Origin of the sequence: Gilliamella sp. B2838 (assembly GCF_026536185.1) — a bacterium.
GTDB lineage: Bacteria > Pseudomonadota > Gammaproteobacteria > Enterobacterales > Orbaceae > Gilliamella.
This window is the reverse complement of the sequence record NZ_JAFNOO010000001.1, coordinates 1-230,686: the sequence shown is the minus strand read 5'-3', so window position 1 is coordinate 230,686 and position 230,686 is coordinate 1. Positions and strand designations below refer to the sequence as shown.

204 protein-coding genes, 1 tRNA gene, 2 pseudogenes and 2 riboswitches (1 of these 209 cut by a window edge) are annotated in these 230,686 nt (G+C 35.2%); of the genes and pseudogenes, 118 read left to right on the top strand and 89 right to left on the bottom strand.

Annotated features, from left to right (window positions below):
* Positions 1–1,233, top strand: the 3' portion of a protein-coding gene (gene amtB, locus J3U63_RS01040) for an ammonium transporter AmtB (protein WP_065798592.1). Its footprint begins 48 nt before the window's first position; 1,233 of the gene's 1,281 nt are visible here — the last part of the coding sequence; its start codon lies beyond the left edge, outside the window; its stop codon occupies positions 1,231–1,233.
* A 95-nt stretch (positions 1,234–1,328) separates the two neighbouring features.
* Here amtB and J3U63_RS01035 read toward each other — a convergent pair whose 3' ends face one another.
* From J3U63_RS01035 to dsdX, 3 genes are all read right to left on the bottom strand, one after another.
* A complete protein-coding gene (locus J3U63_RS01035) occupies positions 1,329–1,784 on the bottom strand; it encodes a hypothetical protein (RefSeq protein ID WP_267370209.1) in 456 nt (151 codons plus the stop codon).
* A 135-nt stretch (positions 1,785–1,919) separates the two neighbouring features.
* Positions 1,920–2,414, bottom strand: coding sequence for a hypothetical protein (locus tag J3U63_RS01030; protein WP_267333144.1), 495 nt, complete (start codon positions 2,412–2,414; stop codon positions 1,920–1,922).
* A 763-nt stretch (positions 2,415–3,177) separates the two neighbouring features.
* Positions 3,178–4,515, bottom strand: a complete 1,338-nt coding sequence (dsdX, locus tag J3U63_RS01025) for a D-serine transporter DsdX (RefSeq protein WP_267343805.1) — start codon at positions 4,513–4,515, stop codon at positions 3,178–3,180.
* 218 nt (positions 4,516–4,733) lie between these two features.
* Here dsdX and dsdC point away from each other — a divergent pair, with 218 nt between their 5' ends.
* Positions 4,734–5,663, top strand: coding sequence for a DNA-binding transcriptional regulator DsdC (gene dsdC, locus J3U63_RS01020; protein WP_267333142.1), 930 nt, complete (start codon positions 4,734–4,736; stop codon positions 5,661–5,663).
* A 55-nt stretch (positions 5,664–5,718) separates the two neighbouring features.
* On the opposite strand, the gene J3U63_RS01015 is transcribed toward dsdC, so the two are convergent.
* The 4 genes from J3U63_RS01015 to fdhD all read right to left on the bottom strand — a co-directional run bounded on the left by J3U63_RS01015 (position 5,719) and on the right by fdhD (position 10,166).
* On the bottom strand, positions 5,719–6,627 hold the full coding sequence (locus J3U63_RS01015) for an EamA family transporter (protein WP_267333141.1): 909 nt from the start codon (positions 6,625–6,627) through the stop codon (positions 5,719–5,721).
* 185 nt (positions 6,628–6,812) lie between these two features.
* A complete protein-coding gene (locus J3U63_RS01010; protein ID WP_267343807.1) occupies positions 6,813–8,054 on the bottom strand; it encodes a nucleoside permease in 1,242 nt (413 codons plus the stop codon).
* Positions 8,055–8,106: 52 nt separating this feature from the next.
* Complete coding sequence (locus tag J3U63_RS01005; protein ID WP_065632918.1) at positions 8,107–8,925, bottom strand: purine-nucleoside phosphorylase; 819 nt, start codon at positions 8,923–8,925, stop codon at positions 8,107–8,109.
* A 431-nt stretch (positions 8,926–9,356) separates the two neighbouring features.
* On the bottom strand, positions 9,357–10,166 hold the full coding sequence (gene fdhD, locus J3U63_RS01000; RefSeq protein ID WP_267370208.1) for a formate dehydrogenase accessory sulfurtransferase FdhD: 810 nt from the start codon (positions 10,164–10,166) through the stop codon (positions 9,357–9,359).
* Positions 10,167–10,357: 191 nt separating this feature from the next.
* On the opposite strand from fdhD, the gene J3U63_RS00995 reads away from it, so the two are divergent.
* Complete coding sequence (locus J3U63_RS00995) at positions 10,358–10,888, top strand: DedA family protein (protein ID WP_267333138.1); 531 nt, start codon at positions 10,358–10,360, stop codon at positions 10,886–10,888.
* Here J3U63_RS00995 and mscM read toward each other — a convergent pair.
* Together mscM and asd are read right to left on the bottom strand one after the other, a co-directional pair.
* Entirely contained in the window at positions 10,885–13,503 is a 2,619-nt protein-coding gene (gene mscM, locus J3U63_RS00990; protein WP_267343810.1) for a miniconductance mechanosensitive channel MscM, read from the bottom strand. The two genes, J3U63_RS00995 and mscM, sit on opposite strands and share 4 nt — an antisense overlap.
* A gap of 4 nt (positions 13,504–13,507) precedes the next feature.
* Entirely contained in the window at positions 13,508–14,356 is an 849-nt protein-coding gene (gene asd / locus J3U63_RS00985; protein ID WP_267333136.1) for an archaetidylserine decarboxylase, read from the bottom strand.
* 209 nt (positions 14,357–14,565) lie between these two features.
* On the opposite strand from asd, the gene rhaB reads away from it, so the two are divergent.
* The 6 genes from rhaB (at position 14,566) to rhaM (ending at position 20,759) form a co-directional block, all read left to right on the top strand.
* Entirely contained in the window at positions 14,566–15,972 is a 1,407-nt protein-coding gene (gene rhaB / locus J3U63_RS00980; protein ID WP_267370207.1) for a rhamnulokinase, read from the top strand.
* Between the two features lie 34 nt (positions 15,973–16,006).
* Positions 16,007–17,257, top strand: coding sequence for an L-rhamnose isomerase (locus J3U63_RS00975; RefSeq protein ID WP_267347989.1), 1,251 nt, complete (start codon positions 16,007–16,009; stop codon positions 17,255–17,257).
* 12 nt (positions 17,258–17,269) lie between these two features.
* On the top strand, positions 17,270–18,094 hold the full coding sequence (rhaD, locus tag J3U63_RS00970) for a rhamnulose-1-phosphate aldolase (protein WP_267333133.1): 825 nt from the start codon (positions 17,270–17,272) through the stop codon (positions 18,092–18,094).
* 55 nt (positions 18,095–18,149) lie between these two features.
* Positions 18,150–19,184, top strand: a complete 1,035-nt coding sequence (rhaT, locus tag J3U63_RS00965) for an L-rhamnose/proton symporter RhaT (RefSeq protein ID WP_267333132.1) — start codon at positions 18,150–18,152, stop codon at positions 19,182–19,184.
* An 18-nt stretch (positions 19,185–19,202) separates the two neighbouring features.
* On the top strand, positions 19,203–20,354 hold the full coding sequence (fucO, locus tag J3U63_RS00960) for a lactaldehyde reductase (RefSeq protein ID WP_267343813.1): 1,152 nt from the start codon (positions 19,203–19,205) through the stop codon (positions 20,352–20,354).
* 90 nt (positions 20,355–20,444) lie between these two features.
* Positions 20,445–20,759 carry an L-rhamnose mutarotase gene (gene rhaM, locus J3U63_RS00955; RefSeq protein WP_267333130.1) on the top strand — a complete coding sequence of 105 codons (315 nt, stop codon included), beginning with the start codon at positions 20,445–20,447 and terminating at the stop codon, positions 20,757–20,759.
* Between the two features lie 45 nt (positions 20,760–20,804).
* Here the strand turns inward: rhaM and J3U63_RS00950 are convergent, their stop codons facing one another.
* From J3U63_RS00950 to J3U63_RS00940, 3 genes are all read right to left on the bottom strand, one after another.
* Positions 20,805–21,659, bottom strand: coding sequence for a helix-turn-helix domain-containing protein (locus J3U63_RS00950; RefSeq protein WP_267333129.1), 855 nt, complete (start codon positions 21,657–21,659; stop codon positions 20,805–20,807).
* A gap of 29 nt (positions 21,660–21,688) precedes the next feature.
* Positions 21,689–22,513, bottom strand: a complete 825-nt coding sequence (gene rhaS, locus J3U63_RS00945; protein ID WP_267333128.1) for an HTH-type transcriptional activator RhaS — start codon at positions 22,511–22,513, stop codon at positions 21,689–21,691.
* A gap of 985 nt (positions 22,514–23,498) precedes the next feature.
* Entirely contained in the window at positions 23,499–24,917 is a 1,419-nt protein-coding gene (locus J3U63_RS00940) for a sodium:proton antiporter (RefSeq protein WP_267370206.1), read from the bottom strand.
* Positions 24,918–26,317: 1,400 nt separating this feature from the next.
* On the opposite strand from J3U63_RS00940, the gene J3U63_RS00935 reads away from it, so the two are divergent.
* The 5 genes from J3U63_RS00935 to dld all read left to right on the top strand — a co-directional run bounded on the left by J3U63_RS00935 (position 26,318) and on the right by dld (position 33,819).
* Positions 26,318–27,889, top strand: coding sequence for a hypothetical protein (locus J3U63_RS00935; RefSeq protein ID WP_267370204.1), 1,572 nt, complete (start codon positions 26,318–26,320; stop codon positions 27,887–27,889).
* Between the two features lie 468 nt (positions 27,890–28,357).
* Positions 28,358–28,684, top strand: a complete 327-nt coding sequence (locus tag J3U63_RS00930) for a hypothetical protein (protein WP_267366650.1) — start codon at positions 28,358–28,360, stop codon at positions 28,682–28,684.
* A gap of 360 nt (positions 28,685–29,044) precedes the next feature.
* Positions 29,045–30,028 (top strand): 23S rRNA (adenine(1618)-N(6))-methyltransferase RlmF, encoded by a 984-nt coding sequence (gene rlmF, locus J3U63_RS00925; RefSeq protein WP_267347983.1) that lies wholly within the window; start codon positions 29,045–29,047, stop codon positions 30,026–30,028.
* 356 nt (positions 30,029–30,384) lie between these two features.
* Positions 30,385–31,956: a hypothetical protein gene (locus J3U63_RS00920; protein ID WP_267370203.1), complete on the top strand. Its 1,572-nt coding sequence runs from the start codon at positions 30,385–30,387 to the stop codon at positions 31,954–31,956.
* A gap of 165 nt (positions 31,957–32,121) precedes the next feature.
* On the top strand, positions 32,122–33,819 hold the full coding sequence (dld, locus tag J3U63_RS00915) for a D-lactate dehydrogenase (RefSeq protein WP_267333124.1): 1,698 nt from the start codon (positions 32,122–32,124) through the stop codon (positions 33,817–33,819).
* Between the two features lie 240 nt (positions 33,820–34,059).
* On the opposite strand, the gene mutS is transcribed toward dld, so the two are convergent.
* Complete coding sequence (gene mutS / locus J3U63_RS00910) at positions 34,060–36,618, bottom strand: DNA mismatch repair protein MutS (protein ID WP_267370201.1); 2,559 nt, start codon at positions 36,616–36,618, stop codon at positions 34,060–34,062.
* Between the two features lie 328 nt (positions 36,619–36,946).
* Between mutS and gapA the strand changes: the two genes are divergently transcribed.
* Positions 36,947–37,945 carry a glyceraldehyde-3-phosphate dehydrogenase gene (gapA, locus tag J3U63_RS00905; RefSeq protein WP_065633524.1) on the top strand — a complete coding sequence of 333 codons (999 nt, stop codon included), beginning with the start codon at positions 36,947–36,949 and terminating at the stop codon, positions 37,943–37,945.
* Positions 37,946–38,091: 146 nt separating this feature from the next.
* Here gapA and J3U63_RS00900 read toward each other — a convergent pair whose 3' ends face one another.
* The 3 genes from J3U63_RS00900 to yjgA all read right to left on the bottom strand — a co-directional run bounded on the left by J3U63_RS00900 (position 38,092) and on the right by yjgA (position 39,846).
* Positions 38,092–38,301 carry a cold shock domain-containing protein gene (locus J3U63_RS00900; RefSeq protein ID WP_065633525.1) on the bottom strand — a complete coding sequence of 70 codons (210 nt, stop codon included), beginning with the start codon at positions 38,299–38,301 and terminating at the stop codon, positions 38,092–38,094.
* A 406-nt stretch (positions 38,302–38,707) separates the two neighbouring features.
* Complete coding sequence (ppa, locus tag J3U63_RS00895; RefSeq protein WP_065633526.1) at positions 38,708–39,238, bottom strand: inorganic diphosphatase; 531 nt, start codon at positions 39,236–39,238, stop codon at positions 38,708–38,710.
* Between the two features lie 71 nt (positions 39,239–39,309).
* The gene (gene yjgA, locus J3U63_RS00890; RefSeq protein WP_267333122.1) at positions 39,310–39,846 is read right to left on the bottom strand and encodes a ribosome biogenesis factor YjgA; all 537 of its coding nucleotides are present in this window, start codon (positions 39,844–39,846) and stop codon (positions 39,310–39,312) included.
* A 77-nt stretch (positions 39,847–39,923) separates the two neighbouring features.
* On the opposite strand from yjgA, the gene pmbA reads away from it, so the two are divergent.
* From pmbA to uvrD, 13 genes are all read left to right on the top strand, one after another.
* Positions 39,924–41,276 carry a metalloprotease PmbA gene (pmbA, locus tag J3U63_RS00885; protein WP_267370200.1) on the top strand — a complete coding sequence of 451 codons (1,353 nt, stop codon included), beginning with the start codon at positions 39,924–39,926 and terminating at the stop codon, positions 41,274–41,276.
* Between the two features lie 9 nt (positions 41,277–41,285).
* On the top strand, positions 41,286–43,019 hold the full coding sequence (locus tag J3U63_RS00880; RefSeq protein WP_267333120.1) for a SulP family inorganic anion transporter: 1,734 nt from the start codon (positions 41,286–41,288) through the stop codon (positions 43,017–43,019).
* A 46-nt stretch (positions 43,020–43,065) separates the two neighbouring features.
* Positions 43,066–44,286 carry a CinA family nicotinamide mononucleotide deamidase-related protein gene (locus tag J3U63_RS00875; protein ID WP_267370199.1) on the top strand — a complete coding sequence of 407 codons (1,221 nt, stop codon included), beginning with the start codon at positions 43,066–43,068 and terminating at the stop codon, positions 44,284–44,286.
* A 136-nt stretch (positions 44,287–44,422) separates the two neighbouring features.
* Entirely contained in the window at positions 44,423–44,713 is a 291-nt protein-coding gene (gene rpoZ / locus J3U63_RS00870) for a DNA-directed RNA polymerase subunit omega (RefSeq protein ID WP_065633529.1), read from the top strand.
* Between the two features lie 19 nt (positions 44,714–44,732).
* Positions 44,733–46,841, top strand: coding sequence for a bifunctional GTP diphosphokinase/guanosine-3',5'-bis pyrophosphate 3'-pyrophosphohydrolase (gene spoT, locus J3U63_RS00865; protein ID WP_267333118.1), 2,109 nt, complete (start codon positions 44,733–44,735; stop codon positions 46,839–46,841).
* A gap of 5 nt (positions 46,842–46,846) precedes the next feature.
* Entirely contained in the window at positions 46,847–48,940 is a 2,094-nt protein-coding gene (gene recG / locus J3U63_RS00860) for an ATP-dependent DNA helicase RecG (protein ID WP_267343818.1), read from the top strand.
* A gap of 332 nt (positions 48,941–49,272) precedes the next feature.
* On the top strand, positions 49,273–49,413 hold the full coding sequence (gene lptM, locus J3U63_RS00855; RefSeq protein ID WP_267366636.1) for an LPS translocon maturation chaperone LptM: 141 nt from the start codon (positions 49,273–49,275) through the stop codon (positions 49,411–49,413).
* 11 nt (positions 49,414–49,424) lie between these two features.
* Entirely contained in the window at positions 49,425–50,675 is a 1,251-nt protein-coding gene (lysA, locus tag J3U63_RS00850) for a diaminopimelate decarboxylase (protein ID WP_267370198.1), read from the top strand.
* 120 nt (positions 50,676–50,795) lie between these two features.
* The gene (gene dapF / locus J3U63_RS00845) at positions 50,796–51,620 is read left to right on the top strand and encodes a diaminopimelate epimerase (RefSeq protein ID WP_267370196.1); all 825 of its coding nucleotides are present in this window, start codon (positions 50,796–50,798) and stop codon (positions 51,618–51,620) included.
* A 128-nt stretch (positions 51,621–51,748) separates the two neighbouring features.
* On the top strand, positions 51,749–52,483 hold the full coding sequence (locus tag J3U63_RS00840) for a DUF484 family protein (protein ID WP_267343821.1): 735 nt from the start codon (positions 51,749–51,751) through the stop codon (positions 52,481–52,483).
* Positions 52,484–52,491: 8 nt separating this feature from the next.
* Positions 52,492–53,415, top strand: a complete 924-nt coding sequence (xerC, locus tag J3U63_RS00835) for a tyrosine recombinase XerC (protein WP_267343822.1) — start codon at positions 52,492–52,494, stop codon at positions 53,413–53,415.
* Entirely contained in the window at positions 53,415–54,128 is a 714-nt protein-coding gene (yigB, locus tag J3U63_RS00830) for a 5-amino-6-(5-phospho-D-ribitylamino)uracil phosphatase YigB (RefSeq protein WP_267343823.1), read from the top strand. The genes xerC and yigB overlap by 1 nt, the downstream gene beginning before the upstream one ends.
* Before the next feature lie 190 nt (positions 54,129–54,318).
* On the top strand, positions 54,319–56,547 hold the full coding sequence (gene uvrD / locus J3U63_RS00825; protein WP_267333112.1) for a DNA helicase II: 2,229 nt from the start codon (positions 54,319–54,321) through the stop codon (positions 56,545–56,547).
* A 63-nt stretch (positions 56,548–56,610) separates the two neighbouring features.
* On the opposite strand, the gene cyaY is transcribed toward uvrD, so the two are convergent.
* The 6 genes from cyaY to J3U63_RS00795 all read right to left on the bottom strand — a co-directional run bounded on the left by cyaY (position 56,611) and on the right by J3U63_RS00795 (position 59,902).
* Entirely contained in the window at positions 56,611–56,922 is a 312-nt protein-coding gene (gene cyaY / locus J3U63_RS00820; RefSeq protein WP_267333111.1) for an iron donor protein CyaY, read from the bottom strand.
* 91 nt (positions 56,923–57,013) lie between these two features.
* Positions 57,014–57,541, bottom strand: coding sequence for a surface-adhesin E family protein (locus tag J3U63_RS00815; protein WP_267343824.1), 528 nt, complete (start codon positions 57,539–57,541; stop codon positions 57,014–57,016).
* Positions 57,542–58,339, bottom strand: a complete 798-nt coding sequence (locus tag J3U63_RS00810) for a hypothetical protein (RefSeq protein WP_267343825.1) — start codon at positions 58,337–58,339, stop codon at positions 57,542–57,544.
* A gap of 72 nt (positions 58,340–58,411) precedes the next feature.
* Positions 58,412–59,047, bottom strand: coding sequence for a thiamine diphosphokinase (locus J3U63_RS00805; RefSeq protein ID WP_267333108.1), 636 nt, complete (start codon positions 59,045–59,047; stop codon positions 58,412–58,414).
* Positions 59,048–59,064: 17 nt separating this feature from the next.
* On the bottom strand, positions 59,065–59,526 hold the full coding sequence (gene rimI, locus J3U63_RS00800; protein WP_267370195.1) for a ribosomal protein S18-alanine N-acetyltransferase: 462 nt from the start codon (positions 59,524–59,526) through the stop codon (positions 59,065–59,067).
* Positions 59,495–59,902, bottom strand: a complete 408-nt coding sequence (locus tag J3U63_RS00795) for a DNA polymerase III subunit psi (protein ID WP_267333106.1) — start codon at positions 59,900–59,902, stop codon at positions 59,495–59,497. The genes rimI and J3U63_RS00795 overlap by 32 nt, the downstream gene beginning before the upstream one ends.
* A 90-nt stretch (positions 59,903–59,992) precedes the next feature.
* On the opposite strand from J3U63_RS00795, the gene rsmC reads away from it, so the two are divergent.
* Positions 59,993–61,033 carry a 16S rRNA (guanine(1207)-N(2))-methyltransferase RsmC gene (gene rsmC, locus J3U63_RS00790; RefSeq protein WP_267333105.1) on the top strand — a complete coding sequence of 347 codons (1,041 nt, stop codon included), beginning with the start codon at positions 59,993–59,995 and terminating at the stop codon, positions 61,031–61,033.
* A gap of 41 nt (positions 61,034–61,074) precedes the next feature.
* Here rsmC and hemN read toward each other — a convergent pair whose 3' ends face one another.
* On the bottom strand, positions 61,075–62,478 hold the full coding sequence (hemN, locus tag J3U63_RS00785; protein ID WP_267333104.1) for an oxygen-independent coproporphyrinogen III oxidase: 1,404 nt from the start codon (positions 62,476–62,478) through the stop codon (positions 61,075–61,077).
* Between the two features lie 288 nt (positions 62,479–62,766).
* Positions 62,767–63,261 (bottom strand): Der GTPase-activating protein YihI, encoded by a 495-nt coding sequence (gene yihI, locus J3U63_RS00780; protein WP_267343827.1) that lies wholly within the window; start codon positions 63,259–63,261, stop codon positions 62,767–62,769.
* A 169-nt stretch (positions 63,262–63,430) separates the two neighbouring features.
* Here yihI and coaA point away from each other — a divergent pair, with 169 nt between their 5' ends.
* From coaA to ndk, 9 genes are all read left to right on the top strand, one after another.
* Positions 63,431–64,366, top strand: coding sequence for a type I pantothenate kinase (gene coaA, locus J3U63_RS00775; RefSeq protein ID WP_267333102.1), 936 nt, complete (start codon positions 63,431–63,433; stop codon positions 64,364–64,366).
* An 18-nt stretch (positions 64,367–64,384) separates the two neighbouring features.
* Positions 64,385–64,837 (top strand): DUF1090 domain-containing protein, encoded by a 453-nt coding sequence (locus tag J3U63_RS00770; RefSeq protein WP_267343828.1) that lies wholly within the window; start codon positions 64,385–64,387, stop codon positions 64,835–64,837.
* Positions 64,838–64,964: 127 nt separating this feature from the next.
* Positions 64,965–65,009: riboswitch (PreQ1 riboswitch) on the top strand.
* 4 nt (positions 65,010–65,013) lie between these two features.
* Positions 65,014–65,487: a preQ(1) synthase gene (gene queF / locus J3U63_RS00765; RefSeq protein ID WP_065633549.1), complete on the top strand. Its 474-nt coding sequence runs from the start codon at positions 65,014–65,016 to the stop codon at positions 65,485–65,487.
* A gap of 14 nt (positions 65,488–65,501) precedes the next feature.
* Positions 65,502–66,179, top strand: coding sequence for a 7-cyano-7-deazaguanine synthase QueC (gene queC / locus J3U63_RS00760; RefSeq protein WP_267343904.1), 678 nt, complete (start codon positions 65,502–65,504; stop codon positions 66,177–66,179).
* A gap of 42 nt (positions 66,180–66,221) precedes the next feature.
* Complete coding sequence (locus tag J3U63_RS00755) at positions 66,222–66,893, top strand: 7-cyano-7-deazaguanine/7-aminomethyl-7-deazaguanine transporter (protein WP_267333100.1); 672 nt, start codon at positions 66,222–66,224, stop codon at positions 66,891–66,893.
* A 260-nt stretch (positions 66,894–67,153) separates the two neighbouring features.
* A complete protein-coding gene (locus tag J3U63_RS00750; protein WP_267370194.1) occupies positions 67,154–71,641 on the top strand; it encodes an alpha-2-macroglobulin family protein in 4,488 nt (1,495 codons plus the stop codon).
* 15 nt (positions 71,642–71,656) lie between these two features.
* Positions 71,657–72,232, top strand: coding sequence for a hypothetical protein (locus J3U63_RS00745; protein ID WP_323849517.1), 576 nt, complete (start codon positions 71,657–71,659; stop codon positions 72,230–72,232).
* 94 nt (positions 72,233–72,326) lie between these two features.
* On the top strand, positions 72,327–74,624 hold the full coding sequence (gene pbpC, locus J3U63_RS00740) for a penicillin-binding protein 1C (RefSeq protein ID WP_267343830.1): 2,298 nt from the start codon (positions 72,327–72,329) through the stop codon (positions 74,622–74,624).
* A gap of 13 nt (positions 74,625–74,637) precedes the next feature.
* Complete coding sequence (ndk, locus tag J3U63_RS00735; RefSeq protein ID WP_267343831.1) at positions 74,638–75,063, top strand: nucleoside-diphosphate kinase; 426 nt, start codon at positions 74,638–74,640, stop codon at positions 75,061–75,063.
* A gap of 245 nt (positions 75,064–75,308) precedes the next feature.
* On the opposite strand, the gene J3U63_RS00730 is transcribed toward ndk, so the two are convergent.
* The 3 genes from J3U63_RS00730 to dtnK are packed head-to-tail and all read right to left on the bottom strand — an operon-like array spanning position 75,309 to position 78,369.
* The gene (locus J3U63_RS00730) at positions 75,309–76,070 is read right to left on the bottom strand and encodes a DeoR/GlpR family DNA-binding transcription regulator (RefSeq protein ID WP_267343832.1); all 762 of its coding nucleotides are present in this window, start codon (positions 76,068–76,070) and stop codon (positions 75,309–75,311) included.
* Positions 76,071–76,092: 22 nt separating this feature from the next.
* A complete protein-coding gene (pdxA, locus tag J3U63_RS00725) occupies positions 76,093–77,076 on the bottom strand; it encodes a 4-hydroxythreonine-4-phosphate dehydrogenase PdxA (protein ID WP_267343833.1) in 984 nt (327 codons plus the stop codon).
* 12 nt (positions 77,077–77,088) lie between these two features.
* Entirely contained in the window at positions 77,089–78,369 is a 1,281-nt protein-coding gene (gene dtnK, locus J3U63_RS00720) for a D-threonate kinase (protein ID WP_267343834.1), read from the bottom strand.
* 225 nt (positions 78,370–78,594) lie between these two features.
* On the opposite strand from dtnK, the gene J3U63_RS00715 reads away from it, so the two are divergent.
* The 12 genes from J3U63_RS00715 (at position 78,595) to pmrB (ending at position 90,613) form a co-directional block, all read left to right on the top strand.
* On the top strand, positions 78,595–79,731 hold the full coding sequence (locus J3U63_RS00715) for an iron-containing alcohol dehydrogenase (protein WP_267370191.1): 1,137 nt from the start codon (positions 78,595–78,597) through the stop codon (positions 79,729–79,731).
* A 27-nt stretch (positions 79,732–79,758) separates the two neighbouring features.
* Positions 79,759–80,637, top strand: a complete 879-nt coding sequence (locus tag J3U63_RS00710; RefSeq protein ID WP_267343836.1) for a dihydrodipicolinate synthase family protein — start codon at positions 79,759–79,761, stop codon at positions 80,635–80,637.
* 43 nt (positions 80,638–80,680) lie between these two features.
* Positions 80,681–82,084: a sodium:solute symporter family protein gene (locus J3U63_RS00705; protein WP_267343837.1), complete on the top strand. Its 1,404-nt coding sequence runs from the start codon at positions 80,681–80,683 to the stop codon at positions 82,082–82,084.
* Positions 82,085–82,096: 12 nt separating this feature from the next.
* Complete coding sequence (locus tag J3U63_RS00700; RefSeq protein WP_267370190.1) at positions 82,097–83,293, top strand: sialidase family protein; 1,197 nt, start codon at positions 82,097–82,099, stop codon at positions 83,291–83,293.
* Positions 83,294–83,346: 53 nt separating this feature from the next.
* Entirely contained in the window at positions 83,347–83,811 is a 465-nt protein-coding gene (locus J3U63_RS00695; protein ID WP_267343839.1) for a YhcH/YjgK/YiaL family protein, read from the top strand.
* A gap of 216 nt (positions 83,812–84,027) precedes the next feature.
* The gene (locus J3U63_RS00690; RefSeq protein ID WP_416379559.1) at positions 84,028–84,861 is read left to right on the top strand and encodes an ABC transporter substrate-binding protein; all 834 of its coding nucleotides are present in this window, start codon (positions 84,028–84,030) and stop codon (positions 84,859–84,861) included.
* A gap of 3 nt (positions 84,862–84,864) precedes the next feature.
* Positions 84,865–85,593: an amino acid ABC transporter permease gene (locus J3U63_RS00685; RefSeq protein WP_267333095.1), complete on the top strand. Its 729-nt coding sequence runs from the start codon at positions 84,865–84,867 to the stop codon at positions 85,591–85,593.
* Positions 85,594–85,595: 2 nt separating this feature from the next.
* Positions 85,596–86,279, top strand: coding sequence for an amino acid ABC transporter permease (locus J3U63_RS00680; protein ID WP_267333094.1), 684 nt, complete (start codon positions 85,596–85,598; stop codon positions 86,277–86,279).
* 222 nt (positions 86,280–86,501) lie between these two features.
* Positions 86,502–87,041: a phosphatase PAP2 family protein gene (locus tag J3U63_RS00675; protein WP_267343841.1), complete on the top strand. Its 540-nt coding sequence runs from the start codon at positions 86,502–86,504 to the stop codon at positions 87,039–87,041.
* A 108-nt stretch (positions 87,042–87,149) separates the two neighbouring features.
* A complete protein-coding gene (gene eptA, locus J3U63_RS00670) occupies positions 87,150–88,814 on the top strand; it encodes a phosphoethanolamine transferase EptA (RefSeq protein ID WP_267370189.1) in 1,665 nt (554 codons plus the stop codon).
* A 12-nt stretch (positions 88,815–88,826) separates the two neighbouring features.
* The gene (pmrA, locus tag J3U63_RS00665; protein WP_267333091.1) at positions 88,827–89,492 is read left to right on the top strand and encodes a two-component system response regulator PmrA; all 666 of its coding nucleotides are present in this window, start codon (positions 88,827–88,829) and stop codon (positions 89,490–89,492) included.
* A gap of 29 nt (positions 89,493–89,521) precedes the next feature.
* Positions 89,522–90,613: a two-component system sensor histidine kinase PmrB gene (pmrB, locus tag J3U63_RS00660; protein ID WP_267343843.1), complete on the top strand. Its 1,092-nt coding sequence runs from the start codon at positions 89,522–89,524 to the stop codon at positions 90,611–90,613.
* Here pmrB and J3U63_RS00655 read toward each other — a convergent pair.
* A complete protein-coding gene (locus J3U63_RS00655; RefSeq protein WP_267333089.1) occupies positions 90,594–91,214 on the bottom strand; it encodes a YrbL family protein in 621 nt (206 codons plus the stop codon). The two genes, pmrB and J3U63_RS00655, sit on opposite strands and share 20 nt — an antisense overlap.
* A 274-nt stretch (positions 91,215–91,488) precedes the next feature.
* On the opposite strand from J3U63_RS00655, the gene rplM reads away from it, so the two are divergent.
* From rplM to J3U63_RS00605, 10 genes are all read left to right on the top strand, one after another.
* Entirely contained in the window at positions 91,489–91,917 is a 429-nt protein-coding gene (rplM, locus tag J3U63_RS00650; RefSeq protein ID WP_065566227.1) for a 50S ribosomal protein L13, read from the top strand.
* Between the two features lie 11 nt (positions 91,918–91,928).
* A complete protein-coding gene (rpsI, locus tag J3U63_RS00645; RefSeq protein ID WP_034901366.1) occupies positions 91,929–92,321 on the top strand; it encodes a 30S ribosomal protein S9 in 393 nt (130 codons plus the stop codon).
* 350 nt (positions 92,322–92,671) lie between these two features.
* Positions 92,672–93,304 (top strand): stringent starvation protein SspA, encoded by a 633-nt coding sequence (sspA, locus tag J3U63_RS00640; protein WP_267333088.1) that lies wholly within the window; start codon positions 92,672–92,674, stop codon positions 93,302–93,304.
* Positions 93,305–93,350: 46 nt separating this feature from the next.
* Complete coding sequence (locus J3U63_RS00635; RefSeq protein WP_267333087.1) at positions 93,351–93,761, top strand: ClpXP protease specificity-enhancing factor; 411 nt, start codon at positions 93,351–93,353, stop codon at positions 93,759–93,761.
* Between the two features lie 222 nt (positions 93,762–93,983).
* Entirely contained in the window at positions 93,984–95,852 is a 1,869-nt protein-coding gene (locus J3U63_RS00630) for an ABC transporter ATP-binding protein (RefSeq protein ID WP_267370188.1), read from the top strand.
* Positions 95,845–97,578 carry an ABC transporter ATP-binding protein gene (locus tag J3U63_RS00625; RefSeq protein WP_267370186.1) on the top strand — a complete coding sequence of 578 codons (1,734 nt, stop codon included), beginning with the start codon at positions 95,845–95,847 and terminating at the stop codon, positions 97,576–97,578. Before J3U63_RS00630 ends, J3U63_RS00625 begins: the two co-directional genes overlap by 8 nt.
* Before the next feature lie 66 nt (positions 97,579–97,644).
* Complete coding sequence (locus J3U63_RS00620) at positions 97,645–98,583, top strand: inorganic triphosphatase (RefSeq protein ID WP_267370185.1); 939 nt, start codon at positions 97,645–97,647, stop codon at positions 98,581–98,583.
* A 39-nt stretch (positions 98,584–98,622) separates the two neighbouring features.
* Positions 98,623–99,603, top strand: coding sequence for a hypothetical protein (locus J3U63_RS00615; RefSeq protein ID WP_267370183.1), 981 nt, complete (start codon positions 98,623–98,625; stop codon positions 99,601–99,603).
* A gap of 9 nt (positions 99,604–99,612) precedes the next feature.
* Complete coding sequence (gene glnE / locus J3U63_RS00610) at positions 99,613–102,444, top strand: bifunctional [glutamate--ammonia ligase]-adenylyl-L-tyrosine phosphorylase/[glutamate--ammonia-ligase] adenylyltransferase (RefSeq protein ID WP_267370182.1); 2,832 nt, start codon at positions 99,613–99,615, stop codon at positions 102,442–102,444.
* Positions 102,445–102,678: 234 nt separating this feature from the next.
* Positions 102,679–104,841, top strand: coding sequence for an extracellular solute-binding protein (locus J3U63_RS00605; RefSeq protein ID WP_267370180.1), 2,163 nt, complete (start codon positions 102,679–102,681; stop codon positions 104,839–104,841).
* A gap of 47 nt (positions 104,842–104,888) precedes the next feature.
* Here the strand turns inward: J3U63_RS00605 and J3U63_RS00600 are convergent.
* The 4 genes and pseudogenes from J3U63_RS00600 to yeiP form a co-directional block, all read right to left on the bottom strand.
* Positions 104,889–106,093: pseudogene (locus J3U63_RS00600) on the bottom strand (MFS transporter).
* Between the two features lie 13 nt (positions 106,094–106,106).
* Complete coding sequence (locus tag J3U63_RS00590; RefSeq protein WP_267343851.1) at positions 106,107–106,934, bottom strand: MBL fold metallo-hydrolase; 828 nt, start codon at positions 106,932–106,934, stop codon at positions 106,107–106,109.
* A 264-nt stretch (positions 106,935–107,198) separates the two neighbouring features.
* Positions 107,199–108,095 carry a tRNA 2-thiocytidine(32) synthetase TtcA gene (gene ttcA / locus J3U63_RS00585; RefSeq protein WP_267333078.1) on the bottom strand — a complete coding sequence of 299 codons (897 nt, stop codon included), beginning with the start codon at positions 108,093–108,095 and terminating at the stop codon, positions 107,199–107,201.
* Positions 108,096–108,109: 14 nt separating this feature from the next.
* Entirely contained in the window at positions 108,110–108,682 is a 573-nt protein-coding gene (gene yeiP / locus J3U63_RS00580) for an elongation factor P-like protein YeiP (RefSeq protein WP_065634563.1), read from the bottom strand.
* 104 nt (positions 108,683–108,786) lie between these two features.
* On the opposite strand from yeiP, the gene J3U63_RS00575 reads away from it, so the two are divergent.
* Both J3U63_RS00575 and J3U63_RS00570 read left to right on the top strand, forming a co-directional pair.
* A complete protein-coding gene (locus tag J3U63_RS00575) occupies positions 108,787–109,065 on the top strand; it encodes a YkgJ family cysteine cluster protein (protein ID WP_267343853.1) in 279 nt (92 codons plus the stop codon).
* 212 nt (positions 109,066–109,277) lie between these two features.
* The gene (locus J3U63_RS00570; protein ID WP_267333256.1) at positions 109,278–110,726 is read left to right on the top strand and encodes an amino acid permease; all 1,449 of its coding nucleotides are present in this window, start codon (positions 109,278–109,280) and stop codon (positions 110,724–110,726) included.
* 122 nt (positions 110,727–110,848) lie between these two features.
* Here the strand turns inward: J3U63_RS00570 and infA are convergent, their stop codons facing one another.
* From infA to bamD, 6 genes and pseudogenes are all read right to left on the bottom strand, one after another.
* Positions 110,849–111,067 (bottom strand): translation initiation factor IF-1, encoded by a 219-nt coding sequence (infA, locus tag J3U63_RS00565; protein WP_025315083.1) that lies wholly within the window; start codon positions 111,065–111,067, stop codon positions 110,849–110,851.
* 232 nt (positions 111,068–111,299) lie between these two features.
* Positions 111,300–111,956, bottom strand: coding sequence for a nicotinate-nucleotide adenylyltransferase (gene nadD, locus J3U63_RS00560; RefSeq protein WP_267347951.1), 657 nt, complete (start codon positions 111,954–111,956; stop codon positions 111,300–111,302).
* The gene (gene holA, locus J3U63_RS00555; RefSeq protein WP_267333074.1) at positions 111,950–112,954 is read right to left on the bottom strand and encodes a DNA polymerase III subunit delta; all 1,005 of its coding nucleotides are present in this window, start codon (positions 112,952–112,954) and stop codon (positions 111,950–111,952) included. The genes nadD and holA overlap by 7 nt, the downstream gene beginning before the upstream one ends.
* Before the next feature lie 9 nt (positions 112,955–112,963).
* Positions 112,964–113,458 (bottom strand): LPS assembly lipoprotein LptE, encoded by a 495-nt coding sequence (gene lptE / locus J3U63_RS00550; RefSeq protein ID WP_267370179.1) that lies wholly within the window; start codon positions 113,456–113,458, stop codon positions 112,964–112,966.
* A 34-nt stretch (positions 113,459–113,492) separates the two neighbouring features.
* The gene (leuS, locus tag J3U63_RS00545; protein ID WP_267333072.1) at positions 113,493–116,075 is read right to left on the bottom strand and encodes a leucine--tRNA ligase; all 2,583 of its coding nucleotides are present in this window, start codon (positions 116,073–116,075) and stop codon (positions 113,493–113,495) included.
* Between the two features lie 282 nt (positions 116,076–116,357).
* Positions 116,358–117,080, bottom strand: a pseudogene (gene bamD, locus J3U63_RS00540) (outer membrane protein assembly factor BamD); the annotation flags it as partial.
* A 93-nt stretch (positions 117,081–117,173) separates the two neighbouring features.
* Here bamD and rluD point away from each other — a divergent pair.
* Together rluD and pgeF are read left to right on the top strand one after the other, a co-directional pair.
* Positions 117,174–118,148 carry a 23S rRNA pseudouridine(1911/1915/1917) synthase RluD gene (gene rluD, locus J3U63_RS00535; protein WP_267347947.1) on the top strand — a complete coding sequence of 325 codons (975 nt, stop codon included), beginning with the start codon at positions 117,174–117,176 and terminating at the stop codon, positions 118,146–118,148.
* A 13-nt stretch (positions 118,149–118,161) separates the two neighbouring features.
* Complete coding sequence (gene pgeF, locus J3U63_RS00530; protein WP_416379558.1) at positions 118,162–118,932, top strand: peptidoglycan editing factor PgeF; 771 nt, start codon at positions 118,162–118,164, stop codon at positions 118,930–118,932.
* A 465-nt stretch (positions 118,933–119,397) separates the two neighbouring features.
* On the opposite strand, the gene J3U63_RS00525 is transcribed toward pgeF, so the two are convergent.
* A complete protein-coding gene (locus J3U63_RS00525) occupies positions 119,398–120,012 on the bottom strand; it encodes a 7-carboxy-7-deazaguanine synthase QueE (RefSeq protein ID WP_267370178.1) in 615 nt (204 codons plus the stop codon).
* Positions 120,009–120,437 carry a 6-carboxytetrahydropterin synthase QueD gene (gene queD, locus J3U63_RS00520; RefSeq protein ID WP_267333068.1) on the bottom strand — a complete coding sequence of 143 codons (429 nt, stop codon included), beginning with the start codon at positions 120,435–120,437 and terminating at the stop codon, positions 120,009–120,011. Before queD ends, J3U63_RS00525 begins: the two co-directional genes overlap by 4 nt.
* Positions 120,438–120,439: 2 nt before the next feature.
* Positions 120,440–120,485, bottom strand: a riboswitch (PreQ1 riboswitch).
* A 761-nt stretch (positions 120,486–121,246) separates the two neighbouring features.
* On the opposite strand from queD, the gene clpB reads away from it, so the two are divergent.
* On the top strand, positions 121,247–123,817 hold the full coding sequence (gene clpB, locus J3U63_RS00515) for an ATP-dependent chaperone ClpB (protein ID WP_267370177.1): 2,571 nt from the start codon (positions 121,247–121,249) through the stop codon (positions 123,815–123,817).
* Positions 123,818–124,700: 883 nt separating this feature from the next.
* Entirely contained in the window at positions 124,701–125,504 is an 804-nt protein-coding gene (locus tag J3U63_RS00510) for a Cof-type HAD-IIB family hydrolase (protein ID WP_267370175.1), read from the top strand.
* A 37-nt stretch (positions 125,505–125,541) separates the two neighbouring features.
* Here the strand turns inward: J3U63_RS00510 and J3U63_RS00505 are convergent, their stop codons facing one another.
* Positions 125,542–126,303: a DeoR/GlpR family DNA-binding transcription regulator gene (locus J3U63_RS00505; protein ID WP_267333065.1), complete on the bottom strand. Its 762-nt coding sequence runs from the start codon at positions 126,301–126,303 to the stop codon at positions 125,542–125,544.
* Complete coding sequence (locus J3U63_RS00500; protein WP_267370173.1) at positions 126,296–127,396, bottom strand: hypothetical protein; 1,101 nt, start codon at positions 127,394–127,396, stop codon at positions 126,296–126,298. The genes J3U63_RS00505 and J3U63_RS00500 overlap by 8 nt, the downstream gene beginning before the upstream one ends.
* Positions 127,397–128,157: 761 nt before the next feature.
* On the opposite strand from J3U63_RS00500, the gene J3U63_RS00495 reads away from it, so the two are divergent.
* Positions 128,158–129,480 (top strand): hypothetical protein, encoded by a 1,323-nt coding sequence (locus J3U63_RS00495; protein WP_267370172.1) that lies wholly within the window; start codon positions 128,158–128,160, stop codon positions 129,478–129,480.
* Positions 129,481–130,209: 729 nt separating this feature from the next.
* Here the strand turns inward: J3U63_RS00495 and J3U63_RS00490 are convergent.
* The 9 genes from J3U63_RS00490 to J3U63_RS00450 all read right to left on the bottom strand — a co-directional run bounded on the left by J3U63_RS00490 (position 130,210) and on the right by J3U63_RS00450 (position 142,094).
* Positions 130,210–130,749: a methylated-DNA--[protein]-cysteine S-methyltransferase gene (locus tag J3U63_RS00490; protein ID WP_267343863.1), complete on the bottom strand. Its 540-nt coding sequence runs from the start codon at positions 130,747–130,749 to the stop codon at positions 130,210–130,212.
* A 145-nt stretch (positions 130,750–130,894) separates the two neighbouring features.
* Positions 130,895–131,650, bottom strand: a complete 756-nt coding sequence (locus J3U63_RS00485) for a histidine phosphatase family protein (RefSeq protein WP_267333061.1) — start codon at positions 131,648–131,650, stop codon at positions 130,895–130,897.
* A 25-nt stretch (positions 131,651–131,675) separates the two neighbouring features.
* A complete protein-coding gene (locus J3U63_RS00480; protein WP_267343864.1) occupies positions 131,676–133,010 on the bottom strand; it encodes an OprD family outer membrane porin in 1,335 nt (444 codons plus the stop codon).
* A 131-nt stretch (positions 133,011–133,141) separates the two neighbouring features.
* Complete coding sequence (locus tag J3U63_RS00475; protein WP_267370171.1) at positions 133,142–133,942, bottom strand: histidine phosphatase family protein; 801 nt, start codon at positions 133,940–133,942, stop codon at positions 133,142–133,144.
* Positions 133,943–134,050: 108 nt separating this feature from the next.
* Complete coding sequence (locus J3U63_RS00470; RefSeq protein ID WP_267343866.1) at positions 134,051–135,442, bottom strand: glycoside hydrolase family 1 protein; 1,392 nt, start codon at positions 135,440–135,442, stop codon at positions 134,051–134,053.
* Between the two features lie 3 nt (positions 135,443–135,445).
* Positions 135,446–137,335 carry a beta-glucoside-specific PTS transporter subunit IIABC gene (locus tag J3U63_RS00465; RefSeq protein ID WP_267370169.1) on the bottom strand — a complete coding sequence of 630 codons (1,890 nt, stop codon included), beginning with the start codon at positions 137,333–137,335 and terminating at the stop codon, positions 135,446–135,448.
* Positions 137,336–137,522: 187 nt separating this feature from the next.
* Positions 137,523–138,365, bottom strand: coding sequence for a BglG family transcription antiterminator LicT (gene licT, locus J3U63_RS00460; RefSeq protein WP_267333056.1), 843 nt, complete (start codon positions 138,363–138,365; stop codon positions 137,523–137,525).
* A gap of 188 nt (positions 138,366–138,553) precedes the next feature.
* The gene (gene htpG, locus J3U63_RS00455) at positions 138,554–140,428 is read right to left on the bottom strand and encodes a molecular chaperone HtpG (RefSeq protein ID WP_267370168.1); all 1,875 of its coding nucleotides are present in this window, start codon (positions 140,426–140,428) and stop codon (positions 138,554–138,556) included.
* A 298-nt stretch (positions 140,429–140,726) separates the two neighbouring features.
* Positions 140,727–142,094: a sodium-dependent transporter gene (locus tag J3U63_RS00450; RefSeq protein ID WP_267370167.1), complete on the bottom strand. Its 1,368-nt coding sequence runs from the start codon at positions 142,092–142,094 to the stop codon at positions 140,727–140,729.
* A 466-nt stretch (positions 142,095–142,560) separates the two neighbouring features.
* On the opposite strand from J3U63_RS00450, the gene ubiG reads away from it, so the two are divergent.
* The 3 genes from ubiG (at position 142,561) to J3U63_RS00435 (ending at position 146,902) form a co-directional block, all read left to right on the top strand.
* Positions 142,561–143,280 (top strand): bifunctional 2-polyprenyl-6-hydroxyphenol methylase/3-demethylubiquinol 3-O-methyltransferase UbiG, encoded by a 720-nt coding sequence (ubiG, locus tag J3U63_RS00445; protein WP_267370165.1) that lies wholly within the window; start codon positions 142,561–142,563, stop codon positions 143,278–143,280.
* Between the two features lie 132 nt (positions 143,281–143,412).
* Entirely contained in the window at positions 143,413–144,879 is a 1,467-nt protein-coding gene (gene guaB / locus J3U63_RS00440) for an IMP dehydrogenase (protein ID WP_267348550.1), read from the top strand.
* Between the two features lie 457 nt (positions 144,880–145,336).
* Positions 145,337–146,902: a hypothetical protein gene (locus J3U63_RS00435; RefSeq protein WP_267333051.1), complete on the top strand. Its 1,566-nt coding sequence runs from the start codon at positions 145,337–145,339 to the stop codon at positions 146,900–146,902.
* Between the two features lie 352 nt (positions 146,903–147,254).
* Here the strand turns inward: J3U63_RS00435 and pgm are convergent, their stop codons facing one another.
* The 3 genes from pgm to J3U63_RS00420 form a co-directional block, all read right to left on the bottom strand.
* Positions 147,255–148,892: a phosphoglucomutase (alpha-D-glucose-1,6-bisphosphate-dependent) gene (pgm, locus tag J3U63_RS00430; RefSeq protein ID WP_267333050.1), complete on the bottom strand. Its 1,638-nt coding sequence runs from the start codon at positions 148,890–148,892 to the stop codon at positions 147,255–147,257.
* Positions 148,893–148,975: 83 nt separating this feature from the next.
* Positions 148,976–149,488: a hypothetical protein gene (locus J3U63_RS00425; protein WP_267333049.1), complete on the bottom strand. Its 513-nt coding sequence runs from the start codon at positions 149,486–149,488 to the stop codon at positions 148,976–148,978.
* A gap of 22 nt (positions 149,489–149,510) precedes the next feature.
* Positions 149,511–149,705, bottom strand: a complete 195-nt coding sequence (locus J3U63_RS00420) for a hypothetical protein (protein ID WP_267333048.1) — start codon at positions 149,703–149,705, stop codon at positions 149,511–149,513.
* Positions 149,706–149,873: 168 nt separating this feature from the next.
* Here J3U63_RS00420 and J3U63_RS00415 point away from each other — a divergent pair, with 168 nt between their 5' ends.
* Both J3U63_RS00415 and gloA read left to right on the top strand, forming a co-directional pair.
* The gene (locus J3U63_RS00415) at positions 149,874–150,374 is read left to right on the top strand and encodes a glycine zipper 2TM domain-containing protein (RefSeq protein ID WP_416379557.1); all 501 of its coding nucleotides are present in this window, start codon (positions 149,874–149,876) and stop codon (positions 150,372–150,374) included.
* 244 nt (positions 150,375–150,618) lie between these two features.
* Positions 150,619–151,026 carry a lactoylglutathione lyase gene (gene gloA, locus J3U63_RS00410; protein WP_267370162.1) on the top strand — a complete coding sequence of 136 codons (408 nt, stop codon included), beginning with the start codon at positions 150,619–150,621 and terminating at the stop codon, positions 151,024–151,026.
* A 124-nt stretch (positions 151,027–151,150) separates the two neighbouring features.
* On the opposite strand, the gene gmk is transcribed toward gloA, so the two are convergent.
* The gene (gmk, locus tag J3U63_RS00405; RefSeq protein ID WP_267370160.1) at positions 151,151–151,774 is read right to left on the bottom strand and encodes a guanylate kinase; all 624 of its coding nucleotides are present in this window, start codon (positions 151,772–151,774) and stop codon (positions 151,151–151,153) included.
* A gap of 740 nt (positions 151,775–152,514) precedes the next feature.
* Between gmk and J3U63_RS00400 the strand changes: the two genes are divergently transcribed.
* Both J3U63_RS00400 and J3U63_RS00395 read left to right on the top strand, forming a co-directional pair.
* Positions 152,515–153,960 (top strand): uroporphyrinogen-III C-methyltransferase, encoded by a 1,446-nt coding sequence (locus J3U63_RS00400; RefSeq protein WP_267333044.1) that lies wholly within the window; start codon positions 152,515–152,517, stop codon positions 153,958–153,960.
* Positions 153,961–153,970: 10 nt separating this feature from the next.
* The gene (locus J3U63_RS00395; RefSeq protein ID WP_267333043.1) at positions 153,971–154,870 is read left to right on the top strand and encodes a heme biosynthesis HemY N-terminal domain-containing protein; all 900 of its coding nucleotides are present in this window, start codon (positions 153,971–153,973) and stop codon (positions 154,868–154,870) included.
* A gap of 34 nt (positions 154,871–154,904) precedes the next feature.
* Here J3U63_RS00395 and J3U63_RS00390 read toward each other — a convergent pair whose 3' ends face one another.
* The 9 genes from J3U63_RS00390 to J3U63_RS00350 form a co-directional block, all read right to left on the bottom strand.
* Positions 154,905–155,228 (bottom strand): AzlD domain-containing protein, encoded by a 324-nt coding sequence (locus J3U63_RS00390; protein ID WP_267333042.1) that lies wholly within the window; start codon positions 155,226–155,228, stop codon positions 154,905–154,907.
* Positions 155,225–155,920 (bottom strand): AzlC family ABC transporter permease, encoded by a 696-nt coding sequence (locus J3U63_RS00385; protein WP_267333041.1) that lies wholly within the window; start codon positions 155,918–155,920, stop codon positions 155,225–155,227. The genes J3U63_RS00390 and J3U63_RS00385 overlap by 4 nt, the downstream gene beginning before the upstream one ends.
* 370 nt (positions 155,921–156,290) lie before the next feature.
* On the bottom strand, positions 156,291–156,524 hold the full coding sequence (locus tag J3U63_RS00380; protein WP_267370158.1) for a hypothetical protein: 234 nt from the start codon (positions 156,522–156,524) through the stop codon (positions 156,291–156,293).
* Positions 156,525–156,829: 305 nt separating this feature from the next.
* Positions 156,830–157,600, bottom strand: coding sequence for a uroporphyrinogen-III synthase (locus tag J3U63_RS00375; RefSeq protein WP_267370156.1), 771 nt, complete (start codon positions 157,598–157,600; stop codon positions 156,830–156,832).
* Positions 157,597–158,517: a hydroxymethylbilane synthase gene (gene hemC, locus J3U63_RS00370; protein ID WP_267343871.1), complete on the bottom strand. Its 921-nt coding sequence runs from the start codon at positions 158,515–158,517 to the stop codon at positions 157,597–157,599. Before hemC ends, J3U63_RS00375 begins: the two co-directional genes overlap by 4 nt.
* 109 nt (positions 158,518–158,626) lie before the next feature.
* Complete coding sequence (gene purB / locus J3U63_RS00365; protein WP_267333036.1) at positions 158,627–159,994, bottom strand: adenylosuccinate lyase; 1,368 nt, start codon at positions 159,992–159,994, stop codon at positions 158,627–158,629.
* Positions 159,995–160,040: 46 nt separating this feature from the next.
* Positions 160,041–160,688: a high frequency lysogenization protein HflD gene (gene hflD, locus J3U63_RS00360; RefSeq protein WP_267333035.1), complete on the bottom strand. Its 648-nt coding sequence runs from the start codon at positions 160,686–160,688 to the stop codon at positions 160,041–160,043.
* A 1-nt stretch (position 160,689) separates the two neighbouring features.
* On the bottom strand, positions 160,690–161,808 hold the full coding sequence (gene mnmA, locus J3U63_RS00355) for a tRNA 2-thiouridine(34) synthase MnmA (protein WP_267333034.1): 1,119 nt from the start codon (positions 161,806–161,808) through the stop codon (positions 160,690–160,692).
* A gap of 241 nt (positions 161,809–162,049) precedes the next feature.
* Positions 162,050–162,739 carry a LexA family transcriptional regulator gene (locus J3U63_RS00350; RefSeq protein WP_267370155.1) on the bottom strand — a complete coding sequence of 230 codons (690 nt, stop codon included), beginning with the start codon at positions 162,737–162,739 and terminating at the stop codon, positions 162,050–162,052.
* Positions 162,740–162,891: 152 nt separating this feature from the next.
* Between J3U63_RS00350 and J3U63_RS00345 the strand changes: the two genes are divergently transcribed.
* Positions 162,892–163,119, top strand: a complete 228-nt coding sequence (locus J3U63_RS00345; protein ID WP_267333032.1) for a helix-turn-helix domain-containing protein — start codon at positions 162,892–162,894, stop codon at positions 163,117–163,119.
* Positions 163,120–163,167: 48 nt separating this feature from the next.
* Here J3U63_RS00345 and tpiA read toward each other — a convergent pair whose 3' ends face one another.
* Positions 163,168–163,932 (bottom strand): triose-phosphate isomerase, encoded by a 765-nt coding sequence (gene tpiA, locus J3U63_RS00340; RefSeq protein WP_065633400.1) that lies wholly within the window; start codon positions 163,930–163,932, stop codon positions 163,168–163,170.
* Between the two features lie 100 nt (positions 163,933–164,032).
* Between tpiA and zapB the strand changes: the two genes are divergently transcribed.
* The 4 genes from zapB (at position 164,033) to J3U63_RS00320 (ending at position 167,505) form a co-directional block, all read left to right on the top strand.
* Entirely contained in the window at positions 164,033–164,278 is a 246-nt protein-coding gene (zapB, locus tag J3U63_RS00335) for a cell division protein ZapB (RefSeq protein WP_267333031.1), read from the top strand.
* A gap of 81 nt (positions 164,279–164,359) precedes the next feature.
* The gene (locus J3U63_RS00330) at positions 164,360–165,664 is read left to right on the top strand and encodes a DUF2868 domain-containing protein (protein ID WP_267370153.1); all 1,305 of its coding nucleotides are present in this window, start codon (positions 164,360–164,362) and stop codon (positions 165,662–165,664) included.
* 1 nt (position 165,665) lies between these two features.
* A complete protein-coding gene (locus tag J3U63_RS00325; protein ID WP_267333029.1) occupies positions 165,666–167,024 on the top strand; it encodes a DUF3482 domain-containing protein in 1,359 nt (452 codons plus the stop codon).
* Entirely contained in the window at positions 166,972–167,505 is a 534-nt protein-coding gene (locus tag J3U63_RS00320) for a C40 family peptidase (protein ID WP_267333028.1), read from the top strand. Before J3U63_RS00325 ends, J3U63_RS00320 begins: the two co-directional genes overlap by 53 nt.
* Before the next feature lie 88 nt (positions 167,506–167,593).
* Here the strand turns inward: J3U63_RS00320 and J3U63_RS00315 are convergent, their stop codons facing one another.
* The 8 genes from J3U63_RS00315 to rsmE all read right to left on the bottom strand — a co-directional run bounded on the left by J3U63_RS00315 (position 167,594) and on the right by rsmE (position 177,394).
* The gene (locus tag J3U63_RS00315; protein WP_267370151.1) at positions 167,594–168,781 is read right to left on the bottom strand and encodes a pyridoxal phosphate-dependent aminotransferase; all 1,188 of its coding nucleotides are present in this window, start codon (positions 168,779–168,781) and stop codon (positions 167,594–167,596) included.
* A 267-nt stretch (positions 168,782–169,048) separates the two neighbouring features.
* Positions 169,049–172,591: a pyruvate:ferredoxin (flavodoxin) oxidoreductase gene (gene nifJ / locus J3U63_RS00310; RefSeq protein WP_267333026.1), complete on the bottom strand. Its 3,543-nt coding sequence runs from the start codon at positions 172,589–172,591 to the stop codon at positions 169,049–169,051.
* Between the two features lie 336 nt (positions 172,592–172,927).
* Positions 172,928–173,965 (bottom strand): phosphoribosylformylglycinamidine cyclo-ligase, encoded by a 1,038-nt coding sequence (purM, locus tag J3U63_RS00305; protein ID WP_267333025.1) that lies wholly within the window; start codon positions 173,963–173,965, stop codon positions 172,928–172,930.
* Between the two features lie 100 nt (positions 173,966–174,065).
* Positions 174,066–174,476 (bottom strand): Holliday junction resolvase RuvX, encoded by a 411-nt coding sequence (gene ruvX, locus J3U63_RS00300; RefSeq protein ID WP_267333024.1) that lies wholly within the window; start codon positions 174,474–174,476, stop codon positions 174,066–174,068.
* Positions 174,477–174,479: 3 nt separating this feature from the next.
* Positions 174,480–175,037, bottom strand: a complete 558-nt coding sequence (locus J3U63_RS00295) for a YqgE/AlgH family protein (protein WP_267333023.1) — start codon at positions 175,035–175,037, stop codon at positions 174,480–174,482.
* Between the two features lie 19 nt (positions 175,038–175,056).
* Positions 175,057–175,509 (bottom strand): GNAT family N-acetyltransferase, encoded by a 453-nt coding sequence (locus tag J3U63_RS00290; protein WP_267333022.1) that lies wholly within the window; start codon positions 175,507–175,509, stop codon positions 175,057–175,059.
* 8 nt (positions 175,510–175,517) lie between these two features.
* The gene (gene gshB, locus J3U63_RS00285; RefSeq protein ID WP_267333021.1) at positions 175,518–176,468 is read right to left on the bottom strand and encodes a glutathione synthase; all 951 of its coding nucleotides are present in this window, start codon (positions 176,466–176,468) and stop codon (positions 175,518–175,520) included.
* Between the two features lie 194 nt (positions 176,469–176,662).
* Positions 176,663–177,394, bottom strand: a complete 732-nt coding sequence (gene rsmE, locus J3U63_RS00280; RefSeq protein ID WP_416379646.1) for a 16S rRNA (uracil(1498)-N(3))-methyltransferase — start codon at positions 177,392–177,394, stop codon at positions 176,663–176,665.
* A 95-nt stretch (positions 177,395–177,489) separates the two neighbouring features.
* Between rsmE and folB the strand changes: the two genes are divergently transcribed.
* The 4 genes from folB (at position 177,490) to J3U63_RS00260 (ending at position 179,576) form a co-directional block, all read left to right on the top strand.
* Positions 177,490–177,861, top strand: a complete 372-nt coding sequence (folB, locus tag J3U63_RS00275; RefSeq protein ID WP_267333019.1) for a dihydroneopterin aldolase — start codon at positions 177,490–177,492, stop codon at positions 177,859–177,861.
* A 22-nt stretch (positions 177,862–177,883) separates the two neighbouring features.
* Positions 177,884–178,876 (top strand): MBL fold metallo-hydrolase, encoded by a 993-nt coding sequence (locus J3U63_RS00270; protein ID WP_267370150.1) that lies wholly within the window; start codon positions 177,884–177,886, stop codon positions 178,874–178,876.
* 63 nt (positions 178,877–178,939) lie between these two features.
* Positions 178,940–179,146 (top strand): hypothetical protein, encoded by a 207-nt coding sequence (locus J3U63_RS00265; RefSeq protein ID WP_065633386.1) that lies wholly within the window; start codon positions 178,940–178,942, stop codon positions 179,144–179,146.
* Between the two features lies 1 nt (position 179,147).
* Positions 179,148–179,576, top strand: coding sequence for an EamA family transporter (locus tag J3U63_RS00260; RefSeq protein ID WP_065633385.1), 429 nt, complete (start codon positions 179,148–179,150; stop codon positions 179,574–179,576).
* Here J3U63_RS00260 and moeA read toward each other — a convergent pair.
* From moeA to rsmI, 3 genes are all read right to left on the bottom strand, one after another.
* Entirely contained in the window at positions 179,568–180,794 is a 1,227-nt protein-coding gene (moeA, locus tag J3U63_RS00255; RefSeq protein WP_267333017.1) for a molybdopterin molybdotransferase MoeA, read from the bottom strand. The two genes, J3U63_RS00260 and moeA, sit on opposite strands and share 9 nt — an antisense overlap.
* Positions 180,795–180,951: 157 nt before the next feature.
* Positions 180,952–182,043 (bottom strand): redox-regulated ATPase YchF, encoded by a 1,092-nt coding sequence (gene ychF / locus J3U63_RS00250; protein WP_267333016.1) that lies wholly within the window; start codon positions 182,041–182,043, stop codon positions 180,952–180,954.
* Between the two features lie 185 nt (positions 182,044–182,228).
* The gene (rsmI, locus tag J3U63_RS00245; protein ID WP_267370149.1) at positions 182,229–183,056 is read right to left on the bottom strand and encodes a 16S rRNA (cytidine(1402)-2'-O)-methyltransferase; all 828 of its coding nucleotides are present in this window, start codon (positions 183,054–183,056) and stop codon (positions 182,229–182,231) included.
* A gap of 352 nt (positions 183,057–183,408) precedes the next feature.
* On the opposite strand from rsmI, the gene nlpD reads away from it, so the two are divergent.
* The 15 genes from nlpD to tenA all read left to right on the top strand — a co-directional run bounded on the left by nlpD (position 183,409) and on the right by tenA (position 197,315).
* A complete protein-coding gene (gene nlpD / locus J3U63_RS00240; protein WP_267343877.1) occupies positions 183,409–184,521 on the top strand; it encodes a murein hydrolase activator NlpD in 1,113 nt (370 codons plus the stop codon).
* Between the two features lie 117 nt (positions 184,522–184,638).
* Positions 184,639–185,391, top strand: coding sequence for a 2,3-diphosphoglycerate-dependent phosphoglycerate mutase (gpmA, locus tag J3U63_RS00235; RefSeq protein ID WP_267333013.1), 753 nt, complete (start codon positions 184,639–184,641; stop codon positions 185,389–185,391).
* Between the two features lie 106 nt (positions 185,392–185,497).
* Positions 185,498–186,076, top strand: a complete 579-nt coding sequence (locus tag J3U63_RS00230) for a thymidine kinase (RefSeq protein WP_065633379.1) — start codon at positions 185,498–185,500, stop codon at positions 186,074–186,076.
* Positions 186,077–186,247: 171 nt separating this feature from the next.
* Complete coding sequence (locus tag J3U63_RS00225; protein WP_267333012.1) at positions 186,248–187,456, top strand: aldose 1-epimerase family protein; 1,209 nt, start codon at positions 186,248–186,250, stop codon at positions 187,454–187,456.
* A 267-nt stretch (positions 187,457–187,723) separates the two neighbouring features.
* Positions 187,724–188,320, top strand: coding sequence for a UbiX family flavin prenyltransferase (locus J3U63_RS00220; RefSeq protein WP_267333011.1), 597 nt, complete (start codon positions 187,724–187,726; stop codon positions 188,318–188,320).
* A gap of 1 nt (position 188,321) precedes the next feature.
* Positions 188,322–188,771 (top strand): hypothetical protein, encoded by a 450-nt coding sequence (locus tag J3U63_RS00215; RefSeq protein WP_267370147.1) that lies wholly within the window; start codon positions 188,322–188,324, stop codon positions 188,769–188,771.
* Between the two features lie 259 nt (positions 188,772–189,030).
* Entirely contained in the window at positions 189,031–190,206 is a 1,176-nt protein-coding gene (locus J3U63_RS00210) for a pyridoxal phosphate-dependent aminotransferase (RefSeq protein WP_267370146.1), read from the top strand.
* A complete protein-coding gene (locus tag J3U63_RS00205) occupies positions 190,191–191,009 on the top strand; it encodes a MetQ/NlpA family ABC transporter substrate-binding protein (protein WP_065634051.1) in 819 nt (272 codons plus the stop codon). The genes J3U63_RS00210 and J3U63_RS00205 overlap by 16 nt, the downstream gene beginning before the upstream one ends.
* A 2-nt stretch (positions 191,010–191,011) precedes the next feature.
* Positions 191,012–192,031, top strand: a complete 1,020-nt coding sequence (locus J3U63_RS00200) for a methionine ABC transporter ATP-binding protein (RefSeq protein WP_267333008.1) — start codon at positions 191,012–191,014, stop codon at positions 192,029–192,031.
* Positions 192,031–192,702, top strand: a complete 672-nt coding sequence (locus J3U63_RS00195) for a methionine ABC transporter permease (RefSeq protein WP_369126354.1) — start codon at positions 192,031–192,033, stop codon at positions 192,700–192,702. Before J3U63_RS00200 ends, J3U63_RS00195 begins: the two co-directional genes overlap by 1 nt.
* A gap of 11 nt (positions 192,703–192,713) precedes the next feature.
* Positions 192,714–194,072, top strand: coding sequence for an FAD-binding oxidoreductase (locus tag J3U63_RS00190; RefSeq protein ID WP_267370145.1), 1,359 nt, complete (start codon positions 192,714–192,716; stop codon positions 194,070–194,072).
* Positions 194,073–194,888: 816 nt separating this feature from the next.
* Positions 194,889–195,152 (top strand): SemiSWEET family transporter, encoded by a 264-nt coding sequence (locus J3U63_RS00185; RefSeq protein WP_081297501.1) that lies wholly within the window; start codon positions 194,889–194,891, stop codon positions 195,150–195,152.
* A 474-nt stretch (positions 195,153–195,626) separates the two neighbouring features.
* The gene (locus J3U63_RS00180; protein WP_267370143.1) at positions 195,627–195,851 is read left to right on the top strand and encodes a hypothetical protein; all 225 of its coding nucleotides are present in this window, start codon (positions 195,627–195,629) and stop codon (positions 195,849–195,851) included.
* Positions 195,852–196,003: 152 nt separating this feature from the next.
* A complete protein-coding gene (locus J3U63_RS00175; RefSeq protein ID WP_267370142.1) occupies positions 196,004–196,414 on the top strand; it encodes a DUF1161 domain-containing protein in 411 nt (136 codons plus the stop codon).
* Between the two features lie 238 nt (positions 196,415–196,652).
* Positions 196,653–197,315 carry a thiaminase II gene (tenA, locus tag J3U63_RS00170; RefSeq protein ID WP_267348521.1) on the top strand — a complete coding sequence of 221 codons (663 nt, stop codon included), beginning with the start codon at positions 196,653–196,655 and terminating at the stop codon, positions 197,313–197,315.
* Positions 197,316–197,361: 46 nt separating this feature from the next.
* Here the strand turns inward: tenA and asnA are convergent, their stop codons facing one another.
* The 6 genes from asnA to allC all read right to left on the bottom strand — a co-directional run bounded on the left by asnA (position 197,362) and on the right by allC (position 205,317).
* Positions 197,362–198,354 carry an aspartate--ammonia ligase gene (gene asnA / locus J3U63_RS00165; protein WP_267343885.1) on the bottom strand — a complete coding sequence of 331 codons (993 nt, stop codon included), beginning with the start codon at positions 198,352–198,354 and terminating at the stop codon, positions 197,362–197,364.
* Between the two features lie 1,282 nt (positions 198,355–199,636).
* Entirely contained in the window at positions 199,637–200,686 is a 1,050-nt protein-coding gene (allD, locus tag J3U63_RS00160; protein ID WP_267370140.1) for an ureidoglycolate dehydrogenase, read from the bottom strand.
* A gap of 41 nt (positions 200,687–200,727) precedes the next feature.
* On the bottom strand, positions 200,728–201,630 hold the full coding sequence (locus J3U63_RS00155) for a carbamate kinase (protein ID WP_267366512.1): 903 nt from the start codon (positions 201,628–201,630) through the stop codon (positions 200,728–200,730).
* Between the two features lie 283 nt (positions 201,631–201,913).
* The gene (gene allE / locus J3U63_RS00150) at positions 201,914–202,693 is read right to left on the bottom strand and encodes a (S)-ureidoglycine aminohydrolase (RefSeq protein ID WP_267333002.1); all 780 of its coding nucleotides are present in this window, start codon (positions 202,691–202,693) and stop codon (positions 201,914–201,916) included.
* A gap of 137 nt (positions 202,694–202,830) precedes the next feature.
* Positions 202,831–204,078 (bottom strand): MFS transporter, encoded by a 1,248-nt coding sequence (locus tag J3U63_RS00145; protein ID WP_267348519.1) that lies wholly within the window; start codon positions 204,076–204,078, stop codon positions 202,831–202,833.
* A 12-nt stretch (positions 204,079–204,090) separates the two neighbouring features.
* Complete coding sequence (gene allC, locus J3U63_RS00140) at positions 204,091–205,317, bottom strand: allantoate deiminase (RefSeq protein ID WP_267333000.1); 1,227 nt, start codon at positions 205,315–205,317, stop codon at positions 204,091–204,093.
* Between the two features lie 482 nt (positions 205,318–205,799).
* Between allC and fdrA the strand changes: the two genes are divergently transcribed.
* The 8 genes from fdrA to J3U63_RS00100 all read left to right on the top strand — a co-directional run bounded on the left by fdrA (position 205,800) and on the right by J3U63_RS00100 (position 214,533).
* On the top strand, positions 205,800–207,467 hold the full coding sequence (gene fdrA / locus J3U63_RS00135; RefSeq protein ID WP_267332999.1) for an acyl-CoA synthetase FdrA: 1,668 nt from the start codon (positions 205,800–205,802) through the stop codon (positions 207,465–207,467).
* Between the two features lie 14 nt (positions 207,468–207,481).
* The gene (locus tag J3U63_RS00130; protein WP_267332998.1) at positions 207,482–208,738 is read left to right on the top strand and encodes a DUF1116 domain-containing protein; all 1,257 of its coding nucleotides are present in this window, start codon (positions 207,482–207,484) and stop codon (positions 208,736–208,738) included.
* A 3-nt stretch (positions 208,739–208,741) separates the two neighbouring features.
* Complete coding sequence (locus J3U63_RS00125; protein ID WP_267343889.1) at positions 208,742–209,695, top strand: DUF2877 domain-containing protein; 954 nt, start codon at positions 208,742–208,744, stop codon at positions 209,693–209,695.
* A gap of 3 nt (positions 209,696–209,698) precedes the next feature.
* Entirely contained in the window at positions 209,699–210,622 is a 924-nt protein-coding gene (allS, locus tag J3U63_RS00120; protein ID WP_267332996.1) for an HTH-type transcriptional activator AllS, read from the top strand.
* A 55-nt stretch (positions 210,623–210,677) separates the two neighbouring features.
* Complete coding sequence (locus J3U63_RS00115) at positions 210,678–211,913, top strand: pyridoxal-phosphate-dependent aminotransferase family protein (protein WP_267332995.1); 1,236 nt, start codon at positions 210,678–210,680, stop codon at positions 211,911–211,913.
* Between the two features lie 354 nt (positions 211,914–212,267).
* Entirely contained in the window at positions 212,268–213,050 is a 783-nt protein-coding gene (locus J3U63_RS00110; protein ID WP_267332994.1) for a basic amino acid ABC transporter substrate-binding protein, read from the top strand.
* 12 nt (positions 213,051–213,062) lie between these two features.
* Positions 213,063–213,824: an amino acid ABC transporter permease gene (locus tag J3U63_RS00105; protein WP_267370139.1), complete on the top strand. Its 762-nt coding sequence runs from the start codon at positions 213,063–213,065 to the stop codon at positions 213,822–213,824.
* A complete protein-coding gene (locus J3U63_RS00100; protein ID WP_267332992.1) occupies positions 213,811–214,533 on the top strand; it encodes an amino acid ABC transporter ATP-binding protein in 723 nt (240 codons plus the stop codon). Before J3U63_RS00105 ends, J3U63_RS00100 begins: the two co-directional genes overlap by 14 nt.
* Positions 214,534–214,658: 125 nt before the next feature.
* Here J3U63_RS00100 and fabB read toward each other — a convergent pair whose 3' ends face one another.
* Complete coding sequence (fabB, locus tag J3U63_RS00095) at positions 214,659–215,870, bottom strand: beta-ketoacyl-ACP synthase I (protein WP_267332991.1); 1,212 nt, start codon at positions 215,868–215,870, stop codon at positions 214,659–214,661.
* A gap of 303 nt (positions 215,871–216,173) precedes the next feature.
* Between fabB and J3U63_RS00090 the strand changes: the two genes are divergently transcribed.
* Both J3U63_RS00090 and J3U63_RS00085 read left to right on the top strand, forming a co-directional pair.
* Positions 216,174–217,439: a putative DNA modification/repair radical SAM protein gene (locus J3U63_RS00090; RefSeq protein ID WP_267332990.1), complete on the top strand. Its 1,266-nt coding sequence runs from the start codon at positions 216,174–216,176 to the stop codon at positions 217,437–217,439.
* A 3-nt stretch (positions 217,440–217,442) separates the two neighbouring features.
* Positions 217,443–218,246 carry a TIGR03915 family putative DNA repair protein gene (locus J3U63_RS00085; protein WP_267332989.1) on the top strand — a complete coding sequence of 268 codons (804 nt, stop codon included), beginning with the start codon at positions 217,443–217,445 and terminating at the stop codon, positions 218,244–218,246.
* A gap of 51 nt (positions 218,247–218,297) precedes the next feature.
* On the opposite strand, the gene J3U63_RS00080 is transcribed toward J3U63_RS00085, so the two are convergent.
* Positions 218,298–219,056 (bottom strand): MlaA family lipoprotein, encoded by a 759-nt coding sequence (locus tag J3U63_RS00080; protein ID WP_267332988.1) that lies wholly within the window; start codon positions 219,054–219,056, stop codon positions 218,298–218,300.
* A 126-nt stretch (positions 219,057–219,182) separates the two neighbouring features.
* Here J3U63_RS00080 and J3U63_RS00075 point away from each other — a divergent pair.
* A tRNA-Arg gene (locus J3U63_RS00075) sits at positions 219,183–219,254 on the top strand.
* A gap of 345 nt (positions 219,255–219,599) precedes the next feature.
* Here J3U63_RS00075 and J3U63_RS00070 read toward each other — a convergent pair.
* Positions 219,600–219,848: a hypothetical protein gene (locus J3U63_RS00070; RefSeq protein WP_065634191.1), complete on the bottom strand. Its 249-nt coding sequence runs from the start codon at positions 219,846–219,848 to the stop codon at positions 219,600–219,602.
* A gap of 538 nt (positions 219,849–220,386) precedes the next feature.
* Between J3U63_RS00070 and J3U63_RS00065 the strand changes: the two genes are divergently transcribed.
* Genes J3U63_RS00065 through J3U63_RS00055 form a run of 3 tightly spaced genes read left to right on the top strand, consistent with a single transcriptional unit; the run spans position 220,387 to position 222,607 of the window.
* The gene (locus tag J3U63_RS00065; protein WP_267332986.1) at positions 220,387–221,175 is read left to right on the top strand and encodes a transporter substrate-binding domain-containing protein; all 789 of its coding nucleotides are present in this window, start codon (positions 220,387–220,389) and stop codon (positions 221,173–221,175) included.
* A gap of 7 nt (positions 221,176–221,182) precedes the next feature.
* Entirely contained in the window at positions 221,183–221,866 is a 684-nt protein-coding gene (locus tag J3U63_RS00060; RefSeq protein WP_267370137.1) for an ABC transporter permease, read from the top strand.
* A gap of 15 nt (positions 221,867–221,881) precedes the next feature.
* Positions 221,882–222,607: an ABC transporter permease gene (locus J3U63_RS00055; RefSeq protein ID WP_267343893.1), complete on the top strand. Its 726-nt coding sequence runs from the start codon at positions 221,882–221,884 to the stop codon at positions 222,605–222,607.
* A gap of 64 nt (positions 222,608–222,671) precedes the next feature.
* Here the strand turns inward: J3U63_RS00055 and J3U63_RS00050 are convergent, their stop codons facing one another.
* Positions 222,672–223,043: a hypothetical protein gene (locus J3U63_RS00050; protein WP_267370136.1), complete on the bottom strand. Its 372-nt coding sequence runs from the start codon at positions 223,041–223,043 to the stop codon at positions 222,672–222,674.
* A 51-nt stretch (positions 223,044–223,094) separates the two neighbouring features.
* Positions 223,095–223,721 (bottom strand): transcriptional repressor LexA, encoded by a 627-nt coding sequence (gene lexA / locus J3U63_RS00045; RefSeq protein WP_267370134.1) that lies wholly within the window; start codon positions 223,719–223,721, stop codon positions 223,095–223,097.
* Positions 223,722–224,090: 369 nt separating this feature from the next.
* On the opposite strand from lexA, the gene coaE reads away from it, so the two are divergent.
* Genes coaE through tsaD form a run of 4 tightly spaced genes read left to right on the top strand, consistent with a single transcriptional unit; the run spans position 224,091 to position 226,700 of the window.
* Complete coding sequence (coaE, locus tag J3U63_RS00040; RefSeq protein ID WP_267343894.1) at positions 224,091–224,699, top strand: dephospho-CoA kinase; 609 nt, start codon at positions 224,091–224,093, stop codon at positions 224,697–224,699.
* A 2-nt stretch (positions 224,700–224,701) separates the two neighbouring features.
* On the top strand, positions 224,702–225,439 hold the full coding sequence (zapD, locus tag J3U63_RS00035) for a cell division protein ZapD (RefSeq protein ID WP_267332980.1): 738 nt from the start codon (positions 224,702–224,704) through the stop codon (positions 225,437–225,439).
* A gap of 38 nt (positions 225,440–225,477) precedes the next feature.
* On the top strand, positions 225,478–225,681 hold the full coding sequence (yacG, locus tag J3U63_RS00030; protein WP_416379730.1) for a DNA gyrase inhibitor YacG: 204 nt from the start codon (positions 225,478–225,480) through the stop codon (positions 225,679–225,681).
* Positions 225,681–226,700: a tRNA (adenosine(37)-N6)-threonylcarbamoyltransferase complex transferase subunit TsaD gene (gene tsaD, locus J3U63_RS00025; RefSeq protein WP_267370132.1), complete on the top strand. Its 1,020-nt coding sequence runs from the start codon at positions 225,681–225,683 to the stop codon at positions 226,698–226,700. Before yacG ends, tsaD begins: the two co-directional genes overlap by 1 nt.
* An 83-nt stretch (positions 226,701–226,783) precedes the next feature.
* On the opposite strand, the gene J3U63_RS00020 is transcribed toward tsaD, so the two are convergent.
* Positions 226,784–227,131, bottom strand: a complete 348-nt coding sequence (locus J3U63_RS00020; protein ID WP_065634591.1) for a DUF4282 domain-containing protein — start codon at positions 227,129–227,131, stop codon at positions 226,784–226,786.
* Positions 227,132–227,254: 123 nt separating this feature from the next.
* Between J3U63_RS00020 and ycaO the strand changes: the two genes are divergently transcribed.
* The gene (gene ycaO / locus J3U63_RS00015) at positions 227,255–229,021 is read left to right on the top strand and encodes a 30S ribosomal protein S12 methylthiotransferase accessory factor YcaO (RefSeq protein WP_267370130.1); all 1,767 of its coding nucleotides are present in this window, start codon (positions 227,255–227,257) and stop codon (positions 229,019–229,021) included.
* A 55-nt stretch (positions 229,022–229,076) separates the two neighbouring features.
* Here ycaO and J3U63_RS00010 read toward each other — a convergent pair whose 3' ends face one another.
* Complete coding sequence (locus J3U63_RS00010; RefSeq protein WP_267343898.1) at positions 229,077–229,907, bottom strand: shikimate 5-dehydrogenase; 831 nt, start codon at positions 229,905–229,907, stop codon at positions 229,077–229,079.
* 75 nt (positions 229,908–229,982) lie between these two features.
* Here J3U63_RS00010 and J3U63_RS00005 point away from each other — a divergent pair, with 75 nt between their 5' ends.
* The gene (locus tag J3U63_RS00005; RefSeq protein ID WP_267343899.1) at positions 229,983–230,318 is read left to right on the top strand and encodes a nitrous oxide-stimulated promoter family protein; all 336 of its coding nucleotides are present in this window, start codon (positions 229,983–229,985) and stop codon (positions 230,316–230,318) included.
* Positions 230,319–230,686 lie beyond the last annotated feature (368 nt).

The following is a 230,686-nucleotide window of genomic DNA, read 5'->3' as shown; positions in this document are numbered from 1 at the left end:
GCAATTGCTCAAGAAGCAACCGTCGCCGATAATGCTGATAACGGTTTTATGATGATTTGTACAGCTCTAGTTCTTTTTATGTCGGTGCCTGGCATTGCTTTGTTCTATGGTGGATTATTACGTGCTAAAAATGTCTTATCAATGTTATCGCAGATATTAGTCACCTTTTCACTTATTGCGGTATTATGGATAATTTATGGTTATACACTGGCATTTGGTGAAGGAAACTGGTTTTTTGGTAACTTTGAACACTTTTTATTAATTGGTATTAATATTACAGATGTATCAGGATCGATTTATGAATTGATTTGGGTTGCGTTTCAGGGATCTTTTGCCTGTATTACTTGTTGTTTAATTCCAGGTGCATTTGCTGAACGTACGCGTTTTTCAGCGGTATTAATTTTTATGGTGTTATGGTTTACCTTCTCTTATATTCCAATGGCCCATATGGTATGGGGTGGAGGCATCTTAGGTGATGAAGGTGCGTTAGATTTTGCCGGAGGAACTGTTGTTCACATCAATGCAGCCGTTGCAGGTTTAATGGGGGCGTATTTACTAAAAAATCGGATAGGCTTTAATCGTGAACCGTTAAAACCTTTCAATCTGCCTTATGTTTATATCGGTGCTGCTATTTTATATATTGGGTGGTTTGGCTTTAATGCTGGGTCTTCAACTCACGCTGACCAAATTGCTGGGCTTGCTTTTATTAATACCGTGGCAGCAACGGCAGCAGCAGTTTTAGCATGGTCTATTGCTGAGTGGGTTTTACGAGGTAAACCATCATGTTTAGGTGCCGCATCAGGCATCATCGCGGGATTAGTTGGAATAACACCGGCAGCGGGTTTTGTTGGTGTTGGTGGTGCTCTGTTGATTGGTTTGATTTGTGGCTTTGCAGGGGTTTGGGGCGTATCTTCGCTAAAAAGAATTCTTAAAATAGACGATACTTGTGATGTATTTGGCGTACATGGTGTTTGCGGTATTGTAGGTTGTCTATTGACTGGTATTTTTGCTTCAGAATCACTCGGCGGCATTGGTTATACAGAAGGTACCAGCATGGCAAGTCAAATTGGTATACAGTTAATGAGTGTAATAACCTGCATTATTTGGACGGCTGTTGTTGCTTTTATCTCGTATAAGATTGCAGATATTTGTGTTGGCTTACGTGTGTCAGAAGAACATGAACGTGAAGGTCTAGATATTAATAGCCACGGTGAAAGCGCATTTAACAATTAATTCTTAAACAAATATAACTAATTTAATTATAAAAAAAATCTACAGTGAAATTAACACTGTAGATTTTTTGCTTATATTAATTATGTGAATGTCTTTTAGTCATCCCAAAGCATAATTGCATTATCTTGCGTAAGGATTAACGATGGTGAAAACAGATATTCTTTAATGGTATCTGGTAATGCATTTAAGTCATTCAAATCAAGCTTAAGATCAGGATTTGATTGGCTAAGTTCTGCTATTCTGCTTGATAATATTTGATTGATCCTCTCACATTCTAAATCTTGTTGATTTTTTAACGTTTCTAAATCAGGTTCATTGAATGCTTCACGATAAATAAACTGGAAAGCATCGATATCCTTAAAAACATCTTCTAAAACATACTTTTGATATTTTGAATGACGTTGTTTCAATGCTTCAAAACGTAACGCAATAATTTCATCTTTTTGATCCGGATAATCTAAAACTGAATCTTTATCTGTTAATTGCTTTTTTTCAGGAATTGACTCATTAAAAGATGCTAAAGTAAATAACGGTTTTTTATTCGATGTCATTTATTAATTCACAACCTATATTCTTGAATAATAAAAATTATTGTTTTTATTCTAAAAATAGTTTTACTCAATGTCATCAATTCTTTTGCAAAAATTGATGACATATTTCTATTATTGATTCATTTATCAATACTTTTAATCAGAGTAATTCCCATCTTCCCAAAGCATAATTGCATTATCTTGTGTTAAGATTAACGGTGGCGCGAATAGGTATTTTTTAATTTTATTAGGCATAACAGTAATATCATTTAAATCCAATTGCACGTGTGGATAAATTTTTGCCATTTGTTTTAACCGCATGCTTAATAATTCTTTAACTTTATTCGATTCTTTAGCAAAGGCTAATTCCTCTTTCAAAAGGCTTATTTGTCTTTTATGATGCTCTGATTCGAACATCTCAGGAAATATAAAACGCATTTCTCGATTATTCTCGATCTTAGCTTTACTATTGTATTCATTATCTTTATATTCGCCATGGTGTAACTTAAGCTCCTTAACATGTAATGCAATAATTTTATTTATGTTTTCAGGATAATTTAATTTAGAATCTAAATCACTTAAGGTATTTTTTTGAGGTAATAATTTATCACTTTGTACTAAGGTAAATAATGGTTTTTTATGTGTCTTCATTTCTATAACTTCCTTTTTTTAGGACAATAAGATAACGATCTGTAGAACATTAAAAAACGACTGTTACTCTATCGCAAAAAAACTTGAGGTAAACATAACGTTTTAGTATAAAAAACAACTAAAAGCGCTGATTATTACTTTTATCTCCTTTTAATGTTTCATGTTTTATGCTTTTTGATATTTCGATTTAGACTAAAATTTTGTTTTCTCTTTTTATTCTCACTAGTAAATTAATGTTGTATAGAATGTAAAATAGTATTCTTTTACAGAATGTTAATTTAATGTGGTTGTTCCATTTTTCTATATCAAGTAGAACTATGAATAAATACCAATTGAATTGAGATAGCATGATAAGATCAAAAAAATTCATTTTATAATCGTCATCAAGCAAGAGAAAATTACATTCTGTAAATTTAACAAGTTGTTTTTTAAATAAACTATTTATGATGTTAGATTGGTGTTGATTACTATATAAATCTTTGACTTTATGTTTTTCAACAAATTTGGGGTAAATATTAAGCTTAACTTTAATAGTAATTCTTAATACATTAATTAAGAGATGGTTAATTAATCCTTTATATTTAATAAGTCGATTCCTAATCGAAGTTTCACTATTATAACTTAAAATTTGTTTTATGCTAGTAATATTTTTCTGAAACCACTTTTTTACTTGGAATTTTACAATTTTAATCAGTAAAAAAATGTATTGCAATGTATTTGTGAGACTTTTAGCAATCATAAATCCAATCCATGTTGTTGTATATTAAACAATATACGATAATAAAAATGTACATCCTAAAGCGACTAATGAAGCAATAAAAGAGCTGGATGTATAATATTTGAACATTTCAGTTAATGTAGCGCCACAATATTGCTTTACAAGCCAAAAAAGTGAATCTGTTACAATTGTACAACCAATAGCGCCCGAACCGATCGCTAACGTTATGATTTCAGGACTAATATCAGGATAAAGTGGCAACATAGGTGATACAATGGCTGTTGCTCCCATCATGGCAACCGTTGCAGAGCCCACTGCAGCATGTAATATAATGGCAACTAACCACGCTAATAAAATAGGGTGCATATTTAGCTGTGATAAAATACCCGCTAATCCATCACTCAAACCACTACTTTTTAACACGCCATTAAATGCGCCACCCGCACCAATAATCAACAAGATATTAGCGATTGAAGAAAAGCCACATTCTGTTTTTATTAATAAATCTGACATTCGCATTTTTTGGCGAATACCTAAGACATAATAGGCGACAAAAATACCTATAAGCATAGCTGTAATTGGGGTGCCAATAAATTCGAACACGGCATAAAAAATTGAATTTTTATCGATTGTTAATTCTGTGGCTGTTTTTATTAACATTAAAATGATAGGTAACAAAATAATAGTCAAAGTGGGCAATAATGACGGTAATTCATTTTCATTCTTATTGTTTGGTTGGGAAAATGTTTCAGGTACAGGCTTAAATGGAATATTATTTTTAATGATTTTTAAAAAAAGAGGCCCACTAACTAGTGATGCTAATAGAGCAACTACTAAACCATAAAAAATTATACTGCCAATATCTGCACCAAGCGCATTGGTCACAAACAATGCTGCCGGATGAGGGGGAACAATACAATGAACGGCCATCAATGCAGAGCATAGTGGTATAACAATTGTTAAAAGTGATGAATTTGTTTTTTTAGCAATGGAAAAGGCAAATGGAATGAATAATACTACACCGACTTCAACAAATAAGGTAATGCCACAAATTAGTCCAATTAACACTATCATTATTTGTGGCGGAAGTAACCGGCATTTGTGTAACATCAACCCTATAGTTTCAGATGCACCAGAAATTTCCATCATTTTACCTAAAATGGATCCTAATCCAATTACTATAGCTAAAAAACCTAAGGTACTACCCATTCCAGCTTCAATTGCACTAAGTATTTCAAGTGGAGGCATAGCCATTAATACCCCTACATAAAAACTTGCAAGTAACAAGGCTAAAAATGGATGTAGTTTAACTTTTACAATTGATATCACAATGACAATTAAACTACTCATTAATACTGCCATAACCCAAAGCTGTGAGTTCATGTTTTGATTTTTAAGTTAGTTAAAATTTAACCTATTAAATGTTTTTATTAGGTATTTGACAAATGATAAAAAAACAACTTAACATGAATTAAATTCATTCAAAAATGTGATTTAAATCGAAGTTTAACATTAAAGTTAGTTTTGCTATAAAGCTGCAAAGTTTGATTTTATAAAATAGATATTTACGTTGTTTAAAACAAGGTGAAGGAGAATCGCTGATGTATGATAATTTTCTAACAAAAAATCGCTTGATTAATCGTTATCAGTTAGCGAAATTATATACTTTTGAATCGGCTGCTCGTCATCTTTCCTTTTCTTTATCTGCTGAAGAGCTGTGTATCAGTCCAAGCGCGGTGAGTCATCAAATTCAAAAATTAGAGCAAGAACTTGGTTTTAAGCTATTTAAACGGTTTCACCGAAGAATTGAACTTACTCATGATGGTAAACATTTATTTGATGTGGTTCGAAAATCACTAAGAAATTTGAATCAAGAAATTTTAGAAATTTCAAATCAAGAAATTTCTGGAATATTGACAATTTATGCTAGACCGTCATTTGCACAAGGTTGGCTAGTACCAAAATTACCTGACTTTGCACGTCACTATCCCTATATTACTTTAAATATTTTATCTGGAAATGAAGTTACAAATTTTAGTCGTCATCGAATCGATCTTGCTATTTATTATGATGCATTACTGTACGAAGAGCTCAATTACGATTTTTTAATGTCCGAAACAATCATTCCTGTTTGTAGTGACTTTTATGCAAAAAAACATAACTTATATAATAACGTTGAAAGACTATCTAACTGTACAATATTGCACGATAGTCAAGCATGGGAATATGATTCTAATTGTGATGAATGGATGGGGTGGGCTAATCATTATTCTTTACCCTTTGATTTTAATGATATACCCAAAATCGATTTTGATCGTTCTGATCTTGCAACTACTGCCGCTATTAATCATGGTGGTGTTGCTATGGGTCGACGGAAATTAATCGGCAAGTTACTTGAATCGGGTGAGCTTATTACACCTTTTCCTGAAATGGAAATGTTATGTAAACAGCGCTATTACATCTTACGAGCGCAAGCCAAATATAACCCCAAAGCAGATATCTTTATAAAATGGCTAAAAAGCCTAGTTTAATAAAGTAATGCTAGGCTAAAGGTCAGCGTTTAGGCTTCCCTTTAGTCTAAGCATATTATTTATTCCGTTTTAAATGTTTCAAATTGGATAATGCGATAGATAGTAGAATAATAATGACCCCAATCCATTGATTAAAATAGACCGATTCTTTTAAATAAAAATATGAACAGGTGACGGCAACAGGTAGTTCAGCTGCGGATAAGATTGCACTTAATGAAATACCAATTTTGGGAATGCCAACAGAAAACAAAAACGGAGGTAATACGGTGCCCAGTAGTGCTAATAAAAATCCTAATTGATAGAGTTGATCATTCAAATTTAATTTAAAGAAGAATAAAGGTGGGAATATAATAAAAGTTATTATGCACGCTCCGGTTATCATCAAGGCACTTTTTTCAAGTTTTGGTAATGCATTACCAACATTACTGCTTGTACTAATAAATAGTGAATACATTAAGGCCGCTAAAAAACCAAAAAAACAGCCCGTTAAATTCAAACGAATATCTTGATTAAATAGTCCAGCGGCTAGGCAGCTACCGGCTATGATGGTAATCACCGTTAAAATTTGAGTTGTTGTCGGTCTATTTTTGAAAATAACATAATCGATAATAATACTAATCCACAAATACTGCATTAATAGTATGATAGCAATTGATGCGGGAACGAGTTGAACACATTGATAATAGCAAATGCCAACTAACCCAGGGAATATACCCACAGCACATACCTTCCATTTGTTCGTTTTGGGATTATGCGTTGTCGTTGCTGTACTTTTGGGTTTTATGAATGTTTTAACTATCAAGTGAATAATCCATAATATTAGCATACCCAAAAAACATTGTACGCCCGTAACTTCACCAAGGGAGTAGCCAGCTTTATAAGCGGTTTTCACAATAGAGGAGAGCACGCCAAAGCTGCACGCTCCTAAAAAAACTAATAAACCACCTAAAAATTTTTCTTTCATAGTTAAATCTCATAATTTATATAAATTAATTTTGTAGCTAACAATAAAGCAAACACAATAAGAGACCACAGGGTGAAGACCCTGTGTCACTCTTCATTTTTTAACATATTAGAATAACGAATACTAAGTGAATCAGAACAGAATGTAAGCTTGTGATTTTAGCCCATTAGTTTGATTGTGGTAAGTTATTGCTTAACTGTTTCGCTTCTATTATGGTCATAGTTAAAGGTAAAGTAAAAAATAATTCCCAACACCAGTGCATAAGATGCAAATATTAACCATATTGTTTGCCAATCTCGACCAGTTGTGTAAGTAAATTTATCAACCACCATACCACTTAAGATTGAACCCAAATATGCACCAATTCCATTTACCATTGTCATAAAGAGCCCTTGTGCACTTGCTCGAATATTGGCATTAACTTCTTTTTCTATAAAAATTGATCCCGAAATATTAAAGAAATCAAAAGCACAACCATAAACTATCATGGATAACAACAGTAAGACAAAACCAAATGGTGTTGGATCACCAAACGCAAATAAACCAAATCGGAGCGTCCAAGCTATTAGGCTTATCATGATCACTTTTTTTATTCCAAACTTTTTAAGAAAAAACGGAATAGTTAAAATAAATGCCACTTCTGCCATTTGTGATACGGATAATAAAATTGCTGGATGCTGTACAATTAAACTGTCAGAAAATTCGGGAATTTTACCAAAGTCTTTTAAAAATGCCCCGCCGAAAGTATTGGTGATTTGTAATATTGCGCCAAGTAACATTGCAAATAAAAAGAATACTGCCATGACGGGTTTTTTAAATAACACAAATGCATCAAGCCCTAAACGAGAAGCCCAAGATTGTTGTTGGTTTTGTTTGATTTCAATATTTGGTAACGTTGCGCTGTAGATCACTAATACGACCGAAGCCGCACATGCCACATAAAGTTGTCCATTACTGGAATCTAACTTCAGTAAACTTATCATCCACATAGCAATAATAAAACCTACTGTACCAAACACCCGTATTTTAGGGAACACTTCGACAGTATTTAAGTTATTTTTATCTAAACACGCGTAACTAATTGAGTTAGATAAAGCAATAGTTGGCATGAAAGCCATTGCATTAGCAAACATCAACCAAAATAGTAAACTTGATGTTGTCACTGATGCAGCATAAAAAAGCGCAACAGCACAAATCGAGTGGCACAGCATGTACAAATATTTTGCTTGAATAAATTTGTCAGCAATAATCCCTATAATACAGGGCATAATTAATGCGGCTAAGCCTTTAGTACTAAAGATCATACCTATCTCGGCACCAGAAAATTTTAGTGTATTAAAAAGATAAATACCTAAAGTCGTTAGCCAGCTTCCCCAAATAAAATATTGGAAAAACATCATTATTTTTAATCTATTTTTTATGTTCATTATTTAAATCCTAAATAAATTGAACTGCTTATATAAAATTAAAAACTATGAACTAAAAACGTGCAATGGTTTTAGTAATGAGTTGTAAAAAAGTGGATTTTACACGTTCAGCGGTTTCAATCACTTCTTCATGACCGAGTGGTTGATCTAAAATGCCACAAGCCATATTAGTTAAACATGAAATGCCGATAGTTTTAATCCCTGAATGATGAGCAATAATTGCTTCAGGAACGGTAGACATACCCACTGCATCAGCACCTAATGTACGGATCATTCTAATCTCTGCTGGAGTTTCGTAGGTTGGTCCTGTCCACCAAGCATAAACACCTTGTTGTAAAGTGATATTCAGCTCTTTAGCTACTTCGCTAACCGTCGCTCTTAATTGCTTGTTATACACTTCACTAACATCTAAAAAGCGAACACCTAATTCAGGATTATTCGGACCCATTAATGGATTGTTAGCAGTTAAGTTAATGTGGTCAGTAATTATCATTAAATCACCAGGTTTAAAGCTAGTGTTGACTGCACCACAGGCATTGGTAATGATCAGTTTTTCAACGCCTAGCATTTTCATTACACGCACAGGGAAGGTAACTTGATCTAATGAAAAACCTTCATAATAATGAAAACGACCTTTCATCGCGACAACAGTCTTATCACCACATTTACCAATCACTAATTCATTCGCATGCCCCACAGCTGCTGATTTAGCAAAGTGAGGAATAGTGTCATAAGGAATATGGACGGCATCTTCAAGAGTATCGGCAAAAGGACCTAAACCCGATCCAAGTATAATTCCGATTGTTGGTTTTTTGTCGGTTTGCTGTTGAATATAATTAACTGCTTGTTGAATATCTGCTGTTTGATGCATGAGTGTATCCTTTCAAATTGAAGTAGTTTTTTGATAAATAAAACGCAGTGATATTAAATAATCACTTAAAACATGTTTATATTTTTATCATAAATAAAAATACGTATCGCAATTGTTTACATCGATCTAGTATGTCATAGAAAACAATGTGAATAATTGACTTTTTCTCAAAACGAGAAAACGATCACATAAAAAGAATATATAATAAAAACAACGTAGTTGTCATTTTTCAGGGTATATTATGATGATGTTCTGACAATAATGAAAGGGACTTTTTAGGTTTGGTTTAGTTTTAAAAATTAAATTGCTATATTTAACTTTATTAATCAATTAATTATCTTAAAAATTAATTTAAAAAATTAAAATATAAACATTATTTATGATACATTAAGCTTCAATTTGGCAACCGTGTTTATCTTATAAAATTATTATTACTCAATGATCCGATTGCTATCGGTATAAATTACCCCTTTATCACCTCTAAAAAATCCAATCAAAGTCAAGTTATTTGTTCTGGCTTGCTCAACTGCCATTGATGTAGCTGCTGAAACCGCACAGAGAATTTCGATGCCACAGATAGCTGCTTTTTGTACCATTTCATAACTAGCTCGACTTGAGACGAGTATTAGGCCTGGTATATTTTTTTTATTTTGTGCGAGGTATTTCGCGCGATAACCTAACAGTTTATCTAACGCTACATGTCTGCCGATATCCTCAAAACCTGCAATAAAATTACCATGTAAATCAAGCCAAACTGCTGCATGGGTGCAGCCTGTTTGCGCTCCAACTTGTTGTACTTGGTTTAGATAGGCCAGTGAATGCGCAAAATCTGCTAACTGAATTTTGTCATTGGATGGTAAAGTAGGAATAATTGAGCATACCTGATCAAGTTGCTCTGTTCCACAGATACCACAACCAGTGCGGCCGGTTAAATTGCGACGTTTTTCTTTTAATTGATTGAAGCGTCTGGAAGATAATTCAATATGAACTTCTACTCCTTTTAATGAGTCGATTATATCAATACCATAAATGTCATTAACCGATTCAATAATATTTTCAGTTAATGAAAAACCAATCGCAAAATACTCAAGATCTTTCGGCGTCGTCATCATAACCACATGAGAAATACCGTTATAAATTAATGCAATAGGTTTTTCTATGGCAATTGTATCAAATTGAGGATTATTTAGCGTGCTATTACTAAATTTTGTTACTAATACTGTGTTAATACCGCTAGTCATGGCTGGTCTCGGGCTGTTTATTTTTAAGCATTGAACGTTGTTTTAGTTTTACATTGCTAATGTGAATAATCAGTAAAGCAATTGAGTTACGTAATAAGATTCTGCCAATACTTGGTTAACACAATCTTAAACTTATATTATTATGGTAAAATGCTTGAGTCTAATCAATTAATAATTTACCTAATTCAACTATGTCAATACATGAATTTACCTATGCGATAATGCAGTTTATTCAAGCTCATCAAATATGGGCATTGCCAATTATTTTTTTATTGGCGTTTGGCGAATCTTTAGCCATTATTTCATTGATTGTGCCAGCAACAGCAATTTTATTGGGTGCAGGCGCTTTAATTGGTACTGGCGTTATCTCATTTATTCCGGTATTAATTGCTGCATCGCTAGGCGCTGTGATTGGTGATTGGCTCTCTTATTGGTTAGGTAAGCATTATCACAAACAAGTAATCGCTTCTTGGCCATTAAGTAAGTACCCAAAATTGGTTTATCGTTCTGAACAATTTTTTCAACGCTATGGCGCTTTAGGGGTTTTTGTTGGTCGATTTTTTGGACCATTTCGAGCAATAGTGCCGTTAATTGCTGGCACAATGCATATGCCAGCAACTAAGTTTAATTTAGCCAATATCTCTTCTGCGCCAATTTGGGCATTTGTGTTATTAGCGCCAGGTGCATTTGGTGTACCTTGGTTAGAAACGCTTTTCGGTTAAAGCGTGCCAACGGTATAACTACGGCGTCCACTTTTACGACCAAGCGCTTCCAAATTGGTTTGTAATGGTGGAAATGGTAATTTTAAATCATGCTGACGATAAGCTTCTAAGATTAATTTATGAATTGCTGTTCGTAAAAGCATTCGATGCCCCATTTCGGCTGCAAACACTCGCAGTTCAAATAATTGTATTCCTTCTTGAATATCGACTAAAAAGACTTGCGGTTCGGGATCGTTTAACACATATTCACATTCGATACAGGCTTGTTGTAATAGGTTTATTACCAAATCACTATCAGCATCAATAGTTGCAGGGATAGTTAACACAATACGGGTAATTGAGTCTGATAACGACCAGTTAACTAATTGTTCAGTGATAAAAGCTTTATTCGGCATGACGATTTCTTTGCGGTCCCAGTCAACAATAGTAATTGCACGCGTGTTAATTTTAGTGATATTACCGGTTAAGTCACGAATAGTGACGGTATCCCCAATTCTGACCGGCTTTTCAAACAAAATGATTAAGCCAGAAATAAAGTTAGCAAAAATTTCTTGTAGACCAAAACCTAAACCAACACCTAATGCAGCAATAAGCCATTGTATTTTTGACCAATCAATCCCAATAAATGAAAATGCAATCATACAACCGATCATTAGAATAATATATTTAGAAATTGTTGAGATAGCATAACCGGTGCCCGGTGCTAAATCTAAATGTTGTAAAATGCCTAATTCGAGTAATGCTGGTAGGTTTTTAACGGCTTGCACGGTAATTGTCATGACTAAAATGGCAATACATACCGCGCCAAGGGTAATATATTGTTCGATTTCAACGCCATTGACAATGGTGCTTGTACCCCAAAGTTTAATATTATTCATGAAGGCAAATGCCGAATGTAGTTCAGACCAGAGCAGTATCATACTAATTAAAGCAATCAGCATAATAATCGATCTAACTAATTGTAACGATTGTGCACTAATGACATCTAAGTTGATAACTGGCTCATCGACACCTTCATTCACCGATGTTAACTCTTCTTCGTGTCCTTTCGCGCGTTGCATGCGCTCCAATCGGCGTTGTTTGTCTCGTTCAAATTCAATACGACGTTTTTGGATCCACATCCAACGTCGAATCATAAAATAGATAACTAATAAACCAAACCAGATAATAACCGATGCTTCAAGTCGACCTAATAAAACTTGCGCTGTAGATAAATAACCTAAGCAAGCCGCAATAATAGCTAACCAAGGCGCACTTAATAAAATAAACCAAAGAATGTGACTTAATAAGTTATCGCCCGATCCCTTTTTATCAATATAAAGAGGCACGCCCGCTCGATGAATTGAGTTAGTCATAAATACTAAAGCAAAGCAGAGAATAATGAAAGCTGTTCGTCCTATAGTGGCGGCAAATTGGCGGTTGTTAAACTGATCAAAACTCATGACAATCATAACAAGTGGAATCACTACCCAAACCGAAAGTTGATAGTATTTCATTGCTTCTCGAACACTTGATTTGGACCAGCCAAAGTGGGTAATAAATAGACCATTTTGTTCTGCAAAATGTGCAGTAATAATAAAGACCCATAAAATAGGCGCAGCAGCATTTACCCCATAACCCAGCGCTACTGCGACAGGGTAATCCCAGTTAATTTGCAGTGCATAACCAAAAACAGCCCATAAAATAGGTACAGGCAGCGCCATAATTAGCGAATAAATAATCACTTTTAATGTTAAAGAATAACTATCTTGCGTTACTTTACCCACGCGTGAGGCGGATTTGTTTAAAAATGCATAATATTTTGTGCGCATTTTAAAATGAGTAACCACAAATAGCATTGCTAAAATCAATAAAAATAATGGTTTAGGTGTTGTTAATACTTCACAACTGGCATTATATAGCTGAGTTAAGGTATCGATTGAAAAAATGACATAAACAACATCTTTGGCCAAATTAACTGGGAATTTAAGTGAAATAGGATTAACATCAGCCACCCAGAAGAAATAGCGGTGTGCCGCGTCATTGACTTCGTCAATTGCATTGGTTAACTGTTTATTTGAAATTTTTAATTTCGTTAACTCTAAAATAGTGGTATCAGTACCCGAAATTAATGTTTTAAGTAATTCGCTTTGTTCGCGTAACAAGCGTCGGTACTGTGTAGCGAGTTTTACACTATTAAGTGGGCTACTTAAAGTTGGATAGTTGTCTAATGCGGTTAACGTATTGGAGTAATTAAGCTGTTGGACTTTTGCTTCGGCGATTTCAGCATCAAGCGGTTGAGACTTGGGTTTTTCGGGTAAACGCAGTAGCTGTTGGCGAAGGGTTTCGCCAAGCGCGGTTGAAAAACTTAACCATTCACCTTGTTCAGCCAGTGTCGCTAACGTATTTTGTACATGTGAAATTTGCGTGGTAATGTTATTTTGTTCATTAATGATGCTGGTTAAATGCGATTTTTGAAACTCCATATTTTGACGAAGTTCATCGTTTTTATCACTTAATTGATTCACAACTTGTGATAGCTCTTCTTCATTATCAATAGTTAAAATTGCTTGTTCAGCAGACGTTAAAGAAGATAACAACAATAATACAAAACAGCAAAAACCACGCATCCACATAATGTTAGATCCTTTCCGCTAGCTTTTGACCAACACGCGTTATGTCACCAACTTTAAGATGACTGTCAAATGCAATAGCATTAGATGCAAACAAGGTGATGACAGTCGAGCCTAATTTAAAACAGCCCATATCTTGTCCTTTAGTTAATTTCACTTCGCCAGCATAGGTCCAACGTTTCATAATGCCTTCGCGAGGAGGCGTGATACAGCCTTCCCATTCCACTTCAATACTACCAACAATCGTTGCACCAATTAAAATTTGCGCCATCGGTCCAAATTCGGTTTCAAATAGACAAATAACGCGCTCATTACGTGCAAAAATATTCGGTATACTTTCGGTTGTTGCTTTGCTGACTGAAAACAACGAACCTGGTACATAAATCATTTCACGTAAAATGCCATCACAAGGCATGTGAAAGCGATGGTAATTTTGAGGTGATAAGTAGGTTGTAGCATAAGCGCCATCTTTAAAAAACTTGATCATATCTGGATGACAAGCCAATAATGATTCTAAAGAATAAAAATGCCCTTTAGCTTGTAATAATAAATTATCTTGAATGACACCAAATTGGCTTATCACACCATCGGCAGGCATGACAATAGAATTCGCCGCTGAATCGATAGGGCGGGCCTCGTCTTTTAGCTCACGAGCAAAAAAATCATTAAAAGTTTTATATTCTTTTACATCACTAATTTTGGCTTCACTTAAATCAACTTTATACAGTTTACTAAAGCCTAAAATCATCCATGTTGTCACTTTTCCTAAATGCTTATTAGCAAGCCAACCAAATATTAGGGTCAATAGCTGTTTAGGTAGTAAATATTGAATAATTGCTTTTAACTGATTAAACATAGGTTACTCTCAAATTATGTTATAAATGCGCCATTATACCAATAATTATTAAGAATGTATAAAACCAGCATAAATCGATAATTTGTGCGGTAGATCACACTGAGTTTAAGAATTTTGCCAACACTAATAAAACAGTGGCAATCAATTGAAAGAATTTATGTTATACGTTATTTACACTGTTCCCATTAGCGATAATGGGGATAGTGATAATGGCTGATAGATATATTGCCGCAATAGATTTAGGTGCTTCAAGTGGACGGGTCATGTTGTCTTGTTATCAAGCGAACAATCAACATTTAACCCTTCAAGAAGTGCATCGATTCAAGAATGATTTTAAATCACTGGATGCCAATTTTTGTTGGGATCTTAATTATATAGAGCATGAAATCATTACCGGTTTGAACAAAATTATTCAACAAGGTATTAAGCTTGATAGTATCGGCATTGATACTTGGGGCGTGGATTATGTCTTGCTTGATAAACATGGACAAGTTGTTGGCCCGACTTATGCTTACCGTGATCATCGCACCGATAATGTTATGTCACAAGTTCAATCAGAGCTTGGAATTGAGAACATCTACCAAAAAACCGGTATTCAATTTTTAACCTTTAATACCCTTTATCAGCTTAAAGCGATGATGAGGGACAATCCAACTTGGTTATCGCAAGTCACGGATTGGGTGATGATACCCGATTATTTAATTTTTCGTTTAACTGGCAAGTTAAACCGAGAATATACCAATGCAACGACAACGCAACTGGTTAATGTGACAACGCGTGATTGGGATCAGCAATTACTTGATTACTTAGGCGTGCCGCGTAAATGGTTTGGTGATATTACCATGCCCGGTAATAAAGTCGGTTATTGGCAAAGTCCAAATGGCGATAAAATTCCGGTTATTGCTATAGCCAGTCATGATACGGCAAGTGCCGTGATTGCCGCTCCCATAACGGATAAACAAAGCGCTTATTTGTGTTCGGGGACTTGGTCTTTAATGGGCATCGAGTCAAATCATTCATACACTGATGCCCAAGCTTTAAACGCTAACATCACCAATGAAGGTGGAGTTGATGGGCATTATCGCGTCTTAAAAAACATTATGGGTTTGTGGCTATTTCAGCGTGTTTGCCTAGAACATAACATTAATAACATTAGTCACATTATTGAATCAGCAAAGCAAGAACAACCCTTTACCTATGTGATTAATCCTAATGATGATAGGTTTTTAAATCCCGCGTCCATGACCGAAACACTAAAACAGGTCTGCCTCGAAAAATATACGCACGCGCCTGAACGTTTATCACAATTAGTGCGCTGTATATTTGATAGTTTAGCCACTTTATATCGTGATGTAATTGCAGAATTATCCACCCTTATTCAGCAACCAATTAATACCTTACATATTGTTGGTGGTGGTTGCCAAAATACTTTTCTCAATCAGTTATGTGCCGATCTCTGTCATATCACTGTGACCGCAGGTCCTATTGAATCGTCAGCCTTAGGTAATGTCGGATACCAATTAATTTCGTTAGGGGCTATCGATGATGTTAAGACGTTAAGACAGATTATCTCACACAATTTTGATACCCAATATTATTATCCACAAAATAGTTAATTTAAAATTTACGTAATTTATTAAGGAGTTACTAATGAGTACAGTTGAAAATGCCTATCAAAGTGCTAAAGCAAGATTTGCCGAAATAGGGGTAGATACCGATGCCGCTTTAGCTAAAATGGCTAAATTACCAATTTCAATACATTGCTGGCAAGGTGATGATGTTACCGGGTTTGAAAAACAAGAAGGTGAGTTAACGGGCGGTATCCAAGCGACAGGTAATTATCCGGGCAAAGCACGTAATGCAAGTGAACTTAGAGCCGATTTAGATAAAGCCTTTAGCTTAATTCCGGGACCAAAACGATTAAATCTACATGCGTCATATTTAGAAGCCGATCACAAAGTCGATCGCAATGAAGTAAAACCGGAACACTTTGCAAATTGGGTGAGCTGGGCTAAAAAGCAGCACATTGGTTTAGATTTCAACCCAACTTATTTTTCTCATCCATTAAGCAATGAAGGCACGTTAACACATGTTGATGCAAAAATTCGCCAATTTTGGATTGAACATGGTAAAGCGTGTCGTAAAGTTTCTGAATATTTTGGTAAAGAGCTTGGTACGCCATCGGTCATGAACATTTGGTTACCGGATGGCATGAAAGATATTACCGTCGATAAATTTGCGCCAAGACAACGTTTATTAGAATCGTTAGATGAAATTATCAGTGAAAAAATCGATCCCAAATATCATATTGATGCAGTAGAAAGCAAATTATTTGGTATTGGACTTGAATCTTATACTGCTGGTTCAAATGAATTTTATCTCGCTTATGCTACATCACGTAAAACTGCACTCTGTTTAGATGCGGGGCATTTTCATCCAACAGAAGTCATTTCAGATAAGATTTCTGCCGTTATGCCATTTGTTGAACACCTATTACTGCATGTAAGCCGCCCTGTACGTTGGGATAGTGATCACGTCGTACTTTTCGATGATGAAACCCAAAATATTGCCAGTGAAATCATTCGTAATAATTTATTTGATCGAGTTCATATCGGCTTGGACTTTTTTGATGCATCAATCAACCGTATCGCCGCTTGGGTAATTGGTACTCGCAATATGAAAAAATGCCTATTAAAAGCATTATTAGAACCCACAGCGCAACTCAAACAATTTGAACGTGAACGAGACTTTACTTCCCGACTAGCATTACTCGAAGAACAAAAATCTTTACCTTGGCAAGCAGTTTGGGACAAATATTGCCAACAAAACGGCGTACCAGTTGGACGTGCTTGGCTTGATGAAGTTCGTCAATATGAACAACAAGTATTAACTCAACGATAAAAGGTGAAAACAATGCAACAGATTCTATCTTCTTGGTTTGTGCAAGGCATGATCAAAGCAACGTACGACATGTGGTTAAAAGGTTGGGATGAACGTAATGGTGGTAACGTAAGCTTACGATTGTTAGACACCGATGTCGTTTCATTTCAAGGTGACTTTTATGCTAATCCAAGGCACGTATCATTAACACAAGATGTGGCTAAGTTAGCCAATCAATACTTTATTGTGACAGGTTCTGGAAAATTTTTCCGAAATGTCATTTTAGATCCCGCTGATACCTTAGCTATTGTCAAAATCGATGAACAGGGCAAGGGTTACTATATTATGTGGGGGTTGATTAATGGTGGTTTACCCACTTCTGAGCTAGCTGCTCACTTACAGTCTCACATTGTTCGCATGGAAAAAAGCCAAGGTAAAGATCGCGTGATCATGCATTGTCATGCAACCAATTTAATTGCATTAACCTATGTTTTAGAGCTCGATACCGCAGTTATTACCCGTTTACTATGGGAAATGAGCACTGAATGCTTGGTTGTCTTTCCTGATGGTGTCGGTGTTGTGCCTTGGATGGTGCCAGGAAAAGATGAAATTGGTTATGCAACAGCACAACAAATGGCAAAACACACATTGGTTTTATGGGCTTTTCATGGTGTTTTCGGTACTGGCCCTACATTGGATGAAGCCTTTGGCCTTATTGATACAGCAGAAAAATCAGCTGAAGTATTAGTAAAAGTGTTATCGATGGGCGGTAAACGACAAACTATATCAACCGAGCAATTTAGACTGTTGGCACAGCGCTTTGATGTCAATCCAATTGAGGAAGCATTAAAACCTTAGTTAGGTTTAGCTCAGAATATATTAAATTATATTCTAAACATATAAGGACACATATATGGGTAGTTCAATTATTTTAGGTATATTTTGGCACTTTGTCGGTGCTACATCGGCAGCTTGTTTTTATGCGCCATTGAAAAAAGTTAAAAATTGGTCATGGGAAACAATGTGGTCAATCGCGGGTATTTTTTCATGGATTATTTTACCTTGGTCTATAAGTTACTGTTTATTGCCTGATTTTTGGGAATATTACGGTAGTTTCAGTTCAGATGTATTAATTCCTGTTTTTCTATTTGGTGCAATGTGGGGAATTGGTAATGTCGGCTATGGACTGACCATGCGCTATTTGGGTATGTCCATGGGGATAGGTATTGCAATTGGCATTACCTTAATTGTTGGTACGTTAATGACGCCGATATTACAAGGTAAATTTGGTGAACTTATCGCTTCAACCGGCGGCAAAATGACACTGCTAGGCGTAGTTGTCGCTGTTATTGGGGTAGCCATTGTTACTTATGCCGGGCTCTTAAAAGAAAAAACATTAGGTGTACAGGTAGCGGATTTTAATCTACGCAAAGGCTTATTATTAGCGGTAATGTGTGGGATTTTTTCTGCCGGTATGTCTTTTGCTATGAGCGCCGCGGTACCTATGCATACTAAGGCCGCTCAATTAGGTGTTTCCCATCTGTATGTTGCGTTACCTAGTTATGTAGTCATCATGGGTGGTGGCGCGATAGTTAATCTCGGTTTTTGTATTTCCCGCCTCTGTTTTAAAAAAGAGTTGTCATTCAAACAAGATATCTCGGTTGCTAAATCGTTACTCATTAGCAATGCATTGTTTGCCATTTTGGGCGGTGCAATGTGGTATTTTCAATTCTTCTTTTATGCATGGGGCCATGCCAATATTCCAGCAGAATATGGCTTTATGAGTTGGATGTTACATATGAGCTTTTATGTGCTTTGTGGTGGTATTGTTGGTTTAGTTTTAAAAGAGTGGTTTGGCACAGGAAAGAAACCAGTAAAAGTATTATGTATAGGTTGCTTAGTTATTATTTTTGCTGCCAATATCGTTGGCTTAGGCATGGCAAATTAATTGAAAGGAAAACAGATTATGGCTTATAGAATGATTTTAAATGAAACCTCTTATTTTGGTGCAGGTTCAATCCAACATATCGTTGATGAGATTAAAAAACGGGGTTTTAAAAAAGCATTGGTGGTTACTGACAAAGATCTAATCAAATTCAAAGTAGCAACAAAAGTAACAAAATTATTAGATGACAATGGTTTTGCTTATCAAATCTTTGATCAAGTTATGCCTAACCCAACAATTGGAATTGTTAAAAAAGGGGTAGACATTTTTAAACAGTCAGGTGCTGATTATTTAATAGCGATCGGTGGTGGATCTCCGCAAGATACGGCCAAAGCCATTGGTATCATTATTAATAATCCTGAATTTGCTGATGTGCGAAGCTTAGAAGGCGTTGCACCAACTAAAAAACCTGCGGTTCCAACGATAGCCATACCAACAACAGCCGGTACCGCTGCTGAAGTGACCATTAACTACGTCATTACCGATGAAGAGAAAAAACGTAAATTTGTTTGCGTTGACCCTCATGATATTCCGGCTGTTGCAATCATAGATTCAGATATGATGACAAGCATGCCAGCAAGTTTAAAAGCAGCGACTGGGGTAGATGCACTCACCCATGCCATTGAAGGTTATATTACTAAAGGGGCTTGGGAACTTTCTGATATGTTTCATTTAAAAGCCATTGAGGTAATAGCACGCTCATTACGTGACTCAGTAAAAGGGATTGCAAAAGGTTCAGAAGATATGGCATTAGGTCAATATATTGCTGGTATGGGTTTTTCAAATGTGGGATTAGGTTTAGTCCATGGAATGGCACACCCGCTTGGTGCTTTTTATAGTACCCCGCATGGCGTTGCTAATGCCGTATTGCTACCGCATATCATGGCTTACAATGCCGAATTTACTGGCGATAAATATCGTGATATTGCTAAAGCAATGGGAGTCGCAGACACTGAAAAAATGACAATAGCGCAGGCCAGGCAGGCTGCTGTTGATGCAGTAAAACAGCTTAACAAAGATGTCGGTATTCCAGCAACATTGAAAGATATTGGCGTTAAACTCGAAGACATTCCAGCACTAGCACAAGCTGCCTTTGATGATGTGTGTACCGGTGGTAATCCACGTGAAACTAATGTTCACGAAATTGAACAACTCTATCAGGCTATTTATTAATGATAAGTTGCCGATTTGAAATTATGAAATAGGTTAGTCAATATTATATCGACCTATTTCATATGTAATGCTTAATAAGAAGGAATGGCTATGTTAAGAAAAGCTTCAATCATGCAGGTTAATCCTGATAAACATGCGGAATATAAAAAACGGCACGATGAAATTTTTCCGGAATTAGTGAAAGAGTTAAAAGCACATGGCGCACATAATTATTCGATTTTTCTCGATGCAAAGCGCAATCTTTTATTTGCTTACGTTGAAATTGAATCAGAAGAGCGTTGGGATGCTATTGCCAATACGGCTGCTTGCAAAAAGTGGTGGGCATTTATGCAAGATATTATGCCAAGTAATGCTGATAATAGCCCAATAAGTGAAGCACTTTTACCTGTGTTTTATCTTGAATAAAAATAGACTCTCTTTTATAAAATTAAAAGAGAGTATTTACCTTCATTAACGTTTATTGGTTTTATTTCTAAATTTTGCTCGATATTGTGACGGTGTCTGCTTGGTTTCTTTTTTAAATACGACTGAAAAATAGTTACTATCATCATAACCACATTCAGCCGAAATCATACTAATTGAGTATGGCGTGTTACGCAGTAATGACATTGCTGTACACAAGCGCCGCTTTTGTAGATATTCATAAATTGTCATGCCTGTTTGACTTTTAAATAAACGGCTAAGTGATCTTGCGGCAATATGATTTTGCTTACAAAATATGTCTAAATTAAATGGCGTAGCTATGCTATTGTGCAGTACTGTAAATAATAAATCCAATTGATGAGTTGCGGTTGGTGATTGAGTATTAGGCATTTGTTTAATACGATCTAATAAAATGACTAACTGTAAAAATAGCGCTTCGGCCAGATGCACGGAAGCTAAATTATTTTTTTTTGATTCAATCGCGAGCTGTTCAATTAAAGGGGAGACCATTTTAATTAAAGAAGGTTTAATACGCCAGCCTCGCTCGGTATGCTTGGCATTTTGTTTTGGCAAATATTGTTCAATGATTGATGATAAAAATAAGGCATCTCGTAAATATAAAATATTGTCGAGTTTTAGATTATTTACCGACTCATAACCATGAACATCTTTAGGGTTTATATATAAAATATCACCACTAGTGATTGGGTAAATATAATCATTCCAGTGATGTAATCCATTACCCGAACAGACAATGACAATTTCGTGAAAGTCATGGTCATGCAACGGAAAGGGGTGTTGATGATCTCTTTTTTCGACAGTCACAGTATTGATATCTGCAATAAAATAATCTTGTCTAAATAAATGCAAATAGTGATTCATAAGCTGTTCCTGCCGTATAGATTTACCAATCAATGATAACGTTTCTCTGGATAATTACGTAATATTTGTGGTCCAAAAGTAAACTCCTGTTTAAAACAAGTCGAAAAATAAGCACTATCATTAAATCCACATTCTTGCGCAATGTCTGTGATGGTTTTGTCGGTCTGAATTAATTGTGTATAGGCATCAGCCAAACGTAATTTTATAAGGTATTTTTGCGGAGTTATGCCTAATTGATTTTTCACATGGCGGTGGAAAGAGCGTAATGATAATGAAAATTGCTCGGTTACCTTATGCCAATCAATCGGTTCTTTGAAATGGATTTGTAAATAGCGTAATAGCTGTTTGACTCGGTTATCACTGCTGCCCGTGCCTTGATTTACATATTGATTTTGTTTGAATAATAGTAATAATTGTAAAAAAAGGCTTTCTTGCAAAGCATCGCTTTGCACTGATACTTGATTCAATTGCGCTAAAATGGTTTGTATATTTTTGTCACAATTTTTATCAAAAAAGAAGTGAGATTGGCACAAATCTTGATTTGGAATCAATTCATTAATGCCATTGATGAAATGAAAATTGTCCGGATCTCTAAATAAAATATTCGTTAAATGTAAATTATTTACGTTTTCGTATAAATGGCAATCACTAGCGTGAATATAAAACATCATACCCGGATAAAGATCGAATAATCGACCGTTTAAAATATGCTTGCCATTACCTTTTGTGACAATGACTATTTCATTAAAATTATGTGTATGTTCAGGGTACACAGGTTGGGGCTCTCGAGGCTCTATAGTGATATTTTGCTGACTAGAAGCAAAAAAATCTTTATCGAGTAACTTCTGTATCATGCGCGATCCTCACTTTATTGCAAATCACTCAAGCCTCATTCTAAAAAGGAAAAGTGTATCTGACCTTCAAAATTCGGACATGGTAAATCTTTTTTTGGCTGTAATTTATAGTAACTTAAGACTTTTTATTAAAATTGTGCGAAGACTCACATTTTTACTCGGCGAATGTGACAAATTCAATGGGCAAAGTTTACTAACTGTATAACCGTTTTTTGTTACTGAGTATTACGTAAAGCTAGCTTGTTATTTTTCATTTTTACGTTCACCTGATGGCTTAATATTAAAACTTTTTTATAAAACTTTTGAAATGTATATTGTTGGCAAATCTACATAACAATAAAATTTCGTTAATAGCCATCTCACTGACTTGTATTTTTAGCTTTGTCGATAATAATTTTAAACGCTTAATATACTGTTTTGATGTTAAGGTTGAGGCTTGTTTGATATGGCGACAACTTATGTGAAGTGGCAGCTCTGTTTAGTCAAAATCAAACTTGATAAAGTAAACATTGATTACAATAGCAATAAAAAGCATTTGGAATAATATTGGCATTGGTTATATTTACGCCGATAACGATATCCCCAAACCTTTTACAGCAAATTATAACGAAGAAAGTAAAAGTTATGCTAAAGGCAAATAAAAATGACATCCCATTAATGCATCTTAATTGATTCCTAATATGGGTGTTATGTACAATTTTACCTTTATTTAGACGGTTATTGCTTGCCGTTAAAACGCGATGAAAAACACGGTAACAGTAACAATAACCGTTATAGATCAAGATGATACTTTGACTAGTTTTCTAAACTTGAGTGATGAATTACACCAGATAATTTTTATTATCTGGTGTTGACTCTGTCAATGACAACCTAATATTATTATGCTAGTTATTGTTATAACCCAGTATACATAATCTATCATTCCTTCATTTTATAATTTGCTATGTTTAGCAAAATAGCAGCATTAGCGATATTTTGTGTCATGTTAGAGAAAAAATATCAAATTATTGATGATAAACACCGGAATCAATATGCTAATTGACCATTTCATATAACCAAAAAAGCTTGGCATATTAATTTGCTGTTGTGTTGCTATACTTTTGACCATAAAGTTAGGTGCGTTACCTATGTAGCTAAGCGCTCCCATAAACACCGATCCCATTGATATGGCTAATAGTGTTTTTGCCATGGTGGTCATTAACGTCATAGCATCGCCTGATGCTAGATTGAAAAACACCAAATAAGTCGGTGCATTGTCTAAAAAGCCCGAGAGTAATCCCGCAAACCAAAAATACAAACTATTAATTGGCTGTAGATGGTCGTTGTTAACGAGCGTTACAATTGCCGCCAATGCGCCATTACTGCCCGCGCGTAAAATAGTTAACACCGGTACAATCGTAATAAAGATACCAATAAACAATTTACCCACTTCAATAATGGGATCCCAATTAAATTCATTACCCGCACGAACTTGCTTGGGTGTGATCATGACAGAAGTAACTGTAATGATTAACAGTAACAGATCCCGCACCAAATCAGGTAGGGCAATTGAGGTCGCTAAAATAGTAAAAGTGATTGAAGACTGCCAAATCCCCGACATCAATACACAAATAATTATGGCTACCAATAAAAAAATGTTTGTTATACCGTAGAGTTTAAACGGTTGAGTAGGTTTAGTCTTTATGTTTGACGATTGACCATATTGCTGGCGAAAGTAATAACTGTCGATAATATAGAAAATTATCAATAATAAAATCGTCGTCAATAATACCGGACAAAACATATGCTTAACAGTCCAAAAAAAATCAACCCCTTTTAAAAAACCAATAAATAACGGTGGATCACCTAATGGCGTTAATCCTCCGCCAATGTTAGCAACAAGAAAGATGAAAAAGATAATAATATGAACAGATTGATTACGATAACGATTAGCTCTAATTAAAGGACGAATCATTAACATTGCCGCACCTGTAGTGCCCATAATTGAGGCTAATATCGTGCCGATTGCTAACAATACAACATTCAATTTAGGCGTACTAATCATATCACTTTTAATCAACACCCCACCCGATACAGTAAACAGGGCAAGTAGTAAAACGATAAAAGGAATATACTCTTCTAATATTGCATGAGCAGTTAGATTGAGGGTAGTTTGCATACCGAATGAATAAATGGCAGCAACTATAAACAGTGTCGTCCAAAAAATAATAATTTTGCCGTAGTGATAGTGCCATAATCGCGCTAAAAATAGTGGACATAAAGCAATCGAAAGCAAAATACCAACAAAAGGTACAGCCCAAACCAAGCTTAACTGTTCACCGTTAAATTCGGAAGCATAGAGATCAAAAGAGCTAACTAACAATAAGCTAAAAGGTACACAGAATAATTTGAATGGGATTCTCATGGCATGTCCGTTTGGATTAAAAGTTGAAAATTATAACAAATATCAATGCGTTTTCGAATGGAATGTATTATCTATCAATATTTTGATAAGAACTTTAAGTGAATGTATGTGTTTTAGTAAAAAATAACTACATAGATTCAGCTACTAAGTACGAATCCAGTTTAAAAAAGCTTCATAAAGTCTTTTATACTTGTGCTTTTTGGGGACGATGATTAATCCAATTTTAACGGCTTTAATCTCTTCATCGCTGATACTATCAAATGCTAGTTTCTAGTTTCTAGTTTCTAGTTTCTAGTTTCTTTAAAAAGTATTGCCTGATTAATCCGCTTAAATTTTCTTTACTTCCTCGTTCCCATGAATAATAAGGACGAGAAAAATAGTTTTAGTAATCTAATAATCTTGTTATTATTATTTTTCCGCAAATTTTAAACCATTATGTGAGGTGATTATCTTACCCCAATGTTTATCGGCTTTAATGGCTCAATGATGGCACCCTTTACTGCATCGGCTTTTTTTAATAAAAGCCAGCCCTCTCTTAGGTTCAATAATCGGTATCAATGTTTGTTTTCGGTTGCCATCATTAATCGAATATATCTCAAAATTACAGACCCAGACGCTTTTATTCACGATTTTAGGGGGATTTTCAATACTCACTGTCTCCACTATATGACCTCTTTTTGGTAACGACTTAATCGTTTATTCTTCCTGTGACTCCTTTTTTGATCAAGATTTAGATACAAATCTCCGCTTCGTAGTTTGTTCTGGTGAACATATTGATAGATATGTTCATGACTAACGCAACCAAAATGGCTTATTTGCTCAGGATTTCATAGCTCCAAAAACTTATGTTCAATATAGCCTCAAACCGTTTCACTTATGCAAATTGCTCGCTTACTGCTCTCTTTTCGTCTATCTACCGAAAATCCATGTACCTTAAGGGCGTAGTAATAACCTCGATGGTCTTTGTTGCGTTTAAGTTCTAGCTAAATCGTAGATACATGCCTTTCTAATATTTGGGCAATGACTTTTTTCTTAAGACCCATAAAGAAATCTAGTATCTTTCTTTATGGGTAAGTTGTTTATATTTTATGATGCTATCTCAACGTTGATTGGTGAAAAATAACTTATTGTAAACAAATTATCTTTTTTATTGTCACCTTCATGTTAGTTAATGATTAGCACTTATTAGTATATTTCAAGACTGTGTCATTTTTGCAGTAACGAAATTTTATATAATAAACCATTGCAAACTAAATTTATTATTTTATTATACTATATCACTTTAGCGTTAATCGATGCTAAAGTGGTTTAATAAGCAGGATTTTTGTATAGTATTAAAAGTTATCCGATAGAAATATTTGAAAAAAATCAAGCAAATATCTACATGGAGAGGCGAAAATATGTTAAAATATGGTCTTAATCGGGCATCGGGCATCGGGCATCGGGCATCGGGCATCGGGCATCGGGCATCGGGCATCGGGCATCGGGCATCGGGCATCGGGCAATTAATTTATTGCTTATTTAATTATCAAGCTCACTATTGTTATTTTTCTTTAAGTTCTTCATCCCCACAAAATGGTTTTATCGGTGATGTAGTTGATAAAACTTATCTTAAATTCATACTGTTATTTTTTCTTGTTAATCTATTACTGTTATCAAAAGTAAATGCTTTAAATGTTCAAACTGTAAATATTATTCATGGTAATGCTCCACAAGTAATTAAAGAACAAGTTGCCGCCGATAGATTAGGCTTCACGGTAGCAGATCAGTTTTATAGTGAATCTTCTGGCAATATAAATGGTAATGTTGTGAAGGGGTTTGATGGCAATTTAAAGATTAGTGATTTTAAAGTAGATGTTAATAATCCTTCAGTGGTTGATACCGTTACAAACTACAACGATGAAGATGGCGATCATGCCGATTCACAAGATCCTTTCATTGTTGAAACAACTAATTATTGGTGGTATGACGCTAATAATGTTGAGTTAGCTAGCAATGGTCATTTAACTGCTGGTACACAAGATAAACCTATAGGTTGTGGTAGTGGATATCCAATGCCTTTAACACTGGTTTTTGCAAAAAAAGTTAAGGCACGCTCACAATATGGTATACCAAGGGAAAGTGATTATGTTACGTTTTCTAAAAAATATCTTATAACCGCTACTGGATTATGTTATGCCAGACCTAATTCGACCGAAATCTTTCCAGATAAACAATGGTTAAGCTTTGATGATAGCAATAAATTTATAGGTTGGAATGATAAAAATAATACCACACGAAGAGTTTTAGTTGGTGGAGGTTATACTAGTGATTATGTGCCTGATTGGGGATTTAAAGTCAATCCTACCCAATCAAATAATAAAAAGTTTCCTACAACAGGTTTTCCTGGCGCAAAATTTCAGTTAATTGTTGCTGGTGCACAAAGTGATTACTTATTTAGTGTACCTGTAAATCCTAATGGTCAGGTTTCAGTAGATAGTAAAGGATATGTGACAATACATGATAGGCCATCAGGAGCGGTGACAGTTCGCGCAACATTAAAAAGAGATCAAAAAGTAATGTTTGATTATACGTTTAATCCGACCATTGTTTGGGCAAAACCTGTAAAGGGTTTTTTGGGTTTTTGGTCTGATGCTATAAAAATTTGTCAAGGCGATCATTTATTGTTGCATACTCAACTGTCAAATGCGCCAATAACTAATGGTGTTAATAAATATTTTGAAATTAATAACGGATTCACTCGCGCAATCGATAGTACGTTATTTAGTGAATGGGGACATACGCTTAAACATGCTTATCCAGATTCAGATTGGGAAGATCGAGATGATGAGCGATATTGGAGCCGTCAAAGCAATCATAGTTTTGATGTTGATCCAATGTACAATCATTTAGATGTGAATGCAGGTTCCGGTAACATTGGAACTGATTGCGAGTCAGATTCTATGTGTCCAGACTTTTTAGTTTGTCTGTAGTGATGTAAATTTTTATTGATGCTTACATTGAACATGTTTGTTCTTTGGTGATATTGATTTTATGATTTTTAATTTCATTTGGCCAAATAATTGGCAGTGCAAGTAGCTATACGATGCCGTTGAATTTACAAATTAGATTGTAGGTAAAGCCTTATACACAATATGGAATATAAAGTTAAGGTATGGTATCGAATTTTACTAAGAATTATCAGATAGTAGCTGAGCTGCAATTAGGTTATGTAAGACCAGATGCAACAGTTAATAATCCTCATAATCATTGGAGTACTTACAATCCAGATGTTAGAAAAAAGTTTGGTACAATTATGTAGTATGTAAAGGTTAATTATATTATGGAAAACCTAATATCGATTACTCTTAGATTTAAACAACTTTATCTAAAAAATCATCTTCAAGAAAAATATAGCTTTATTAATTTTAAAAGCATCAAATTTATTATTGAGGATTAATATGAATATTAATGATAAAGTGTTACTACAACAAGAGTTTAAAGGGATCTTGTTATTTAAAGAAGGAATGTTTTTTCGTACATATAATCAAGGCGTTTATATATTAACTGAACATCTTGGGCATAATCTTCAAACACATATTAAACAGATTAAGAAATATCATAATAAGCAAGTCATTATTTGTGGTTTTCCTGTTAACACAATAAACGAACGATTGCCTAACGCAAAGTTGTTTGATTTTGGCGTAAAGTTAGCGTTCAATTACTCAATTGATGAATATAGTCACTGGTATGAACGACGTTGCCCTGAAAAGAGCGAAGCGAGATAAGGGCAAAAGCCGCCCACGAGCGTTGTAAACGTACGAGACGGCGGCGTCGGAGTTCTGGCGAATCGAGCAAAAAATAGCCGTAGTGTAGATCAAAAATCCAACATAAAAACAAATTACTTATGTTCCAATATAAAACGATAGCCTATATTGACTTAAGAATCATTTCTATAAAAGTTGTCAAAGCAATTTTTTTTACCAATAATTCACGGATTAAATTGAAATCGATGAATAGTGATATTGACTTAATAGAAGACGGAGATGATCTGATATCAAAGAAAGATGGATGATTGTTTATTTACTTTTTCACATATTGCATGCAAAACCTTTATAATAGACAGCCTTTTTATTGTTGGATAGAACATGCAAAAACAGTCGAACTTAGCAAACAAAACTGCTTTACATCAACGAAATAAACATCGCCATGGCTATGACTTTTTAGCGCTATGCCAAACGTTACCTGATTTCACACCGTACGTTAAACCCAATCAATACAATAATTTATCGATCGATTTTGCTGATCCAATGGCAGTCAAATTGCTAAATAAAGCACTGTTATTACATTATTATCAACTGAGCAATTGGGATATTCCCAATGATTATCTTTGCCCACCCATTCCAGGGCGAGCAGATTATATTCATTATCTAGCCGACTTACTTGCTCATGATAACGACGATAAAATCCCTTTAGGTAAACAGATCCGTGTTCTTGATATTGGTGTAGGGGCAAATGTAATTTATCCCATTATTGGTCGGGCTGAATATAATTGGTCATTTGTGGGGAGTGATATCAACCCAATGTCAATCAAGGTTGCAAAGCTTATCATTCAATCTAACCCATTATTAAATGGTTTAATTGATTGTCGATTACAACGTGATACCTCAGCAATTTTTAGGCAAATTATAAAGCCGAAAGAATTTTTTATGTTAACTATGTGTAATCCACCTTTTCATGATTCGGCACAAGCCGCACTGGCGAGTAACCAAACTAAGCTCAAAAAGTTAGGTAAATGGCAATATTCAAAATCTAATCCTGCGCTTAATTTTGGTGGTCAGCAGACTGAATTATGGTGCAAAGGAGGTGAAAGTGCTTTTATTACCAATATGATCAAAGAAAGTACACAATATAAACAGCAATGTTTATGGTTTACGTCGTTGGTTTCTAAAAAAGAGTCACTCAAGGTGCTTAATAAGCAATTAATGACAGTTAAACCTGCTGAAGTCAAAATTATTCCAATGGCGCAAGGACAAAAGAGTAGTCGTTTTATTGCATGGAGTTTTTTCCAGCAAGATAAAAGGCAAGCGATTATCCAAAACCATTATGAAAATAGTGAAGGTATAAAATAAAAAGCTTTTTCTTAACTACCTATTTTTAATGATGATTTTTATTATTTATTTGTTGTTATTTGCCATTTTCAATGTTCCCTTTAAAAGGCAACAACTTTTTTCAATAAAATAGAGGTTTTTATTCATTTAGCGTGTAACAAAATGCCAGACACGTTTACTGTAATTTTTATGTAAAAAATTTCATCCAATTGATTAATAATACTATTTTTACGTTTGATTATTCTGTAATCTATTTTTTTTTGATGAATAGTCATTTATACTTGTTACGCTTTTATATTTTGTATCGAAATTGAGTTTTTTGTTGTTTAGATAGTCACTATCACGAATAAATTAAGCGGTTTCAAAGGAGATACAATATGTCTGAAGTAGTCTTCTGTAAAAATTATCTGTCTTTTGCTAACACCAAACATTATTTAATTTTTTTTTTAATTCGCATTAATCAATTTTATTGTTCTTCTATTACTATTAAATCAGTTTCAGCAATTGTTGTTTATTGGTTATTTGTGCATAGTAATCCTGTCAATGCATTATCGGCTTCGACTGAAAATGCTATTCATGGTCATGCGCCTTATTTAACGTTTGACAATGGAAAAACTAAAGTGGTAAGTGTTGAAGGGTTACTGGGTTTACAGCTATCTGACGGTCGTAGTTTTATTGCCGCTGGTGGACAAAGTGATTTGTATCCCAATGCAATTATCGATGATTCAAGCCAAGAATCCCCCATTGATTTGTTGAGTGATGATGATACATTTTTGAGCATTAAAACCTTGGTACCGTTAGTCAATAATAGTAGTTATCCAAGTATTTCATTGAGTAATCTTCTTGCATCTTCTAATAATTATTGGGGAGATGAAGATGGTGATGCATCACCAAATGCAACCGGTAATTTGATGGTTAAATGGTTAGATGCCAATAACAACGATATTACTACGCAAGTCAAAAATAACCCCAATGCTCAATTAACCGGATGCGATTCCCCTTATAAGTTAACGATTACGTCTAATGGTGGTCAATTATTTACCCAATATGGTATACCTAATGTGACAGATTTTAGTGGTGCTAAGCATACCTATTATTTTAATCGTAAAATTGATACGCCGTATGTATGTTATGTTCAACCCAATGTTTGGTATGATGGACGTCATTATCCTGATGCAGATGGTCCTGATTGGATCAGAAGCCGAGGATTTAAAGTGCAAGATATCAGTAATCCGGATTTAAATTTTCCCACGACAGGTTTAAATGGTCTAAATTTTTATTTGATATTAGGTGGTGTTACACCTGAACAAGTCATCACTGCAAATACTCAAGATGGTCAAACTGTTTATCCTGTCAACGGTGGGAGTAAAGTCACCATTTCATTAAAATCCGAACAAACACCAGGTTGGGATAATTCACCCAAAGTGTTAGCATTAAAAGTGGTTTTAAATGGTCCGAATGAAAATTCCACTGATACTTCATTTAGCCCTGTTCTGTTTAAGATTTATGCAGACAGTGAACGAAAGCAATTATTATACAGTTTTAATATTGATAGATGGTATATCGCCAGTTCAAATGATGCAACATCTAATGATGATGTTCAGCGCTTTTGTGACAATTTGGGTAATGGTTATCGATTCCCGAAAGTCAATGATTTAACTAACGCTAATGGCAAAGGTTGGCATGGCGGAATTAATGGTCGCAATATTAATAATTATCGTCGGCAAATAAGCTTTAAAGATGCAAGTGGTAAATGGATTGGTGGCATTTTTAATGAATGGGGATCTTCTTATCAACTTTATTATCCAACAAGTGATTGGCATACTTCAACGCAATCCTACTATTGGGCATTATCCGATGATGCTAGCATACAATATGCGGTTGGTTCTGATGTGGGTGATATCGATTCAGATTCTACAGCAGGTAAAATGGTTTGTGTTAATCCTTAATTTAAAAAATAATTATAAAAATAATTTTAATATTCATAGTGCTAAACATATAGCTTAAAGGCGCTGATTAAATAGCACATTATGTATCTTTTCTACACGATTTAGTAATTATAAAATAATCGCGATTAATTTAAAGTTAAATTAAATATAGGTAGGGAAGATAAAATGAACGGAAATGAAAAAACAGCATTGATTGAACAACTGCAAACTATTGTTGGCAAAAAATATACGTTAACAAACCCTAATCGGACGTTGCCTTATCGTCAAGGTATTCGTTTTGGTGAAGGTGATGCATTAGCAGTTGTATTACCTGGCACATTAGTTGAGCAATGGCAAATATTAAAAGCATGTGTTGCCGCTGATGTGATTGTTATTACGCAATCGGCCAATACTGGCTTAACAGGGGGGTCAACCCCAGATGGCAATGATTATGATAGACCGGTTGTAATTGTGAGTACTCGTCGTTTAGAAGGTATTCAAGTTATTGAAAATGGTGAGCAGGTTGTTTGTTTACCGGGAAGTACATTATTCCGTTTGGAAAAAGAGTTAAAAAAATATAATCGAGGACCGCATTCAGTTATTGGTTCATCATGTATTGGTGCATCTGTCATGGGTGGGGTATGTAATAACTCTGGTGGTTCCCTGATTCAACGTGGTCCTGCTTATACCCAAATGGCTGTGTTTGCACAATTGGATGCGCAAGGACAATTACATCTTGTTAACCACTTGGGCATTGAACTGGGTGATGAGCCAGAAACCATTTTACGGAATCTAGAAAATCATACCTATACTGAAAAAGATATTAATCGTGATGCGGGCTTAGGTCATGATCATCATTATTGCGATCATGTTCGTGAAGTTGATGCCGATACACCTGCACGTTTTAATGCCGATCCAGCTCGCCATTATGAAGCTTCGGGCAGTGCAGGTCGCTTAATGGTTTTTGCCGTGCGTCTTGATACATTTCCATTAGAGAAGAAATCAGAAGTATTTTATATTGGTACTAATGACATTAATGAGTTAAATGATATCCGTCGTCATATTTTAAGTCAGTTTAAAACATTACCGGTATCAGGCGAATATATGCATCGAGTCGCATTTGATATTGCTGCGGTTTATGGCAAACCGACTTTTTTAGCTATTCAAAAATTAGGTACTGATACCATACCTCGCCTTTTTGCTTTTAAAAACTTTGTTGATCGCGTTACAGGTAAAATTCCATTCTTTCCGAAAAACTTTTCAGATCGTTTTTCAATTTTTGTTGCTAAATTTTTACCTAATCACTTACCGAAAACCATTCGAGACTACCGTGATCGCTATGAACATCATTTGATTTTAAAAATGGCAGATGACGGGATAGCCGAAGCTGAAGCATTTTTGAAATCGTATTTCCAAAATAAAAACGGAAGTTATTTTTTGTGTAATGCTAAAGAGGCTCAAGCAGCAATGTTACATCGTTTTGCAGCGGCAGGTGCAGCGACATCTTATCGAAATGTCCATAGTAAAACAGTGGAAAACATTGTAGCGTTAGATATTGCTTTGCGTCGTAATGATACAGATTGGTTTGAAACTTTGCCAAAAGACATTGATCAAAACTTTATCTATAAAATGTATTATGGGCATTTTTTCTGTTATGTCTTTCATCAAGACTATATTGCTAAAAAAGGCACAGATTGTGATAAAGTGAAGGAACAAATTTTAGCTTTACTTGATCAGCGAGGGGCACAATACCCAGCAGAGCACAATGTTGGTCACCTGTATCATGCTAATGCCGATTTGAAAAAATTCTATCAAGAGCTTGATCCGACTAATAGCCTCAATCCTGGTATTGGTAAAACTTCTAAGAAAAAATATTGGAAGTAACCCAATCTAAGCAATTGCCAGCTGATATAAGCTGGCAAAGCTCAGATGAAGATAATTTAATGCACAATGATCAACTTTAGTCGCTTTAACTTAATCGGTTGGCAAGGTGAGATTATCAATATTAGGGGTGATCAAACAGATAATAATTATTTTATATTCTGTGATGAGTGAAGCTATATAAACAACTAGATAGATAATAAAAAGGGCAAGTTAGCCCTTTTTAATTTAAGAGCGGCAGTGTTAAAGCATTTTCTTTAATTGATACAACATCTCCAATGCTTGTTTTGGTGATAAGGCATCAGGATCGATGTGTTTCAGCGCTTGTTCAATTTCAGAAGGTTCACTTTCCGTCACAAAGCTAAGCTGCGATTGGTCAACATGGCTCTTTGCCGCTTGCTTCGAAATGACTTCGAGCTCTTTTAGCTTTTGTTTGGCGCGTTTTAATACTTGTTTTGGTACGCCAGCTAATCCGGCCACCGCAATACCAAAACTTTTACTGGCCGCACCTTCAGATACTTCGTGGATAAAGGCAACCGTGTTGTCATGTTCAATGGCATCAAAATGAATGTTATAAACGCCTTGCATATGCTCAGGCAACTGCGTTAACTCGAAGTAATGGGTAGCAAAGAGTGTCATCGCTTTGATTTGGTTTACTAAGTTTTCAGCACATGCCCAAGCTAAGGACAATCCGTCATAAGTTGAGGTGCCACGTCCAATCTCGTCCATTAGCACAAGGCTTTGTTCAGTGGCGTTATGCATTATGTTAGCGGTTTCAGTCATTTCGACCATAAATGTTGAACGCCCCGACGCTAGATCATCCGATGCACCAATTCGGGTAAAGATGCGATCAACCGGTCCAATAATGGTTTTTGATGCTGGCACAAAACTACCTATGTAGCTCAGTAAAACAATTAATGCAGCTTGGCGCATATACGTGCTTTTACCACCCATATTTGGACCGGTGATAATGAGCAATCTTCTATCAGGGGAAAGCCGTAATGAATTAGCAATAAATGGCGTTTGCAATACTTGTTCTATAACGATATGGCGACCATTGATAATTTCAATACCTGCTTTTTCAGAAAATGTAGGGCATTGATAATTAAGCGTTAAAGCTCGTTCAGCTAAATTCGTTAAGACATCAAGTTCAGCGATAGCATCGGCACTAAGTTGCATTTCGGCAAGCTGTGGCATAAGTAAATCAAACAATTGATCATATAACTGTTTTTCAAGGGCTAGTGCACGACCTTTTGAGGTGAGGACTTTATCCTCATACTCTTTAAGCTCAGGAATAATGTACCGTTCAACATTTTTGAGCGTTTGGCGTCGGGTATAGTGAATTGGTGCTAAATGGCTTTGTCCTCGACTAATTTGAATATAGTAGCCATGTACAGCATTAAATCCGACTTTCAGTGTGTCGATACCTAAAGTTTCACGCTCGCGAATTTCCAGTTGTTCCAGATAATTTGTTGCACCATCTGCAAGATTGCGTAGTTCGTCAAGTTCGGCATTGTAACCGCTGGCAATGACGCCTCCATCACGAATAATGACAGGTGGCGTTTGGACAATTGCTCGCGTTAAAATAGATGCAATGTGATCAAATTGATTGATTTTAGCTCGCAAAGCAATTAAAGCTGGCGTATTCATTTGGCTTAATAACTGTTGCATTTGCGGCAGTAAGTTATAAGCATCACGCAAACGGGCAAAATCACGTGGGCGAGCTGTTCGTAGTGCAAGCCGCGCTAAAATACGCTCAAGGTCGCCAATGAGTTTTAATAATGGCTGAATATCATCAATATGATTTTGTAATTCACTGATTGCTTGTTGACGGTGTTGTAATACGTTTACGTCACGAATTGGGGCATGCAACCAGCGTTTTAACATGCGGCTACCCATTGGGGTTTGGGTTTTATCTAAAATTTCAGCCACTGTATTTTGTGTGCCACCCGATAAATTTTCAGTGATTTCTAGGTTGCGCCGCGTTGCCGCGTCGAGTACCACAAAGTCGAAAGCTGATTGTTTGATGATTGAACGAATATGTGGTAGCGCGGTGCGCTGCGTATCTTTCACATATTGCAGTAAACAGCCAGCTGCGCTAAGTGCATAAAGGCAATCTTCCACGCCAAATCCAACTAAATCATTGGTACCAAATTGCAAGTTAAGCTGCTGTTTAGCGGTTTCAAGATCAAAATCCCACAAGGGGCGACGTCTTAACCCATGACGATGTTCAATTAATGACATGGATTGAAACTCTTCCGGATAAAGAAGTTCAACTGGATTGGTGCGTTGTAATTCAGCTTGTATTGATTCGTAACTATCAGTTTCAAAGATAAAAAACCGCCCAGAACTTATATCGAGCGTGGCATAACCATAGTGGTTTTTTGATTGCCATATTGATGCTAATAAATTATCTTTACGATCTTCTAATAATAATTCATCACTGACCGTACCCGGCGTTACAATACGAACAATTTTGCGCTCGACAGGACCTTTACTCGTTGCAGGATCCCCGATTTGTTCACAAATCGCAACCGATTCACCAAGCGAAATTAACTTTGCTAAATAACTCTCAACTGCATGATAAGGTACACCGGCCATCGGAATCGGCTCACCATTAGACGAACCACGTTTAGTTAACGATATATCAAGTAATTGCGAAGCTCGTTTAGCATCATCATAAAACATCTCATAAAAATCACCCATACGATAAAATAGCAAAATATCCGGATTTTCCGCTTTTAGTCTGAGGTACTGCCGCATCATTGGGGTGTGTTCAGTAAAGTTTTCTTGTTCGGTCATTGTATTAATTCTTACTAAATTAGCTCATTATTTATTCAACATTAATTTATTATAGCGAAATATTAGGATTTGTCGGAGTATTTATTTTAAGAGGTTGAAATAAATGTAAGTTTTATTTTTTATCTATCTACTTTGATAATCAAGTTGGGTATGACTGTTTGTTACACGCTTTTGATTTTATTTATGATTAGTTATAGCTATTAATTGCGTAATAAACAATTTAATTAAATCGTGCCTTATTGTGTTTAATGATCTTGAATAACCTATTAAAATTTGATAGTTTACTTGCAGTTATTTTTATCGTTTAACACAAAAGAAGGTAATTGTTATGACAATCAAAGTAGGTATTAATGGTTTTGGCCGTATTGGTCGTATTGTTTTCCGTGCTGCTCAAAAACGTTCTGACATCGAAATCGTTGCAATCAATGATTTATTAGATGTTGAATATATGGCTTATATGCTTAAATATGATTCAACTCATGGACGTTTTGATGGTAAAGTTGAAGTTAAAGACGGAAAACTAATCGTTAATGGTAAAACAATCCGTGTTACTGCTGAAAAAGATCCAGCAAACTTAAAATGGAATGAAGTGGGTGTTGATGTTGTTGCTGAAGCAACTGGTTTATTCTTAACTGACGAAACTGCGCGTAAACATATCCAAGCAGGAGCAAAAAAAGTCGTATTAACTGGTCCATCTAAAGATAGTACGCCTATGTTTGTAATGGGTGTTAACGATAAAGATTATGCAGGTCAAGATATCGTATCTAATGCTTCATGTACAACTAACTGTTTAGCACCTTTAGCGAAAGTTGTTAATGATAACTTCGGTATTGTTGAAGCATTAATGACAACTGTTCACGCAACAACAGCAACTCAAAAAACTGTTGATGGTCCATCTCACAAAGATTGGCGTGGTGGTCGTGGTGCTGCACAAAACATCATCCCATCTTCAACTGGTGCTGCTAAAGCTGTAGGTAAAGTTATTCCTGAATTAAATGGTAAATTAACTGGTATGGCTTTCCGTGTTCCAACTCCAGATGTTTCTGTTGTTGATTTAACTGCGCGTTTAGCAAAACCTGCTAAATACGAAGATATCTGTAAAGCAATCAAAGCTGCTGCTGAAGGCCCAATGAAGGGTGTGCTTGGCTATACAGAAGATGATGTAGTTTCAACTGACTTCTTAGGTGAAGTTTGTACTTCAGTATTCGATGCTAAAGCAGGTATTCAATTAAGTGATACTTTTGTTAAACTTGTTTCTTGGTATGATAATGAAGTTGGTTATTCAAACAAAGTATTAGACTTAATTGCTGTTGTTTCTAAAAAATAAGTCATTTTTGTGTCATATTAGAAAGGCAACCATATGGTTGCCTTTTTTTGTAATTAAAATAGTCAATGATGATTACGCGATAAATAAAAAAGCCCATTTTCGCAAATGGGCTTTTTACTTAGACTAATTAACGAATTAATTAGCTATTAAATAACGACAACATCAGCTGCAGCTGGTCCGCGAGGGCTATCTTGGATTGCAAATTCAACTTGTTGTCCTTCAGCTAAAGTTTTGAATCCGTCACCGGAAATAGCTGAGAAATGGACAAAGACGTCTTTGCTTCCATCGGTAGGGGTAATAAAACCAAAACCTTTACTCTCGTTAAACCATTTGACTTGGCCTGTTTTCTTATTCATTTACTAGACATCCTAACAATAATTAATAATTTGCCTTTACGGCTCGCATAGACTTAAACTTAGTATAGATTATGTAATTCATAACTAAAAAATATAAATAAATTTACATTAAAAAGTTAATCGTTTTCATAATGAATAGCTTTGTTATAAGTCTGTTACTATTACCGCACAAATTATAATCGAAAGCAAGATATTAATGACAATTTTTTCATGTTAGAGTGCAGTTTTTTATAAATTTTTAGTTAAATAAATGTAATTTGATCTAAAACAAATTATTAAATCTTAAAAATTTTATAATTATTTCGAAAGTGAAATTTACAAAAAAAACCAGAGTATCAGAAAAAGATTTCATCACTCTGGTTTAACGGTTACTTTTTTACATCAAATTGTGAAATTAACAGTAATTTTATTTCTTTTTTGCTCTTTCAAAAGATTCTAAAATCTCTTTACGCGCAGAATCGACATTTTCCCAACCGTCAACTTTAACCCATTTACCTTTTTCTAACGCTTTGTATTGTTCAAAAAAGTGTTTAATTTGTGACTTGAGTAGTTCCGGTAAATCGTCAACATCTTTTATATGATCATACTCTTTTGTCAGTTTGGTATGAGGCACCGCAACTAATTTTGCATCAACACCTGACTCATCTGTCATTTTTAGAACGCCAACTGGGCGACAACGAATAACGGCACCGGGTTGTAAAGGGTAAGGCGTTGGGACTAACACATCAACAGGATCACCATCTAAAGATAGTGTATGGTTGATATAACCATAATTACATGGGTAAAACATTGCTGTCGCCATAAAGCGATCGACAAATACAGCACCCGTATCTTTATCAACTTCGTATTTTATTGGTGAAGCATTCGCTGGAATTTCAATTACTACATAAATATCATCTGGTAATTCTTTACCTGCTGGTACATTCAAAAGTCCCATTTTTGTATCCTCTATTATTTATTTGTTAATAATATTGTTTAGTGATAAGTCATAAGCACACATTATAAAAGTTATTCCGTGTCGCTCAATTCTTTTAGATATTGAAAAATCTGTCTGGCTGTTTTCGGAGGCTTGTTCGACGCTAACTCTTTTTTAGCTATACGAGCAAAAGTACGTAGCTGCTGCCTGTCAGCATTTGGATATAAATCCATAATCATTTCAGCATCACCGGTTTCAATCAGTTCATCGCGTAACATTTCAAGTTTATGAAACATCGCGACTTGTTGATTATGGCGGTTTTTGAGTTTATCCAAGGCAAGTGTAATTGGTTCGATATCCCGATTTCTGAGTAATTTACCAATATATTGAATTTGCCTTCTGTAACCCTCTTTTTTGATTTTTTGAGCTAATTCGATGGCATAGAGTAAATCTTCATCAAGGGGGATTTTAGCAAGTTCATTTTTACTTAAATTAACGAGTTCAATACCGAGTTTTTTAAGTTCTTCAGCATCTCTTTTTATTTCACTTTTACTAACGTAGATAATTTCATCTTCGATATCATCGACATTAAAGTTTGCTTCTTCGGTTGTCTTTTGATTTTGATTCATATAATTTCTTTTGTTAACTAAAATGCATTTCTGGCTTATTATAACGTATCACTAGCAGAATTGTAGAAAATAATAAAATGAGTATTGAACAAATTAAAAAAGAGGCAAAAGATCAACAAGCAAACTTGTCGGCTATAGTGGCTGATACTATTGCTAAAGCAAAATCGCGTGTTGATTCAGTTGCAGTGTCAATTAATCAGTCAACCGGTATTAATGTTAGTACCCGTTTAGGTGAACCTGAAACGGTCGAATTTAATAGTGATGGTGCGTTAGCTATTACTGTCTATCAAAATCAGAAAAAGGGGAGCGCTTCTACTAATGATTTATCCCCTAAGGCTATTGCTCAAACTATTGATATGGCGGTTAATATTATGCAATACACTTCACCCGATCCCTACTCAGGATTAGGTGATCGTTCTTTAATGGCATTTAATGCGCCTGATTTGGATCTTTTTTACCCAAGTGATTTGAATGTGGATCGAGCTATTGAGCAAGCAAAGCAAGCGGAACAAGTAGCACTTGCTAATCCAAAAATAAAAAGTAGTGATGGTGGCTATTTTAGTAGTCGTTATGGCATTTACATGTATGGCAATAGTTTAGGAATGTTACAAGGCTATTGTGCGAGTTCGCATTCTCTATCTTGTTCGGTTATTGCAGAACAAAATGGTCAAATGGAGCGTAATTACGCTTATACTTCGTCACGTGATATTAGTGAGCTGAGATCCCCTTCATGGGTAGGCGAACAATCAGCACAACGAACTATTTCACATTTAGGTGCCCAGCAGATAGCCACAATGCAAGCACCTGTCCTATTTTGTCCAGAGGTGGCGGTTGGCTTAATTGGTCATTTAGTTGGTGCAATTAGTGGGGGAGCAATTTATCGTAAGTCCTCATTTTTGTTAGATAGTATTGGCAAATCTGTGTTTCCTTCATGGTTAACTATTTTTGAAGATCCTCACATTCTAAAAGGTGTCGGATCTTCTCCTTTTGACAGTGAGGGAACCCAAACGGTCAAACGTAATATTATTGAGCAAGGCGTATTGCAAACGTATTTACTCGGGAATTATTCAGCCCGAAAATTAGGTTTAAAATCAACGGGGCACGCAGGGGGAATTCATAACTGGTTAATCTCTTCTAGCCAGCCTCGCCGTGATTTCAATGCTATGTTGGCTAAATTAGATAAAGGTGTTGTTGTAACATCATTGATGGGGCAAGGTGTCAACAATATTACCGGCGATTATTCTCGAGGCGCAACTGGATTTTGGGTTGAAAATGGTCAAATACAGTATCCAATTAATGAATTTACCATTGCCGGAAATCTTAAAGATATGTATCAAAATATTGTAGCCATTGGTAATGATATTGAAACAAGAACCAATATCCAATGTGGATCGATATTGATTGATAATATTAGTATAGCAGGGAAATAAAAGACATATATGGGAAGAGTCACAAACAGCGCACTAATGCAAAAAATTGCTTTATGGATGCCAGGTTTAAAAAATTTATTACACTATAGGCGTGATTACTTTAGTTTTGATCTTAAAGCGGGTTTGTCAGTTGCAGCTGTTTCTTTACCCGTCTCTATTGCTTATGCTGAACTCACTGGTGTTGGTGCAATTGCTGGATTATATTCAACAATATTACCGTTGATTGTTTATGCACTTTTTGGTTCTTCCAGACAACTTATTGTTGGTCCTGATACTGCAACATGTGCAGTAGTTGCAGCAGTAGTTTTACCACTAGCATCAAATGATCCTATTTTGCGTTGGCAGTTGGTAGTTATATTAACAATTATGATTGGAATATGGTGTATCATTGCCGGCAAATTGCACTTAGGTGCACTGGCTGATTTACTGAGTCAACCGATATTGATTGGTTTACTTAATGGCATTTCAATCACCATAATGGTAGATCAACTCGCCAAGACATTAGGGTTTTCTTATGATTACTCTTACTTAATTGAACGTGTTGTCTATTTACCGTTTAAAATTCCACAAATTCATCTCTTCACAGCATTAATCTCACTGTTTACTTTGGTGATATTGATCGGTTTAAAAAAAATAAAACCGCGTTATCCCGCACCGCTTTTTGCCGTGGTTGTGATGACTTTTCTCTCTTGGTTATTTAATTTTGAATCTCACAATATTCGAATTATTGGCGCAGTGACTGGTGATTTTATCCCCGTTGAATCATGGCTTGATTTTGATAAAGGCTTGATGCGTGATTTAGTTGTGCCATCACTGAATATCGCGATTATTTGTTTTGTCAGTATGATGATAACAGTACGAAGTTTTGCTTCAAAAAATAACTATGAAACTAACGCTGATGTTGAATTTAAAGCCTTAGGTATGGCAAATATTGTGGCAGGATTATCGCAAGGATTTGTGGTTAGTGGTACGTCATCGCGTACGGCGGTTAATGATGCTAATGGTGGCAAAACTCAGTTAGTTTCGATTATTGCAGCTATCATTATTGGTTTTGTTGTCTTGTTTTTATTATCCCCATTAAAATATATTCCAACCTGTGTGTTAGGGGTAATTTTAATTTATTCTTCTATTTCGCTAATTAACTTTCAGACTATTATTCGCTTTTTTAAATTTGATCGTGATGCGTTTTATTTAAGTTTAACCACGCTAGTTTCGGTGTTAGTCATTGGTATTATTCCCGGTATGGCGCTAGCGGTGTTATTAGGTTTATTCTTATTTTTAAGGCGAGTATTTAGGCCTAAAGATCAATTACTTGGGGTTGATGAAAGTGGTCGTATTCATTCTTTAGGAAAAGACGTTAAACCTCTAGATAATACCATTATTTATCGATTTAACTCTCCACTTACTTACTTTAACATCGCTTATTTTAAGCGCAGAATTATCAGTTATATTGACGAAGCACCGCAACCGATAAGTTATGTCATTGTCGATGCTATTCCTTGTTTTACGTATAAAGATGTTAGTGTTTTGTCGGGTATTGAAGAGCTGGTGAAATCGTTGAAAGTCAGAAATGTGATTTTAATACTATCAGGTCGACGAAAAACATTAAAAAACTGGTTTAAACAGATGAATATTAAGTTAGATGAACAGTATATTGAATTTGCTTATGATCTCTATTTTTCAGTTCGGTTAGTACAAAGTAAAGAGCACATGGAAAATAATGAAGATGCTTTAAATCAGTAATAATAAAACCATCTTATAATCATTAATTAGCATGTTAAGGAATATTATGAATCAAATTAGCAAAATGCCTAAAATTGAGATGATTAGCACCGGTGACGAAGTGTTATATGGTCAAATAATTGATACTAATGCTACATGGTTGTCGCAGTTGCTATTTGAAGAAGGTATTACGATCACATCAAGGTATACCGTTGGTGATAATTTAGAACAATTGATTCATACATTCAAGCAGCGTAGCTTAGTTAATGACATTATTATTATTAATGGTGGTTTAGGACCAACAAGCGATGATTTAACCGCCGAAGCTGCTGCTAAAGCTAACAATGAATCACTGACATTAAACCATGATTGGCTACTTAAAATTGAACATTATTTTACTAGTCGTGGCAAAACCATGCCTTCAAGTAATATTAAGCAAGCAATGTTGCCTGAAAGTGCCTCTTTAATTGATAACCCAATCGGCACGGCTTGTGGATTTAAAATGGAAATCAACAACTGTTTGCTATTTTTTACACCCGGTGTACCATCAGAATTTAAAGAAATTGTACAAAACTCAATATTACTCGAGATTACGCAGCGCTTGCCACCCTTTGATAAAAAATTGTGTTATCGATTAACAACAATGGGACGAACTGAAAGTGATCTCGCCACAGAAATTGAAGCTAAAATTGATATTCCAGACGATATTATAGTTGGTTATCGTGCCGCAATGCCAATTATTGAATTAAAACTAACAGGACCAGAGTCTCAAAAAGATAAAATGGATGAATTATGGTCTAAAATCAAAGTTATTGTTTCTAGCAATTTTTTATTTGAAGGTGTGTTAAGCCAACAAGATACGTTTGGTTTAGCCCAACTGGTTTCTAGATTATTGCTTGATAAAAATTTGACTATCGCTGTTATTGAACAGCAATCGGCTGGGATTGTTGGCTCACAATTGTTTGAATCAGCTGCACCTTTAGTCAAATCAGAAATTCTACCCTTGTTACTTGAAGATCCAAAATCGTATTGTTTACAGATCTTAAAACATAATCATGCAGATATTGTGCTTGGACTGGTTAATTTTCGTGAAAAAAATAGCGAATTTACGTTATTAATCGCAACGTCAAAACAGGTTTGGCAATGTAATTTAAAATATACGGGTCGTTTGCAAAATCGACAAACTGAGCGCAAAATTTTTTGTGCGATTGCTTTAGATGCTTTACGGCGTTACTTACTAAACATGCCAATAATTGGGCCAAATGTCTGGTTAGAAGTTATCGCCTAATATTATTAGGCATTGACTATAAGAGTGTTTATTTTACATTGTGAAATAATATAAATATGGACAATTCCCCTTAAAATTAAGTACAATAAGCGATCTTTCACATTAGGTAATTTAGTAAAACAAATTAGAGGTAAAAATGGCTCGTGTAACTGTTCAAGATGCAGTAGAAAAAATTGGTAATCGCTTTGATCTAGTTTTAGTTGCAGCAAGACGTGCTCGCCAATTACAAGTTGAAAATAAGTCGCCATTAGTTCCGGAAGAAAACGACAAGGAAACCGTTGTAGCATTACGTGAAATAGAAGATGGTCTTGTCAATAAACAAATTCTTGATAGTGCTGATTTCCAAGCTTTACAAGATGAAGAAGCGGAAGTTCGTTCTGCACTTCATGAATCGATTCTGCTCGAAAATACTCCCTCGTACGAATAAGTTTTTTTGAGAATTGCCTATGCAATATTTTGATAGCTTAAAAGAGATTGTTGCATCTTATCTTCCAGCTAAACAAGTTGAAGTGATTCAAAAAGCTTATTTTTTTGCTCAAAAAGCGCATGAAGGGCAATTCCGATGTAGTGGTGAACCGTACATTACTCACCCAGTTGCTGTCGCAACGATTTTAGCGGATATGCGGCTTGATTATGAAACTATCATTGCCGCACTTTTACATGATACTATCGAAGATACCCCCGTCACTTTTCAAGATATAACAAAAGAATTTGGCAAGCATGTCGCTATTTTAGTTGAAGGTGTTTCCAAACTTGATAAGCTAAAATTTCGTAACAGGCAAGAAGCGCAAGCCGAAAATTTTCGCAAAATGGTGTTAGCCATGACCGAAGATGTGCGAGTTATATTGATCAAACTTGCCGATCGTACTCATAACATGCGCACATTAGGTGCATTAAGACCTGACAAACGCAGACGAATTGCGAAAGAAACATTAGAAATTTATGCACCCTTAGCGCATCGATTGGGAATCCATCATATTAAGACCGAGTTGGAAATCCTAGGCTTTACTGCTATGCACCCCAATAGAGCGAAAGTGTTAGAAAAAGTTGTGAAAGCAGCGCGAGGTACTCGAAAAGAATTAATCCAACAAATCTTATCAGAGATTAGAGGCCGTTTGGCTGAAGCCAATATTGAAGCTGAAGTTGAAGGACTTGAAAAAAATATCTATGTCATTTATCAAAAAATGCAAATGCGTGAACAACACTTTCACTCTATCATGGATATTTATATCTTTCGGATTGTGGTTAAAGATGTCGATGCTTGCTACCGTGCACTCGGTTTGGTACACAATTTATATAAACCAAGACTTAACCGCTTCAAAGACTATATCGCTATTCCAAAAGCAAATGGCTATCAATCTTTACACTCATCATTAATTGGTCCACATGGTACTCCCGTTGAAGTGCAAATACGCACAGAGGATATGGATCAAATGGCCGAAATGGGGGTCGCTGCGCACTGGGTATATAACGAAAATGATGAGCTCAATCACACCACTACTCAAATTAAAGCTCAACGTTGGATGCAAAGTTTATTAGAATTACAACAAAGCGTGGGTAACTCTTTTGAATTCATAGAAAACGTTAAATCCGATCTTTTTCCTAAAGAAATCTATGTCTTTACGCCTAAAGGTCGTATTGTTCAATTACCAGAGGGTTCAACAGCAGTTGATTTAGCCTATGCTGTTCATTCCGATATAGGTTATCAATGCATTGGTGCGATTGTTGACCGTAAGCCATTCCCGCTTTCTCAGCCATTAAGTAATGGGCAAACAGTTGAGATTATTACTTCTCCTGAAGGTCGTCCTAATGCGAATTGGTTAAATTTTGTTGTCAGTGCGAAAGCACGATCTCGTATTCGCCAAGCTTTAAAAACATTAAAGCGTGAAGATGCTATCGAATTAGGTCGGCGTTTGCTCAATCTCTCTTTGATTAAAACCGGTGGCATTGATGAGCTTTCGCAAAAACAGATTGCAAGAATTGTTGAATTAACAAAATTACCGACTTTTGATGATGTACTGGCTGAAATTGGTTTAGGTAATGTGATGAGTCACTTTATTGTTAAAGGCTTAGAACATAAGGCATTACTGAATAATCACTCAGAGGCGAATAAGACATTAGTCATCACAGGTAGTGAAGGTGTACTTGTAACATTTTCGAAATGTTGCCATCCCATTCCAAATGATCCTATTATTGGGCATGTTAGTGCCGAAAAAGGATTAACAGTACATCATGAATCTTGTCGTAATATTACTGGCTATCAAAATAATCCTGAAAAATATATTCCCTTAAGGTGGGCGCCAAATATTGAACAGCTCTTTGTTGCTGAAATTTGGGTTGATATTCTCAATAATCAAGGCTCATTAGGTCATGTCTTGTCTATCATTAATGATGAACAAGCTCATCTTCAATGGTTGAATACTGAAGAAAAAGATCGACAAATTTATACGATTATTCTACAAATTGAAGTAAAAAATGTTCAACAACTTAATGAACTGATGCGTAAGTTATCGCTACAGCAAGATGTGGTGAGTGTGACTCGCAATGTCAATTAGTTATTATGGCTAACCGTTTTTTAAACCATATTCCGTTAATTAAATTAGCCGGTATTGGTGAAAGTTTAGAAAAAAAATTTCATACACTCGGCATTCAAACCATTCAGGATTTATTATTACACTTTCCGATGCGATACGAAGATCGCACCTCTTGTTGTGCAATTGGCAGCAGTAGCATTGGTGAATACACCACTATCGAAGGTTGTATCATTAAAACGGAAGTGATTTTTCGGCGTAAACAAATGCTAGTTTGTCATATTCAAGATGAGTCAGGAATCGCTATATTGCGATTTATGCATTTTAATGCAGGTATGAAAGCCAGTTTAGCTATCGGCAAATGGGTGAGTGCTTATGGCGAAATCAAAAATGGAAAAACTTATCGTGAAATTATCCACCCACAATATAAAGTCAGAGCGAATCGAGAAGATAATGCATTAATTACCGATCCAACCCAAGAAAGATATACGCCGATTTATCCCACAACTTATGGCTTAACGCAAAATGTGATTCGTAAGTTGATTCAAGCGGCACTGTTATTACTAAAGCGCAACCCACCTGAAGAAATTTTACCTGCGCCACTAGCAAATCAATTTTTGTCAGCTTTTGATTCATTGAATATTATTCATAATCCGCCTATTGATACTGATATTGCTCAGTTATCTAATGGTAATCACCCTGCTATTAAACGATTTATTTTTGAAGAGTTACTTGCTTATCATTTAAGTATGCTCACCTTAAAAACGGATAATCAAAAGCAACAAGCTTATGCTATGCAGGTAAATCAGCACTATATTGAGCCGTTTTTGGCCTCATTACCTTTCAAACCGACCAATGCTCAGCAACGTGTTGTACAAGATATATATCAAGACATGGCAAAATCTATTCCAATGATGCGTTTAATTCAAGGTGATGTCGGTTCAGGAAAAACTTTAGTTGCAGCTTTAGCGGCATTAAATGCGATAGAAAATAATCAACAAGTCGTTTTAATGGCGCCAACCGAAATATTAGCTGAACAACATTATAACAATTTTAAGCAGTGGTTTGAGCCGCTTGGTATTAGCGTTGATTGGTTATCTGGTCGTTTAACGGCAAAGAATAAAAAAGATCGGTATGAACGTATCAAAGCCGGCGATATCACCATGCTAATAGGTACACATGCCGTATTTGTTGATAAAGTGGAGTTTGCTAAGTTAGGTCTCGTGATTATTGATGAACAACATCGTTTTGGCGTAAACCAACGGCTAACACTTTGGCAAAAAGGTATTAAAGATCAAATTTACCCACATCAACTGATCATGACCGCTACGCCAATTCCAAGAACGTTAGCCATGACTGTTTATGCCGACTTGGATGTATCAGTGATTGATGAATTACCGCCTGGGCGTACGCCGATTACAACCGTTGTTATTCCTAATTCTCGACGAGAAGAAATTATTGAAAAAGTGAATCAAGCCTGTTTGGATAATCGTCAAGTTTATTGGGTGTGTACGTTAGTGGAAGAATCTGAAACGCTTGATGCACAAGCTGCCGAAATGTTAGTTGAAGAATTACGTGAAAAACTACCACATTTATCAATAGCACTGGTTCATGGCAAAATGAAATCTGATGAAAAGCAATCGGTTATGCAAAACTTTAAAGCCGGTAAAACTCAGCTTTTAGTTGCGACAACCGTTATTGAAGTTGGTGTAGATGTACCCAATGCCAGTTTAATGATTATTGAAAATGCTGAACGGCTTGGGCTTGCACAATTGCATCAATTACGTGGCCGAGTTGGACGTGGGAGTGCAGTGTCTCATTGCGTATTAATGTATCAAGCGCCGTTGAGCAAGGTTGCACAAGCTCGTATGAAGGTGATGCGTGAAAGTAATGATGGTTTTGTGATTGCCCAAAAAGATCTAGAAATTCGAGGAAGTGGCGAGATTTTAGGGACTCGCCAAATGGGTATGGCAAATTTTAAAGTGGTTGATTTAATTCGTGATCAACATTTAATTAGTGAAATACAGAGGGTTTCCTTGCCTTTACTACAAAACTCTCCACAGATGGCTGAGCAACTTATAGCGTGTTGGCTACCTGATCGTCAAAAATATATCAATGCTTAATATTATTACTCTTGTAACTTGTGAAATTAATTGGTTAAAAAGTATTAATCTTGTCATGTTTTTTACTAAGTTAATAAAATTGAGATAAAACTTTTATCAACAAGATCAAGTTGCACATTTTTATTTCAAAAGAGTCATCTCATAAATCGCTTGGTTATATTGATTTATTCTTTTCCTTCGTAATTATAATTTTTGACTACACTTTGTCGTTTGTGCCTTGTTAAGTCGAGATTAATCCCTTAAATAAGGTAATGTTTATTTATGCTTTGCACGAATTTGGCTATCGTGTAATATAGTGCTCATTACAAAAATGAAAAAATTGTGAACTTGGTATGAAATCATCGATAAAATTACTCTCCTTAGTGCTCGTCATATTAACGTTATTGGGTTGTGGGTTGAAAGGGCCACTTTATATGCCCGCAGAAAAATCAAATGCTTCAATTAACACTCATCTGCTTAATCAAACAGTTTAATGGAATTAATAATGGATTTTTTACATTACGAAAAGGGTCAATTACTAGCCGGTAAGGTCGCAATTTCAGAACTCGCAAAGCAATACGGTACGCCACTTTATGTCTATTCTGCCGAATATATTACACAGCAGTTTTTGGATTACCAAAAGGAGTTGACAGATAGGAAACATTTAATCTGTTATGCGGTAAAAGCCAATAGTTCTCTTGCTGTTTTGCACTTGCTTGTTAAATTAGGCGCAGGGTTTGATATTGTGTCGCAAGGTGAGTTAGAACGCACACTGATAGCGGGAGCGGATCCTAAAAAAATTGTTTTTTCTGGGGTAGCAAAATCTATTAGTGAAATCGAACGTGCGCTTGAAGTTGGCATCAAATGTTTTAATGTTGAATCCGAAGCCGAGCTTTATCGCATTAATGATGTGGCCAAAAAATTAAATAAAATTGCAAACATCTCTTTTAGAATTAATCCCGATGTTGATGCTAAAACCCACCCCTATATCTCAACAGGTTTGCGTGAAAATAAATTTGGTATCAGCCATCAATCCGCATTAGATATTTATCGTAAAGCAACATCGTTAGATCATATTCATATTGTTGGCATTGATTGCCACATTGGTTCACAATTGACTGAAACCTCACCATTTCTTGATGCTGCCGATCGCATATTAGCGATAGTTGATAAACTTAAATCTGAAAATATTCATATTAAACATATTGATTTAGGTGGTGGATTAGGGGTGCGTTATGATCAAGAACAACCGCCTTCAGCATCGTTGATTGTTAGCGAATTGAAGAAAAAATTAGCTAATTATCGTGATCTTGAGCTTTTATTAGAGCCTGGGCGATCAATTGTTGCTAATAGTGGATTATTGATTACGAAAGTTGAATATACCAAACATCAAGATGATAATCATTTTGCTATTGTTGATGCAGGGATGAATGATTTGATTCGCCCCGCGCTTTATCAAGCTTGGATGCGAGTTTTACCTGAAAAAGAACCGAAACCATCCGATCAACGTTTTATCTATAATGTTGTTGGACCGATTTGCGAATCGAGTGATGTATTGGCATATCAGCGAGAGCTTTCAGTGCAACAAGACGATCTGTTAATTATTTGTAGTGCTGGTGCTTATGGATTTAGTATGGCTTCAAATTATAATAGCCATCCAAGGCCAGCTGAAGTTATGCTGACCGATGAACAACATCACAAACTTATTCGTCAACGTGAATCGTTTGATGATTTATGGCGAGGAGAGACCCTATAATCTTATTTATGGTTAATCAACATCTTAACCAGCGCCTTGTTAATTATCCTAGACTACTTTTTAATGGATAGTGAAAATAAGTAAATAGATAACAATGTTTTTAATAGAAGGTAAGTGACGATGAACTTTTCAAAAATGCATGGACTTGGAAATGATTTTATGGTCATTGATGCGGTAACGCAAAATGTTCATCTTTCAACAGAAATGATAAAACGCCTTGCTGATAGATACACAGGTGTTGGTTTCGATCAGCTTTTACTTGTAGAGCCTCCTTATGCGCCAGATACTGATTTTCATTACCGAATTTTTAATGCAGATGGAAGTGAAGTTCAGCAGTGTGGAAATGGCGCTCGCTGTTTTGCTAGATTTGTTCGTTTAAAAGGTTTAACCAAAAAACGTGTTTTAAAAGTGAGCACGGTAAAAGGGAATATTGTACTAACAGTTAATGATGATGAAACAGTCAGAGTTAATATGGGGCAACCTATTTTTGAACCAAGTAAAGTACCGTTTAAAGCAATAAAAGAAGAAAAAACTTATATTATTCGAGCACAAGAGAACACCGTATTATGTGGTGTGGCTTCAATGGGAAATCCCCATTGTGTGCTACAAGTCGATAATATTCTCACCGCTGAAGTGGCCACACTTGGACCGCTATTAGAACAACATGAACGTTTTCCTGAACGAGCAAATGTCGGATTTATGCATATCATTAATCGCAACAACATTGATTTACGGGTGTTTGAGCGTGGTGTTGGCGAAACACAAGCTTGTGGAACTGGTGCTTGCGCTGCTGTTGCAGTCGGCATTAATCAAGGATTATTGAATAATAAAGTCAATGTAAACTTGCCTGGTGGTAAGCTTTTAATTGAATGGCAGGGAATGAATCAACCACTTTATATGACAGGGCCAGCAATCCATGTCTATGATGGATTTATTGCGATATAACTATAAGATTATTCGTTTTGTAATCATAAATTCGTCATTAAATAAGTTAATAGTTTAAATGGATGCAGTGATTCTCTTTGAGTTTTATTTACACAAATATTATAAATAAGTGATAACAGAGATTAAGCATGGTTGCTAAAATAACACGCGCTCATAAAGCAAAATATACAAGGCGAGTTGCCGACAAGCCTACTTTGAATGATGAAATAGTCAGTCAATATTTGATGGATAATCCCGATTTTTTTATTCGTAATGCTAATCATCTCCAAAGCATGCAGATCCCTCATCCCATTCGTGGTGGTGTTTCATTACCTGAATGGCAAATGGCAAGGCAACGTAATAAAATTGGTCAGTTAGAGTCCGAAATTACCTTATTGATGGAATATGCCAGTAATAATGAATTGCTTTTCAATCAATTTATGGATTTGCAGGGACAATTAATTAAAGCAAACGATCTTAATGATTTAGATAATATATTAAAAAGTTGGGCCAAATCTTTAGGTCTTAGCGGCGCTTATTTATATCTTTTTGATGATAAATGGTTACTCAATGCACCTTCTATTCATCATCACTATGCATTAAATTGCCTACGTTTTGATTTTATAAGAGTTAGGCATTTACAATATAGTCATCAGTATTTGGGCACTTTAAATACTACTGAGCTAGATTTTCTATTGCCAGAACATGGTTATGTCGGTTCAGTTGCTTTATCGTTATTAGGTCAATTTGGCGATTTAGGATTGCTCATGTTTACCAGTGCCGATCCTCATCATTATCAAGCTGAGCAAGGAACATTGTTATTAGAAAGAATTAGTCTAATATTACCAATATTAATTGAAAAATGGGTCATGCGAAAAAAATAAGGCAGATTATGAATCTTTCATCTCAAAAAAATGTCGATTTATTAACTCAGCCAGTCGAACAGTTTTTAAATTATATCAAATCAGAAAAGCAACTTAGTTTAAATACTCAAATTAATTATAAACGTCAACTCTATGCACTGATTTCATTAGCGCAAGAAATCGAACTGAATAAATGGCAAGATTTAGATTCATCGGCAGTAAGATTATTAATTAGCCGGAGTAAACGCACTGGTTTACAGGCTAGAAGCTTATCTTTAAGATTATCTGCCTTACGAAGTTTTTGTGATTGGATGGTAAAAAATGAACTTATTGTCGCCAATCCTGCACGCGGTGTGTTAAATCCTAAAGTAGGGCAACATTTGCCTAAAAATATTGATATTGATGAGATTAATCAACTCTTGGATATAGAATACAACGATCCGTTGTCAGTACGAGACCGAGCCATGCTTGAGCTTATGTATGGTTCGGGTTTACGACTTTCTGAACTCGTTAATCTTAATTGCCGGCAGTTAAATTTAAATGATGCTGAAATAAAAGTGATGGGAAAGGGCAGCAAAGAGCGTAAATTGCCATTAGGTCGAGAGTCGATAAAATGGATCAAGCATTGGTTATCGATGCGTGATTTTTTAGAGCCGCAAGATGATGCTCTGTTCATTTCTAAATTAGGTAAACGCATATCCCCACGCAACGTAGAAAAACGATTTGCACAATGGGGAGTTAAACAAGGTTTAAGCGTTCATGTGCACCCGCATAAATTACGTCACTCATTCGCCACTCATATGTTAGAATCAAGTGGTGATTTAAGAGCTGTACAAGAATTGCTTGGTCACGCTGATTTGTCAACAACACAAGTTTATACGCATTTGGATTTTTCACATTTGGCAGAAGTTTATGATTCTGCACACCCCAGAGCGAAAAGAGGAAGTAAATAATGCATTTTTACCGTTCAATTAATTCTATTAAAGCCATTACTTTCGATCTTGACGATACACTGTATGACAATAGTACAATTGTTGAAAAATCTGAACAAGAAATGATAAAAACGCTGCATATTTGTCCTCAATTACAGAATGTGACTTTAACTGATTTTCATGTCGAAAAAAATGGTGTGTTATCAGCCAATCCAGAAATTTATCACGATGTGATTATTTGGCGAATTGAGACAATTAAATCGCTTTGTATTAAAGCCAAAATTTCAACCGCTAAGATTGCACAGATAGTTGATGATGCAATGACAACGTTTAATTTTTGGCGCCATACAATGAATGTTCCTCAATCTACGCACACTTTATTAGCTTTGTTAGCAACAAAATTTCCTTTAGCTGTCATTACTAATGGAAACGTTGACATTAACAAAATCGGTTTAGGTGACTATTTTCAATTTTTCCTTCGTGGTGGTGCTAATGGTCGTTCTAAGCCTTTTCCTGAAATTTTCAATTTAGCCGCCGATAGGCTAGCGCTACCGGCTGGTAATATTTTACATGTTGGTGATAATTTAATAACTGATGTTAATGGCGCGGTTAATAATGGATTTTTAGGGTGCTGGCTAAATATTTTTGATCAAGATATTTTGCAGCTTACCGATGCAAGATGTTTACCTCATATTGAGATAACACAATTGCCTGAATTAGAGAATCTGATATAATTCTTGCAAAGTCTGTATAAATAGACAGTAAAGCTGACAGTAATTATAAATTACTGTGATTTAAAACCTATCTTTTATCCTATTTGCTTATCGTCTACATACGACATCTAAAAAATAATGAAAGAATGAATAATGTATATAAAATTGATACCGGTTACCGGTTTGTATTATCAAAATGGGTTAATTTATAATGGAAATTAGACAATCATTATTAGACGACCTAAATACCGAACAAAAAAATGCAGTGACTACTGATAACCAATATACCGTTGTGTTAGCAGGTGCGGGAAGTGGGAAAACTCGCGTTTTGGTTCATCGTATTGCTTGGCTCTGCATGGAAAAACAATACCCTTCTAATTCAATTTTTGCCGTTACCTTTACCAATAAAGCTGCCGCAGAAATGCAAGAGCGTATCGAAGCATTAGTTGGAGAAGGGTACTTTAGTGGTATGTGGATTGGTACCTTTCATGGATTAACACACCGATTATTACGTATGTTTGCCCAGCAAGCTAAGTTGCCATCGAATTTTCAATTGATTGACTCTGAAGATCAAATTCGGCTTATCAAACGCATTTTTCGAGAATTGAAAATTGATGAAAAACAGTGGTCGGCAAAAGAGTGCGCTGCGTTTATATCAAACCAAAAAGAAAAAGGTTTTCGTGCTAATGATATCACGCCTGAAGATCCTAAACAAATCATGTGGCAAACCATCTATCGCGATTATCAAGCTATTTGTGATAGAGTAGGATATGTTGATTTTTCAGAATTAATTTTAAGAGTTTACGAATTACTTTGCCAAAATGATGATGTGTTAAATTATTGTCATCACCGTTTTTCCAATATTTTGATTGATGAATTTCAAGACACTAATTTGATTCAATACCGATTAGTGCGAAAACTGGCTGGTCATACTGCCAATGTTATGATTGTTGGTGATGACGATCAATCTATCTATAGCTGGCGAGGCGCGAATGCTGACAATTTACAATTATTTATTCATGATTATCCAGATTCTGACATTATCCGTTTAGAGCAAAATTACCGTTCAACAAGTAATATATTAGATGCAGCCAATATATTAATCGCTAAAAACCAAAATAGACTCGGTAAAAATTTATGGACAGATAGTGGTGATGGCGAAAAAATCTCACTTTATGTTGGTTTTAATGACATTGATGAAGCCCGATTTGTAGTTGGTCAAATAAAAAAACACCATGAAAATGGTGAAAACTACGCGAGTTGTGCCATATTATATCGAAACAACGTGCAATCACGAATTTTTGAAGATACGTTATTGCAATCAGGCGTGCCTTACCAAATTTATGGTTCTATTCGCTTTTATGAGCGGCAAGAAGTCAAATTGGCTTTAGCTTATTTACGATTATTACATGATCATAATAATGACATGGCTTTTGAAACTACGATAAATACCCCTACAAGAGGTATTGGCAATGTCACGCTTGATAAAGTCAGGCTAACAGCTAAGCAACATAGTCTTTCATTATGGGATGCTTGCTTAATGTTAATCCAAAGTAATTCGCTAACTGAACGTCAGCGTTCAGGACTCAGTCGCTTTTTACAATTGATGGATTCAATCTATGATGAAGTCGGTTTGTTACCTTTTTATAAACAGCTTGATGTCATGATTCGTTTATCTGGTTTACAGCAAATGTATGAGCAAGAGCCAGGAATAAAAGGTCAATCAAGATTAGAAAACCTTGAAGAACTGGTTTCGGCAGCAGAACAGTTTTTTAAAATCAATGAAAATACTGTAATTGAAGATAGCCAAACCGGTAAAACATTAACAGTATTAGAGTCATTTTTAGCTTTTACCTCACTTGAAAGCCGTGATGTGATTAAAGAGCAAGATTCTGTTCAACTAATGACACTCCACGCTGCTAAAGGACTGGAGTTTGATAATGTGTTTATCGTTGGCTTAGAAGAAGGCATATTCCCAGCACAACGCTCTATTAAAGATAATGATAAAATGGAAGAAGAGCGCCGTTTGGCATACGTTGGTATTACTCGAGCTCGAAAACATTTAACGTTAACGTTATGTGAATTAAGACGACTTTATGGGCGTGAAGAACGTAACTTACCATCACGTTTTTTGAGTGAATTACCGGTTGAAAACCTTAATGAGGTCAGTTATCGAGGTATGATAACTTCATCAGAATTTAAATCTGATGATTTAAGTCATGATGCACAATTTTATCAAGAACGTAAAAAGTCTTACCTTGAAAAGCAACGTGAAAGTGATGGTTATGTATTAGGTCGCAAGGTTAAACATCAACGATTTGGTGAAGGTACAATCATTAATTTAGATGGTGAAGGCGATCATAGACGAGTGCAGATTGCTTTTATTAATGAAGGAATAAAATGGTTAGTGGTTAAACTGGCAAATCTTACATTACTATAAAAAGTTTAAAAATTCTGATTCAACAAGGACAAAGTGCAATATTTAGCCTTGTTGAATTACACTTTACAACCTTGCTTGTTCTTGTACTGATTCGGTAAAAATTTTATCAAAAGATTGATCTGTACGATTACAAATCCATTGCTTATTGACATAATCAAAATGGTATCCTTGTTTAGCTGTAGCTAACCAAATTTGGAAAAGCGGCTCTTGAGTATTGACAATAATTTTACTGTGATTAGGAAAACTGATCGTAATAACATTGCCATTAGTTTCGTAGTCAATATCTATGTCTTGTTCGTCAGCAAATTTATCTAAAAAAAGCTCGATCTGATTATAAAGTTGATCGGTAATAGTATGAAATTCGGTTATATTCATAGAAAAATAATCTAAATGGACAATGAAAAGATTTTAACATAAACCCTATTAACCTGCCACAATCAAGTGGCAGTCAAATAGTTATCTGTATTTATTCAGTAATAGGTAAAGAGCAGGCAACAATGAGTAATCGGCGTAGTTCATCGTCATTATTTGTCATTGCGACCCAGCGGTTTGGAGTATCATTAGTACCGATTAAATCACCTTCGCCGAAGTAATTTGCAAATAACTGTATATTTCCTTTAGCCATCTCCATTTTGTCACAATTTGCAAATTGTTCAATGACTAATGAGCGATATGAAATTTTATTACCATCACTATTATCTTGTTCGATTGCTGGCGTATAGTTGACAATTTGCGAAAATACTCGAATTCGTTTGTTGTAAGGGTGGAGGGCAATAGATGTTCTATCAATGAATGAATAACCAGTGGATTTGTCGTCTTTAGATTTACTTATCGAAATAAATTGCTGACCAACGTGTTCATTATGTAAAATTTCATTTACGTCTGATGTTGTTTTTTCGTCAACAGTATCATTGATTGGTGCTATTTTAGTATCGACACTATTACCAAACGCAGAAAAAGAAGACAGAATCAATAATAAATATAATTTTTTCATTTAAATCTTATCCCCGCCTTTTGATTTATTTTCTGTTGATGTTTTACTCATGTCTTTCTTTTGTTGAGATTTTAGATTTTCTTCATTCTCTTTTTGTTTTTTTAGCTTATAAGCTTTAATTTTTTCTTGACGTTTAGCTTCAATTTTAGCATCTAAGGGTTTCATGTCTGGGCGAGTTAAATAAAGAATATCTTTTTCTATATCGCCTTGAATTGAACAAGCTATTCGGCTCTGATTATCGGCAATATTTTCTAAATAGAGTGATTTTTCAACCGTCCAAAGTCGTGGAATAACCATATCAATTGAGTATGGGTTATCCTGCCAAAGAAGGGCTTTATTTTTTTGATCATAAATTTTAGGATTAGCGATATAGACTTGATTATTGTAAGGTAACCAGTTGAGGTTTTTTAAATTATTTTTAACTTCATCTAAATTATTATTAAAGATAAATCCCCAATAATAAAATTTGCCAGATAATGTAGTGGGAATATAGATGTTTTGATAACCAACTATTGTTAATCCTTTATATTTAATTGGTTTTTTCAACATTGTTGTATTGCTATTATCATATTCCATTGATTGAACGGGAATATAGGCAATATTTTCAAACGAATCTAAGTCGGCATATTGGCTAAAATATTTCTTATTTTTAGCTAACTGTTCAAAAAATTGACTGTCGCATTGAAGAAATGAATCAATTATCTCATCTGTGTTATTCTCTTTTGCTGCATTTTGTGCAATAACCATGCAAGAAAGTAATGAAGAGCAAATAAAAACCGAAAGTTTCTTTATAAGCATGGAGAGGATCCTTTTATAATAATTCTTCTGCCAATGTGTGTAAAGTATTGTAAAGTAATGTAAATAATGTTGTCAATCATCTGTATGTAAATCTTCAATGAAGATAAGTAAATTACCATTTTTAAATGATATTTTTACTAAATCACTGATTGCCTTATTTCGTAAACTCGTTAACTCGCCTAACTTCAACGTTGCATTAGTCAGCGGATATTGAACACCATCAATAGATAATTTGATTACTTTTGGAAAAGGCATCAATGAGATAATTCGATTTTTTATACCGGTGAGAACTTGCTGGTGTTTAGCAAAAAAGAAATGGCAATAATTATCATAAAAAGTGATATCAAATTGTTGATGATATTGTTTTGCAACTGATAAGTTACCTAAAAAATGATCACTAGCATGACCGCAGGCACCATACACAATAAAGCGTTTTATTCCTTTATCGGCTAAAAATAACATCGCTTTTTCAAAGTCAGTTTTATTTTGATCAGGCGTGTGAATCACTTGAGTCGTGTTTGGTGTGTTGCGATCACGGTGAAAACTATCTAAATCACCAATAATATAATTGGGAATGATTGAGGTTGATGATAAATAATTATGATATGCTCCGTCAGTTGCCGCTATACAGCAATAATTATCGCTAGTGTTAGGGTAGTGCTTTGGCGGCTCCCCATTAACAAATAGTAATGCGGTATGGTTTTGCATTCTTATATTCCTCTGTTTTATAAGGCTAATGTCAAAGCCATAATGATTGCATCTTCTTGTTTACCATCTGTAGTTGGATAATAATTTTTTCTAATCGTAATTTGATTAAAACCAAGTGAATGATACAACAAAATAGCGGCCTTATTTGATTGTCGAACTTCTAACCAAAGCGTGGTGATAGGGTTAGATGGGTTGATTGTCGTTAACTTGTCAATAAGGCAGTTGAGCAACGCTTTTGCTAATCCTTGTTTTCTAAACTTAGGATGTATCGCGATATTAAATAAGTTTGCTTCATCGGCCACTAATTGGCATATGCAAAATCCAATTATTTTGTTATTAATCGTGAGCTTCAAATTTAAATAATGATCGCCTTGGTTAGAGAAGAACGTCTGTTTAGGCCATGCAATAGGATGGCAAAGTTGTTCTAATGCATAAGCTTCTGATAAATCATGCTTGTTTAGGATGGAAATAGTTTTCATATTGACATAATTGTTGCCAAAGCTGGCGTTTTTGTTGTGGTGCATTGGCTAAGGCATCTAAATTCGTTGTTTGAATCACTAACTGATTTTGCCACGATTCATCTGGTTGAATATCAATAAACCATACCACTTTATTTATTTCATTAGCAGGAATAATGAGTTGCGATGGCGTAAGCACCAATACGTGTTCAGTGCTAAGACTAATGGCATTTAAAATATCCTGATATATTTTTTGTGTTGGCTTTTGTTCTGCAACAACAATTAAGCGGATTTCATCACTAATATGTGTTGCAAGTTCACCTTTGAACGCCGCTGCATCACGCAAAACATATTGTGTGATATTACATTGCTTTAAATACCAATCTTGTTCAGTCATGATTAAGAAAGTGTTTTTTTGTTAGAGATTAAGAGACGTTAATTGTATAATCAACGGCTAAATTTATAAAGGTTTTTTCATTGAGGTAATATGGCAACATCTGCTTTTACACCAGCAAGTCAAGTAATAGAGCGACACGAGAGTATCTTTAACAATAAAAATGTTATCTTTGCTGGCGATATTCAAGACAGTTATCCGGCAAGTTTTTCGGCGCATAACATCAAAATTCATTGTTCTCAGTTTCATACCTATTTACGACTAAAAAATTACACCCATAAGGTCGAAACGCTTTTTGCTTTGCTACCTGATTCTACCTTTTACACAAACATGGATACGGTCATCTACTATTGGCCAAAAACAAAAAGTGAAGCGCAGTTTCAGTTGTCTTACTTATTACATAACATGGCTAAAGGGAGTGATATTTTTATTGTTGGTGAAAACCGCTCAGGGATTAAAAGTGTTGAAGCTTTGTTAAATGAGTTTGGTTCCATCCAAAAAATAGATAGTGCCAGACGTTGCAGTTTATATCATTTTCAAGCCGATCATCGTTTGGCCTTTGAGTTTGAAAAATGGTGGTTGAGCTATCATTTAACAATCGATAATCACGACATTGAAGTGAAAAGTTTACCAGGCGTATTTAGCCAAAAAGGGTTAGATGCGGGTAGTGAATTGCTATTAAATGCATTGATGGAACATGCAGACATTGTTAAAGGACATGTTTTAGATGTCGGATGTGGCTCGGGTATTTTGGCAACAGTGCTTGCTAAATTATATCCTGATATTACGTTAACACTGTCTGACGTTAATAGTGCGGCATTAGAATCAAGCAAAGCAACGTTAGCGAGTAATCATTTATCAGCCAGTGTTGTTGCCAGTGATGTTTTTTCTAATTTGAATGATAAATACCATTTGATTATATCAAATCCGCCTTTTCATGATGGCAAGCAGACCGATTATACTGCGGTTAATGCTTTAATTAGCCAAGCCAAAAAACATTTAAAATTGAATGGTTATTTGTGCATAGTAGCAAACTCATTTTTACCCTATCAAACGATTTTAAATGACACGTTTAAGAGTGTAGAAGTGATAGCACAAACGACAAAATTTAAAGTCTATTTAGCCAGTCATTAATAAGTAATGATAATCGAATATTCATGCGTGAGTAAAGTGAACTAGATCACGCGTGAGAATTGTTGCTGTCTTGCCATACGGCGCATATAACTATCAAAACACATACATATATTACGAATTAATAAATGTCCTTTGGGTTGTACAACAATGGTATCATCACTAATCATGACCAGACCATCTTGTTGTAATGGTTTGAGTAAAGATAAGTCTTGCGCAAAATAATCATCGAACTGAATAGTAAATTTTTGCTCTATTTGTTTTTTGTCTAAATAAAAATGACAAATAAGCTGTTTAATCACATCACGCCGAATAATATCATCATTATTTAAATTAAAGCCTTTCCATAAACCATTGCCAGTTTGTTCAACTTGGTTTTGATAAATTTTTAGATCTTTTTGATTTTGCGCATAACTATCACCCAGCATGCTAATTGCCGATACACCAAGTCCCAGTAAATCAGCATCACCTTGCGTGGTATAACCTTGAAAATTGCGGTGCAATTTATTTTGCTGCTGCGCGATTGCCAGTTCATCAGTGGGTTTAGCAAAGTGATCCATACCGATAAATTGATAACCAGCTTGGGTTAATTTTTCGATACAGGTTTGTAAAATCTGCAATTTTTGATTAGCGTTAGGTAAATCCTGATCTTTGATCTTTCGCTGAGCGGCAAAACGACTAGGAAGATGAGCATAATTAAAGACACTCAATCGATCTGGTGAAATATCGATAACCTTATTTAAGGTTTCGGTAAAACTTTCTACTGTTTGTTTAGGTAATCCATAGATTAGATCCAAGCTAATTGAATGGAAATGATTTTTACGTGCTTGCTTAATTAATGAGCGGATTAGATTTTCATCTTGTTCACGATTAATTAAATTTTGAATTTCGTGATTAAAATCTTGAATTCCCATACTCAGTCGATTAAATCCGAGGCTAGCAAGATGATCAATAGTTTGAGGAGTAATTTCCCGTGGGTCAATTTCAATTGACAGTTCAGCATTTTGCGCGAAATTGAAATGCTTTCTTAGCGAAACAATCAGGCGGGTAATTTCATCGTTGGTCAAAAAGGTTGGGGTACCGCCGCCCCAATGCATTTGCGAGACAATACGGTTTTTGAATAGTTGTGATCGCTTTTCAATTTCAATATCGAGTATATCTAAATATTTAGTAACTTTTTGAGTCTGGCGGGTAACTAGTTTGTTACAACCACAAAAATAACAAAGCTTATGGCAAAAAGGGATATGAACATAAAGCGATAATGGTCTATCGGGATAACGATTGGCCGCCGCTAAAAAATCTTGGTCATTAAAATTTTCATTAAATTCGAGCGCTGTTGGGTATGATGTATATCTCGGACCAGAATAATTATATTTTTCAATTAATCTTTGATCCCATAATTGCGTTTGAATTTTATTATTATTTTTATTTAATTCGGCATCTAACATTGCTATTTCCATGATTTTTTTTAATTGGTTTTTGTTTAGTTTTGATTTTGGTTCTATTTTTTATACGATTGGTTTTTTTTAAAAATAGTAGCGTACAAATCAATAATCCAAAATATAAACTAAGCATTATTAGTAATGGCATTATGTTCTCATTATTTATCTAAGCTGATTTGTATTGAACAATACCGATTTTAAGGTCATATCAATTAAAATCGCTGTATTTTAATTGATATGACTTAAATACTTTATAATCACATTCACGTCGGATTATGATCATTTAATCGATTTTTAATGACGTTTTAATAAATTGACGATATCGTCTTTCGCTTCATCTTGTTCATCATCAAAATCATCATCACTATAACCAAGCTGTTGCATCAGCTCTTCTATACGGTTTAGTTTGCTATCAAGGTATGACTGTTGCTCTTTGGTTAATTTACTATCACTTTCGACTAAATCAAGTAGTTGCTCTAATTTTGCATCATTTTCTAATTGTTCTAACTCTTCTTGAGGGGATAAGCGTTTTTTTATTGGTTTTGACTCTTTGACTAAAACAGGTTTGCTTGTTGCATCATCCGCAACTAAGGCAATTGGCTTTTTACTACCAATTCGCGGATCTTTAATGGTATTGGATGATTTTTTATGTTGATTATTATCTTGACCATTAAAACGTGAACCGCTCGGTAAACCTTTATGTTTACGTTTGCGTTTCAGTTCACGCGACTCTTCATTTATTTCTTGACGGCTTTTTTTGGGTTTTAGCTTCGATTTAGTTTTTAACATATAATCTCAATTTTATATTCAAGTTAAATTTTACGTTTATATTTTATCAGTAACTCACTTAGATAGCTACGATGAAGCATCAATGCTAATTTGTGATTGTAAAAAATAAGAATTATGTATAATCTGAACCGATTATTTTTGCATTAATCATCAAAGAGAAAAGTAAAATATGAAGAATCATTTGAGTCCTTATATGCAATTTAGCCGTAAAGAGTGGGCAAGTTTGCGTAATGCGGTACCAATGACTTTAACTTCCGAAGAATTAACTTCGTTACAAGGAATTAATGAAGATTTATCGATGGATGAGGTAAGTGAAATCTATTTGCCTTTATCTCGACTACTTAATTACTATATTAGTAATAGCCTTTCTAGGCAGGTTGTGTTATCAAAATTTTTAGGTAAAAGTCAGAAAATCCCTTATATTATTGGTATCGCAGGTAGTGTGGCTGTCGGTAAAAGCACCACTGCTCGAGTATTACAGGCGCTTTTGACACGTTGGCCTGAACATCGCAAAGTTGCATTGGTGACAACCGATGGATTTTTGTATCCAAATAAATGTCTTGAACAACGTGGAATAATGAATAAAAAAGGCTTTCCACAATCTTATGATATCAAAAAATTGATTAATTTTGTTGCTGACATTAAGTCAGGGCAAAAACAGGTCAGTGCCCCTGTTTATTCGCATTTAGTTTATGACATTGTCGAAAATGAAGAAATTATTATAGACAGTCCCGACATTTTAATTCTTGAAGGATTAAATGTTTTACAAGGTTTAGTCAATTATACTCAAGCTAACAATCGGGTATTTGTTTCTGATTATGTCGATTTTTCAATATATGTCGATGCACAATTACCGTTATTACATGATTGGTATGTCAATCGATTTTTGAAATTTAGAGCTGGGGCATTTAGTGATCCTAATTCCTATTTTCACCATTATTCACAGTTGCCAGAACAAGAAGCTGTGAATATTGCTAACCGCCTTTGGCGAGAAATTAATGAATTAAATTTGATCGAAAATATTTTGCCAACACGGGAACGAGCAAGTTTGATTCTAACCAAAGGGAAAGATCATAAAGTTGATTGTATACAACTGAGAAAATAAACAATTGGGGAAATGAATATGAAAAAAGTAATAAAGTTAGTCAGTAAATTAAGTATGTTGACTTTGGTCACAACCTGCTCAATGAACAGCTTTGCGCAAAATCATCAATCTGAAGGGCTAACTTGTGAAAGCAAAAAGCAGGCTATTCAAGCCGAAATTGAACAAGCTAAAAGCCATAATAACAGCCATAAAATTAACGGGCTTGAGAAAGCGCTTGATGAAGTTAATACGCATTGTAGTAATGCCGATTTAGAGTCAAAATATAAGCAAGATATTGCCGAAAAAACGGATAAAGTTGCTGAAAGAAAAAACGAATTAGCTCAAAAGACTGAAAAATACGCTAAAAATAGTAAAAAGTTCGATCAAGAAAAAATTGATAAGTTAAAAGCAAAAGTACAAAAAGCCGAACAAGAATTAGCGGACGCTAAACAAAAACTTGCTGATTATTATCAACAAGTAACAATTAAATAGATGAATTGCTAACCTACTTATTTTTTATCTTCACGCTATCAATTTTAATATTGATAGCGTTTTTAACATCACGTTAGACAGCTATTATCCTAGACTTTTGCCATCAAAAATAGTAAGGTGTGCGCCTTACTACGTGGTTCGTGAACCTCCCACGCTAAAAAACTAAGGAAAATTTAATGAGCAAAATTACACTACTTGGCGACCAATCAGTTCGCTATCCAACAGACTATTGTCCAAATATTTTAGAAACCTTCGATAATAAACATCCTGGTAATGATTATTTTGTTAAATTTAACTGCCCGGAATTTACCAGTCTTTGTCCGATAACCGGTCAACCGGATTTTGCTACGATTTATATTTCGTATGTACCAAATATTAAGATGGTGGAGAGTAAATCACTCAAACTGTATCTATTTAGTTTTCGTAATCATGGCGATTATCATGAAGATTGCATTAATATCATCATGAAAGATCTGATTAAGTTAATGGATCCTAAATATATTGAGGTTTGGGGAAAATTTACACCGCGCGGTGGTATCTCTATCGATCCTTATGCCAATTATGGTAAAGCTGGCACCAATTGGGAGCAGATAGCGATGAACCGTTTGGCTAATCACGATCTTTATCCTGAAAAAGTTGATAATCGCTAATTTTTGTCGAAAAAATCAAATCGGAACAGTTAAAAATGCAAAATCGTAAAGCACTAGTGATATTTTCTGGTGGGCAAGATTCTACCACCTGTTTACTGCAAGCCATTGCAGATTATGGACGTGAAAACGTCGAAACCATTAGTTTTCAATATGGTCAACGACATGCCATTGAACTTGAAAAAGCGAAATGGATTGCTGACGATCTTGGTGTGAAACAAACCGTCATCGACACTTCAGTGATCAAACAAACGACCAATAATGCGTTGATTGATGACGCGCAGGAAATTAAAGCTGCCAAAGATGGGGATTATCCTAATACCTTTGTTGATGGGCGCAATATGCTATTTTTATTGTTAGCAGGCTGTTATGCCAAACAACAAGGTATTAAAGATATTATTATTGGCGTATGTGAAACTGATTTTAGTGGTTATCCGGACTGTCGAGATATCTTTATCAAATCGATGAATGTGTCAATGAATTTAGCTATGGATTACGCTTTTAATATTAAAACGCCTTTAATGTATCTTACCAAAGTGCAAACATGGGAAATGGCCGATAAGCTGGGTTATTTGGATTATATCCGAAACCATACCCATACTTGCTATTATGGCGTAGAGGGTGGATGCGGTAAGTGTCCTAGCTGCATTCTTCGCGAGAAAGGTTTAAACCAATACCTTAATCATTCAAATTAATTGTCATACTGGGTTCACTCACCCCATAAAAAAGGAAAATTTATGTATCTGAACACGCATTCAGAGCAAACAAGCAAATTTACTCACACGCAACAAATGAAAGCCCTTGGCTGGCTTTCGTTTTTTCATATTTTGGTTATTGCTTCAAGTAATTATTTGGTGCAAATCCCGTTTGATATCTTCGGGTTTCATACCACTTGGGGGGCTTTTACCTTTCCATTTATCTTTCTGACTACCGATTTAACCATTCGGGTATTTGGTGCTAGTCTTGCCAGAAAAATTATCTTTGTTGTTATGATACCGGCATTACTGTTCTCTTATTCCATTTCGGTTGTATTTTTTGAAGGGCATTGGATGGGATTTTCAGCTTTGTCTGATTTTAACAGTTTTGTTTTCCGTATTGCCTTAGCCAGTTTTGCCGCTTATTTAGTTGGGCAATTGATGGATATTACTGTGTTTAATTATTTACGTAAAAATAGAGCATGGTGGGTAGCACCTTCGGCATCAGCTGTATTAGGTAATGGTATTGATACGATTGTCTTTTTTGCGATCGCATTTTATAAAACGAGCGATGAGTTTATGGCAACGCATTGGGTTGAAATTGCCGCTATCGATTATAGTTTTAAAATTATTATCTGTGGCTTATTCTTTTTACCGCTTTATGGCATTATTTTGAACTTTATCTTAAAAAAATTAATTATCAAAACATCGTAAATCAGCTATTAATTATCGAATAATATTAGAAAATATAGATATTTAGAGCTTATTGGCCTCATGATAAGTTCTAAATGTCATAATCCTCCTTCAATAACCTCGTTCTGCCAATTTTTTTACTAATTTAAAAAATTTATTTATCTCAAGATCGGCTAAAAATCTTGATAAAGATTCTTTGCTAATGTTTATGCAATAGGACATAATATTGACAATAAAATAACAAGTATATTTACCTGTAATAGTAAGGATTAGATGAAAAAATGAGATTGATAAAACAGTTGGCTGTGTTAGGTTTGTTTTTGACGTTATGTGCTTGTGACGATCAAAAAGAGAAAACTGTCGATTTAGAAAGTACTAATAAAACGGAATTAATTACAGATAATACTACGCATAATTCGAATGGTAATTCGCAATCTCATAGTTCGTTTAATCCAACACCTGAATTAATTGAAAAATATAAAGGTAAAAGCCTAAAAGTTATCGATAGTTCAGAAGTTATTATTGATGGTACAAGTACTTTAGTTGTGACGTTTTCTGTTCCTATCAATCCAAAATTGAATTTTTCAAATTTATTGAGATTGGTTGACAAAGAGAGTGGTGTGGTTGATGGCGCTTGGGAGTTGTCTGATAATGGCCTTGAATTAAAACTTCGTTATCTTCAACCAGATCGTAAATTAGTTTTAACTATTGATAAAATGTTATCAGCTATTAATGATAGTCATTTACCCGAAGTTTATCAAACCGAGATAACCACTCAAGACCGTAAGCCAACAGTCGGCTTTGCAAGTACTGGATTATTATTACCAAGTAAATCGATGAGTGGGTTACCTATTACCACGCTCAATGTTGACAAAGTTGATATAAACTTTTTCAAAATTAAGCCAGAAAAATTATCCAGTTTGATCGATAATTATGGCTTTATTAATATGTTATCCATTTGGCGTTCGCAAGAAATGAGCGAATTTACTGACTTAGTTTATTCCTCAAGATTTGATCTTAATCCTAAACCGAATGCTCAAGAAACCATTATCGTTAACCTTTCTAACATTACTAAACTCAATCAAGAAGGGGTTTATATTGCGGTAATTAATCAAGCAGGAACTTATAATGAATATAACTCAGCAACAATATTTTCAATAAGTAATATTGGGGTTTCACTTCATCACTATAAAAATGGTAAATTAGCGGTAATGGCTCATGGTTTAGATAACGGTAAACCACTGGCCAATATTAATTTATCACTGCTATGCCAAACCGAAAATAGTAACAAAACATGTAAAAACCTGACAGCAACAACAGATAAAGATGGTTATGCTGAATTTACCAAAACAAAAAGCTCTGCCTATAACATATTGACGGCTACTGATGGCCAGCAAACCTCATTTGTGACGATTGATCGAAACGCACTCAATTTAACGGATTTCAATCTATCTGGTACGCCGTTTTATCAAAAACAATTGTTTGTTTTTGGCCCTCGTGATCTTTATCGTCCAAAAGAAACCGTCTATTTCAATGCACTATTACGCGACGCAGATGGTCAGCCATTACCTGAACAACCCATCATCGCTGAGGTGATATCGACTAATGGTCGAGTGGTTGAAACTTTCCATTTAAAAAGTCGTGCAGATACCAATGGTTTATATCAACAACAGTTTGTTATTCCCGATGATGCCGCAACAGGTAATTGGACAATTCGTTTTAATTTAGGTGATGATAACTTTCGCCAATGGAACTTCAAAGTAGAAGAGTTTTTGCCAGAACGTATGGCAATGGAAATTCACAGTGTATCTGATGAGCCAATTCTAAAGGATGAAGATGTTTCCTTTGATATCAAAGGTTGGTATTTATATGGCGCACCTGCATCCGGTAATCGCTTAGATGCGAATCTTTATTTAAAGAAAGCCGACACTATTGCTGGATTAGCTGATTTTAAAATTGGTCCAGTTACTGATGATAATCTATATGAGGATCTAGATTCTTTAGGGTTGGAGTTAGATAACGATGGCTTAACTCAAATTGATGTGAAGAAAGTTTATTGGTCCGAAACGCAATCGCCTGTCAAAGTTGTTTTACAAGCTAGTTTGCTAGATTCTGGCGGTAGGCCGGTTACACGTTATGCAACGCAAACTATTTGGCCAGCACCTAAAATGCCGGCAATTCGAGCATTATTTGAAGACTCGCCTTATTATGATTGGAATAGCGATAATTATTTACAGCGTCCTACTGTAGACATAAATAGTAATGCTGAATTCGAAATCGCTTACGTTGATACGCATGGTGAAAAATTAGGTACAAATTCATTAAAAGCTAGACTGATTCGTGAGCGTTATAATTATTATTGGGTGTGGTCAGATGTAGATGGCTGGAGCCAAAGTTACAACTCCAAGGAGTTTGTCGTTTCGGAAGATCAGTTATCGATTGAGCCAGGCAGTACCACAAAAATAGCCTATCAACCAACCGATTATGGGTCTTACCGTGTTGAAGTTGTCGATACTAACACTCAAGTCGTAACAAGTTTTCGATTCTGGTCTGGTTATGACTGGGAGGATAATACTCAAGGTACTAAATCGGTACGTCCAGACCAAGTTAAGTTAAGTATTGATAAGCCATCTTACAATCCAGGCGATGTCGCTAAAGTTAATGTCCAAGCACCTGTCGCAGGGTCTGGCTATATTTCTCTTGAAACCAACGATGGCACCATTTGGAAAAAAGCCATTACAGTGGGTGAAGAAGGTTTAGATGTCGACATTCCTATTGAAAAATGGGGACGACATGATATTTACATTAGTGCCATGATTGTTCGCCCGTCGACGGACGCTTCAGTGCAAACTGTCAAACGCGCAATTGGTTTGCTTTATTTACCGATTGATACGGCTAATCGTCAATTAAATTTTTCAATTGATGCACCCGTACAAGTACAACCAGAAAGCGTTGTGCCGATTAAAATTAAAATGGATCCATCATCTATCCAGAAAGATAAAAAAGTGACTGTATTGGTTTCAGCAGTTGATTCTGGCGTGTTAAATATTACTGATTATGTCACCCCCGATCCTTATGCTGGGTTCTTAGGGCGTAAACGTTATAATGTCGATATTTATGATGTCTATGGCAAATTAATTGAAGCTACCGGCCGTAATGTTAACATGAGCTTCGGTGGTGATGCGATGGGCGCTGGCGGGAAAAAACCGTCAAATGACGTTCAAATTGTTGCACAACAACTCAATACCATTGAGTTAAATGACGAAGGTGAAGGTGAGATTAATTTACCTTTACCTAATTTTAATGGTGAACTACGAATAATGGCGCAAGCATGGGATGATAACCGTTTTGGTAAGGCGGATAAAAAAATGAAGGTTGCCGCGCCGGTTGTGGTTGAATTATCTACGCCGCGATTTTTATCTGGTGGTGATCGCGCTGTATTAGCGTTAGATGTGCATAATTTGACTGATAGCACACAAACTATGCAAATTGAAGTATCAACCGCGGGTTTGATTAAGCAAAATGAAGCACAAACGATATCGGTTAAACTTGATAGTAAACAAAAAGAGATTATTCAAATTCCTGTAATTGCGGATTATGGTTATGGTGCAGGTTCAGTGACGATAGCGGTCAAAGGTATTTTACTCGAAGGTAATTCAGAGGTTAACATTGAACGTTCATGGTCAATTGGCGTAAGACCAGCCTATGCTGGTACAACGCGATCTTATGTAGCAGCATTAAATGCCAATGAAAGTTGGCAATTACCAGACCAAGCATTAACGGGATTAATTGATAACACTGTTGCTGGGCAGTTGGTTATCTCTAATCAACCACCCTTGAATATTGCTCAATATATCAAAGCATTATTTGCATATCCTTACGGTTGTTTGGAACAAACAACCAGTGGTTTATTCCCATCGCTATATGCCAATAGTGAACAACTTGCAGAGTTAGGCATTCAAACCGATGCTGATGATAAACGTCGTGAAAAAGTACAATTGGGTATTTCACGTATCTTATCAATGCAACGCAGTAACGGCAGCTTCGGTTTATGGAATAGCCATAACGAAGAAGAGCATTGGTTGACTGTGTATGCAACTGACTTCTTATTGCAAGCTAAAGAACGGGGTTATCAAGTTAGTGATAAAGCGCTTGATTTAGCAATGACGCGCATAGGTCAATATATTTATGATGCATCTGCATTTAATAATCTTAATTATTATGGAGATTCGCGTAATCTTGAGTTTACTAAGTTGTCAATTAAAGCTTATGCATTAATGGTGCTAACTAAACAAAATAAAATTACCTCAGCAATGCGTAACGAGATAAATTATTTATCAGACAAAATTAATAGTGATAAGTCATTTATCTATTCACCACTACCTTTAGCGCAATTAGCAGTTGCTGCAAAATTGAATGGTTATCAACCTATCTATGAACAATTAATACCATTAATTTTCAGCACGCCATATCAGTATAATAATAACTGGTTAGGTAATTACGGCAGTGAAATACGTGATAGAGCATTAATACTCTCTTTACTGTTAGATAACAATATGGCTCAAAATAATCAAGCTAGTTATTTATTTAATCTATCGGCGTTATTAAATGATAAACGCTATTTTTCAACACAAGAGCTAAACGCATTGTTTATTGCTGGTTGGTCATTAGAACAACATAGCACTGGTCATAAATTCAACGTGTCGATAAATGGTAAAGTTAATGAAGTGACTTCGGCCTTTTCACACGCTTATGATTATGATGGGTAAGCTCAAGGGTTAACGATTAATAATGTAGAATCGGGTGAACCACTTTATATTAAGTTTTCTGTTACTGGTTATTCCAAAATAGCACCAGCACCAACGTCACCTGATGATTTCTTTAATATCAGTCGACGCTATTACGATTTGCAGGGTAATAACATATCACCAACAACTTTAGAGGTTGGTTCAATGATGGTTGTAGTTCTAGATGTAACGGCTAAAAAACCGGTTAATGATGCATTGATTGTTGATTTTTTACCAGCAGGTTTAGAACTTGAAAATCAAAATCTTTCTAATAGTAGCGTAAATTTATCATCAATTCCTGCTATAGCTGATTTAATGAAAGGTGAGGATATTAGTGATATTAAATATCAAGAATATCGAGATGATAGATATGTTGCCGCCGTTAATCTGCAAACATATGTAGCGCGTGATACCTATCGTAAACGTATCGTTTATTTAGTTAGAGCGGTAACGCCAGGCGATTATATGATTCCTTATCCCTATGTTGAATCTATGTATCGTCCAGATCGTTTTGCGATAGGACAATCACCTGATTTGATGACAATTTCAAATCCGAAAAAGGAACAAAATTAATCAAATATCAATAAACTTAACTGATTATTCCGCCAAAGTATTTGGCGGAATTTTTATTTGTAAGTATATTTAGCAAGGTCACATAACAACGATAATGAAAAAACACTTCTATAAATTATTCAAATTTGTATTGATATTATTGGTTTTATTAGTCGGTAGTTTTTTGATTGCTGATTCTCTTTTTCCATTATCTATTTCCCAAAATAAAACTACGCAAACGGTTGTTGCTGAAGATGAAACACCCTTATGGCGATTTGCAGACCAAAATGGTGTTTGGCGTTATTCGGTCAACCTTGATGAAGTGCCCGACTATTATCTTGACGTTTTATTAAATTATGAAGATCGTTATTTTTACGATCATATCGGTATCAATCCGGTTTCTTTAGTTCGTGCAGCTTGGCAAAATATAGCTAATGATCGAATCATTTCCGGAGGCAGTACTCTCTCTATGCAAGTGGCGAGATTATTATATCCACATGATCGAACACTGCTCGGTAAGCTAAAACAGCTTTTTCGAACCCTGCAACTTGAATTACATTATAGTAAAAAGGAGATTTTAACTTTATATATTAATCATGCTCCTTATGGTGGCACAATAGAGGGTATTGGCGCAGCAAGCTGGTCCTATTTTGGTAAACATCCCAAAGCGTTAACAAGAAGTGAAGCTGTATTATTAGCCGTATTACCTCAAGCGCCCAGTCGATTGAGGCCTGATCGATTTCCTGAAAGAGCGAAGCAAGCTCGCGATAAAGTATTAGATAGATTGGCGCAATATAAGGTGTGGCCTAATGATTTGATCGATCAAGTCCGACGTGACGAAGTTTGGGTCTATCCACGAAAAGCACCGCAGTTGGCGCCTTTATTGGCTTATCGTCTAAAACAGAAATATCCGAATGAGGATATTATTCATTCCACTATTGATGCTTCGCTTCAATATAATTTAGAAGATTTAGCCATCAATCGAGCCTCACAACTACCGCCTAAAACATCATTGGCTATTTTGGTTGTCGATCATACTGATATGACAGTTAAAGCGTATATCGGTTCAGCTGATTTTAATGACAAAGAGCGCTTTGGCCAAGTGGATATGATTAGTGCGTTAAGATCGCCTGGCTCTACACTAAAACCCTTCATTTATGCTTTTGCCATTGATGATGGTATGATTCATTCAGAATCGTTACTCCAAGATGTTCCACGTATTACCACTGATTATCGACCCACTAATTTTGATGAGGGATTTAATGGCCCGGTTAGCGCATCGGATGCGTTAAGTAAATCATTAAACTTACCCGCGGTACAATTAATTGAGTTATATGGGCCAAAACGATTTGCCGGTAAATTGGCTGGCATCGGTTTACCGTTATCGTCCATAGCAAATGAACCGAATATCTCTTATATATTAGGTGGCGCTTCTGTAAGAATGGATAATCTTGTCAGCGCTTATAGTGCATTTGCAAGGCATGGTGAGGTGAGTCCTTTGCGCTTTACTCAACAAGCGCCATTAATTACTAAACCCCTTATTTCAGATGGTAGCGCTTGGATAACAAGACAAATGCTAATTAATAATAATTTATTAGCTTATAAAACCGGAACCAGTTATGGCTATCGTGATGCTTGGGCGATAGGTATCAATCCACGGTATTTAATTGGCGTTTGGGTAGGGCGGCCTGATGGAACACCTGTTGTGGGGCAATATGGTTCAATCTCTGCAATGCCAATTTTACAACATGTTAATTCTATTTTATTAAACCGAGAAAACCGTTTAAATCGTCCACTTATTGCTTATCCAAAACCAGAATCAGTATCATCTATAAAAATTTGTTGGCCATTAGGGCAACCGCTTCCTGAGTCAGATGCAAACTGTCACCGCCAAAAAACAGCATGGGTATTGAATAATATGGTTCCACCAACATTAAGCACCTATAGTGAGTTAAAAAATAATATTTATCGTTCTGGTTCGATAACGATTTGGGTTAATGAACAAGGTGAGCGTGTCGCGGCGGATTGCCCTGGCGCGCAAAAAAAACAAGTCGCGCTATGGCCAGTATCCTTAGAAAACTTTCTATTAACCAAAGAGAAAAGACGGGCTTTATTGCCACCAATTGATAAACGTTGTCCTGTAATGGGGCAAGATGTTTTTATGTCACTCAATATTGTTGGACTAAATGATAAACAATTGCTTAGGGCATTGCCCGGCAACAATCAAGTCACCGTTGATTTAACACCAGAGGGGGGATATGGAGAAAAATGGTGGTTTTTAGATGGCAATCTTATTGCACATTCGTTGGATAGTGATAAAGTTGCAGTCACTTTATCACAAAAAGGTGAACACTTTTTATTATTGTTAGATGAAAGTGGTCAAATTGCACGTGTCAAATTTAGCTTCAATTAATGAGGATTAACTTATGGCTATAGAACGAACTTTATCAATTATCAAGCCAAATGCAGTTCGTAAACAGATAATTGGTGAGATTGAAACGCGTATATCACAAGCAAAATTGAATATCATTGCATTAAAAATGTTGAAATTAACACAAGAACAAGCGGCGGGCTTTTATGCTGAACATCAAGGTAAACCGTTTTTTGACAATTTAGTAAAATTTATGACATCTGGTGCAATTGTTGTGCAAGTGCTTGAAGGTGAAAATGCAATTAAACGTTATCGTGAATTGATGGGGCCAACCGATTTATCTAAAGCGGCTGCGGGCACGTTGCGAGCAGATTTTGCTGACAGTGTGACTGAAAATGCAGTACATGGTTCGGATTCAGCAGCATCAGCCGAAAGAGAGATTGCTTACTTTTTTGTCGAAAATGAAATAATAGGAAGCTAAAGCGATTTATAAAATGAAGATGTTATGCGAGTTAGCAACAACATATTGTACAAACAGACATCTAAAAATATTTATGATTAATCATCTACACTATACGTCACCTTTCAATTTACATGAAAGATAAGTTTAATAAAATATATATAATTAATGCCGGCGCAAATATAGTAAATAGGGGATAATTTTTTACTGAAGCTAATACTACAAATAAAGTTTTTTCATTGGTGATCTTTTATTAGTGGAATAGACTATTTTGCAATATGTAATTTAAATGTTTGATTTTTAAGAGCTTGTACGGATTCTATATCAAGATGATTATCAGTAATAATGTCAGTAAAGCGGTTTAGTGGTATAGACGTAAATAAAGAGTAAGAATTATATTTACTACTATCTGCAGCAAGAACAACTTTATCTGCTTTTTCAGCAAAGCTGGCTTTAATTAGTGCTTTATCTTCAGTTGGTGCTGTTACACCTTTACTTAGGCTCCAAGAGTTACAACTAACAAAGGATATATCAGGATTAATTTGTAATAACAAGGAGCGACCATGTTCACCGATGCAAGATTGGCTACTGTCATCAATTTTGCCACCAATTATTGTGACTTCAATTTGTTTAAATTCAGACAAAAATAGCGCAATATGTAAGTCAGATGTAATGACCCTAACTGGCATTTGCGTAATTCTTTTTGCTATTTCTAATGTCGTTGTTCCGGCATCAAGAGCGATTGAGTCACCAGGTTTTATTAGCTTTGCAGCTACATCTGCTATAAGTTGTTTTTCGTTAAAATTTTTATGGATTTTTTCAAAAGTAGTTGGTTGACTAGGAATAAAACGGTTTAGTGTTACGCCCCCATGTGTTCGACTAATGACACCTTGTTGATCTAATTTGATTAAATCGCGTCGAATAGTAGCAGGAGAGGCTTCAGTTGCGATAACTAACTCTTCGACTGTCACCAGATTATGAATTTTTAAGTAGTCCATGATTTGCTCAAGTCGATTGTATTTTCCCACTGAAAATTTCTCCTTCTATTTTTTACTTAGATAACAGTTCCGCTAATCGAATCGATTCTATCATACTATCTGGTTTTGCAACACCTTGCCAAGCAATATCATAGGCGGTTCCGTGGTCAGCGGATGTGCGAATGAACGGTAAACCAGCGGCAATATTTACACCATCATAAAATCCTAATAACTTAAGTGGAATATGACCTTGATCGTGATACATGGCAACGACCATATCAAATTTGCCTTGATGTGCTTGTAAAAATACGGTATCTGGAGCACAGGGGCCAATGGCATCAATTCCACATTGACGCATTTTTTCGATAGCGGGCGTAACAATTTTAATCTCTTCATCACCAAATAAACCATGCTCACCAGCATGAGGATTAACGCCTGCAACGGCAATTTTAGGGTGTTTAATACCAATTTTTGTAAGGAAATCATTAGCAATTTTAATGACTTTTTCAATACGTTCACTACTTAAGGTATCTAAAAATTTACGTAATGAAATATGAGTTGTGACATGGATGACTTTAAGTGAATCGGTGTAAAGCACCATTGCTACATCTTTGCTATCGGTTAATTTTGCTAATAATTCGGTGTGTCCTGGATACATATGCCCAGCAGAATGTAAGGCCTCTTTATTAAGTGGTGCAGTCGCAATACTTGATACTTCACCATTCAAAGCAAGTTCTGTCGCCTTTTTTACGCAACGATAAGCCAAATCACCAGCTTGGGGTTGAATGATTCCAGGTTTTAAAGTATCAATATCGTCCAATTTAATATCAATAACATTAATAATATTAGGTTGAAAAATTGCATTACTAACCTGTTCAATTACATTAATTTTTACATTAGTAAATAATCCCATTTTTAATTGTTTTTTTAGGACATCCGCAGAACCGACTACAACAGAATGTATATTTTTAAGTACTTCTGATTGTAAAGCTTTTACAATAATTTCTGGTCCAATACCAGCTGGATCGCCCATTGTTATCGCTACGATCTTTGACATCGTATTTCTCCTTTAAATAAATTCTAATGTTCTTAAAAATATATCGTTCGAACCAAAGCCTCCAGCTTTGGTAAATACTCGATATGACAAAAGCTTGTTACTGATTAATTGACCATAAGGTACACCTAGGCTTACTTGCCCTTCAATTCTAAAGCCTATTGCCCCTAAAGACTTGGCTACAGCTATAGCCACATCGCCGCCAGTCAAAAATAGATTTTCAAACTGTAGTTGCTTGACTAATAGACCTAAAGATTGACAAATTTGTTCACCAAGTTGTTCTCGAGTTAAGTTATATTCTTGACAATAATCTTCAACTTTATAACGTTCAGCGATATTAGAACTGGTTCTGACTATGCAATGTTTTTGACAATCTAGTTGTGATTGAATCTCTTTGGCCAATTGGGATAATTTAGATAGTGATATATTGGATAATAAATCTGCAACATTAATATCAAAAATTATCAGATTATCTTTATGTTTAGCTGTATAGTTTATTTGTTGTTGTGTTTTTTCACTCATTGACCCCGCTATGACTAACAATGGATGAGTGCTGCTTTTTAGTTTAGTTGACCTTTTTTCATGATGATGTATAGGCAAAAAATCAATCAGCCCAGCCGATCCAACTAATAAAAGCTTATCTTGTAATGGTAAAATTTGTTCAACAATATGTTGTAAATCATCATTTGTTTCAGCATCAATAACGATTATTTTTTTTTCGTTATTGATCGCATTTTCAATATGTTGTTTTAAAACACCACTTCTTACTTTGTCTAAATAGATCTCGTCACATGAGTGATTGGTTTGTTGTTCAATACAAGCTTTTATGTTTGATGAGTAAATAGGCGTTTTAGGATCACTTGCAAATTCGGTTTTAACTAACTCGATTCCATTTATGTAACAATTGCCATTTATTGTCGTACGATTCATATTGGGAAATGCGGGTATAACCAGTGCAACTTTATTTTTAATATTATCCAGTAGTGCGGCTATTTCAGTACCAATATTTCCCCGTAAAGTAGAATCAATTTTTTTATAAATCTGTTTTAAATTAGGATTATTTGTTATAACAGTTTGTATTCTTTTTTTTGCTTCTTCATTTGATACGGCTCGACTTTCAGTATTCACGACCATAACTTCGTGATTGTCGTTTTTAATTTCTTGAATACCATATTTTTTCGATAAGTTGGCTTTTTCCCAATCGAAAACTACATTAACTACTAATCCTTTATTTACTAATTGTACACCTGCGTCGTTAGAACCAGTGAAGTCATCAGCAATAATTAATTTAATCATTAAGATCCCTTGATCATAAATAATTCCTTTTATTCTGTTGATTATACATATTCTTGATTAAAAATAATAGTCAATATGATTAAAAAAAATCAAAATAATCATAATGTGATCTTTGTCATATTTTTTTACATTTTTCTTGCTCATAATTCAAACATAAATTAATATTTAATGATTAAATTAGATCAATTTGATTTATAGTTTTCATTTTTTGGGGTGGGGATAATTATGCATATAAATAGCACAATTCTTAGTGGGCAAGGAGTTTTAAAAGATCTCTATTTTTTATTGAAAGATCGTAAACATGTTCTGTTTATAACAGATCAAAATATTATTAATTTATCCGTAACAAAAGAACTTATCGAAAAAGTGCAAGAAAATGTCGCTTTAGTAACCATAGTTGATGATATCCCACCAGAACCAAGTCATCATGATGTCACTAATTTATTAAATAAAATGAAAGTTTCTAATGCAGATCTTGTAATTGGTGTCGGTGGTGGAAGTGTACTTGATGTGGCTAAATTGATTTCTGTTTTATGTATCAAAGATTCAAACATTACACTTGAACAGTTATTAGATGGGCAAAAACCAACTAGGCGTTGTACTTCTATATTGATTCCCACTACAGCTGGAACAGGTTCGGAAGCAACTCCTAATGCTATTTTAGCTATTCCAGAAAAAGATACAAAACAAGGGATAATTTCTCCCGTTATGTTACCTGATTATGTCTGTTTAGTACCTGAATTAACAACGTCAATGCCAAATCATATTGCTGCCTCAACAGGTATAGATGCATTATGCCATCTAATAGAGTGCTTTACAGCCAATATTTCTAATCCTATAGGTGACAATTATGCCTTAATCGGTATGCAAAAATTATTTAATTCTCTCGAAAAATCAGTTAATGATAAAACCAATATAGAAACAAAACTGAATATGTTATGGGCGTCTTATTATGGTGGAGCTGCGATTGCTCATGCAGGTACTCATTTAGTTCATGCAATGTCTTACCCACTTGGCGGTAAATACCATATTCCTCATGGTGTTGCTAATGCCATTTTACTTGTTCCTTGTATGGAATTTGTTCGTGATGCAGTAGTTGATAAATTCGCTCAAGCTTATGATCTTTTACCTGATGCCGTTCTAACCTTAACAGCAGAAGAAAAATCACATGCTTTAGTTAACTACTTTAGAGAACTAGTAAAACGCTTAGCATTGCCTTGCAAATTACAGGAACTCAATATCTCATCAGACGATCTACATTATCTAGTTGATGCAGCTCTTGATGTGAAACGTTTAATGAATAACGTACCAAAGCAAGTTTCCAAACAAGATGTATTAGCTATTTATCGATCGCTTTTATAAAAAACTTGGTTAGCAGGAGTAAATATAATGAGAAAAAAAATAGAAGGAATTTTAACCGCTATTGTTACCACCTTTGATGACAATGGTGATTTTTGTCCAAAACGGATGCGTAAACAAGTCCAACGTCAACTAACAAATGGAAACAGTGTTTTTTGCAATGGTACTAATGGTGAGTTTTTTGTATTAAGTACACAAGAAAAAATTAAAGTGACTGAAGTTTGTGTTGATGAAGTAGCAGGGAGATCGCCTGTTATGGCTCATATTGGAGAAATCTCGACACGTGAAACAATCAAATTAGGTAAAGAGATTGAGAAATTAGGCGTTGATGCGGTATCAGTCATAGCACCTTATTTTATACCCGTTAAACAAGAGGAGCTAATTTATCACTATACGGCTATTGCTGACGCTCTTACTGTTCCAGTCTTTTTATACAATATCCCCGCAAGAACCGGTAACACAATTCAACCAGAAACCGCTGCCAAACTAGCTGAACATCCTAATATTTTAGGGATTAAAGATAGTGCAGGTAGTGCAGAAAGCTTACAAGCATTCCTAGATGTCGCTAATAAAATTGATGGTTTTGATGTATTAACAGGGCCAGATTCGCTTATTTATCAGGGTTTTATTGGTGGTGCAGTTGGATCAATTTCAGGGTTAGCAAATGTTGCACCAGGTTATATTAATGCCATCTGGAAAAATTTTAAAAAAGGTGATCTGGCTAAATCTAAAGCAGCTCAAGATGCGGTTGGGGATTTAAGAAAAAATTTGTATGCAACAGTATTTTCACCAGCAGCTGTTAAGAAAGCATTAACTTTAATGGGCGAAGATGTTGGTGTAAGTCGTTATCCAATTTTGTTCACGGGTGAACATATAGCCACAATTAAAAATATTATTAAAGAATTATAACAAATACTTAGTTTGTAATTATATTAAACATGAAAGGTGATTTATGCATTATTTTGGAACGATTGACACGATAATAATAATTAGTATTGTAGTTCTTTATATTTTAGCTACCTCATGGATGACTTATTTTTTAAGAAGTAAAAATAATAGTGACTTTATGGAAGGTTCTCGAGCTGTACCTGCAATTGTCGTTGGTATTTTATTGATGACTGAGTATATTGGTGCGAAGTCAACTATAGGTACGGCTCAGTCCGCGTTTGATAATGGTATTGCAGCATCATGGTCAGTTATAGGTGCAGCAATAGGTTTTCCTCTATTTGGTTTGATATTAGTTAAAAAAATTTATAACACAGGGGAAATTACAATTTCTGGTGCTATAGCTCAAAAATATGGTAATTCAACTAAGAATCTAATTTCGCTAATAATGATTTACGCATTAATACTGGTAAATGTCGGAAATTATATTAGTGGTGCAGCAGCTATTTCTACTGTACTTCAAATTTCTTTACCCGTTGCCGCCTTTATTACTGCTGTGGTGAGTACATTTTATTTCGCTTTTGGTGGCTTGAAAGGTGTTGCTTATGTAACAATTATTCATAGCGCAGTTAAGTATTTTGGTGTGTTATTTATTTTAGGAACAGCGCTTTATCTTACTGGTGGTTTTGGTCCTATGATTGAACAAATGCCGCCTCATTATTGGACTTGGGATGGTTCAATCGGTGCTAGTACGATTTTTGCCTGGTTAATCGGTACTATAGGCTCAATATTCTGTACGCAATTTGTTATTCAAGCTATATCATCAACTAAAGATGCAAGATCAGCTAAAAGAGCTTGTTGGTATGCTTTCTTTTTCTGCTTACCAATTGCGATAGCAATAGCTGTTATTGGTGTTTGTGCAAAATTCCTACATCCTGACATTAAAAGTTTATATGCACTACCTGTATTTATTCAAGATATGAACCCTTTCATGGCAGGCATTATTACTACATCATTAGTTGCTTCAATTTTTATCAGTGTTAGTACAGTGGCATTAGCAATAGCTTCTTTAATTGTTAAAGATTTCTATGTTCCTTACTGTAAACCAACAGCAGAAAAAGAATTTAAAGCAACAAAAATTATTTCGGTTATTGTTGGTTTTGCTCCATTATTACTTGTACTTGCTTTTCCTGAAGTTTTGAAATTATCATTCTTCACAAGAGCAATTCGTTTATCAATTACCATTGTAGCAATGATAGCCTTCTATCTACCATTTTTAAATAGTACACGAGCTGCAAATATGGCTTTAGTTGGCGCTGCAATTATAACGTCTCTTTGGTTCTACTGCGGTGACCCATTTGGTATTAATAACATGTATGTAGCATTAATTTCACCGGCATTAATTATGTTATTAGACAAAGTGCTAATCAGTCCTTTTGTAAAAACTAAAGTTAAAGCGGATAATTTATAAGGAGATAAAGGAATGACAAAAGTAACATTAGATTGTTCGGGCCGATTATGTAAAAACACTGATGATACACAACGTGTTGATGCATATTTGCCGACCGAATGTGTGCAAAATCATGCAGCAAATTTGTTGCAATTGCCAAATGGTGATCTACTTTGCACATGGTTTGGTGGAACACAAGAAGGGATTCCTGACATTTCTGCATATTATTCTAGATTAAAAAAAGGGAGTGATACATGGACAAAAGCAGTTAAACTTTCGGACGATCCAACACGATCTGAACAAAACCCATTATTCTTTTTAGATCCCGATAATGTTTTATGGATTTTATATACTGCGCAAATTTCAGGAAACCAAGATACTGCGATTGTCCGTTATCGAAAATCACTAGATTATGGAGAAACCTGGGGGCCGATTGAAACATTATTGGAAGACCCCAATAAAGGTATTTTTATTCGCCAGCCTATTACAGTTATGCCAAACGGGGATTGGTTATTGCCAGTTTTTTACTGTATTGCAAAACCGGGTGAAAAGTGGGTTGGAAGTTATGACACTAGCAGTGTGATGATTTCTAAAGATAAAGGTAAAACATGGTCAAATATTGATGTCCCTGAAAGTCTAGGCTGTGTGCATATGAATATCTTAATGCTAAAAGATAACTCTTTGTATGCTATTTTTCGTAGTCGCTGGGCTGATCATATTTATGAAAGTAGATCAACAGATGGCGGTTATACGTGGACCAATCCTGTTGCTACCATATTACCTAATAATAATTCATCAATTCAAGCCACAGTATTAGATAATGGTCATATTGCCCTAGTATTTAATAACTCAAGTGCCAAAGATGCCAAAGAAAGGCGTGTATCTCTTTATGATGAAATAGAAGATGAAAGCAGTGCACATAAAGAAGAAGCAAAAATTCTTGATGGGCAAAAAAATGCTTTCTGGGGTGCTCCTCGAGCGCCTATGTCGTTAGCAATTTCCACTGATAATGGTAAAACATGGCCCTATATTCGAAATTTGGATGAAGGTGATGGTTACTGTATGTCAAATAATTCTAAAGACAATCTTAATCGAGAGTTTTCATATCCAAGTATCAAACAAGGCTTAGATGGTAAGTTACACATCGCCTATACCTATTTTAGAATGGCAATTAAATATGTTTTGGTTGAAGAAGATTGGGTTAAGTCCACTATTGATAATAAGTCCTAGCAAATTTAAAGGGCTTAAATTTTAAAAGGTAAACTGGCAAAGGGAGATTGAAAATGATTGCTGGTAATACAAAATTTCTACATTTAGCAACACTACCTAAGTCGTTATATAGTATTTTAGCTCGACCAGAAGCTAGCTTTGAATATCTAAAGACTTTACCTGATGGTAGATATCAACTAAAAGGAGAAGAGTGGTTTTATAATATCGGTGATTCTTATACTTCACCTGAGCAAGAGCGACATACAGAGTTTCATAAGCTATTTTTAGATATTCAAATGATCTTAGAAGGTGAAGAAATCATTCGTTACAGTTTGATTGATTCTAGTAATGAACCTTGCTATGAGAAAAAGCCTGATTTGTATATTTTGGAAAATCCTAAGATAAATAATGCTATTTATTTAACTGAAGGAGATTTTGTTACTTTTGCACCTGGTGAGGCCCATCAGGCTTTGTGTATGATTAATGTTCCCCAAAAAGTACGAAAAGTTGTATTTAAAGTTCCTGCAAATATTCTTTAAATTCTTTACAAAAACATCCTACAAAAAAGTCAAAACAAGTTCAGTTAATGAACTTGTTTTTTTGTGATAAACTTTTACCTATTTATCAATGTTTACAATTCTTATTTATATTCAATATAACTATTAGTTATAACCATGTAAAAATTTATTATTTATTTACCTCAGTTATTTGCTGTTAGACTTTAGTTGTACTTAACACTATCCTTATTTGGGGAAATCAAGATGAAATTTTTAACTAAAACGCTAACAGTAGTAGCATTAATTGGTAGTTTATTAGGAACGAATTCTGCTTTTGCAGATCGTTTAGATGATATTGAAAAACGCGGTGAAATTAAAATAGCCGTATTTGATAGCAATCCGCCGTTTGGCTTTATTGATGAAAAAACGAATAAAATTGCAGGGCTTGATGTTGATTATGCTAATGAAATTGCTAAAGCATTGAATGTAAAAGTTGATCTTGTTCCAACTAATCCGGCTAACCGTATTCCCTTACTAACCTCACAAAAAGCCGATCTGATTGTAGCAAACTTTACGGTTACTGATGAACGCGCTAAAACAGTCGATTTTAGTTTACCTTACTTTGCTACCGGGCAAAAATTTATTGCCAAAAAAGGGTTATTAAAATCGCCAGATGATTTAAAAAATTTACGCATTGGTGCTGATAAAGGTACGGTAATGGAAATTACTTTACGTGAAAAGTATCCAACAGCTAAAGTAATCTCCTATGACGATACGCCTTTTGCTTTTACTGCATTGCGTAATGGTGTGGTACAAGCTATTACTCAAGATGATGCTAAATTAATTGGGTTACTTGCTAATGTGCCTGACGAACAACGCGCCGCATTTGAAATTTCGCCATTTAGTATTACCCAAGAGTATCAAGCTGTTGGTATTCCAAAAGGGGAAACCCGTTTGAAAGAAAAGGTTGACCAAATACTATTAAAACTTGAAAATGATGGTGAAGCGTTAACGATTTATAATCGTTGGTTTGGACCAGAAACCAAATCAGCTATGCCGCGCGGTGATTTTAAAATAGGTCAAGGTTTATAATTTATGTTTGAGCAGTTACTAGAACCACGTTACTTATGGTGGTTATGGGATGGTTTTTTAGTCACTATCGCTATTTCGGTTTTAACAATCATTTTATCTACTGTATTGGGTTTTTTGCTAGTTATTGCTCAACAAAGTCATATCAAATTTATCAAAGGCGTTGTAGTTAGCTATAACGCCATTTTTCGTTATTCGCCATTATTGCCTCAACTATTTTTTTGGTACTTTGGCATTGGAAGTTTATTACCTGCTGAATTTAAAATGTGGTTATTTGATGAACCACAGATTAATTTATTTTTGTTCACTTTAAAAATGCCGTCATTTGAATTTATTATTGGTTTGATTGCTTTAACATTTTATTCTAGTGCGTTTATTGCTGAAGAATTTCGAGCAGGAATATCCGGTGTGAGTAAAGGGCAACAGCAGGCATCATCGGCACTCGGGTTGACTTGGTGGCAAAGTATGCGTTTTATTATTTTGCCGCAAAGTTTTCGTATCGCATTCCCACCATTAATTGGTCAATATATGAATATTATCAAAAATTCATCCCTGACCATGGCCATTGGCGTCTTAGAGTTGTCTTACGTTTCTCGACAAGTAGAAACTGAATCGCTTAAAACTTTTCAGGATTTTGCCATTGCAACGTTTTTATATATTTTAGCTATAGTGATTGTAGGTACGCTCGGCAATATTTATCAGGCAAAACGACTGCAATTTGGTAACAAGGTTTAGTTATGGAACTTAAAGGTTTAGCACTTATTTGGAATAACCTGGATTATTTAATGTGGGGAAACTTTCCTGGCGGCATTTTCTTGACACTATTAATGAGCATTGCCGCTATCTTTTTTTCCACACTTTTGGGGATTTTAGCTGGGGTAGGTTTAACGGTGGCCAAAGGTATATGTCGCTATATATTAATTAGTTTATTGGGTTTTTTAAGAGCTATTCCTGTGATTATGCTAATTTTTTGGACTTACTTTTTATTACCTATATTGCTTGATATTGATGTTCCAGCTATAGCTACAGTGATATTCGCGTTATCCTTAATTGGCGCGGCTTATATTGGTCATTCAGTTTATGCGGGTATGATTGCGATTGCCAAAGAACAGTGGCAAGCAGCCTATTCGTTAGGTTTGACTAAAAGACAAGTTATTATTTTTATTATTTTGCCGCAAGCACTAAAAATGATGTTGCCATCTTTCGTTAATCAATGGGTTTCACTCATTAAAGATACCTCTTTAGCTTATATTGTTGGTGTGGCTGAATTTACTTTTGTTGCAACACAAATCAACAATCGTAGTATGGTTTATCCAACCGAGATATTTTTATTTGTCATTGTCGTTTATTTTATTATTTGCTGGTTGTTGGATTTTTCTTTATCTATGCTATCAAAAAGTCGGTTATTTCGTATTCACTGATCATTATTGTTGAACCGCCAAACTAACCATAATTTCTGATTATGTTAAGTTTGGTAAAATCATTATCCCTTTATCAAATATAGCCTTATTCCACTTTACTTGGGCGTATCAAACCGAAATGGAATTTATATTTGAAATTTATTGCATTAAGGTTGTATTAAGATTTATTGATTAAATTAGTTCACATTATAAATAATATTGGTTTTTTTTATGTGGAACAATGTGAATACTCAACTTTTTTTACTCATTAATGCATCAGAACAAGCTTCAAAAACATTTGTCTATTTTGCTGTTTTTTGTGCAAATTATTTAGTATATTTGCCTGTCATTGTTTTAGGCATTTATTGGTTTTTACAGCCTTCTTGTCGACAATTAATTATTAAAATTGCCATTGGTTTAGCTTTGGCATTATTGGTCACGTTTATTCTTCGCCATCTCTTTTATTCACCGCGTCCTTTTGCACAAAATATAGGGACCAATTATTTATATCACGATAAAACAAGTTCATTTCCTAGCCAACATGCGGTTTTTGTTTGGACTATTTGTTTAGTCATTTGCTTAAATTACGGTGCTAAATTAAAAAAACTTCTAATGCTATTTACTGTTGTGGCTATTTTAGTCTGTTGGAGCCGAGTCTACTTAGGTGTCCATTGGCCATTAGACATAGTGGGGGGCTTTATAGTGAGTTTAATTTCAGCTTATGTAATACAAAAGTTATGGCCGATTATTTATAAATTACTATCAATGATTTTTATTCGCTGATAAGTATTTTAATTAAATAAACATCATTCATTTTTACATATTCATTAACGTTGATAGCTAAACACGAACTTCCTTTAGGGATAGGTATAAATGTAGTATAGGTTTTTTATGAAAAGAATAATTCAAATGCTTTTAACTCGTCCTATATCACTGCGTACGCTCATTGTGTCAGTTGCAGTATATCAAGCGACAATTTTGAATATCAGTTTTTACAAACAAGTTTTAATCAAATTATCTTTAGATTCTATTGAAAATATTGCCTTTTTTATATCCATGCCTGTTGTTGTTTTTTGTGTGATTTTTATCCTGCTCACTCTGCTATTAAATCAATGGTTAGTTAAAATAGCAGCAAGTAGTTTAGTCATAATCGGTTCAGCACTCTCTTATTTTATGCTCAGATTTGGCATTATGATTGATCGCAGTATGTTGCAAAATACGTTAGAGACGAGTTTTACTGAATCGGCATCGTTGATAACCATTGAATTAATAAACTGTATTTTACTGTTAGGGATTTTACCCAGTATTGTCATTATACTTGTTAAAATTAAACCAAGAACGATAGGATTATATTTTTTATTTAAGCATGTCATGATTGTATTATTAGCACTGTTATTGGTTGGGCTTATTGCACTTATTTTTTATAAAAATTATGCTACGTTTATGCGTAATAATAGCAAAATAATCAAATATCTACTCCCATCCAATTATATTGGTGCACTATACGGACAATATCAATTTGAACAAAATAAAAATCGCCCTTTTTTAACAATTGGTGATGATGCTCATCGGCGAGTCGTTAATAGTGATAGTGAAGCTATTAAAACAGTTGTTGTGTTAATAGTTGGCGAAACAGCACGTAGTGAAAATTTTGCACTAAATGGTTATGGTAAAAACACAACGCCTTTGTTAAGCAAACGTGATGATGTTATCTCGTTTCAAAATACAACGTCGTGTGGTACCTATACTGCTTTTTCTATCCCTTGTATGTTTTCGAATATGTCACGTAAAAATTACGATGAAGCTTTAGCTTTACGTCAAGAAAATATACTCGATATTTTAAACAAACAAGGTATAAATGTAATTTGGTTGGATAATAATACTGGTTGTAAAGGTGTTTGTAACAGGATTGAAAATGAAAATATAACTAAAAAGTATCTAAATAGCGGTAGCAAACTTTGCCAAGATGGGGCGTGTTATGATGAAGTGCTTGTCAATGAGTTAGCCACAAAGCTGCAACATCTTGATAAAGATTCCTTAATTGTTTTACATCCTTTAGGTAGTCATGGTCCAAATTACTATCAACGTTATCCTGAACAATTTAGAACATTCACACCAACATGTGATACTAATCAGATAACTAATTGTGACTTAGGCAGTTTAGTGAATACTTACGATAATACGATTGTGTATACTGATTATATTATCAATCAAACAATTGAACTTTTACAACGTAAGCAAAATAAATATAACACGATGCTGATCTATTTATCCGATCATGGCGAATCGTTGGGTGAAAATGGTCTATATTTACACAGTTTTCCTTATTCAATTGCGCCAACACAACAAACTAAAATTCCATTTATTTTGTGGATTTCAAAGCATTTAGCAAACTTAAATCATATCAATACAGCATGTATACAAAATCATGCAAAACAGGACCTTTTATCGCATGATAATTTGTTTCATTTATTATTAGGCATTTTTGCTATTCAGACTAAAGAGTATAATCAATCACTCGATAGCTTAAATTCTTGTAAAAATGCTCGTGGATAGGTTTTAAAAATCATGAAAATATTAATTGTTGAAGACGATAATCTGTTACAAAAAGGGTTGTATGATGGTATCACCGCGAATGGTTATGTTTGTGAAGTGGCGGCAACAGGGGAACAAGCTGAACAACATTTACTATTTGGACAATTTAGTTTGATTATTTTAGATCTTGGCTTGCCCGATTGTGATGGACTTGAGCTTTTAACACGCTGGCGTAAAAATAAAATTAGTATCCCCGTATTGATTTTAACCGCTCGAGATACTATTGAAGATAGGGTTCAAGGATTAGATCTTGGTGCGGATGATTACTTAATTAAACCCTTTGCTTTGACTGAATTATTAGCACGCATTCGAGCGCTGATACGTCGGCATCAGGGAATTGCCGAAAACCTTATTAGTTATGGTCCTATCACCATTGATATAAAACAACAAAAGACCATTTTGTCTAATCAAGAAGTGATGCTAACCCCTAAGGAATTTATTGTGTTATCTCGATTAATGTTAAAAGCCGGTGAAAAAGTCCATCGAGATCTGTTGCAAAATGATTTGTATGATTGGCAAAGTGATCCGAGTTCAAATGTACTGGAAGTTTATATCCATGGGCTACGAAATAAACTGGGTAAAAATTTAATACGTACTGTAAGAGGTTACGGTTATCAGCTTAATACTCAAGACGATTAACCATGCACAATCAATTAAGAAAAAATGTTATGATCATAAATTCTATCAGTAAAATTCGTCACACAATTCGCTGGAATCTATTTTTTACTTTGGGCGCTATTATGCTGATTTGTCAAATCATTACCGTGTTTTGGTTATGGCATGAAAGTAAAGAACAGATTGATGTTTTAGTGAATTTAACTTTAAGCCAAAATAAAATTGACGAAGTTGTCGAACATGAGGAACTTGAAGCTATCTTTGCTTTGTTTTGTTCAGCTTTTTCGATGATGCTAGTTACGTTATTTTTAGCTTATAAGGCAATTAAATGGATAACAAAACCACTAGAAGTTCTTGAGCACGATCTTAACCAACGTACTGAGGAAAATCTTAAACCCATTGCCCCAATTAGTAATATGCGAGAGATCAAATCGATTACTACGGTATTAAATAATCTATTTTTAAGATTGAATAACACGTTATCACAAGAGCGGCTTTTTACCGCTGATGTTGCTCACGAAATGCGAACACCTTTAGCCGGTATTCGTCTCCATTTGGAATTATTAGAAACTAAACATCACATTGATTGCCATGAATTAATTGAGCGAATTGATCGTTTGGTCAATACAGTTGAACAATTATTGATGCTAGCTAGAGCCAGTCAAAAATTTACTATTGGTCAATATCAAAAAATTAATTTTTATCAAGATGTCATGATTCCATTAACCGATGAGTTAAGCGAATTAACTTCGCAAAAAAATCAGTTAGTTTTGTGGCAGGTTATTGACCATACTGTAACGTTTAATGGTGATGCGACGTTAATTCGTCTATTAGTACGTAATTTAGTTGAAAACGCTCATCGATATAGCCCCGAAAATACTAACATCACTGTTAGTTGCCTTAAGGACGACAAAGATATCGTTATTTCGGTTATCGATGAAGGGATGGGCATTGATGAGTCAAAAAGTGAAAAACTGACCCAAGCTTTTTTCCGTATGGATAGAAAACATAATGGAATAGGGCTTGGGTTAAGCATCGTTAATCGTATATCTAATTTACATCATGGCGTATTCACCCTTAACAATAGACAAGATAATATTAAAGGTGCAGTAGCAACATTGCGCCTTACTGATTCACCTCGTTAACTAATTGAGTGATTAACTGATTGTGTTTGTTTTCTCTGATTAATGAAGCTAAAAACCGTTGCCAAGTGCGTTCAATTTTGGCTCTAGCAAAATAAGAAACATAATTAGCGATAGGAATCAATGTCGAATTACCAATGTTATCAATAATAATTAAGCGATTTGCTTCTGGTGATAAATGTTGAAATAAAATATTTTTACTTTTGATTGTCATGGTAATAATTCGATCATTTAACAATGCTGTTTTTAATGCTTTTAGCGAAATGACTAATGCATCAAAATATTGTTTGGTTAGCTGTTCATCCAACAAATATTTTTCAAGTGGAGTCGCTATTTCACCGTTATAATCACGAATGAGTTCAAACACATGACCTTGGCCATAATTAGTGTTTACCGGACCGTAATATTGTGCTAACGCATCCCATGATATGTGGCGTTTAATAAGATGCTTATAATAGGCTATTTCGCGGTTGGTTTCTTCTTCTGCCCCGTCATTATAATTGACTTTGATGCACTTATTCGGATCATCTGGGTGATGATAGCATTTACGGTGTAACCCTTTGCTTATATAATCTTTATCGGTAAGTTGAATTAAATTTTCCATCTAATTTTTAATTCGTTATTAATAGTTCGCTTAGAGTTTATCAGCAAGTGTTTTTGCATGCCATGATTTTTTATTTAAAATGTAGCGCTTTTATTATATTTCTGTATAATATTGCAACCCACGTTACAACAGTGTTTTTCCCAACACTGTTTTCGGTTGTCAAAGTTAATGTAACAACTCGAAGGGGTTAGTTAGTTAATAGCAACAATCAAAAAGTGTAAATAAATCAAATGATTTATTAACGTGAGATTAATTAAAAATTGGATAATTACGAATGAGTACTTTTTCAGCTAAACCAGAAACAGTTAAACGCGACTGGTATGTTGTTGATGCAGCAGGTAAAACGCTAGGTCGTTTAGCTACTGAAATCGCAAGCCGTTTGCGTGGTAAACACAAAGCAGAATATACACCACATGTTGATACAGGTGATTATATTATCGTTATCAATGCAGAAAAAGTTGCTGTAACAGGCAAAAAACGCACTGATAAGATCTATTATCGTCATACTGGCTACATCGGTGGACTTAAAGAAGCGACTTTTAAAGAAATGATTGAACGTCATCCTGAACAAGTCATCGAAATTGCTGTCAAAGGCATGCTACCGAAAGGTCCTCTTGGTCGTGCAATGTACCGTAAACTAAAAGTTTATGCTGGTAATGAGCACAATCATGCGGCACAACAACCGCAAGTATTAGATATTTAAGGGGATAGAAGATGGCTGATAATCAATATTACGGTACAGGTCGCCGCAAAAGTTCTGCTGCTCGCGTGTTTATTAAACCAGGTAGTGGAAATATCGTTATTAATAAACGTTCATTAGAGCAATACTTTGGTCGTGATACTGCTCGTATGGTTGTGATGCAACCTTTAGAGTTAGTTGAAATGACTGACAAACTTGATCTTTACATCACTGTTAAAGGTGGGGGTATTTCAGGTCAAGCGGGTGCGATTCGTCACGGTATTACTCGTGCATTAATGGAATATGATGAAACTTTACGTTCTTCATTACGTCAAGCGGGCTTTGTTACTCGTGATGCGCGTCAAGTTGAACGTAAAAAAGTGGGTCTACGCAAAGCACGTCGTCGTCCACAATTCAGCAAACGTTAATTGTTTTTTGTACAAAGGTTACAAAATTGTTTGCAAAAACCCAGTTTCGACTGGGTTTTTTTATTTGGATTCTAATTAGATGCTAATTCATAGTCTGACGGGTAAATGTAATTTTGTTAATTGATAAAAAACATTAATTTTATTAATTTATTGTTTTTATTTTAGTTTATTACGTTAATTAAATTCAAGCCTTTGTTTTAAGATGTATATTTATTCTTAAACTTTTGTCAAATTGCTGTTGTTTAGAGAAAGATAACAAGAAAATTAATTTTTTTTAACAAATTTGTTATCCAATTTGCTAGAATAGTTAAATTCTAAACTTTTTTTAATTTTGCATATTTGGAGTGAACATGGTTGTTGCTGTTAATAAACGTTCTGTAATGACATTATTTTGTGATACAACAGATATTTACGGCCATCAAATTCGTTTTGTGCTGGCAGAAAAAGGGGTAACTGCTGAAATTGAGTTTGTAACGGCAGATAATTTACCTCAAGAACTTCTAGATCTTAATCCCTATGGTACAATTCCAACTTTGATTGATCGCGATCTAACATTATATGAACCTCATATTGCGTTAGAATATCTTGATGAACGCTTCCCTCATCCACCTTTAATGCCTGTTTATCCGATTGTTCGTGCAAATTCTCGTTTAACCATGTACCGCATTAAAAAAGAGTGGTATAGCGCTTATGAAACCATCATTGCCGATCCTAATAGCCAAGCTGCAAAAACTGCGCGTAAAAATTTGCTTGATGATTTGGTTTCCATTTCGGTTATGTTCAAAGAAAAACCGTATTTTATGAGTGATGATTTCACATTATGTGATTGTTATTTTGCCCCATTACTATGGCGTTTACCAATGATTGGTATTGAATTGCCAAAAGTAGCTGAGAAGAATTATCTAGCTTATATGGCACGTATTTTTGAACGTCCAGCTTTTGTTAACTCATTAACTGAAGAAGAAAAAAAGATAAGATCTTAAGTAAATTTTTATCTCGTTGATAAAACTGTTGAAATAGGTAGTTTTTATGGATCTTGAACAAATGACACCAAGGCGCCCTTATTTATTTAGGGCTTTTTATGATTGGATTATTGATAATGAACTAACGCCATATATTGTTGTTAATACTTCAATTTATGGTGTGATTGTTCCTCAAGAATTTGTCCAAAATAATCAGATAGTCTTAAATATTGCGCCACATTCAGTTGGTCAATATTTTGCGTCTAATGAACAAATTGAATTTAATGCTAGATTTTCTGGTGTTCCTCAACACATTGTTGTGCCAATGGCCGCTATTGAAGCTATTTATGCACGTGAAAATGGGGTAGGGATGGGATTTGAAGATGAACCTCAATATCACGCTCAGACCAAAAATAGTGACACACAACCTGAATCAACCAATAAAAAAACCACTAATCCATTTAGAGTTGTAAAATAATTAACCTTTCATAATTGTTCTTACTTGCTTAGTGACTGCGTTATAAACCCTACTAATGTCTTGCTTGCACCTCTGTAAGCAAGATCTCATGATGTACTTTACAAAAATTAATCTACAGGTGTAATAGTTATTTTTTAATAGCTAAACGCACAAAAAATATTGTTATTTTATTTTTTATAATTGATAATGATTATTATTATTAAATGAAAGTTGGTTAATTTTATGAAGTCCGGTAATAAAACTGCAAGTTCAAGACTTTGGGAGTTAGCATTTAATTATAAGGTTTTAATGACTTTCGCTTGTCTATTTTCAATTGTTAGTGTAGCCGTTTCTTTTATCCCATTTATCGCCATTTATTTTATTATTTATGAAATAGTAATGAGTATCAGTCGTGGTGTGGCGTTAAATAATGATTTAATTATCAATTATGGTTGGTTAGCTTTTATTTCAGCAGCGGTATCCATTTTATTGAACTTTTTGGGATTATGTTTTTCACATTATGCGGCTTTCAAAACTCTCTATCATTTAAAATATAATTTTGTAAGATACTTATCCCTATTACCATTAGGTTTTTTTTACACGCATTCGAGTGGAGAATTACGTAAGATTGTTGATGATGATATCGAAAAAATTGAACAATTTATCGCTCACCAACTACCCGACATGGTTGGGGCGTTTGCTTCCCCTGTTATGATTTTCATTATTTTAGCTGTCTTTGATTGGCGATTAGGTTTAGCGACGTTATTCCCTATAATGCTTGCCTATATTGTGTTAATCAGTGGTTATAAACGTCAAGATGTTAAACATCATCAACAAGAGTTTCAAAAAAGATTAATTGAAATGAGTAATGCATCTGTCGAATATATTCGTGGTATTACTGTTGTTAAAGCCTTCAATCAAACCTTTTTTTCATTTAAACGCTTTTATCAGTCAATTAAAGCTTACCAGTTATATTGCTTAAAATTTATCTATTGTTTCAAATATTATATGGCTTTTTTCTTATTGATATTAAATAATATTTACCTTTTTATTATTCCAATCATTATTTTATTATTAGGGCATACTGATAATTACGCTCATTTTATACTGTCTGCTATTTTTTATTTGATTTTTTCTTTAGGGTTACCAGCACCGTTCTTTAAATTACTTTATGTTACTAGGAATTTTCAAAATTCAGCAATTAGTGTGCAAACTATGGATGCGGTATTGAATATACCTTTGTTGCCTGAGCCTAAAATAGGTTTAAAAACAGATCATTATGATATATGTTTTAATGATGTGAATTTTTCTTACTCTAACAATCAAATTGATGACCAATCTGTCAATAATAATGCAATCAGTCATATAACATTCACAGCAAAACAAGGTCAAACTACAGCTTTAGTTGGTTTATCTGGCAGTGGTAAAAGTACCATTTCTTTACTGATACCACGATTTTTTGATCCTACCAGTGGGCATATCACTATTGGTGGTGTTGATTTAAAGCAGATGAACAGTGATTACTTGTTATCGTTAGTCAGTTTTGTTTTTCAGGATGTTTTTTTATTTAAACAACGCATTTTAGACAATATCAGAATCGGCAAACCTCATGCATCACTTGATGAAGTGATTGCTGCTGCGAAAGCGGCACAATGTCATGATTTTATTGAAAAGCTACCGGATGGCTATAATTCAGTTATTGGTACACAAGGCTTACATCTATCGGGGGGTGAAATGCAACGTTTGGCTATTGCAAGAGCATTATTAAAAAATTCGCCTATTTTGATCTTGGATGAAGCGACGGCATTTGCCGATCCTGAAAATGAATATAAGATTCAACTAGCATTAAAAGCGTTAATGAAAGATAAAACAGTCATTATGATTGCGCATCGGCTCTCTACCATTAAAGATGCTGACCAAATAATTGTTTTAGATAAAGGTCATATTGTTGAAAAAGGTGCGCACCAAACACTAATTGACAATCACGCAACCTATTACAAGATGTGGCAGTACTATCAAAAAACATTAGATTGGGATATGCCACAAAGTAATCAGGCAGTTGAAGCAAATGATAAGCAAATAAATCATGTTAATGAGGTGCGAGATGTTTAAACGTTTACTGATGCTATCAGATGTGGGAAATAAAAATCTAATTCAAGCTACGATTGCTTGCACTATTTCTAATCTGACATTAATGCTCCCTTTTATTATTTTATTGCACGTTATGGTGTTACTGATAAACCCATTAATCAATAATGTGCCTATTAATAAAGATGATTTATGGATAATGGTTGCCTTTGGCGTTTTAGCCGCTTTGTTATTTTTATATTGTTATCAACGAGAATATAAAAAAACTTACGCGAGTGCTTTTGGACAAGCCGCTAATACTCGAATTGAAGTCGCCGAAAAAATTCGAAAACTGCCCCTAAGCTTTTTTAATCGTAAGGATTTATCTGAATTGACGACCAATATCATGGGTGACTGCTCAACGATTGAAAGTATGTTAAGTCACGTTATCCCCCAACTAATTGGTTATTCGTGTAGTAGCATAATTACCTGTAGTTTACTTGCTTTTTATGACTGGCGAATGGCTGGAGCCATATTGTGTACATTACCATTATCATTGCTGATTGTAGTTGTCGGTAAGTTGATTGAAAAAAAACTAAGCCATAAGCATATCGAATCAAAATTAGCGGTGTCGAATGAAGTACAAGAGTATCTTGATGGTATTAAAATTATTAAAGGTTTTGGACGCAGTGGAGAAAAATTTCAACAACTGGATAAAGCATTAAAGAATATGATGTGGGCATCGATTAAATTCGAAGGTATTGGCGGTATATTTGTTACGTTATCTATCATGATGTTACAGGTAGGGCTGGGGGTAGTGGTATTAGTGGGGGTAAAATTAATGGTTTCAGGTAGCTTAGCGCCCATTACTTTTTTAGCATTTGTGATCATTAGTTCTCGAATTTACAGTCCTTTAATTTCGGTACTAACGCTATTACCTGAACTGTTTCATATGTTAGTTTCAATTGAGCGTATGAAGAGTCTTAATAAAGAATCAGTTATGGAAGGTCGTGATGATGTCGTTTTAAATGATTTCACAATTGATATTAATCATATTAATTTTTCCTATCATCAAAAAACCGTTATTCACGATTTAAGTTGCGTTATACCCTCAGGAAAAATGACAGCATTAGTCGGCCTATCTGGCAGTGGTAAAAGTACGTTATTACAATTAATTGCGCGTTTTTGGGATGTCGATAGTGGCACAATTAGCATTAGTGGATATGATATCAAAGACATCGATCCAGAAACCTTGATGCGTTATATGTCGTTTGTTTTCCAAAATGTTGTGTTATTTGATGATACCATTTTAAATAATATCCGTATTGGTCGCCATAATGCGACAGATGAAGAAGTGATGCAAGCTGCAAAAAAAGCGCGTTGTGATGAGTTAGTTGCACGCTTACCGAATGGTTGGAATACTTTAATTGGTGAAAATGGGAGTAAGCTTTCTGGTGGTGAAAGACAACGTATTTCAATAGCAAGAGCTTTATTAAAAAATGCGCCGATTGTGTTGCTTGATGAAGCAACAGCTTCACTTGATCCCGAAAATGAAGTTTATATTCAGCAAGCTATTGCTGAACTGGTGAAAGATCGCACGGTAATTGTGATTGCGCATCGTTTAAAAACCGTCATTTCGGCAGATCAGATAATAGTATTAGATAAAGGTACTCTTGTCGAGCAAGGTAGTTATCAACAATTAATGAATAACAATCAACTGTTTGCTAAGCTTTATAAGCTACAAAAACAAACCTTTTCGTTGGCACCTTGAGTGCCTATATTTCTGAGTTAAATCGGTATATGATATGTGTAAATTATCATTATAGACTATAGATTAATGAACGAAATCGAATTGAAGTTTGAAATAACTAATCGCCAAATTGCTGACCTAACGTTGTTTTTAAACCAGTGGGTTAATTGTGATGCTGCTGAGTATATAGATAGTGGGCAAACGCAGCCAAGAATTTCACAATTAATCTTATTAAACACTTATTATGATACTCCAGACTATTATTTGCGTAATAATGGCTGTGGATTAAGAGTCAGAGTAAGTGAACAAGGTTCAAGTCAACATTGTGAAATGACTCTTAAGCGTGATTCTCAATCAATAGCGGGTTTGCATCAACGCGCTGAATACAATATTGATTTACCCAGCCCAAACCTTGATATAACGGCTTTGCCTAAAGCTGCACTACCAAAAGATTGCGATATTAACCAACTACAAAATCATCTTAAACCTTTATTTAGCACCAATTTTAAACGCCAAGCTTGGTTAATTTTATTTGCTAATAGCGAAATAGAAGTAGCTTTAGACCAAGGTGAAATCGAGTCGAATGGAACAAAATTACCCATCCAAGAAGTTGAATTAGAGATAAAACAGGGTAATAAGCAAGATTTGATTAATTTTGCTATTGAATTAGCTCGGTTTGATTTGCACCTTTTTTCGCAAAGCAAAGCAGCAAGAGGTTATCGATTATTAAAAAATCAACCAATTAACCACAGTGAAATTAATTTAAGTTGTCAACAAAGCTTACCTGATATTTTAAAATTCTGGCAACAAAATGAAGAGTATGCCTTAGCTAATAACGATCTCAACTTTTATCAACACACATTACAACAAGTTCAACAAGCTTTATTAGAAAAGGGTGTTTTCATTGAACCTGAATTCAATCAATGGCAGCATGCGTTACAATCGATTAAATCAGTAAGCGATTTTGCTTATAGTGAGGTAAATACTAAATTGAAGTTAATGTTATTAGCTCAAAATAACCGGTAGTGTTTTAGCAATATGTTTTAAATCATTATGGAACATTAAATGCCCGTTAATTTTTTTAAATTACCTTTATTGACGATATTATTTTTTCTGCTAATTAACGTTATTTTGCTAACAGGTTATTCTTGTTTTTTTGACATTAGCCTGTTTTTTTCACCAACCATTGGGCAAAGATCGTTTTATTGGGTAGTGGGTAATGTTCTTTTAACGCATTTCTTAATTCAATTACCCAATTTATTATTTATTTTTATTATCTCAACGCTGCTTTTATCTCGACAAGCTATTTATCAAATCCATTGGCGTAATGTCAGTTTTATTTTCATTATTTCAATTGTCATCACATTGATAACGCTGGTTAGTCAATACTATCTAAATCAATATGTTGTTCCTCTCTTAAATCAAAGTTCATCATCGAAACCATCTATATTAACCTCATGGATTTTGGTTATGGTATTGATGATAATTGGCTATGTTGTGATAGCAATGATGTTTTATTTAGGCATGAAATTATTTAAAAAATACCTTATTTATACCCATTATTGCCTAACCAGGCAGCAAAACAAAAATTTACATTTATCATTGTATATCGTGCTATTTAATTGGTATTTTTTAACTTTGTTATTTAGTTTTTTTCACCTGCAGAACGTTTTTTATACGTCTTTGTTTGCTAATTTGGTTAGAACTGGCATATTGTTTACTTTTCTAATTGTAGTAAATACATTAGGTTATTTTGCTTTACGTAACGGTTTTACGGCTGTAAAAAACCATTTAGAAATAAAAAAACTGATCTTGAGTTCTTTATGGGCTTTTTTGATTCTTTGTTGTTTAACGTTAGCATTGATGTTTGGATTAATCCAATTAATGGGATTAATCGCAAATGAATATCTATCAGACACCATAGAAATAGGTTTGTGGTACCTATTTCTTTTGATCTTGTGCGTGTTAGGTTGTTTTGTCACTCGGGTATCGGTAAAACTGTTTTTTAAACAGCGTCAACTTATCAATCAACCAAATTTTATATGAGCTAATAATATGTCAGAATTAACTTCACTCCTTAATGATAAAAAACAGAAAATTATCTCACAATTGACTCAATGTGATCCTAATGATGTTCACGTTAATTTAGATATTTTGGTTCAAAGTGATTTTATCGTTGATGCTTTTTTTCGGTTTCCAGAATGGTTGACAGACATTGTTAACAATCCCCCTCAGACTGATGAAAGACGTAACTATCAACAATGGTTAAATCAAAAGTTAGCGTCGGTATCTGATGAATTGACGCTCATGAAAGCGTTAAGATTATTTAGGCGTTATATCTTAGTGAGGCTTGAATGGTCACAATTAACGCAAACCAGTAGCGATGAGCAAATTTTATTGCAACTTACTCACTTGGCAGAGGTGATTATCATCACTGCGCGAGATTGGCTTTATGAACTGAGTTGTAAAGAGTGGGGTACGCCGTGTAATTTGCAAGGACAAGCGCAACCTTTACTTATCCTGGGCATGGGAAAATTAGGAGGGGGAGAGCTTAATTTTTCATCTGATATTGACCTTATTTTTACTTATCCTGAACATGGACAAACACAAGGCGGTCGTCGCGAATTAGATAATGCTGTGTTTTTTACGCGTTTGGGACAACGTTTAATTAGAGCGTTAGATCAAGTTACCGAAGATGGTTTTGTCTACCGAGTTGATATGCGCTTACGTCCTTTAGGTGATGGTGGTCCGCTTGTTTTGAGTTTTTCGTCGATGGAAGACTATTATCAAGAACAAGGTCGTGATTGGGAACGTTATGCGATGGTGAAAGCAAAAGTGCTGGGTAATCAACAAGATCATTATACTGTTGAACTATATCAACTTCTCAAGCCATTTGTTTATCGTCGTTATATTGATTTTAGTGTATTACAATCATTGCGCAATATGAAAAGTATGATTGAACGCGAGGTTCGTCGTCGAGGTTTAAAAAATAATATCAAATTGGGTGCAGGTGGCATTCGTGAAATTGAATTTATTGTACAAGTTTTTCAACTTATTCGTGGTGGGCGAGTTGTTGGATTACAGACTCGCTCACTGTTAACCGCACTACAAGTCATTGAGCATGAACAGTTATTAAATTATCAAGAAGTCTCAATTTTACGTGAAAACTACCTATTTTTACGTCGTTGTGAAAATGTGTTGCAAGCAATCAATGATGAACAAACACAAACGCTTCCCGACGATGAATTAAATAAAGCTCGGTTATCATTGTCTATGGGGTTTGGCACTTGGCAAGAATTTGAAACGGAATTATTTGTTCGAATGCAGGCGAATCGTCAAATATTTAATGAATTAATTGGTGAGGATGACAATGAATCCTCAACTAAAACTAAACCTTATAATGACCAATTTGATGAATTATGGGTGCCTGATTTGCAATTGAGTGATGTGCAAGCACTATTACCTGATTATTCAGATGAGAAAGCTAATCAGCTCTACCAATTACTTTTACAATTCCGTAATGATATTGGTAAACGTACTATCGGCGTACGTGGACGAGAAATACTCGATCAACTCATGCCACGTTTACTTGATGCTTGCTGTAATGATAGTCATAGCTTGATGGTATTATCACGTATTTTGCCATTATTGGTAAATATTGTAAGCCGTACCACCTATTTAGAACTGTTATTAGAATATCCAACAGCATTAAAACAATTAATTCGATTATGCAGTGCATCGCCTATGATTAGCGATCAGCTTGCACATTATCCAATTTTGCTTGATGAACTAATTGATATTAATTCATTGTATCAAACACTTGCGCCACAAAAGTATAAAAATCAGCTCTACCAATACCTATTACGTATTTTATCGGATGATGAAGAACAACAACTTGAAGCACTACGGCAGTTTAAACAGATGCAACTACTGCATATCGCGGCGGCTGATGTTGAACATGTATTATCGACCATGAAAGTCAGCGATCATTTAACCTATGTTGCAGAATCGCTCCTTGATTTTGTTGTTCAAATGGCCTGGAATCAGATGGTGGGTCGTTATGGTAAACCTGAACATTTAGTGGATAATCAAAAAGGGTTAGTTGTGATTGCTTATGGTAAATTAGGTGGATGGGAACTGGGTTATGGCTCAGATTTGGATTTAGTTTTTTTACATGATTGCCCCGTTCATAGCATGACCAATGGCGATAAGCAGATCGATAGTCGTCAATTTTACTTACGACTAGTACAACGAATAATTCACCTATTTAATGTACGAACCAGCTTTGGTATTCTTTATGAAGTTGATGTCCGCTTGCGACCACAAGGTGATGCTGGACTATTAGCGTGCAGTTTAGATTCATTTGAAGATTATCAGATGAATGAAGCATGGACATGGGAACACCAAGCTTTGGTTCGAGCAAGAGCTGTTTATGGCGAATCCGCACTCATTGATCGCTTTAATCAGATTCGTCATAGTATATTAAGCCAACCTCGAGATGAAAATCGATTAAAAACTGAAGTACGAGAGATGCGCGAAAAGATGAGAAGCCATTTAGGCTCCACACAATCAGACTTATTTAATTTAAAAATTGATGAAGGTGGAATTGGCGATATTGAATTTTTGTCTCAGTTTTTGGTACTTAACTATGCTCATCAACAACCTAAAATGACGCAATGGAGTGATAATGTGCGTATTTTAGAGTTGGCTGCAAAATATCAAATTATGGATAATGAGCAAGCGCAGCAATTGACAAAAGCTTATATCGACATGCGTAACGAAATTCATCGTTTAGCCTTACAAGTTTTACCCGGTACGGTTGATAATTCTTGTTTTACACAGGAAAGAGCAATAGTAAAACAGAGCTGGAATAAATGGTTAAATTGAATGTTTAATATTGGTTAATAAGCGAGTTTGATATCAAAAAACAATGATGCTCGATATCTTATTAAAACTAACCTACTAGTTAGGCTTCATTTGCAAGTTTGATAAAGGTTCAACAAACTTATATTAAATAGAGTGATGATCTAAGGTTCAAATAAGATTTTAATATCAACACGTTACCATATAGTTAGTTAAGTTGAGTGGGTTATTACCGGTTATTTATGGAGTTTAATATCAATGGCAACGATTAAAGATATCGCTAAGATGGCGGGTGTATCACATGGTACGGTGTCAAATGTACTAAATGGTCGCGGTAATGTCAGTGTCAAAAAAATTAAACTTGTTGAGCAAGCCGCTCAAGCATTAGGGTATCAACTAAACTTACAAGCAAAATTTTTAAAACAAGGAACGACCAAAACGATTTCGGTCTTGTTACCCAATATTACCGCTGAACAGTACGCCGATTTATATGATGGGCTTTTTAGTTATTTAAATCGATTAGGTTATGGATTAACCTTATATTTAACCTATGATTCAAAAGAGTTTGAATTACAACTCATTCAAGAAATTGCTGTAAAACGCGATTATGCGGTGATTGTGGTCAGCGCTTTAGACAGCGCACAAAGTTATTACCAAACGCTAAAAGTAGATAAAGAAAAAATTATTTTTGTTTACCGTAAACCAAAATCTGCGCTGAAATTCATATCATTAGATTTTGAAAAAGCTGGGCATGATATTGCCTGCGAAATGATAAAAAATAATTATCGGCATATTGGTTTATTTAGTAATTCTGATCAACATACTCATTCACAATCTTTTAAAAAAGGGTTAGAGCAAACCTTTAAGCAACAAAATTATCGTGTCGAGATAAATTGCATTACTTCAATGCCTTCAAATAGTACCTATAATTTATCATTCAATTTTTTTGCAAATGAGCAAGTAGAGTACGATGCCATCATTACCATGGATATGGAGCGCGCACATTTTGTTCGTAATGCTAATTATTTCGGAAGTTTACAATCTTGCCCACCCATTTATACATTAACAAATCATAGTTTTTTTTATGAAAACCATTTTTATCAATATCATATGAATTATGGGATATTAAGTCGGCAAATTGCCAACTTAATTGAGGACCAGCCAGTTACTTTACCTGAAAATAAAGGATTTACCTTACTTCCTGATTCATTGCCCCACGACAAGACTAACGATGGTGATACAGTTAATTTTTTAATCCTTCCCAGCCCGTCAACCCAAGCCGTAGTCAAATTATTACCTCACTTTAGCAAAATAAGTGGTATTAATGTTAATTTAATAGTTAAGCCTTTTGATGAGATTTATCACATACTTAATCATATAGAACATCATCAATATCTGGATATTATTCGGATTGATATGGCGGATTTGCCTTGGTTTGCCCCTTCAATATTTAAACCGCTATCTGAACTGCAAATTGATTTATCCAATATCTTTACACGCTATACGCCTGAAATAATAGACCGTTTTAGTTATGTGAATAATATCGCTTATGCTTTGCCGTTCGATCCAAGTGTACAAATGCTGTTTTATCGTAAAGATCTTTTTAATGATCCGTTAATTAAACGCGCTTATTTTGAGCAGTTTCGTCAACAACTTGATGTACCGGCAAATTTTGCTGATTTTAATCAAATATCGGCTTTTTTTAATCGACAGCAAAATGGGGAGTCACAAGTAGAGTTTGGTAGTTGTTTTACCTCAGGTAATGATGAACTCATCGCTTCCGAATTTTTAGTCCGCTATTATGCACAGGGTGGAAAATTATTTAATCAACCCCAACCTCAGCTCGATACTGCTATAGCACTTACAACGTTAACTCAATTACACTCTTTTATTAAACTAGCCAAAAATATTAATGCCACTTGGTGGCAAGATTCAGTGAAATTATTTGAACAAGGCAAGTTAGCGATGCTAATTGTTTATATGAATTTGTTTAGTTGTATAAATCATCGTAACATTTTGCCGTTGGTGGGGTATGCTAAAGTGCCGGGTAATAAGCCTTTATTTGGTGGTGGTTCTTTAGGCGTATCAAAGTATAGTCAAAAAGATGCGGCTATAAAATCTTTTTTTGAGTGGCTATATTCGCCAGAAATTAGCGAACAGATTGCGTTGTTGGGTGGGGCAACGGCACAAAACTCTATTTTTCAAAATCAACGCATTATCAATAGCTATCCGTGGCTCACTGTGGCTAAGCAGCAGTACGCTAACGGTATACGTGAAAATAGTATAAAAGGTAAGGCTGTGAATTTAAGGTGTGTTGAAAACATCATAGGTAATTATTTATCAAAGTGGATGGCTAAACAATACGATTCAAAACAAGTTATTGATTTGATTAATGATGAGATAAAAAAACAATATTGCTAATGATAAACACACTAACAATATTGTTTGATTTGATAATTAAAATCAGATTATTTTGATTTTTCTTTCGGGGCCATTATTACATCTTTATCTTTGAACAATAACCAAAAACCAATCGCAACAATCGCTGCCACTACAGCAGGATAGATCCAAAATTCTTGCCATTGTGGCCCAGCATTTGGCAGCGTTTTTTCGGTAACTACGCGATTGTTGATAAATCCACAAACTGATGCGGCCATAAATACGCCAAAGCCGTTAGAAACAATAAAACGTAAGCCTTGCGCTTGTGCTTTGATTTCTGGTCCTGCTTTTTTATCTACATAAATATTACCAGCGGTAAAGAAGAAGTCCCAACAAACACCTTGTAAAAGTAATGTGCCAATAATATAAAAGAACATCGTACTACCATCAGCAGTCGCGGCTAACGATAACATTAAACTACGAATAACCCAGCATATTGCGCCAAATAAAATGATTTTTTTGAAACCAAAACGACCTAATAAGAAAGATAGAAGGAACATAAATAAGACTTCAGTGGCGATAGCTATTTGCATCATTGCAGGCTCTAATCCTAAAACAGGGAGATAAACCGGTAAATAAGCACTATAAGCTGTTTTAGTTATCATTAAGATAAAAGTGGACAACATAAAAATAGTAAAGTATTTATCTTTAAAAAGTGATAATGCATCTAAACACATCGCATCGCGCAAAGAGAATTTTTTATTTTTGCTGCTTGGTGGTGTATTAGGTAGTGTGAAGCAATAAATGCCATAAACAACAGATGCACCTGAAGCAAGTAAAAATAAATTGATAGAACTAGAAAAACCTGTGTAACCAAGAATCAACCCTACAATCATAAAGCCGATAGTACCAAATACACGAATAATTGGGAACCAACGTACACCATCTATATGTCTAAAGCTGTTGTTGGATAGAATAATAAACCAACGATGAAAATCATGATTAAAAAACCAGCAATATTGCCGTTTTCAACAAAGTTAGGAATCAAGAATAATACAACGGCATTGAGAATATGCAATATGCCCATCACTTTTTGTGATGCAATAAATCTATCCGCAATCATGCCAATAAATAACGGTGAAATGATGGTTGCGATACCTAATACAGAGTAAGTTGATCCAACAATCTCTTTTAATCCATAAGCAGCGAGGACTGCCCCAATAACCATATTCCATGCACCTTGCACAAAATATTGTAAAAACATCATTACCAGTAGACGTGGTATTTTAAACATAAAAAACTCCGTGTTAAATTGTTTTTATTAAGCCGTCATAAGTGACTTCTATATTATGAGGTTTGAATATTTCCACTAATTCATCGTGCATAAAGCCACTACTATGTGAATGATGCGACGTTATTAGTTGTGTTTTATTATGAAAAATATTTTCACTAATCATGCGTTGTTGTGCGGCGATCACAGTTTCAATGCTCATATGATTATTGGTGCGGTCGTCTTGTTTATAGCCATAGGTACATTCAAAGATCGCTAAATCAATTTTTTTGCCGCTGTTTTTGAGCCATTGCCAAGTGAGTTCAGGAAAATAGCCAGAATCATGACCATGAAGAATAGTTTTCCCCTCTTTTTCAATTAAGTAGATAAAACAAAATTCCCATTTTGCATGATTCGATAGTAAAGGCGTCACATGATAGCCAGCAGAGCTGGTAATAGTCTGATAAGGGACCAATAAATTAAACACAAAGCGTTCAGGGCTGTAACCTGGTAGCACATGTAAGCATCCATTTATTGCGATATCATTGCCGTAGATATAAAGCGGGTGATCAATGTTAAAGCCATAATCTACCATGCGGCTAAATAGATCACCGACATTAAAATGGTCTGGATGAGTATGCGTAAATAACAAATCTTTAATTTTAGTTACATCAATATTTTCTCGCATAACTTGGTAACTAAATTCAGGTGCAAAGTCAATTTGCATGATGTCATCAATGATAACGGAGCTTCGGCTCCTGATATTTTTACCTTTTTGTATGCGGGTTTTCTCGCAGATTTCACATTTACAAAAAGGATTTGGGATACCTTCCGAGGCCGCTGTACCCAAAAACTGTAGTTTCACATTGTTCTCCTATAATTCAATGATTCAAATTGTTGTCATTTTATTTGGTGATATAAAGCATTTAAAATTGGAACGTTCCAATTTTATTGAAATGACTTGAATTCCACAATAAAATTAATTAATTTTTTGTTAATTCGTGAGGAAGATCAAAATTTGTAAGGGATGATGAGTGTCGAACTCTAAAATTAATGAGGGGAAAGATTATCGGCGAGTTTACTCATTCGCCGATAAATGGTTATTTAAAAGTAGATAATGACGTAATATTTAGTTTGCTTCTTTCCAAAGAATTAAGTCTTGATCCTCAAGGTCAGATGGATCAAATCCAACTACTGAAGGGAGATCTTCGCGATCAAACGCCATGTCGCCACCATTGACATCAATATCCCCTTTTTTGATACCTTTAAAATCATAAAGGTTGGTATCACATAAATGTGAAAGCGTAATATTTTGCGTGGCTCTAAACATGGTTTCTATACGACCAGGAAACTTTTTATCCCAATCGTTTAGCATCTCTTTAATCACTTGACGTTGTAAATTAGGTTGTGAACCACAAAGATTACATGGAATGATTGGAAATTGCTTAATTTCAGCATATTTTGCAATATCCTTTTCTTTGCAGTAAGCAAGCGGTCGAATAATAATATGCTCGCCGGAGTCATTAACCAATTTGGGTGGCATTGCTTTAAGTTTGCCACCATAAAACATATTTAAAAATAACGTTTCTAGAATATCATCGCGGTGATGACCTAACGCAATTTTCGTTGCGCCAAGCTCTGTTGCGGTGCGGTATAAAATACCACGACGCAAACGAGAACAAAGTGAACACGTTGTTTTGCCTTCAGGAATTTTTTCTTTTACGATACCATAAGTATTTTCTTGAACAATCTTATACTCAATACCTAATGACTCTAAGTACTGAGGCAAAACATGTTCAGGAAAACCGGGTTGTTTTTGATCTAAATTGACGGCAATTAGTTCAAAATTGATCGGGGCACTGATTTTCAAATTTAATAAAATATCGAGTAGCGTATAGCTATCTTTACCACCTGATAAGCAAACCATAATCCGATCACCATCTTCAATCATATTGAAGTCGGCAATGGCTTCTCCAGTTAGACGACGTAACCGTTTATGTAATTTATTTTGATTATATGTATTCATCACGATTTTATAGATTATTCAGCTCGGCTCATATAACGGCGTTCAGCAATATGAATTTTCACTTTTTCGTTGTTATCAATGTATTCTGGAACCTGAATAACTAAGCCAGTTGATAAGGTTGCCGGTTTTGTGCGTGCACTGGCAGACGCACCTTTGATGCTAGGTGAAGTTTCAATGATTTCTAAATCAACCGTTTGCGGTAACTCTAATGCAACTACCTCGCCATCAGCCATTAGCACTTGAATACCGTTCATTCCCCCTTCAGGAATAAATAATAGCTCTTCTTCGATTTGCGCTTTTTTGAAGATAAACGGCGTGTAATCTTCATTATCCATAAAGACATACTCATCACCATCGATATATGAAAAACTAACCGGACGGCGAATTAATTCAATGGTTTCGATAATATCATCACCTTTAAAACGTTCTTCGACTTTACCGCCAGTTTTTACATCAGTAAATCGCATTTTATAAAGTGTACTAGCGCCACGTGCACTAGGGCTTTGAACATCAATATCTTTAACCAATAATAATTTACCGTTATAAGTGACTGCATCGCCACGTTTTATTTCATTTGCTTTAGCCATAATATCTTCTTCGTGATTATTAAAAATAGAGTTGAAAATTAGCTCGCTATTTTAGCGCTATCTTGCTATTGTCACCAACAAAATTTACCGATTAATGTCAAATTATGAAAAAAACAACGGATAGCTTATTTCAATGTCGAAAAAACTGTGGTGCTTGTTGTATTGCGCCTTCAATTTCGTCAATGATTCCTGGTATGCCAAATGGTAAACCCGCTGGAGTTGCATGCATTCATTTAAATGCTAATTTTCAATGTGACTTATTTGGACAGTCATCTAGACCAAAAGTTTGTGGTCGGTTAAAGCCTTGTATTGAGATGTGTGGCAACAATCGAGTACAAGCTTTAAATTATTTAACTCAATTAGAACAGTTAACTAGCGTTTAACTATTGCTAATATTTAATAAACGAGTTTTATTATTAGAATTATTTATCTCGCGTCGTTTTTTTTTTGATAAACTTCATCGCATTTCATTATTTAATGATAAATGACCATATTAATTAGATTAATCTTTAGTTAATTGTTGTTAGGATTGCGGTATTACACTATTAACTGAATTTTTCTTATTGTCTTTTTTAATCTTTTTAAACAGAAGAATATTGTTATGAATAATAAATTAAAACGGGACTTAAAATCTCGGCATTTAGCCATGATTGCTATTGGCGGTTCAATTGGTACAGGGCTTTTTGTTGCTTCAGGCGCAACGGTTGCTCAAGCGGGTCCCGGTGGTGCATTACTTTCGTATGCTATCATTGGTATTATGGTGTACTTTTTAATGACCAGCCTTGGTGAACTAGCGGCGTATTTGCCGGTGTCAGGGACCTTTGCTACTTATGGCGCTCGTTATGTTGATGAGGCTTTTGGTTTCGCAATTGGATGGAATTATTGGTATAACTGGGCAATTACTGTTGCAGTAGATTTAGTTGCTGCTCAGCTTGTTATCTCTTATTGGTTTGATGCAGGTAGTTATAGTTGGCTTTGGAGCTTGCTGTTTTTAAGCATCATCTTTTGTTTAAACTATATTTCTGTAAAAGGATTTGGTGAAGCCGAGTTTTGGTTCTCATTAATTAAAGTTGTCACTGTTATCGTGTTTATTGTGATTGGTTTGTTGATGATTGTTGGCATTTTAAAGGGGAGTGAAAATGCAGGTTGGCAAAATTGGACTATTGGTGATGCCCCATTCGTTGGTGGTTTTTCCTCGATGATAGGGGTTGCGATGGTTGTTGGCTTCTCATTCCAAGGTACGGAGCTAATCGGCATAGCTGCTGGAGAGTCAAAAGATCCAGAAAAAAATATTCCAAAAGCGATGAAGCAAGTTTTTTGGCGAATTTTACTGTTTTATATTTTTGCTATTTTGGTCATTAGCTTAATCATTCCTTATACGGATCCAAATTTATTACGTAATGAAGAAACCGACATCAGTGTCAGCCCATTTACCTTAGTTTTTCAGCATGCAGGACTATTATCCGCTGCGGCAATTATGAATGCGGTTATTTTAACATCGGTATTATCGGCGGGTAATTCCGGTTTATATGCCTCAACACGGATGCTTTATGCATTGGCTAAAGAGGGGAAAGCCCCTAAAATCTTTTCAAGGCTATCATCATCAGGGGTACCTAGATTTGCACTTATCGCAACAACAATTATTGCTATGCTATGTTTTTTAACTTCGATGTATAAAGATCAAGAAGTTTATTTATGGTTGCTTAATATGTCTGGCATGACAGGTTTTATAGCTTGGCTTGGTATTGCAATTAGTCACTACCGTTTTAGAAAAGGTTATATTGCACAAGGATTAGATATCAATAAGTTACCTTATCGTTCAAGCTGTTTTCCATTTGGTCCAATATTTGCTTTTGTCCTATGTTTGATTATTACACTAGGTCAAAATTATGAAGCATTCTTACAAGATACTATTGATTGGAATGGCGTAATAGCAACATATGTCGGTTTACCACTATTTTTGGTAATCTATTTTGGCTACAAAATTGTGAAAAAGACCAAATGGGTTAACTATTCAGAAATGGATTTTTCACAAGTAAATTAATTAGCATAATAGTATTAAAGCTCTTTTTTCCGTCGACACAAGTCGACGGAATTTTATTAAAAAAGAGAATAAACCGTTTTAGATTTAATAATGATTAAATAACAATTCTGATGATAACGATATTAGCGACTACGGAATATGATACGTGCTTTAGATAGATCGTAAGGTGTCATTTCAACGGTAACTTTATCACCAGTTAAAATACGAATATAATTTTTGCGCATTTTACCAGAAATATGTGCAGTAACGACATGACCATTTTCAAGTTCAACACGGAACATCGTGTTTGGAAGAGTATCAAGTATGGTACCTTGCATTTCAATGTTATCTTCTTTTGCCATTGGGGCCTCTTATTAATAAATACAAATTAAATATACTCATATCATCATCCATTTATTCCCATATCATCTGGGGATAACGTGACAACTAAAAACTTTTTTAAAATTGCTGTTATCGACTTTTGTGCATATAAATTAATTGACATTGAGTATAAGCTATAAAATCACTGAATTTATAATATATAAAGACAGCGGCAAAATAATGCCGAAAAAACTGACAGAAGTAAAGACCTTTCTAATTTTTCTTTCCATTATAAAGCCCTTGCTCACAAATATAACGCCATACTTTGGGGGGTAATAAATTTTTACAACTTTGTTGATTATGAATATTTTCTCGGATTTCTGTCGCAGATATATTTTCTAAAGGGGTATGTGCAAAATAGATGTAACCAGCTGGAAAATCATGCAAATCGTCAATATTGGTTGTTTGATGTTGAGTGATAAACGCTTGAAGTTCATTGTCAGTCGTTTTTTCGGTATAACCTGGACGTCTACAAATAAGTAAATGACAGTAATTAAGTAGTATTTTCCAATCTTTCCAGGTGGGTAAATTTATTAAAGAATCTTGTCCCATGATAAAGGCTAGACCAGACTGATCACCATGTTGGTCACGCCACTGTTGCAGTGTTTCGATAGTGTAGGACGGTCGGGTTAAATTTTGTGGTAGTAATTCTCTGGTATCAATTGAAAATAACGGTATATCGCTTATGGCTAAATTTAACATAGCTAGGCGCTGTGCTATCGTTGCCTCAGGTTGCGGTTTATGCGGGGGAATATGGTTGGGTAATAAACTAATTTTCGTTAAGCCAACCTCTTTTGCGAGCGCAATTGCTGGGTAAATATGCCCATAATGAATTGGATCAAAAGTGCCGCCGAACAATGCTGTTAACATTTATTTAATCCCATAAATTGCATTGTTAAAGCCGATAGCGCATCCCACACTCGTAGTTGATTATCATGTTTCAAGCTGATTTCGATTTCAGTAAGTAGAGCTAGCGTTGAAAATAGATCTTTAATATCATTACGATTTAAATAATTGGTATACATTGCTCTTTTATTTTGCCAAATTTTATATTCATCAAAAATTTGTTTTAACGGTTTTGATGATAAGCCTTTTTTTAGATTGATGATCAAAATCAGCTCACGTTGAATAATTCGGAGTAATATTAATGGTTCAAAATCATTCATTTTTAATTGCTGTAAAATGTGGGTTGCTCGCTTTGTTTTGTGAGCAACCATTGCATCAATCCAGTGATATGGGGTAAATATGGCTGAATCATTAATATTACTTTCAACCTGATCATAAGTTATTGTTTGATTTGTATATAGTAACTTTAATTGTTCAATAATTTGCGTTAATGCCAGTAAATTTCCTTCGTAATAATAACAAAGAAGATCGATAGCTTCAGGTTCAACCACTATTTGCTTTTGTTGAAGATGGTTTTTAATCCATTGCGGTAATAAAGCTGTGTCAGGCGTAGTACAATTAACGACGACTAAGTTATCGGATAATTTTTTATACCAAACTGCATTTTCTTGAGTTTTAGTAATTTTGGTTAAACTGATAATTAATGCAATATCAGGATTGAGTATTTCACTTAAACTATTCAGCTTTGAACTCGCCGCTGCATTGATTGTGTTTTCACCAAAATCTAAAAAAATAAGCGTATTGGTTGAAAACAGATTCATTGCATGACAGCTATCATAGATAGGCTGCCAATCAGTTTGATTATCTATGTTAAATGTCAGTTGTTCATTAAAGCCAGCTTGTTTAAAAGCGATTTTTAGCTGCGATTGGCTATAATATTGTAAATAAGGATCGTTGCCTAATAGTAAATAATAGGGCGATCCTAATTTTGTCGTAATTTGGTCTGCGTTGATTTTAATCATGTCAAAAAGTTAATTAACAGCATCAACCGATTTCAATTTACGAATAATTTGCTTAGCGGCTTGTTTATACATTTCATCTTCAATTAAATCTTGCTCGGTTGTTTTAGCAAGTGCTGCTGTTGGGTTATCAAAAAATGTACGGAAAATACGAACACTAATTGGGTATACCTTTTCACTCGCAACAATAACTTGAGCGTCAACATTTAAGACTAATTGATATTCCGCCGCCTTACCATCTTGGTAAATAGATATCGTACTACGATCAATGGACTCTCTTATAATATTTAAAGAGGGATAATTGTGTGATACATCATTGTTAGCTAATGTAACTTTATTATCCTTTAATAACTCTTTAATATTTCTTGAAAGCTGTCCATAAGGATCATAACTGATATAAGCCATTGTTTTAAATCGTGCTGGTATTTCAGTTTCATTTTGTAGATGAAAACCACACCCCGTCAGTGATACTGCTATTAGCATAAATAAGGCTATATATTTTTTCATAAGTATTACCACCCATGTTTGAATTTTAACAGTATCAACCAACAACAAGATTTAATAATTTACCTGGTACATAAATAACTTTACGAATAGTAACATCCGCTAAGTATTTTTGGATATTTGGTTCTTGTTTTGCTTGCGCCAATACCAAATCTTGATCAGCATCAGCAGGAACGGTAAACTTACCACGTACTTTACCATTAATTTGCACAACAATCAGTTTTTCATCTTCGACCATGGCTGACTCTTCAGCTATAGGCCATGTTGTATTATCAATTGTTTCACTATGACCTAAAGCTTGCCACATGACAAAACAAGCATGAGGCATCATTGGGTAAAGTAAACGAACAATCGCATTTAAAGCTTCATCCATAAGCGCATGGTCTTGTGCTGATTCTTGTGGTGCTTTTTGCAAACGATTCATAAACTCCATTACCGCAGCGATAGCAGTATTGAAGGTTTGACGACGACCAATATCATCACTGACCTTAGCAATTGTCTTATGTAATTCACGTCTTAATGCTTTTTGATCGGCATTTAAAGCATTAACGTCAAGTTTATCCACACTGCCTTTTTGTGCGTGTTCATAAACTAAACGCCAAACACGTTTTATAAAGCGATTGGCACCTTCAACGCCAGACTCTTGCCATTCAAGGGTCATCTCAGCCGGTGAGGCAAACATCATAAACAAACGTACAGTATCGGCGCCATATTTTTCGACCATTTCTTGCGGATCAATACCGTTATTTTTTGATTTAGACATTTTAGTCATACCGGCATGCACCAGCTCATTACCTTTGCTATCTACCGCTTTCACAATACGACCTTTTTCATCACGTTCGATTGTGACCTCAGTTGGCGATACCCAAATACGTTCATTGGTTGGGCTGGTATAATAAAACGCATCAGCTAACACCATACCTTGGCAAAGCAAACGCTTAGCCGGTTCATCTGATGATACTAGACCAAAATCACGCATTAACTTATGGAAGAATCTAAAATAAAGTAAATGCATAATGGCATGTTCAATACCTCCTACATATTGATCGACTGGCAACCAATAATTGGCAGCTTTTTCATCCAACATGCCTTTGTCATAATGTGGGCAAGTATAACGAGCATAATACCAAGATGATTCCATAAACGTATCAAAGGTATCCGTTTCACGCAATGCTGGTTGTCCATTTACCGTGGTTTTTGCCCAATTAGGATCGGCTTTAATTGGACTGGTAATACCGTTCATTTCAACATTTTCTGGTAAAATAACTGGCAGCTGATCTTCTGGTGTAGGAATTGTGGTGCCATCTTCAAGTGTCACCATTGGAATTGGTGCACCCCAATAACGTTGGCGAGAAACCCCCCAATCACGTAGGCGGTAATTAACTTTACGTTCACCAATACCTAACGCTATGAGTTTATCGGCAATAGCATTAAACGCTTGTTCAAAATCAAGGCCATTAAACTCACCCGAATTAAACAATATACCATGTTGAGTATACGCATTTTCGGAAAGATCCGGTGCATTGCCATCTTGATCTAAAATTACCGGTTTAATTGGCAAATTATATTTACTTGCAAACTCATAATCGCGTTCATCATGGCCAGGTACTGCCATTACTGCACCGGTTCCATATTCGATTAAAACAAAATTAGCAATCCAAACTGGAACTTTATCGCCTGTTAATGGATGAATAGCAAAAAATCCTGTCGCCATGCCTTTCTTTTCCATGGTCGCCATATCGGCTTCGGCAGTTTTAGTATTTTTGCATTCAGCAATAAATTCAGCAATTTTGGTGTTATTTTGGGCTGCTAATTGCGCTAGTGGGTGTTCTGCCGCAACAGACACAAAACTCACACCCATTAATGTATCTGGCCGCGTAGTATAAACTCGTAACTTATCAGCATAGTTTTCAACCGCAAAATCAAACTCTACACCTTCAGAGCGGCCAATCCAGTTACGTTGCATGGTTTTAACTTGTTCTGGCCAGTTTTCTAATGTATCTAAATCGTTAAGTAACTCTTCGGCATAATTAGTAATTTTAATAAACCATTGTGGGATCTCTTTGCGTTCAACGGGGGTATTACAGCGCCAACAGCAACCTTCAACCACCTGTTCATTAGCAAGGACGGTCTGATCGTTCGGACACCAGTTAACAGCGGATGTTTTTTTATAAACTAAACCTTTTTCAAATAGTTTAGTAAAAAACCACTGTTCCCATTTGTAGTATTCAGGACGGCAGGTTGTCACTTCGCGATCCCAATCATAACCAAACCCTAATAACTGTAGTTGCTTTTTCATGTAAGCAATATTTTCATAGGTCCATTTAGCCGGTGCAGTGTTATTTTTCACTGCCGCACCTTCTGCCGGTAAACCGAAAGCATCCCAACCAATAGGTTGTAAAACATTTTTGCCATTTAAACGTTGATAGCGTGAAATAGTATCACCGATAGTATAGTTTCGAACATGACCAAGGTGTAACCGCCCTGATGGGTAAGGTAACATTGATAAGCAGTAATACTTTTCTTTTGAGGGATCTTCGGTAACATGGAATGTTTTATTTTCTTGCCAATGTTGTTGAACTTTGGCTTCAATCTCATCGGGGCGATATTGTTCTTGCATGACGAATTAATGTCCTATCTATTATTGCTAATAAAAATAATTTGCTAATTGTATTGGTTATTGTCACGTTTTACAAACGATATGTGAATGTATGAATAGATTTATTAAAGGGGATAATTTAGGCAACTCATTAATAATGTTTAACAAACAGAGTAATTGCTAGCTGATAATCTTAGTGATGGGCGGGTAATTATCCCGCCTCTTACGGCTTTAGTTACCATTAAATACGCTGGTTAAGCGTGATAAAAATGAGCGCTGTTCTTCTTTAGGCATGTTTTCAAGATTTGCTTGTATAAGCGTATCGGTTTTTTGTGTTTCATTAGTCAAGCCTAGTTCATTATAGGCATCGCGCATTAACAGTAGACCTTGTTTAGTTGAATCCGTATCCGGAAATAACGCAATCATTTGGCTAACACGATTAATAACCGCAACATAAGCACCGCGCTGAGTATAATATTCCGCTATTTTAAGTTGGTATCTTGACAGTCTATTTTTCAAAAATACCAAACGTTTTTGTGCATCAGCGGCGTAAATACTGGTTGGAAAACTTGAAACCAGATAAGTAAAATCTTTAAAAGCAGCGGTAGCAAAGTCAGGATCTCGGTCTGAACGATCAACATTGAACCAACCTTGGATCATATTGTTGTCTTGAGCCATATTGGCTAAACCACGCATATAAATAACCCAATCGATATTAGGATGAGTCGGGTTTAATTTTAAAAATCGGTCAACCGACGCGATAACTAATGGGAAATTAGCAGATTTATAATAAGCATAAATTAAATCAAGTTGCACTTGTTGTGAATAAGGACCAAATGGATAATTTTTATCCATTGCCTCTAATATAGTGATACTGGATTTTATGTTACCACTTTCTAGCTCGGTTTGAGCTTTGTTGTGGAGTTCTAATTCTGATACATTTTCAACATCAGGCTTTGTTGTTGTGCAGCCAATTAACATGCCACTTAAAGCAATTGCTAACAAAGAGTGTAAACGTAGTTTCATTCAGTTCTCAATCCAAAATATAAATAAACATTAAAGTCTATGAATAGTATATAATACTCTAAAACATATCAGCTTAAAATAGATAAATTACATATGCTCGAGTTAAAATTATCAACAGAAATAGAACAAACACAACTCGGAATGCGTTTAGATCAAGCGTTATCCGAGCTTTTTCCTGATTATTCACGTTCAAGAATAAAAGAGTGGATTGTGAATAATAAAGTGACAGTCAACGGTATTATTGTTAATAAGCCTAAAGAAAAAGTATTAGGCGGCGAAAAAATTACCATTAGTGCAGAAATTGAGCAAGAAACATATCATCAACCTGAAAATATCAAATTGAATATTGTTTATGAAGATGATGATATTTTAGTTATTAATAAACCGCGTGATTTAGTTGTCCATCCTGGTGCGGGCAATCCTAATGGTACCGTATTAAATGCATTACTCTATCATTATCCAGAAATAGCACGAGTTCCGCGCGCCGGTATTGTCCATCGCTTAGATAAAGATACCACCGGTTTAATGGTCGTTGCCAAAACAATCATTGCACAAACACATTTAGTTGAATCGTTGCAATTACGTGAAATTACGCGGGAATATGAAGCCGTTGCCATGGGCATTATTACCGCAGGTGGGACGATTGATGAGCCGATTACACGTCATCCAACAAAACGAACACACATGGCGGTATTTCCAACGGGTAAACCCGCTGTTACTCACTATCGGGTAATGGAAAAATATCGGCTCCATACGCGCTTACGTTTAAGACTCGAGACGGGACGCACACACCAAATTCGTGTGCATATGGCTCATATTGCTCATCCACTAGTTGGTGATCCTCTATATGGTGGACGACCAAGACCACCAAAAGGTGCAAGCGAATCATTTATACAAACTTTACGCGATTTTGATAGACAAGCCTTACATGCTGCTATGTTACGGTTATTTCATCCTATTACTGGGGAGCAGATGGAATGGCATGCACCTATCCCAGAGGATATGGAAAAGTTAATTGTAGCGCTTCAAGACGATACCCAACAACATAAAGATGAATTAGATTGGTGAGGTGAGCATCATGATTAAATCGATTTCTCCTTATTGGCCAGCCCCGAAAAACATACGGGCATTTACCACCACTCGAAAGGGTGGGGTAAGCCTAGCGCCTTTTGAAAGTTTAAATTTGGGCAGTCGCACTGGTGATGATTTAGATCATGTTGCGGAAAATTGTCGGCGATTAATCAAAGCAGAACAGATTCCCAGTGAACCTTATTGGTTAAATCAAACGCATAGTACAGTTGCATTAGATATTACTGAAGTGGAATTGCAACCGGCTATCGGCATGATTGCTAATGATAGATTTGAAGCTGATGCGTCGTATACTCGGCAGGCTAAGCAGGTAAGCGTGGTGTTGACAGCTGATTGTATGCCAGTACTGTTTTGCTCGGTTAATGGCGATGAAGTTGCAGCGGCTCATGCTGGTTGGCGTGGACTTTGCAATGGAATTTTAGAACAAACTATTAAAAAGTTTTCATGTCCTAAAAATCAAATCCTCGCTTGGATGGGACCGGCTATTAGTGCAAAAAAATTCGAAGTAGGCGGTGAAGTGAAAGCACAATTTGAAGCAATTGATCCTCAAGCTGAACAGGCTTTTACATTGATTAACCAAACAGAACAAAAATACCTTGCTGACCTCTATTTAATCGCAAGACAAAGATTAACTGCCATGGGAATAAATAAGATTTTTGGTGGTAATTTCTGCACTTTTACTGAACAGGATTTATTCTTCTCTTATCGTCGTGAAAACAGAACCGGTAGAATGGCATCGATGATTTGGTTTGAAAATCCATAACCATCCCAGTTTTTCAAAAGCGGCAACATTCTGAAAAATTATAATAATAAGGTATTAACTAGATAGATGAAATTTGATAATCCTCAGCCAAAAACACGATAACAATTACAACAGAATTTCAAATCTGAAGATGTTTTTATGATTACCGAAAGCCCAATTGCTTTTAGCTTTTTTTAAACAAGATTGGCGATGAGCGTAAATTATTTGCCTTATAGGATGACGTTTAGGTGTGCTCATTAGCAGCAACCGTTTTAGCACATACAGCCAGGGCAAATCACACATTGGATAAAAAAATCGACAAAGTTTTAATAGAAAACTTGCTGACTCAGTCGTTAGTCGTTGCGTGCAAAATGCATTCGATGCTATCGAAATCTTTTGTAACAAAGTTTTTAATCAATACTGAAAATTCAAGCAATACTACATTTATTTCATTGAGTTAAATAATTTAAAAAAATAATTTATTCATCATTCGATATTCGCAAATTTATGGGTTTGAATACTAAGTAACCATTTATTTTCGCTACGCTGTTGATTTATTTTGCCGAGTAATTCAATGGTTTCAAACATGTTAAATTCACCATTGTTTTCACAAGGTGATAGATAGTAACGTTTGGCTTTGATATGTTTTTCAATATAGCGGCAAAAAGGTAAAAATTCAGGGTGGTTTTCTGCCACAATTCGCACTTCATCTGCGGTGGATTGAACAATTTTTTGATAGCGTGTTTGATAATAGAACTTCGGGCTTAAGGCAATATAATCGATTAATGAATCGACTTTACCTAAACCATTACTTTCAATTGCAATAAAATAATTAGCTTGCTTAAGTGGTGCTAACAATTCGGCTAATGCTTTTACCATTGTTGGTTCGCCACCAGTGATAATAATATTTTTACTTTGGTAACTTTTTACTTTAGCTAATATGTCCGCTAACGTGTATCGTGTAAATTGACGGAAATTGGTATCACACCACTGGCAATTTAAATTGCAACCAGCAAAGCGAATAAAAATAGCTGGCATGCCTGTATTATAACCTTCGCCCTGTAGAGATTCGAAGATTTCAACAATGCGAAACTCTGTCATTTTTCGCCCCGATGATATTCACAATAAGAAGTGGGTGTTTCCCATAATTTAATCATCGAAACGGGTAGGTACTGTGACAAACAATCAAAAATAAATTTACTCATTGCTTCGGCTGTCGTCCGACAAGGAAAAGCAAAAGTTTTTCGATTCATTTCGTGTAATAAAGCCGCGATGCGACACTCATTTTCATTGTTTTGATTATAAAGGTAAGCGTGATCGAGTGGATCAACAATATGTTGCGTGACTGTTGCCTTTAGATCTGCGTAATCCATCACCATATCAGCACTTGAACCATCGGCAATAAGGTTACCACTAATCTCAACCAATAATTTATAAGTATGGCCATGAAGGTTGTGACATTTTTTATTATGCCCATCTAACATATGACAAGCATCAAATTGAAACTCTTTAGCTATTTTAAACATGTTAAATCCTAGTTTTTTTTCGTGGGATGGGTTACGAACCACGGTTAGATAATCTAACAACATTGGGGAAGCTAATATAAAATATTCCTAGTGTTTTGTCATTTAAAATCATTATTTTGAATAAACATGGTAATGATTATATTTTTTATATTAGGTAAGTAACTTAAATAATATTAGCAATATAGATGCCCCAACATTTTGTTGGGCAATTTAAAATTAATTGCCAAATCTCGTCAAACTTTATAAAAAATAGCGCTAAATTATACTTGGGTTAAAATTAAAGCGCTCATACATCAGTACATAAAATTCTATTTTAGAATTGAGGTTAGCTTTATGTTGTCGTATCAATAATTGATGTATCGAACGATTGTGGTGTTTTGTCTATTTGGTTAATTGGCAAAGATGTATCAAGTCGCATAGATTTTAATCTCGCTTTGCTTAATGATGATTATTCCTTTCTATACATTTTGAATTATTTTATGATAGTAATAATTCATGAAAATTGATGCGGCTGTAATGGTACAGCTAATCAACAAATTTTAAGACCAAATCTAGCCAGCTAAACGAATAATATTAACGTTTATTACTCAATTTTTTTAGTGTTTTCTTAGCTCGCAACTGGCGGTGAATGAGGTTATTTTTATTCGAAAGTAATTTCATGATTTTTAACTTTTACTTTGATTTTAATCATATAAAAAAATTTTTTTGTAGCTCTTGAAATTTACTCTTCCACACTTATTTAGTGATCATGCAAATGGTTTAAATGTTTTATGCATTTATACCAAATTTATTGCTCAGGAGAGAATAATATGAGGTTAGATAAACTCACTAACAAGTTTCAACAAGCTTTAGCTGATGCACAATCATTAGCATTAGGTAAAGATAATCAATATATAGAGCCGGTACATGTGTTATCAGCAATGCTTAATCAGGAAGGTAGCAGTGTCAAACCATTATTGGCAGCAGCGGGAGCGAATGTTGCTGCTTTGCAACAAGAATTAACCCAAGCAATTGATCGATTGCCACAAGTACAAGGTGTGGGTGGTGAAGTATTGCCTTCACAAGAGTTTGTTCGTGTATTAAATCTTTGTGACAAATTAGCGCAAAAAAATGGCGATAGTTATATTTCGTCAGAACTGTTTATATTAGCTGCTTTAGAAGAAAAAGGCAGTTTAGGTGATATTCTTAAAAAATCCGGTGTTACAAAAGAGAGATTAAATCAGGCCGTCAGTCAAATAAGAGGAAGTGATAACGTGAACGATGCCAGTGCAGAAGATCAACGCGGCGCGTTGAAAAAATATACTATCGATTTAACCGAGCGTGCTGAACAAGGCAAACTCGATCCTGTAATTGGGCGCGATGAAGAAATCCGTCGTACAATTCAAGTATTACAGCGTCGTACTAAAAATAACCCGGTGTTAATCGGTGAACCTGGCGTGGGTAAAACCGCTATTGTCGAAGGACTTGCACAGCGCATTGTAAACCGTGAAGTACCTGAAGGTTTACGTAATAAACGTGTGTTATCTTTAGATATGGGCGCATTAATTGCGGGTGCGAAATACCGTGGTGAATTTGAAGAACGTTTAAAAGCCGTTTTAAAAGATTTAGCCAAAGAAGAAGGGCGCATCATTTTATTCATTGATGAAATTCATACCATGGTTGGTGCAGGTAAAAGCGATGGTGCAATGGATGCAGGTAATATGTTAAAACCAGCATTAGCCCGCGGTGAATTACATTGCGTTGGTGCGACTACCTTAGATGAGTATCGTCAATATATTGAAAAAGATCCCGCTTTAGAGCGTCGATTCCAAAAAGTCTACGTGGCTGAACCAACTGTTGAAGATACTATTGCTATATTGCGTGGTTTGAAAGAACGTTATGAATTGCATCACCATGTACAAATTACAGATCCAGCAATTGTGGCAGCAGCTACATTATCACATCGTTATATTTCCGATCGTATGCTTCCAGATAAAGCGATCGATTTAATTGATGAAGCTGCATCAAGTATTCGTATGCAAATGGATTCAAAACCGGAATCATTAGATCGACTTGAACGCCGTATTATTCAGCTTAAACTTGAGCAACAGGCGCTTAAGAAAGAGTCTGATGATGCAAGTAAAAAACGACTTGAGATGCTAAACGATGAACTTGCTGAGAAAGAAAAAGAGTATGCGTCACTTGAAGAAGAGTGGAAGTCAGAGAAGGCTGCTGTTTCGGGTACTCAGACAATCAAAGCTGAGTTGGAAAAAGCACGTACTGAAATAGAACAAGCGCGCCGAGCTGGTGATCTTAATAAAATGTCTGAGTTACAATACGGCAAGATCCCTGAACTGGAAAAGAAATTGGCATCGGCAACACAGCTAGAAGGCAAAACCATGAAGTTATTGCGTAATAAAGTTACCGATAATGAAATTGCTGAAGTGCTTTCTAAATCAACGGGTATTCCTGTTTCAAGGATGCTTGAAAGTGAGAAAGATAAATTACTGCATATGGAAGATGCACTACATAAACGCGTGATTGGTCAAGACGAAGCCGTTGTTGCGGTAGCGAATGCAATTCGTCGTAGCCGAGCAGGACTTTCTGACCCGAATAAACCAATTGGATCTTTTTTATTCTTAGGACCAACTGGGGTAGGTAAAACTGAGCTTTGTAAATCATTAGCTAACTTTATGTTTGATAGTGAAGATGCCATGGTCAGAATTGATATGTCCGAGTTTATGGAAAAACACTCTGTGGCACGTTTAATTGGCGCACCTCCGGGATATGTAGGATATGAAGAGGGCGGTTATTTGACCGAAGCGGTAAGACGTCGTCCTTATTCTGTCATTTTATTGGATGAAGTCGAAAAAGCGCATCCGGATGTCTTTAATATTTTATTACAAGTATTAGATGATGGACGCTTAACCGATGGGCAAGGACGCACTGTTGATTTCCGAAACACAGTGATTATTATGACATCTAACTTAGGTTCAGATTTGATACAAGGTCATGTTGAATTAAGTTATGACGAAATGAAAGCATTAGTAATGACTGTTGTAACAAAACACTTTAGACCAGAATTTATCAATCGTATTGATGAAACAGTGGTATTCCATCCACTTGGTCAAGAAAATATCAAAGCGATAGCTAGAATTCAATTGGCTAATGTGGAAAAACGTTTGGATGAACGCGGTTATCAATTGGATATCTCTGATGCAGCGTTAGAGCAACTTGCTAAAGTTGGTTTTGACCCAATTTATGGTGCAAGACCATTAAAACGTGCAATTCAACAAGAGATTGAAAACCCATTAGCACAACAAATCCTATCTGGTAAACTTGTGCCAGGTAAAACCATTCATTTGGATTTAGTGGGTGATAACATTGAAGCTAAACAATAATCAATTTTGATTATTGTTGAAAATAATACAATGTGAGCATATAAAAAGCCTGAGATTATTTTCAGGCTTTTTTATTTATCAATTAATCATTATTATTGAAAATTATTGAATTAAAGAGGACTGACTTGAAAAAATCTGAGGGTATATTCAGGCTCTTTTAATTTATCCTCTAAACTCATGCTTGATTCATCAATACAAGTATCACTATCTTTAAAAAAATTACCTGAGAACTTAACCTTCTGCCTTTTCTTTAAATTTGAAACTGTATCAAATAAACGGTGTAGCAGGTTTAATTAATGTCTTATGAAACGAATCTGAAAGGGTTTATTCTAAGTAGTAATATAAAAATTTTTTGCTATTTTAATTTTCAAAATGCCACGAATATTTGATTTAGAGGTAATAGATTATTGTTCCTATCGATGCTTTGATTGTTAAAAGGGTGACATTGATATACAGTTGTTCTGTTTTTTTCAATTAAAGCACTATTTTTTTGCCTATTATTATCCGTTTTGGGGGTTGATTAATAACCCCTAAACAAGCATTGATAAGCGCGGTTTGATTAACGGAATAGGGAAGTATCGATTCAGGATCTTTTCTATAATTAACTATTTTATTGGTTGTTGATGCTCGATGTTGATGCTTTTTATATGGCGGGTGATAATTGGATTTTCACTAACTTTTATGACATCCTTCGTAGTTTATTAATGCTCAGCATCTTAGTAATTAATCTTGAATTTATTAATCATTTTGTAAAAGACTTGTTTGAGTGTGTTTTGATAAAGCTCAAAGCAAAAGTGTTATTTAATCTTGCTAAATCCATCACAAAGCATCATACTAAATCATATTGATAAAATCTTTATTATTAGCATGAAAGGAAAAATATATGATTAAATTAATTATCAGTGATTTAGACGGGACTTTTTTAAACGAACAAGGTGATTATGATCGCCAACTGTTTGCTAAAGTGTATAAGCAAATGGCAAATGAGAATGTCCATTTTGTTGCGTGTACAGGTAAACAGTGTGAGCGGGTCGAGGAACTCTTTGGCGATTATAGTCAACATATTTGGATCGTTGGCGACAGTGCTACAGCGATTAAATTTAATGGAGAATTTGTCTATCGTTCCTTTTTAGCCAATGATTTAGGACAACGTATTATCAAAACATTGGAACAAGCCAGCACCGATCATGTCATCATTGCCTGTACAGCAAAAGGGGCAGTGATTCGATCGGATTTACCAGCAAGATTAAAACAAAAAGTTCGTGGTTCTTATGCTTCCATTATTGAAGTTGATGAACTGAGTTCAATTTCTGATGATTTTATTAAAATCACGGTCTATGATGAAACAGGTCAATGCCCTCAAACGCGTATGCATTTAACCCCTTATGAGGATAATGTCTATATTGTTGTATCAGAAGCAAATTGGATTGATATTACCGATTATGATGCACATAAAGGTACAGCTATCAAGAAATTACAACAAATGCTTAATGTAACTGCACACGAAACTATGGCATTCGGTGATGGTTATAACGATATTGAATTGTTAGAACAAGCGGAATATAGTTTTGCCATGCGTAATGCATTTGAAGAAACGAAAGCAAAGGCAAATTTTATAACGGGCTATAATACTGACAGTGCCGTTCTAAAAACAATTCAATTGCTATTAAATCTACAAGCAAAATAGCTAAAAAAGAGATTTGGTCGACCTTAGAGCGAATCTATTAGGCGACCTCTATTTGTAAATCAACCTGCTCAAAACCTTCAATTTTAGTTTCTCGACTGACGACAATGATATCGAGATCTTCACACTTTGCCACTTTATAACGAGCTATTTGTAACATTTTATCGGCTATTACAGCGGCGACAACTTCATTACTTTGGGCAATTACCTCTTTTTTAAAACAAGCATCTTCATAATAAACAGCACTTAATCCAGCTTGTGGATCAAGTCCACACACGCCGATAAATGTTTGATCAAAGACCATGTTACGGATCTGATTTACCGTATCTGCACCCAGGGTGCTGCCGGTTTGTGGATTTACTTTTCCACCAAGTAAAATAAGCTCTCCCTGAGTTCGACTACTAAGTAGTGAAGCGATTTGGGGGGAATTTGTCACAATAGTTAACTCAATATTTGTAGGAATATAACTTGCCATTGTCAAATAGGTTGAACCTGCGTCAATAAAAATACAAGAATTGGCTTTGATGAGTTGAGCGCATCGTTTAGCAACCGATGACTTTTCACTAACGCTTTGTGTCATTCTGGTTTCAAAGCTTGCAGATTGTTTTAATTGGCTGACCGCACCACCATAAACACGTTTGCAGATACCATTACGTGCAAGTTTTTGTAAATCGCGGCGAATTGTATGTTCTGATACACCAAGTAATTTAATTAAATCGGCATTGACTACTCGACCTTTGTCTTGTAACAGCTGCTGAATATAAGATTGTCGTTGCTCAGGAAAAGCATCATAATCAATCATCTATCACTCCATCAATTAATTTACCTTTATCCCACGCCATATTCTTGTACAGTATATTATCTTCACCAATTACATTTGGATTTTCGCGATTAATATTATTGCGGTTTAGTAAACAGGCATTATATTCGGCATCTAAACAATTTCGTTGGGTTTTGTTGTCAATATTAATGATTTGACAACGATTTTTTACAAAAATATATTGATAGTTTTTGTATTGATAAACACTTTCTATTTTAGTCTGGACCCTTTGTTGTTTATCATCCAGGTCATAACAATCTTTGCTACCTATGGCGGATTTGTCTTTGGGATTAAACTCTATATTACTCCCCCATAAATGTGTTGGTGTAAATGCTCCCTTATCATTAATATAATAATCCAAGTTATCACCTTGCCTTGAACGGTATTTTTTAATAGCTAAATCAAGTATTCCATCAAAATTGATATCTTGTAAGTCGATGCTCATAAAACCATTATCACTATAGTTTAAATTTTTGATTTTTTGTAATAACTGATGGTTATTTTTCGCATAAACATTAATGCCAACTAACTTAATTTTATCCATTTTTTGTTTAGAAAAGACGGCAGTAAAATAGTGATGATCAGTTGACGCTAATTGTAATAATTCAACATTAGTAAATTGCGTATTACTGTCTTTATCTATCACTAATTGTTGAGAAAGTTTTACCGGATAGTGTTGATTATTACTGCCATTAAACCAATAACCCTCTAATGTTTGATTTAACAATGTTGTTTCTTGATTTTGTGTTAGATGAATATCATTAAAGATAAAATAATGACTTTGTTTTTTGGCTTTTATTTGTTGATTGTCAGGATCGATATAGAGATCGTGTGCATCATAAAGTTCTAAATTGGTTTGATGAGTTAACTGTGAGCAGGAATTATTTAATTCACATCCATAGTTTAATTTATGTTGTATCTGTTTAGGATCATCATCATAAACCCAAAAAGCTTGACTTATCGGCTCTAGATATAAAGTCATTTGTTTATCTGCTATATTACCTTTATAAACATAGATAGTGCTAAATGCCGGTGAAGATACCATCAATAATAAAAGTAATATTATTTTTTTCATGCTTTTTATCTCTTAAATAATGTTGACTATGTAACATTCCTTATAATAGGGTTATTAAGGAAGACGTTTTCATCAACATATTACAATCTAATTTAATAATTGTAATGTAAATCTGCTTTTATGCAAAAGGGTATAAACTAAATGAATTTATCTATATTTCAACTTAAAATCATTTTTTTAAATTTTTTTATTATGTTATCTCTGAATCTATCAAAGATAGTATTAAAATTAAACGTCTAGTGTAAAGACAAATGTCACTTTATTTGAGTGATAACTTAACAATTCTTTACTGAAAAGCTCATTACAAACTCAATTAACTATTCTAATATATTACGCTAAAAGTACTTTAGTATAAATTGGTACTAAAGGTTTAGAGCAAAATTAATTGATGATTAAATTAAACTCAATCATATGAATTTTAAAGAAAAAATTTAGATATTCACTACAAGGATTGGTAAAAATATGTTAAAATGTGGTCTTAATCGGGCATCGGGCATCGGGCATCGGGCATCGGGCATCGGGCATCGGGCATCGGGCATCGGGCATCGGGCATCGGGCATCGGGCATTATTAGATAGTCTAGTTACAACAAGTCATCGCGTCAGTGGATTATCCTCGCACTTATCGACTTTTATCTCTTTTTTCACATTTTTAAAATTTTTATATTTCCTTAAACACTTTTCGAGCATTATTTCGTTAAATAATTCATATGTAAAAGATTATTTTAAATCAATTCAATCGGCATTAGCGCAATGTTCTTTATTGATATTTTTTATTTTATTGACGACTCATACCGCTCAAGCATTAAGTACAACGACAGCGAAAGCGATAGAAGGTAGTGCGCCGGAAGTGATAAATATCGATTTGGCAGCGAATAAGCAAGGATTTACGGTTAATGGTGTTTTTTACAGTGAAGCAAGCAACAATATCAAGGGTGATGTAATTAAGGAATTTAGTGGTGAGTTAAGCCCTGCTGATTTTATCGTTAAGAATTTTTACTATAATTCATTGGATAACACATTAAATTATGCGGATAAAGATGGTGATGGGATAGATGCATCAAAGCCATTTTTACTTTCATTTACCAGTAAACAGTGGTATGACGGTAATGGAAAATTAATTACAGATATTAGTAAAACGATGGGATGCGGAAGTGGTTATCCGATGCCATTAACGCTTGAAATAACAACACAAGTAAAGACCTATTCTAAATATGGTATCCCTCGGGAAAGTGATTATGTGCCAATAGTAAAACGTTATCAAATTTCGTCTAAACCTCTACTTTGTTATGCTAAACCTAATGCAACAATTGTTAACAAATCTAATCAATGGATTAGTTATAATGCCGATGGCAGTGGTGAAGCTTGGAATGATGTTAATCGTACCAGTCGTCATCCGATTCACGGTGGTGGTTTTACGGCAGATTATGTTCCAGATATGGGATTTAAGGTCAATCCTACTGTATCGAAAGCGACGTTTCCAACAACTGGTTTTCCTGGCGCTAAGTTTCAGTTAGTTATGTCAGGTGCACAAACTGATTATAGTTATAGTATCACAGCTAACCCTGGTGGGCAGGTTTCGGTTGATCCGCAAGGATTTGTTAAAATCAAAGATAAACCGACTGGTAATGTAACAGTAAGTATTGTCACCAAAAGAGATAACTCCAAAGTTTTTACTTATACCTTTAATCCAACAAGTATTTGGATAATTCCACAAGGTAGTAATTATATGGATTTTGAGAGTGCAAAAAATCGATGTGGTGGCATCCAAAATATACCGGCTATTTCAGTGTTTACTAATTCACCACAAAATAATATAGCGCCTAATGTTGATTGGGATACCAGTATGAACACCTTTACACGGGCGATAGGACAAGGCGTGTTCCCAGAATGGGGATTTACAAATTTTGCTGCTTATCCGGATTCGCAATGGGGTAACTTTGTACAAGCTTTGGATGGAAAAGCATTCTATTGGACATCTAGTGTTCATCTTACTGGTAGTTATATGTTTGTTGCTGATGCAAGAGCAGGTAATGTAAATACTTATTCTGTTACTTATCAACATTTAGTTGCCTGTAAAGGCTAAATAATTTTTACAATGGTATATTTGATCTCATTATGATGGTTAGTGCCATCTACTAATGGGCTATGCAACTTACAAGGGTAAGAAAAAACGCATTGTGACGATTATATTATTAGAGAGAAAACAAAATTTTGTCTTGTCGCTAAGCGACAAGCAAAATTTTTTAAAATGAATGCATAAAAAATAAACAGATAACGGTGCTTTATTGATAACTTAGCAACAGTTAAAAGATACTTCAGTTGAGCGTAAATAATAATTATAGATAACTGTGCTAAACAGATAAATTTTTTAACTTAATTCACTTAAATTTATATTGGAATTAATCGCTAACTTTTTATCATTTTCATAAAAAACGACATGAGTTAAGTGAATTACAGCCATCTATTTACCAATAAATCTTACATATTTAACTAGTTAAACGACTAGGTAAATTTACACTGTAGGTTATATAGTCATGTTGTTCATTAAGTTATGTATGATAAAAGTAGCGTATTGATAAATAATAAAATATTTATGCTGATTTTTTAATCTGTAAGTGGGATTTTTAGTTCAGCGTTTACCAAAATAAATCAAGGCAATGTCTAACAGCAAAGCGCTTAAAAAACACCATAATCTTTAAGCAATCACCACGATAAATGAATGATAATTTGCTAGATAACGGTTATTTTCAACCATTAAAAATGGATCAGTGTAGTCATCTGATTTACTTTTAGTCGATTATTATTTTAACTTTTAAAGGGCTGTACCTTTACGGGGTGTAAAAAATTGTGTCATATCTAAGCCTTCTATTTCAAGTAGTTTAATTTTTTTATCTATGCCACCAGCATAACCGGTTAAATTACCATTGGCACCAACAACTCGATGACAGGGGATAATAATGGATATAGGGTTATGGCCAACCGCACCGCCAACGGCTTGGCTTGACATGCTAGCCTTATTAGTTTGTAGTGCAATTTGTTTGGCTATATTGCCATAGGTGATTACTTGCCCGTAAGGGATCTGACACAAAATTTGCCAGACTAAGTGTTGAAAAGGGGTACCTTGTGGCGCGAGTTCAAGTTGCTTAATGTTAGGTTTTTTCCCTGCAAAATAATCATCAAGCCATTTTTTTGTCTGATTAAAGATGGGTAGGTTTGCATGATATTGTTTTTCTGCTTTGAGAATGGTACCGAAATATTTTTGTCCTTCAATCCAAACGCCAACTAATTTATTTTGTTGACTTGCTAGACTGATTGAGCCCATAGGTGATTGGTATTGAGATAGATAAAACATGCTGACCTTTTTAATGTTATCACTTGAAATAATTGATTAATTGTGCAGGTTTATTGTAACAGATTCTATCATTTTTTTAATTGCAAAAAGTATCTTGAGTTAAAGATGCCCCAATGTTGAGGGGGCATCTTTTAACTGTTAGATATTATTGTTTGCCTTTTTCGACATAACTCATATCACCTAAACTTTCAACAATAAATTTGCCATCATCGGTATAACGAATTTTAGTTACACTTGCATTACCTAAACCTGCGGTTATCGGTTTATCTAACAGCTCTTCAACCATTGCCATAATTGCCAAACCATGCGATACGACTAAAACGTTACCGCCACCTTGTGCTTTGGCTGATTCTGCAATCATTTTTAATGATTCTTGCATGCGAGTTTTTACTTTATTATAGTCTTCTGCTTCTCCTGATTTTTCAACAGCAGCAATCGCGTCGATCATTTTTTTAAGTGTTACTTTACCTTTTGCTAAATCGTCCATAAGATCTTTATCAGATGCGTAACCTAAATGTTTTGCTGCCGGATTCCACATATTAGGGTCAAGATCACCTTCATATTCGCCAAAGCAATTTTCCCGTAATCCTTCCATTTCGTTTATTTGCACTGGCACACCTTTTGTTTCGAGAATAATACGTGCAGTTTGCCTTGCTCGTCCTAAATCACTAGAATAGACCGAAATAAAATCAACATCTTTTAACCCTCGACCAAGTTGCTGAGCAACGTCAATACCAGGTTTGGTTAATGGGGTATCAGACCAACCCTGTACGCGATGTACGTTATTGAACATGGTTTTACCATGTCGGGTAACATAAAGATAGACATCTTGAGCAAAAGCATTTGTTATCGTAAAAAGAAATACCAATAACAAACTTGAAGATTTTATTAACGTTTTCATAAAAAGTACCTCATAGTGTTCTGATTTATAATAAGTTAAAACGGTATTCTGCAATAAATTCAGCACCTAAGAACGGTGCAGTTTGAGATTTACCATTTCGTAAAATGGGTGTGCGATTTTTATGTTTATAAGACCATCCAGGTCCAACCATTCCCCAAAGGGTTAGCCCTTTTAAACTATTATTGGTCGGGATCCAGCTGGTGAACAAGTTAAATTCGCTTGAGCGTACGGTTGTGTGCCTGAATTTAAACTCCCCATAATTTGCAGTTAAACCAAGCGTTAAATCGGGATATAGCTTATAATCAATGATTGTTGATAATGCTCGTTCGCCATGTCGTAAATAATCTTCGCCTGCTTGCGTCATAGACATAAATGTACCGCGTGAATGGCTAGACATATGGCGATGATAATAGCCTAACTGTCCTTGACCTTTTTTAGCATCAGTATAGGCAATGCCAATTTTAGCTCCCCACTTATCATCTTGCCATTTGACATCAGCGGCATAGTGATTGGCATGTTTATCAAAATAACGTTTGCTCAGTGCCATTTTTTTATAATTATTTAGCGATTTGGTAAAATATAGTTGGGTGCCAATTGTTAACTTATCGATTGGTTTAATGCTACCTAAAAAGATTTGACGGCGTAAATAGTCTTTACTTTCACCAATGGCATATTCAGCGCTGTAAAATTTATTTTTTAGTGAAATATCGCCTGTGGCAATATAATCAATAGTATGTTTGCCATCACGACTTTTAAACTGTTTTTTATCGGGAGAGTCACGAGAAATTGAATGCGTTATATAAGCCCCTTTTAATGTCACTTCATCGTAATTTAATGTTGCGCTATAGCCTTGATAAGTTGTTGGCGATAGGCGAGTAGTATTAGAAATAACCCCAAAGTTTTTCATTGTATGCCAGCCAATATTACCATTAAGATTAACATCAGCTACTTTCGTTTTTAATTTGACATAACGTTGGCCTATTTTAGTGTAGCCACCGGCATTGCTACTTTTGGCTTTATTGCCTTTATTGTAAAGTACGCCTCGACTTGCAAAGTGATCACTGGCAGCTAAACGAAATGCTCGATAAAAATCAGCATTTAAACTAATAAAATCAGCCAAATAACCGGATTGATAACTTACTGCAACGCCATGCCCCCATGCATTGTGAACTGTTTTTGGATTTTCGGCTTCTTCTTTTAAATACTTCCAATAGTTTTTGGTTGATAGCACGATTTTGGTATCTTTAAAAAAAGCATTATCAGCTATTGATTTAGGCTCATATTTTGATGTCGATTCATTAGCTACTACAAGACTACTCGTCAAGCTAAAAAGTATAACAGTGAGGGATTTTAATTTCATTCCTAAATTCCTAAAGTGTTTATATTCAAAGTTCAAAATAATTAATATTTATAAATTTTTATTTTTTACTAAACATTTAGGTTTTGCCTGCCTTGGCAGTAACAATCCAGTCTGCTCAATTTTTTGTCTGTCTAATTTTTTAAGGTAGATTTTCCGTTTTCAACATAATGCATGTTGCCTATTTCAACCACGTTGTATTGGCCGTTTTTGTAAACAATTTTAACGACTGTTGCATTCGATAATGGTTTATTTTTATTGCTGTTGTCAGTAAGATCAGAGATCATTACTTGCATCGACATTCCAGATGAAATCGCTAATACATTTTTTTGGTGATATTTAATTGCATTATTAACGATAGTATTTAGCGCTGCTTGTGTACGCTGTTTAACTTGTTGATAATCTTCGGCTTGATGTTTAGGATCAGCTTTGGCAATAGCATTCGTCAATGCAGCGACAGAAATCTTACCTTCTTTATAGCTTTTATAAAAACTTTCGACTGATTTATAACCCAAAGAATCCATACTGGCGTTAACCATTTTGGCATTCGGCCCACCTTCAAAACCACCATAAAATACTTCACGTAAACCTTTTAGTTCTTGTATTTTATAATCTTTTATCCCTTTTTGTGCTAGCAATACTTGCATCGTTTCGCGCTGGCGACCTGCATCACTGGTATAGTAAGCATCAAATTTAATATCTTTAAGGCCTTCACCTAAATAGCGAGCAACTTCAATACCTTGTTCAGTTAAAGGCGAGTCAGCCCATCCTTGAACCAAATCATAACTATTGAAAAGTGTTTTTCCATGACGAGCAAAATAGATGGTGATAGCGTCTTGTGATGTATTAGATGATAATTGAGCACAACTCGTGATTAATAGGCTCGATGCGATCAAATTTACGGTAACGAGTGCTTTTATGATTATTTTTTTCATATTCTAGTTCTAACTTTTTAGTAAAGTAGCTAACCGTTCTGCCTTGACACAATAATTAACTACTTTTTTACTCGCAATTAGTCAATGATAGACTAGTCACTTTATCGTTTATTTTAATGTTTCACCATTTGAGGCGATGACAGATTGATACCAATAAAAACTTTTCTTTTTGTAACGCGTTAAGCTACCGGAACCATCTTGATTAAGATCGACATAAATAAAACCATAACGTTTGGTTACTTCTGCTTTTGAGGCACTGATAAGATCAATGGGTCCCCAACTCGTGTATCCCATGACTTGCACACCATCATTGATTGCTTCTCGAATTTGCACAAGGTGATCATTCATATAATTAATTCGATAGTCGTCGTTGACAGTGCCGTTATCCTCAAGTTTATCTTTAGCACCTAAACCATTTTCGACAATAAATAGCGGTTTTTGATAACGTTCATAAAGCATATTAAGTAAATAACGAATACCAATAGGATCGATTTGCCATCCCCATTCAGAAGCTTTTAGATAAGGATTTGGCACCATATCTAAAATGTTACCTTTCGTTTTTTGTGATTCATCCGCTGTTGCGCAGCAACTCATATAATAACTAAATGAAACAAAATCGATCGTTTCTTTAAGATCTTCATGATCTTGCTCTGTTATTGTTAGTTTAATATTGTTCTCTTTAAAAAATCGGTGCATATAGGTTGGATAGTATCCACGCACTTGTACATCACCAAAAAATAACCAACCATGATTTTCTTGATGAGTAGCCCATACATCTTCTGGTTTTGGTGTAAGTGGGTAGGCAACAGCACCCAATAGCATATTACCGATTTTTGCATCAGGAATCATGTTGTGGCATAGTTTTACTGCTCGGCTACTTGCGACAAGTTGATGGTGAATCGCTTGGTAAATTTGTGCTTTACTGCTATTGCGAGCAAGCCCAACACCAGTAAACGGTTCGTGTAATGACATGTTGATTTCATTAAAGGTTAACCATAGTTTTACTTTATTTTTATAGCGTTCAAAAACCGTTTTAGCATAATGGGTAAAAAAGTCGATCACTTTACGGTTTGCCCAGCCGCCATATTGCGTAACTAAGTGGTAAGGCATTTCGTAATGAGATAAAGTAACTAATGGTTTGATATTGTGTTTTATCATTTCATCAAATAGCTTATCGTAAAAAGCAAGCCCAGCCTCATTAGGTTGAGTTTCATCGCCATTTGGAAAGATCCTAGTCCATGCAATAGATGTGCGTAAACAGGTAAAACCCATTTGTGCAAATAGTGCAACATCTTCCGGATAGCGGTGATAAAAATCGATTGCTCGATCTTTAATACTAGTAATGTTATGTTCATTACGATCAACAATATCACCAAATAGTCCATTAGGTGTACAGTCCGAAGTCGATAGCCCTTTGCCATCTTCACGAAATGCCCCTTCTACTTGATTGGCGGCAATCGCACCGCCCCATAAAAAATCATCAGGAAATTTTGTTGACATGTTTTACTCCTTATTTGTCGATAATGCCAATAATGCATCACCAATTTGAATATTATCTTGTTTAAAAATACATTGAATATCTTGATAATTATCTGTATTTGTAACGATAATTGGTGTAGTGACTTCAAATCCAGCTTGTTTAATAGCATCTATATCAAAGCTAACAAGTAGATCACCTTTCTTGACTTTACTGCCAGCTTGTACGTGAGCTTCAAAGTATTGACCCCCTAATTTAACAGTATCAATACCAATATGAATTAAAATTTCAGCACCTGAATCAGTTTGTAATCCAATCGCGTGTTTAGTTCTAAATAGTGAGACCACTTCACCATCATCGGGTGCAACAGCTTGACCAATTGTTGGTATTATCGCTACACCTTTTCCCATTAGTTCATTGGCAAAAGTAGGGTCATTAACTTTATTTAAAGCAATTAACTCACCTGTCATTGGGCTAAATAAGGTAACGCTGCTGTCATTAACTTTATCATGTTGTTTTTCAGTTTGTTGTTCGTTTTGTCCGATTAGATCGCGTTTATCTTTCGCAATTCCAAAAAGATAAGTAGCAATCAAGGCAAGCATAAATGAGATTAAACAACCCACAACGACCGCATAAAATCTTTCATCGATACCTTCAGCTGGAATTAATTGTAAAAATGAAAAGATACTAATAAAACTAAATGAGTAAATTACCGTATGGAAGTAACCCACAATACCGCCACCAACTGTAGCGGCTAGACAGCCAATCACAAAGGGTCTTTTTAACGGTAAATTAACACCATAAATAGCCGGTTCTGTTACCCCAAAAATGCCCGATAAAACGGATGAACTGGCCAATGCTTTAAATTGTGGATCTTTTGCTCTTAGCATCACCGCTAAAACAGCCCCCACTTGTGCAAAAACCGCTGGGAATAAAATTGGTAGCATAAAATCTTCGCCACTGATAGATAAGTTATTCATGGCAAACGGGACTAATCCCCAATGAATACCAAAAATAACCATCACTTGCCAAACTGCAGCTAAAATCATTGAGGCAATAATTGAGTTGAGTTGATATACATAAATAATACCAGCAGCTACAATATCGCTTAAAAATGAGACCACAGGACCAATAACTGCAAAAGTTAATGGCACAGTAATTAGTAACCCAAGCAGGGGCGAAATAAACTTTTTAAACGAGTCATGTAATATTTTATTAAAGCCTCTTTCTAATAAGCAATAAAACCAACTTGCTAAGATGATTGGAAAGACAGAAGATGCATAGGGAATAAGGTTTATCGGAATAGAGAAGAATTCCGTTTTAAGGGCTAAAGCACTCCCCATCATATTGACTATATTGGGGTGGACTAAAGCGCCGCCAATTGCCATACCAACGTAAGGATTACCACCAAATTTTTTCACGGCAGAAAAACCTAAAATTAGTGGTAAGTAGTAAAAAGGCGCATCGGCAATCGCAAATAAAAAGTTATAAGTTGGTGTCGCAGGCTGAACAAGATTCAATACTTGCAATAATGATATGAGGCCTTTTAAAATACCGCCCGCAACGATGATAGCTAATGCAGGGATAAATATACCAGAAACTAAATCAATTAATTTAGATAAAATGCCCGATTTTTTACCTGATGAACTGTTTGGTTGAGAAATTTCATTTAATTTGGTTAATTCCATAATATCGTTAAACACATCAGCAACATTGTTACCAATAACGACCTGAAATTGCCCACCGCTTTGTACAACAGTAATTACACCTTTTTGTTTTTTTAAAATATCGGCATCAGCTTTATTGTCATCTTTCAATACAAAGCGTAATCGAGTTGCACAATGAACTAAACTGGTAATGTTCTCTTTTCCACCAACGTGTTGAATAATTGATTCGGCAAGCCCTCTGTTTTTCATACCTTATCCTTATTAAAAGCAAAAAAAAACCTAACCACCTTTGTTCAAGGTGATTAGGTTTTGCTTGCATAATTTATTGTTCTATTATGCAATAACAATCCAAAAATTATGAAGTTAGGCTAACATAAATTGTGAAAAGTAAATATCACTTTTTGAAAGTCATTACAAAAATGTGATCTATTTCACATTATTGCGTTTTAAGCTCATTACGTAAACGTTCAATGTGGATGGTTAAATATAAACTTTCGTCATCGGTAAGAGGGTGCTGATATTGTTGAATTAGATGTAAGTCTATTTGTTTGGTACAAAGGTAAGCGTGCTCATATTTTTGCCGAATTATCTGATACAATGAAGCATCTTGTTGTACTTGTTTGCTTTGGTTTAAAATTCGGTGAGCAAAAAATTTCAAATGTGTTACAAACCGCTGATAAGATAAACAATCTTCATCATATTCGAAGTTGAAATGATATTTTACAATATTAAGGATTTCCCGCATAATCTTTGTCATTTTGACGATATTTGGCATGGTATCATTTAGCTGTGCATTAATAATATGAAAAGTGATAAAGCCGGCTTCGTCTTCGGGTAATTCGATATTCAAACGATCTTTTATTACCGATAAAGCGTATAACCCCATTTGGAACTCTTTGGGGTAGAGTTTTTTTATTTCCCACAAGAAACTATTTGGAATGTCAAATCCTTGCTTATGACGCTCTATGGCAAAATGAATATGATCAGTGAGTGAAATATAAATACTATCTTGTAGTTTTCCTTCTATAAATTGCTTGGCATGTTGAATAATAATTTCTGAAGTGGTGAGTACTTCAATTGGAATTTCAGAAAGTAACTCAGCAAATTTGGGCAAAGTTTCTTTATTGGTTAATGAAAACTGCTTTTCAATTAGGGTTGGATCAATTAAATCACCTTCACGTTTTTTAAAGCCAACGCCTCTACCCGTTACAATTAATTCATTGCCTTTAGCATCAAGCGTAATAACTACATTATTATTAAGTATTTTATGAACTTTCATAGCTTAGGATTTAATTTATCGGTTAAAATATTATGAATAGCTAATCGAAAATGGAAAGTTAAAATATCAAAAAGTGTGATATTTATCATAATTCCAACAAAATTTTATTGCTTTTTGAGGAAAAAATAACAAAAAACCCGATACATTGGTCAATATCGGGTTTGCACTTTAACATTAGATTAAAAAAATTATTGAGCTAGTAACTTATTCATTGTCTGAATAAATTTACTCGGATCACTAAGCGAACCTTTTTCGGCAAGCAGCGACTGATCTAATAATAATTCAATCCAATCCTTGAATGCAGCTTCATCTTGGGTATCGGCAATGCGTTTAACCAAGCTGTGATCAGGATTAATCTCGAAAGTATATTTTATATCTGGCGCTTTTTGTCCTGCTGCGGCAAAGAGTTTAGCCATTTGTGTTGTCATTTCATCAGCAGACGTAGTCACAATTGCTGGCGTATCCGTTAAGCGATGGGTTAATTTGACTTCTTTAACTTTATCACCTAATACTTTTTTGACTCTCTCAATAAATGGTTCAAGTTCTTTTTCAACTTGTTTTTGTGCTTCACTATCTTGATCGGCTAATTTTTCGATTGATTCGTCTGATTTGCTGATTGATTGGAATTGTTTACCATCAAATTCAGTTAAATTGCTCATCATCCATTCATCAATACGATCAGAAAGTAATAAAACTTCAATACCTTTTTTACGGAATAACTCAAGATGAGGACTATTTTTTGCTGCGCCATAACTATCAGCAGTAATATAGTAAATTTTTTCCTGACCATCTTGCATGCGGCTAATGTAGTCTTCTAATGAGACAGTTTGTGCATCACTATCACTATGGGTTGTAGCAAAACGCAATAATTTAGCTATCGCTTCACGGTTAGCAAAGTCTTCACCTGTACCTTCTTTTAATACTAAACCAAACTCACTCCAGAATTGTTGATACTGTTGTTTGTCGTCTTTGTCTAATTTTTCAAGCATCTGTAATACACGTTTAGTACACGCATTACGTAAACTTTGGGTAATTTTATTGTCTTGCAGAATTTCACGCGATACATTTAGTGGTAGATCATTTGAATCAATTAATCCCTTCACAAAACGTAAATAGTTAGGCATAAATTGTTCCGCATCATCCATAATAAATACGCGTTGAACATAGAGTTTTAAGCCGTGTTTGTTATCACGATTCCACATATCCCAAGGTGCTTTAGATGGGATATAAAGTAAACTAGTATACTCTTGTTTACCTTCAACGCGATTATGACTCCAGCTTAAAGGATCGGCAAAATCGTGAGAAATATGTTTATAAAACTCTTTATATTCTTCATCAGTAATTTCAGATTTGCTTCTTGTCCAAAGCGCTTGAGCTTTATTAACTTTTTCCCATTTAACTTCTTTACTTTCTTCGTCTGTGGTTTGTACTTCAACCGGAAGAGAAATATGATCAGAATATTTGCTGATAATTGATCGTAAACGCCAGTCATCTAAAAACTCTTTTTCATCGTCTTTTAAATGTAATGTGATTTCAGTTCCTCGGGTTTCTTTATGATCATCAGAAATAGTGTATTCACCTTCTCCGGCTGATTCCCACATGACGGCTTCATCTGCATTTGCAGTAGCGGCGCGCGTTCTAACGGTCACTTTATCAGCAACGATAAATGCGGAGTAAAAACCGACACCAAATTGGCCAATTAACTGACTATCTTTAGCTTGATCGCTACCAATTGATTCTAAAAATGCTTTGGTGCCTGACTTAGCAATAGTGCCAAGATTTTCAATGACTTCGTCACGAGTCATACCAATACCGTTATCCGAGATTGTTAGCGTACCGGCATCTTTATCGGTTGAAATACGTACGCCTAGTTCACCATCACCGGCGTATAGATTTGGGTTTTCTAATGCTTTAAAACGGAGTTTATCGGCAGCATCAGATGCATTAGAGATCAGTTCACGTAAAAATATCTCTTTATTAGAATATAAAGAGTGGATCATTAAATGAAGAATCTGTTTAACTTCGGATTGAAATCCTCGTGTTTCGGTTCCTTGCTTACTCATTGACTAGTACCTCTTACTCTATTAAGTAAATTCAATTAACGATTGCGACCATAATGATTGTTAACTCATTGATATACTTTAACGATTATTTTAAAAAAAATATCAATACAAAAGGGTATTAACGTTAATCGAATAACATTGTTTTAAACATATGATTTATTGTTGTATTGGTATATGGGAATAAAAAAATCGTTTTCAATAGACGTTTGCAAATTTAGTGGGTAGTTTGCTGGTTTTTTGTAAAGTTGCCAAAAAAGCCCTGACATTAATTCAGGGCTGATTAACAACTTTCTAATGATTATTCTGGTGTAAATCCAAAAATAAGAATCGCGATAATTGCTACTGGAATAACAAATCGTGTCAATAAAGTCCAAACAATAGTCCAGAATGAATTTAAGTTGAGCTCTTGACGGATGCGTTTTTGATTCATCATCCATGCACCAAAAATAACCGTACCTAGTCCTGTGACCGGCAACATAATTTTACTGGTTATGTAGTCAAGAATATCAAAAATATTTTTGCCAAATAGCGTTACATCGGCCCATTTGTTGAACGATAAAATACAGGCAATACCTAATGCCCAAATAATAATACTACTTACAGCGGTTGCTGTTTTACGGCCCATATGTGTTTTTTCTTCTAGCAATTCAACTGTTGGCTCAAGTAAAGAGATAGAAGAGGTTAATGCAGCAAAAGTTAAAAAGATAAAGAATAAAATACCTAAAATTAAACCACCACCCATATTACCAAATGCAATTGGTAACGTAACAAATATTAAGCCTGGACCAGAACCTGGTGTTAGATTGTTGGCAAAAACTAATGGGAAAATCGCTAAGCCAGATAAAACAGCCACAATAACATCTAATATCACGACTGTACGGGCGGTTGATAACAAGTTAACATCCTGTCCTAAGTAAGAGCCGTATGCCATCATAATACCCATACCTAATGATAGACTGAAAAATGCATGTCCCAACGCAGCTAAAATAGCCGTTCCGTTTAATGCTGACCAGTTAGGTGAGAATAAGAATTCACAAGCTACACCAAAAGACGGTCCACTTGCATAAGCCGCGTAACCTACTAATACTAATAGTAAAATGCCTAAACCTGGCATCATCACTTTACAGCCACGCTCTAAACCTGCTCCGACACCTAAGGCAACAATAAATGCAGTTGCAAACATAAACACGGTATGCCAAGTGAGTAAACTAGTCACATTACCAAGGAAGTTAGTAAAAATTTGTCCGGTAATTTCGCCTGTTGCGTTTTCAAAAGTCCCTTCTGCTGCCAGCACAATATAATCTGTAGCCCATCCACCGATTACACTATAAAAAGATAAAATTAAAAATGAGCCAAGTACACCAATAATACCAACCCAACGCCATGATTTAGAACGTCCCTCAGAAGCGGCGACATCTTCCATTGTATGAATCGGATTTTTTTGCCCGCGGCGACCAATTAACCATTCTAAAACTAAAATTGGTAGTCCAATCATGAACATGAACAGTAAATAGGTGAGTACAAATGCTGAACCACCCATTTCACCTGCCATATATGGAAATTTCCAAATATTACCTAAACCCACTGCAGAACCCGCCGCTGCAAGCATAAATCCCATGCGAGAGCTCCACTGTGAGTGACTTTTCTTCATAGTACCTGTACTCATGAATATCTTTTCCTTTACTCTTAATTAAACGTTTAATTTTAGTGTAAACAAATGCTCAAAAAGCTTTTTTATTAAAAAAATTAAGTATTAGATCATGCCATGAAACCAAGCTATAAACAAGAAAACATTACTTTATTTACTATATCTGTCTAAAATTTTAGCTTGACGTTATTAGTAAATTAGCATCTATTACTGAATAATTTTTATATTAATTATTCTATTAGATTGACTTTGTTCATTAAATTAATGTCAATAAAAATTAGCCTACAAGTAGAGTAGAAAAAACTTATTTTGATAATAAAAATAAACGATTGAATGAACGTACCCAGCCAGCTGTAATTTCTATTAGGTTTTTATTATGATCATCATAATTAATGAACTAAGAATAGTTTGGGCAATTTGTTGATAATTACTGATAGTTAGAATATAGTTAATTTCAGTTTTGATAATCTTATAATACATAATCATGTCACAAAATATCGATATTAATGAAATCAATAAATTTTCACAGATGGCTGCCCAATGGTGGGATCCCAATGGTAAATGTAAGCCACTACATATTATTAATCCATTACGAGTAGACTATGTTAAGCAAAAGTGTGGCTCATTAGAGCAAAAAAATGTATTAGATGTAGGATGTGGTGGGGGAATTTTATCTGAAAGTTTAGCCAAACTCGGTGCTAATGTTACGGCAATCGATCTAGCTGATGAATCATTACAAGTGGCAAAATGCCATGCACAACAAAGTGGTCTTTCTATCACATATTTAAAACAGACTGTTGAACAGCATGCTGACCAAAAAAGTGATTATTATGATATGATTACGTGTATGGAATTATTAGAACATGTTCCTGATCCCTTTTCTATTATCAACGCTTGTGCAAAATTACTTAAACCTGGCGGAAAACTATTTTTATCAACCATTAATCGCAATTATAAAGCTAAATTAATGTTGATTTATGGTGCTGAATATATTGCAAGACTAGTACCAAAAGGCACACATGACGCCAATAAATTTATTCGTCCGTCAGAGTTAATGCTATGGGTTGAACAATCAGGTTTAGTGGTTAAAGATATTATCGGAATGGAATATCATTTACTCAAAAATCAATTTACATTAGGATCGAATGTCGATGTGAATTATATTATGATGGCGCAAAAAGAGATTAATAATGATTATGAGTAAGTTAAATTTTTTGATATGTAAGTGAACAAACACTTAATAAAATATTAAATTTAACTAGTTTTTCATAAAAAAGAAAGGTAGAATACGTCGGCAATATTTTATCAACAATTCAACTCAATGGTGAATATTGTCATGTCTCGTATCGTAAAAGAAGCCCTCACATTTGATGATGTGTTATTAGTTCCCGCTCACTCATCTGTATTACCTAACACTGCTGATATTAGTACTCAATTAACGAAAACAATAAAACTTAATATTCCAATGCTTTCAGCTGCAATGGATACGGTTACCGAATCCGATCTGGCTATAGCCCTTGCTCAAGAAGGTGGAATTGGTTTTATTCATAAAAATATGCCAATAGACGTTCAAGCAAATCATGTTAAGCGTGTTAAAAAGCATGAAAGTGGTATTGTACAAGATCCAGTTTCAGTGTTACCAACAGCAACAATACAGCATGTTATTGATCTTGCTAAAGAGTATGGCTTTGCCGGTTTTCCTGTTGTCACCAAATCGCAAGAATTAGTGGGGATTATTACTGCACGGGATGTAAGATTTGCCACCGATTTGTCGTTACCGGTTACTGCAGTGATGACCCCTAAAGAACGTTTAGTAACGGTCAATGAAGGTGAAAAACGTGAAAGTGTTCTGCAAAAAATGCATGAACACCGCGTTGAAAAAGTATTAGTCGTTGATGATAAATTCCACTTAAAAGGCATGATCACCGTTAAAGATTACAATAAAGCGGAGCAAAAACCGAATGCTTGTAAAGATGAAAAAGGACGCTTGCGTGTCGGTGCTGCGGTAGGTGCTGGTGCTGGAAATGAGGAGCGCATTGCTGCCTTAGTCGAAGCGGGTGTCGATGTGCTGTTAATTGACTCTTCACATGGTCACTCCGAAGGCGTTCTTGAACGTATTCGTCAAGCTCGAAAAGCGTATCCTGATTTACAAATAATAGGTGGTAATGTTGCAACGGCCGAAGGTGCAAAAGCCTTGATCGATGCGGGTGTGAGTGCAGTTAAAGTTGGGATTGGTCCAGGTTCAATTTGTACAACGCGTATTGTCACTGGTGTGGGCGTACCACAAATTACAGCGATTATGGACGCTGTAGAGATGGCACAAAAATACAATATCCCAGTTATTGCCGATGGTGGCATACGTTTTTCGGGTGATATTGCTAAAGCGATTGCAGCAGGTGCTTCGTGTGTTATGGTTGGATCGATGTTTGCTGGAACCGAAGAAGCACCCGGTGAAATTGAATTATTCCAAGGCCGAGCTTATAAATCTTATCGTGGAATGGGGTCATTAGGTGCAATGGCGAAAGGTTCTTCAGATCGATATTTCCAAACTGATAATGCCGCTGATAAATTAGTACCTGAAGGGATTGAAGGTCGTATCGCTTATAAAGGCTTATTGAAAGAAATCGTCCATCAACAAATGGGCGGATTACGCTCTTGTATGGGATTAACTGGTTGTGCCACAATTGATGAATTACGCACAAAAGCTAAATTCTATCGTATTACTGGTGCAGGCATGAAAGAAAGTCATGTACATGATGTACTTATTACTAAAGAACCACCTAACTATCGTGCAGGTGTTTAAAATCCAAAAAAAAACAGGGATCATTGATTAAATGATCCCAATCTAACATAATTAATTCTCTATAAAACAATTTGTTATTTTTAAATAAATTGTTTCAGTTATTGCATAGTTATATTTTCTGCGTTTGACTACTCTAGATAAAATTTAAATATCAATCTCTCTGCTAGATTCTTTTAAAACTAACAACGTTTGTCAAAATTGCTATCAGTCATTCAATAAATCTCACTGTTTGAAATTAATAGGAACAAAAAATCGTAAATTTGAAATAATTAACAATCAATGACAATTTTTAACATAAATAACCGTTACAGGTGATATTAATTACTTTATGATACCCAAATCATTTTTACTTTTATAGTATTGAAATATATGAAAAAAATAATTTTTAATTAAACGAAAATAACCATATAGATTTCTGCCAAAAAACAGGTATAGCGTTACAAGGAGCGGTAAAAATATGATTGAAAAGGGATATCGTTTTATATTATTTTGTCTTCGATCGGGTGTGATCCCCATATCTAAGGGTTTAACAAAAAAACAATTATTGACTTACTTTAAAGCGTCGTTATTAGAACATTTTTTTATTTATTTTAAGCTTGTTAACAAACCTATAGGTTTAATGCTTAATACGCTTTATCTTCATCTCTTTTTTAAAAAGACAACCCTAATAATTGTTGGCTTACTGTTACTCCCTTTTACTTGTGCCAACGCATTGATCGCCGCGACAGCGAAAGCAATAGAAGGGAATGCACCGCAAGTAGCCAATATAGATTTGGCCGCTAGTAAACATGGATTTACTGTAGGTGGTGTATTTTATAGTGAAGCAAGCAGTAATATGAAAGGGAATGAAGTTAATCTTTTTGACGGTAATTTAAAACCATCAAGTTTTGCAGTTAAAAACTTTTACTATGATTCGTTAGATAATAAATTAAACTATGCCGATAAAGATGGCGATCAGATAGATACTTATAAACCTTTTCTACTCAGTTTCACGAGTTCTAATTGGTATGATGCAAATGGTAAAGCGTTAACCAATATTAGTCAAAGATTGGCTTGTGATAATGCGTATACACTGCCATTAACGTTAGAGATTACCGCACAATTAAAAACTTATTCTAAATATGGCATTCCTAAAGAAAGTGATTATGTGCCAGTGACTAAACGTTATCAAATTTCTCATAAACCGACAGTTTGTTACGCACAACCTAATCTAGCAAACGATTCAAGTAATAATACCCAATATCAAGATTTAGATGGTCCCGATTGGGGCAAAGGAAAAGGATTTATTCCACAAGATATTAATACAGCTGCTAAAAATTTTCCAAGTACCGGTTCAGATAATTTAAGATTTTATTTGTTATTAAGCGGAATAACACCGCAAGAAGTTGTCAATATCAATGGTAGTACAATTAAATCAAGTTCAGGTAATGTTACGTTATTGCTATCAGCGGAAAATACGCCGGGTTGGGGTAATAGTAGTAGTGTAAGTGCGGTAAAAATAGTACTAAAAGGGCCAACAACTTCAACTGCCAATAAAAGTTTTTCTCCGGTTACCTTTCAGTTATATTCTGACAAAGCTAAGCAGAATATACTCTACAGTTTTACTATACAACGTTGGTATCTCACCCCATCAGTTGATCTTGTTTCAAATCAGAGTAGCGCAATATCTTATTGTCGAGGCATTGGTTATCGACTGCCAAGTGTGGCTGATTATACTAATGCTAATACTTCGATTTGGTCTGGCGGAATACCTGGGCGTAATATAAATGGTTACCGTCGTCAATTAAGTTATAGAGGAACGAACGGCAAATGGATTGGCGGATTATTTAACGAATGGGGAACCATGTTTAATCAACCTATTCATTATCCTGGCACAAACTGGGCTTCTGATCATCCTGGAGATTGGTATTGGGCGATGGAGACTTATCAAGGTAATCCAATAAGAATTGATGCTGGTGATGGGGACATGTGGTATAACGAACCAAGCTTTAGTTCATATCATATTGCTTGTGTTAGTCCATAACTGTAATGATATTATAGCCTCAATTTTGTTATTAGTTGTTTAATATACTGAGTTGAGGTGAGTTATTATAAAAATAAAAAACACATATTGGCTTAATAAACGATTTACCACTGTTCACATCATGTTGTTGTGTGTTTTATACTCTAAAAAACTTGATAATTGAGCCCTGATGAGGGCAAGATTGCCAACAAACTTAGAATCTATCATTTATAAATGAGTGAAGTAAAAAATTTGCCCAGACACAAATAGTGATCTGGGCAGAATTTTTATTGCTGTACAAATTGTTATGAACACGACAAACAACTCAATAACCTTTGCTGATTTTAAGTTAAATCAGCAAAATACATGACAGTTATTTGATAGCTTTGGCAACAATTTCTTGCGCTTCTTTTTGTAATGTTGCTAAATGATCGTTACTGATAAAACTTTCAGCATAAATTTTGTAAGCGTCTTCTGTTCCTGAAGGTCGAGCTGCAAACCAACCGTTTTCAGTTATCACTTTCAATCCACCAATTGGTGCATTATTTGCCGGCGCCGTAGTTAAACATTGGGTAATTTTTTCACCAGCAAGCTGGTCTGTTGTTAACTGGCTGGCATCAAGTTTAGCTAATTTTTGTTTCTCAGTAAAAGAGGCCGGTGCTTGTAGCCGTCCATAATATGAAACACCAAATTTTGCTTCAAGTTCTTGGTATTGTTCTTGTGGATTTTTTCCTGTTTTTGCCGTCATTTCAGCTGCTAGCAAACATAAAATAATACCATCTTTATCGGTTGCCCAAACTTTTCCATTCGTTCTTAAAAAAGAGGCGCCAGCACTCTCTTCGCCGGCAAAACCTAATGTTCCGTTGTAAAGACCATCAGCATACCATTTAAAGCCAACTGGATATTCTAAATATTTTTTATTAAGGCTATTGGCGACGCGGTCGATCATTGAACTCGTTACTAATGTTTTACCAATAGCTATGTCTTTATGCCATTGTGGACGATTTTGGAATAAATAATTCACACAAACAGAAAGGTAAGCATTTGGATTCATCAATCCTTTTGGCGTTACAATACCATGACGGTCAAAATCGGTATCGTTACCAAACGCTAAGTCAAACTTATCTTTTAATTGCAATAATCCCGCCATTGCCCAGCGACTAGAACAATCCATTCTAATCACTTCATCATGATCAAGGTGCATAAAGCTAAAGGTCGGATCGATTTTATTGTTGACAATATTAAGTTTAATACCATATTTGTCAGCAATTCTTGGCCAATAGGTGATACCGGCTCCCCCTAATGGATCAACGCCAATATTAAGATCAGAAGATTTAATTAATGCTAAATCTAAAATGTTTTCAAGATCATTTACATAATCAGTTTCGTACTCTTTAGTATGTATGTAAGAGGAGTTAATCGCTTTGTCTAAAGAAACACGCTTCACGCCATTAAGTTTATTTTTTAGTAATTCGTTAGCGCGATTTTCGATTTGCTTTGTGATATGCGTATCGGCCGGACCACCATTAGTCGGATTATATTTAATACCACCATCTTCAGGCGGATTATGCGAAGGCGTAATTACAATACCATCAGCCAATTGTGATTGTTTGCCAAGGTTATAGGTTAAAATAGCATGTGAAATAACTGGCGTTGGGGTAAATCCCCAATCTCGAGCGATAACAACGGTTTGTTCATTAGCGACAAACACTTCTAATACTGATTTTAATGCCAACTCTGACAAAGCATGGGTGTCTTGACCAATAAAACATGGACCCGTAATATTATTTGCCTGACGGTATTCTGCTATAGCTTGAGCAACGGCTAAAATATGATCCTCATTAAAGGTACCTTTGTTGGAACTACCGCGGTGACCTGAGGTACCAAAAATCACTAATTGACTTGCGTTTTCTATATCAGGGCTAATGCTATAGTAATTATTTCTTAATGCTTCAACGTCAATGAGATCAGACGGTTCAGCTAATAATCCTGCCCGGCTAGGGTTTGCCATTTTATACTCCTCTTTCATAAATTATCTATTTATATCTATGCTACAAGCTATAGTTGTTTATTCTTTAATAAAAGCATGTAATTTTATTTATTCTGCGATGAAAAAATTTCAATCACTCGATTAATCATATTTTCTGATATACCCATATCACTCATAATTGATTCAATAATATAGATTTTTCGGGCTGTATTGGTATTACTGATCACCCAATACGGTGTACCAATTACTTCACGCGGCTTTGTATTTTTACCGGACGTTTCTAATGACTCTTTATCTTTTGCCAAATATTGCCGTTTACTGCCATGCAGTGATGTAGCCGCAATTGAAAATAAAGCTGGGTTATAATTGTAAAGCGCACCAAGTAACAATATAAACCGATTTATAATTGATTTTTCATTAACAAAAGTATCACTCGTTAGTAAGTCATTAAATAAGGTATATTGATTGTCTGCTTGACTGGTAGTACTAATTGTTGTTTTTACAGGTTGATTGATCTTTAACAAACGACGCAAAATACTTGATGCATCTTCACCAATATGTTTAGTTTGTGCTGCAATAAATTGATATAATTCTTCGTCTATTTCGATAGTTTTCATTATGTTAATTATGCCTATTAAGTTATTTTACGGGACACCCTTGCGCTGCAATTGCAATATTGTCGAGTTGATGCAAATTACTGCCTGCATTCTCTGATAAACAATCTTTATTTTTACTCTCAACAATTGCTTCATTATCTAATTTTTGTTGTTGATTGGTATCATGGCAGGCACATATCATAACTGATAATATTAATTGAAAAAATAACCGTTTCATATACTTATTGTATGGTAGATAAACTATTAACCTGAGTATAACTCAACTTGCTAAGAAATAATATTATCTAGTGATAAAATAGTGAAAATGATATTGTCGTTTTTATAAAAGAATATTATGCTAAAAAATAGTATGAGCATGCTCATACTCAAATTATATGAGGAATAAATTATGAAAAAAATCGTCACGTTAGCTATTTTAGCAGCAATTTTAACGGGTTGTGGTAATAGTGATATATATTCTGGCGATGTTTATACAACAGATCAAGCAAAACAGGTTCAACAAGTTAGTTATGGTACAGTTGTGTCTGTTCGCCCAGTGAAAATCCAAACTAATGCCTCTGATGGTAGCAGTGAAAATATTTTAGGTTCATTAGGTGGCGCAGTACTTGGCGGCGTTTTAGGTAATACAGTCGGTAATGGTACCGGGCAAGCTGTAGCGATTGCAACTGGTGCAATCGGTGGTGCAGTGTTAGGTAGTGCAATTGAAAATCAAGCTAGCCAAACCAGTGCTGTTGAGTTAGAAATTCAACGAGAAAACGGCGGCAATATCGTTATTGTACAAAAAGGATCTGCTAATGATTTTTTTGCAGGGCAAAAAGTACGTTTAGTCAGTAATGGTAAACAAATTAGCGCATCACCTCGTTATAATAGCGAAATTAAGAAGTAATTTTCCCTTTTTTCTAAATAAAATAGACTTTGCTTGTTAGCGTTCTAAGCGAAGTCTATTTTCGCAAAATTATTCATTTAACTATCTTCAGTAAGTCGTGCACCAATAAAATCTTGTACGCTTTCTCTTCAATCCATATCAAATATTATCAATATGCAAATTCAGGCATAAAAAATTTGATTGGCTCGTTGTGAATATATAAAATTATTGAAATCATTATTACTACAAAAGGAACAATAAAGCGATGCGTATATTACATACTATGATTCGTGTTAGTGATTTACAACGATCAATTGATTTTTATACTCGTATAATGGGCATGCGATTATTAAGAACGAGTGAAAATACAGAATATAAATATTCACTTGCTTTTGTTGGTTATCATGATGAATCAGCCGGTTCAGTTATTGAACTGACCTATAATTGGGGAACACAAAGTTATGATCATGGTAATGCTTTTGGGCATATTGCTATTGGCGTTGATGATGTTGCGCAAATGTGTAGTAATGTCAAACAAGCAGGTGGCAAAGTAACGCGTGAAGCCGGTCCAGTAAAAGGGGGCAACACAATTATTGCATTTATTGAAGATCCCGATGGTTATAAAATAGAGTTGATTCAAAATGATCAGGCTGATAAAGCATTAGGTCATTAAAATTAAGGTAAATCATATCGCCGATCAAATTCGGCGATATTGTTGTAAAAAATGAATTTACTAATTTACGTTAAGGCTTTTATGTCAAAGCTAGCAAAATTATATAGCGCTAACCTATGAGTTACTATTTTGCTAGTAAACTTCTAAGTAGGTTTTGATTAATCATTGCTTGTTTCTGCTGTTCTAAACGTGTAGCTGTGATAATTGAATTTAATGAATTTAACGAACAATCAAAATCATCATTAATAATAATATAATCATATTCATCATAATGTGAAATTTCGGCTTGAGCTTTTTGCATTCTTCTATCAATTACCTGATCATCATCTTGTCCACGCTTCTTGAGTCGATTTTTTAGCTCTTCAATTGATGGTGGCAAAATAAAAATGCTTTTTGACTCGGGCATTTGCGCTCGTACTTGCCTTGCACCTTGCCAATCAATATCCAAAAAAACATTTACTCCATCGATTAAACTTTTTTCGATCTCATCTTTTGAGGTGCCGTAATAGTTTTCAAATACATGCGCATACTCAACAAAAGCTTGTTGATTGATCAACGATTCAAACTGTTGATGATCAACAAAATAATAATGTTCACCATGTTGTTCACCAGGCCTTGGTGTGCGAGTTGTATGAGAAATAGAAACTCTAGCTGGATGATGATCTTTTTGCGCTAAATAAGCTTGAATTAAACTTGATTTACCCGCACCACTTGGTGCTGAAATAATAAACAAGGTTCCTGTATACATAAATTTTTATCACTTAGTATGAAAAGGTTGATTAGATAACTAAAATAAGATAACTAAAACGAAATGCAAATATTATAACAAAATAATTTGCTAGATTGTGGTATAGCAAACATCAAATTACATATGTTTATACTGGAAGCAATGATAGGTTGTTAAAGTTTTTGCAATTTAATAAGTTAACAATATACTGACAATACATCAAAACGACTATAAAAATAATTGAATTGAATTTTGTTAATCAGAAAGATAAATTTGATCAACCGCTAATTTTAGCAGTAATTTTTTAAGGTATAGATATAAAAAATATAACAATATAGTTTTGATGAAGGTATCAATAAAATAGTACACAAAAATAATAATTGAAAAAAATTTTGTGCCATATTCATGTCTGGTTTATCTCTATTAGCAATAAAATTTTTAACTATCATTGAATCTAGGGTGAATAATATAGCCCATATACCCCTATAACAGTATTTTTCTTCGTTTAACCACGTTATATCAAGCAGCGAAAGGCTAAAGATAAAATTACTGCTCAATGATGAAAAACATAATATTGATCAAAAAAGGATAACTAGTAATATGACAAATACCAAAATAAAGAGAGTAAGTTAATCAACAAAATCAATTTAAAAATAACTATTTAAAATGATTTGATTTGTTACTAATTAAATTTTAGTTAAAACTGTGATGACTCTATGTCATAATATTGTCATTTAAACCAGAGCTAAGTGGAGTGAATTATGCCATTAAAATATTATGGTGCCAATGCAACGCTTTCAACAATAAATACGACCTCATTTAGCCCTTCACCTATCATAAAAACTGAATATAAAGCGAATAAGACTATGACTGAAAATAAAAAAATGCCAATAAATGCCCAATCTAGTCCTGAAGTAGAAAAAAAATCCAATTTATCAGCTACTAAAAATAATTCAAATAAAGTGCCCACTTCAAAGTTAGCCATCTTAGCGATTGCTTTAACAATCGGTTTAGGCGGCTTTGTTTTTTATCATGGACACTTGCAAGTCGAAAATCAAAAAAAGACAATTGCAAGCCTACAAGTTGAACTTGCCAATTTGAAACAAAGTACCAAAGATAGTATTGTTCATGATTTGCAAAATAGCATCACCGATGCCGTAAACAAGCAAAATCAACAATTTTCATCGCTGGAACAGCGCGTTGATCGCCAACTCAATGAACAACAAAAAAATCAACAACAGTTAACCAATCAAATCAATGACGCCTCAAAATTAACTGAACAAAATTTGCATAATTTAAACGAGCGTCTTTCGGCCATGTCAACAACAGATAACAGTGTGTGGTTGATTTCACAAGCAAATTATCTGGTGCATCTAGCGGGTAGAAAAATTTGGAATGATCAAGATTATACTACCGCTCGATTATTGCTTAAAAGTGCCGATGAAAGTTTAGCGCAAGCTGATGATCCTAGTTTGATACCGGCAAGGCAAGCGATTAATCAAGATATTACTTCACTGTCAAAAGTCAGTTTTGTTGACTATGATGGTATTGTGATGAATTTAATCGGACTTTCTGAATCCCTAACGGAATTACCTTTGGTTGGAAATTACAAAGAAATAGATTTAGGGATGACACAATATAATGATGACATATCATCAGCACAATCAGTTAATACGCCGACTAATTCAAAAGAGCTAACCGAAGAGCCAACAGAGAAAAATAATCATCGCGAAATAACGTCGTCTGTTTTTGATTGGTCGAATAATTTATTGACTAATGCTCAGTCATTTTTGGATAAATTCATCACCATTGAAAAAATTGATGAAAATGAGAAAAATTTTGCCACTTGTTTATCCAAAGCTCAAAAAGATGAAAAACAGATTGTGAGATGTCAAATATTGAAAACACCACTAAATTTAGAACAATCACTTTATTTACGCGAAAATATTCGTTTTCGTTTATTGATTGCAGCTCAGGCTGTACCAAGACATCAAGATCTTGTTTACCAACGCGCTTTAAGTGATGCTGCATTGTGGGTTAATGCTTATTTTGATGGTAATGCGCCTGATGTTAAGGCTTTCTTAGATGATCTTGAGAATTTACAAAGTCAATCAATCAGTAATCAATCTGTTCCAGATAAGTTGGCAAGCGCGACGGAATTAGAAAAATTAATGCAATCGCGTGTGCGTTCAATGATGGCTAAATAGGAGAATAATAATGCTAAAAATATTGATTATTTTTTTAGTGTTGGTGGCGGGTTTTTTGTTAGGACCGCTATTACAAGGTCATCAAGGTTCAGCTGTTTTTGAAGTTGCAAATTATAAAGTCAGTATGTCATTTAATTCATTTGTCATACTTGAGTTATTAGCTTTATTTTGTTTATATATTGTTTATTGGTTTTTAAAGAAAATTTTTAATTCCAAAACAATTTTAGGGGAATGGTTACGTTCAAAATCACCTAAAAAAGTTGTTAAACGGCTTGAGATGGCACAAATTTCACTACTTGAAGGCGATTATCAACAAGCCAGTAAGTTTTTTATGAAATCAGCTAAAGTATCGAACAATTCGGCATTATCTTATTTGCTTGCTGCACAAGCGCAAATCGATAATGATGAATTGGTTTCAGCCAATCAATCTTTGGAACAAGCTGCACAAAACTGTCAACCTAATGAGATATTTGCTTTCAAACTGGTACAGATACGTTTACAAATTAAAAACCGTGAATATGCTTCAGCGCGAACAACAATAGAGCAGCTATTGAATGAAAAACCACGTCATCCAGAAGTATTAAGACTTGCCGATCAACTCTTTTATGATATGGGTGATTATCAAGCTGTGATTGATTTAATGCCTGCTATGTACAAAGTTAAGGCTTATAGTGAATCTCAATTAGATCAATTTAAACAAGCCGCTTATATTGGTCGCATTAAGCAATTGTCAGCTGATAGCGATCCATTAGCATTAATAAAATGGTGGAAATCACAACCTAAAGCAATTCTAAATAATATGGCGTACCAAAAAGCAATGGCGAATTATCTTAATCAAGTAGGACAAACAGCTGAAGCTAATAAGATTATAAATGCTATCAATAAGCTTGAAAATAAAGAGAGAACATAATAAGCAGGACAGTTGTCCTGCTTTTTTCAATTTATTAGGTTAAAAAGAACCGTATTGCTGACATCGCACACATGCCTGTTACCACAATTAACATTAGATTTTTAGTCAATAGTGCCACAATAATCGTTGGAATCGCCGCTAAGCAATATTCAAGATTAAACTCAGGAAACGCGCCAGGTTTTACAATAAACAGATTTTCTACAAATAAGGCAGTTAATATACATATAGGAACATAGGATAAAAAACGAGTCACAATGTCAGGTAATTGTAATTTTCGTACTAATATGAATGGAATAATTCTAGGTAACCAAGTCACTAACCCTGATCCTAATATAATCAGTAAACTATAAATACTCATGCTTTACGCTCCATGGCAACGCCGATAAAACATCCTGCAAACGTACTGGCCAGTATTGCCAATTCAGCGGATAAAAATCGTAATAAAAAAATTAATACGATAGTTACAGTCAACATTGCCAATAGTCGATTTTTCATGCGTTTATTTTTATCACTTATAAGTTGTAAATATAAAAGACCAATAAACATAGCAACTAAAGCATAATCTAAGCCAAACTGGGCAGGATCGGGTAACCATTTGCCAATTAATGCTCCAATCAAACAAGATAAAATCCAAGCTAAGTAAGCGGTTAAATTTAGGCCATGCATCCATGCACAATTGATTGGATTTTTATTCGCAATTGCATTCATCGCGACCGCAAAACTTTCATCGGTTAATAAGCTGCCTATTGCAATATTATTCAATAAAGAATACTTTTTAAATGTTGGTGCAGTTGCCATGCTCATTAAAAAATGGCGAGAATTAACTAAAAAAACTGTAAAAATAATAGCTGAAATTGGTGTTGCAACAATCATTAAACCGGTAATAATAAATTGTGCAGCGCCCGCATAAACCATTACTGCCAATAAGGTGACTTCTAAAATGGATAAATTTGCTGCTTTACCCACAGCTCCAGCTGCAATGCCAATACCAACATAGCCAAGTAATGTTGGTATACATGCTTTAACCCCGTCATTAAATGTTAATGCCATCGTATTCTCTTAATCATTAAAATTTTATAATTTAAAAAATGTAGCTAATCAATTGGTAAGTTTTATCGCTTTTATAATATCAAAAACAATTGATTAGTGAGTAATTATATTTTCATAAACTTCTAATTAGTTAGCTTGATATATTTTTTATTTTATTAGCGATGAATTCTTTTCAGTGTTAATCGGTAATTTGATCCTTGCCTCTTGTTATTTGATATAACGTGGCAAAATTTATTGTGGTATCTTCAACTACTGAGCCTTAATTGCATCCATTTTAGTCTTATTTTACGGTAATCCGCTGTCGATTTAATACTTGGGTGCGGCGTACACAGCTTTCGGCAAACCGTTTTCAAAGAACCGGATTACGTCCTTATTCTGTTGTGACATATGTGATAAATATCTGGTTACAAGGTAAAAAATGTACCGTGATATTTGCGACTTTACCAAAATCATCGCGGGCTGATGGCGGTGGTTGAGGCAATGAAATTTCGGTCGAATCACTTTTATCATATTGTTGAATGATATTTATTTCATCATAATCCAAATTCATGGCAGGTAAGTTTAACGCGCAGGACCCCATCTTAGATATGGCAAGACGACTCAATAAATCTTCATCGTCATACTGGGATCCAGTTAGCTCTTAATACAGCAGCGCCACAAGTTGAGCCGCCGCCCCTTTTTTTACCCACATCTTCGTCATCAATTTCTGGCGTGTTAAGGGCACCACCACTACCATTTCGGTCAGAAGTAAGATTTTTATAATTACATTTAATTGTTTCTATCTGTGTGCATAGGTTTTATTGTTACTCAAGGCCATTTTTACAATCGACTTAAAACGATTGGCACAACTTGTTAATAGGAGTGGTACTGCTAAAAGAATTTATAGGTGTTTTTATCTCATTTTTCCTATTATTTTTCATCATGTTGATAACTTATGTGACTAGAACCATTTTTGTTTGAATTGGGAAAGTTTTGCATGGCAGCATTGAGTATATTTTGATTATTTGCGCCATTTACTAATAATACGTTTTGCCATAGATGCTGCTTGGCAACAGTGAAAATTCTATGACTTGTTACAATTAGATGGGTCAGCTGTTTATGCTCTAAATTGCTGTACAGTTCAAGTTGGTTTAAGTGTTCCAAACTGGTAATAATGATAGTTTGTTCGGCAATGTTGTGAGATAAGATATCGGTTGGATAGATTATTGGTTCTCGGCAATAACATTCAATTGGGATTACTTTTGCGTTTCGACCAATGAGTTCTTGTGCTAATAGTTGCCTGCCGACATTACCGCATAATAGTAATACAGTATGATTTTCTATTACTTCTGACTGCAGTCTGATTAAAAGTCCTTCGCTGTTTTCTTGGGCTGGGTAATTAACGTTTACTGTTGTCATTTGATTAAAAAGGTCAGCTGACTTTTTACCAATTGCAAAATAACGGACGTTAGTGGGGAGGTTTAAACGGCAAAGATAAGTCTTTATTACATAGCTTACTTGTGGTGAAACTACAATAACCATGTCATGAGGACGGAGTTTAGTGAGTTGTTCTTGTAAATTTAACAGATCACGACCCGGTAAAATTTTAAAAAATGGCAAATGCTTCGCAGGTAGATTTGCTTGGTTTAATAATTGGGTTAGTTGTTCACCCTCAGGTGAGGGTCTAGTGACAAAAATCATCCGTCATTTAATTCCTGTAATATAGATTTGGCACCTTGTTTTAGTAAATGTTCAGCTAGTGTTTGCCCTAATTTTTCAGGATCGTTAATGCTACCTTCTACTGTTGCTTTGATAATTTTCGAACCATCAATACTTCCAACTAGACCTTGTAAGGATAATATATCATTATTTAATTGACTATAGCAGGCGATAGGGACTTGGCATCCCCCTTGCAAAGCTTTATTCATCGCTCTTTCAGCTTGAATGCAAATCCGGCTATTTTTATCATCAAGTACAGATAGAATGTCTAATAATGGTTTATCATTTGCTCGAGTTTCAATACCAATGGCACCTTGACCAACGGCGGGTAAAATTGAGTTGATATCGATATATTGCTTGATTCTATCTTGTAAATCTAATCGCTTTAATCCTACTGAAGCTAAGATGATTGCATCATACTCCTGATTATCAAGTTTTGCTAATCGGGTTCCAACATTTCCACGTAGATCTTTGATCTGTAAATGGGGGTAGTTAGCTCGTAGCTGGCATTGGCGGCGTAAGCTTGATGTACCGACAATTGCACCATTAGGTAGTTCATCTAAATTGGAATAGTGATTAGAAATAAAGGCATCGCGCACATCGTCTCGTTGACAAATTGTCGCAAGGGTTAAACCTTCAGGAAATTGTGCAGGAATATCTTTTATTGAATGAACCGCAATATCAGCTTGGTTAGTTAATATAGCTTGTTCAAGCTGTTTAACAAAAAGACCTTTACCGCCAATTTTGGCAAGTGGACTATCAAGTATGATATCACCTTGAGTCATCATCGGTATAAGCTCGACAGTTAAATTCTTATGTGCCAAGAGTAGATTTTGTTTAACAAAATTAGCTTGCCATAATGCTAAAGGGCTTCTTCGAGTTGCAATGCGAATCTTCAATTGATTTTCCTATTGTATAGCTAAGTGTAGTTGTTTTTTTAGTTTAAATGAGCTCATAGTTTAGTCTGAATAGCAAAATACTGTTACTATTCAGACCGTTTTTCAATGATTAGAGCTTATCTACAAAATTCACCGCATAACCAATATAATTAGCTGGTGTTAGCTGTTTTAATCGAGTTTTTTCCTCTTCAGGTAAATCTAAGGATTCAATAAACTGTTTCATGCCCTCTGCATCAACTCGTTTGCCACGTGTTAATTCTTTCAATTTTTCGTATGGTTTTTCTATACCATAACGGCGCATCACTGTTTGGATTGGTTCAGCTAATACTTCCCAATTACGGTCAAGTTCGTCAAGCAAGTATGCTTGGTTTACTTCTAACTTATTTAGGCCTTTTAAGGTTGATTGGTAAGCAATAATCGCGTAGCCAATCCCAACGCCTAAGTTTCGTAATACAGTCGAATCGGTTAGATCGCGTTGCCAACGAGAAACCGGCAATTTACTGCCTAGATGATTCATAATGGCATTGGCAAGACCTAAATTACCTTCTGAATTTTCAAAATCAATAGGATTGACTTTATGTGGCATGGTTGACGATCCGATTTCGCCTGTTACCGTTTTTTGTTTGAAGTGATTTAAAGCAATATAGCCCCAAACATCGCGATCGAAATCGATCAGGATAGTATTAAAACGGGCAACACAATCAAAAAATTCAGCGATATAGTCGTGTGGTTCAATTTGAGTTGTGTAAGGATTCCATTTTAGGCCTAATGAACTAACAAACGCTTCGCTTAAATTGTGCCAATCAACATGCGGGTAAGCAACCATATGCGCATTATAGTTACCGGTAGCCCCATTTATTTTTCCTAATATTTCAACGGATTGAAGCTGATTAAATTGGCGTTTTAATCGATAGGCAACATTGGCAAACTCTTTGCCAATAGTTGTGGGTGTAGCGGGTTGTCCATGGGTTCTAGCTAGTAAAGGTAAGTTGCAATACTCTTTTGCTTGCAACGTAATTTTATCAATTACTTGTTGCCAATAAGGTAGTAAAACAGTCTCTTTTGCTGTTTTTAGCATCAAAGCATAAGATAAATTATTAATATCTTCAGAAGTGCAAGCAAAGTGAATAAACTCATTAATAGCATGGAGTTCTTCATTCGTACTGACTTTCTCTTTTAGAAAATATTCAACGGCTTTTACATCGTGATTGGTTGTTTTTTCGATCGCTTTAATGCGTAATGCGTCGTCTTGATTAAATTGTTCAACAATTTGGTTTAAATGATGAGTGGCTGACTGACTTAGTGCTGGAATTTCAGGAATATTTTCTTGTGAAGCTAATTTTTGTAACCAACGAACTTCAACTTCAACGCGGTATTTTAATAAACCAAATTCGCTAAAAATGGTACGTAATTCTATTGTTTTATCACCATAACGACCATCAATAGGTGAAAGGGCTGTAAGTGCAGATAATTCCATCGGTTCAACTCCGTGACTCTATTTAAGTATCATATAAAAATATAAATTAAATTGTTGTATTGATATCTTGTAATAATTGTTGTGCCGCATTATTGATTCGTTTTCGACAAAATAAAAACTGTAATCGACCACCTCCAACTTGATACCATAACATTGCAGAACGAACACAACCCAGTAGCGATGTTCTTACTTTAGCTTGCACTAGTGAGTTTTGTAAAAATTCTGGTTTGCCTATAACTTTTATTTTGGTCGCTAAAGGACTAATAATATCGGAGTAGATCCCCGCTAATGAGTATGATAAATCTTCAATATTGTTATTAATGGTATCAATATTTGTATCGGGGTAAAGACTCGCAATGCGTTTAAGTCGCTGATCGATCTTATCTAAAGCATCATTATTTTTTATTAATTTGCTGGTAATATTTAATGTGCCAAAAAGATAACGAATAATTTCGATCTGCTCTTTTTGTCCTGAAGAGAGCAATTGGATAAGTGTTTGTAATCCCGTTTTTATGTTTTCAAGTCCATCATAAACATCTGCTGTTGTTCTGGGCGAAGTTTCAAACACGCTTTTTATTGATCGTTCATAAAGCGCGTTACTGCATACCCCTGTATTGGCCAGTTGAGGAATTAATATCGCACTTTGTGCAACACCGGCAAGGGCTATAGCAATATGATGATATTTATTATTCATTTTAAAACTCCTTATTGCCCATAATTCTCTCTTCTATAATACCACCCCCAAGGCAAACTTCACCTTGATAAAAAACAGCGGATTGTCCTGGCGTTACGGCGGCAACAGGATGAGCAAAGATCACTTCAATTTTATCCTCAGATAAAGGATTTACACGGCAAATAATATCTTCTTGACGGTAGCGAGTTTTTACCGTGCAATTAAATGGCTCAGTGACGACTTGCCTATCTACCCAATGCAATTGACTGGCAATTAATCCATTTGAAAAGAGGGCAGGATGATCGTGTCCTTGCGCTACAATTAATTCATTATTGATTAGATCTTTATCAACAACATACCAAGGCGTATCATCGGCTTGTTTTAAACCACCAATGCCAAGTCCTTTACGTTGTCCTAATGTGTGATACATCAAACCTTGATGTTGACCAATGACTTTGCCATCCACGGTTCTGATAGGACCGGATTTAGCCGGTAAATAGCGCGCAAGAAATTCAGTAAATTTACGTTCGCCAATAAAACAGATTCCTGTTGAGTCTTTTTTGGCAGCAGTGGCTAAACCTAATTGTTTCGCTATTTCACGAACTTTAGGTTTTTCAAGTTCACCAACAGGGAAAAGGCTTTGACGAATTTGTGCTTCGCTTAGTGTGTAAAGAAAATAACTCTGGTCTTTGTTGTTGTCGATGCCCCGTAATAATTCGACCTTGCCGTTGTGCTCACGTTTGCGTACATAATGCCCTGTTGCAATAAAATCTGCACCAAGATCTTCGGCTGCATATTCCAAAAATGCTTTAAATTTGATTTCTTTATTACATAAAATATCCGGATTAGGTGTTCGACCTGCTTTATATTCGGATAAAAAATGTTCAAATACATTGTCCCAATATTCAGCCGCAAAATTGATTGTGTGCAATTTAATATTCAATTTATCACATACGGCCTGAGCATCAGCTAAATCAACGGATGCAGAACAATATTCTTCGGTATCGTCTTCTTCCCAGTTCTTCATAAATAATCCAACAACTTGATAACCTTGTTGCTGTAATAAATATGCTGAAACAGAAGAGTCAACGCCGCCAGACATGCCGACAACAACTTTTTTGGATGTATTTAAATTTGGCATAATAACAAAATAATTAGACTAAAAATTTAGGACAATTCTATCATATTTGGATAAAAAAGCATAAAGCTATACCTGTATCAATTTGGTTAATTCTGCAAAGCTTTTTGCAATAATTGGGCCTACGCAATATTTTGAACATTTTTAAACGCGATTTTTGCTCGATATTTGCACGGAAAAAAACGAATTTGTCTTTTTTTTAGTCACTTATTCATGCATGAACAAGTGACTTTATTTATGATAGTTAATTTAGTTTTTTCAGAAGATAAACAACATGACCAATAATTTCAAAATCGAGTGGTGAATTTTTATTAACCATAATAGTTGGATATTTCGAATTGTCACATAATAAGGCTAAATTAGAACCTTGATTTTGAATTCGTTTTATACTGATTTGATCATCATACTGTACTGCATACAAATAACCATCAATAGGTTTGCAATATGCTTTATTAATGATAAGAATGTCGTGGTTTGCGATTGTAGGTTCCATACTATCGCCTTTAGCCCATACCGCAGTTAAATCATCATTATGACAATCTTGATGTTTAAGTAAGCTCGTTTCGAAGGGAATAGATTGAATGTCGGCTAAAGAATTACTCGTTTTATTTAGATTGTGGAAAGGTATATGTATTGATCCTCGATTTTGTGATTCACTTAACAATCTACATTCGCCTTTTCCTGTTGCTAACCATTCTATTGGAACTTCACACTTATGTGCAATGATGGCCAAGCGATTAAGTGAAGGATAAGTTTTACCAGATAGATAATCTCGAATTACAGCTTCAGACATACCTACTTTTTTAGCAAAAGCATTACCCGATAGTCCTTCTAAGACTAATGTTAATCGATTTTTGAAATTTATCACCCCTGTGCTTATTAAAATCGACGTTTTTTCTTGCTCATTAAGTGTTTTAAAGTTCTTTTTGTTCATTTTCTATTCCATTTCATGTGTTTTTTTTGTTTTTGTAGTTTTGTTTCGTTTTTTTATATGTTATTCTCTGCCGGTAAATTCATATCTATTCAGCGTTGTAATACCGATAATCATTACAATAGCAAAAAAATTAACCAATAGAGGATCTCATAATGAGAGAACAAGATCAAGACTGGTCACCATCAAGAGTCGTGGGCGAAATTAAAATTAGAGGTGGAAATTTAAGAGCTTTATCAAGAGCAAGCGGATTACAAGCTGATACTTTAAGAAATGCGCTATATCGTCATTGTCCTAAATACGAAAGAATTATTTCTGAATATTTGCAGGTTCCGGTTGAAACTATTTGGCCTTCTCGCTATGCCCCAACTGGAAAAAAATAGTTTAAATAAAATTCTATAAAAAAAGACGCCCTTACAGGCGTCATTAAATTATTTTTTAGCTTGTTCTGCTGCTTTAACAATCGCTGCAAAAGCATCGGCTTTTAGTGATGCACCACCGACTAATGCACCATCAATATCTGGCTGAGTAAATAGCTCTGCTGCATTTTTATCATTTACTGAACCACCGTATTGGATGATAACTTGCTCAGCAACATTAACATCTTGCTTAGCGATATGTTCACGAATAAATTTATGTACAGCTTGGGCTTGCGCAGGGGTAGCTGATTTACCTGTACCAATTGCCCAAACCGGTTCGTAGGCAATAACTGCACCATTGAATGCTTGTACTCCTAATGCTTTGATAACCGCGTCAATTTGACGAGCACAAACCGCTTGTGTTTGTCCTGCTTCGTTTTCAGATTCTGTTTCACCAATACAAAGTACCGGCACAAGTCCTGCATCTTTTAACACGCCGAATTTTTTAGCAATATATTCATCTGATTCTTTATGATAAGTGCGTCGTTCAGAGTGCCCAATAATAACATGTGTTACACCAATTTCTTTTAACATGTTAGCTGATACTTCGCCCGTAAATGCCCCTGAAAGATTCACGTCTACGTCTTGTGCACCTAAAATGATATTTGAACCGCCTAACTGATGTTTAACAAAATCAAGATAGACAACAGGTGGTGCTATAGCGATACTGCATTCAATATCAGTAGATAGCTCATTTCGAAGTCCTTCTACTAAGTTTTTAGCCATATCAATGCTACCATTGAGTTTCCAATTCCCCATGACTAGTGGTTTACGCATAATTTTCTCCAACTTAAAGTTTAAAATAGTGTTGATTTTAGAATGAATTCGCTATAATGGTTTGCATTATACACCAAATATTTTGAGCTTGAGGAAAAATATGTCATTAGAAATTTTGAACCAATTAGAAAATAGAATTCAACACACTGTTAATACAATCACTACTTTGCAACAAGAAATTGCAACGTTAAAACAAGGTAATCAAGAGCTAGAACAATTAATTAATGATAGTTCTGACGAAATGAAAGCATTGCGAGACGAAAACGAAAAACTTAAACAAGATCAACAAATATGGCAACAACGTATTCAAACTTTATTAAGTAAAATTGGTGAAATTACACAATAAGTTGTTATATCTGTTTGTTAACGCGGCATATGTCGCGTTTGTTTTTGTTATTCATTAAAGTGATGGCGAAAATTATACACAATGCGTGAAGAGTTAAAATCATTATGGATTGCTCAAACTATTCATTTAATTGAACAAGAATCTGGGCGTTTTGCGGATCAAGACATTAATCGACAAGTAAGAGCCGCTCAAACTTCATCTATTAATCGCATTGTGATGCGTGCCTTAATGCTGTCTAAAAAAAATGGATTATTTTCAGCCCAACAGACGTTATTACGGGCAGCAAATCTCTCTTTCATTATATTAATTTTTCTTTCTATTATGCTTGGCGCTTCATTAGCGTTAAGTGCCTTAAGCCAAGATCCGATTAATTTATATTGGGCTTTGTTTAGTCTATTAGGGGTACATTTAGTCACTTTAATCGTTTGGTTAATGTCTTTTTTCTTTTTTTCAAATTGGGGTGGCAGTATATTGGTTTACTGTTGGTTATGGTTAACTAAAAAATTTTCACAAAAAAAGACTGTCCAACAACTTATTCCCGCTTTTGTTGAACTATTTGGTAGTCAAATTCGCTGGCTAATTGGTTTTATACTCAATCTTTTTTGGACTTTTATATTAACGAGTGCGCTGGTGGTATTAGTTGTACTGTTTTCAACTGAACATTATCGCTTTGAATGGAAAACAACTTTATTAAGCTCTGGTACTATTATTGATTTAACGCATTATTTAGGTTCGATACCTGCTTTAATTGGTTTTACCATCCCTAATGATGATGTTATTCGAGCGAGTGAGCACGCATTAAATTCTGGCGATGCCCGTTTTGCTTGGGCTGTTTGGTTATTAGGTGTATTTATTGTTTATGGTGTAGCTATTCGATTTTTATGCATGATAGTTTGTGCTATAAATTGGTTGATTTGCAGTCGAAAAGTGAAATTGGACACCAAACATCCACATTTTCAGGTTTTAACTAACGAGTTACAACCTATTTCAGTGAATATAGAAGATGAAGATAAGCATGGGGAGCGTTCCATAAATTATTCACCTTATCACTATGTTGAAAATGCAAAGGGCGCTTTTTTAGTTGCAATTGATATCACGGAAAGCTGGACTCCACCAAATTCGGTTACGTTTTTAGGCTTTTTAAATACGCGAGAACAGCGGCGTAACATTCTAGATTATTTGCAATTAACGCCAGCTAAAAAGTTATTGATCGCTATTGATACCGATAGAGCACCAGATAGAGGTATGTTAAATTTAATTAATCAGCTTATGAATAAATCACAGCAAAATCGCCTTTGGTTTATCAATAACGGTAAGCAAATGAAAAACTGGCAAGCTTTATCGCTACAATTAGCAACACCCACTTGGTTAAGTGAGGAGTTTTGACATGTTAACAACATTAAAATTAGCTGTAGTCGGGCATGCCAATGTCGGTAAAACGTCTTTATTGCGAACTTTAATACACAATAGCCAATTTGGTGAAGTTTCAGATAAACCTGGGACCACAAGGAATGTCCAGTCTATTACATTACCTTTAGCACATCATCAATCTATCATTTATTATGATACGCCTGGATTGGAAGACAGCTTAGCGTTGTACGATTATATTCATCAATTAACTATCGATAGCGGTAAACTAGATGGGATCGATAAATTAACGATTTTTTTACAAAGTCCAGAAGCCGAAAATAGTTTTGATCAAGAAGCAAAAGTCATCCGACAATTGCTCAAAAGTGATGCGGCAATCTATGTTATAGACGTGCGTGAGCCGATTTTAGATAAATATCATGATGAGCTTGCAATACTTGCGAGTAGTGATAAACCAATGCTTGCCGTATTAAATTTTACCGCAAGCGAAAAAGAAAATGAAAAGGAATGGAAAAGATTACTCTCACGCGTGGGGATACATGCTATCATACGGTTTGACGCTATAGTTCCGCCCCTAGATGGCGAGGAACGATTATATAAAAGTCTTGCTTTATTGCTCGAACCTGCCAAAAAGATCTTAGATCAATGGTTAGATCAAATTGCACAAATGCGGCAATCTCGTCATCAAAGTGCTAACTTGATTATTGCGGAAGCACTGGTTGATGTGACTGCCTTTTACAAGATGGCAAAAATTGATGATCAACAGGCAATTGCTCAAATGCAAGATCAAGTTAGAAAGCGCGAACAATTGGCAATAAATGAATTGTTGAAACTTTATCAATTTAATTCTGATTTAGAGAGTTTTGAGACTTTACCTTTAATAAAAGGGCGCTATAATGCAGATCTATTTAATATTGATGCATTAAAACGAATGGGTGTGCATTTGACGAAAGGTTTTGTGTCGGGTGCAACTATTGGGGCAAGCATAGATTTAGCTACAGGCGGAATTACGCTTGGCTCAGCTGCTTTAATTGGAGCAGCAGTAGGCAGTATAATGCAAACTGCCAAACATTATGGTTCTAGAATGCGGTATCAGCTTTCTGGTTATAGTAAACTAAGTGTTGATGATGTTATTATTTGTTTTCTTTCTTTACGGCTGCTTAGTCTGAAAGAAAGTTTAAATCATCGCAGCCATGCGAACACTAATCCGATCAAGTTGTCAAAATTAGAACAACAAGAGTGGGAAAAAGGTGTGTTGCCAAAAGAGTTAAAAATAGCAAGACGCTATTCGCAATGGTCGACTTTAAATAAAGGAACAAAAAGAAATGACAAAAAAAGACAATCGACGATCAAGCATGTTGCCGAACAACTTTTTTAGTGTGAAGAAGCGATTTTTAATAACGACTTTGCTTTTTTCTCTTTTTATGTTATTTGGATGTAGTACAAGTCAAGGGCAGGTATCAACGAAAACCACTAAACCTGACCCGCAAATGTTAGCAAAGATTGAATCTCACTATAAAAAATGGCAAAAAACCCCGTACCGGTTCGGTGGAACGACATTATCGGGTAGCGATTGTTCTGGTTTAGTTGTGAATTTTTTCAAAAATAAACTGTCTAAGACATTACCGCGAAGTGCATCAGCTCAAGCTCAATTAGGTTATAAAGTCTCTCAACCTAAAGCAGGTGATTTAGTATTCTTTAAAACTGGTCGTAGCCAAAGTGGTCTACATGTTGGTATTTATTATGCTGATGGTAAATTTTTACATGCATCAACTTCTAAAGGCGTAATTTATTCCAGTTTAAATGAAGATTATTGGAAAAAACATTATTGGATGACGCGTCGCTTAACAGATGGTTAGTCAACTCAATTGAATACAAATTAATAAATTAAAAAGCTCTCTAAGTTAACTGATTTCGAGAGCTTTATTATTTTTGAGCATTGCTAAATTAAATTTTCCCCTGTTCTTTCAATTCACGCATTACATTAGCCACATAAAGCATTTCACCTGGTGTTCCAAGTGATATTCGACACCAGTTTGTAGCTGGTGCAAAATCTCTACCAATTAATATAAATTTTTGTTTCATCAATTCACGATATTTATTCAAATCAATTGGCGTTTGGTGAAATATGAAGTTTGTTTCTGATTTAAGATAATGCAGCCCAAGGTCTGATAATGTTTTTTCCATAATTTCCCTCGATACATCAACGGCTTTTTTGGAATAAGTCAGATATTGTTTATCTTTCATCGAAGCCAAAGCAGCACAAACACCACAATAATTCAGTTTTTCACCTGCGACATATTGTGAAATATTTTGTATGTGAACTTCGGTACTAACAACATAACCAACACGTAATCCCGCCATTGCGTGTATTTTTGAAAATGTTTTAAGTAATACAATATTTTCGTAACCTTGTGTAATAAATTTATCGGCAGACTTAAAGGTTGGATCATTGACAAATTCGGCATATGCTTCATCAAAAATAAAAATAGTATTGTTAGGTTTGCTCGCTACCCATGATTCAATTTCAGGTAAACCAAACACAGTAGAAGTTGGATTATTAGGGTTAACTAAATAAACTATTGAGAATCCTTGATGAGCTTCAACGGCTTTTCTTAACCCGTTGATATCAATTTTCCAGTCATTTAAACAAGGTACTTTGGTTATTTTTAAATTAAAAATTTTAGCAAATTGTTCTCCATCACTGTAGGTAAGTTCAGGTATAACTAGCTGAGTATTGGGTTTTACAAAAGCAGCGATGGTACTTCTAATACCTTCTGATGAACCGGCAGTCAAGAGTATCTGTTTTTCACTGACATTATGATGTTCTGCTAATGACTGACTTAAAATCGGCATCTCCGCTTTAGCATAACGGTTAGCTTTAGGAACTGCATCAATTGCTGCTTGTTTGGCTGAAGGTGACATACCTAAAGCATTCTCATTAAAGTTAAGCCTTACTGGATTATTTGCATCAGGTGTTACAACTGTATCAAGCATGGGCAATGAAAAAGCGATCGATTTTTGCACTTCTTGAGCATGGGCTTTGGACAGTAATTGATTTATTGATAAACCAGCAATTGCCGCACCAGAGAATGTTAATAAACTTCGACGGCTGATATTTAAATTTGCATCCATTATTCACCTCACCATTAGTTGATCTTCTGTCGGTAATAGTTTGATGCAATATTTATACCAGTTTCAATTGCCGATTATGTAATGCTTAATTTTGTTATCTAAGTCAAGAACATTTGTATTTATTGTATTGGTAAGTGTGAGTAGGGGAAGTGTTGAAATGCACTCTATTGGTGCTTTTTTGCACAATTAAATCTTTTTTTTAAATACTGCGCTTATTTAACAATGATAAATAAGCGCAGTTAATTTGGTTAACCTTGATAAGGTTAGTTAACTATCAGCAGGCGTTTCAATATCTGAGTAGGTTGATAACATCTGCAAAAACTTATACTTCGAGTTAACCATTTTTGTTGATCGTTCATGTAAAGTATTCGCAACAGCCGGCTCTAATGTCTCTAATCGTCGGAATCGTTGTTCTTTCAGTAGGATATCTGACAATGATTCACTATTTGGTGATTTAGAGTCTAATACTAAACCTGGTTTTCCTTCTGCTACGCGGCGTGGATCATAACGATAAAGCGGCCAGAATCCAGATTTGACTAAATCTTTCATCTGTTCATGTGATTTAGCCAGATCATAGCCATGTTCTTCACAAGGACTATACGCGATAACAAGTGAAGGTCCATCATAGGCTTCGGCCTCTTGCAGCGCTTTAAGTGTCTGATTGAGCTGAGAACCTAATGCTATTTGCGCAACATATACATGACCATACATCATTACACTTATGCCTAAATCTTTACGTGCTTTGTGTTTCCCTAGATCGGCAAATTTAGATACTGCACCCATTGGTGTTGCCTTCGATTGCTGACCACCTGTATTTGAGTAGCATTGTGTATCTAATACTAAAATATTGACGTTATCAGTTAAACTCATCACATGATCAAGCCCACCAAAGCCAATGTCATAAGCCCAACCATCGCCACCAATAGCCCATACTGACTTATCAATTAAATAGTCTGCATCTTGCATTAATTCTTTAGCTTCGATCGAATCCAAGTGTGCTAATTGTTCACGTAATATAGCAATTTGTGCGCGTTTATCTGCAATCGAAACATCTGCTGATTGTAAGGCTAGGGTAATTTCGGGTGAGATTTCACCGGCAACATGCTCTAATAATCGTAAAACGCGTTTTTTATGTTGATCATAAGTAATACGGTAACCCAAAGCAAATTCAGCATTATCTTCAAATAATGAGTTAGCCCAAGCGGGTCCACGACCACTACGATCGGTAGTATAAGGCGTAGAAGGTAAATTTCCACCATAAATCGATGAGCAGCCGGTTGCATTGGCAATGGCTAAATGATCACCATAGAGCTGGGTTAACAATTTAATATAAGGTGTTTCACCACAGCCTGCACATGCTCCCGAGTATTCAAATAGCGGTGTTAGTAATTGTGACGTACGGATATCAATACGTTCAAGCGTTTTTATATCACGATCGGGTAACGCCGAGAAATAGTCATAATTAATTCGCTGGGTATCGAGGTTTTCAATACGCGGACGCATATTAATTGCTTTAATATCGAAGTTATTTCGATCTCGGGCAGGACAAACTTCAACACATAAATTACAACCTGTACAATCTTCAGGCGCAACTTGCAATACATAGCGTTGACCTTTCATGTCACGTGCTTTCACTTCGAGCGAACTAAGCGACTCAGGTGCATTAATCATATCATCTGGCGCTACAACCTTGGCTCGAATGGCTGCATGTGGGCAAGCAACCGCACAGTGGTTACATTGCGTGCAAAGCTCGGGTTGCCAAATAGGTATCTCTTCAGCAATATTACGTTTTTCCCATTTTGTTGTTCCGGTTGGCCAAGTGCCATCAGGGGGAAAAGCCGATACAGGCAAGCTATCACCAAGTCCTGCTAGCATTGTTGCTGTAACCATTTTAACAAAATCAGGTGCGTTATATGGCACAATAGCTGGGCGTGATGTGCTACTTTCATCGACACAACTTAATGGGATTTGTTCGAGTGACGCGATAGCTAAATCAAGCGCTTTCCAGTTATTTTCAACTAATTCTTGCCCTTTACTACTGTAACTTTTGGCAATGACTTCTTTTAATTGAGCAATACTGAAGTCATTTTTAAATATTTCTGAAAGATGAAAAAAAGCCGCCTGCATTACGGTATTAATTCTTGCACCTAAATTACATTCACGTGCTATTTTAGCTGCATTGATGATATAAAAGTGCGCTCTTTTTTTAATTAATTGTATTTGAACTTCTTTCGGTAAGCGATGCCAAATTTCATCTTTACTATAAGGGGTATTGAGTAAAAAAATGCCATCATCTTTAAGTTTTTCAACAATCTGATATTTATCAATAAATTGATCTTGATGACAACCGATAAAGTGTGCACTCGTAATTAAATAAGGCGAGTCTATCGGTTCTAAATTAACACGTAAATGAGAAGTCGTTAAGCCACCTGCTTTTTTAGAGTCATAAACAAAAAATCCCTGAACATAAAAGGGCGAACTATCCCCAATAATTTTGATATTATTTTTTGTTGCCGACACTGTGCCATCACTGCCAAGCCCATAAAATAGTGCTTCAAGTGCAGATTTTTGAGGAATAGACTTTTCAGGTAAGGGTAACGATAAACCGGTGATATCATCATAAATACCCACAGTAAAACGAGGGCGAGGATTTTCTAATTGTAGTTCTGTAAAAATAGCCAGAACACAGCAAGGATCAAACTCTTTTGATGATAAACCATAACGTCCACCAATTATTTTGGGTATATTGCTTCGTTCGCCTTGACTAAAGCTTTCTGCAAAAGCTGTCATTATATCTAAATAAAGTGGCTCAGCTTGAGCACCGGGTTCTTTAGTTCTATCTAATACCGCCACTTTTTTAACACTAGTCGGAATAACTTCCAGAAAATGTTTGGCGGAAAAAGGGCGATATAACCTAACAATTACCACACCCACTTTTTCATCATTTTTATTCAAATAATCAACGACTTCTTTACTAGTACTTGCACCCGAACCCATGATAACTATTACTCGCTCGGCATCATTAGCACCATAATATTCGAATGGCTGATACTTTCGACCTGTTTGTTGTTCAAAAGCGTCCATCGCATCGACAACATGCTGATAAGTGTTATTGTAATAAGGATTGACTGCTTCACGGCATTGGAAAAAGGTATCTGGGTTAGCTGATGTACCTCGTATAACCGGTTTATCCGGTGTTAAAGCTCGAGAACGGTAAGCTTTAATGGCTTCATGAGGTAAAAGTTGATGGATATCTTCGTCAGTCAGTGGATAGATTTTATTGACTTCATGTGAGGTTCTAAACCCATCAAAAAAGTGGACAAAAGGCACACGACTATTAAAGGTTGCCATTTGCGCGATTAATGCTAAATCTTGTGCTTCTTGTACCGAGCTTGAGCAGAGCATCGCAAAACCAGTTTGTCTGATTGACATCACATCGGAGTGATCACCAAAAATTGATAGAGCATGAGTCGCAACGGTACGTGCAGCAACGTGTAAAACAAATGGTGTCAGTTCCCCAGCGATTTTATACAGGGATGGAATCATCAGTAGCAAACCCTGCGATGAGGTAAATGAGGTAGCTAATGCACCTGTCATTAACGCGCCATGCACAGTTGAAATCGCGCCTGCTTCAGATTGCATTTCAACCACTTTAGGGATATCCCCAAACACGTTAGGTTTATTGAATTCAGCCCATGTACTAGCTTGTTCTGCCATTGATGAACTTGGTGTTATTGGATAAATAGCAATGACTTCGTTTGCACGATAAGCAACGGAAGATACCGCACTATTAGCATCTGATATGATCATTAAAAAACCTTGTATTCTAGAGTATTATGACATTACTTAGTTATAATAATTAATATTATTGTACCAGAAAGTAAGATAGCTTTTCGTTATTTTTATGTTAAATTTTTTGTTTAACTCTTTGAATTTTTGAGTGACTGAAATCGATATTAATATAGTTGAAAATTTAAAAAAGGGCATAATTAATCAATTCAATAGGCAATAAAAAATACCTGTTGGTGATTTATCAACTTAACGATAAAACCTTCTAATAATGAGGGTGGTTCTCTACTACGTTTTACCTATTGCTTATTATTATCCAACCTGTATGGTTGGATAATAATAGTGTTAACCACTTGGCTATTTTATTATTACACGTTCGTTTGACGTTGAGTGTTTAATTTCACCGAGTAACCAAGCCTTTTCACCTTGATTATTGAGTATGGTAATGGCTTTAGCTGCAAGTGATTTAGGTAGCGCAATAATCAATCCAACTCCACAGTTAAATGTTCGGTACATTTCGTGACGATCCACATTACCTGCCTGCTGTAGCCAATTAAAGATTGCAGGCCATTGCCAACTGTTTTCATTAATTATCGCTTGAGTATTGTCGGGCAAAACGCGCGGAATGTTTTCCCAAAATCCACCACCAGTGATATGTGCTATGGCATGCACATCAATTTGCGTAATTAAGTTTAGAATCGATTTTACATAGATTTTTGTTGGTGCAAGTAAGTGATCGGCCAGCGTTTTGTCTTCTAATTGTGTTTTTGCTGGATTTACCCCACTCACTTCGATAATCTTCCGTACTAGCGAATAGCCATTGGAGTGTGGCCCACTCGATGCTAAAGCAATCAACGCATCACCATCTTGTACTTTGCTGCCATCAATCATTTCCGTTTTTTCAACAACACCCACACAAAATCCTGCTAAGTCATAATCATTACCATGATACATGCCTGGCATTTCAGCTGTTTCACCGCCAACTAATGCACACCCCGCTTGCTTACAGCCTTCAGCAATACCTGTGACGACTGTAGTTGCTACATCAACGTTAAGTTTACCTGTGGCATAATAATCAAGGAAAAATAGCGGTTCTGCACCTTGCACAATAAGATCATTAACGCACATCGCAACTAAATCAATGCCAATTGCATCATGTCGATTTAAATCCATCGCCAGACGGAGTTTAGTACCAACGCCATCTGTTCCAGATACTAAAATAGGCTCTTTGTATTTTTGCGGAATTGCACATAGTGCACCAAATCCGCCTAAACCCCCCATGACTTCTGGGCGCTTAGTCGCTTTTACTACTGATTTGATTCGATTAACGAGTTCGTTACCGGCATCAATATCAACGCCAGCATCTTTATAACTTAGAGAGTTGTTATTTGACACGAGGAGTAATCCTTACAATAGAAAAATTGCTGATATTTTAGCAAGGAAGCAATGGAATGGCGATCTATAATTATATGAAATAACCAATTAATTAACATAATTAATTGGCTTCAAACCAACTTTCTAGAATGATAATTGCTGATGTTGCATCAACATGCCCCTTTTCCAGCGCTTTATAACCACGAGAAGCAAAAATATGGGATTTTGCCTCAACGGTAGATAGCCGTTCATCTTGTAGATGGACTTGATAACCAAACATACCATGCAAACGATTAGCGAATTTACGTGCTCGAGCAGTTAACGGTTGTTCAGTCCCATCCATGTTAAGTGGTAAGCCTACAACCAAATAGTCAGGTTTCCATTCATTTAACATTTTTTCAATTGCTTGCCAATTCGGAATACCATCACGCGCTTTAAAAGCGCATAATGGATTCGCTGTTTTGGTAATATCTTGCCCAATCGCAGCGCCAATGCTCGCAGTTCCAAAATCAAATGCAATTATTGTTGCCATTTATTATGCATTTCCCATTTGGTGCGAAATCGTATTTATGTTAATACCGAGTGATTGCGCTGCTTTTTGCCAACGATCTTCAATTGCGGATTCAAAAATAATTTTTGGATCAACATCTGTCACTAACCAATCATTACGTGCTACTTCAGCTTCTAATTGCAGTGACTGCCACCCAGAATAACCTAATGCTAAAAACATATCTTTAGGTTGCTCAGGCGAACCGATTGATTTTAGTAGATCAAGCGATGTGGTAATCATTATATCATCCGAAATTTTTATGCTGGATGCAAACCCTTGTTGCGGCGTATGCAAAATAAATCCCTGTTCTTCAGCTATTGGTCCACCAGCAAAAACAGGATGCTCAAGTTCAGCACAGTTTTTACTTGCGGTAATTTCAAGGCGAGCTAAGACTGCGGCGACATTAAGATCTTGTATTGGTTTATTGATAACAATCCCCATTGCCCCATCACGATTATGTTCGCAAATATATACAACAGATCGACTAAATGTTGGCTCAGTGATAGTTGGCATTGCTACGATAAAATGATTTTTTAAATTCATATGCTCACATTTCTATAGTTTATAATGCACATTTGCCAATTTTTACATGATGTTGGATATTACAACGCATCAATAATTCAGGTTCGTTACTCTCTTCATTGATTGATTCGTTTATAATTTCAAATTGTTGCGATAAAAAAAAGTTAATTGCAGAACTATTTTTCTTATAAACATGTACTAGTAACTCACTATGGCGCTGCTTAGCTTTTTCAACTAGCGCTTTACCAATGCCTTGCCCACGATATTCAGGTACAACAAAGAGACCCGAGATGTAATTTTCGGTTACGCCAATGAAACCTTTAACACCGTTAAGATCTTGTACATACACCGTTGACATCGGAATTAACATTTTGACAATGTCATAATTTTGTTTAAAAAATTGCGGATCAATAAAGCTATGTGCTTGTTGGTTACCTTCAAGCCATATATTCATCACTGTGTCTAAATCTTTACTTTGAAATTCTCTAATCATTTTTTTCTCTACTTATTTAATCGACGTTCAATCGCATCCATTAACATACCGGTAATAGAAAGTTTGGGGTTTTCAGATTCAATCTCACGTACACAGGTTGGACTTGTTACATTGATTTCAGTTAGTTTATCACCAATAATATCTAAACCAACAAACAGTAAACCTTTTTGTTTTAATACGGGTGCTATGCTTTTAGCAATCTGCCAATCACTTTCACTTAATGCTCTAACTTCCCCATGACCACCGGCAGCAAGATTACCTCTGGTTTCGCCTTTTTGAGGGATTCTGGCTAAACAATAAGGAACGGGTTCACCGTCAACAACTAAAACACGTTTATCACCATCTTTAATAGCCGGTATGTAGGTTTGAGCCATACAGTAACGGCTATTATGTTCTGTAAGTGTTTCAATAATTACCGAGACATTAGGATCGCCCGCTTTTATTCTGAAAATCGAGGCGCCGCCCATACCATCAAGGGGTTTTAAAATAATATCGCCGTATTTTTGATAAAACGATTTTAGTTGATTGGTTTGACGGGTAACGAGTGTTTCTGGCGTAAATTCAGCAAACCATGCAGTGAATAACTTCTCATTACAATCTCGCAAACTTTGTGGTTTATTCACCACCAGTACACCTTTTGCTTCAGCCCGTTCTAGAATATAAGTTGCGTAGATAAATTCAGTATCAAATGGTGGGTCTTTTCGCATTAATATTACGTCGAGTTCACTTAATGGCAGCGTTTGTTCATCTCCCATATCAAACCAGTGAGAGTTATCATTATGAACGGTTAAAGTACGAGTAGTTGCATAAGCTTCACCGTTTAGTAAGAACAGGTCGTTCATTTCCATATAAAAAAGTTGGTAGCCTCGTTTTTGTGCTTCATGTAACATGGCAAAACTGGTGTCTTTTTTTATTTTTATTTGGCTAATTGGATCCATTACAATACCAAGCTTAATCATGGTAACTCCTTACTGATTTTTATTGGTTTTACTAACACGATATTACGTTGTGCGATTTTATACCGTTTATAAGGTATGTTTGAAACATTGTTGATAAATGGCGTTATAAAATAGCATTTAATTATGCTGGCAACTATCATACTCGTTACTCAATGAGATGCAAATAAACATTTATTATCACGCTTTTTTATTGATTATCCCAAATCACCAAAACGAACTTGTAATGCAGTTATGGCTGTTAGCGCCGCTGTTTCGGTGCGTAAAACTCGTGGTCCTAGTAATAGGTCAGTAAAATGATATTGATGAGTCAAATTTATTTCGTCATCTGAAAGCCCACCTTCCGGGCCAATAAGTAAATTGAGGGTGTTATGTTCGCACGCTAATTGATTAATACCTTGCTTAGCTTTAGGGTGAAGATTAAGTTTTAGTCCGTCAGTTAAATTTGCACACCAATTTTCTAATTTTACAACTGGATTTATTTTAGGAATGATATTACGTCCACATTGTTCACAAGCAGAAATCACGATTTTTTGCCATTGTTGTACTTTTTTTTCCAGCCGTTCCTCATCGAGTTTGACTCCACAACGTTCAGAAAGTAAAGGTGTAATACTTGCAACACCTAGCTCGACTGATTTTTGGATAGTAAACTCCATTTTTTCGCCACGAGATATGACTTGTCCTAAATGGATATTTAATGGTGATTCACGATCATCTAAAATCAAATCCTTTGTTGTTACCTTTACAGATTTTTTATTAATCTCGTGTATGGTCGCGGGCAAGATATGGTTTGAACCATCAAAAAGGGTAATCTCTTCACCGACTTTCATTCTTAATACACGAATAAGATGATTGAAAGCGTCATTATTTAATTCTATTAGGCTATTTTGCGAAAGCGTATAGGGTTGAAAAATTCGGGTCATAATGATCGTTATTTAATATTATTTGCAATAAATTATAGCGTAAATTCTCAATATTCGGTAATCTCTATTTTCACGCAATTAAGCTTTCGGAATTTGAGATAATGAGTGTACAGAGCAAAGATAGGGTATTAATTGAAGGATTAACCACATTAGCAACAATTGGCGTATATGAGTGGGAAAAAACCATCAAACAAAAACTAATACTTGATCTAGAAATGGCATGGGATAATCAACCTGCTGGCGAACATGATGATGTTGCACTTTGTTTGGATTACTTTAAAGTGAGTCAAGCTGTAACAGATTTTATCACTTCAACCGCATTTGAATTAATTGAAAGTGTTGCTGAGCGTGTTGCACAATTAATCATCCAACAATTTGCCGTGAAATGGATAAAAATTAAAGTCTCCAAACCAAGCGCAATTGCTAATGCAACTAATGTAGCGGTTGTGATTGAACGGACATCTCGTTTTTAATAACACAAGTATAGATTTTATTATGAACAATTCACCTGATGCCATTTCTAATCAATGCCATCGAACCGCTAAAGGTTTTCGAAATGAACAACCATTTAAAATAAAATTGCGGGATATTTGGCGTTGGCATCGACAACGAAAAGTTTTACCACCCAAAATGGGGTACGATGCATTTAGACAAACGTGGTGTGAAAATATAGATTTAACGTTGAGCGGTGACCGCGTTTGGTGGATAGGGCATTCAACAACATTAATCCGTTTAAATAACAAAATAATATTGACCGATCCTATTTTTTCACAGCGAGCATCACCTTCACAATGGATGGGGCCTAAACGTTTAACCCCAGCAGCAATAAGTATTGATAAGCTTTCTCAGCTTGATTTTATTGTTATTTCGCATAATCATTATGATCATCTTGACTTTACTAGCATTAAACAGCTTATTATGCGGTTTGCTAATGTTACACTGCTTGTTCCGCTAGGATTGAAAAATAAATTAATCAAATGGGGTGCACAAAATGTTATAGAATTGGATTGGTGGGATTCAATTAACATAAATGATATTACGTTTACTGCCACGCCGGCTCAGCATTGGAGTAAGCGAGGACTATTTGATACCAATAAAGTATTATGGTGTGGTTGGATGATGCAGTCTAATTGTGATGGCTTAACTAAGACAGTTTATTTTATGGGCGATACCGGATATTCACCCAGTTTAAAAAAAATTAATGAACGTTTTAGCAAAATTGATTTAGCCTTAATTCCAATCGGTGCTTATGCGCCAAGGTGGTTTATGCAATCACAGCATATCGATCCCGCGCAAGCAGTGCAGTTATATGATGAACTTAATTGTCAATCTGCCATAGCTATTCATTGGGGAACATTTGAATTAGCCGATGATCCATTAGATGAACCTCCTGAACTATTAAGCTCACTTAAGCACTCGCGTCAGTTTTATTTATTGAAAATAGGCGGTAGTTTAGCTATTAATCCCGAGAATTATGAATTAAAATAATATTAATCACCAATAACATAAATAAATTAAAAAAGCCATTGGCCTAGAATATTGAGGAAACATATGAAATCTAATCTTATTGCGTTGTCATGCTTAGTCATGAGTTTAACTTTAGTTGGTTGTGGTGGCAAAAATGATGAAGGCAAAAAATACCATTGGTCAAAAGCACATGGCGTTTTAGAAGATTGCCGTGGTGTGATGAATAAATCACAACAGTGTGAAACTAACGGTAATAATCAGCAGTATTTGTTTCAAATAGATAGGTATTAACATGAGTGCTTGGCTCATTTATGCATTATTATCGGCAATTTCGGCTGCTTTTGTCGCTATTTTAGGTAAAATTGGTTTACAACATCTTGATGCCAACACGGCAACGGCTATTCGTGCAATTGTAATGGCTATCTTCTTAGTGGGCGTTGTGGTAGTACAAGGTAAACTAAATTTGATAAGTACTTTTTTGAATGACAAAAAAGCGTTATTTATCATTGCACTTAGTGGTATTGCTGGCGCTCTATCTTGGTTGTTTTATTTTATGGCAATTAAAGAGGGCAAAGTATCTCAAGTTGCCCCCATAGATAAGCTAAGTGTTGTTTTTGCTGTTATCTTTGCCGTCATTTTATTTGGTGAAAAAATTTCCTTTCTTGCCAGTATTGGCGTTTTAATGATTGCCGCTGGTGCAATTTTAGTTGCACTATTTTAGTAGTGCATTAAATAGCTCAACGGTAACACGTTCGCCTTTTTTAACATTGCCTCGTTCTTGTTCAAGCAAAATAAAGCAGTTAGCGCGATTGAACGATTGTGTTATGTGCGATCCTTGTTGACCAGTTGTGGTAACGGCTAGCTCACCTTGATCATCAAGGTAAAGTTTGCCGCGTTGAAAATCCATGCGGCCGATACTTTTTTTCAAATCACAGGCAGTTTTGACGGTAAAAGATGTATTGATCGATGAGCGTTGTTGTCCACTTAAGGTTAAAATTATTGGTTGAACTAATTGATAAAAAGTCACTAATGTTGAAACCGGATTACCCGGTAATCCACAAAATAATGCATCGCCAATTTTACCCAGTGCAAACGGTTTTCCGGGTTTGATGGCAATTTTCCAAAAATCAATTTCGCCCAATTGTTCTAAAGCCATTTTGGTATAATCGGCATCACCAACCGAGACTCCACCACTTGTGATGATTAAATTAGCTTGTTTAGCGGCATTAGATAACGCCTGTTTGATTTGCATGGGATCGTCAGGAATAATACCAAAGTCGATAATTTCGCAGTTTAGTTTTTGTAATAATAATCTTAAGGTGAAACGGTTACTATCATAAATACTAGCGTTATTAGATAAAGGCTCACCAATAGAGGTTAATTCGTTACCAGTAGAAAAAATAGCGACGTTTAATTTTTTAAATACGGTAAGTTGATTAATTCCGAGGGTTGCAAGGGTTGATAGGGTTGGTATGGTTAATTTAGTGCCACACTCAACGATAATGGCATCTTTCTTTATGTCTTCCCCGCATCGACGAATGTTATCACCGCTTTTTACTTCATTTAAAAATCTAATCCCTAAATCCGATTTTTCGGTTTGCTCTTGCATGACAACGGCATCGGCCTCATTAGGTAAGGCCGCACCTGTCATAATTCGTAAACATGTGCCTTTCGGCCAATGAAGATTGTCAACATCATCGCCTGCATAAATAACGCCTGCTACTGGTAGATTTTTGGCGTGTTCAATATCCGATAATCTTACCGCATAACCATCCATGGCTGAATTATCAAAACTTGGCACATTCATCGGCGATATTACTGGTTTTGCCGTTATCCGATCGAGGGAGTCAAGCAAACTCACTTGCTCACAATTGGGTAATTTTATGGACGATACGGCTTGCAGAATTTTTTGTTTGGCTTGTTCAAAAGTGAGTAGCATAAAAATGAGCCTTGTTTAATTTTAAAAATCCATTTTGTTATTCACTAACAAGAAGAGTTAACTAGTAAATAGCTTTTAATAAAAACATGATTTGTTATCAAGTTATGGTTAAATTCGTTTAACAAATCGTCGCCTAATGGCGACGATATAAGCAGGATTAGACATTAAATAAGAAATTCATAATGTCACCGTCTTGTACGACATAATCTTTACCTTCAGAGCGCATTTTACCAGCTTCTTTTGCGCCTTGTTCACCACCATATTTAATGAAATCATCAAAAGCGATAGTTTGTGCGCGAATAAAGCCTTTTTCAAAGTCGGTATGAATTTTACCGGCTGCTTGTGGGGCGGTATCCCCGACCGAAATCGTCCATGCACGAACTTCTTTAACACCCGCTGTAAAATAGGTTTGTAAATTAAGTAAGCTGTAGCCTGCGCGAATGACTCGATTAAGCCCAGGTTCAGTTAAACCAAGGTCTTGCATAAATTCATCACGATCGGCATCGTCAAGTTCGGCTAATTCTGCTTCAATAGCAGCACAGACCGGTACCACTACTGATTTTTCTTGAGCAGCTATAGCTTTCACTTTTTCTAAATATGGGTTATTTTCAAAACCATCTTCATTTACATTGGCAATGTACATGGTTGGTTTTAACGTTAAAAAACTTAGGTATTTAATCGCTTCGAGTTCTTCTTTACTTAAGTCTAAAAGTAATAATTTTTTTCCTTGCTCTAAATGTGGTAAACATTTTTCAAGGATTTCTAACTCAAATTTGGCCTCTTTATCTCCACCTTTAGCTCGTTTTTGTACACGAGTTATCGCACGTTCACAGGCTTCAAGATCGGAAAGTGCTAGTTCAGTATTGATAATTTCGATATCTTCTGCGGGATCAATCTTGCCAGCAACATGGATAATATTGTCGTTTTCAAAACAACGAACCACATGACCAATAGCTTCAGTTTCACGAATATTAGCCAAAAATTGATTACCCAAACCTTCACCTTTTGATGCGCCTTTCACTAAACCGGCAATGTCAACAAACTCCATTGTTGTGGGTAACGTGCGCTGTGGTTTTACAATTTTAGCCAATTCATCTAAACGTGGATCGGGCATAGGTACAACACCAGTATTGGGTTCAATTGTACAAAATGGAAAGTTAGCTGCTTCAATACCTGCTTTAGTTAATGCGTTAAAAAGAGTTGACTTGCCAACATTTGGTAGTCCGACAATACCACATTTAAATCCCATACTTTTAATTACCTTTTATTCTAAAATAGCTTGAAAATAGAGGCTAATTATATACTAAATCGTGCCGATTGTGCCAATGTTCTTCATGTTGAATGCAAAGTTAGCAAAATTATTCGCAGGTTTATTCAATAACCGCGCTTTAGTTGATTGCAACAAGTAAGACATATATCGCTATTTGTTTATGGTTAATTCTCGACAGTTAAACCGAGTTGATAAAGTTGATTTTTTTTAAGCCCATAAATTTCAGCTGTTATGGCAGCCGCTTTTTTTAGCGGTAACTCTTTTTGCAATAATTTTAAGGTATTAATCACGTTTGCATCGATATCCTCATCGCTTTTAGTGTGACCTTCAACAATCAAAACAAATTCACCTTTTTGACGATTAGTATCTTCATTCAACCAATTAATTAACTCTGCAACAGGGTAACTGACTATGGTTTCCCAAGTTTTAGTCAGTTCTTTGGCAAGTACAATCATTCTTTCATGACCAAAAACCGTTTGCATATCGTGTAATGTATCTAACAAACGATGCGTCGATTCGTAAAAAATCATTGTGCGTGATTGATTAACTAGCTTAACCAAACTGTCTTGTCGTGCTTTCGTTTTAGCCGGTAAAAATCCTTCATAACTAAATTTATCAGAAGGAAGACCAGCAACCGAGAGCGCGGCAATTGCTGCGCAAGCGCCAGGAATAGGCACGACGTTGATATTATTTTCACGACAAGCTTTGACTAAATGATAGCCCGGATCATTAATTAACGGCGTACCTGCATCGGATATTAATGCGATGGATATTCCTGATTTAAGTTTTTCAACCAAAATTTGGGCTTTTTGCTGTTCATTATGATCGTGTAAAGAAAACAGTTTAGCTTTTATGGCTAAATGCTGTAAAAGTAAACCGCTATGGCGGGTGTCTTCGGCCGCAATAAGATCAACACTTTTAAGTGTTTCAATTGCTCTGAGCGTAATATCATCTAGATTACCGATAGGGGTTGCAACAATATATAGAGTCATTATGTTAAGTCACATTCAATTTTGGTTGAAAAATACGATAAATATACTATACGAACTAGCATTTTATTGTATATACTCACCACTTTCAAAATAAATCCTATTTGGGATCGAATAATCGATTAATTCAATGTTGGTAAGATATTAATCATCTGTAGAGCAATCAACGATATTGTTGATCAACAAATGGTATTTTTGTGCTAAATTAATAGCAATAAAGCAGAAATTAAATCTAACAATATAAACTGCTTTGGTTATTATATTCGACCAGCATAAAAAATAATCTATATAATAGCTTTTTACAATAAAAGCGATAAAATATGCACATAAAAATATATGAATGAAGGGTGTTGCTTTGAAAAAGATTCTTACATTAAGTTGTTTAAGTTTATTGATTGTGGCCTGTACACAGTCAAATCCTGCTGAAATTGAAGATATTTCTGATTCATCATCGAGTAATGGTGTGACACAGGGTTATAAAAAACCACCAGCTAATATTTCAACCGGTGGCAGAATGTCAACGCCGGTGAGTTCACCAACAACTTATTCGACGCCTTCATCAAGACCTGTTACTACAACGACAACCAGTGTTCATAATAATGTGTTAACGACTAATGAACGAACCGTTTATAACCGTAATTATGACGAAATTCCTAAAGGTGGTTACAAAGGCGATACCTATACAGTTAAACGCGGTGATACACTATTTTATATTGCATGGGTAACGGGAAATGATTTTCGATCTTTAGCGGCTAAAAATAATATTAAAGAGCCTTATGGTGTCAATGTTGGACAAGTACTCGATGTAAGTGGCGGCACAACAGTTGTAACGCAAACACAAAAGACAACATCTAATCATACTTCTTCTCCTTCTATGGTTTACATGGATGATGATAAGACTACCGCAGCAGCACAAGCCAAAACTAAACCGGTAATGACAACAACCACTACTACGACTACTACCACATCTGGTAATAATCAACCCCCTAAAACTACTCAAAAAACTGAAACGGTGACTGAGCCACTCAATAATACGTCTAGCCCTAGCATCAGTGCGAATAGTTCAGCTAATACACCTGTAACATCCTCGCCGGTATCAAATGTGGCGAATATTGCGTGGCAATGGCCGGCAAAAGGTAAGATTATTGAAAAATTCTCAAATGCAAGCAAAGGTATTGATATTGCAGGTTCATTGGGTGACAAAGTTGTAGCTGCTGCTGACGGTCGTGTTGTTTACTCAGGTAATGCTTTACCCGGTTATGGTAATTTAATCATCATTAAACACAATGATGATTATTTAACTGCCTATGCACATAACCAATCAATTTTAGTAAAAGAGCAACAAGCAGTGAGGGCAGGCGAACAAATTGCCACAATGGGCGCAACAGGGACTTCATCGGTAAGACTGCATTTTGAAATCCGTTATAAAGCACAATCTGTTGATCCATTGAAATACTTATCAAAATAATTGAAGTTTTATGTAAGCTTTATTGATACATAAAACGCATAATGCACGGTGTTTTCCGTGCATTATTATGAATACAAATTTAACCGTTTTATTCTACGAAACAAAGGAGTTATACTCATGGCAGTAAAAAAATTAGTGCTTATTCGACACGGAGAAAGTGTTTGGAATCAAGAAAACCGTTTTTGTGGTTGGACAGATGTTGATTTATCTGAAAAAGGTAAAAAAGAAGCAGCTGAAGCTGGACAACTTTTAAAGAAAGAAGGGTTTACTTTTGATTTTGCTTATACTTCTGTTTTAAAACGTGCAATCCATACTTTATGGCATGTTTTAGATGCAGTTGATCAAGCATGGTTACCGGTTGAAAAAAACTGGAAGCTTAATGAACGTCACTATGGTGCATTACAAGGTTTAAATAAAGCAGAAACAGCGGCTAAATATGGTGATGAACAAGTCAAATTGTGGCGTCGTGGTTTTGCAATTACACCTCCAGCACTTGAAAAATCAGATGAACGTTTTCCTGGACATGATTCACGTTACAGCAAATTACCTGAATCAGAATTACCATTAACAGAAAGCCTTGCATTAACGATTAAACGTGTGCTTCCTTATTGGGAATCAACTATTGCGCCACGTGTTGCTAAAGGTGAGCGTGTGATTATTGCAGCACACGGTAACTCTTTACGAGCATTAGTCAAACACCTTGATAACATCAGTGATGATGACATCATTGAACTAAACATCCCAACAGGTGTGCCTTTAGTGTATGAATTTGATGACAACATGAAAGTGATTAAACACTATTATTTAGGTAATGCTGATGAAATTGCTGCAAAACAAGCAGCGGTAGCAAACCAAGGTAAAGCAAAATAATTAATATTTAATTTATGCTTAAAAAGGTAGGTATAGCACTTACCTTTTTTATTATCTTAACAATCTCTTTTTTATCTATTTCACTTTACTTCTTGAGAGTCTTATTTTGTCGAAAATATATTACATTTATGCCGTAATGAATGCGGGAAAATCAACCGAACTATTACAAATAGATCATAATTATTTAAGTAACAATATGCAGACTTTATTGCTTAAGTCGTCCGTTGATACACGTGATTCCGCGGTAGAAATTGTATCGCGATTAGGGTTGCGTAAAAAAGCATTATTGCTTGACGATAATAGTGTTGATGAGATCATTGCACTTATCAAAAAAAATAATTATGCCTGTATATTGATTGATGAAAGCCAGTTTTTATCTAAAAGTACTATATGGAAACTATCGGATGTGTGTGATGAATATGGTGTTCCTATGATGTTTTTTGGCTTAAAAACCGATTATATGGGCCATTTATTTGAAGGTTCAAAAACCTTACTTGAAATTGCCGATAATTTTCGCGAATTAAAAACAGTTTGTTGGTGTGGTAAAAAAGCAACAATGAATTTGCTAGAAGGACAAGATGGTAAAATTGTTAAATTTGGTAATTCAATTCATCTTGGTGATAGTGAGTTCCACTCAGTTTGTCGTAAACATTGGAAAGCAGGTCAAGTTAGACCAAAAAGTTAATTTTAGACAGTGTTACTTTATGGGCATCACTTAATTTGTCTAACGTTATTTGATTTGAAAAAAGTGTGAATGACTTCTCATTTTTACGATATTGTTTTATTGATTCCTTCAATTTTGTGTCATATTAACTGAACCGATTCAGTTTCGTTTTATTCATTATAAGGAATCACTATGAAAATCAAAATTGTTTCATCTGCTCTATTACTTGGTCTGCTTAGCTGTAATGCCAGTGCAAAAGAGTTTGTCTTAATCGATAACGAAAAAGATATTGCAGAAGGTAACTGGTCGATTTCAAGCAAAGATTTGGGTGTAAAAAATGAAAAATTTACTATTCAAAACACGGTGCTTAAAGGCGGTAAACAAGAAGGAACTGAATTACTAACAATAACAAGTGATGTTTTGACTATTAAATTAATTCCTACTCGTGGCTTAGGTATTTTATCGGTAGAAGGGGAGGGGGTTCGTTTAGGCTGGGATTCGCCTGTTAATGAAGTTGTTAACCCCAAATATATCAATTTAGAAAGTCGCGGCGGCATCGGTTGGCTAGATGGCTTTAACGAAATGATGGTTCGTTGTGGTTTTGAATGGACTGGACATGCCGTTCAAGCCGATGGCATGATGTATACGCTTCATGGGCGAGCACAAAATACGCCTGTATCAAAATTAATTGTCACAATCGAAGATAAAGCACCCTATACTATTAACATTAAAGGTTTAATAAAAGAAAACACATTCAAAAAAAGTCATTTAGAAACGTGGGCATCACTTAGCTATGTGCCAGGAAGTAATGACTTTACCATACACGATGTTGTTACCAATAAGAGTGATTATACCCGCGATTATCAAATCATCTATCATAGCAATTTTGGTACGCCAATTCTTGAAGAAGGCGCTAGATTTGTTGCGCCAGTTAAAGAAATTTCACCTTTTAACGATTATGCGAAAGAAGGATTAGCGACGTGGCAAACTTATTTAGGTCCAACTAAAGATTTTGATGAAATGGTCTTTAACGTTTATCCATTTGCGGATGCAAATAATCACACACAAGTGATGGTCACCAATAAAGCAGGCGATAAAGCAGCAGGTATCGCTTTTAATACCAAACAGTTACCAGTACTTTCGTTATGGAAAAATACCGACACCCTTAAGCAAGGTTATGTGACGGGTCTTGAGCCTGGTACCAGTTTTGCCTATCCAGTGACCATAGAGCGAGAACAAAAACGCGTTCGTCAATTGGCACCTGGTCAAAGTACAGAGTTTACTTTAACGTATAGTTTATTATCGGGTAAAGATGCTGTAAGCAAATATGAAGAGCAAATCAACGCAATTCAGGGTGCGCAACAAACCCAAGTTGTTACTCAACCTATGGCCAAAGAATAACTAACCAATTTTGCTACCAACGCGCAGTTGGTAGCTATCTCATCTATCTATTTTTTCATGTTATTCATCTCTAAAATTATTATCTAAATAAAAGTAGTTTAAAGATGTATTGCTGGTTGATACTTGATTCGCTTTTAATTGGTAGGTATAGTCGGTAAAATTATGTTTATATATATGACTCAACACTTAAACGATGATTTTACGTTGCTAATGCTAAAATAGTATTTCACTATTTAAGTGTAATTTTACTAAACAATAAGGATAGAAATGGCAAACCGACGAATAATAATTGGTATTAGTGGCGCAACAGGAATTGCTTATGGTATTAAAGCGTTAGAACTGTTAAAACCGTTAGATATCGAAACGCATCTTGTTATTTCTAAAGCTGCACAAATAACTTGTCGCTACGAAGTCCCCAATATGAGTATAAAACAGATTCAAGCATTAGCAGATAAGGTTTATTCCATTAATAATATTGGTGCTGCGATAGCCAGTGGATCTTATAAAACTCTTGGTATGTTAGTTGCTCCCTGTTCAATGCGCTCTCTATCTGCTATTGCGACTAGTTTATCTGATAATTTACTTACTCGAGCCGCTGATGTGGTGCTTAAAGAGCGTCGCCGTTTAGTTTTAATGGTCAGAGAAACACCACTGCATTTAGGTCACATTAACAATATGCAAGCCGTCACTCAAATGGGCGGCATAATATTTCCACCGGTTCCTGCTTTTTATCAACATATTGATACCATTGATGATATGATAACGCATAGCGTTGCAAGAGCCTTAGACTTGTTTGATATTGATATGCCTTGTTTACCTCGCTGGGGTGAGGATATGCAACTTAACAGTAAAATAATTGAATGACATGACGAGCAACAAATTTTGTAGGCAACCTAATCATAAAATCATTGAATTTATCAAAAAACAACATGTGCTTTCGTTATGTGTGATTTTATCGAATAATCAACCTTGGGCATGTAATACCTTTTATGTATTTGATCAACATTTGATGAATTTATATTTTCTCACTGAGCTAAAAACTCAGCATGCTAATGCAATGCTCAATCAGCCACAGGTAGCAGGTACAATTAGTATCGCGCCCAAAACTGTTGTTCAAATTCAAGGTATACAGTTTGTTGCAATAGCAAAACAGCTAAGTGATCAACAAGCTATGCATGCTTATTCACTGTATTATCAAGCTTTTCCATTCGCTAAATTAATGAAAGCGCCGATTTGGTCACTGGAATTACAGTACATTAAAATGACCAATAATTTACTTGGTTTTGCGCATAAAGATATTTGGACAAGAAACTAATCTTTTTACCGTCAGGTGGTTCAAATTTTTAATTTTAGCCGTTTTTATGTCCATTCAATTCGTTCAAATTGAGTTATTGAATCACTATTCTTATCCAATAGCTCAAATTCACAGCTTTCAAGTAAATTGATTGGCAATCATTAAAAATTAACCTTGTTATAAAAAAAAATTATAAATATATATAAATATATTATTTAACGAGAAAAATACTATTTTGTATTATACTTGCACACCTTAATTTTTTTCATCACTAACATAAATGCGTAAATTAGCCGATCGACTCGACCACTTTTCTGATTCAGTTATCCGCCGGATGACCCGAATTGCAAATGAATATCAAGCTATCAATTTATCACAAGGATTTCCTGATTTTGATCCACCAAAAGAATTGATACAAGCGCTTAAACAGGCTGCTGAGCAAGGTCCTCACCAATATGAAATTACTTGGGGTTCAAAAGAATTTAGACAGTTACTGGCTAAAAAGCAGCAAAAATTGATGAACATTGATATAAACCCCGATGAAAACGTCCTTGTAACCTGTGGAAGTACAGAAGCAATGATGTGTGCGGTTATGACAATTTGTAATCCTAAAGACAAAGTTATCATCTTTTCGCCTTTTTATGAAAATTATGGTGCTGATGCGATTTTATCTGATGCAACGCCAATATATGTACCACTCATTCCACCAACATTTGAGTTTGATAAAAAGCAGCTTAGGCAAGCGTTTGAACAAGGTGCGAAAGCCTTAATTTTATGTAATCCGAGTAACCCATGCGGTAAAGTTTTTACCAAAGCAGAACTTGACTATATCAGTCAATTAGCCATCGAGTTTGATGCTTATGTTATTACTGATGAAGTGTATGAACATATGGTTTATGCCCCGCACAAGCACCTTTATTTAGCCAATTTTCCCGGCATGAAAGAGCGCACTATTAGTTGTAGTTCATTATCAAAAACGTATTCGATTACAGGCTGGCGCCTAGGTTATATTATTGCAGATAAAACTATCATTGATGGCTGTAAAATGATCCATGACTTTTTAACTGTTGGCGCCGCTGCACCATTACAAAAAGCCGCTTGTGCTGGCTTATCATTGGGTGATGATTATTATCAACAATTAACTCAAATCTATACTGAAAAACGTCAACTGTTTTTGCAAGGGTTAGATAAAATAGGTCTATCTTATTATGAACCTCAAGGCGCCTATTATGTCTTGGTTGATATTTCGGCCTTTAACCCATTTAAAACTGATTTTGAATTTTGTGAATGGTTAATTAAAGAAGTAGGCGTAGCGGCTGTACCGGGATCGGCATTTTTCAAACATCCTGAGTATCGATATATTCGTTTTCATTTTGCTAAACAAGAACAAACGCTGATTGCAGCTTTACAAAGATTATCCAAATTTAAGGAAAAATTATTATGTTTAAAAAATTAATTGCATTAAGTTTTGCTATTTTATCAACATTCACTTTGCTGACCGGTTGTGATGATACTAAAAAAGAGAATCATATTGTTGTCGGTGTTGCTGCCGGACCTTATGGTGATATGTTTAAACAAGCGATTGCACCAGGGCTAGAAAAGAAAGGTTATAGTGTTGAAATTCGAGAGTTTAGTGATTATGTACAACCTAATTTGGCGTTAGCGAATAAAGAAATTGATGCTAATTTATTTCAGCATCTCACTTATTTGAATAATTTTAAACAGGCACGCAATTTAGATATTATCGCAATTGGCTTTGTGCCTACCGCTGGTGCGGGTATTTTTTCTAATAAAATTACTGATTTTTCTCAATTAAAAAAAGGTGATCAAGTCACTATTGCCAATGATGTCACTAATGAAGCACGAGCATTAAGAATCTTGCAAGCCGCAGGTCTTATTAAACTTGATCCAACTGTGGATAAAAATAATCTTACTCCTAATAACATTATTGAAAATCCTTATGGTTTAAATATTGTTCCAATTGAAGCACCGCAAACACCTAGATCGTTAGATAGTGCGGTATTGTCGGTTGTCAATGGTAACTATGCTATTGGTGCCGGTTTAGATTTGTCTAAAGCACTTTATACCGAAGTATTAGATAAAGATCTAAAAAATGTTATTGCCATTCGAAGTTCATCTAAAGATACTTTAGGTAAAGACATTATTGATGTACTTAAATCACCTGAATTTGCGCAAGTGATCGAAGATAAAAATGGTATTTTTTATACTTTCCAAAAACCTGACTATCAATTATTTTAATTATGCAACATACACCTTTAATCCAAGTAAAAAATGTATCGGTGCGCTTTGAGGCAAAAGGCCAAATAGTTGAAGCTGTCAAAAATGTTTCGTTTGATGTCAATCAAGGCGAAATTTTTGGCATTATTGGCTCAAGCGGTGCAGGTAAGAGTACATTGGTAAGAACGCTTAATCGACTCGCCATACCGTCGTCAGGGCAAGTTATTATCGATGGTGTTGATATTAGCACTTTGAAAGGCCGCCATTTACAGGCCTTTCGTTTTCAGGTAGGTATGATTTTCCAAAATTTTAACCTTGCTTGTTCAAAAACCGTTTATGAAAATATTGCCTTTGTTCTTAAGGCTGCTGGCAAAAAGGGTGATGCAGTAAAAAACCGAGTGAAAGAGCTTCTGACATTGGTAGGGTTGAGCGATAAAGCTTATGCTTATCCTGCCGAGCTTAGTGGTGGGCAAAAGCAGCGAGTCGGTATTGCAAGGGCCTTAGCGAATGAAGCGAAAATATTGCTATGTGATGAAGCGACCAGTGCTTTAGATCCAACCACAACCAGTGCTATTTTGGATTTACTCAAACAACTCAATGAAAAATTTGGTTTAACTATAGTTCTTATTACCCATGAAATTGATGTGGTAAAAAAGATTTGTCATCGGGTTGCGGTAATGTCGCAAGGTGAAATTGTTGAGATGAATAACACATTTAATTTATTTGCTTGTCCAAAACAACGCTTTACCCAAAACTTTCTTAATATTGATGAAAATACCCATCTTCCCGATCGAATTAGACAAAATGCTAAAGGCAAACTGGTTAGACTACGCTATATTAATGAAAATACTACGCAACCTATTTTATATCAATCAGCGCTTGAAACAGGCGTCGCTTTCAATATTTTGCATGGCTTTATCGAGTATTTTAACGAGCAAGCGCTAGGCAATTTAGTGATAGAGTTAATTGGTGATCCGGATGATATCTTAAATCTTATTGCAAAGTTACACAATCAAGGTGTGATTATTGAGGAAATAAATTAATGATAAAACTCACCCTTGCTGAAATGGCACAAATGTTATGGCAAGCCGCCTACGAGACTTTTATTATGGTCAGTTGGTCACTGCTTGCTGGTATTTTATTTGGCACAATAATCGGGCTGTTGCTGTTTTTGATGTCTAATCCGTTTTTTTTCAAAAACAGAGTAATGAATAGTATTGCTAACTTTATCATTAATGCGACTCGTTCAATTCCTTTTTTGATTTTAATGGTGACGGTGTTACCTTTAGGTGCTTTATTTGTTGGCACGACTGTTGGACCAAAAGCGGTTATCTTTCCTTTGTCGTTAGCGGCTATCGCTTTTTATGCAAGGTTAGCTGAAAATGCGTTTAGCCAAATAGATAAAGGTGTGATTGAGGCGGCAGTAGCGAGCGGAGCATCACATATTCGCATAATTATTGGAATACTATTTCCTGAAGCTATGGCACAATTAATTCGCCATGCAACGGTAACGACAATTTCGCTCATTAGCTTTAGCTCAATGGCCGGTGTGGTTGGCGGTGGTGGAATAGGTGATTTAGCCATTCGTTACGGCTATCAACGTTATGTCACAGAAATCCTGATTTTATGTATTATCATTCTGATTTTTATTGTGATGTTAATTCAATTTTTAGGGGATAAATTAGCTAATCACTTTGATCGCAGCTATAAATAATCGGTATTAACATGAATACAATTACAACTATTATTAAAGATCCTAACCGAATCATTTATCAAAACAATATTCCAAAATCTCACTTAAGTGATGGACTGCAATTGAAATATGGACAAGCCGAACTACTGGTTTATCCAGTAACAACAGCGGAAGTTTCACAAATAGTTCAATATGCCTATTCAAAAGGGATCAATATTACAACGCGTGGTGCGGGTACGAATTTGGTGGGTTCAACCATTCCTAATGGTGGCATTATTATTGATTTATCTTTAATGAACACTATTGTTGAACTGGATAAAGAGACATTCACAATTACTGTCCAGCCAGGCATTTTATTACAGGATTTACAACAATGGGTTGAAAAGCAAGACCTGTTTTATCCGCCCGATCCTGGTGCAAAAAATGCCACTATTGGCGGCAATATAAGTACTAATGCTGGTGGCATGCGTGCGGTTAAATATGGCGTGACCCGTGATTATGTGCAAGCAATAGAAGTGGTTATGGCTGATGGCAGCGTTTTAAATTTTGGCAGTAAAAATGTTAAAGATAATACTGGGCTTTCGTTAAAACATCTCTTTATTGGCAGTGAAGGGACACTGGGTATTATTACGCAATGCACTTTAAAGTTAATTGCTAAACCAAAAGCTTTCGAAACCTTAATTATTGGTTTTAAAAGTATTGATTTAGCTATAGCAAATATCACAACTATATTACAAACGTTAACACCCACAGCACTGGAGTTTGTAGAACGTCAGGTTGCGCAGTGGGGTGAAAGATATTCAGGTTTTCAATTTCCATTACCCAATGCACAAGCCTATCTTATTGTTATGTTAGATGGTGCTGATCATCAAACTATATTACAACAGCGTCAGCAACTATTGGCTAATTTGACTGATTGTGAACATTTTATTGCAGAAACAGTAGAACAAGCTAGTCAAATTTGGGCAGTGCGCGGGTCGCTAGTTCGCGCTGTTGAAGCGGTGACAGAGCAAGATCCTATTGATATTGTTGTACCCATTAATAAAATTGCTGATTTTATTCATTACACCAAACAATTAGAAGCGAAAACCGGTGTAAGAATGTTAGCTTTTGGACATGCTGGTGATGGCAATATCCATTTATGTCTATTACGCGATGGTAGAGAGCAAGCGCAATGGCAACGCTTACTAGAACAAGTCCATTGTGCTTTGTATCTAAAATGTCATCAATTAGGCGGGCTTCCTTCTGCTGAACATGGAATTGGTACTGCTAAAGTTAACTATTTTAAGCAGGCCATACCAGAAGATAATCGCCAATTAATGCAAGCAATTAAACAGCAGTTTGATCGTAAAAATATTCTTAATAATCAAGTTTATATTTTGCAAATTTAGATGTTTTTTTATTTGTAATTAACTGAAAAGTCTTTGATGATAATCAAAGGCTTTTTGTTATTACCTAAAGCAAAGGTTTGCTCATAAAAATAGGGTAACTTTACACGCTCAATAAACATCATAACAAAACCCTTTTTTTTACTATAATTTAAACTTGTTTATAATCAATAGGTTAAATTTTAATGTAAAAAAAGGGTTTTTAAGCCTAAAACAAACATTTATCTTTTGCCTAACAAGCGTTATAGTGTATCGGTTTCTAGTTTAACGCCGTGTAGGTGGTTTAGAAATTCTAATAAATTAATTTAAAAATATGTTACCTGTTTAACGCCGTGTAGGTGGTTTAGAAATATGTATTGTTATGTAATATATGCAAAAGGATGTTTAACGCCGTGTAGGCGGTTATAGTTTTTAAAATTCCATTTAAAAAATGCGATTAATGGTTATGCCAGATTTATCTGGGTTAGATGAGTTGCGCCTGTTATCATTTTTAGGTTCTGAATCCTCCCTTTACCCATTGCGGTATATTTTTTATCTGCATGATTAAATAAAGTATTTTTGAGTTTAGTCTTTCGCTTGTTTTATAAATTGATAATTTTAATATGTTATTTGGCCTACATTAAACAATCAACCTCGACAGCACACATTACTCTTTTTATTAGAAGGTATTAACTTGTGATGCTGGGCGTCATGAATGCAAAATCTTGTTAAATCCTTTATCAATAATTAACATTCGGGATCAAGTTTATGAGTACAATTTTTAAGGGATCTATGCTAGAGTTGAATCCCTTATTTTTCGACTCAGTAGGGAGGTAGGTCTTGAATCTTTCACCTAAAGCGTTTCATTATTTGGGCGTAATTGCTACTATCGCTTCACTTGGTATGTATGTTTCTTATATTCCACAAATCATTGATAATCTTCATGGTTACAAATCTAATCCCACTCAACCATTGGCTGCAGCAATAAACTGTTCGTTATGGGTTTGCTATGGTTTATTGCGTGAAAAGAAAGATTGGCCAATTGCTATTGCCAATTCACCGGGTGTCATTTTTGGCTTAATGGCTTTTTTCACCGCTTTATAAATCGCATTATTGATTAAACTACAGTGAAATCAAGCTTAATTCCTGTAGTTTTCTCTCCTTTTTTCTCTTAATTGTGCTGTCGTTGATTATGTTGAATGCATATTTTAATAAAGTTTGAAATTAATACAGCAGCAGGTTAATATTTAACCTTAGTAATAAGATCAAATAAATCAATACAATACGGAGTTATCAACAGGTTTGTTAAATACTTATCAAATAGTACAGTGAATAATTTGCTAGTTATCCCCTTTTAATGGTTTTATCACTGTGCAAAATTTGTTCATTGTCATGTCGTTTATATACTATTATAGTAAAAGCGATTAATTCAATTTTTTATCTGGATTTCAACTTCAAAAAATTTTTGATAAATGTTAGTGGTTTAATTAGAAACGTTGTATTAGCAAAGTCGTACCACAAATCTTGGCAAGATGATCGTTTTGCTGGGTAAAAATCGTGATAAAGGAAGGAAATATTATGACAAAAATTAATCTTTCAGATGAGTTAATAAAAGACTTCATTTATTCAGTTTATCGAAAAGAAGTATTGTTAAATTTAGATGGGGTGGTTTTAACTGAAGATGATCGAAAAACGTTACATGAAAAACGAGATTTTGTTAATAGCTTGAGCGAAACAGAACTAGCTAATATTCGATCATGGATCATCAATAAATTAAAATCATTAGAAGATAAACACAATTAAAATTGCGTGAGTTTACTGCGTTTTAGGCGGGCTAACGTTCCTTTTATTTTAATAAAAATATTTTTTTATCTTTATCAAAAACACTATAGACAGATTAACCAATAGTTTTATAATGCATTCGATAAAATATCATTTATAAAAAAGGAAATAATATGAAAAAGTTAGCCTTTGTTTTATTCGTTAGTCTACCAATGATAGCTAGTGCATCCAACTGTGATGAGATCAGCGCTAATATCGCAGAAAAAATTAAAAATAATGGTGTTGAAGCCTCTCAATTTCAATTGAAACTCGTTTCATCAAATGAATCTCAACAACAAATTGAAGGGCAAATTGTGGGGTCTTGTGATCGTGGACAACAAAATATTGTCTATGTACGTTATGATTCTGCTAGCAAAGCTGCAAAAAGCACAGATAAAAAAACAGTTGATACAAAGTCTCAACCTGAGCAACCAAAAGCAGAAACAGTAGCTCCAACTACGACAGCGCCAGTTGATTCTAGTGAACAACAAAAAACGGAAAACCAAACAAGTCCTAACCAAACATCAGAATCAACCACTAACTAGTAATGTTGATAATAAAGCGTCGATTAGAATTAAACATTCAATATCCAAAGCGAGTTTTTGTTAATTAAGTTGTTTAATTTATTTTTCGACGCTGCTCATTAATCCAATATGCTTTGGGCTCAAATTATACCCATTGAATCTGATTTGCTTAATGTCGACAAAAGGCGTAAAACACGTGTTTATTAGGTAAAATCAGTTTTATGCCTTTATAAATTGATTATTTAAGTGATAGTATTTTATGTTTTCATTTTATTCCCTTATTGATTCATGCCAGACAGATTGGAATAGTTATATCCAGCATGAGTTTATCGAACAACTTGGTAAAGGAACCTTAGATAAGTCTTGTTTTCAACACTATTTAAAGCAAGATTATCTATTTTTGGTTAACTTTTCGCGGGTTTGGGGACTTGCCGTTTATAAAAGCCGTAATCTTTTAGAAATCAAGCAGGCATTACATAGCCTTAAAGCTATTGTTGAAGTAGAACTGGATTTACATATTGGTTATTGTAAACAATGGCATATCACTGAATCAGAATTAACCCGTTTAGTTGGAGCCAAAGCTAACATAGCTTACACCGATTATGTTTTAGATGTAGGCTTAAAAGGTGATATTCTTGACTTACATATTGTTTTAGCGCCATGCTTGATTGGTTATGGCATGATTGCAAATTGGATAACAGCCCAGTCTTGGTATAATGCAGAAAATAATCCTTATACAAGTTGGATCGACATGTATTGTGGTGATGAATTTCAAAAAGCAGTGCAAAATGAAATCAATTGGATTAATGATAATTTATCTAACATCAAGTCAGAACGTTTTGAACAGTTAAAAACCATTTTTAAAACGGCAACCCAGCTTGAAGCTGGTTTTTGGCAGATGGGATTAGAAAAAAGCTGTTAATAATTATCATACTTCACCAATGATGGCAAAGTATGATGTAATAAGGTTATAGCAAATTCGAGTAACTTTGTTTGGTTTTTTCATCCCAAACACTTGCTTGTACTTGCCCAATATGTTTTAGTTGTAACAACAACATGACTAATCGAGATTGTCCAATACCACCACCAATAGTTTGTAATAACTCACCATTGACTAATGCTTGATGCCAAGCTAATTGTAATCGAGATTCATCATGAGTGATCTTAAGTTGACGTTTCAATGCTTCAGGATCAACACGAATGCCCATTGATGAAATTTCAAATGCACTATTTAATGCTGGATTCCAAACTAAAATATCACCATTCAAGCCTTTAGAACCCATTTCATTATCACTACTCCAATCATCATAATCGGGTGCACGGGCATCGTGTTTTTCATTATTAGATAAATAGCCGCCTATACCAATTAAAAATACAGCCCCCAGTTCTTTAGTAATTGCATTTTCACGCTCTTTTGGCGATAAGTTAGGGTAACGTTTTAACAGTTGTTCACTATCCATAAATGTAATGGATTCCGGCAAAAAGCGTGAAAGGTGATATTTTTCTGATACGGCTTTTTCTGTTGCTTTAATCGCTGAATAGATCTTTTCAACAGTTTGCTTTAGGTAAGTAAGAGTACGATCTTTTGGACTTATTACTTTTTCCCAATCCCATTGATCGACAAATACGGAATGAATTGGTGAAAGCTGATCTTCATCCGGTCGTAACGCTTTCATATTAGTATATAAACCTTCACCCTCAGCAAAATGGTGATCAGTTAATACTTTACGCTTCCATTTAGCTAAAGAGTGAACGACTTCAAATTGTGCATTAGCAATCGTTTTAACTTTAACCTGAACTGCTTTTTCGGTACCAGATAAATTATCTTGAATTCCATCACCAACTTGACTTAATAATGGTGCTTGCACTTCAATCAGGGATAAATTTTCGGCTAACTTATCAGCAAAAAAATGTTTCACAAAGCTTATTCGTTGTTGTTGTTCTTTGAATGATATCGTCATGTTTACTCTCTAATTATTGTCAATTTGTGTATGTAAATTAAACTAGAAAATAGAAATATGCAAGTTTCAATACGGTAAAAATAGATACAAATAGCGATGAGTTTGTCTCTCAACTTTATTGATTATTATAATTGTTATCTATTTTGTGTTAATTGCTGATTAAAAAGAACATTAAGACAAAAATTGAACAATTTAGTGGGTTGCATTTTTAAGTCAGCAACCAAATCGATGAAACTAGGATGTTGATCAGTTTAAGGTAACTATCTGTAAAAACGGATATTTTATTTCAAATTAATTATTATTTAATGATATTATCAGGATAATAAACGTTGAAATCATCCCTCCAAGGGGATTGATACCTGTTATTTTTTATATAATCAACTGATGACAATTGCACAATTGTTTCTTGGATAATGCTAAATACCAATGCTCGGCGTGTATAACTTATTTTATATACCATCAGTCATTTTTTATATCGTAGATTACAAGCTAATTAAACCTGTCAGCATTGCTAAATAGCAATTCTCATGACTGAATCAAGCTGGATCTTTTGCCTAAAAACTTCGACAAAGCTGTTTATAAACTCACAATTGAATGCTAACGCGTATACGACTAACCCCTTTTACCGACCCTTTTTTTTTACCAAATATAAAAAATAATAAAATCAATACATTACAAATCACATAAAAAAAAGGGTTTTTTAGTAGCAAAACATCATTTACCTTTCTGCCAACAACAGTTATAGTGGTTTAGCTTCTAGTTCACTGCCGTATAGGTAGTTTAGAAAACTAAAAACAGCCTCACGAAGATTAATAACGTGTTCACTGCCGTATAGGTAGTTTAGAAATCTATGCTTCGAGGTATAATTTTTCTCATCTCGTTCACTGCCGTATAGGTAGTTTAGAAAAACAGCTGCAAAGCATGATGCAAAGTACAAAAGTTCACTGCCGTATAGGTAGTTTAGAAAAAAATAAAATGAAAAATAGCCATCACTGATATGTTCACTGCCGTATAGTCAGAATTCATGTTTGGTCTTGAAATTGTGATATTTTGCCAATCTATATTTTATTCGTGATATATTGCTATTGATTAGTAAATTAATACCAGTAGGTTTTCTGTTAATCATTACTGCTGATAGTTGGCTTTAATTTGTTTATAAGCGATAGAACTAAGCTTTTAATATTTGTTTTGGTTGACACCTGTAAAGCCGGTATCAACCATGAATAAGCAATGATGTTCGTATGCGAACAGGATTTTACTTACCTATGTCAAAAAATCGTGTTTACTCGGCAAATTTATTTTTATGATCATACCGGTTGTAGTGGATGTCATCACTAATTAAATAGTTATAAATATCATCGACAATTTCGATACCATTTTTTAGGTAGTCTGCTTCACGTTTTTTACCTCGTTCACCAGGAAAGAATACTTGGCTATTGCCTTTAGCGGGTTTGACATTTTTTAATTGATCGAGCATCGAAGACATAGTTTGTTTGAATATTTCAAGGCCGATAAAATATTCTGGGTTAATGACAATATGTAAATGCCCAAGATCGCGTCCTTTGGATAAGTCCGCATACATTGACGAGACATTTTTACCAAAAGGTAAGCCTAGTAATATCCCCGATAAGATATCAACCATCATCATCAAACCATAACCTTTTGCATCAGCAATTGGTAATAATGCATTGACTTTATGAGGATCGGTGGTTGGTTCACCGTGCTCATCAACGGCCCAAGTTGGCGGAATAGGAGCGCCTTTGGATCGTGCATAAAGTACTTTACCCCAAGCTTGCACCGTAGTTGCCATATCAAATGATACAACTCGCTCATCGGCCGTTGGGGCTGCAAATGCAATTGGATTGGTACCAAAAAATTCTTCGGCTCCACCATAGGGTACAGCCATTGGATCTGATTGACACATTGAAATGGCAACTAAATTTTGTGCAGCTGCCATTTCGGTAAAGTAACACAGTGATCCACTGTGTGACATACGGCGTATACCGACGACCGCGACACCATTCTTCTTCGCCATTTCAATGGCTTTATCCATGCCAACTTTGGCTGCAACCAAACCACAGCCATTATCAAAATCGAGAATGGCGCTCGCTGGACCTGTTTCTTTATAAGTGATGTTAGGATTAACGGTCATGCCACCTTTCGCAATACGCTCTGCATAGTATTCAACCCTTACGGCACCATGCGAATGAATGCCTCGGGCATCAGCAAAAGCTAATGCATCGGCAGCGATGTTTGCATGTTCCTGACTTAAACCGGCTTTATGCATTTTATTCGCGATTAGATCATGTAATGTTTTTCTGTCAACTCGCATAGTAAACTCCCTTAAATATATGTTTTACCTGTTTGGTTATCTTATTTTGTAATGATTGTACCTTTAGTACCCGCTAATAAAGACTCTATATCCGTTAGATTACCGATGTATGCCTTGTTACTGGTTTTTTCAACAAATTCAATGACAGATTTGACTTTAGGACCAATAGCACCATCATCAACTGCAAGCGGTTTTAATCGTTCTGTATTAACATGATGTAATGGCGTTTGTTGTGGGGTTCCCCAATTTTCATATACCGCATCAGCATCAGTTAAAATCATTAAGTGATCGGCTTTTAATTGTATGGCAAGTTGCGCTGCACTGTGATCTTTGTCGATAACCGCTTCTATACCTTGATAACCAAGTTGATTTTTAATGACAGGTATACCGCCACCGCCATTACAAATGACAATAGTGTCTTGGTTAAGTAATTGTTTGATAGCATCGATTTCGAGGATTTTTTGCGGTTTGGGGGACGGCACTACTCGACGTAAATACTGTCCATCTTGTTTAAATTGCCATCCATATTGTGTTTGTAACTGTTGCTGTTGCGCTGGTTGATATACTGGCCCTATATACTTGGTTGGATCTTTAAAAGCAGGGTCGTTGGGATCAACTTCAACTTGGGTCAGCACGGTGACAACATGTTTAACATGTTCGTGTTGCTGTAAACTGCGACCTATCATATACCCGAGCATACCTTGCGTTTGGGAAACCAGAATATCGAGTGGGTAGGCAGCAACCTGTGTATAAGCCGCATTTTGTAGTGCTAATAAACCTACTTGTGGGCCGTTGCCATGCACAATCACTAAATGATATTTTCCCGCTAGTTTTGCGATAAGCTGGGTTGTAGCATCAATGTTTCGATATTGATTCTCTATTGATAGTGGTTCATTTCGTTTAGAAATTGCATTGCCGCCTAATGCAATAACAATCAGTTCCATATGATATCCTTGATCATTTATTAAAATTGCTTATTGTTTTAAAGTATTAACACATTTACTCGCCATTCACTGTGTTTTCTTGTTAATATTTAGCTAATTAAATGCGGTAATACCACTTTTTTTGTCACTGTCCGAATAAGAAAGTGACCTGGTTTTTAATGATGCATTTACCTACTTAGTCATTCATAGATTCGCTTTATTCGTCTATCGATATTGTTTTGGTAACTGTAGTTGCTTAACTCAGCTCACCGATTTGGCTTCAGAAACAAAATAGTACGCTGCTTTAAATTTCGACATCACGATGGCAATCTTTTGAATAAATATAACTTAATGGCTCTTTACCCACGGCATAACAAGCTTGCAATGCATAAGCGCCCATAAAAATATAGTCATCTTTTTTGACCGGTATCCACTCATTGTCAAGCAAGTACATACCTTCACCACTGAGTAAATACGCGCCATGTTCCTGAACATGAGTTTCAATATAGCCATGACTTGCGCCTGGTTGGAAAGTTAAAATATGAAAATTCATATCAAAGCCAAGTTCTTTTGGTAATAAGTCTTGCACAAATACATTATCCATATTCTCATAATGAATATTTTCCAGATTGATAACATGGTTCGAAACAACCCGAGCTTGGTATCCATCAAGCGGGGTATAACGTCTTTTGTACAAGAATAGGCGAGATGAGCTGGTCATATTTTGTAAATAAAGTTTTACTCCGCAAGGACAGTAAAGATAGCCGCCTGTTTGTAAATGAAACGGTTGTTGATCAGCTTTAGCGGTTATTTCGCCTTGAATAACATAGACAAAAACTTCAAGATCTTTACCACCAAATCCTTGTAGGTTTTTGCCATCTTTATGCATGGTGACTAAATAATCAACAAATGACGCGCCCAATTTAGGGGTTGATAAAATGGTGATGTCACAATTATCAAAACCAGGAATGATATTTTTTACCAATCCATCAGGCGGAATGAGCGCGTAATTTTGTCGTTTAATAATTGCTCTTGATGCTAATAAGTCTTTTGGGTAACCTGTGTTGTTGTTGATATATCCCATAATTATCTCCTTGGAACATATTGATTTTTTACTTCGGCTGACTATTTTTTAGGTAATACAATAGCGCGCCATTAAAAACAGCTTAGTTTAGAAAAATGTGTGTTGCCGATCATAAATATAATGATCGGCACAGATTATTAATTGTTATTTGCGCTTTTATGCATGTTAAGAAGGAAGAACAGCACGGTTGCAACAATTAAAATAGCAATTGCCACATAGAATCCGGTAATTTTGGTGCCGGTAAAATCTGCTAAATAACCAGTTAATGGTGGCGCGATAACAGACGAGCTCATACCAAAAAAGTTAAATACGCCAAACGAAGTGCCATAATTGGTTTTAGGGGCAGTTTCGGCAACATGTGAAATCAGAATTGGTTCTACAGTTAATTTACCAAATAAACCGTAAAAAACTAATCCAGCGAGTAAGAAAGTAATCGTTGCTGATTGCACTGTAGTTAGTAATGTTGCTGCGGCGATTAGTTCAAGTGCAATGATAAATAATAGGCGTTTATTTCTGTACTTATCAGAAATTTTACTGATGATTAATGCCCCAGGAATAGCTGCAAATGCAACTAAAGAAGACGCAGAGCCAATGCTACCACCAGTAAAACCACGTTCTGTTTCAAGAAAGTTAGGTAACCAACTGACAATCATATAATAACCATAGCATGTGGCAAAATACATGATATATGATGCAACCATCTGACTACTAAAAAAGCTATGTGTTTGTGATTCTACTTGATCAGCAGAGCGTGTGTTAGCGGTATTTTCATGTTGTTTTGCTTGTTTAATTTTCGGTTGTTCTTTAATAATAATTGCAAAACCTGCAACTAAACAAAGTAGCAATGCAGCAATTATGTATAACATGTATTGCCATGGCATGCCTAATGATTTGACTAAAAAGCTTGTTGCTAACAAACTAATCCCCATACCTAAAGCCGAGCCGGTATTGATAATTGCTGATGCAAAGCCACGGTGCTCTGACGGAATATTTTCAGCTGAAAGTGACCATGCCGAACCATAATAAGAACCACAGCCTAAACCAGCAAGCAAACTACCAATATAGATCATTGTGATTGAATGAGCATTACCGATCATTAACGCAGCAATAGTGAAGAGTAAAAAGCCGGGGATAACTACCGCTTTTTTACCAAACTTATCAACTAACATACCTGCGGGTATTTGCATTGCGGTGTAGGCAAAGAAGTAACAGCTGGCAATGAGTCCAAGAGCAGTATTGGATTGTGGTCCTATAGTTTGTTGAACTTCTGGAAAAATCGCGGTTAATACTGGGCGATAAATCCACATAACTGTCCAACCTAGGCATAATAATACAACGATTTTATGCCAGTATTTAATTCCACCCGTTTTTTCTATTATGGTCATGTTAATTCCTTATTATTCTTGATAAGCTAATTTATATAGGGCGTGCGTGAGTGCTTTAATGCCTTCTACTAAATCTTTTGTGTCTGTATCTTCAGCAGGATTGTGACTAATACCTTTAATGCTTGGCACAAATAACATTGCTGTAGGCACACGTGGCGCAAATATTTGTGAATCATGACCCGCACCACTGTGCATTACCCGATAACTGAGTTTTTCTTCTTTACATATCGCTTCTAACATTTTGATTAGCTTGTTATCCATTGGGATCGGATCTTCATCCATCCAGCGATTTATGTCGATTTCAAGACCAAGTTCGTTGGCGATACGCAGCATATCAGCTTCGATTTCTTCGGTGAATTGAACTAATTGGGCTTTATTCGTATGACGACAATCCATAGTGAATAATACTTCACCGGGTACAACATTGACGACATTTGGTTTGGGTTCTACGTGACCAAAAGTAAGCACAAGTGGATCACCAACTTTGATTGCTTTGTTGATTGATTCATTACAGATTCGACTAAATGCATACACCGCATCTTTACGATATCCCATAGGCGTTGTACCGGCGTGATTGGCTTCACCAATTAATCGAATGTTATAACGTCGTTGACCTACAATACTGGTTACAACACCAATACTTTTTTGTTCTTTTTCTAGAACGCCACCTTGTTCAATATGAATTTCTAAAAACGCTTTAATATTGTCGCGTGCAGGTTGAGTATTGAATTTAAATCCACATGTTTGCATGGCATCAACAAATTTTATGCCTTCGCTGTCTTGTATTGTTTCGACATCGTGATGATTAGCAATAGCAAATACATTTTTACTGCCCCAAAAAACGTAAGGAAAACGGCTACCTTCTTCTTCTGCCATCGAGATTAACTCTAATGTGCGTAGTGGTTGACCATAATTTTCTTTCAGGTATTGCATTGCAAGTAAAGCCGCTATAATGCCTAACTGTCCATCAAGTTTTCCACCGTTTACAACAGTATCAACATGCGAACCTGACATGATAACTTCATTTTTGTATTTACTGCCTTCAAATCGTCCATATAAATTTCCAATGTCGTCAAAATAGCTATGCATGCCAATTTCGGTCATTCTTTGTTTCAGGGCATTTTGGGCAGCGAGCCATTCGGCGCTATAGAGTAGGCGCGTTGTACCACCTTGTTTTAATCCGCCAAAGCTAGATATCCAGTCTACTGCGTTAGCAACATCATCATATAAGATATTCATGTGTATTTACCTGTTGTTCAACTTGTTACTGTCATTAAGTGTCTTTATATATAATGAAACACATTAAAAGTGAATTTGTCATCTACCATACTATTAATAGCAAATAATAATGTGATCAAACTAGCTTTTTTATTTTTTTAAAATTTAATTAAATTAATGAATTGGTATTATAAAAAATTTTTTAATAATCATTTATGTTGCTGATTTTAATATGTTTTATTTTTTATGATTATTCGTCAATTTGTGACATCCAACCTATTTATTCACTATTTTTTACGTAATATATAAATACAATCTGTAAATTAGATGTGATAGTGTCATACTATTTATTGTTATCAATCAGAATTATCAAAAACGGGTAACAGGATGCCACCTGTAAAATCAATCATTCCCGTCTATGAAAGTATCTCAATAAGTAATAAGTGAGTATTGTCTATATCTAAACAGAACTTAATTTTTTCATAACTGAAAGGCCAAATCTCATGATTCAATCTTTTATAAAAAAAGGCAGCTTTCAAGATTCAGTTAGTTTAATGCTAATTTCAAAAAAACTCAGTAATCTTGACGAAGTTGATGAAGTTTCCGTCATGATGGGTACCCCAGCCAATAAATCGCTGCTTACTGCAACCGGTTTTTGGGATGATATGTTTAATGAAGCAACACCCAATGATATTTGTGTGGCCATTAAAACCCATGATAATTCTTGTAATGTGGTGGCGTTGATTAGTGAACAATTGGAAGATGCGTTAAAAAATATTGCGCAGCAACAGCAAGGTGGGCGTAAATTACTCAAAGCAAGACGTTTTGCTAGCGCTAATCAAAAATTGCCTGATGCTAATTTGGTGCTTATCTCTATAGCCGGTGAGTATGCTGCTGGGTTGGCTGAACAAGCTTTGGATGATAATAAAAATGTGATGATATTTTCGGATAATGTCTCACTTGATGATGAAATTCGCTTGAAAACCAAAGCGTCAGAAAAAGATTTGATTGTAATGGGACCCGACTGCGGTACTGCCATTATTGCTGGTGCACCTTTAGCTTTTGCCAATGTCATTCCAAAGGGAAATATTGGTGTAATTGGTGCATCTGGAACAGGTATTCAAGAAGTTATTTCACAAATTGCCTTATTAAATCAAGGGATTACTCAAGCTATTGGTTTGGGTGGGCGGGATTTATCTCAAGAAGTCGGTGGCATTAGTGCGTTAACTGCGTTAGATATGCTAGCTGCGGATCAGGCAACACAGGTGATCACGTTTATTTCTAAGCCACCAGCAGAAAGTGTGCGTAAAAAAGTGATTTCTGCCATGAAGTTGATTAACAAGCCAATTGTTGCAATATTTTTAGGTTCTAACATAGATAAACCACAAGATGAAAACATTTATTTTGCCAGAACGTTGGATGAAGCGGCGCGATTATCATGTTTATTAGCTAAAGTAGAAGCAAGTGCAACTCAATTAAGTCATGCGGAACATCGTTCTATTTTAGGTTTATATACTGGCGGCACATTAGCTTCAGAAGCGGCGATGTTACTTGCTCACGAGCTTGGCTTAGCGGTTAGCAAAAATCATGATAAAGGCATCATGTTAGCGCAAAATGGTCATAAGATAATTGATCTTGGTGATGATTTTTATACTGTAGGTCGCCCACATCCAATGATTGATCCTTCAATTCGTGAACAAGAAATTTGTCAGTTAGGTGATAACACAAGTGTTGGTGTTCTATTATTGGATTTGGTTATTGGCTATGGCGCTAATACTAACCCTGCCGAATCCATTATTACTGGTTATCAAAAAGCGTGTGCTAAACGTGCTGCTGATAATCCTTTAATTGCCATTGTTACTGTAACCGGTTCTGAGCAAGATCCACAATGCCGTAGCAAGCAGATTGATGCCTTAAAAGCTGCCAATATTGTGGTAATGGACAATTTACCGGAAGCAATTTTATTGGCAAAAAAACTCATTTCACCATTAAAGCAAATACGTTCGTTAAAACAGTACCCATTACTTGATCATATTAGTGTGATTAATGCAGGTCTTAGAGGCTTTGCTGACGATCTTCAAGCATCGAATGTGCCTGTTGTGCATTATCAATGGGCACCAGTAGCGGGTGGTAATCAAAAATTAGCGGCTATTTTGAAGAAATTAAATTAAGAGGTTTTGACAATATGAATACATCAATAAATGAAGCAAATCAAGCTATTATTGAACGAATTAAAGCGGCTAGGCCTCATTGGATTGGCGTAGTTGCAGCAAAAGAAGCGGTACCAACGTTAGCACAAGGACAAAAATTATTGCATGCTGGCCCACCTATTGTTTGGACTGATATGACAGGACCAATGCAAGGTGCTTGTATTGGTGCCTGTTTATTTGAAGGTTGGGCGAAAGACGAAAATGAAGCTTTACAGTTATTACAGTCAGGTAAAGTAGAATTTATTCCTTGTCATTCAGTCAATGCCGTTGGTCCAATGGGCGGAATTACCTCTGCTAATATGCCAATGGTTGTTGTTGAGAATGTTACTCATGGTAACCGAGCATACTGTAATTTGAACGAAGGCATTGGTAAAGTCATGCGCTTTGGTGCTTATGGTGAAGAAGTCTTAAATCGTCATCGTTGGATGAAAGAATCATTAGGTCCAGCATTAAATGATGCACTTAAACTATTTGATAAAGGCATTGATTTAACTGCATTGATGGCGCAAGCCATTACTATGGGAGATGAATTTCACCAACGTAATATTGCCGCTTCTGCATTATTATTACGTACATTGTCACCAAAATTAGCTGTACTTAAACGTAGTCAAGAAGAGATGGCAAAAATCTTTGATTTTTTAAGTGTCACAGATCAATTTTTCTTGAATTTAGCAATGGCATTTTGTAAATCCGTAATGGATAGTGCCGCCCAGATTCAAGCTGGTACTATTGTTACAGCGATGACACGTAATGGTAAAGATTTTGGTATTAAAGTTAGTGGTCTTGGTGATCAGTGGTTTACCGCTCCAGTAAATACACCTCAAGGACTATTTTTTACCGGTTATTCACAGCAAGATGCTAATCCCGATATTGGTGACAGTGCTATAACTGAAACTTTTGGTATTGGAGGCGCCGCAATGGTTGCTGCGCCAGGTGTTACGCGATTTGTTGGCGCTGGTGGTGCTGATGTTGCGTATGAGGTATCAGAAGAGATGAGCGAAATATTTTTAGAACATAACATGCTATTTCAAATACCATCTTGGAATTTTCAGGGCTGCTGTATGGCATTAGATATACGCCGAATTGTTGAAACAGGAATCACACCATTAATCAATACCGGTATTGCTCATAAAAAGGCAGGTGTTGGTCAAATTGGCGCAGGAACAGTGCGTGCACCGTTAGCTTGTTTTGAAAAAGCACTAGAAGCACTGGCTAAAAAGCTCGAAGTATAATTTATGAACATTATGCATGCTAATGGCAATCGATTAAATCAACATATTGATAATTGCTTATTAAACTCGAGTTTTACGCTAAATAATCGGTATAGCTGCATGTTATCGAATCAAAATTACTTACATAAAATTAAGCCTTTGCTTGTTAGTGCGCATGCGCCAACAATCGAAGGTGCTTTATCGTTATTTAGTTTACATCAGCACACGATTAATTTAATTAATACGCATCAGCAGTTAATTACGCTTCATCGATATGCAAGTGGCATATCACCAATGGGGTGGGTGCTTAAATCTGAAGATTTTGATTATATTAAATCGGTTTTATTAAACAATGAATTCAAAATAGATCAACTCATGAATGGTGATTTGATTTGCGGTGATATTTTAATCATGAATCATACTCATAAATGTCATTTGCAAATCAAACGTGATGAAAAGCTGAGTTTCAATAAACAGTCTATTGTACAGCTATTACAACACGTCGATTATCCGACTGGATTGTTTGGCAATTTGAAAGATAATATTATTGATAAATCGCCACCGCAACTTGATTTATTGTGTGGTAAAATTAAACAATTGATGGATGGACAAGTTGTTGACATTACACCATTTATCGGTTTAGGTCCAGGTTTAACACCTAGTATGGATGATATTTTAGTGGGGATTCTCGCGGTCATTTCAAGCGATGTTCGTTTTGTCGGTAAATTAAGTCAACTAAAGCATGGCTTGTCAGCGTTATCTTTAAATTCTTTGACAACGTTAATTAGTGCATCTTTTCTAAATTATGCATTAGAAGGTAAGTTTTCGTTATTAGTACTACAGATGGTTAAGGCGCTTAACCAAAATAGGTTAGATCATTCATCAATAAATAAATTATTAAATTATGGTCATACCTCTGGCGCTGATCTTTTACTTGGTATGTGGTTAGGCATTGATCGTTTTATTTTAGAGGATTGAATCATGTTAGATACTGAAACAATGCGAACATTTACCAAAGTCGTTGAATGTAATAGTTTTTCAAAGGCGGCTAAATTACTTTATAAAACGCCAGCAGCAATTAGTTATCGCATTAAATCATTAGAAACTGACTTAAATACCCAATTATTTGAACGGACCACGCGATCGGTTTCGCTTACCTTGGCAGGTCAACATCTTTATGAACATTGTAGTCAATGGTTGCTTTGGTTATCGACCATGCCCGATGAGCTCCAGCAAATCCGTGATGGTGTTGAGCGTAAAGTCAATGTAACAATTAATAATTTATTATATGATGTTGAAGCCGTAACAGAATTGTTGGCCCATTTAAAAGAGAAATTCCCTTTTACCAATTTTAACTTTACTCGCCAAGTTTATATGGGGGTTTGGGATTCATTATTGCATGGCGAATGCCATCTTGCGATTGGTGCTACCGGTACTGAATCGCTAGATAATATGATCAATATTTTTCCATTAGGCGAAGTAAGTTGGATTTTTGTTGCCGCTAAAAATCATCCGGTAACACAAATTGAGGGGCCATTATCTAATGAATCATTACGAAAATTCCCAGCCATTAACGTTGAAGATACTTCAGTACATATGAATAAACGCGTAGCTTGGTTATTACCGAGTCAATCAGAAATTATTGTACCGAATATTTCGACCAAATTAGCTTGTCATTTAAAAGGTCTTGGCATTGGATTTTTACCAAAATCGATTTGCCAACCCTATTTAGATTCAGGCGATTTAATTGCTTGCCAAGTGGTTAACGAACGAAAACCCTCTCCATTATCACTAGCTTGGAAAAAAGCACATATGGGAAAGGTTATGAGTGAAATTGTTAATTTATTCAAATTTCATCATCCTTTAGCAAATAATTTTTTAAAAAATATTGATAAAAAACGATAAATCACTATGCCGTGTGATTATTGAAATAATTAAATATAAACAAAGGAAAAAATAAATGTTAGACCTAAACAAATATGATCAAATTAATCCGCCTACGCGGTTACTTATGGGTCCTGGTCCAATTAACGCAGATCCACGCGTGACAAGAGCAATGGCTGCTCCATTAATTGGTCAATTTGATCCTGTTATGACTGATTATATGAATCAAACCATGGAACTTTATCGAGAAATTTTCAAAACTAAAAATGAGCAAACATTTGTTATTGATGGTACCGCTCGTGCAGGTATTGAAGCGGTGCTTGTTTCTACCATTCGTCCTGGTGATAAAGTTTTAGTGCCTGTTTTTGGTCGTTTCGGTTTATTACTTTGTGAAATAGCTCACCGTTGCCGAGCAGAGGTGCATACCATTGAAGTCCCATGGGGTGAAGTTTTTGATCCAAATGTGATTGAAGATGCCATTAAAAAAATCAAACCTCGCTTATTACTTTGCGTACAAGGTGATACCTCAACGACATTGTTGCAACCATTAGATAAGATTGGTGAAATTTGTCGTCGGCATGGCGTATTATCTTATGTTGATGCCACTGCATCTATTGTTGGTAATGAACTTGAAGTCGATAAATGGCAGTTAGATGGTGTATCGGTCAGCTTACAAAAATGTCTTAGTGGCCCTCCTGGTGTTGCTCCATTAACGTTAAGCCCACAAATGGTTGATATCATTCAAGCACGAAAATGTGTGGAATTGGGTATTCGAGCAGATGGCGACAGCAGTGGTAGTGACGAAATTATTTATTCTAACTATTTCGATATTGACATGATCATCCGTTATTGGGGGGCTGAACGTATCAATCATCATACCGAAGCAACATCGATGCTTTATGCTGCGAGAGAATGTGCGCGCATTGTTTTACAAGAAGGATTAGACAATGTTATTGAGCGTCACCGTGTTAATGGTGCGGCAATGGTTGCAGGATTACAAGCTATGGGACTTGAGCTATTTGGTGATATTTCTCATAAAATGAATAATGTGGTTGGGGTTAAAAAACCAGAACATATTAATGATCTAGAAGTCCGAAACCTCATGTTAAATGATTTTGGCATTGAAATTGGCGCATCTTTTGGTCCACTTAAAGGTAATGTATGGCGTATTGGTACTATGGGATATAACGCTAGAAAGCAATGTGTAATGCAAACGTTAACTGCATTTGAAGCTGTCTTAAACCGTGTAGGCTTTAAAACAACCCAAGGTGCTGGATTACAGGCTGCTTGGGATATCTATCAGAATCATTAATCAATCAATAGTATAATAATAAGCTCACATTTGTGAGCTTTTTTATGTTTAGCTCTACTTTATTTAATACTAAAAAATGAGTTTAACAGTAGTCAAAATAAATCATTAAAACAAAATGTTATCACATCATGTTTTTAAATTATTATTAATTAAGTTAATGTAGTTGTAATGCATTACCAAAGCGTTGGTTGTGCTAGAAAATTTTTTGCTAGTGATTGTGATTAATCAGTAAAAAAACGCAGTACTCTATTATAACTATTAACGTTATTTGTTAATACGCTCTAATATAGTGTTGCAATATTTTGTTCAAAAGTTATTATATTTTTCCCCATTTATTTCAAGGCAGGATAGACAATGATCAAATCTTTTTTTTCACTCATTTTCAGTATTGTCATTTTATTAACAACCAGTTTTTCGTATGCAGATGAGCCAACTTATGTAGTCGGCGCGGGCGGTACATATCGACCATTTGAGTACGAAAATAGCGCAAAACAACTTGAAGGGTTTGATATCGATTTAATTAAAGCCATTGCAGATGTTCAACATTTTAAAATTAAATTAATTAATACACCATGGGAAGGTATTTTTGCTACCTTAGATAATGGTGAACGCGATATTATCATTTCAGGTATTACCATTACCGAAAAACGTAAAAATTCTGTTGATTTTTCTTTACCTTATTTTCCTGCTGAGCAAGTTATTGTGACTCAAAAAGGGTCGAAAATCACATCTATCGCTGATTTGAGCTCTCATACTGTTGGTGTTGTTAATGGTAGTACAGCTGATGTGGTTGTATCTAAAGTATTAGGAAAAAACAGTACGTCAATTAAACGTTTTGATAACACACCTTTGTTACTGCAAGAATTATATGAAGAAGGCATTAATGCTGCTATTGGCGATGTTGGTGTTGTTAAGTTTTATATCAAAATGCATCCCGGTAAAGAGTTTAATCTGATTTCAGATCAAAATTTTGAGCCGCAATATTTTGGTATTGCTGTTGCAAAAGGTAATGATAAATTGCGCAATATGATTAACCAAGGACTGAAAAAAATTATCGATAATGGCACTTATGCCAACATTTATTCAAAATGGTTTGATAATAATGTTCCAACGTTACCTTTAACCGATAAAGAATAATGTGGATTTTTTATGGCGTTTAATTGGGAAATAATTAATGAGTACTTGCCCTTATTTATAGAAGGGGCAAAAATGACTATAGAATGTACGCTGTTTTGTGTCATTTTAGGTACATTATGGGGATTATTGCTAGGTATTGGTCGCACTGCTTCAGCAAAATATGGGGTTTGGAAATATACATTATATTTTTTTGTACAATGGCCAGTTGGAATATATGTTAGTGCTTTTCGCGGTACGCCATTATTTGTGCAAATTATGGTCGTTCACTTTGTCCTTATGCCTTTGTTAATTAACCCACGAGATGGTTTGCTTGTATCGGATAACTTGATTTCGGTTGATACCGCTCGCTTTTTACGATCTCAATATGGTGCATTTATTTCATGCGTTACAGCCATTACTTTAAATGCTGGTGCTTATATATCAGAAATTTTTAGGGCAGGGATTGAGTCGATTGATAAAGGACAAATGGAAGCTGCACGTTCATTAGGTATGGGATATGGCAGTACCATGCGAAAAGTGATATTACCCCAAGCCTTTCGACGAATGTTACCACCGCTAGGTAATAATGCTATTGCTATTTTGAAAGATTCTTCCCTTGGTGCAGCTATTGGTCTGGCTGATTTAGCTTTCGCTGCAAGAACGTCTGGTGCGGCTTATGGCTCATATACTGAGCCTTACCTAGTCATATCTTTGGTTTATTGGATAATGACATCCTTGCTATCGCTACTGGTTAAATATTTAGAAAAAAGGTTGAGCAAAAGTGATTCACATTAAAAATCTACAAAAGCAATTTGGTGATATCCATGTGTTACGTGGTATTTCGTGTGATATTCAAGAAAAAGAAGTGATCTCGGTAATTGGTCCATCTGGTTCAGGTAAAAGCACTTTTTTACGATGCATCAATGGATTGGAAGATATTACATCAGGTGAAATTGAAGTTAATGGTTTTAAAGTGCACAATCCTAAAACCAATATTAATCAATTACGAGAATCAGTAGGGATGGTGTTTCAGCGCTTTAATCTTTTTCCACATATGACAGTACTGGAAAATCTTATTTTAGCACCTAGAGACGTGAAAAAGATGCCCAAAGATCTGGCGATTAGCAAAGCGGAGAAGTTGTTAACCAAAGTCGGGTTGATTGATAAAATTGATGCTTATCCAAGTCAACTTTCCGGTGGACAACAGCAGCGCGTGGCTATTGCTAGAGCACTTATGATGGATCCTAAAGTAATGTTATTTGATGAACCAACTTCGGCGCTTGATCCCGAATTAGTCGGTGAAGTTTTAGCGGTCATGAAATCACTTGCGCAAGAGGGCATGACAATGATTGTTGTGACTCATGAAATGGGCTTTGCTAAAGAAATGTCTACTCGGGTGATTTTTATTGATCAGGGCATTATTCAAGAACAAGGTTCACCCGATCAAATCTTTAATCATCCACAAAATGAACGAACACAGTTATTTTTAAGTAAAGTTCTATAAAACTTGAAAATAAAGGCACTAAACGTGATGTGATAATTTTATTTACGCTTATCTATCACCACCTTAAATAAAAAAACCGTTCTAAGTTGAACGGTTTTTAGTTTAGTTTTTAGCAAGCAGCTAAATTATGCTTTATATTTTTTCATCACAATTGAAGCATTAGTTCCACCAAAACCAAAACTATTTGACATAACAGTTGTCAGTTCACGTTCAGTCGGTTCAGTAATGATATTCATACCAATAGCGGCTTCATCAAGTTCATCAATATTAATGCTTGGTGTAATAAAACCATGCTCTAGCATTAATAGTGAATAAATTAGCTCTTGTGCACCGGTGGCGCTTAATGAGTGACCTGTCATTGATTTTGTGGAAGAAATAGCTGGAATATTGTCACCAAACACTTGTTTGATTGCCCAAAGCTCTTTAACATCACCAACTGGTGTTGAAGTACCATGAGTATTGATATAATCAACAGGGACGTCTAAATCTTGAATAGCAAGCTGCATACAACGCATAGCGCCTTCACCAGATGGTGCAACCATGTCATAACCATCCGAAGTCGCACCATAACCGACTAGTTCGCCGTAGATATGTGCACCACGCGCAAGCGCATGTTCTAACTCTTCAACAACTACCATACCGGCGCCACCTGCGATAACAAAACCATCACGGTTTGCATCATAGGCTCTCGATGCTTTTTCTGGCGTATCATTATATTTGGTTGAAAGGGCACCCATTGCATCAAATTCGCAAGACATTTCCCAACAGAGTTCCTCACCACCACCAGCAAAAACAATATCTTGTTTGCCCAATTGAATTAATTCAGCCGCATGACCAATACAGTGTACTGATGTTGCACAAGCAGAAGTCATGGAATAACTTACCCCTTTAATCTTAAATGGCGTTGCTAAACATGCAGAAATTGCCGATGACATTGATTTTGTTACCGCATAAGGACCTACTCCACGTAACCCTTTTTCTTTCATACCTGCAACAACATTATATTGCGTTTTAGTTGAACCACCATAACCGGCAATTAGACCAGTGCGAGGATTTGATACTTGTTCAGGGGTTAATTTGGCATCTTCTATAGCTTGTTGTAAAGCTAAATAGCCATAAATAGAAGCATCATTCATAAAGCGAACAATTTTACGATCGATTAATCCTGTTGTATCTAGTTTTACATTTCCACATACATGGCTACGCATTCCGCTATCTTTCATTTCTTGTGAAAAAGTAATGCCGCTTCGACCTACTTTTAATGATTCTAGAACTTCTTTAGTATTGTTACCGATACTTGATAGAATACCTAACCCAGTAATTACAACACGTTTCATTTAATGCTTTACTCCTAAAATTATCTGGCTTCATATGAAAAATTGATGTGATTATAGCGTACACTTGTAAGCTGAACAATACCTTATTATCTATTTTATTTAAGCTGATGAAAGATAATAATCCGTTTTCATCACAAAGCGTGATTAACTCTACGTTTTTCATTCCGGTTGTTTAGACAGTAATTATGATGAATTTACTGATCTGATGAGGTAGATCAAATAAAATTAACCTTTATTAAATTGTTGCACACAATAATATAATCCTTATAATACTGTATATAAAAACAGTAATTGTGGTGTACTATGAATGACAAAATGATTAATAAACTTGAAATATTAGCAGAATCAGCTAAATATGATGTTTCTTGTGCTTCGAGCGGCAGTTCTCGATCAAATAAACATAAAGGTATTGGTAATGCTCATAGTCGAGGTATTTGTCATACTTTTACCGCCGATGGTCGATGTGTTGCATTGCTTAAAATTATGTTGACTAATTACTGTATGTTTGATTGTGCTTACTGTATTAATCGACAGAGTAATGATATTCCAAGAGCGGGTTTTACCCCGAAAGAGTTAGCCCAATTAACAATAGAATTTTATCGTCGTAACTATATAGAAGGGCTATTTTTAAGTTCCGGTATTGTTAGAAGCCCTGACCATACAATGGAAAAGATGATCAAAGTTGTTACCATTTTGCGTAAAGAATATGATTTTAATGGTTATATTCATATGAAAGCGATACCCGGAGCAAGTAATGATTTGATTAAACAAGCTGGATTATTAGTTGATCGAATGAGTGTTAATTTAGAAATTCCAACAGAAAAAAATCTTAAATTATTGGCACCAGACAAAGATCATCAAACCATTTATCAACCCATGCGCCATATCCAACAAAATCTATTGGAAAATGTGGAAGATCGTAAAAGAATAAAATCGACTCCCAAATTTGTACCTGCAGGTCAAAGTACCCAACTGATTATTGGCGCAACGGATGAATCGGATAATCAAATTTTACAATTGACCGCTAAGTTATATAAAAGACCCAGCATGAAGCGTGTTTACTATTCAGGATTTGTGCCAGTAAATAGCTATGATAAAAGGTTACCTGTATTACAAGACGTGCCTAGAGTTCGCGAAAATCGATTGTATCAAGCTGACTGGCTTTTGCGTTTTTATGGTTTTAATGTGGATGAGATTGTGAATGACAGTTATCCGGATCTCGATTTGACAGTTGATCCTAAATTATCGTGGGCAATACGTAATCCACAATTTTTTCCGGTAGATATTAATTACGATAGCTATCAAAAAATTTTACGCGTTCCCGGTATTGGTGTTAAATCGGCCAAACTTATTGTTATGGCAAGGCGCCATCGAAAACTTAATTTAGCAGCACTTAAACGCATAGGGGTAGTTTTGAAGCGTGCACAGTTTTTTATCATTTGTCATGAGATGCGAGAATTCAAGTTACTCGACTCTTCAGCTGAATATATTCGTCTTTCTTTACAAGAACCGCCTTTGTTAAAAGCGAAAGCCGCTTCTTTACCTCAGCAATTAGTCATGGGGTTTTAGTTGATGATAGTCTTTTATTATGACAAAACTTTTGAAGGGTTACTTTGTGCCGTGTTTGACATATTCAAGTTAAAAAAAATGCCAGAGTGTTTATTGCTTGAAGGCGATGTAGCCCCTTTATTAGCGTCAGAAACGCATGTAGTTGAATTTCGTAATAGCAAATATGAACGGGTACAACTAGCACTCGAAAAAAAAATTTCTAAAATCGCGCTTAATCAGTTGTTGTATGTTTGGTTATCTGAACTTCCTGAAAGTGACTTAATTATTTTGCGCTATATCTGTAAAGTTTTTCAATCAACACATTCAATTGAAACCGATTTTGGCGATCCTGATGTGCTAACTGTGCATGATATCGCTAAAAAAGTGAGTCGCGAAAAGCATCATTTAGTGCAGTTTGTACGATTTAATGCGATAAATAATCCAATAAGCGCCAGTGAAAATAGTTTAAGTGAAAAAATTTATTTTGCGGTCATTGCACCCATTTATAATGCATTACCCTTAGTGTTAAATTTTTTTCAAGATCGTTATGCGGATCAAAAATGGGCGATTTATGATGAGAAGCGGCAATATGGCTATTTTTATAATCTTGAAAAGATTGAACGAATCTCGCTAGCTAATCATGAAGATATCGTTGTTAACAGTATGATCAATCAAGATTATATGACTAAAGATGAACAACTATTTCAAACCATGTGGCTGCGTTATTGTAACGCGCTAACTATTAAAGAAAGAGTGAATCCTAAATTGCAACGTCAACAGATGCCAAAACGATTTTGGCAATATCTACCTGAAATGAAAGGTAAATAAAAAACCGCCAATGTTAGCGGCGGTTTCATTATTTGGTAATAGTGAAAATGGCTATTGTGAATCAATATCGTTAATAAAGCTGTTAATACTCTCTTCACGTTGCTGTTGCTTTTCTTCGTCCACTTTGCCGCCCGAGGCAATAAAGTCATTACGTTGGAAGTAAGCATTACGCATAAAATTGTATGGGTCATCACTATTTTTAATAAGATCTTCATATTGAATAGCGACAGCACGCGCTTCAATACCATCAAACACACCTCGTACTAACGCCCATTGCCAATCTAACCAAACTAGTGGGGGATAAAGGGTATCAACTAATCCTCCGCCTTCTTCACGTAATGTCGCTGAACCATAGAAAGGTAACACAACGTAAGGACCATAAGGAACATCGTAATGACCTAATACATCACCAAAAGTACGTTTATTGCCTTTTTGTAATTGGGGTTCGACCATACTTGCAACATCAAAAAGACCTGCAACACCAAAAACAGTATTCAAAAAGAATCGAGCTAAATGTGTACCAGCTTTATGCACATCTCCTTGTAAAAGGTTGTTTACCATCGATGCTGGTTCGGAAAGGTTTGATGACACATTAACTATCCCTTTTCGCATAGGCGTAGGGACATAATCTTTCCATACAACAGCGGCAGGGCGTAAAACATAGGGGTCAAGCGCGTAGTAGTTTACATTGAACATCGCTTTATTAAATCCTGATAATGGATCACTATAGGTATTGGTTTCTGGTTGATAAGTTGCACAACTAGTAAGCGCCATTACAGAAAACATCATGCCAACGATTCTTTTTTTCATAATATCTTCGACAAAATAATATAAGATTAGAGATGCTGCGATTGTATCATGTTTACTTAAAATAGAAAATTTTTCGTTATTTAATTGGTATTATTGATATAAATTTATTAAAATACACGCCGCTGTGACCTCATAGTTAAATGGATATAACGAGCCCCTCCTAAGGGCTAATTGCAGGTTCGATTCCTGCTGGGGTCAGATTTTGATAAGAATATAATGATTTTAAAAAGCGTTTTTATTGAAAGTTTTACGATAAAATCTAAATAGAACCTCAACGATTGACTAAATTATATAATATCCTATATTACAAGGATTTATGCATATAAAAGCACTCGTCAACCGAGTCTACTTTTTCTCGATTTTAATCCTCCAATATACATCCGATAACTAAAATCGATCTGATTGAACTGTTATATTATTTAGCATGAAATAGCCAAAAAATAGCTATTTATTTGTACAAGGATATAACTGTTATTTTTGTCGCAATTTAAATTGTTACTTTTTATTAAGTTAAAACAGACGACTTAATTATCCGATTAATTATTATTTAACTCCAGGAAACGAATCGACATACTGAATAGTAAAATCAGGAAAAGAATCGACAATCTGTATTTTGTAATTTGGAAAACTATCGACTATTTTCCACTCTCCGGGTTTATTTGCAAAACCATTCGTTTTTTTGACCCGCAGATCGGGAAAACTTTTCACGACTTTCACCCTGTAATCGGGGAATGAATCAACAAATTTTATTTTTCCATAGATTTTTGACACATCGGGTTTTGCCTGTAGCATAAATGGAATCAGAATTAATATAATTGTTTTGATAACTATTTTCATAAAATTTCCTTTAATTTATAAAGTAAGTGTTGTTATCACTATATCTATTAATAAATATTATAATTAAAATATATCAAATGTGTTATTAAACAAATGTTAGACATGGTGTTAAATTGCGTTGAGTTAAATCAATAAGCATCTAGCACTAATTTGTTTATATTTATTTGGTTGTTGTTGATCCTTATTTAATTATAACGGCAATGAGTAAACTTTATTACAGTCTAGTAAAATCTTGCTGTTATCTTAATAGGTTTAACAATTTTATCTTGCAGTTAATGGTCATGATTAATATTGTCTTTAATTAAGAGATATAATTTATCATTTTAATATGGCGATGTGATTTTTGGAGTTTTAATACGATACTTTTTACTCTAAATAACTACTTCAAATAATCAATCCTTATACTATACCGGATATTAAAGATTTTTTTATTATTAAATTTATTCATAACACGTTATATTATGCGCCTCAAAAAATTATAAGAGACATCATTATGAAAATATTTTTAAAGGTACTATCCCTTATTAGTTTGATTAGTTTACCATTATATAGTCAGGCAAAATTACCAGAATCAATTAAAATTGGTTCAGATACTTCCTATGCCCCATTCGATTTTATTGACGCAAATGGTGAAATTACAGGTTTTAATATTGAAATAACAAAGGCACTTTGTGCTAAAGCAAATATTGAATGTGTCTTTAAAACTACTGATTTTGATGCACTGATTCCTTCACTTTTATCGAGAAAGATTGATATGATTTCGTCATCTTTGATGATGACCGAAAAACGTAAAAAGCAGATTGCGTTTTCTGATGAAATTTTTGTGACTAATTCAAGATTAATCACAAAAGAAGGTGCCAATATTATGCCTACAGTTGAATCTTTAAAAGGTAAGCGAGTAGGTGTTGAACAAGGTACTTCGCAAGAACATTTTGCTAATGAAGTTTGGCGTCCAAACGGTGTGATCATTGTCCCTTATCAAAATCAATTACAAGTGTTTTCTGATTTAGTGGCGGGGCGTTTAGATGCGTCATTACAAGATGAGGTAACCGGTAGTTATGCATTTTTAAAACAACCGCAAGGAAAAGGTTTTGCGTTTGCAGGCAACGCATTAACCGATAAAACGTATTTCGATGTTGGGGTAGGGTTAGGCTTCCGTAAAAATGATACTGAATTACGAGAGGCTTTTAATAAGGCTCTTGTTGAGATTCTAAATGATGGTACCTATAAAAAAATCAATGATAAATACTTTGATTTTAGTGTTTATGGCAATAAAAAATAATTAAGTAATGCAAGGTTATATTCCGCTTATTTTGCAAGGTGCTTTAATTACCATTGGACTAGCAATCACTTCGTTGATTGTGGCTATATTACTTGGTGTGATTTGTGCTTTAGGCAAAATGTCTAAAATAAAATTACTACGATTACTTTGTCAGGCTTATACCTCTTTAATTCGAGGTGTGCCTGATTTAGTACTTATGATGCTAATATTTTTTGGATTACAATTTGCGCTCAATAATATTACCGATTTTTTTAATATGGATATTATCGAAATTAATCCTTTTGTAGCTGGAATGATTACGTTAGGTTTTATTTACGGCGCCTATTTTACTGAAACCTTCCGAGGTGCTTATCAGTCAGTATCGAAAAACACCTTGAATGCTGCTATTGCACTTGGATTAAGTCAAACTCAAGTTTTTCGTTATGTTATGTTTCCACTTATGATGCGCTTTGCTTTGCCGGGAATAGCAAATAACTGGTTGGTTGTTTTAAAATCAACTGCGTTGGTTTCGTTATTAGGTTTATTTGATTTAGTTAAAGCAACAAAAACGGTAGGCGAAGCAACGTATCAGCCACTATTATTTGCTTTAATCGCTGGCGCGTTTTATCTGTTTTTCACCACTATTTCAAATCTTGCTTTGTGGTGGCTTGAAAAGCATTATTCCATTGGTATAACCAAAGCAAAATTATAAACAAAGAGCCTTATCATGTTAGAGATTCTTCAAGACTACTGGAAAGCGTTGTTATGGACAGATGGGTATAATATCACTGGGCTAGCTATGACGCTGTGGATTTTGGTCTTATCGGTTTCCCTTGGCGGTATTTTGTCTTTAGTTTTAGCGGTTGGTCGTAATTCAAAAAATCAATACATCAAGTTACCTATTTGGTGTTTTACCTATGTCTTTCGAGGCACGCCTTTGTATGTTCAATTATTAGTTATCTATACAGGACTTTATACATTGAGTTTTGTGCAGAATCATCAATGGGTTAATGATTTTTTTCAAAGTGGCTTAAATTGTACTATTTTAGCGTTTACCTTAAATACTTGTGCTTACACCACTGAGGTTATAGCGGGCTCAATGCGTAATGTGCCCAATGGTGAAATTCAAGCGGCAATAGCCTTAGGTTTTAACCGATTTCAATTATATCGATATATTATTTTACCAAGAGCCTTTCGTCTTGCTTTGCCTGCTTACAGTAATGAAGTTATTTTTATGTTGCACTCAACTGCATTAGCATTTACCGCAACCGTTCAAGATGTAATGAAAATTGCTCGTGACATTTATGCTGAAACATATCAACCTTTTCATGCCTTTGGTATTGCTGCGGTTATTTATCTTTGTGTTAGTTTTACATTAATTTGGGGATTTAGAAAATTAGAAAGGCGTTGTTTGGCATATATGCAAATAGATTGGTCTGTAAAAGCTAATTAAATATTCAAAATATTAAGCCATTATTGTATCAATAATGGCTTTGGTAAAATGATCATTTATATAATTAATTAGCTGCTGGGTAGCCATAGTCTTCGGTATGATCTTCATGATCTGAAGAACCCGGTAACGCTCTGGTGCGATCGATTGGTACATAACTCCCACTTGGTGTTTCGATCTGACATTCTTCTAAATAGATTGAGTACTTGGTATTAGCATGCATACTCACACCTCTAAAGTAACAATGTGTCGCATTATATAAGTCGTTACGACAGAGCACGGCTATGACTAGCCAAATGGCAACAATCGCTAATGCTACCCATTTTAAGTGTCGCCAAATAAACGACCAAAAGCCTTGTCCACGAAATCGACAATAAGCAAATATAAGTAAAAAAATCGCAACAAATCCTAAAAATTCATATAACCAAAATAGCCACATGTTGTTATCTCCTAAGCAATAATTAGTTGCTATTTTATACTAACTTTTTATTTACATCCATGACCCATTACGAATAATACCTACAGCAATACCTTCAATAGCAAAGCTTTGTTGTTCTAAATCAACTTCAATAGGTGAAAAGTCTTCATTTTCGGCCAGTAAGTGTACATGTTTACCATGGCGAGATAGTCTTTTAACGGTGACTTCATCATCAATTCGTGCAACTACCACTTGGTCATTTTTTACATCTTGGGTTTTGTGCACGGCAAGTAAGTCACCATCTAATATACCAATATCTTTCATTGACATACCGTGAACCCTTAATAAAAAGTCAGCTTGGGGTTTGAATACAGAAGGATCGATTTGATAATGACTTTCAATATGTTCTTGCGCTAGGATAGGTGAGCCGGCAGCCACTTGCCCAATAAGTGGAAGACCTTCAAAATCATGTTGATCATCGGACGTTTCGAGCAGTAGACGAATACCACGAGATGAACCAGCTATCATTTCAATTGCCCCTTTTTTAGCTAAAGCTTTCAAATGTTCTTCAGCCGCATTAGCGGAGCGAAATCCTAATTTTTGCGCAATTTCAGCGCGTGTTGGTGGCATGCCAGTTGTTTGAATATTTTCTTTGATCAAATCGTATATTTGCTGCTGACGTTCTGTTAATGGTCTCATTATCAATTTCCTGTGTTTATATACAGATATATGTGATTATATACAGCTAATACTATAAAACCAACAGTTTTGTTGATTTTATTTTTTATTGGTTGATTAATTTTTCAATATGTTGATAACTTGTTCATTTTGATAAAATCAAGTTCTATTGAAAAAGATAAATTTTGTTTTATTCCAATAGTGATCATTTTTATCATCTTAACTTAATTTTTTTATGTTGGTTTGCAATAAGTGATTTTTATTAAAAAAATTATAATATTCTGAATAAAATGTATTTTTTGTTTTTAGGTAAGAAAAATTAGCATATATAATGAGATTCAGTTATATGATATACTAATCATGGTAATTATTAGATCGGAAACTATATTCATGTCTTATATTGTTGCACTTAGTGGTGGTGTTGCCAGTGGTAAAAGTACCATTGCAAATCTTTTTGCACAATTAGGTGTGCCGATTATTGATGCTGATGTTATTGCTAGGCAAGTTGTTCAGATTGGAACTGATGCTTATCTTGAAATTGTTAAACATTTTAGCCAGGAAATCTTATTACCTGATGGTGAATTGGATCGCAGTCAATTGCGGGAAATTATCTTTAATAATTCGCATGAAAGGCTTTGGTTAAACCACTTATTACATCCGATTATTCAACAAAAAACGCAGGAACAAATTGCAAAACAGACTGCGGTTTATGTAATTTGGGTGGTGCCACTTTTGATTGAAAATAATTTACATCACTTAGCTGACCGAGTTTTGATGATCGATATTCCGAAAGCACTACAATTACAGCGTCTGGTTCAAAGAGATAATATTGATATAGCGTTAGCTCAAAAAATGATTCAATCTCAAGTTTCTGGTGAAAAACGATTATCCTATGCTGATGATATAATCATCAATAATGGTGATTTAGCTTGTTTGACTGAGCAAGTAAATGAATTACATCAACAATACTTAAATAACCTTAAAATTAATAATGGATAAGTATGGATAAGATTATTTTTGAACATCCACTAAATGAAAAGATGCGTACCTGGTTACGTGTTGAATTTTTATTAAAACAATTAGATCTACATTGTCATTTTGATCAAAATAATGCGTTACTTTTTTTTCATGCACTGTCTGAGTTATTAGAAATTATTGAACGTAATGATGTTAGAAGTGATTTGATTAAAGAAATCGAGTCTCAAAAACAAAAACTATCTTCTTGGTTAAATATTGAAGGTGTTGATCAAGAGTTAATAACCGAATTACTTAATAAATTTGATCATTATTTACTAAAATTTAATACTGCACCTCGATTAGGCCAAGCATTGAAAGATGATCGTTTTATTACCTCAATTCGCCAACGCTTAATGATTCCTGGCGGGTGCTGTAGTTTTGATCTTCCCTCTTTCTATCTGTGGTTAAAACAATCAGCAGAAAAACGAGATAGACAAGTACAAAGTTGGTTGCAGCATCTTGCTATTTTAAATGAATCGCTCTCATCATGTATGCAGTTGATACGCCAACTTGGTGAATTTAAATTATTCACTTGTGCCAATAATTTTTTTCAAGAAACCAATGGTGACATTAACCTTATTCGTATTCGTGTTTCGTTAGATAAAAATGTTTATCCACAAGTATCGGGTCATATGTCGCGTTATAGTATTCGATTTATTCCGCTTGAAGCTTGTGATAATACGAGTACCGATACGATAGAATTTGAATTAGCGTGCTGTTAATAGCCTAAAATTAAAGAGTCAAAATGAACAAAAAAATAATGCAATTTGTGAAATGTCCAACATGTCAAAAAGAGGTGGAATGGTCGGAAAAAAGTTTATTTAGACCATTTTGTAGCAAACGTTGTCAGCTTATTGATTTGGGCGAGTGGGCAGCAGAAGAACATCGAATTCCCGATAAAGAAATCACAGAACACGATCTTTGGAGTGAAGATAATCTTTCTGATTTAATAGGAAAACATTAATGAAAGTGCTTGGTATTGAAACGTCTTGTGATGAAACTGGAATTGCTGTTTATGACGATCAATCTGGTCTATTAGCTAATCAACTTTACTCGCAAATTAATTTACATGCTGATTATGGTGGTGTCGTGCCTGAGCTTGCATCACGTGATCATATTCGCAAAACGGTACCATTGATTCAAGCCGCGTTAAAACAAGCTAACATAACGGCAGAGGATATTGATGGCATCGCTTATACAGCAGGGCCCGGGTTAATTGGCGCTTTAATGGTTGGTGCATCTATCGGCCGTGCGCTTGCTTACGCTTGGAATGTGCCAGCAGTTGCTGTCAATCACATGGAAGGACATTTACTTGCCCCGATGCTGGAAGATAACCCACCAGAATTTCCCTTTGTTGCGTTATTGGTTTCGGGGGGACATACTCAATTAATTAGTGTTACAGGCATAGGTCAATATCAGTTACTCGGTGAATCGATTGATGATGCAGCAGGTGAGGCATTTGACAAAACAGCTAAATTATTGGGACTTGATTACCCCGGTGGAGCGAAGCTTTCAAAACTAGGAGAGCAGGGGATTGCAAATCGATTCCATTTTCCTAGGCCAATGACCGATCGGCCTGGATTGGATTTTAGTTTTTCAGGACTCAAAACCGCTGCTGCTAACATCATTCATCAAAACACTTGTGATGGCACTATTGATTTACAAACTAAGTCTGATATTGCTCGAGCTTTTGAAGATGCATTGGTCGACACCTTAGTAATTAAGTCACGTAGAGCTCTTGATGAAACAGGCTTTAATCGACTAGTTATTGCCGGCGGCGTTAGCGCCAATAAAACATTACGTCAACAATTATCGGTATTGATGAAAAACCGGAAAGGACAAGTTTATTATCCGAGATTAGAATTTTGTACAGATAATGGGGCTATGATTGCTTATGCAGGAATGGTACATTTAAAGGAAGGGCAGCATAGTGATTTAGCTATTGCGGTGAGACCTAGATGGCCTTTAAGTGATTTAAAGTAACAATAATATTGTTTTTAAACGTTAGTTAAAGCTCAATCAAACGATATTTAACAGTAGGCAAATGCCTACTGTTAAAATAAACACTACTGTTTGTCGTCACTGTTTTGGTCTTCGTTACTGCTGTTTTGGTTTACGGCTAATTTTTCAATATTACGATTGATATTGAATAACACACAAACTAATTCAAAGCCGATTCTTGCAGAAATAACACCAACAATAAGACCTATGACACCTGTAAAAAATGCGATAAGTCCACCTAAAAAACTGTATTGAAAACTATGGAAACTGGCAATAATGACACCTAATCCACTTAAAACTATTAACACCAGTGTTACCCAATAAAGGATAGTGATAATTACTGGTGTGATCATTTTATTGAAAAAGAAAAAATCTACTAATGAAAAACCCTCGGAATTTATAATTTTCTTCATTTTATTTCCTTAATTAAAAATTATTAATGATTATTACTTTTCATTTTAGTTAATAGCGTATACATTTAAGAATAAATAAATGAATAAAGCAATCTATTATTACACAATATTCTGAGATAACACATGAAAACTTATATTCCAGGCAAAGATGCCGCCCTTGAAGATTCCATCCAATATTTTCATCAACAACTCGCTAAATACCAATTAGAGGTAAAAGAGGCCTCTTGGCTTAATCCTGTGCCAAATGTTTGGTCGGTGCATATTCAAAACACACAGTGCCCACTCTGCTTTGCTAATGGTAAAGGCGCAAGTAAAAAAGCCGCTTTAGCTTCTGCACTAGGGGAATATTTTGAACGTTTATCAACTAATTACTTCTTTTCTGACTTTTACTTAGGACAACAAGTTGCTAATTCTGATTTTGTTCATTATCCAACTGAAAAATGGTTTGCAATACCTCAAGATAATAGCTTGCCAAAAGGAATCTTATCCGAAAAATTACTTAAGTTTTATGATCCTGATCAGGAATTAATTGCTACTGATTTAGTCGATTTGCAATCAAGTAATGCTGAGCGTGGCATTTGCGCACTGCCTTTTGTACAACAATCCGATCAGAAAACGATTTATGTACCGGTTAATTTAATTGCTAATTTATATGCTTCCAATGGTATGTCAGCGGGCAATACGCGTAATGAGGCTCGAGTGCAAGGGTTATCAGAAATTTTTGAGCGTTACACTAAAAATAAGATAATCGCTGAAGCAATAAGCTTACCAACTATTCCGCCTGAAGTCATTAACCGTTATCCAGCTGTTTTAGCCGCTATAAATGCGCTTGAAAGTGAAGGCTTTCCACTTTACTGTTTTGATGCTTCTCTTGGCGGTGAATTCCCTGTTATCTGTGTCGTATTATTGAACCCAAACAATGGTACTTGTTATGCCTCATTTGGTGCGCATCCTGACTTTGGTGTCGCGCTTGAAAGAACGGTTACGGAACTACTACAAGGACGTAGTTTGAAAGATCTTGATGTGTTTTCTCCACCAAGTTTTGATAATGACGAAGTGGCTGATTTAAGTAACTTAGAAACCCACTTTATTGACTCAAGTGGCTTAATTTCGTGGGATCTATTTAATAAACAAGCTGATTATGAGTTTGTTGACTGGGATTTTTCTGGCACAACAGAACAAGAGTTTGATAACCTTATGGCGATTTTTGCTCGACACAAAACAGAGGTTCTTATCATGGACTATGAACATCTTGGTGTTTATGCCTGTCGCATTTTAGCTGTAGGTATGTCAGAAATCTATCCGCCTGAAGATCTTTTAATTGCGAATAATAATATGGCAATTGAGTTTAGAGATCTGATTTTATCTTTACCGAATAAAAAGCTGACAGCAAAACAGTATTTGGCAATTATAGAGCAGCTAGATGAGCAGGGGCTAGATGATTTTGCTCGCGTTCGTGAATTACTTGGTATTGCAACAGGTAAAGATAATGCATGGTTAACTTTACGTGTTGGTGAGTTAAAAGCAATGTTAGCATTAGCCGCAAAAGATTTAGTTCAAGCACAAACATGGATCGATTGGACAATTGAAATGAATGAATCAATTTTTACCTCAGAACGGAATCATGCTTATCGTTGTCTGCAAACATTAGTCAGTTTTATCATTGATCGGGATAAAAAACAGTTTGAGAATTATCAAGACGCATTTAATAAAATGTATGGCAAAAATTGTGTTGATCAAATGTGGCAATATGCCAATGGTGAGAAAAAGTTTTTTGGTTTAACGGATTTATTTAACGATCCTAATATGTCAAATAACGATCTTGAACAATTTACAATGCATCAAAAATTGCTTTCTGTTTATCACAAACTGCATCAGGCAATGTTATAAGAAATTGAATTATATTCCACCGATTGTTTCGGTGGAATAAATCTAACATTGATGTTTAACCTTTTCTAGCAAAGTCTGCGGCTTGTTCAACAAGCTCCTTTTTAGGTCTAATTCCAGTGTACAATACAAATTGTTCAAGTGCTTGGATCACCGCTACATCAGCGCCAGAAATTATTGTTTTGTTTAATTTGCTTGCGTATTTAATCATTGGCGTTTCAACAGGTAATGCGACTACATCAAACACAATTTCGGCTTGTTCAATCATTGTCGTAGGGAAAGATAGTTGATCAGCTTCGATACCGCCCTGCATTCCAATTGGTGTAACATTAATAATTAATTTTGCTTGTTCAGCAGGAACTTCTGTTTCATCTTTTACCCATTTATAACCATAGCGTTTTGCCAGTGCTTGTCCTTTTTGTTGGTTTCGAGCTGCAATAATCCCGTTTTTAAAGCCTTTATCGTAAAACGCACCGATAACGGCATTGGCCATACCGCCACTCCCTTTTAGTACAAACGGCGTGGTATTTTCTATCTGATTTTCTTCAATAAGTTTAGCTACAGCAATATAATCAGTGTTATAAGCAGTTAGATGATAATTGGTATTAACAATGGTATTGACTGACTGGATTGAACTTGCTGAAACATCTAATTCATCGATAAACTCAATACACGCTTGTTTATAAGGCATTGAAATTGCACAACCGCGAATGGCTAACGCTTTAATACCATAAATAGCGTCTTTTAAATTATTGGTTGTAAATGCTTTATAAATATAATTGAGATCAAGCTTTTCATATAAGAAGTTGTGAAAACGGGTTCCAAAATTGCTTGGCCTTGCAGAAAGTGACATACAAACTATGGTATCTTTATTAATAATTCTTGCCATTGTAACGAATCCTTGTGATTATAATTGATAATTAACTTTATTTTACCACTTTTTATATTAGCGTATATTTTGATTATGGTAGCCAATAATACTGGTCCTAAAATACAGCAAGAAAAAGCAACGATTAAGGTAATGATTCATTTATATTGCCACAAAAAACATCATACTGAAAAGCATCAATTGTGTAATGAATGTGATGATCTATTGCAATATGCGATGCGAAGACTCATCTTATGCCGCTTTGGCGAAAATAAAACAACTTGCGAAAAATGCCCTAAACATTGTTATCGTAAAGATTACCAACAAAAAATCAAACAAGTGATGCGATTTTCTGGTCCAAGAATGCTAATTTATCACCCGATTATGGCATTGAAGCATTTATATAAAAATTTGTTTGATTTAAAAAAATAAAGCTATTAGTTTTATTGCTAAACGTCGTTTGAAAATAGGTTGATCATGATAGGGTTAAAGTTGCCAGTGATAAAAATAAATCATTTATTTGAGGTTGATTGTTTTAGGTGTTAATCATTCTTAACAAACATTTACATAAATACACATTACAATTTGATTATTCTATTTTACTATTAGAATGAATTTTTGATATTATCGCGCACAAATGAGTTACATTAGATGATATATAAAAGCTAATATGTTGTATTTTTAGTAAAAAACTAATGGGATTAGCTACAAGGAGTGGTAAAAATATGTTAAAATATGGTCTTAATCGGGCATCGGGCATCGGGCATCGGGCATCGGGCATCGGGCATCGGGCATCGGGC

Bases quoted from the DNA above. Each gene is read 5' to 3' on its own strand.
- fdrA (WP_267332999.1), top strand. From the start codon at position 205,800: ATGATTCAATCTTTTATAAAAAAAGGCAGCTTTCAAGATTCAGTTAGT.
- J3U63_RS00105 (WP_267370139.1), top strand. From the start codon at position 213,063: ATGGCGTTTAATTGGGAAATAATTAATGAGTACTTGCCCTTATTTATA.
- fdhD (WP_267370208.1), bottom strand. From the start codon at position 10,166: ATGACTAGCGGTATTAACACAGTATTAGTAACAAAATTTAGTAATAGC.
- dsdX (WP_267343805.1), bottom strand. From the start codon at position 4,515: ATGAACTCACAGCTTTGGGTTATGGCAGTATTAATGAGTAGTTTAATT.
- J3U63_RS00220 (WP_267333011.1), top strand. From the start codon at position 187,724: ATGGCAAACCGACGAATAATAATTGGTATTAGTGGCGCAACAGGAATT.
- J3U63_RS00070 (WP_065634191.1), bottom strand. From the start codon at position 219,848: ATGCTACAGGCAAAACCCGATGTGTCAAAAATCTATGGAAAAATAAAA.
- J3U63_RS00840 (WP_267343821.1), top strand. From the start codon at position 51,749: ATGGTTGCTAAAATAACACGCGCTCATAAAGCAAAATATACAAGGCGA.
- infA (WP_025315083.1), bottom strand. From the start codon at position 111,067: ATGGCAAAAGAAGATAACATTGAAATGCAAGGTACCATACTTGATACT.
- rsmI (WP_267370149.1), bottom strand. From the start codon at position 183,056: ATGACTCTATATATTGTTGCAACCCCTATCGGTAATCTAGATGATATT.
- J3U63_RS00485 (WP_267333061.1), bottom strand. From the start codon at position 131,650: ATGAAAACGTTAATAAAATCTTCAAGTTTGTTATTGGTATTTCTTTTT.
- J3U63_RS00510 (WP_267370175.1), top strand. From the start codon at position 124,701: ATGATTAAATTAATTATCAGTGATTTAGACGGGACTTTTTTAAACGAA.
- J3U63_RS00875 (WP_267370199.1), top strand. From the start codon at position 43,066: ATGAATCAAATTAGCAAAATGCCTAAAATTGAGATGATTAGCACCGGT.
- J3U63_RS00795 (WP_267333106.1), bottom strand. From the start codon at position 59,902: ATGACTGAACAAGATTGGTATTTAAAGCAATGTAATATCACACAATAT.
- J3U63_RS00630 (WP_267370188.1), top strand. From the start codon at position 93,984: ATGAAGTCCGGTAATAAAACTGCAAGTTCAAGACTTTGGGAGTTAGCA.
- rhaT (WP_267333132.1), top strand. From the start codon at position 18,150: ATGGGTAGTTCAATTATTTTAGGTATATTTTGGCACTTTGTCGGTGCT.
- spoT (WP_267333118.1), top strand. From the start codon at position 44,733: ATGCAATATTTTGATAGCTTAAAAGAGATTGTTGCATCTTATCTTCCA.
- J3U63_RS00190 (WP_267370145.1), top strand. From the start codon at position 192,714: ATGAATACAATTACAACTATTATTAAAGATCCTAACCGAATCATTTAT.
- J3U63_RS00290 (WP_267333022.1), bottom strand. From the start codon at position 175,509: ATGATTAGAGAATTTCAAAGTAAAGATTTAGACACAGTGATGAATATA.
- mnmA (WP_267333034.1), bottom strand. From the start codon at position 161,808: ATGCCAAATTTAAATACATCCAAAAAAGTTGTTGTCGGCATGTCTGGC.
- queD (WP_267333068.1), bottom strand. From the start codon at position 120,437: ATGTTTAAAATAGCTAAAGAGTTTCAATTTGATGCTTGTCATATGTTA.
- lysA (WP_267370198.1), top strand. From the start codon at position 49,425: ATGGATTTTTTACATTACGAAAAGGGTCAATTACTAGCCGGTAAGGTC.
- rlmF (WP_267347983.1), top strand. From the start codon at position 29,045: ATGCAAAAACAGTCGAACTTAGCAAACAAAACTGCTTTACATCAACGA.
- zapB (WP_267333031.1), top strand. From the start codon at position 164,033: ATGTCATTAGAAATTTTGAACCAATTAGAAAATAGAATTCAACACACT.
- leuS (WP_267333072.1), bottom strand. From the start codon at position 116,075: ATGCAAGAACAATATCGCCCCGATGAGATTGAAGCCAAAGTTCAACAA.
- J3U63_RS00920 (WP_267370203.1), top strand. From the start codon at position 30,385: ATGTCTGAAGTAGTCTTCTGTAAAAATTATCTGTCTTTTGCTAACACC.
- rsmC (WP_267333105.1), top strand. From the start codon at position 59,993: ATGGCAACATCTGCTTTTACACCAGCAAGTCAAGTAATAGAGCGACAC.
- rplM (WP_065566227.1), top strand. From the start codon at position 91,489: ATGAGTACTTTTTCAGCTAAACCAGAAACAGTTAAACGCGACTGGTAT.
- pdxA (WP_267343833.1), bottom strand. From the start codon at position 77,076: ATGTCAAAGATCGTAGCGATAACAATGGGCGATCCAGCTGGTATTGGA.
- ychF (WP_267333016.1), bottom strand. From the start codon at position 182,043: ATGGGATTTAAATGTGGTATTGTCGGACTACCAAATGTTGGCAAGTCA.
- J3U63_RS00805 (WP_267333108.1), bottom strand. From the start codon at position 59,047: ATGCAAAACCATACCGCATTACTATTTGTTAATGGGGAGCCGCCAAAG.
- recG (WP_267343818.1), top strand. From the start codon at position 46,847: ATGGCTAACCGTTTTTTAAACCATATTCCGTTAATTAAATTAGCCGGT.
- J3U63_RS01005 (WP_065632918.1), bottom strand. From the start codon at position 8,925: ATGCATCAAACAGCAGATATTCAACAAGCAGTTAATTATATTCAACAG.
- J3U63_RS00065 (WP_267332986.1), top strand. From the start codon at position 220,387: ATGAAAATATTTTTAAAGGTACTATCCCTTATTAGTTTGATTAGTTTA.
- hemN (WP_267333104.1), bottom strand. From the start codon at position 62,478: ATGTTAGATGCCGAATTAAATAAAAATAATAATAAAATTCAAACGCAA.
- J3U63_RS00055 (WP_267343893.1), top strand. From the start codon at position 221,882: ATGTTAGAGATTCTTCAAGACTACTGGAAAGCGTTGTTATGGACAGAT.
- gpmA (WP_267333013.1), top strand. From the start codon at position 184,639: ATGGCAGTAAAAAAATTAGTGCTTATTCGACACGGAGAAAGTGTTTGG.
- J3U63_RS00320 (WP_267333028.1), top strand. From the start codon at position 166,972: ATGACAAAAAAAGACAATCGACGATCAAGCATGTTGCCGAACAACTTT.
- sspA (WP_267333088.1), top strand. From the start codon at position 92,672: ATGGTTGTTGCTGTTAATAAACGTTCTGTAATGACATTATTTTGTGAT.
- J3U63_RS00755 (WP_267333100.1), top strand. From the start codon at position 66,222: ATGTATCTGAACACGCATTCAGAGCAAACAAGCAAATTTACTCACACG.
- J3U63_RS00655 (WP_267333089.1), bottom strand. From the start codon at position 91,214: ATGGAAAATTTAATTCAACTTACCGATAAAGATTATATAAGCAAAGGG.
- nadD (WP_267347951.1), bottom strand. From the start codon at position 111,956: ATGTTAACAGCATTGTTCGGCGGCACTTTTGATCCAATTCATTATGGG.
- zapD (WP_267332980.1), top strand. From the start codon at position 224,702: ATGGATAAGATTATTTTTGAACATCCACTAAATGAAAAGATGCGTACC.
- J3U63_RS00090 (WP_267332990.1), top strand. From the start codon at position 216,174: ATGAATGACAAAATGATTAATAAACTTGAAATATTAGCAGAATCAGCT.
- rluD (WP_267347947.1), top strand. From the start codon at position 117,174: ATGCTCGAGTTAAAATTATCAACAGAAATAGAACAAACACAACTCGGA.
- J3U63_RS00385 (WP_267333041.1), bottom strand. From the start codon at position 155,920: ATGGCATTAACATTTAATGACGGGGTTAAAGCATGTATACCAACATTA.
- nifJ (WP_267333026.1), bottom strand. From the start codon at position 172,591: ATGATCATATCAGATGCTAATAGTGCGGTATCTTCCGTTGCTTATCGT.
- coaA (WP_267333102.1), top strand. From the start codon at position 63,431: ATGAAGAATCATTTGAGTCCTTATATGCAATTTAGCCGTAAAGAGTGG.
- J3U63_RS00695 (WP_267343839.1), top strand. From the start codon at position 83,347: ATGATTGCTGGTAATACAAAATTTCTACATTTAGCAACACTACCTAAG.
- J3U63_RS00010 (WP_267343898.1), bottom strand. From the start codon at position 229,907: ATGGCAAGAATTATTAATAAAGATACCATAGTTTGTATGTCACTTTCT.
- J3U63_RS00200 (WP_267333008.1), top strand. From the start codon at position 191,012: ATGCAACATACACCTTTAATCCAAGTAAAAAATGTATCGGTGCGCTTT.
- ubiG (WP_267370165.1), top strand. From the start codon at position 142,561: ATGTCACAAAATATCGATATTAATGAAATCAATAAATTTTCACAGATG.
- J3U63_RS00505 (WP_267333065.1), bottom strand. From the start codon at position 126,303: ATGATTGATTATGATGCTTTTCCTGAGCAACGACAATCTTATATTCAG.
- cyaY (WP_267333111.1), bottom strand. From the start codon at position 56,922: ATGAATATAACCGAATTTCATACTATTACCGATCAACTTTATAATCAG.
- J3U63_RS00685 (WP_267333095.1), top strand. From the start codon at position 84,865: ATGTTTGAGCAGTTACTAGAACCACGTTACTTATGGTGGTTATGGGAT.
- J3U63_RS00130 (WP_267332998.1), top strand. From the start codon at position 207,482: ATGAATACATCAATAAATGAAGCAAATCAAGCTATTATTGAACGAATT.
- rhaS (WP_267333128.1), bottom strand. From the start codon at position 22,513: ATGATACAGAAGTTACTCGATAAAGATTTTTTTGCTTCTAGTCAGCAA.
- dsdC (WP_267333142.1), top strand. From the start codon at position 4,734: ATGTATGATAATTTTCTAACAAAAAATCGCTTGATTAATCGTTATCAG.
- gapA (WP_065633524.1), top strand. From the start codon at position 36,947: ATGACAATCAAAGTAGGTATTAATGGTTTTGGCCGTATTGGTCGTATT.
- J3U63_RS00770 (WP_267343828.1), top strand. From the start codon at position 64,385: ATGAAAAAAGTAATAAAGTTAGTCAGTAAATTAAGTATGTTGACTTTG.
- tpiA (WP_065633400.1), bottom strand. From the start codon at position 163,932: ATGCGTAAACCACTAGTCATGGGGAATTGGAAACTCAATGGTAGCATT.
- J3U63_RS00705 (WP_267343837.1), top strand. From the start codon at position 80,681: ATGCATTATTTTGGAACGATTGACACGATAATAATAATTAGTATTGTA.
- J3U63_RS00400 (WP_267333044.1), top strand. From the start codon at position 152,515: ATGCCATTAAAATATTATGGTGCCAATGCAACGCTTTCAACAATAAAT.
- allD (WP_267370140.1), bottom strand. From the start codon at position 200,686: ATGCGAGTTGACAGAAAAACATTACATGATCTAATCGCGAATAAAATG.
- ttcA (WP_267333078.1), bottom strand. From the start codon at position 108,095: ATGAATACATATAATCAAAATAAATTACATAAACGGTTACGTCGTCTA.
- xerC (WP_267343822.1), top strand. From the start codon at position 52,492: ATGAATCTTTCATCTCAAAAAAATGTCGATTTATTAACTCAGCCAGTC.
- J3U63_RS01030 (WP_267333144.1), bottom strand. From the start codon at position 2,414: ATGAAGACACATAAAAAACCATTATTTACCTTAGTACAAAGTGATAAA.
- J3U63_RS00465 (WP_267370169.1), bottom strand. From the start codon at position 137,335: ATGAAAAACAGAGGGCTTGCCGAATCAATTATTCAACACGTTGGTGGA.
- yihI (WP_267343827.1), bottom strand. From the start codon at position 63,261: ATGTTAAAAACTAAATCGAAGCTAAAACCCAAAAAAAGCCGTCAAGAA.
- J3U63_RS00215 (WP_267370147.1), top strand. From the start codon at position 188,322: ATGACGAGCAACAAATTTTGTAGGCAACCTAATCATAAAATCATTGAA.
- yeiP (WP_065634563.1), bottom strand. From the start codon at position 108,682: ATGGCTAAAGCAAATGAAATAAAACGTGGCGATGCAGTCACTTATAAC.
- rhaD (WP_267333133.1), top strand. From the start codon at position 17,270: ATGCAACAGATTCTATCTTCTTGGTTTGTGCAAGGCATGATCAAAGCA.
- eptA (WP_267370189.1), top strand. From the start codon at position 87,150: ATGAAAAGAATAATTCAAATGCTTTTAACTCGTCCTATATCACTGCGT.
- J3U63_RS00315 (WP_267370151.1), bottom strand. From the start codon at position 168,781: ATGGATGCAAATTTAAATATCAGCCGTCGAAGTTTATTAACATTCTCT.
- lptM (WP_267366636.1), top strand. From the start codon at position 49,273: ATGAAATCATCGATAAAATTACTCTCCTTAGTGCTCGTCATATTAACG.
- J3U63_RS00975 (WP_267347989.1), top strand. From the start codon at position 16,007: ATGAGTACAGTTGAAAATGCCTATCAAAGTGCTAAAGCAAGATTTGCC.
- J3U63_RS00500 (WP_267370173.1), bottom strand. From the start codon at position 127,396: ATGAAAAAAATAATATTACTTTTATTATTGATGGTATCTTCACCGGCA.
- clpB (WP_267370177.1), top strand. From the start codon at position 121,247: ATGAGGTTAGATAAACTCACTAACAAGTTTCAACAAGCTTTAGCTGAT.
- J3U63_RS00815 (WP_267343824.1), bottom strand. From the start codon at position 57,541: ATGAAAAAATTATATTTATTATTGATTCTGTCTTCTTTTTCTGCGTTT.
- J3U63_RS00525 (WP_267370178.1), bottom strand. From the start codon at position 120,012: ATGACAGAGTTTCGCATTGTTGAAATCTTCGAATCTCTACAGGGCGAA.
- moeA (WP_267333017.1), bottom strand. From the start codon at position 180,794: ATGCTACTCACTTTTGAACAAGCCAAACAAAAAATTCTGCAAGCCGTA.
- coaE (WP_267343894.1), top strand. From the start codon at position 224,091: ATGTCTTATATTGTTGCACTTAGTGGTGGTGTTGCCAGTGGTAAAAGT.
- J3U63_RS00390 (WP_267333042.1), bottom strand. From the start codon at position 155,228: ATGAGTATTTATAGTTTACTGATTATATTAGGATCAGGGTTAGTGACT.
- J3U63_RS00715 (WP_267370191.1), top strand. From the start codon at position 78,595: ATGCATATAAATAGCACAATTCTTAGTGGGCAAGGAGTTTTAAAAGAT.
- J3U63_RS00680 (WP_267333094.1), top strand. From the start codon at position 85,596: ATGGAACTTAAAGGTTTAGCACTTATTTGGAATAACCTGGATTATTTA.
- glnE (WP_267370182.1), top strand. From the start codon at position 99,613: ATGTCAGAATTAACTTCACTCCTTAATGATAAAAAACAGAAAATTATC.
- J3U63_RS00930 (WP_267366650.1), top strand. From the start codon at position 28,358: ATGAATATTAATGATAAAGTGTTACTACAACAAGAGTTTAAAGGGATC.
- folB (WP_267333019.1), top strand. From the start codon at position 177,490: ATGAGTGTACAGAGCAAAGATAGGGTATTAATTGAAGGATTAACCACA.
- J3U63_RS01035 (WP_267370209.1), bottom strand. From the start codon at position 1,784: ATGACATCGAATAAAAAACCGTTATTTACTTTAGCATCTTTTAATGAG.
- ruvX (WP_267333024.1), bottom strand. From the start codon at position 174,476: ATGGCAACAATAATTGCATTTGATTTTGGAACTGCGAGCATTGGCGCT.
- J3U63_RS00060 (WP_267370137.1), top strand. From the start codon at position 221,183: ATGCAAGGTTATATTCCGCTTATTTTGCAAGGTGCTTTAATTACCATT.
- J3U63_RS01010 (WP_267343807.1), bottom strand. From the start codon at position 8,054: ATGAACATAAAAAATAGATTAAAAATAATGATGTTTTTCCAATATTTT.
- gloA (WP_267370162.1), top strand. From the start codon at position 150,619: ATGCGTATATTACATACTATGATTCGTGTTAGTGATTTACAACGATCA.
- rhaB (WP_267370207.1), top strand. From the start codon at position 14,566: ATGGCTGATAGATATATTGCCGCAATAGATTTAGGTGCTTCAAGTGGA.
- purB (WP_267333036.1), bottom strand. From the start codon at position 159,994: ATGGAATTATCTGCACTTACAGCCCTTTCACCTATTGATGGTCGTTAT.
- J3U63_RS00210 (WP_267370146.1), top strand. From the start codon at position 189,031: ATGCGTAAATTAGCCGATCGACTCGACCACTTTTCTGATTCAGTTATC.
- J3U63_RS00425 (WP_267333049.1), bottom strand. From the start codon at position 149,488: ATGAAAACTATCGAAATAGACGAAGAATTATATCAATTTATTGCAGCA.
- yigB (WP_267343823.1), top strand. From the start codon at position 53,415: ATGCATTTTTACCGTTCAATTAATTCTATTAAAGCCATTACTTTCGAT.
- J3U63_RS00295 (WP_267333023.1), bottom strand. From the start codon at position 175,037: ATGAATTTAAAAAATCATTTTATCGTAGCAATGCCAACTATCACTGAG.
- fucO (WP_267343813.1), top strand. From the start codon at position 19,203: ATGGCTTATAGAATGATTTTAAATGAAACCTCTTATTTTGGTGCAGGT.
- J3U63_RS00110 (WP_267332994.1), top strand. From the start codon at position 212,268: ATGATCAAATCTTTTTTTTCACTCATTTTCAGTATTGTCATTTTATTA.
- J3U63_RS00205 (WP_065634051.1), top strand. From the start codon at position 190,191: ATGTTTAAAAAATTAATTGCATTAAGTTTTGCTATTTTATCAACATTC.
- guaB (WP_267348550.1), top strand. From the start codon at position 143,413: ATGTCTCGTATCGTAAAAGAAGCCCTCACATTTGATGATGTGTTATTA.
- allE (WP_267333002.1), bottom strand. From the start codon at position 202,693: ATGGGATATATCAACAACAACACAGGTTACCCAAAAGACTTATTAGCA.
- J3U63_RS00345 (WP_267333032.1), top strand. From the start codon at position 162,892: ATGAGAGAACAAGATCAAGACTGGTCACCATCAAGAGTCGTGGGCGAA.
- J3U63_RS00005 (WP_267343899.1), top strand. From the start codon at position 229,983: ATGGTAGCCAATAATACTGGTCCTAAAATACAGCAAGAAAAAGCAACG.
- J3U63_RS00950 (WP_267333129.1), bottom strand. From the start codon at position 21,659: ATGAATCACTATTTGCATTTATTTAGACAAGATTATTTTATTGCAGAT.
- J3U63_RS00260 (WP_065633385.1), top strand. From the start codon at position 179,148: ATGAGTGCTTGGCTCATTTATGCATTATTATCGGCAATTTCGGCTGCT.
- tenA (WP_267348521.1), top strand. From the start codon at position 196,653: ATGTTTTCATTTTATTCCCTTATTGATTCATGCCAGACAGATTGGAAT.
- J3U63_RS00475 (WP_267370171.1), bottom strand. From the start codon at position 133,942: ATGAAAAAAATAATCATAAAAGCACTCGTTACCGTAAATTTGATCGCA.
- J3U63_RS00450 (WP_267370167.1), bottom strand. From the start codon at position 142,094: ATGAGTACAGGTACTATGAAGAAAAGTCACTCACAGTGGAGCTCTCGC.
- gmk (WP_267370160.1), bottom strand. From the start codon at position 151,774: ATGTATACAGGAACCTTGTTTATTATTTCAGCACCAAGTGGTGCGGGT.
- J3U63_RS00375 (WP_267370156.1), bottom strand. From the start codon at position 157,600: ATGATTTTTGTCACTAGACCCTCACCTGAGGGTGAACAACTAACCCAA.
- J3U63_RS00940 (WP_267370206.1), bottom strand. From the start codon at position 24,917: ATGAGAATCCCATTCAAATTATTCTGTGTACCTTTTAGCTTATTGTTA.
- J3U63_RS00605 (WP_267370180.1), top strand. From the start codon at position 102,679: ATGGCAACGATTAAAGATATCGCTAAGATGGCGGGTGTATCACATGGT.
- J3U63_RS00575 (WP_267343853.1), top strand. From the start codon at position 108,787: ATGAAAAAAACAACGGATAGCTTATTTCAATGTCGAAAAAACTGTGGT.
- rpsI (WP_034901366.1), top strand. From the start codon at position 91,929: ATGGCTGATAATCAATATTACGGTACAGGTCGCCGCAAAAGTTCTGCT.
- lexA (WP_267370134.1), bottom strand. From the start codon at position 223,721: ATGAGACCATTAACAGAACGTCAGCAGCAAATATACGATTTGATCAAA.
- licT (WP_267333056.1), bottom strand. From the start codon at position 138,365: ATGAAAGTTCATAAAATACTTAATAATAATGTAGTTATTACGCTTGAT.
- rpoZ (WP_065633529.1), top strand. From the start codon at position 44,423: ATGGCTCGTGTAACTGTTCAAGATGCAGTAGAAAAAATTGGTAATCGC.
- J3U63_RS00085 (WP_267332989.1), top strand. From the start codon at position 217,443: ATGATAGTCTTTTATTATGACAAAACTTTTGAAGGGTTACTTTGTGCC.
- J3U63_RS00325 (WP_267333029.1), top strand. From the start codon at position 165,666: ATGTTAACAACATTAAAATTAGCTGTAGTCGGGCATGCCAATGTCGGT.
- J3U63_RS00225 (WP_267333012.1), top strand. From the start codon at position 186,248: ATGAAAATCAAAATTGTTTCATCTGCTCTATTACTTGGTCTGCTTAGC.
- J3U63_RS00115 (WP_267332995.1), top strand. From the start codon at position 210,678: ATGTTAGACCTAAACAAATATGATCAAATTAATCCGCCTACGCGGTTA.
- holA (WP_267333074.1), bottom strand. From the start codon at position 112,954: ATGATTAAAATCAACGCAGACCAAATTACGACAAAATTAGGATCGCCC.
- J3U63_RS00125 (WP_267343889.1), top strand. From the start codon at position 208,742: ATGAACATTATGCATGCTAATGGCAATCGATTAAATCAACATATTGAT.
- J3U63_RS00470 (WP_267343866.1), bottom strand. From the start codon at position 135,442: ATGTCAACAAAATTTCCTGATGATTTTTTATGGGGCGGTGCGATTGCC.
- mutS (WP_267370201.1), bottom strand. From the start codon at position 36,618: ATGACCGAACAAGAAAACTTTACTGAACACACCCCAATGATGCGGCAG.
- rimI (WP_267370195.1), bottom strand. From the start codon at position 59,526: ATGAAAACTATTTCCATCCTAAACAAGCATGATTTATCAGAAGCTTAT.
- J3U63_RS00020 (WP_065634591.1), bottom strand. From the start codon at position 227,131: ATGAAGAAAATTATAAATTCCGAGGGTTTTTCATTAGTAGATTTTTTC.
- asnA (WP_267343885.1), bottom strand. From the start codon at position 198,354: ATGACGATATCATTCAAAGAACAACAACAACGAATAAGCTTTGTGAAA.
- J3U63_RS00620 (WP_267370185.1), top strand. From the start codon at position 97,645: ATGAACGAAATCGAATTGAAGTTTGAAATAACTAATCGCCAAATTGCT.
- J3U63_RS00195 (WP_369126354.1), top strand. From the start codon at position 192,031: ATGATAAAACTCACCCTTGCTGAAATGGCACAAATGTTATGGCAAGCC.
- J3U63_RS00080 (WP_267332988.1), bottom strand. From the start codon at position 219,056: ATGAAAAAAAGAATCGTTGGCATGATGTTTTCTGTAATGGCGCTTACT.
- dld (WP_267333124.1), top strand. From the start codon at position 32,122: ATGAACGGAAATGAAAAAACAGCATTGATTGAACAACTGCAAACTATT.
- J3U63_RS00900 (WP_065633525.1), bottom strand. From the start codon at position 38,301: ATGAATAAGAAAACAGGCCAAGTCAAATGGTTTAACGAGAGTAAAGGT.
- J3U63_RS00880 (WP_267333120.1), top strand. From the start codon at position 41,286: ATGGGAAGAGTCACAAACAGCGCACTAATGCAAAAAATTGCTTTATGG.
- J3U63_RS00810 (WP_267343825.1), bottom strand. From the start codon at position 58,339: ATGCTTATAAAGAAACTTTCGGTTTTTATTTGCTCTTCATTACTTTCT.
- J3U63_RS00395 (WP_267333043.1), top strand. From the start codon at position 153,971: ATGCTAAAAATATTGATTATTTTTTTAGTGTTGGTGGCGGGTTTTTTG.
- allS (WP_267332996.1), top strand. From the start codon at position 209,699: ATGTTAGATACTGAAACAATGCGAACATTTACCAAAGTCGTTGAATGT.
- J3U63_RS00625 (WP_267370186.1), top strand. From the start codon at position 95,845: ATGTTTAAACGTTTACTGATGCTATCAGATGTGGGAAATAAAAATCTA.
- J3U63_RS00435 (WP_267333051.1), top strand. From the start codon at position 145,337: ATGATTGAAAAGGGATATCGTTTTATATTATTTTGTCTTCGATCGGGT.
- J3U63_RS00480 (WP_267343864.1), bottom strand. From the start codon at position 133,010: ATGAAATTAAAATCCCTCACTGTTATACTTTTTAGCTTGACGAGTAGT.
- J3U63_RS00420 (WP_267333048.1), bottom strand. From the start codon at position 149,705: ATGAAACGGTTATTTTTTCAATTAATATTATCAGTTATGATATGTGCC.
- ycaO (WP_267370130.1), top strand. From the start codon at position 227,255: ATGAAAACTTATATTCCAGGCAAAGATGCCGCCCTTGAAGATTCCATC.
- J3U63_RS00490 (WP_267343863.1), bottom strand. From the start codon at position 130,749: ATGTTTTATCTATCTCAATACCAATCACCTATGGGCTCAATCAGTCTA.
- pbpC (WP_267343830.1), top strand. From the start codon at position 72,327: ATGAAAAAACACTTCTATAAATTATTCAAATTTGTATTGATATTATTG.
- J3U63_RS00635 (WP_267333087.1), top strand. From the start codon at position 93,351: ATGGATCTTGAACAAATGACACCAAGGCGCCCTTATTTATTTAGGGCT.
- dapF (WP_267370196.1), top strand. From the start codon at position 50,796: ATGAACTTTTCAAAAATGCATGGACTTGGAAATGATTTTATGGTCATT.
- J3U63_RS00700 (WP_267370190.1), top strand. From the start codon at position 82,097: ATGACAAAAGTAACATTAGATTGTTCGGGCCGATTATGTAAAAACACT.
- J3U63_RS00615 (WP_267370183.1), top strand. From the start codon at position 98,623: ATGCCCGTTAATTTTTTTAAATTACCTTTATTGACGATATTATTTTTT.
- mscM (WP_267343810.1), bottom strand. From the start codon at position 13,503: ATGTGGATGCGTGGTTTTTGCTGTTTTGTATTATTGTTGTTATCTTCT.
- J3U63_RS00710 (WP_267343836.1), top strand. From the start codon at position 79,759: ATGAGAAAAAAAATAGAAGGAATTTTAACCGCTATTGTTACCACCTTT.
- J3U63_RS00270 (WP_267370150.1), top strand. From the start codon at position 177,884: ATGAACAATTCACCTGATGCCATTTCTAATCAATGCCATCGAACCGCT.
- htpG (WP_267370168.1), bottom strand. From the start codon at position 140,428: ATGAGTAAGCAAGGAACCGAAACACGAGGATTTCAATCCGAAGTTAAA.
- J3U63_RS00935 (WP_267370204.1), top strand. From the start codon at position 26,318: ATGTTAAAATATGGTCTTAATCGGGCATCGGGCATCGGGCATCGGGCA.
- gshB (WP_267333021.1), bottom strand. From the start codon at position 176,468: ATGATTAAGCTTGGTATTGTAATGGATCCAATTAGCCAAATAAAAATA.
- yjgA (WP_267333122.1), bottom strand. From the start codon at position 39,846: ATGAATCAAAATCAAAAGACAACCGAAGAAGCAAACTTTAATGTCGAT.
- asd (WP_267333136.1), bottom strand. From the start codon at position 14,356: ATGTTTAATCAGTTAAAAGCAATTATTCAATATTTACTACCTAAACAG.
- hflD (WP_267333035.1), bottom strand. From the start codon at position 160,688: ATGAATAATAAATATCATCATATTGCTATAGCCCTTGCCGGTGTTGCA.
- uvrD (WP_267333112.1), top strand. From the start codon at position 54,319: ATGGAAATTAGACAATCATTATTAGACGACCTAAATACCGAACAAAAA.
- J3U63_RS00175 (WP_267370142.1), top strand. From the start codon at position 196,004: ATGAAAAAGTTAGCCTTTGTTTTATTCGTTAGTCTACCAATGATAGCT.
- yacG (WP_416379730.1), top strand. From the start codon at position 225,478: ATGCAATTTGTGAAATGTCCAACATGTCAAAAAGAGGTGGAATGGTCG.
- fabB (WP_267332991.1), bottom strand. From the start codon at position 215,870: ATGAAACGTGTTGTAATTACTGGGTTAGGTATTCTATCAAGTATCGGT.
- J3U63_RS00180 (WP_267370143.1), top strand. From the start codon at position 195,627: ATGACAAAAATTAATCTTTCAGATGAGTTAATAAAAGACTTCATTTAT.
- rhaM (WP_267333130.1), top strand. From the start codon at position 20,445: ATGTTAAGAAAAGCTTCAATCATGCAGGTTAATCCTGATAAACATGCG.
- ppa (WP_065633526.1), bottom strand. From the start codon at position 39,238: ATGGGACTTTTGAATGTACCAGCAGGTAAAGAATTACCAGATGATATT.
- pmbA (WP_267370200.1), top strand. From the start codon at position 39,924: ATGAGTATTGAACAAATTAAAAAAGAGGCAAAAGATCAACAAGCAAAC.
- pmrA (WP_267333091.1), top strand. From the start codon at position 88,827: ATGAAAATATTAATTGTTGAAGACGATAATCTGTTACAAAAAGGGTTG.
- J3U63_RS00995 (WP_267333138.1), top strand. From the start codon at position 10,358: ATGTCAATACATGAATTTACCTATGCGATAATGCAGTTTATTCAAGCT.
- pgm (WP_267333050.1), bottom strand. From the start codon at position 148,892: ATGGCAAACCCTAGCCGGGCAGGATTATTAGCTGAACCGTCTGATCTC.
- J3U63_RS00330 (WP_267370153.1), top strand. From the start codon at position 164,360: ATGCGTGAAGAGTTAAAATCATTATGGATTGCTCAAACTATTCATTTA.
- dtnK (WP_267343834.1), bottom strand. From the start codon at position 78,369: ATGATTAAATTAATTATTGCTGATGACTTCACTGGTTCTAACGACGCA.
- J3U63_RS00050 (WP_267370136.1), bottom strand. From the start codon at position 223,043: ATGTGGCTATTTTGGTTATATGAATTTTTAGGATTTGTTGCGATTTTT.
- ndk (WP_267343831.1), top strand. From the start codon at position 74,638: ATGGCTATAGAACGAACTTTATCAATTATCAAGCCAAATGCAGTTCGT.
- J3U63_RS00265 (WP_065633386.1), top strand. From the start codon at position 178,940: ATGAAATCTAATCTTATTGCGTTGTCATGCTTAGTCATGAGTTTAACT.
- lptE (WP_267370179.1), bottom strand. From the start codon at position 113,458: ATGAAAAAATATATAGCCTTATTTATGCTAATAGCAGTATCACTGACG.
- tsaD (WP_267370132.1), top strand. From the start codon at position 225,681: ATGAAAGTGCTTGGTATTGAAACGTCTTGTGATGAAACTGGAATTGCT.
- J3U63_RS00155 (WP_267366512.1), bottom strand. From the start codon at position 201,630: ATGGAACTGATTGTTATTGCATTAGGCGGCAATGCAATTTCTAAACGA.
- queF (WP_065633549.1), top strand. From the start codon at position 65,014: ATGAGCAAAATTACACTACTTGGCGACCAATCAGTTCGCTATCCAACA.
- pmrB (WP_267343843.1), top strand. From the start codon at position 89,522: ATGATCATAAATTCTATCAGTAAAATTCGTCACACAATTCGCTGGAAT.
- J3U63_RS00145 (WP_267348519.1), bottom strand. From the start codon at position 204,078: ATGACCATAATAGAAAAAACGGGTGGAATTAAATACTGGCATAAAATC.
- J3U63_RS01015 (WP_267333141.1), bottom strand. From the start codon at position 6,627: ATGAAAGAAAAATTTTTAGGTGGTTTATTAGTTTTTTTAGGAGCGTGC.
- J3U63_RS00350 (WP_267370155.1), bottom strand. From the start codon at position 162,739: ATGAACAAAAAGAACTTTAAAACACTTAATGAGCAAGAAAAAACGTCG.
- J3U63_RS00750 (WP_267370194.1), top strand. From the start codon at position 67,154: ATGAGATTGATAAAACAGTTGGCTGTGTTAGGTTTGTTTTTGACGTTA.
- allC (WP_267333000.1), bottom strand. From the start codon at position 205,317: ATGAATATCTTATATGATGATGTTGCTAACGCAGTAGACTGGATATCT.